Raw genomic sequence first — 227,914 nt, forward strand, 5'->3', positions numbered from 1 at the left:
GGGGTGCTCGCCGATGCTGTCGACCACGGCATCCTGCTGGCCTGAGCGGCTCGCCGCCGCGCGGCGGACCGGGCTCGCGTACGCGGCCCGGGCGGGTCACGACGACCGCCGCGCCGTTCCGGTTCATCGGTTCCGCGGATCCGGTGGCACGATGGGGGGCATGGCGGCTCCACAGGTTGCGCCGGTCGAGACGCCGGACACCGAAGAGGTGCCGGTCTCCGACCGGCCGTGGGTGACCATCGTCTGGGACGATCCGGTCAACCTGATGACGTATGTGACCTGGGTGTTCCAGAAGCTCTTCGGATACAGCCGGGAGAAGGCGGAGCGGCTCATGCTGGACGTGCACCACAAGGGCAAGGCCGTGGTGTCCACCGGCGCCCGGGAACGGATGGAGCACGACGCGGCGCAGCTGCACGCGTACGGCCTCTGGGCGACGGTGGAGAGATCATGAGCATGTTCCGCCGCCGCGGCGACCACTACGTGGCCACGTTCGCCGTCGACGAGGTCCGGGTGCTGCGCAAGGTCGCCGCCGAGGTGGTCGGGCTGCTGACCGACGGCTTCGACCACGGTGACCCGGTGGTCGGCCGGCTCTTCCCCGACGTCTACCCGGACGACGACGCCGGCACCGCCGAGTTCCGCCGCTACACCGAGGGCGACCTGAAGACCGGGAAGATCGACCAGGCGGGCGCGATCCTCGCCGCCCTGCCCGACGGCGACTCCGGCGGCGAGGTGCGGCTCGACGCGGAGGCGGCCGAGGCGTGGCTGCGCGCGCTCAACGACGCCCGGCTGGCGATGGGCGTACGCCTGGAGATCAAGGACGGCACCGACCTGGGTGAGGAGCTCGACGACGCGGTCGCCGAGGACCCGGGTTCGTCCCGCGTGTTCCAACTGTCGGTCTACGCCTACCTCGGTTATCTCCAGGAGTCCCTGCTCAACGCGCTCATCGACTGAGTGGTGACGGTTGCCACCTCGCCGCCCGGCAGGGCCAGGGGCTAGGCTGGTGGCGTGCTGAGCATCGACCGGTCGATCATCGACGCGATCGTCGCCCACGCGCGTCGGGACCACCCGGACGAGGCGTGCGGCGTGGTCGCCGGCCCCGTCGGCAGCGACACCCCGACCCGGCACATCCCGATGGACAACGCGGCCCGCTCCATGACCTTCTACGAGTTCGACTCGATGGAGCAGTTGCGGGTGTGGCGGGAGATGGACGACCGCGACGAGGAGCCGGTGGTCATCTACCACTCGCACACCGCGACCGAGGCCTACCCGTCCCGCACCGACGTCTCCTTCGCCGGCGAGCCGGGCGCGCACTACCTGCTCGTCTCGACCCGCGAGCCCGACACCGAGGAGATCCGCTCCTTCCGGATCGTCGACGGCGTGATCACCGAGGAACCGGTGAAGATCGTGGATGCCGCCGTGGACCCGAACGCCGTCCAGTCCTACATGTTCGGGCAGAGCCCGGCGACGGTCGACTACGAGTGTTCCGACCGCTGATCTTCAGCGCCGGCACCTTCCTTTTCCCGTCACCTGGCACGATCCCGAACGAGGAGCACGAGACATCATGGCCATCGAGGTTCGCATCCCCACCATCCTGCGCAGCTACACCGGCGGCGCGAAGGTCGTCGAGGGCAGCGGCGACACGCTCGCCGACCTGATCGCCGACCTGGACTCCCGGCACGGCGGCCTGAAGGCCCGCCTGGTCACCGACGCGGGCGTGCTGCACCGGTTCGTCAACGTCTACGTCAACGACGAGGACGTCCGCTTCCTCGGCGCGCTCGATGCCAAGCTCAACGACGGCGACAGCGTGACCATCCTGCCGGCCGTGGCCGGTGGCGCGTTCGGCTTCGCGGCCGCCGCGGCGATCGCCTCGCACGCGGTCTCCACGCGCGCCGCCCGCTGAGGGGCCCGCGATGGCGCGGTACGACAGCCTGCTCGACGCCTGCGGCGGCACCCCGCTTGTCGGGTTGCCGCGGCTCTCGCCGACGGTCCCCGCCGGGGCGCCGCCGGTGCGGCTCTGGGCCAAGCTGGAGGACCGGAACCCGACCGGCAGCATCAAGGACCGCGCGGCGCTGTACATGGTGCGCGCGGCCGAGGAGGCCGGCCGGCTCCGTCCCGGTGACACGATCCTGGAGCCGACCAGCGGCAACACCGGCATCTCGCTGGCCATGGTGGCGAAGCTGCGGGGCTACCGGCTGGTCTGCGTGATGCCGGAGAACGTCTCCACCGAGCGGGTGCAGCTGCTCCGGATGTACGGCGCGGAGATCATCTTCTCGCCGGCCGCCGGTGGCTCGAACCAGGCCGTCGCGACCGCGAAGCAGATCTCCGCGGAGCACCCGGACTGGGTGATGCTCTACCAGTACGGCAACGAGGCGAACGCCCGGGCGCACTACGAGACGACCGGGCCGGAGCTGTTGCAGGACCTGCCGGGCATCACCCACTTCGTGGCCGGGCTGGGCACCACCGGCACGCTCATGGGCACCGGCCGCTTCCTGCGGGAGAAGGTCGACGGCATCCAGATCGTGGCGGCCGAGCCGCGGTACGGCGAGCTGGTCTACGGTCTGCGCAACATCGACGAGGGCTACGTGCCCGAGCTGTACGACGCGGGTGTGCTGTCCCGCCGCTTCTCAGTGGGCACCCGGGACGCCGTGCTGCGTACCCGGCAGCTCGTCGAGGTGGAGGGCATCTTCGCCGGGTTCTCCACCGGCGCCATCCTGCACGCCGCGCTCGCGGTGGCGCACGAGGCGGTCCGCGACGGCCGCCGCGCCGACGTGGCGTTCGTGGTCTGCGACGGCGGCTGGAAATACCTCTCGACCGGGGCGTACGGCGGCACTCTCGCCGACGCGGAGGAGTCGCTGGAGGGTCAGCTCTGGGCCTGACGGCCCGCGTTCGGTCCGGTCGGTGGTGTCCCCGCCGGCCGGACCGCCGCGCCTGCCCGGAGCAGACGTGTATGGGTGTCACGTTGATGACAACTTCCGGCAGATGATTCTTGCCCGACCATGGCGGCGCGTAGGCTGCGCAGCGTGGCGAGCGCGTCGGTAGAGATCATCGGCGGAGTCGCCGCCGGCGCGTCGACTACTCATCGTGAGATCGAGGCCACCGGATGAGATTGACCGTCCTCGGCTGCGCGGGCAGCTTCCCGGGCCCCGAATCGCCCTGCTCTGCCTATCTCATGGAAGCCGAGGGCTTCCGGCTCCTGATCGACTTCGGCGTGGGGTCGCTGTCCACGCTCCAGCGCTACGTCGGGCTGCACGCCCCCGATGCCATCCTCCTCACCCACCTGCACTGCGACCACATGTTCGACGCGGTGTCCTACGTGGTGGTGCGCCGGTACGCGCCGGACGGCCCGTACCCGCCCCTGCCGATGTACGCCCCCTCCGGCGCGCCCGACCGGCTGGCCGCCGCGTACGGGCAGGAGGAGGGCTCGGTGGAGGACGTCTACCAGTTCTACGGCCTCCAGCCGGGCACGTTCCCGATCGGCCCGTTCAGCGTCACAGTCGACCGGATGAACCACCCGGTCGAGACGTACGGGGTGCGGCTGGAACATGACGGGCGGGTGTTCTGCTACTCCGCCGACACCGCGCCCTGCGAGGCGCTGCTGCGCCTGGCCCAGGACGCCGACGTGTTCCTCTGCGAGGCGAGCTACATGGACGGCGTGGAGAACCCGCCGGATCTGCACCTGACCGGCCGGGAGGCGGGTGAGGCGGCCACCAAGGCGAGCGTGGGACGGCTCCTGCTCACCCATCTCGTACCGGCCTGGGGCAGCGAGTCGCAGACGGTGGAGGCGGCGGCCGGGGCGTACGCCGGGCCGCTGGACGTGGTGCGGCCCGGCGCCTGCTACGACGTGTGACCCCGGCGGAGGCCGGGCGGTCGGGCGGACACCCGCGGACGATCCGATCACCGCACCGCATAGGGTGCAGGCATGGCGCGACCTGACGGGCGGCAGCCCGACCAACTCCGACCGGTGACCCTGACCCGGGGCTGGAGCACCCATCCGGAGGGTTCGGTGCTCGTCGAGTTCGGCGCGACCCGGGTGCTCTGCACGGCGAGCGTCACCGAGGGGGTGCCGCGCTGGCGCAAGGGTTCCGGGCTGGGCTGGGTGACAGCCGAGTACGCGATGCTGCCCCGGGCCACGAACACCCGCTCCGACCGGGAGAGCGTGCGCGGCAAGGTCGGTGGGCGCACGCACGAGATCTCCCGTCTGATCGGCCGTAGCCTGCGTGCCTGCGTCGACCTCAAGGCGCTCGGCGAGAACTCGATCGTGCTGGACTGCGACGTGCTCCAGGCCGACGGCGGCACCCGTACCGCCGCGATCACCGGCGCGTACGTCGCACTGTACGACGCGGTGACCTGGCTGGCCGAGCGCAAGGCGCTGGCCGGCAAGGTGGAGAAGGTGATGCACCGTTCGGTGGCGGCGGTGAGCGTCGGGGTGATCGGCGGCGAGCCGATGCTCGACCTCTGCTACGCCGAGGACGTCACCGCCGAGGTCGACATGAACGTGGTCTGCACCGGCGCCGGCGACTTCGTCGAGGTGCAGGGCACCGGTGAGGCGGGCGTCTTCGCCCGCGATCAGCTCGACGCGCTGCTCGACCTGGGCGTGGCGGGCTGCCTGGAACTGGCCGACGCGCAGCGGAAGGCGCTCTCGTCATGAACAAGGTCCTGCTCGCCACCCGGAACCGGAAGAAGCTGGTCGAGCTGCAGCGCATCCTGGACGGCGCGCTCGGCGCGCACCGGGTCGCCCTGCTCGGCCTCGACGACGTCGAGGAGTATCCGGAGCTGCCGGAGACCGGCCTCACGTTCGGCGAGAACGCGCTGATCAAGGCGCGGGAGGGCTGCCGGCGCACCGGCCTGCCGACCATCGCCGACGACTCCGGGCTGGCGGTGGACGCCCTCAACGGGATGCCCGGCGTGTTCAGCGCCCGCTGGTCCGGCCGGCACGGCGACGACCTGGCCAACCTCCAGCTCGTGCTCGACCAGGTCGGCGACGTGCCGGACGAGCACCGGGGCGCGGCGTTCGTCTGCACCGTCGCGCTGGTGCTGCCGGGCGGCAAGGAGCACCTGGTCGACGGCCGCCAGTCCGGCCGGCTGCTGCGCGCGCCGCGCGGCGAGGGCGGCTTCGGCTACGACCCGATCTTCCTGGGCGACGGGCAGAAGCGGACGAACGCGGAGCTGACGCCCGAGGAGAAGGACGCGGTCAGCCACCGCGGGAAGGCGCTGCGGGAGCTGGCCAAGCTGGTCGCGAAGGTGCTCCCGCCCGCCTGATCCGCTCCCGCCCGGCCGCAGCGCCGCCCGAGCGCCGCGCCGGAGCGGCCGGACCGGCCCGCTCAGCCGAGCGGGCCGATCTCCCGTTCGATGGCCGCGCGCAGCTCCGGGCCGCGCACCACGTCCCGCGCCGCCTCCATCAGCGGTGCGAGGAACACGTCCGGCCCCGGCTCGCCGATCGTCTCGCCGAGCGTGGCGAGCGCCGCCCGCCCGGCCGGTGACGGGGTCAGCGGCGCGCGCAGCTGGAGCCCGCGTACGGCCGACAGCAGCTCCACCGCCAGCAGGCTGGTCAGGTTGTCCAGGACCGTGCGCAGCTTCTTGGTGGCCGCCCAGCCCATCGAGACGTGGTCCTCCTGCATCCCGCTGGTGGGCAGCGAGTCGATCGAGGCGGGCGCGGCGAGCCGGCGGTTCTCCGCCACGATGCCGGCGGCGGTGTACTGGGCGATCATCAGCCCGGAGTTCACCCCGGCGTCCGGGGACAGGAAGGCGGGCAGGTCCCGGGAGCGGGTGACGTCCAGCAGCCGGTCCACCCGGCGCTCGGCGATCGCGCCCACCTCGGCGGCGGCGATGGCCAGGTAGTCCGCGGCGAAGCCGAGCGGCGCGCCGTGGAAGTTGCCGGTCGACTCGACCCGCCCGTCCGGCAGCACGACCGGGTTGTCCACCACGGAGAGCAGCTCCCGGCCCGCCACCACCTCGACGAAGTCGAGCGTGTCCCGGGCCGCGCCGGCCACCTGCGGGGCGCAGCGCATCGAGTACGCGTCCTGCACCGCGTGCGCGAGGTCGTCGCGGTGCGAGTCCATCACCGCCGAGCCCTGCAACAGCCGGTGGATGTTCGCCGCCGAGGCGGCCTGGCCGGGATGGGGCCGGATCGCGTGCAGCTCGGGCAGGAACGGCCGCTCCGAGCCGAGCATCGCCTCGATGGCCAGCGCGGCGGTCACGTCCGCCATGGCGAACAGGTGCCGGGCATCCTGCACGGCCAGCAGCAGCATGCCGAGCATGCCGTCGGTGCCGTTGATCAGCGCCAGCCCTTCCTTGGCGGCCAGCGACACCGGCTTGAGCCCGGCTTGGCGCAGCGCGTCGGCGGCCGGGAGGCGGTCCCCGGCCGGGCCGAGCACCCAGCCCTCACCGAGCAGCACCAGCGCGCAGTGCGCCAGCGGCGCCAGATCGCCGGACGCGCCGAGCGAGCCGTGCTCGGGCACCCACGGGGTGACGTCGTGGTTGAGCAGGTCCACGAGCGCCTCGGCGACCAGCGGGCGTACCCCGGAGCGACCGAGCGCCAGTGAGCGGACCCGCAGCAGCATCATGGCGCGTACCACCTCGCGCGGCATCGGCGCGCCCACCCCGGCGGCGTGCGAGCGGATCAGCGCGTGCTGAAGCTCGGCCCGGCGCTCCGGGGCCACGAACGTGTTGGCGAGCGCGCCGAATCCGGTGGAGACGCCGTACACGGGACGGCCGGCGGCCTCGATGCCGTCCACGATGGAGCGGCTGGTCGCCATCGCGTCGGTGGCGGCCGGGTCGAGCACGACCTTGGCGGTGCCGCGGGCCACCGCGAGCACGTCGGCGGGGGTGACCCCGGTGGACAGGACGGTCACTGTGGTCATCGCGGCACTCCGTTGTGCAGAACCTGGCGGATCAGTGGCACCCCCGGCCGGTAGGCCAGGTGCAGGTGGGACGGGGCGTCGAGGATGATCAGGTCGGCCCGCGCCCCGGGCGTCAGCCGCCCCACGTCGGTGCGGCGCAACGCCGCCGCCCCGCCGGCGGTCGCGGCCCACACCGCCTCCGCCGGGGTCATCCGCATCTCGCGCACGGCCAGCGCGATACAGAACGGCATCGACGAGGTGTACGACGAGCCGGGGTTGCAGTCGGTCGCCAGCGCCACCGTCACGCCCGCGTCGAGCAGCCGCCGGGCGTCCGGGTACGGCGACCGGGTGGAGAACTCCGCGCCGGGCAGCAGCGTGGCGACGGTGACGGTGTGCTCGCCCTCGGCGCACATGCAGTCGATCCGTCGCGAGGCGAGCGCGTCGATGTCGGCGTCGGTCAGGTGGGTGCAGTGGTCGACGCTGGCCGCGCCCAGCTCCACCCCGAGCTGGACCCCCGGGCCGGGGCCGAGCTGGTTGGCGTGCACCCGTACGCCCAGACCGACGGCCTGCCCGCAGGCGAGGATCGCCCGCGCGTGGTCGGCGTCGAACGCGCCCCGTTCGCAGAACACGTCGATCCAGCGGGCGTACGGCGCGGCAGCGGCCAGCATCGGGCCGCAGACCATGCCGACGTAGTCGTCCGGGCGGTCGGCGTACTCGGCGGGGACCACGTGCGCGCCGAGGAACGTCGTGTCCTCTGTGAACTCGGCGGCGATCCGCAGCGAGCGGGCCTCGTCGGCGACGTTGAGGCCGTACCCGCTCTTGATCTCGACGGTGGTGGTGCCCTGCCGCAGCATCTCCGCGCGCAGCCGGCCCACTGTGGCGCGCAGGTCGCCGTCGGAGGCCGCGCGGGTGGCGCCGACTGTGGTCCGGATGCCGCCGCCGGTGTAGGGCTCGCCGGCCATCCGGGCGGCGAACTCGGCGGCCCGGTCCCCGGCGAAGACCAGGTGCGCGTGGCTGTCCACGAAGCCGGGCAGCACGGCCGCGCCGCCGGCGTCGGTCCGCCGGTCGGCGGCCGGCGCGTCACGGGACGACCCGACCCAGGCCACCTGCCCGTCCTCGACCAGCAGGGCGGCGCCGCGCCGGATGCCCAGCGGGTCGCCGGGCCGGCCCTCGTTGGTGACCAGCTCGCCGATGTTGTCGACAAGCAGGCTGCCGGAGGTCCCCGGCACCGGCCGGAGCCGGTCGCCGGGACGGACCGGCCGCCCGGGAAAGCCGCCGGTGCTCACGAGTCCTCCTTCGCGGTCACCGCCGCGATCGAGTCCCGCAGCTCGGTGGGCACGTCCACGGTCAGGTGCCGGCCACCGTCCACCACGGGCCGGCCGTCCACCACGACGCTCGTCACGTCGGCGGCGGTGGCGGCGAAGAACGCGCCGACCGGCGGCACCCCGGCGGTCCGGGCGCTGTCCAGCCGTACCGTGACCAGGTCCGCGCGCTGCCCGACGGCGAGCCGGCCGGCGTCGCCCCAGCCCAGCGCGGCGTGCCCGCCGACGGTGGCGGCGGTGAGCAGCTCGACCGGCGTGAAGTGCCCCCGCCTGCGGGTACGCAGCCGCTCGTCCATCTCCAGCGCGCGGGCCTCCTCGAACAGGTCCACCACGGCGTGGCTGTCGCTGCCGAGGCTCAGCGGGCTGCCCGCGTCGGCCATCCGCCGTACCGGGCCGACCCCGTCGGCCAGGTCGCGCTCGGTGGTGGGGCAGACGCACACCCGGGTACGGCTGTCGCCGAGCAGCGCCACGTCGGCGGCGGTCGGGTGGGTGGCGTGCACCGCTGTGGTGTGCGGGCCGAGGACGCCGTGGTCGGCCAGCAGCCGCGTCGGGGTGCACCCGTGCACGGCCCGGCAGGCGTCGTTCTCGGCGGGCTGCTCGGACAGGTGCACGTGCAGCGGCAGCCCGTTGCGGTCGGCCCAGCCGGCCACGGTGGCGAGCTGCTCGGCGGGGACCGCGCGCACCGAGTGGATGGCCGCGCCGAGCCGGACGTGCTCGTCGGCCGGGCGGAACGCGTCCACCCGCGCCGCCCAGCGCAGCGCGTCGCCGTCACCGAACCGGCGTTGCGGCCCGGTCAGCGGCGCGCCGTCCACGCCCCCGGTCAGGTACGCGGTGTCCAGCAGCGTGAGCCGGACACCGGCGTGCGCGGCGGCCTCCACGAGCGCGGCGGACATGGCGTTCGGGTCGTCGTACGGGGTGCCGCCGGGACCGTGGTGCAGGTAGTGGAACTCGCCCACGCAGGTGATCCCGGCCAGCGCCATCTCCGCGTACACGGCGCGGGCCAGCGCCAGGTAGGTGTCCGGGTCGAGCCGGGTCGCTATCGCGTACATCAGGCTGCGCCAGGACCAGAAGTCGCCGCGCCCGTCGTGGGTGCGCCCGCGCAGCGCCCGGTGGAACGCGTGCGAGTGGGCGTTTGCGAGGCCGGGCACCGTCAGCCCGGGCAGCCGTACCGCGTCGCCGAGCACCTCCACCCCGGCGGTCGGCGGACCGTCGACGGTCAGCGGGGTGACCGCGGTGAGCCGTCCGTCGGTCGCCTCGATCAGCACGTCCCGGGTGGGCTCGGCGCGGTCGGGCAGCCAGGCGTACTCGGCCAGCCAGCGGGTCAGCGGCATGCCAGCTCCTCCAGGACCCGGGCCAGGGCGGCCACCCCGGCGGCGCAGTCGGCGTCGGTGGCCGCCTCGGCGGGGGAGTGCGACACCCCGGTCGGGTTGCGCACGAACAGCATCGCGGTGGGCAGGTGCGCCGCCAGCACCCCCGCGTCGTGCCCGGCGCCGGTGGGCAGCACCGGCGCGCCGAGCAGCGTGACCAGCCGGTCGGCCAGCCCGCCGTCGAACGCGACGAGCGGGGTCGCCGACTCCTGGGTGCAGGTGAGCGCAGTCCCGTCCCGGCCGGCCCGGTCGGTGGCCTTGGCGCGTACCGCCTCGACCAGACCGTACAGCGTCTCCGCCTCGGCCGCCCGCGCGTCCAGCCAGCCGGTGACCCGGGACGGGATCGCGTTCGTGGCGTTCGGCTCGACCGACACCCGGCCCACAGTGGCGTGCGCGTCGCGCAGCCGGGCCTCCTTGTTCGCCGCCAGCACGGTGAACGCGTAGGTGAGCATCGGGTCGCGGCGGTCGGCCATCCTTGTCGTACCGGCGTGGTTGCCCTCGCCGGTGAAGTCGAACCGCCACCGGCCGTGCGGCCAGATCGCTGAGGCGACAGCGACCGGCGCGTCCTGGTCGACAAGCGCGCGGCCCTGCTCGACGTGCAGCTCCACGAAGGCCGCGAAGCGGCCGAGCAGCGCCGGGTCGGCGCCCGCCGGCCGCTCGCCCAGCGCCTCGGCGAAGGTCGTCCCGGCCTGGTCGCGCAGCCCGGCGGCGCGGTCGACGTCGATCTCGCCGGTGAGCAGCCGCGACCCCAGGCAGGGTACGCCGAACCGCGCGCCCTCCTCCTCCACGAACGCGGCCACCACCAGCGGCCGGTCCGGGGTGACGCCCGCGGCCCGCAGCTCGTCCACGGCGAGGAACGCGCTGACGATGCCGAGCGGACCGTCGTACGCGCCGCCGTGCGGCACCGAGTCGAAGTGGCTGCCGGTGAGCACCGCGCCCTCGGCCTCCGGGTCGCCCCACCAGGCGAACAGGTTGCCGTTGCCGTCCTCGGAGACCGGCATGCCCCGCCGGTCGGCCTGCTCCCGGAACCAGCCGCGCAGCGTCAGCTCCGGTGCGGTGAGCGCGTAGCGCAGATAGCCGCCGCTGCCGGCGTCCCGCCCGACCGGGGCGATCTCGTCCCACAGCTGGCGGAACCGGTGAGGAAGGGACCCTTCACATGCAGAATGCGTTAACAAGGGGCCCTTCCTTACTCGGCCATCGGGACGCGGACGCCGGTGCGCTCGGCTACCGCGCGGGCGTCGTCGTAGCCGGCGTCGACGTGCCGGATGACGCCCATCGCCGGGTCGTTTGTGAGCACCCGCTCGATCTTCTGCCCCGCGAGGGCGCTGCCGTCGGCCACGCAGACCTGGCCGGCGTGGATGGACCGGCCGATGCCGACCCCGCCGCCGTGGTGGATGGACACCCACGACGCCCCGCTGGCGGTGTTGACGAGCGCGTTCAGCAGCGGCCAGTCGGCGACCGCGTCGGAACCGTCGGCCATCGCCTCGGTCTCCCGGTAGGGGCTCGCCACGCTGCCGCAGTCCAGGTGGTCCCGGCCGATCACCACCGGCGCGCTCAGCTCGCCCGAGGCGACCATCTCGTTGAACCGCACCCCGGCGCGGTCCCGCTCGCCGTAGCCGAGCCAGCAGATCCGCGCCGGCAGGCCCTGGAACGCGACCCGCTCACCGGCCATCCGGATCCACCGGGCGAGGGACTCGTTCTCCGGGAACAGGTCGAGGATGGCCCGGTCGGTGGCGGCGATGTCCTTCGGGTCGCCGGAGAGCGCGGCCCAGCGGAACGGGCCCTTGCCCTCGCAGAACAACGGCCTGATGTACGCGGGCACGAAACCGGGGAAGTCGAACGCCCGCTCGTAGCCGCCGAGCTTGGCTTCGCCCCGGATCGAGTTGCCGTAGTCGAAGACCTCCGCGCCCGCGTCGAGGAAACCGACCATGGCCTCCACGTGCTTGGCCATGGACGCCCGCGCCCGGTCGGTGAACTCGGCCGGCTTGGCCGCCGCGTAGTCCCGCGCGTCGCCCGGGTCCACCCCTTCCGGCACGTACGACAGCGGGTCGTGCGCGCTGGTCTGGTCGGTCACGATGTCGATCGCGACGCCCCGGCGCAGCAGCTCCGGGAAGACGGTGGCGGCGTTGCCGACCACGCCGACGCTGAGCGCCCGCCGGTCCCGCTTCGCCGCGAGGGCCCGCTCGATCGCGTCGTCGAGCGAGTCGGCCACCTCGTCGAGGTAGCGGTCGTGCACCCGCCGGTCCAGCCGCGACCGGTCCACGTCCACGATCAGGCAGGCGCCGCCGTTCATGGTGACCGCGAGCGGCTGCGCTCCGCCCATCCCGCCGCACCCGGCGGTGAGCGTCAGCGTGCCGGCGAGCGTGCCGCCGGAGCGCTTCTCCGCCACCGCGGCGAACGTCTCGTACGTGCCCTGGAGGATGCCCTGGGTGCCGATGTAGATCCACGACCCGGCGGTCATCTGCCCGTACATGGTCAGGCCCAGCGACTCCAGGCGGCGGAACTCCGGCCAGGTGGCCCAGTCGCCGACCAGGTTGGAGTTGGCCAGCAGCACGCGCGGCGCCCACTCGTGGGTCCGCATCACGCCGACCGGGCGGCCCGACTGCACGAGCATCGTCTCGTCGTCGCGCAGCTCGGTCAGCGTCCGCACCAGCGCGTGGTACGACGGCCAGTCCCGGGCCGCCTTGCCGGTGCCGCCGTAGACCACCAGGTCGTCGGGGCGCTCGGCCACCTCCGGGTCGAGATTGTTCATCAGCATCCGCAGGGCGGCCTCCTGCGGCCACCCCTTCGCGGTGCGGGTGACGCCGCGGGCGGCGCGGACGGGCTGGTGCATCTCGTACTCCTCTCAGCCGAGGAACAACTGGCGGCGGGCGGCGGACGACTCGAACGCCTCGAGCCGGTCCTGGGTCTCGGCCGGTGCGGCGTCGCAGATCGCCTGGAGCACCACCATGGCCAGGGTCATCGGTGCGGTGTGCAGGTCGAAGACCAGGTCGGCGCCGACGGCGGCGGGCAGCACCACCTGGGCGTGTTCGGTGGCCGGGCTCACCGGCGAGTCGGTGATCGCCACGACGGTGAGCCCGGCGTCCCGGGCCTCGCGCAGTGCCTCCAGGGTCTCCCGGGGGTAGCGGGGCAGGACGAACGCGAGCAGCGCCGTCGCGCCGGCCGCCGCCGCCTGGTCCAGGCGGTCCACGAGCATGCTGCCGCCGTCGTCGAGCACCCGCACGTCCGGGTGCACCTTGGCGGCGAAGTACGCGAAGTAGGCGGCCAGCGGCGCGGCGGCCCGCAGCCCGAGCACCGGCAGCGGACGGCTGGCGGCGAGCAGCTTCCCCACCTCGGCGACCCGGCCGGCGTCGGCGAGCTGCTCGGCGAGCCGGTCGAGGTTGTCCCGCTCGGCGTGGACCGCCCGTTGCAGCGCGTTCCCGGCGCCGTCCTGGTCGGCGGCGCCGCGCGCGCCCAGCTCACGCAGGCGGCGGCGCAGCGCGGGGTAGCCGTCGTGGCCGAGCGCCATGGCGAACCGGGTCACCGAGGGCTGGCTGACGCCGGCCAGCTCGGCCACCTCGGCGGCGGACAGGTACGCCGCCGCGTCCGCGTGCCGCACCAGGCAGTGCGCGATGCGGCGCTGCGTCGGGGTGAGCCGTACGCCGTGGAAGAGGTCGAGCAGGCGGTCAGGGGCGGCCGCACCGCTTTCATTCACGAGCTGACTCTATGCATGAAAACTTTCAGAGCGCAAGCGTCGCGCGACCGCAGGGAGGTCCGGTGAGCGTGCTCTCTGTACTATCCGCACGGCGGGTGAGCAGAGGAGTGGGGCATGCAGCCGGAGGGGCCGTACAGGTTCACCGAGACGTTGGGCGAGTGCCAGGTCGGCCGGGCATGGGCGGCTCTCGACGGGCAGGACCGCCCGGTCACCGTCGCCGTCCTCGAGGGTGCCGCCGCCGGTGACCAGCGCTGGCGGGAGGCCTTCGCCAACGCGGCGAACGTGCTGGCACAGACCCCGGGCGGCCACCGGTACGTCAACGCCGACTTCGCCGCCGCCGAGCCCTGGATCGCGTACCCGTCCGAAGAGGAGGGTGCGGCCGAGCGGCTGTTCCGCAGCCTCGGCATGGACTACCAGCGCATCCCGACGGCCGAGATGCTCCCGCCGCCCCCGGCCGCCGCCCCTGTCTCCGCGCCGCCCCAGTTGCCGTGGGTTCCGCAGCCCTGGGCGATGGCGGCTCAGCCGATCTCCGGCGCGCCGATGTCCCCGGCCGCCGTCTCCGCGACGTCCGGGGTTCCCGCGACGTCCGCCGTCTCCGCGCCACCCGCTGTCGCCTCGGCGCCGGTGGCCACCGATCCGCTGGATCCGTCCGGCGGACGCCGGATCGCCCCGGTGCAGCCGAAGTCGAAGCGGCGCGACTGGATCTCGATCGTCGGCGCACTGGTGCTCACCCTGGTCGCCGGCACCGCCGGGTTCTTCCTGGGCGCAGGGCGCGAGAAGGAGGCCGCGACGCCCACGCCGTCGGCCAGCCCTTCGCTGCCGCCCTACGAGGCCACGCAGCTCGCCATCAACAAGGCCAAGTTCGAGGGTGAGCTGGCCCCGCTGGTCGAGCCCTGGCTGACCCGGATCGGCGGCTGCACCGTCTACGACCAGCCGGGCGCCCCGAAGCTGCCGACGGACGAGAAGGGGCACGTCTTCTGCCACTACGGCGGCGCGTGGCTGCACTTCACGCTCTACCCGGGACAGAAGCAGAAGGACACCGCGCGGGCGTACCGCCAGCAGCTCAGCCTCGCCGGTGGCTCGCTGGCGCCAGGGCTGCGCGAGGCGAGCACCACGAAGGGCGGGGTGACCGGCAAGCCCGGCAGCTACGTCGAGTACGCCTTCGAGGGCGAGGACGGCCGGGCGATCTGCGGCGTCTGGTGGGACCCCGACGACATGCAGGGGGCCTTCTACATCGAGACGCTCTGCAAGGACGGTGTGGACGGCAACTGGGACGCCCTGCGCGACCTGTGGCAGCGCGGCAGCTGACCGCCGCGCCGCGTCATGCCGTACTGATCCGCGCGACCGGTTCGACCCCGCCGGTGACCTGCTCGACGCGGTAGGCGGCGAGCGCCTGCCGCCAGACGTCGACCTCGTCGCCGACGACGTGCGAACGGATCAGCCAGACGCGCGCCCCGTCGCCGCGCTCGGCCGCCAGTTCGACCGCGTGCCGGAGACTGGCTCCGACGGCCGTGGTGTCGTGGCCGGGCACCACCACGACGTCGGACCGGTCGGGCATGTCGACCCACCAGCCCACCGTGTTGCCGTGCGGCACTACCAGCTTCAGCCGCTCGTGGCGGGAGTAGAACGCGAACCCGTACCAGGCCGCGTTGTTCATGACCACGACGTCGTTCGGGAGGCGGTGCCGGGCCACGTACTCGGTCGCCGAACGCACGTCCGTGACGGCGATCGCCGTGTAGTAGAGCCCCGGCCTGTTCCCGTCGAACCGGTACCAGTGGCTGTTGCCGGCCGCGTACCCCCCGAGCAGGACCGCGCAGACGGCCGCGGCCAGGACGGCGGGCCGCACGCGGGGGAGCCGGCGGCAGGCCAGGTCGGCCGCGCGGCTCGCCAGCCCGGCGACCCCGATGCCGGCCACCGCGGCGGCGGTGACGAGCAGGAAGTGCGAGGTACGCAGCTCCAGCAGCGGATAGACCTTCGCGACGCCGACAATCGTCGCGACCACCGGCAGGAGCATCACGGCGACCGCGGCGGCGGGCCGGCCGCGCCTGCGGAGCGTCAGCGTGCCGGCCACGAGCAGGGCGACCACCACCAGCCCGGGCGCGCCGACCACCGGCATCAGCGTGTCGATCTGCCGCGCCAGGTAGCCGGGCAGCTCGGTCACGCCGGGGAAGTTGTCGGCCCAGAACTGCTGCATGGGCACGTTGCGGCCCTGCATCGAGATGCCGAAGTAGACGCCGGCGAGGACCAGCCCGGCGTTGAGCCCGGCCACTGTCACCTCGACCAGGCGTAGCCACTGCCGCCGGACCGCCGTGACCAGCAGCAGACCGCCGAACGCGCACGGCGCCACGATCGCGGTGACGTGGCTGACCAGCATGCCCGCGGCGACGGCGGCGGTGAGCACGTTGAGCCGCCGGCGCGACCACCGCTGTTCGACCCAGGCGACCAGGGCGAGCACGCCCACGGCCACGGCGGCGTCGGCGGTGTACTGCTTGAGATCGTGGCGCACCTGCTGGGCGGGGAGCAGCAGGACCGCCGCCGCGCAGGCCGCCCCGGCCACCACGCCCCGGCCGGGCGTCGACCACCGCAGCGCCCGGCCGAAACCGTACGCCGCCACGACCGCGAGCCCCTGGAACGCCAGAGTGACCAGCCGCAGGTCGTCCGGGTCGGGTACCAGCCGCAGCAGGAGGCTCCAGCCGAGCGGGCTGGACGACGTGGTGACCGGCAGATCGCCCAGCGGGAAGCGGACGGACAGGGCGACCCACGCCTCGTCGAGCCAGTACGGCGCGGAGAGCATGGTCTTGACGTCGTGCAGGATCGGCAGGAGGCACAGCAGAGCGAGGACGGCGGTGGTGTCCCACAGGATCGGGCGGGGCCCCGGCGGGCGGTCCGCCGCCCCGCCGCTTCTGTCCACATCGGCTGGTCTCACCCGTGCAACCACGCAGATCCCTATCCCCGCCTGCCGACCGGCCGTCACCCTAACCCACCACTCAGGTGCGTCGACAGGCCCGGACCTGCGGGCCGGCGTCCCCGGCCCCAGGGCTGGTGCCGATCGGCCACGGCTGATCCGTACGATCGTGCGGTGCGCGTGTTGGGGGACAGGATCAGGGGCGTGGAGCGCAGGGTGCGTCACCTCGGCCTCGGCCTTGTCGTTCTGGCGGCCGGGTTCCTGCTGACGGGCAGGTGGCAGCTGGCGCTCGGGGTCGGGGTCGGCGCCCTGCTCGGCTGGGTGCTGACGGAACCGGTCCGGATCACCTGGGCGGTCTTCGTCATCGCGTTCGCCGTCCCGGTGACCATCGACGTCGGTTATCCGACGAATCCCTCGTACGCGTTGCTGCTGGTCCTGTTCCTCCTCGCCGCGTGGGGGCGGGTGCTGCGCGCCGAACGCGACGGGTGGCCGCCGAAGGCGCTCGCGGCGGCGCTGCTGCTTCCGGCGTGCGCGGTGCTCGCGGGGCTCGTCCACTGGCACGGGGTGAAGCCGATCGCCGTCGGCGTCGCGCCTCTGCTGTGCTTCGGCGTGCTGGCCTGGCACCTCGCGGAGGAGGCGCGGCACGACCGGCGGACCGTCCTGCGGATCGCGGAGGCCCTCACCTGGTTCAGCGTCGCCGTGGCCGCGTTCGCCAAGTATCAGACCGCTTCCCGGAGCTGGCCGATCTTCGACCAGTTCGCGTACGACTGGACCTACACCTCGGCGTTCGACGCGACCCGGGCGGTGGGCCTGTCCGGGCACCCCATCATCTACGGCACGTTCGCCATGGCGATGGTGCTCGTCGCGCTGACCCTCCGGGGCCGGTTCTGGTACGTGCCGGTCACCGCCAACCTCGTCGGCCTGGTGCTCTCGGGCACCCGCAGCGCCTGGGTGGGCACGGTTCTCGCGCTCGGGTTCTGGCTGCTCCTTCAGTGGCGTAAGGCCAGCTGGCGCGGCCTGGGCAGCGCTGCCGCCATCACCGCGATCACCTGGGCGCTCGTGGCGTTCAGCCCGCCGGCCCTGCTGCCCGACACCACCGCCTCGACGCCGACCGGCCAGGGCGCCGCCACCGCCACCGCCACCGCCACCGCCCCGCCCCCGAGTCCGGCCGCCCCGGCGGCGAGTTCGGCGGCGCCGGCTCCCGAGTCGCCCGTGTCCACGCCGAGCCCGGCCGCTCCGGCGCCTCCGACGGCGAGTTCCGTGGCGCCGGAGCCCAGCGCGCCGGCCCCGGCGGCGCCGACCGGGAGCGCCGTGGACTCCGTCGACGTGGCGGGATCACGGATCTCCGACCCGGCCAGCGCCGACGCCCGCTTCACGCGCATGAGCGTGGTCTGGGACGGCATCACCCGCGACTGGTCCACAGTGGTCTTCGGCAACGGGCCGGAAGCCAACGTGCGGTTCCTGGAAAACGTCGGCATCGGCGACGGTCAGGCCCAGGTCTTCGACAACACCTACCTGACGTTCTGGTACAACTTTGGCCTGATCGGACTGGCCTGCCTGCTGGCGCTCCTGGTGCTGCTGTACCGGCGCCTCCGGTCGCTGCCGGCCCGCCTCCTGCTGGTCGGGTTCGCGGCCCAGATCTTCTTCTTCGACGTGTGGCTGTGGCTGGGCGCCGTGGCCGTGCTGCTCCTGGCGGTCGCGCTGGGCGCCGCCGACAACCCGTCCCTGTCGGCGCGAGCGCTGCCGCTGCCCCGTCGCCGGCGACCGGGCACGGAAGCCGCCGCCCCGGCCGCCGCGGGCCCGCGCTAACCGGCGGCGGGCGCGGCAGCCGGATTCCGCTCGACGTCCGCCGCGCGCCCGGGCTCCGGACGCGGGCCGGGCGGTGGATCGCCGGACGGCTCGCGCAGCCCGGGCGGCGTCCAGTCCTTTCCCCGCAGCGCCGGCTTCTCGACCAGGTGCCAGGAGAGCATCGCCAATCCGAGGCTGAGCAGCGCGCTGACCAGGAAGAACCCGGCCACGCCGAGGGCCGGTAGGCCGATCTTGGCGAGCACCTGCTGCACCACGAACGAGTAGATGTAGACCCCGTACGAGTAGTCGTTGTCGCGGCCGACGCGGTGCAGCATCGTCGGCAGCCGCACGGCCAGCCAGAGGACGGCGTACGCGTAGGCGAGCAGCGCCGGGGCGAAGAACGCCCCGTCGGCGGCGTTCGGCCCCGGGCCGACGAAGTCGCCACGCGCGGCGAGCCAGCCGACCGTCCCGAGCGCGAGCGCGCCGAGCAGGTCGTTCATCGGCAGCCGGTCGCGGTACAGCTCGGCGGCCCCGCCGGCCAGGAACATGAATCCGTACCAGAGCAGGTAGGTCTTCTCCAGCGTGCCGAGCATCGGCAGCGGACCGATGGCCCCGCTCGTCCAGACCGCCGCCCCGGGCTGGAGATGGTTCCAGCAGAGGACGCCGAACACCGCGACCACGGCGAGCAGTGTGAGCCAGCGGAGCTGCCGGCGAAGGACGGTCAGCGCGGCCAGGACGGCCACCGCCAGATAGCAGTAGATCTCGTAGGCGAGGGTCCACAACGACCCGTTGAGCGTGTTCCCGCCCTGCCAGTGCCAGTACGGGGTGTCTCCGCGCAGCAGGTCGGCGATGCCGAACTGCCGCAGCCCGCCCCACCAGTTCTGCCGCAGGTAGTCGAGCACGCCGCCCGGGCTGCGCCACAGCCCGTCGACAGTGCCGTGCCGGTCCAGGTACAGCAGCGGCGCGACGACCAGGCCGGTGAACAGCAGGCAGACCCACAGGCCGGGCCAGATCCGCAGCGCCCGGTGCCACAGGAAGCGGGGCACCGAGTTGCGCCGCGCCGATCCGACGACGAGGAACCCGGAGATCGTGAAGAAGCCCGCCACCGCCAGGGCGCCCAGGTCGACCCGGTGCAGCAGCGGACGCCCGAATCCGAGCGCGGCGGTGTGGGACAGCACCACGGCCAGCGCGAAGGCGAGTCGCAGGGCGCCGAATCCGTTGGCGCGGCCGTGGTACGCCGTAGCCATCGGCTGCGACACGAGCGCACGCCGGACGGCGGTCTTCAGGAGGGGAGGCACGCGGACCGACCCGGCTCAGCCGGCCACCGGCGGGCGGGGCGCGGGCACCCGTGAACCGATCAGGCCGGCCGCCCGGTGGTGCCGGCGTGCGGCCGGCGGCAGGCCGACCAGGAACTCGGGGAACATGCCGAAGAAGACCCGGGCGCTGCGCAGCTCCAGCGTGTGCGCCGGCGACCACCGCACCGAGTTCGTCGCCCGCGCCCAGTGGTGGGTCCACCGCACGTCGCCGAGCAGAGCGACAGGGAAACCGCGCTGCCACGCCCGCAGACCCAGCTCGTGGTCCTCGTAGTAGAGGAAGAACCGCTCGTTCCACCCACCCAGCTCGACGAGGTCCGCGGTGCGTCCGGCGACCGCCGCCCCCATCAGCCAGGCGACGTAGCGGACCTCACCCGGCTCCGCCACCATCCGGTACGACGCGTGCAGGCGGGACAGCGGCCACAGCTTCCGGTTGCCGAGCTTCGCGGTGGCGTACGGGAAGCCACGCCCGTTGGGCTGCGGCGTTCCCCCGGTCGTGAGCAGTTGGGGCGCCACCAGGCCGCCGTGCGTGTCCAGGTGCCGCGCGAGCACGTCCAGCCCGTCCGGGCGGACCTCCAGGTCCGGGTTCGCGAAGAGGAGGTACCTGCCGCCGGCCTCGTGCAGCGCGACGTTGTTGGCCCGGGAGAAGCCGACGTTCTCCGGCAGCGGGATGACCCGGGCGCCCAACTCCCGGGCCACCGCCGCGGAGTCGTCGGACGACGCGTTGTCCACCACGATCCACTCGTACGGCTTCTCGCCGCGCCAGCAGCGGCGCAGCGTGTCCGCCGAGTTGTAGGTGACAGTCACGACACTCCACGGGTGTCCCGTCATCACGCTCTCCGAACTGTCAGATAGCTGAGCAGAGTCGCGAAGCCGAACCGCTTGCCGGTCCACTGCCGGCGGGCGGCCGGCCCCTGCCGCAGGCCGTGTCCCACGCCGCGCAGGAACGGCCGCAGCAGGCCCTGGCGGACACGCCGGGCGGCGAGCGCGACGTGCGCCAACGCGAGGACCGGGAGCGCGACGAGCAGCAGCGGCCAGGTGAGCGTCCGCGCCGCGACCAGGAGCCGGTTGCGGGCCAGGAGGAACGCCCGGAAGCCCTGCAGCCGGTCGTCGCCGTCGACGCTGTGCCCACCGGCGTGGGGGAGCATGAGATCCAGCGGGCGGGTGGGCGTCCCCGAGGCGTAGAGCCGCAGAGCGAGGTCGGCGTCCTCACCCCACGCGAACAGGTGCTCGTAGAACCCGCCGAACCTGCGGTACAGGTCGGTGGGGAAGACCGCCGCGCCGCCGGACGGGCCCAGTGGCGCCCGCGCCGTCGTGGCGGACCGGTCGATGAACAGCGAGACCGGGTTCAGGTCGATGCCCACGTACTCGCCGCCGTGCATGGCCAGGCCGACCGCGACCGGGGTGCCGGGGTCCTCCGCGACGGTGGCGCAGATGCGGGCCAGCGCGCCGTCGGGCAGCCAGACGTCCGGGTTCAGCAGCAGCACGTGGCTGGTGGTGGTGGCCGCGACGGCCCGGTTGCAGCCGGCCGCGAACCCGGGGTTGGACGAGTCGGGGAGGTACCGGTACCGGTCGTGGTCGAGGCAGCCGGCGATGATCTCCGCGCATCCGTCCTCGGGCCAGTTGTCGGCGAAGACGAACCGGACCGGCAGACCTTCGGCGCTGCGTACCCAGGTGGGCAGCGTCTCGGCGAGCATGCCGGCGGACCGGTACAGCACCGTGACCACAGTCAGCTCCACGGCGGTCATAGCAGCGACCGGTACAGACTCTGCCAGCGCGTCACGCACCGGTCGAAGGCGTACTCCTGGGCGTACCACTCGGCCACGGCCTGCCGCTCGTCGGCGGGCCCGGCGTGGGCCAGCGCCCGGCGGACGGCGGCGGCCAGCGCGGCGGGGCTGAGGTCGGCCCGGACGGCGAGCGTGCCGGTGGCGTGCCGGGTGACCTCGGCCAGGCCGCCGGCCCCGGTGTGCACCACCGGTACGCCCAGGGACAGCGCCTCCAGCGCGCTGAGCCCGAACGACTCGACCCGGGACGGGACCAGGAGGCAGTCGACGCGCCGCAGGAAGTCCGCCGCGCTGACCCGCCCGACGAGTTCCAGGTTCGGCCGGGCCGCGATCGGCAGCGAGCCGGCGCCGGCGACCTTGACGTCCATCTCCGGCAGGTGCGCGGCGGTCTCGGCCAGCAGGTCCGCGCCCTTCTCCCGCTCCAACCGGCCCAGGTAGCCGACCACGGGCCGCCGGCCGGGCGTCGGCGCGTCGGCGGGCTTCGGGCCGGGCCAGTCGGCCGGCAGGGGGTTGGGGATCAGGTGGATGTTCCCGACGCGCCCTCGCTCGCGCAGCTCGGTGGCCTCGAACTCGGACACCGCGACTGTCGCGTGCGGCCGGAGGCGGCGCATCGCCAGGTCCAGCGTGATGTTGGACTGGATGGCGGCCTTCTGCTGCCACGACCCGGCGGTGTCCCGGTACTGCCAGAGGCTGTTGTGCAGGGTGACCACGAGCGGGGTGCGGTCCAGGCTGAGCGCGGCCCGCGCGTGCATGGCGGCGGACAGCAGGTGGGCGCAGACCACGTCCGGCTTCACCTCGCGGACGAGACGACGGATCTCCCGCGCGTAGCCGAGGTCGATCCGGCTGGTCGCGCCGAGCCCGACCCACGGCACCCCGGCCTCGCGCAGCGACCGGCCCACCTCGTCGTCCGAGGTGGCGGCCACCACGTCGACGCCGGTGCGGGCGTGCGCCGGCACCAGTTCGGTGAGCATCCGCTCCGCGCCGCCCAGCTGCCGCCGCCCGGCGCCACCTGTCGTGCAGACGAAGAGCACCTTCACGACGCACGCAGTCCCGCGACGGCCCCGCGCGCTATCGCGCGACGCACGGAGTCGCGGCCCACCGCCGCCCGCAGCAGGATGCCGCAGACGTACGCGGTGGCCGCCACGCGACCACGGCGGCCGCCCAGGTCCCGGCTGGCCCGGATGAACTCGCGGGTACGCCGCTCGGAGATCTCCTCGGCCGACCAGCGGCGCTTCGCCGTCGCGTCGTCCTCGTGCATGATCACGGCGTCCGCCACGTACGCCAGCCGTTTGCCCTGCCGGCGCACCGCCCAGCACAGCCGCATGTCCTCGGAGTAGAAGAACGACGTCTCGTCGACTCCGCCGACGGCGTCGAAGGTGCTGCGCCGCAGCGCGACGAACGGCCCGGTCAGCCAGTCCGCCTGCTCCGGGGGCGCGACGATCCGCAGGCGCGGCACCACGAGGCTCAGCCCGGTGGCGTGGCCCAGCCCGACCCCCATGGTCAGGAACCGGCCGCCCTCGGTCTGCGGCACGCCCTCCGGCGTCACCACCGCGGGGAAGGCCGCGCCCACCTCCGGGTCCTCCAGAGCCGCGAGCAGCCGGGCCACCGCGTCGTCGTGCACGACGATGTCGTTGTTGGAGAGGATGACGTTCGCCCTGCTGGTGTGCCGTACGCCGAGGTTCATGCCCCGGGCGTACCCCAGGTTCGAGCCGGACTGGACATAGGTGACGCCCTGCTGGGCGCAGAACTCGCTCAGCGCCTGGCGGATCTCCGCCGAGCTGCCGTTGTCCACGACGACGATCTCGGCCTCGGCGGGCAGTGACAGGACGCAGGCGCGGGTGCGGTGGAAGTCCTCCCAGGCGAGAACCACGATCGAGACGTCCATCTCACACCATCCCAGGATTCGGCGGCTGCGCTCGTCGCAGGCTCGCTCTCGACGCGAACGCGTGTACGGCGTAGGCGAGCGAGGAGGCGACCGCCGCCCCGACCACACCGGCCCACGGGATGACGCCGAAGTATGCCGGTATCGCGACCGCCGACGTGACGACGGCAACCACTGTGGTCGCCTTCTCGCCCCGCCGCTTCAGCAGCAGGGCGCTCCAGCTCTTCCCGGCCGCCGTGGCGAGCGAGCCCGGCAGGAGCAGCAGCCCGAGCAGCCAGGCGTGCCGGTACTCCGGCGCCAGGAAGCCCAGCACGCCGAGCCCGGCGATCGCGGCCAGGGCGATCGGCAGGGCGGCCTTCACCACCGCCGGCGTCGGGTCCGGCCCGTCCCCGCCGTCCCGGTCGGCCAGGATGCGCTGCGCCCGCACCACGGCGCCGGCCTGCGCGAACTCCAGGGCCGCGACCGCCAGCGCGTAGACGCCGAGCGGACCGGCCCCGGCGAACCTGGCCACCAGGACCTGGTTGAACCGCAGCGTCATCATCTGCGCGAAGATGCCCAGGTGCAGGCTCCCGACCGCGAGCAGGTCGGCCCGGTAGTCCGACCCGGTCGAGGTGGGCGCCGGGGCTGCTCCGGCCCGCCGCAGCCGGACCAGGATCAGGCCGCACACGGCGAAGGCGCTGAGCCACTGGACCCCGAGCCACACCATGCTCCACAGGCCGCCGTCGAGCCGGCCGGCGGCGTAGAGGGCGGCGTAACCGGCGACCAGAACCGCGCCGCTCGCCGCGCGCATCGCGTAGACCAGCCGGAAGCTGCGCTGCCGCAGGGCGATCGACGAGACCGTGTTGAACACGGTCAGACCCACCGCGGACCCGACGCCGACCAGATAGGCGCCGACCCCCGCCGCCGCGGTGAGCAGCGCGGCGGCGACACCGGACAGGAGTACGGAGACGCCGAGGATCGCGACCAGGTACGCCCGCCCGCGGGACTGCACCCAGCCGGCCGGGCGCGAGATGAGGAAGGTGTCGAGCGAGAGCCCGCCGACGGCCGCGCCGAGCGTGGCGCTCACCATGTTCGCCGACAGCTCGCCGCGCTCCGCCGCGGGCAGCGTCACCGACATGACCGCAGCCAGGCCGGTCAGGCCCAGCGCGCCGAGATAGAGGCGCTCGGGCGCGACGAGCCGCCCCAGCAGACCGGCCGCCCGGCGCCGCGACGGAGGTGTCGTGCCGGGGTCCGACGAGGACTGAGCAGCGTCGACCAGCGAACCGCCTGTCACTCGTCTCCCCCAAACGGTGCGGCACAGGTACGGGTACGTCGAGTACCACGTCGCTGGCATTTTCTACCCGAATGACCGGTCAGCTGCAATCAGCCTTCGGGCTCCACCTGGCCGGGTCGGGACTGGCCACGAACGACAGGCAGCTGCGGTAGTCGGGCAGGAGCCCGGCCGTGCGGGCGTGGGCCAGGCTGGGCGCGGCGGCGTCCCGGGCCGACAGCACCGGCGCCTCGACCGGCCAGTCGATCGCCAGGTCCGGGTCGAGGGGGTGCACTGTGTGCTCGGCGCCCGGGTTGTAGGTGGTGGAGCAGAGATAGCTCAGCGTGGCGTCGTCGGTCAGCGCGCAGAAACCGTGCCCCAGGCCCTCGCTGAGATAGACGGCACGCCGGTCGACGTCGTCCAGCCGCACCGCCTCCCACCGCCCGAACGTCGGCGAGCCCACCCGGATGTCCACCACCAGGTCGACGACGGCCCCGCGTACGCAGGTCACGTACTTGGCCTGGCCGGGCGGGACGTCGGCGAAGTGGATGCCGCGGACCACGCCCCGCGCGGAGACGGACAGGTTGCCCTGGGCGAGCCGCAGCGGATGCCCGACCACCTCGGCGAGCCGGTCGAACCGGTACCACTCCATGAACAACCCGCGGGAGTCGCCGTGCTGCCGGGGCGTGATCTCCCAGGCCCCCTCGATGCTCAGCGGCCGGATCTTCATCGGTCGATCCCGCTCGGGCCGTCCAGCAGGCCCAGCAGGTACTCGCCGTAGCCGCTGCGGGTCAGCGGATGGGCGAGCACGCGCAGCCGCTCGTCGTCGATCAGCCCGGAGCGCCAGACCACCTCCTCGACGCAGCCGATCTTCATGCCCTGACGTTCCTCGATCACCCGGACGAACTCGGCGGCCTGCATCATCGAGGTGAACGTGCCGGTGTCCAGCCACGCGGTGCCCCGGTCCAGGACCGTCACCGTCAGCTCGCCCCACGCCCGGTACGTCTCGTTGACCGCGGTGATCTCCAGTTCGCCGCGCGCGCTCGGCGTCAGCTTGCGGGCGATGTCGACCACCCGGTTGTCGTAGAAGTAGAGGCCCGGCACCGCGTACCGGGACCGGGGACGGGCCGGCTTCTCCTCGATCGACAGCACCCGGCCGTCGGCGTCGAACTCGACCACGCCGTACTCCTGCGGGTTCGCCACCGGGTACGCGAAGACCCGGCCGCCCGTCGGCTCGCCGTGCTGGGCGAGCTGCCGGCCGAGCCCGACGCCGTGGAAGATGTTGTCGCCGAGGATCAGCGCCACCGACCCGTCACCGATGAAGTCCGCGCCGAGCAGGAACGCCTGCGCGATGCCCTCCGGGCGGGGCTGCTCGGCGTACGCCAGCCGCAGCCCCCACTGGCTGCCGTCACCGAGCAGCCGCTCGAACTGGGCGCGGTCCTCCGGCGTGGTGACGACAAGGATCTCCCGCACCCCGGCCATCACCAGAGTGGAGAGTGGGTAGTAGACCATCGGCTTGTCGAACACCGGCATCAGCTGCTTGGAGACGGCCCGGGTGATCGGCCACAGCCGGGACCCGGTGCCACCGGCGAGAAGGATTCCACGCACTCGCGGAGACTACCCGTGACGCCGCCACCACCGTGGCCCTTCGACGTCCCGCCTGTGCTGCTCGTACGGCGTAGACTCCTCGACCCGTGAGGATCCTCGTCACCGGCGGCGCCGGCTTCATCGGGTCGGAGTACGTGCGGATGCTGCTGGGCGTGCCCGGCGGCGACGCGGCCGGGGTGCCCGCGCAGGCGCCCACGGCGCTCACCGTTCTGGACAAGCTCACCTACTCCGGCAACCTGGCGAACCTGGCCCCGGTGCGCGACGATCCCCGCCTGCGCTTCGTCCGCGGCGACATCTGCGATCCGGCGCTCGTCGACGAGGTGGTGCCCGGGCACGACGTGATCGTCCACTTCGCGGCCGAGTCGCACGTGGACCGGTCCATCACCGGCGCGGCCCCGTTCGTCACCACGAACGTGCTCGGCACCCAGACGCTGCTGGACGCCGCGCTGCGCCACGGCGCCGGCCGGTTCGTGCACGTCTCCACCGACGAGGTGTACGGCTCGATCGACTCCGGCTCCTGGACGGAGAACTGGCCGCTTTCGCCGAACTCGCCGTACTCCGCCTCGAAGGCCGGGTCCGACCTGCTGGCGCTGGCCTACCACCGCACCCACGGCCTGGACGTGGTGGTGACCCGCTGCTCCAACAACTACGGGCCCTACCAGTTCCCGGAGAAGGTCGTCCCGCTGTTCGTGACGAACCTGCTCGACGGCGGCACCGTGCCGCTGTACGGCGACGGCGGCAACGTGCGCGACTGGCTGCACGTGCACGACCACTGCCGGGGCGTGGCGATGGTGCAGGAGAAGGGGCGGGCCGGCGAGGTCTACCACATCGGCGGCGGCACCGAGCTGACCAACCGGCAGCTCACCGAGCGGCTCCTGGCGGCCTGCGGGGCCGGCTGGGACCGGGTCGTGCCGGTCACCGACCGCAAGGGCCACGACCGCCGGTACTCGCTGGACATCACCAAGATCAGCAGCGAGCTGGGGTACGCGCCCAGCATCGACCTCGACCGGGGCCTGGCCGAGACGGTCCGCTGGTACCGGGACAACCGGGCCTGGTGGGAGCCGCTGAAGACGGCCGGGCACCCATGACCCGGGTGCTCGTCACCGGCGCGGGCGGGATGCTCGGGCGGGATCTGCTCGCCGTGCTGCGGACCCGGCCCGACCTGCCGGTCACCGCCGCCACCCGCGCCGGCCTCGACGTCACCGACGCCGGCGCGGTGCGGGACGCGGTGGGCGGGCACGACGTGGTGCTCAACGCCGCCGCGTGGACCGACGTGGACGGCGCGGAGACGCGCGAGGCGGACGCGACGGCTGTCAACGGCGACGCGGTCGTCCACCTGGCCCACGCCTGTGCCGTGTCCGGCGCGCGCCTGGTGCACGTCTCCACCGACTACGTGTTCGCCGGGAACGCCGTCGAGCCGTACCCGGAGGACGCGCCGACCGGCCCGGTCAACGCGTACGGGCGCGGCAAGCTCGCCGGGGAACGGGCGGTGGCCCGGCTGCTGCCCGAGACCGGGTACGTCGTGCGTACCGCCTGGCTCTACGCCACCCACGGCCGCAACTTCGTCACCACGATGCTGCGGCTGGCCGCCGAACGCGACCGGCTCGACGTGGTGGACGACCAGCGCGGGCAGCCCACCTGGTCGTACCGTCTCGCGGAGCGGCTCGTGGCGCTGGCCGACGCGGCGCTGGCCGGCGACGCGGCGCCCGGGACGTACCACGGCACCGCCGCCGGCGAGACCACCTGGTACGGCCTGGCCCGCGCCGTGTTCGCCCTGCGCGGCCTGGACCCGGACCGGGTCCGGCCCACCACGAGCGACAGTTTCCCGCGCCCGGCGCGGCGCCCCCGCTACAGCGTGCTGGCGCACGGCCGGTGGGCCGCGGCGAAGCTGCCGCCGCCGGAGGACTGGCACGCGGACCTGGCCGAGGCGCTCAGCCTCCCCCGCCCCGGAACACCTCGCTGACGGTCCGCAACACGATCTTGATGTCGAGCCAGAGCGACCAGTTCTCGACGTAGTAGTTGTCGAAGCGTGCCCGGTCCGAGATCGGCGTGTCCCCGCGCAGGCCGCTGACCTGGGCCAGCCCGGTGAGCCCGACCGGTACGCGGTGCCGCATCGCGTAGGTCGGGTACTCCACCGAGAACTTCTCCACGAAGTACGGCCGCTCCGGGCGAGGCCCCACCACGCTCATCTCACCGCGCAGGATGTTCCACAGTTGCGGCAGCTCGTCGAGCGAGGTGCGCCGCATGAACCGCCCGATCGGCCCCACCCGCTGATCGTGCGCGATGGACCAGGTCGTCTGCGACTCGTGCTCGTCCTCCGGGCGCATGGACCGGAACTTGATGACGTGGAACGGCTTGCCGTACCTGCCGATCCGCTCCTGCCGGAAGAACACGCCATGGCCTCCGTCGAGGAACGTGGCGAGGGCGCAGAGCAGCAGCAGCGGGCTCAGCACCACCAGGGCGGTCACCGCGAACACCACGTCCGAGGCCCGCTTGACCCGCCAGCGGGGACCGGTGAGCGTGGTGTCGCCGATCTTGACGATCGGGATGGCGCCGATGTGGTCGGGGTAGCCGCCCTGGCCCCGCGAACCCCACAGGCGCGGCACCGCCCACAGGTCGCACCGCGAGCTGGCCGGGCGCAGCAGCGACTCCATCAGGTCCGACTCGGAGCAGTCCGGGTCGGCGATGACCAGGACCTCGCACTCCAGCATGTCGGTGAGCTTCTCCAGGTCGTCGATCGTGCCGATCAGCGGCACCGCGCCCATGCGCGGACGCGACGGGGCGTCCACCGCGCCGACGAACCGCAGCCCGTACTGCGGGTGGCGGCGCAGCAGCCGGGCGAGTTCCCCGCCGATCGGGCCGCCGCCGACGACGATGGTGTTGCGCTCCACCCACCGGCGCTTCCGGGCCAGCAGGACGAACCGGCAGTTCAGCGCGCGCCCCACGATCACCAGGCCGGCGGAGAACGCGACGCCCTGGACGAAGCCGCTCACGTGCGGCACCGAGTCGTGCCGCAGCGCCGCGATGATGGCCACCATCGCGCCGGAGGCCAGCAGCCGCCCGCCGAGGCTCGGCAGCTCGTCCAGGATGCTGATGTGCCGGCGGGGCCGGTACAGCCCGCCGGCCGCGAAGAAGCCCACTGTGAGGGCCGCGTTGGCCAGCGTGCCACGCCAGTAGTTCTGGGTCAGCAGCAGCGGTGCGAGCAGCGCCGCGACGTCGATGGGCGCGGTCACCATCCACGCGCGCACCCATCGCGTACGCGTCGACGCCCGCGACCCCGCGTAGGGCAGGACCGTTGTCGTGTCCAGGCCGCTGTTCATCGGCGGGTCGTTCGACGGCGGGTCGTTCGACGGCGCGGCCGGATGCTCGAACGCCGGAAGGCGTGGCATGGTCGATCCTCCCCCGTTACGCCGCCGGCCCGGATACGGAGACCGACGACGATCGCAGGATACGAGCGACCCCGCCGCGCCGCCACCACCGGCACGGCAGATCGACGTCCTACTTTCCGCTCATGGCGAGAATCTCCGGGACCGAGTCGCGGCGAACCGCGTCGAACAGCGTCTTCGCGCGCGCCGGATCCGGGAACACGACGCTCTCGCTGCCGACGCGGCCCGTCCCCTTCACCGGGCAGGTGAAGAACGTCAGATTGCCGCTGCGCAGCCCGCGCATCTCCATCGCGAGATCCACCAGCGACAGTGACTTGTCGACAGCCACCGAGTCCGACGTGGCGCGGACGAACGAGTTGAGCTTGGCCGGGTTGGTCAGCACCCCGGCCGAGGCGGCCTTGTCCAGAATGGCCTTGATCACCTGCTGCTGGTGCCGGATGCGGGCGAAGTCGCCGTCGGGGAAGGCGTGCCGTTCCCGCGCGTAGTCCAGCGCAGCGGCGCCGTTCATGGTCTGCCGGCCCTTCTCGAAGGTCCGCGAGCCGGCCAGCGAGTAATTCGTGCTGAAACCCTTCTCCACGTCGATCTCGACACCGCCCAGCGCGTCGATGATCTCCTTGAAGCCGGCGAAGTCCACCATCGCCACGTTGTCCACCCGTACGCCGCTGAACTTCTCCACCGTCTGCACCATCAGCGGCACACCGCCCCAGGCGTACGCGGCATTGATCTTCGCGTCGCGACCGCCCCGGCCCTCCTTCGACTTCGGGATGGCCGTCCAGGTGTCCCGCGGGATCGAGATGAGCTGGGCGCTCGACCGGTCCTTCGGCAGGTGGGCCATGATGATCGTGTCGCTGCGCGAGCCGCCGGTGCTCTCCGGGTCGCGGGAGTCGCTGCCCAGGATCATGATGTTCATGGCGCCCTTGACCTCGACCTGCGGGCGCGACTCCTCCGGCACGCCCTCGAAGGCGTCGACCCGTTCGATCGACTTGTCGACCGAGCGGTAGTACAGGCCGCCGGCCAGCGCGCCGCCACCGGCGAGCAGCACCATCACGAGCAGCACGATCAGGGCGATCCGCCGGCCCCGGCGACGCCGGGGCGCCTTCTGCCGCGCCGGCTCGCCCGGCTCCACATCGGAGAACCCGGGGCGGGCGTCGGAATGGGCGAGCTGATGGCGATCTGACATGCTCTGATGCTACTGATTCGCGCTGCGCCACGGGGGGACCCTCGTGCCCAAGCGGGACCGCGGCGCAGTCCGGCGGGCGGGGGTGACCCGGTGGCGGGCCTTGCCGGGAGGAGCGTCTCGGATCGATGATGGTGTGACGGGCAGGTCGACCGAGGAGTCGAGATGCAGGTAATCCACCAGCCTCGGGTGGCGTGGGACGCGGCCCGCGTCATCGGCGCGGCGGTCCACGACGAGGAACTGTTCCGCTGGCTCTACCGCGTACTCGGCGATCTGCTCGGCCCCGCCACATGGGCGGCCCTCGACGAGACCCGCGACCGGGTCCGCCGGGCCGGAGACGACCGGATCCCGGTCGAGACCGGCGTGTGGCGTGTCCGCCTGGAGGACTCGCTACGCGGGCGCCCCGACCTCGCCGACGAGCTGGCCGGCATCGTCGCCACCGCCCGCGCGGTCCGGCCGTACTAGCCTCCGCGCCGGTTTAGCTTTCGCTTAGCTCGCTTGTCCGGCGGCACGCCGGTCCGGCAGCATCGACCGGCGTGACCGACGGCACCGCACCCCACCCGCCGACCGACCCCTCCGCGCCCGCCACCGCGCCCGATCGCCGTGCCGCCACGCGCCGCCGCCGGCTCGCCGCCGCCGCTCTGGTCACCGTCGCGGCCGCTGTCGCTGTCGCCCTTGCGGTACGCGGCGGCGCCGCCCCCGCCTGCGCGGCCCCGCCTCCACCTGCCGGCGTCCCGGTCCTGGCGGCGGTTCCGCTCGGCGCCGCCCCGCCCGTCGGTGGGGCCACCCGCAGCGGCAAGGCCACCTTCTACGACTCCGCCGGCGCCGGCGGCAACTGCTCCCGCCCCGCCGCGCCGGCCAACCGGATGTACGTCGCGCTCGGCCCGAGCGAGTACGCGGCCGGGGCCTCCTGCGGCGGGTTCCTCGACGTCACCGGCCCGCGCGGCACGGTCCGGGTGCTGGTCATGGATCAGTGCCCGGAGTGCGCCCCCGGCCACCTCGACCTGTCCGCCGAAGCGTTCGCCCGGATCGCCGACCCGGTGCAGGGCGTGGTGAAGGTCAGCTACCGGGCCGTGGTGAACCCGCCGCTGTCCGGGCCGCTCACCTTCCGCATGAAGGAGGGCTCGTCGCAGTGGTGGTTCGCCGTCCTGGTCGGTGACCACGGCAACCCGCTGCGCTCGGTCGAGGTCCGGCAGAACGGATCGTGGCGCGCGGCCCAGCGGCAGGACTACAACCACTGGCTGATCGAGTCCGGCGCCGGCCCGGGCCCGTACACGATCCGGGTCACCGACGTGTACGGCAACCGCGCGACCGCCACCGGCGTCCGGATGCTTCCGGGCCAGGTGCAGCGCAGCGCGGTCCGGATGTACGGCGCGAAGCCCGCCCCCACCACACCGACCCCGAAGAAGCCCCGCCCCGCATCTCCGACCCCGTCCACCCCCACCTCGACGGCCCCCACCCCCGCCGTACCCACCTCAGCCCTCGCGGACCCCCTCGTGCAGGCAGCCGCCGCCCCACCCACCCCCACTAGCTGCGCCTAACCCTCACCCTCCGCCCTCGCCCCCAACCCCTGCCCCGCGCTGCCCCGCCCTCGGCCCTGCCCTCGCGATCTTGCACGTGTGGCCCCTCAGGTGCCGGATACGCACCTTTCGCCGGGGCGGCCGTTGGGCGGGCCGCTCCGCTGATCTTGCACTTGCGGACCCTTGAGCGCCGTGAATGCCCTATCTATCGGGGCCGTGAGTGCAAGATCGGCGAGGCGAGGCGAGGCGAGGCGAGGCGCGGGCGCGGCGCAGCGCGGGGGACGGGGAAGGGCGGGAAGAGGGTCAGGCTGGGGTGGGGAGGTCTAGCCACATGAGGATTTCGTCGCGGGCGTCGGTTGCGGACAGGCGCAGCGCGGCGGGGAGGCGGCCGATCTCGCGGTAGCCGAGGCGCTTGTAGAAGCGGTCCAGCCCCAGTCCGTCGCGGACCGTCACGTGCAGCGCCGCCAGGCCCAGCCCTCGGGCGATCCGCTCGGCCTCGCGCATCAGCGCCGCGCCGTGGCCGCGTCCCTGCGTGTCGGGGTGCACCATGACGCGCTTGAGCACCCGCCAGTGCGTCTTGAGGTGGAACCGGTTGTCGGCGATGACCAGGACCGCGACCAGCCGTTCGCCCTCGTAGCCGGCGAGCAGCCGGTCCGGCCCGTCCGCGACCTCGTCGAGCGTCGAGGTGGCGAGCGGGCGTACCTCGTCGGCTGTCACGGGGGCGACGAAGCCGACGGCGCCGCCGGCGTTCGTCACGTCCACCCAGAGCGCGATGATCTGTTCGCGCAGCTCGGGGGTCAGGTCGGGGTCGAGGGCGAAACGCAGGTCCACGCCGCAATCCTGCGCGTGGCGACGCGGCCCGGACCCGCGTTCGTGACCTTCCCGACAGTCGCCGGTGCGCGCGGCACCGGCGACTGGTAGGGCCGGCGGGATTCGAACCCGCACTGGTGCGGACCTAAACCGCATGCCTCTGCCGTTGGGCTACGGCCCCTTCATCGTGAACACCGGCCGACGCCGCGGGCGCCCGCGGACCGGTGGCACAGCCTCCGGATCGTAGACCACATTCGGCGCCACCACTGCGGCCCGGCCGTGACGAGCCGGGCCGCGCGCCGACCTCAGTCGAGCCCGAGGTCCCGGCGCAGCTTGGCGACGTGGCCGGTGGCCCGCACGTTGTAGAGCGCCCGTTCGATCTTGCCGTCCTCGTCCACCACGAACGTCGAGCGGATCACTCCGGTGACCGTGCGGCCGTACATCTGCTTCTCGCCGAACGCGCCGTACGCGGTCAGCACCGCCTTGTCCGCGTCGGAGACCAGCGGGAACGTGATCGCGTCCCGCTCGCGGAACTTCGCGAGCTTGGCCGGCTTGTCCGGCGAGATGCCCACCACCTCGTAGCCGGCGGCCTGCAGCGAGGCGAGGGAGTCCCGGAAGTCACACGCCTGCTTGGTGCAGCCGGGCGTCATGGCGGCCGGGTACGCGTACAGGATGGCCTTGCGGCCGCGCAGGTCGGCCAGGGTGAGCGTCCCGCCGTCGTCGGTGGGGAGGGTGAACTCGGGGGCGGGGTCGCCGGGGCTGAGGCGGTCGGTCATGGCGGTGACGATACCGCCGTGCCCGGGGCGGCGGCCGACGGCGACGCGCGGGCGGGGTGACGGCCACAACTGGGTTGTTGCTACATATTGGCAACAACCCATTCCTGGAAATACGCTGAGCCCGTGGACACCCTGGCGATGCACATCTCCAACGGGATCATCAACGGTCCCGTTGCCGCGATCTTCGCGGCCCTCGCCCTGGCCGCGCTCGCCTTCTGTGTGCTGCGTGGCCGGGCCGACCTGGACGACCGGCTGGCCCCGATGGCAGGGCTGGTCGCCGCGTTCATCTTCGCCGTGCAGATGCTCAACTTCCCGATCTTCACCGCCGGGGTCAGCGGCCACCTGCTCGGCGGCGCGCTGGCCGCGCTGCTCGTCGGTCCCTGGGTCGGCGCGCTCTGCGTGGCGGTGGTGCTCATCGTGCAGGCGCTGGTCTTCGGTGACGGTGGCGTGGCGATGCTCGGCCTCAACATCACCAACATGGCGCTGCTCGGCACCGCCGCCGCGTACCTGCTGATCGCGCTGCTGCTGCGGGTGCTGCCGCGTACCCGGGCCGGGCTGGCGGTCACCGCGTTCGTCTCCGCGCTGGTCAGCGTGCTCGTCGCGTCTCAGGGCTTCGTCCTGCAGTATTGGCTGGGCGGCACCACCGACCTCGGCGGCAACCTCGCCGGGCTGGCCGGCACCATGGCCTTCGCCCACCTGCTGATCGGCATCGGCGAGGGCCTGATCACCGCGACCACTGTGGTCACCGTCGCCAAGGTCCGGCCCGATCTGGTGTACGCGCTGCGCGCCCTCAAGCCGGCCGCGCCGGCTCCCGCCGTCCCGGTCGCCGGAGGTGCCCGATGAGCAAGCGTCAGTGGCCGTTCCTGCTCGGTGGCCTGCTGGTGGCCCTGCTGCTGGCGGGTGTGGTGAGCAACTACGCCTCGTCGCACCCGGACGGGCTGGACTCGTCGCTGCTGAAGGGCTGCACCGTCAACGCCGACGACGAGATCACCGGCGGCAGCTGCCCGGCCCAGGAGGCGAAGGACCACGAGCTGGCGGACAGCCCGCTGGCCGACTACGGCGTACGCGGAATCGGCAACGACTTCGTCTCCACCGGCCTGTCCGGCGTGCTCGGCGTGCTGCTCACCTTCGCGCTCGGCGGCGGCCTGTTCTGGCTGGCCCGCCGCCGCGGCCCCGCGGCTCCCGCCCCGAACGCCGCGAGCGCCGACCCGGTGGACGAGGCCGCGACCCGGTCCAGCGGCGCCCGCTGACCGTGGGCGCCGGGCACGCGCACGTGCTCTACCGCGAGTCCGGCTCGCCGGTGCACCGCCTCCCGCCGGAGGTGAAGATCACCGCCATGGTGCTCTTCACAGTGGCGGTGGTGGCCACGCCCCGGGAGGCGTACTGGGCCTTCGGCGGGTACGCGCTCCTGGTCGCCGTGGTGGCCGCGCTGGCCCGGGTCGGCCCGCGCTGGCTGCTCAGCCGGGCGCTGATCGAGCTGCCGTTCGTGCTGTTCGCGTTCGCGCTGCCGTTCCTCGGGGCGGGGGAGCGGGTCGAGGTGGCCGGGCTCGCCCTGTCCGTCGACGGGCTGCACGGCGCGTTCAACATCCTCGCCAAGGGCACGCTCGGCGTACTCGCGTCGCTCCTGCTGGCGGCGACCACGACGACGCGTGACCTGCTGATCGGCCTGGACCGGCTGCGCTGCCCGCAGATCCTCACCCAGATCGCCACGTTCATGCTGCGCTACCTGGAGGTGCTGGTCGGCGAGGCCCGCCGGATGCGGGTGGCGCGGGTGTCCCGGGGCGACGATCCGCGGTTCCTGTGGCAGTTGCGCGGCTTCGCGGCCGGGGTCGGCGCGCTGTTCCTGCGCGCGTTCGAGCGCGGCGAGCGGGTCTACCTGGCGATGCTCTCCCGCGGCTACACCGGCCGGATGCCGGCGGTGTGGCAGGGGGCCGGCGCGGCCACCGCCGGCCAGTGGGCGGCCGCCGCGACGGTGCCGGCGATCGCGGCCACCATCGCCGCCGTCGCGCTCGTCCTGCAATGATCGGGTACGTGCAGCAGCCGCCCTCCCTGGACGTCAGCGGCGTCCGGTACGCGTACCCGGACGGTCACGTCGCCCTGCACGGCGTGGACCTGACCGTGCCGCGCGGCGACCGGGTGGCGCTGCTCGGGCCCAACGGCGCCGGCAAGACCACGCTGGTGCTGCACCTCAACGGCATCCTGACCCCGACCGAGGGCACGGTGAGCGTCGGCGGTCTGACCGTCACCCGCGACCGGGACACACTGGCCGAGGTGCGCCGCCGGGTCGGCATCGTCTTCCAGGACCCGGACGACCAGCTCTTCCTGCCCACAGTCGCCGAGGACGTCGCGTTCGGGCCGGCCAACCTGGGCCTGCGCGGGGCCGAGCTGGCGGCCCGGGTCGACGAGGCGCTCGCGGCGGTGGGGATGAGCGAGCACCGGGACCGGGCGCCGCACCACCTGTCGTTCGGGCAGCGGCGGCGGGTGGCGGTGGCCACCGTGCTGGCCATGCGTCCGGAGATCCTGGTGCTGGACGAGCCGTCGTCGAACCTCGACCCGGCCGCCCGCCGGGAGCTGGCGGAGATCCTGCGGGCTCTGCCGGTGACGCTGCTCATGGTCACGCACGACCTGCCGTACGCGGCCGAGCTGTGCCCCCGCTCGGTGATCCTGGACGGCGGCCGCATCGTCGCCGACGCCCCGACGCCCGACCTGCTGTCCGACGAGGCGCTGCTGTCCGCCCACCGCCTGGAACTCCCCTACGGCTTCGCCCCCCGCCCTACCTGACCCGGGGCCGGGGTTACGGGATCGGGGTGGGGGGTGGTACGGGCTGCTCTTGCGGCGGTTCGCAGGCGCAGCAGGCCGGCGGCCACCGCGCCGGCGCCTGTGGCCAGGCCGACGACGACGAGCACCCGCACCAGGACGGGCGGGCCGGCGGCCGGGGGAATCGCGCGGGACAGCGCGGCGAGGTTCGTCACCCCGGCGAACACCGTGAGGCAGGCGCCGGCGAGCGCCAGCACGAAGTCGGCGGCCGGGCGGCGGGCGAGCGCGTACCCGCCCGCGGCCAGTGCGCCGAGGCCGGTGAGCAGCGTCCACACCTGCCCGGTGACCAGTTCGGCGAGCATCCCGCCGACACCGGGCGTGCCGGTGTCGAACGCCCGGGCGACGGTGAGCGCCACTGTCGCCGCGCCGCCCAGGGCGAGCAGCGCGCCCACCCCGCGCAGCGCGCGTACTCCGGCGGTCGTGCCGCCCGGAGCCAGCCCGGCCGCGCCGATCACCAGGAAGCCGAGCGTGGCGGCCACCCACCAGGGGTACGGGTCGGGCGGCGGCACCCAGTCCAGCGTGCCGCGTACGGCTCCGGCGGTGTCACCGGCGCGCAGCGGCACCGTCCAGTCGCGTACCCGGTGCTCCCGGTCCGGGGCGGCGGCGACGGCGGCCGGGGGCGCGTCCGCCCGCCACAGCGTGCGCTGGTCGTGCCAGCGGGCGGTGGGCCCGTCTTCGATCCGTCGCCAGTCGGGCGCGGCGGCCGGGTTCGCCTCGGCCGGCAGCCGGGTCTCGCCGGCCAGCGTCCGGTTCAGGTACGTGGCGGGGGAGTGGATGTTCTCGTACACGCCACCCGGGCCGACGCGCAGGTACGGCTCGCCGGAGTAGCCCAGCACGGTGACCTCGGCGCCGGTGTCGTTCGTCAGCTCCAGCCGCGCGCCGGCCTCCACCATGCGGGCGGTGAGTCCGGGCCGGGCCGGGTCGACGCCGGTGATAGTGGCGCGGTAGTCGGTGCCGTCGGGCGCGTCCGCGCCGTGCGCGGCGGCCGGCGCGGCGAACGTGAGCAGGGCGGTGGCCGCGACGGTGAGCACCAGCGCGGCCCGGCGCAGGGGTGCGGGGATCACTTCCCGGCCGCCTCCACCGCCGCCTTGATCCCTTCCGGGCTGCGGTCCCGCAGCTCACTGCCGTTGATCTTGATGGTTGGGGTGCCGGTCACGCCGGCCTTGCTCGCCTCGTCGGTGACGTGCCCGGTCCACGACCGGTACGTGCCGTCGGATACGCAGGACGCGAACTCGTCCCGGTTCAGCCCGACGCCCGCGCCGATGTCGACCAGCTCGTCGTTGCTGAGCCCGGCGCCGCCCTCCGGCGGCTGCTTGTCGAAGAGCTGCTCGGTGAACTCGCGGAACTTGCCCCCCTGCGCGGCGCAGCCGGAGGCGGCCGAGGAGCGGGTGGAGTACTCGGTGGTGGAGAAGCGGTTCAGGAAGGCGACCGGGTGGAACACGAGCTTGGCCTTGCCCTCGTTGACGAGCTGGTTGAGCGTCTCGCCGTTGATCTGCTGGAACTGCTTGCAGGCCGGGCAGAGGTAGTCCTCGTACAGGTCGATGGTGACCGGGCCGGTGCCCTGGACGATGCCGGTGCCGGCGTCGTTGGCCCCGGGCGGGGCGGTGAAGTCGTCCGACTTCTGGCTGGAGTAGACGGCCCAGCCGATGCCACCGGCGATGACCAGCACCAGCACGGCGGCGATCGACGTCCACAGCGTGCGCTTGCGGCGCTTCTCCCGGGCGATCTGCTCGCGTACCACCCGTGCCGCGTCCCTGCGACCCTTGCGGCTACTCATCCTCGTCCTCCACTGTGTCGTCGCCGGCCAGCCAGCCGTCCACCGAGAACGGGGTACGGGGCCAGATCAGCAGGAACCCGGCAAGCGCCAGGAACCCCAGGTCCCGGAGGATCTCCGGGAGGTAGCTGGGCGTCTCGCCGGCGGCGAGCTGGCCGCCGCTGCCGAAGCACCCGCAGTCGATGGCCAGGCCGCGCGCCCAGGCCGAGGCGATGCCGGCGATGAAGACCACGAGCAGCGCCGCCGAGACCCCGGCGCTGACCCGGGTGGCCAGCCCGGCGAGAAGCAGCAGACCCAGGGCCAGCTCGACGAAGGGCAGCGCCGCGCCGATCACGGTGGCCAGGTCGTACGGCATCACCTGGTAGGCGTTGACGGCCCGGCCGGAGGCAGCGAGGTCGCCGACCTTGGTGCCACCGGCGATCAGCCAGACGGCGGCAAGTCCGAGTCGGGCCGCGATGCCGAGCCAGGGCCGCAGGGTCTGCCAGCGCCCGGCCGGGGAGGGGGAGGGGGAGGGGGAGGGGGTCACATTCATTCGTCGTCCGAGCGTCACGATTGGTTCCCGCTATCCGGTCATCGTGTCGCCGACGGCGCCGACCAGCTCGTCGCGGGCGCGGGCCACCCGGGAGCGGATGGTGCCCACCGGCACCCCCTCCACGTCGGCGGCCTCGGCGTAGGAGAGGCCGAGCAACTGGGTGAGCACGAAAGCGGAGCGCCGCTCGGCCGGTAGCCGGCGGACGAGGTCGGTGGCGCCGAGCTGACCGGCCGGGTCCGGGTAGAGGCGGTCGGTGGCGGCCTGGGCGGCGAGCCGCGCGTCGAGCCGCCGGCGGCGTACGACTGTGCGCAGGTGGTCGGCGCAGGCCCGGCGGGCGATGCCGAGCAACCAGGTACGCACGCTGGAGCGCCCTTCGAAGCCGGGCAGCGCCCGGAACGCCCGCAGGTACGTCTCCTGGGTCAGGTCGTCCGCGCTGTCCGGGTCGACGAGCGCGGCGGCGAAGCGCCACACCTCGGCCTGGGTGGCCCGGACGAGGGCGGCCTGCGCGTCGCGGTCCCCGTCGCGGGCGGCCAGCGCCCAGCCGGTGGCCGTGTCCCGGACAGCCTCGGAGACCGCCTCGTGGCGGTCGGCGGCGGTGTCGCGCGGGCCGGGGATCACGTCACCCGAGGTTACGCGGCGTACCTGGGCGGGACAGGGTCCTTCGGCCCATTCCGTGGTCCCGCACACGCCGGGAACTTTTTCCCGCCGCCGTCCGACTACCCTCCCATGACCTCCGAGCAGGCCCGGCGTGGCACGCGCCGCCGTGCCGGGTGGGCGCTCGGTCACGCCCGCCCGAGACCGGCTCGCCGGATCGGCCCCGGTTCGGGAACCATGGCGGTCATGACTGCTGCCGTACGCCGCCCGTTCCGGGCCGTCGCCGCCAGATCCGGGGCCGTCGCCGGGCTGCTGCTCCTGCTGGTCGCCCTGCTGCTCGTGCCGGCGACCCCGGCCAGCGCCCACGCGGTGCTGGTGAGCAGCAGCCCGGCGGCCTCCGCCGTGGTGCCCGACGCGCCCGCGCAGGTGGTGATCACCTTCAGCGAGAGCGTCCGCAAGGTGCCCGGGAAGGTACGCGTGATCGCCCCCGACGGCTCGCGGGCCGACCGGGGCGAGCCGACGTTCCAGGGCGCCGAGGTCACCATCCCGGTGGACCCCGGCGCGGGGCGCGGCACCTACCTGGTGAGCTACCGGGTCATCTCGGCGGACAGTCACCCAGTCTCCGGCGCCTTCACCTACTCCGTCGGCGCGCCGTCCGAGCCGCCCACCGACAGCGGCACTGACAACCGGGCGAACCCGGTGACCGAGACCGCGGTGAAGGTGGCGAAGTACGCCGGCTACGCCGGGTTGCTGCTGCTCGTCGGCCCGGCGCTGGTGCTGGCCGCGCTCTGGCCGCGCCGGCTGTCCCGCCGCGGCCCGGCCCGGCTGGCCTGGACCGGGCTAGGCGTGCTGGCGGTGGCGACGCTGGCCGAGGTGTGGCTCCAGGTGCCCTACGTCAACGGCGGCGGCCTGTTCGACGTGACCGGCTCCGGGCTCGGCGACGTGCTCGGCAGCGCGTACGGCACGACCCACCTGGTCCGGCTGGGCCTGCTCGCCGCGGCGGCGTTCCTGCTCCGGCCGCTGTTCGCCGGCCCGGTCGGCCGCACCGACGGGATCATCCTCGCCGTCCTCGGCGGCGCCGCGCTGTTCACCTGGCCGCTCGCCGGGCACGCGGCGGCCTCACCGGCCCCGGCCGTGTCGGTGGTGGTGGACGCGGTGCACCTGGGCGCGATGGCGGTCTGGCTCGGTGGCCTGGTGATGCTCGCGGTGTTCCTGCTGCGCCGGGCCGACGAGCGCGAGCTGGACGCGATCCTGCCGATCTGGTCCCGCTGGGCGGCGCTCGCGGTGGCCGCGCTGCTGCTGGCCGGCACCGTGCAGGGGCTGATCGAGGTGGCCAGCCTCCAGGCCCTGATCGACACCACGTACGGGCAGCTGCTGCTCGCCAAGATCGCGCTGTTCGCGCTGGTGATCGGCGTGGCCGCGTACTCCCGGGCGCTGGTGCGGCGGCGGGTCGCCGCCGGACGGCCGGGCGCGATGCGGCGGGCCGTGGTGGCCGAGCTGGCCATCACGGCGGTGGTGCTGGGCGTGTCGGCGACGCTCGTGCAGACCACACCGGCGCGGACCGCTGTCGCGGACGCGCCGGGCACCTCGCCCGGCTACTTCTCCACCACGCTGAGCAGTCCGATCTACTCGCTCCAGGTCGAGCTGGACCCGGCCGAGACCGGCAACAACTCGATGCACCTGTACGCCTACACCCCCGACAACAGGCCGCAGCCGGTGCAGGAGTGGAAGGTCACCGCCGCCCTGCCGTCGGCCGGGATCGAACCGATCACGGTCCCGCTGCTGCCGTTGAGCGACAACCACGCCACCGGCGAGGTCAACCTGCCGGCCCGTGGTGACTGGCAGTTGCGCATCACCGTCCGCACGTCCGACATCGACCAGGCCACGGTGACCGCCACCGTGCCGATCAAGTAACGGGAAGGTCCCACTGATGATCCGTCTCCGGCGCTCCGCGACCGTCGCCGCGCTGACTCTCGCCGCCGTCGCCACGACCGTGCTCGGCCTGGCCGGGTCGGCTTCGGCGCACGTCACGATCAACCCGGCCGAGGGCAAGCAGGGCGGCTACAGCCGGTTCGCCTTCCGGGTGCCGAACGAGAGCGACACGGCGTCGACGGTCAAGGTCGAGGTGAACCTGCCGGAGAACGCGCCTGTCGGTTCGGTCTCCACCATGCCGGTGCCGGGCTGGACGGTGGCCGTGGAGAAGCGCAAGGTCGACCCGCCGATCGAGGTGCACGGCAGCCAGCTCACCGAGGCGGTCTCCAAGCTGACCTTCACGGCCGCGCCGAACGGCGGCGTCAAGCCGGGCGAGTTCCAGGAGTTCCCGGTGTCGATGGGCCCGCTGCCGCAGGTCGACACGATGGTGTTCAAGGTCCTCCAGACGTACTCCGACGGCAACGTGTCCCGGTGGATCGAGGAGCCGACGCCGGGCGCGGAGGAGCCGGAGAACCCGGCGCCGGTGCTCAAGCTGGCCGCCGCCGAGAACGCTCCGGCCTCGCCCGGCGCGAGCGCGCCGGCAGCCGAGGCGGCCGACGACGATGACGACGCCGAGTCGGGCGCGGCCGTCGCGCTCGGGGTGGCCGGGCTGGTCGCCGGTCTCGGCGGCCTGGTCCTCGGCGGCCTGGCGTTCGCGCGTACCCGGCGGGAGCCCGCCGCGAAGTCCTGAACGCGAGCGACGCACCGGCCCGGCGGAACGATCCGCCGGGCCGGTCGCCGTCCCGGCCGGGTGCCGCCGATATCCGGCGATCGGCCGACCCGCGTCGGTAAGGTCGGCCGGGTAGTTGGCTACCGAGAGGGACGACGCGAATGCGTTTCGCACGCACGATTGCCGGCATGGTGCTGCTGGCGCTGGGGGTTCCGGCCCTGCTGGCCGGCGCCGGCCTCTGGCTCGCGGCCCGGCACGCCGACCCGGACGGCGGCTTCGGCGCCCGGTTCGAGCCGGTCCGCACGCCCGCCCGCGCGGTGCTGGTGACCGACGTGGACGCGCTGCTGCGTACCGACCTGCCGGTGGCCCGCACCGGGCAGGCCCGGCTGCACCTCACCGCACGGGACGATCACGGCCCGGTCTTCCTCGGCCTCGCCCCGACCGACCAGGTGCGGGGGTGGCTGGCCGACGTCCCGCACAGCACCGTGCGCCGCGTCGCTGTCACCCGGGGGCCGCTTCCCGTCGATCTCGACCCGGCCACCGCCGGCGACGGCGTCGCCGTGCCGCTGGCTCAGCCCTTCTGGGTACGCGAGGGCATCGGCTCGCTGGAGTGGAGCCCGGCCGAGCTGAGCGGCCGGTCGTTGAGCCTGGTGGTGATGCGCGTCGACGGCGCCGACGGGCTCGACCTGCGGATGCGGGGCGAGCTGCGGGCCGGCTGGTTCCCCGGGCTGGCGTGGGCGCTGCTGACCGGCGGGACGCTGTTCGTGATCCTCGCCGTGGTGGTGCTGCTGCGGCCGCTGCGGCCGCGTGAGGTGGTCTTCGTGGTCGAGCCGGACCAGGTGCCGGTGCTGGCCGGGCGCCTCGGCGTCACCTCGCTGAGCGGGCTGGGCCGGCAGCCGGGTCCGGCGTCGCGGCCCGAACGGCATCTCGTGGCGGTGGGCTCGGGCGCCGGCGGGCGGGCCCGCGCGGCGATCGCCCCGCTGCCCAGCCGGTGCCCGGACGACCAGGACTGACGACCAAGAACCCGAACGGCCCTCCGCGCTGCCGACGCGGAGGGCCGTCCTCACCGGGGGATCGGTGCTACCTGGGAGAAATCTGAGGTAGTTGAGACCAGATTAGCGCTGATCGCCGTTTGTTGCGAGGTGTGTCCGTTCAGTCCGTGTTATCCGAGGTTCGTCCCGGTGGTGACGGATCGGGAGCACCGCCAGCAACAGCAGGCTGAGCAGCACGTACACGTTGCGGACGACGAAGTCGACCGGGTCGTCCGTGTGCACGACGGCGGTGCCCCAGTCCTGGAACGTCACCAGGCCGTACACGATCGGCAGGCCGACGGCGGCGGCCAGCGCGAACAGGCCGCCGCGACGGCGCGCCCCGGCGGGCGTCGCCGGATCGGCGTCCAGCGCCGCGTCGACGAGCACCACCACGGCGGGGATGAACCAGTACAGGTGGTGGATCCAGGTGATCGGGCTGACCAGGCCGCCCACCAGGCCGGTCAGTGTGAGACCCACCAGCGCGTCCCCCGCCCGAGCCGCCCGCGCGGCCCGCCACAGACCGAACGCGGCCACCGCCAGCGCGAGCAGCAGCCACAGCAGCCGGTCCGCCTCGGCCGATGCGGCCAAGCGGCTGAGCAGCCCGAACAGCGACTGGTTGCCGGTGTAGTCGGGGCGGCCCACCCGGTCGGTCACCCACAGCTCGTGGGTCCAGAACCGCCACGAGTCGCCGGGCGCGACCGCTGCCGCCAGCAGCGTGGCCACCGCGGCGGTCGCCGCCGCCACCGCCGCCGCCCGCCACTTGCGGGCGGCGAGCAGATAGAGCACGAAGATGCCGGGAAAGAGCTTGAGCGCCGCCGCCAGCCCCACGCCCACCCCGGCCCAGCGCCGACCCTGCGGTACGGCGAACAGCAGGTCGCCGAGGACCAGCATCACGAGCAGCATGTTGATCTGCCCGAGCGTGATCGTCTCCCGGGTGCTCTCCACGGCAAGCACCAGCAGCACGGCGACGGTCAGGCCGAACACGCGCGGCAGGTCGTACCGCCGCAGCACCGGCAGCACCAGCCAGCGGGTGGTCACCACCACAGCGGCCACTGTCAGCACCGCGAAGGCTGCGATGGCCACCCCGAGCCGCAGGTACCCGAACGGCGCGAGGAGCAGCGCCGCGAACGGCGGATAGGTGAAGTAGAGCGCGCCCTGCACCCGGTCCGGCTGGACGTAGTCGTAGAGCGGGTGCCCGGCCGCCCACCAGTCCATCGCCGACATGTAGATCTTCTGGTCGTAGTAGTCGTGGCGCAGGTTGCGCAGGTAGGGCGCGGGCAGGATCGCGACCAGCGCCAGCACCGCTACGACCCGCCGGACCGTACGCGCGCCCGCGTCGTCGCGGGCGACGGCGGGTGGGGCGGCGGGTTCGGCTGGCACGCAGGAAACCCTAGCGGTCCACCTCGGCCACCGTGCCGAGGCGCGGGCGGGTCGGCGGCGCGTAGTCTGTTCCGGTGGCTGATCTTCTCGTCTGGATCGACTGTGAGATGACCGGGCTGGACCTGCGGCGGGACGCGCTGATCGAGGTCGCGGCGCTGGTCACCGATCCCGATCTCAACGTGCTCGGTGACGGCGTCGACGTGGTGATCCACGCCGACGACGAGGTGCTCGACGGCATGCCGGAGATCGTGCGCAGCATGCACGCCAAGTCCGGGCTCACCGAGGAGGTACGCCGCTCCACGGTCACCCTCGCCGAGGCCGAGGACATGGTGCTCGACTACGTGACCAGCTACGTGAAGGACCCGCGTACCGCGCCGCTGTGCGGCAACTCGATCGCCACCGACCGGGGCTTCCTGGCCCGCGACATGACCCGGCTCGACGCCCACCTGCACTACCGGATGATCGACGTGTCGTCGATCAAGGAGCTGTGCCGGCGCTGGTACCCGCGGGTGTACTTCGGGCAGCCGCAGAAGGGCCTGGCCCACCGGGCGCTCGCCGACATCAGGGAGAGCATCCGCGAGCTGGAGTACTACCGGCGGACGCTGTTCGTGCCGCTGCCCGGCCCGGACGTCGAGGCCGCGAAGGCGATCGCCGCCCAGCTCTGACGCCCGGCCGAACCCGGTGGACGGGGTCGGCCGGAGTGTGGCTATTATTAGTCCGCGCACCGCCCGGGCAACCGCAGCGGCGAGCATGGTGGCTGTAGCTCAGTTGGCAGAGCACCGGGTTGTGGTCCCGGTTGTCGTGGGTTCAATTCCCATCAGTCACCCCAAACGCGAAGCCCTCTCCTTCCGGGAGAGGGCTTCGTCGTGTGCGGGGTTCAGGGGGTGGGCTCGACGCTGGGCGTACCGGCGTCCGGCGTGGTGTCGGCGTCCGGGGTGGTTTCGGCGGCCGGCGGCTCGTACGGCAGGGCGCTGCCCTTGACGTACTCCTCCCAGCTCATGTTCCAGTCCGTCCAGCCGTTGCCGTTCTGGAGCTTGCGCTCGGTTCCCTTGACCGTGATCGGGTCGCCGATCCGGGTGTTGGCGAACAGCCAGTTGCCTTCCTTCATCGAGACGTTGACGCAGCCGTGCGACACGTTCGTCCGGCCCTGCACGCCCTCCGACCAGGGTGCGGCGTGGATGAACTCGCCGCCCCAGGTGAGCCGCTGGGCGTAGTCGATCTCGGTGCGGTAGCCCTCCTCCGGGCCCAGTTCCTCCATGGTGTCGAAGACCGTGTGCCGGAGCTTCTCGATCACCACCATGGTGCCGCTGGACGAGGGGGTGCTCTTCTTGCCAAGGCTCACCGGGATGGTCTTGACCACCTTGCCGTCGCGGGTGACAGTCATCCGCTTGGTGCGGTTGTCGACAGTCATCACGAACGACGGGCCGATCTTGACGTCGACGGTGAGGTCGGACCGGCCGTACCAGCCGTCGCCGAGCGGCAGCCCGCCCGCCTGCACCTTGTAGCTGACGGTGCTGTTGGGCTTCCAGAAGGTCTTGGGCCGGTAGCGCACCTCGGTCGGGCTCACCCAGTGCCAGATGCCCTCCTGGGCGGGCTTGGCGGTGACGATCATCCGGCGCTGGACGTCGTCGCGATAGTCCTCCGGGATGGCCCGGCCGAACTTCACGATCAGCGGCATGGCCACGCCGACGACCTGGTTGTCACCGAGGAAGCTGGTGACCCGCACCTGCTTGGCCGGCTTCGCCATTGTGGTGAACGTGCTGGTGGCGGTGGCGGGCTTGCCGTCGTCGCCGGTCGCCGTCACGGTCGCGGTGTACGTCTGCCCGTACGCCAGCGCGGCGGCCGGCAGCCAGCTCTTGCCGTCCGCGGCGAGCGTTCCCTCGACGGCCTTGCCGGTGGAGTCCTTCACCTCGACGGTGGTCTCCTGCGCCTCGGTCGTGGTGAAGGTGATGGCGGTGGAGGCGGGCACGTCCTTGGCGTCGGCGGCGGGCTCGCTGATCGTGGCGGCTGCCTTGGGGGCCTTCTCGCCACCGTCGCCACCGCCCTGCCAGCTCGACGGCTTGCCACCACCGCCGCCGGTGCAGGCGGAGGTCAGGGCCAACGCGGCGGCGAGCACCCCGGCCGCCAGCGCGCGGCGGCGGCCGACGCGCGGGGTGCTCCCGCCCCTGATCGGTTCGTCCTGGCCAGCTCGCATGATTCCCTCACAAGTGATGCCGTGCGGCGTCGTCTCAGGTCAGACGCGCCGGAGCGGGTACGCGTTGCCCGACGTGAACCGGAACACCCCGCCGGGATGTAACGATTCCACGGCCGCCCGGCGCTTCGTCGGAGGTGGCGTGTCCGACCACGGTACGCCGGTCAGAACGGCGCCGGCTGCCCGCCCTGCGGCACCGGCAGCGCGCTGCCGGCGACGAACTGGGACCAGCTCATGCTCCAGGCCGTCCAGCCGTTGCCCGGCGCCAGGCGGCGTTCGGTGCCCTTCACCGTGATCGGGTCGCCCACGAGCGTCTTGCCGAACAGCCACCGGCCGTTGGCCATCGACACGTTCACGCAGCCGTGCGAGACGTTGCGGCGCCCCTGCACGCCCTCGGACCAGGGCGCGGCGTGGATGTACTCGCCACCCCAGGTGATCCGCTGGGCGAAGTCGATCTCGGTGACGTAGCGGTTGGCCGGGTCCGGCTCGCTGCGGGTGTCGAAGACGGTGGACTCCTTCTTCTCCATCACCACCATCGTGCCGCTGGAGGAGGGGGTGCCCTTCTTGCCCAGGCTGACCGGCAGCGTACGGATCACCGTGCCGTTCTCGGAGACCGTCATCTGCTTGGTCGCGTTGTCCACGGTCATCTCGAACGCGCGGCCGATCTTGGCGGTGGCGCTGCGGTCGATGTTGCCGTACCGGCCGTTGCTCAGCGGGATCCCGGCCAGCGCCAGCCGGACCGTGATCGTGGTGCCGGTCTTCCAGTACTCCGGGGCGCGGTAGTACGCCTGCGTGCCGTTGTCGACCCAGTGCCAGGCGCCGGGCTGCGGCGGGTCGGTCTGCACGAACATCCGCTTCTGCACCGCGGCCCGGTCCTTCTTCGGGATGCCGGGGGAGAACTCGGCGACCACCGGCATGGCCACCCCGTACGTCTTGTCGCTGAACATGTAGAGGCCGGAGCCGATCATCGACTTGGGCTTGGCCATCGTGGTGAACGTGCTGGTGCCCTGGTACGGCTGGCCGTCCTTGCCGGTCCCGGTGACAGTGGCGGTGTACTTCGCGCCGTACTTCAGCGCGGCCGACGGCACCCAGCTGGAGCCGTCCCGCCGCATCCGTCCGGCGACGTTGGTGCCGTCGGCGGTGGCGAGCACCACCTTCGACACGGTGCCGCCGCCCGGGATGCGGGCGCTGATCTCGGTGCTGACCGGCCGGCTCGCCGCGCCGTCGGCCGGGCTCACCGTCAGCGCCGCGGCGGCGGCGCCCTCGCTCGGGGCGGCGCTCGGCTCCGCGGGCGCCGAGGACGAGACGCCACCGACCTGCTGCTGGCCGGGCTCGAACGCCGGCTTCTTCCCCTCGTCGCCGCCGCCGCACCCGGTAAGTGCCAGCGACGCCGTGAGGACCAGGACGCCCACCGTCGCCCCGGCCCGCGAGAACCTGCCCATGCCCACCCCTGTCCTCACATGCCTGGCGGACATCGTGCCGTATCGACGCCATCTGACCCGCCCTCGTGTCCAAATCTTTGACCGTTTTGACCGGTTTCGCCGGTTAAGCTCGACCGAAGGGTGGACCCGGTATCGGATTGGAACCCGGCTCCGCGGGCGTGCTAATCTTCTTCCCGTTGTCAGCGAGCGCCGCTAGCTCAACTGGCAGAGCAGCGGACTCTTAATCCGCGGGTTCGGGGTTCGAGTCCCTGGCGGCGCACCAACGAGCAAGGCCTTGACCTGGTGATTCACACTGGGCCAGGGCCTTTTTCGTGTCTGCGTCTGGATCGTGGTAGCTCGGCGGGTGCTCGGGAGCCGATGGACCGGAGCGGCGTCCGTGGGACATGGCGGGGTGCTTCGGACGCCGGTCGATGGCTGCGGCGTGGGATGGTCGGGCAGCCGGGGGTTGCGGCTATCGGTGGTGCAGGATCGGTTCGGTGGGCGGTTCCCGAAGGGGATCGGAGCCGGGGTCCGGCGATCTTGATAGAACCCGGTATGCCGGATCTGCGGCTTCCGTCATCAGCTCTTCGGCTGATTCGGTGAACAGTGATCATGGAAAACGTCTCACAAACCCCGTTTTGAGGGTGCGGGAGTTCCCTTGGGACGTCATCGCGGTGCCGGATCGCCGGGATGGTGCGGAGTCGCCGGGGTGGGGAATCATCGATGGGTGGCCGGTGGTCGTGAGCTGTCGCCTCGGCGGTGGCGGATCCTGTCGTTCCTGGCATTGCACGGCTGGGCCACCACGAGCGACATCGCGGTGGTGGCGGGGGTGCCGCGGTTGACCGCACATCGGGACCTCACCGGGTTGCACACCATGGGCCTGGTGGGCCGGGAGCGGTCGGCGGAGGACCGGGCGCATGCCTGGTGGTACAGGATCACCGGGGAGGGGACCGAGCTGCTGGATCGTGATCTCGTCTTGTCGGGGCGGCCGGTGCCGTTGCGTCTGGGGCAGCGGGACTGGGGTGCGGCGCACTACCTGCTGTTCCTGCCGCTGCTCGCGGTGTCACGCCAGGATCCCGCCCGGTGTGGGCTGTTCCAGTGGTTGACTACTTTGGACACGTCGGTGTGGCTGCGGGAGCGTGGCTTGGCGAATCTGCGTGCTGACGGGTACGGCGTGTGGCTGCAGGACGGCCGGTGTCTGCGGTTCCTGGTGCACGTCGATCCCGGCCCGGTTGGTGAGGTGATCGCCGAACGGGAGCGGTCAACTCTCGGACTCGGTGCTGTTCTGGCTGGCTATCGGCGCACTGACCCGGTCTTGCCGGTCGGCGTGGTGCTGGTCATCGCTCGGGACGCGGAACGGGAGGCCAACCTGCTCGCTGATCTGGTGAGCCGGCCGCTGCGGGCGCCGATCGCGATTACCACCGTCGACCTGTTGCACCACCACCGGCCGCACGAGCAGGTGTGGCGGATCCCGGCGGCGGGCACCGCACGTCACCGGCTGATCGACATCCCTCCTCCATCTGGAGCCTTCCCGGTTGATTCGAAGGTAGTTGGGCCAAAGTAGTTGAATGCGTGGGAGCCGCCATGGGTCGGGCACCCTGAGGAGCAAGCATCGGCCGTATGGTGTATCCGCTTCTGCCGAAAGTAGTGCATCCCGTAAGGCGGTGTCTCAGTTGGTGATCTTCGTGAGTCGGCGGTGGCAAATGAGGGTCGCGGCGAGGTTGATAAAGGCGTGAAATGATCGGCTTAGCGTTCTTACCGGCGGGCCAGGCGGCGGTAGTCGGTGGGTCAGGACAGCCACGACTCGAGGCCTTTGCAGGCGATCCACACGGCGATGCCACGGCAGCGGACGACCTCGGCCGACCCGCTCATGTGAAGGGCCAACGCACTATTAGGGCGCGGGGTCCCACATGTCCAGGATCGCCTGCTCGTGGTGCCGGTACCCGGCCTCGCTCAGCCAGTCCCGCAACGCCGCAGCCGCGATATCGCGGGACCCGGATCGGTACTGGTAGACCTTGAAGTACTGATTACGGACGGCAGTGCCTCGCCGCGGGTAGATACTGAGGTCGACGACCGCGGGGAGTCCTTCGGCGGTTGTCAGTGACAGGTGCAGGAGCGCGGTTTCGGGTGGAGGCGACTGGTCGTCGAGCTGCATCCACAGCGCTTTCGCCGTCTGCGCGCACCGGACGAGCGCGTCAGTGAGCTCAAACAGGCCATGCAGGGTGAACGCTGCGGGGAGGGGCACGACGCGGGCCCGTGCCTCCGCGGGTCGGTGCCGTTCGTCGAGTTCGGCCAGGTGGAATCCGATGCCGACAGTGAGCAGCAGCGACTGCTGGCTTGGGCTCTGCGCGGCGTGGCCCGTGATGAGTTGGGCGCCGACCCTGACCGGCAATGCCTGACGCATGCCAAGCGCGCCCGGCGTAGCGGCCCGGGCACCGGACTGAGCGGTGGTGTAGTGGCGACCGTTAGCGTCGCTGATGGCCCAGGGTTCGGCGGCTATGCCCCAGTCCGAGTGGCGCGCCCGGAGCCAGCCGCTGATCGGTGCGCTTCGCATCGCGGCGAGGAGGATTTCTTCACGTGTACCGGCTGGGGGACCCCATCCGTTGTGAGCGCCCGTAGGAGTTTCGTCACCTGCGGGCAGCAGCACGGCGACCTGCAGCGTCAGATCGAGCGGTTCACCTCCATCGTTCATCAACGACGGACGATGGTTGGTGAAGGGGTGGCGTTGCTCCTCGGGCGGGGCCGGCAGCAGCCTTCCCGGTTCTGTGATGCCGGCGTCGAGTGCCTCGATGAGGGCGCTGGCGGCGAACCGGCGCCGGTTCGCCCACGACACGTCGGCGCGGTCGAGAGCGCCGGGCCGAGTGCCCGCCGCGGCACTGTCCAGTTGCGCCCGCGCCGCGGAGATGCGGTGGCGTCCGATACGCCCCAGGAACGCCGCCTTGTCGAACCCACTGATGCGGGTGTGAGTGCCGGTGGACGTGAACGCGACCTCGATGTCGACAAGTCGGGCCGCGAGATCCGCGACTGGCAGACCATCGTTGACGGCGGCGGTGATCCGCCGGTCGACGTCCGCGTCGCCGAAGGCCGATTCCAGCCGGGAGATGTATAGGCTCACCGGCTCGATGGGTGCGGTGTCGCCAAGACACGTGTGCTCCTGGACCCGCGCCCACGCCGCTTCGTACGTGGCCTGAACGACGTCCGCAAGCCACGACGAGCCGGGAGGTTGGGCGGCGAGATTCGCGATGGTGGCGTCGGCCGGCTCGGGGACCGCCATCCGGATCGCATTCAACAAGTACGGCAGCAGACCAGGATCGCCCAGTGCGGTTGGGGGCAGCGGCTTGCCGTCGGCCTGTTGCAGCAGCGCCGCGAGCCAGACGGTGGCTTCCTCGTCGGGACCGAACCCGCCCGCCGCGGGACCGCGAAGGTGGTCGAACTGGTCGAGCACGTACGGGATTACCGCGGCGGCCTCGCTACCGGACAGCTCCGCGGACAGGGACGCGGCCCGGCGGAGCGTCCGGGCCGCCCTGGAGCACGCCTGGGCGTCGGTGAGGTCGGGTCGCAATGCCGCGGTGAGGTCCTCGGTCGCCACGCCACGGCGTCCATCGGCCAACTCCCGGATCGCCTGGGCGAGGCTACCGTCACTGATCTCGTCGATGATTGAGGTCAGAGCGAAGTACCGCTCGGTGTAGTCGGGGTCGCTGACCCGCCGTTGCCCGCGCCTCCGGTGCTGGGCCACTGTCGATCTCACCGGGTCAGTGGTCAGACGCGGGAAGAGCCGTTGCAGGGCGTCCGCGACCCGACCGGTGTGCGCGGCCGGAACGTCGAGCTGGGCCAGCGCCTCTTCGTCGAATTCGGGGCGGCGCCGGCTCGGCTCGGCGATTTCGGTGGCGTCGACGAGCGCGGTGCGATGCATGGCGATGGCCTGGTATAGGCGCGGGTAGGTGATCCGCAGGAACGTCAGGGTGATGAAATCGACAAAGTCGACCTCGGAGGCGCCGACCAGCGGCAGGTAGATGTCGACCTGGGTGAGCAGCCGGGCCACGCTGCGCGGCTCGGTCAGTACCCGCAGCAGCAGCGCCTCACGCTCTTCGACCAGGCGGCGTTGGGCGTCCTCGCTCAGCGACGCAGACGCCCGGCCGAGCGCGCCAGCGCAGCCGGTGTTGAACAGCGACTCAGCGTGCTCCAGACGGACCGGCGGCTGCTCGAGGCGTAACGTGACGATCTTCTCCAGGAACGCGACGGCCCGGGCGCCGTGCTTGTCGGCGATCGGGGTCGTGGACAACACGTCGAGGACGGTCTGCTGGTCATAGGCGAGGACGTAGTGCACGTGCGGCAGCCGGCCAAGCACCCGCACAGCCCGGAATACCGCCAGGAGTTGCTCGGGCTGCAGCCGGTCGACGTCGTCGATGACGACCAACGTCGGGCGGGCCAGCGCGAGCAGCGCGTCGCGGACCTGGTCCGCCTGTTCGCCAAGGGTCGTTCCCTGGTCGGTAAGCCGCTGTATGGCCTCGTTGGCCATCGCGGTCGCGGCGCTACCGACCACCGGCACCATCGACAGCGCTGGCGTGGCCAAGGCGCCGTACCGGGAAAGTTGTTGCCGGACCCTCGTGCCGGCGCTGGCCTTCTCCGGCACCGCGGCGCGGATCGCGCCGAGCAGCTCGGTGACGACCGCGTCAGGACCGGACAACGCCCACGGGTTGATCCAAGTGACGCCCCACCGGTCAGGATTGAGATTCGCCACGATCATCCGGATCGTGCTGGTCTTACCGCTGCCCCACGGGCCGACCAACCCGACCACCGTGCTGCTCGGCCGGGAGCCGATCTGGTCAAGCAGGGCGACCGCGCGTGACACGAACGGGCCGCGCCCGAACAGGTCCTCGCCCGGCTCGTCGATCGGGTCGTCGACCCACCAGCTGCCGTCGGGCAGGCCGGACACCGCCATTCGCCAGCCACCTCCAAAGCCGCGGCCAGCGTACCGAACCGACGCTCCCACAACGCATTTGGCGCAAGATCACATGCACGGATCTGCCGCAGATCGCGCGGCTCGCTTCGTGCTCGGTGCGGCCATCCGCGAGGCCGGCGAGAGGGCGTTGTGGGTTCAGGTACGCGAGTTGGCGCCGACGGAGGGAGCGGCTGCCGATCGCGCTGCTGGTGTCGGCTCTGCCTGCCCTACGCTGACGCAATGAGGGAACGGGGCGTGAATCAAACTCCGGCGCTTGCCCTACCTGGCGGGCGTTGATGGATCGGCAGGCCGCGGTGCCGACTCACGTGCTCCCGAACGAGGTCCGGGCTGACGTGGAGACGCTGTGGCGATACCACGACATGCACCACGAGCTGCGCCCGTGCGACGTGGGCATCGGCTTGGGCAGCCATGACCTCGGCGTTGCGGTGGTCGCAACGCGGCTGTTTCAAGCAGGGCTGTTCCCGTGGATCGTTTTCACCGGGGCGAACGCCCCGACAACGATCGAGCGGTTCCCCCGCGGCGAGGCGGTGCACTATCGCGAGTACGCGGTTGAGCAGGGTGTGCCGGCGGAGTCCATTCTCGTGGAGCCGCGTGCCACGAACACCGCCGAGAACATCGAGTACTCCCGCGCGCTCCTGATCGAACGACAGATTCCCGTGCGGTCGGTGCTGATCATGTCGCGGCCCTACCAGCAGCGCCGGGCCTACGCCACCTGCAAGCTGATGTGGCCGGAGATCGATGTGGTGTGCGCCTCAAACCCGCTCGAGCTGGACGACTACGTGCGCAGCATCGGCGACCCGCGGCGGGTGGTGGACATGCTGGTGGGCGACACGCAGCGGATCGAGGTGTACGCCGAGCGCGGGTTCGCGATCCCGCAGGAGATGCCGGACGAGGTGCGGGCGGCCTTCGAGCGCCTGGTGGCGGCTGGCTACACGAGCCGGTTGATCTGAGTCCAGTTACCAGCGGGGGCCTCCCGTCCGGACGCCCATTCGGTCGCTGAGTTCGACGGCCAGTCGTGGTGGCCGGGGGCGGGTGAGGATGTCTCGGACGAGGTCGCGGGAGAGCCGGTGGTAGCGGACCTGGTCGGGGCCGATGACCTCGGCGTCCAGGAGTGCGGCGAGGGCGTCGTCGATGCGGTTCCACCGTGCGAGGGCTCGGGCGGTTTCGATGGCGTGCCGAACCTGCCGCTCGACGGGCACGGTGCTGGTGTCGAGTGGGGCGCCGATGGCGATGGCGCGTTGCACGTCACCGAGTTCCATCGCCACGGTCGTCTTGTGGATTGACACGTTGGTCGGCCCGAACGCGGTCCACACGTGGTTGCCGTCGGCGCCGAGCCGCTGTGCGGCGGCGTCGGCCTCGGTGATGTGGGTGTCGGCGGAGGCGCGGTCGTCGTCTCGGGCGGCGGCCAGCGCGCAGACGAGGTGCAGGCTGCCGTAGACCGACAGCAGCTGCGGAGTCGGCTTGGCGAGCCGGGGTTCCAGGAACTGTGCCGCCGTGGCGGCGAGGCCGCGGGCTTGGGCGTATTCACCGATGGATGCCAGTGAGTGGGCGGCGGAGCGGCTGAGTGAGCCGATGACGACGTGGTCGTGGCTGGCGTTGGCTGCGGCTAGGCCTCGGCTGGCGGCGGTCCACGCGAGGTCGCCTTCGCCGAGTTTGGTGAGGAACAGCGCGGCGAGTTGGTGGGCGTAGGCGGTCATCGCATGTGCGCGCTGGCCGTCGTGTCCGTCGTACGCCTCGGTGGCGGTGAGGCAGTCGTGGATGAGGTAGGGCAGCCGGCGGGCGAGGGTGCCGTACCGGGAGTGCTGGTAGGCGGTCCAGATCTCGGCGACGTCGTTCTCGATCTCGCGCAGGGCCGGGGCCTCGACGTCCCCGGTGCTGGCAAGGGCCGGCGCGAGGTGACGATAGTCGTGAAGCGCGGCCCGCAAGGCCGGGATCGTTTCGCGTCCGGAGTCGTCCGACCACTCGAACAGGCGCGGTGTACCGATGAGGTCGCCGAGGGATACGTCGAGGGCCTTGGCGATGGCGCGGATGACCGACAGCCGGTCCAGGTCGGCCCGGTTCGTCTCGACCTTGCGTAACCACTCCTGCGTCTTGCCGACCAGACCGGCCAGCACCTCCTGGGAGAGTCCTCGCCGACGCCGGTAGAAGGCGACGCGCTGGCCGATCGTCATGTCGTCCGTCATCCCTCGCACACCATCACCCTGCCCGCTGAAGCCCGCCGGACCCGGTACGGATTTTCCCGGTCTTCCGTACCGGCCGCCCCTACGTTCAGTTCACTTCAGATCACCGGCGTGTGTCGATGCTGGTGTCAGGGATGACTGACAGGGAGTTGCAGATGGAGGGATCGATGAGCGGCGCACCACACCACGGCTTGGGCCGCTGGTTCGGCCCTTCCGGGAGCGAACTGTCTCGGCGCTTTCCCCGCCTGCGTACCGCCATGAGGGCTGCGTGGGTGGGTGATCGGCGGTCTGCTCCCAGCCGCCGTGGTGCGGCGGCGGGCTCGCCCTTCCCCCGGCGGGCCCGCCGCTCATCGTCCCTGATGGGGGTGGCGGCATGACGGTCTACGTCTCGCGTAACGCCATGGCCAGCCAGTCCCGGCGCCCCGAGCCTAGGGGGACGGCCTCGCCGGGGCAGGTGTGGCCCGCTGATCCGCCGCTGCTCACCTTCGTGTGGCGTCGGCTGTTCGAGCAGCAGGCCCGCGAGGGCGGTCGCCGGTGACTGGCCAGCAGCGCCGTCTCGCGGCGAACCGGCTCGCGCCAGCCGAGGTGGAACATCTGCCGATGCGCCCGCTGTGGCTGTGCCGCCGGTGCGGGCAGCCGTGGCCCTGCGGCGCAGCGAAGCTCGCGCTCCTGGCCGAGTACCGAGAAGTGCCGGTGAGCCTGTTCCTCTACCTGGCCGGCTGCCTGCACGACGCGATCGATGACCTGCACCGGCTCAACCCGAGCGTCACGGGCAGCGCCGCCGACATGTTCGACCGGTTTCTCGGCTGGCCAGCCCGCCACACCCACGCCTATCGCGTCAGTACCCCCACGGCCGTCAGGATCGAGGAGGCCCCCTCGTGAACGGCATCGGCCTCATCAACGCCACTGGCCAGCCGGCGGTTGCCGGCAGCTTCCACACCTTGGTCATGCAGCCGACGAGCTTCTGCAACCTCGACTGCACCTACTGCTATTTGCCCGACCGGAGATCCTTCCGCCTGATGGGCGATGCGGTCGCGCAGGCCTGCGCCGAGTCGATCGCTCAGCAAAACAGCGGTCATCCGGTGAGCGTCGTGTGGCACGGGGGCGAACCCACCGCCACCCCCATCGGGCTGTTCCGGGATCTACTGACCCCGTTCGAGGAGCGGCGACGCGCGGGGATGGTGCGTCACGAGATTCAGACGAACGCGACGCTGATCAACCGCCAGTGGTGCGAGCTGTTCACCGCTTACGGGTTCGAGGTCGGGGTCAGCATCGACGGACCGGGCGCGTTGAACCGCAACCGCCTCGACCGGGCCGGCAACCCGACAGACGCCCGGACCCTGCGCGGCATGCACACGCTGGCCGACGCGGGGCTGAGATACTCGGTGATCTGTGTGGTCACCCCGGAAACCATCGACCACGCGGAATCCCTCGTCGACTTCTTCACCGGCCTACCTGGCTGCGAGTCGGTGGGCTTCAACATTGAAGAGCAGGAGGGCGCCGACCGGGCGCCGGTGTCGGAGGATGCCGCGTACCGGTTCTGGCAGCACCTCATCGCCCGTCGCGTCGGCGGCAGTCCGCTGCGGATCCGCGACGTGGACCGGCTGGCAGACTACCTTGCCGCCACCCGCGCCGGACGCGTCGACCACGCCCCGTACGAGCCGATCCCGACCGTCTCCTGGGATGGGCAGGTAGTGCTGCTGTCACCGGAACTGCTCGGCATCACCGAGCCGCGATACGGCGACTTCATCGCCGGCAACGTCCTCCACCAGCCGATCACGGCCATGCTTGCCCGCGCCGGCGACCTGGACTACGTCGCCGAGTTCGTCACGACCCTTAACGACTGCGCCGACCACTGCGCCTTCTACGACTTCTGCCGGGGCGCCCAGGCCGGTAACCGCTACTTCGAGCACGCGACGTTCACCGCCCGCGAGACGACCTACTGCCGGACCACCCGACAGGCCCTCGTCAGCGCCGCCGCAGGTCACCTCACCCCTCACGGAGGAGCACCATGACCGACGCTCTCGCGATCCTCGTCAACGCCGCACCTGAGCACCTCGCCCGCCTCGGCGTCGACCCGGAGCGGTCGGTAGCGTCGATCGACGCGGGGAAGTTCGACAACCGCCCCACCTGGGCCAACAAGGGTAAGTTCGACAGTCGACCCGGCTGGGACAACTGGAACAAGAAGAAGTAGCCCTGCCACGGGACGCGCGGGGTGGCGTGCCCACCCCGCGCTCGCACAGGTTGAGGACACATGCGCACCACCACGATCGGCGACGTGAAGGTCCTGCTGCCGGACCTCGAATCGGACGACCTTGACACCACCACGGACCTCGCCGACGGCCTCACCGAGGCACTCGTCAACGGCGCGGCGTGGCGCGGTTCGCATCTTGAGGACGTCAGCATTCGCAGCAGCATGATCACCGGCGTGGACCTGAGTGAGAGCACCTGGGAGGCGGGCAGCCTCTTCGGCTGCGAGATCATCCGCACCGACTTCTCCGGAGCGACCCTGACCGGCATCACCATCGAACGGTGCGCGATTACCGGCTCCCGGTTCACCGGCACCAGACTCACCGACGTACGCCTCAAGGACGTCCTGTTCGACGGCTGCCGCTTCGACTACGCCACCTTCCACCGCGTCGCCGCCGCCGGCTCGGTCGCCTTCTCCGAGTGCACTCTCACGAACGGCGCGTGGTCTTCCTGCCGGCTACCCCGCATCGCACTGCGAGCATGTGACCTCGCCGGTCTGGAACTGGACTCCTGTCAGCTCGACGGGACCGACCTGCGGGGCAGCCGCCTCCACGACCTCAAGACGCCGCTGGACAACCTGCGCGGCGTCACCGTCGACGAAGACCAACTCCCTGACCTCACCCGGCTGACCGTCGCCGCCCTCGACCTCACCGTGCGCAACGAGTGAATCCGAGGAGGGATCGTGCTCGCTGAACCCACCGGCAACCCGGACACGATCCTCGTCTGTATCCGGGGCAACTCCGGCTCGGGCAAGAGCAGCATCGCCCGAGAGCTACGACGCCGGCACGGCCGGGGCTGCGCCCTGGTCGAGCAGGACTACCTGCGCCGGATCGTGCTGCGCGAGCGGGACAAGCCCGGCGGCGCGGCACCGGCGTTGATCGCGCAGACCGTCCGGTTCGCCCTCGACCACGGTTACCACGTGGTCTTGGAGGGCATCCTGCACAGCAGCCGCTACCGCAGCATGCTGACCGCCCTGCGGGACGGCCACCGAGGGCGGTCGCTGTTCTGCTACCTCGATGTGTCCCTGGCCGAGACCGTGCGCCGGCACCTCACGCGCCCGCAGGTCAGTGAGTTCACCGCCGAGAACATGAGCGGCTGGTACGCCGCCCACGACGTCCTGGGCTGGTCCGACGAGCTCGTCCTACCCGAGACCACCGGACTGAACGAGGCCGTCCAGGCCATCGCCGCTGTGGCTGGGCTACCCCAGACCGGACGCGACGACGACCTGCTACCGAACGTTCCGTCCCTGTAGAGCAGCTCAGCCGGCTACTGGGTATCGCCGTTCCGGCGCACCGTTCGCCAACATCAGTCCCGCGTGGCCAGCCCGTCAAGCACGGCGACTGCGACGGCGTGCAGCTCGCCCTACCGTGCCCGCCTGAGCCAGCTCTCGATGACGGTGAAGTCGTGCTCGGTCAGCCCGCGACGTGGGTCGACCCGATGCAGCAGGGCCGGACCTGTGTGATGAGTCGATACCCACTGTTGATCGGCGTGGGAGATCTCGTCGTCGACCCAGACGAAGGGGCGTCCCTGCGCCCATTCGACCAGCCCACGGGTCTTCCAGTGCAGGGGTCCCACCTCGTCGGAGTCGGGCCAGTCCACGACGGGCAGCGGCGGCAGCCCGAGCAGGGGTGCGAGCACGTCGTTCGCGTCGCTCATCCAGGTCGTCGCCCACACCAGATCGCACGGCAGGGCCTCCAGTCGGCGGCCGTGTTCCGGATCGACCTTGTGCAGCAAGGGATGGGCGTCGGCCGGTAGGGCCGGTGCTACGGGGCGGCCATACGACTTGCCCGGCCCGGCCGCAGCGGGTGTGCCGAACGGGATGAGGGTGCCGTCCACGTCAAGGAACAGCAACGGACGCGGTGCAGGGGCGGACATGACCCAGAGGCTAGCCCCCACCCCGCCAACGGCTACCTCCGCGCGCTTGCCCCAAGGCCATTCTTCTCGCTGCTGCTCCCGGCGGCGGGCAGTCCGGCGCCGCTGACCCCGACCGCGGCAGGGGCGGTGCCGGGATGCCTCTCACCGGCCTTTTCCGCTTCGGCGGCGCTGCGGTGCCCCCCTACGCCATCAGCACTACATCCACACCTCAACCAAGGAGTTCACGTGCTTTCGTCGACACCTTCAACGACTGCCGCAGGCATTGGCAGTGACGAGTTCCGGCTTGATCCCCGTTCGGGGGTCGGGCTTGGCGTCAGCGTGGACGTCAGTCTTCAGCCGGACCCCCGAACCGACCCCCTGTTTCCTCTCACACCGCAGGCCAGCCCGGCTGTCAGCGCCGTCGGCCTGTCCTGCGACAGACCCTGCCTGGTCTCGGGTCTCCCCCTGGGACTGGCATTCCCTACCCGGGAAGGAGGGTGGTAGCCGGTGGATGATCCAGTCCTCCGGGTCCAGTCCCAGCTGACCAGCCGTGACCGTGTGCTGCTGGGCTGGTTGTACGACCACGGCGTACTGACCTCGTTCCAGCTCGCGACCGCCCTGTTCCCGTCGTTGGACTTCTGTCAGCGGCGGCTGCGGACCCTGTACCGGCTGCGCCTCGTCGCCCGGTTCCGACCGCAGCGGGCCGACGGCGGCTCGTACCCGTACCACTACGTCATCGACCAGCTCGGCGCCGAGGTCGTCGCCGCCAGCCGCGACGAACGTCCCCCGCGGCGGGATCACGCCCGGGTGGAGCGGCGGCGCTGGACCTCGACCCGCAGCCTCTCTCACCGCCTCGGGGTGAACGGCTTCTTCACCGACCTGGCCGGGCACGCCCGTACCCATCCGGGTACCGGCTTGGTGGAGTGGTTGCCGGAGGCGGTGTGCCAGCGCGCCGGGACGTTCACCAGCCGGAAGGATCCGGGGCTGGTGCGGGCGTATCAGCCGCGGGTCCGTCCGGACGGCTACGGCCGGTGGGCTGAGAACGGTGTCGAGGTGCCGTTCTTCGTCGAGTACGACACCGGCGCCGAGCAGCTGTCGATCCTGACCGGCAAGGTGGACAGCTATCAGGAGCTGTTCGGCACGATCGAGCGGGCGTGGCCGGTGCTGTTCTGGCTGCCCTCGGCCGCCCGCGAGCGCAATCTACGCCGCGTGCTGGCCGACGTGCCGCTGTCGGTGCCGGTCGCCACCGGGGCCCGCGACCATGCCGCGACGGCGGGCCTCGGCCCGGCAGAGGCGGTGTGGGCCATGGCCGGCCGGGAAGGGCAGCGGCTGCGGCTGGCAGATCTGGCCGGGTATGCCGTCGACGTCTCCAGCCGGGCGGGTGAGGCCGCGTGATCGGCGACGGCGCGACGGCCGTGGACAGTACCTCCGCGGCGGAGCGGACATCAACCGCCGGCGTCTGTCACGGATCTGTCGTGAGCAGCGCGGTCGGCGCTGACAGATCCGTGAGAGCACCAGCCGTCCGCTCCCACAGCGGCGGACCACTTCTCGGTCCGGCGTCCGCGTCGGGCGGTTTGCGACCGGTGCCCGCTCTCCGTCCCGATTGTTGTCCGACGCCGGGTCGGTCCACTACTCGGTCCTGCCGCCTGCCGCTGGCGGACGGTCCGGATCGCCGGTCAGGGTTGAGGAGGTGATGGGCCACGACAGCGCCGGTCCCTGACCCGGACGGCAGTCCGCGCGGCAGCCGCGTGGAGGGTGGCGTCCAGGTCGTCATCATGCTGGCCATCGGCGGCGCAGCGGGGGCGGCCAGCTTTACCCACGTACACAACGTAGCCGCCGCGCACGGCCAACCCGGCTGGCTGGCCTGGGCCGACGCGATCGTCCTGGAACTGATGTCCATCGCCTCCGGCCTGGAACTGCGCCGCCGCAAACGCGCCCACACTTCCACCGTCTTTCCAGCCACCGTGCTGGCGTGCGCGGTCACCCTGTCCCTGGCAGCGCAGGTCGTCGAGGCCGAACCCTCGGTCATCGGCTGGGTCGCCGCCGCCGTACCCGCGCTCGGATTCCTCGTCATGGTCAAGATCGCCCTTGGACGGACCAGCACCGCCACGCCCGCCAACACCGCCTGGACGGTTGGGGACGGCCGACGGGATGAGGCCGGGCGGACCGTTCCGGACAGCCGACCGGATGAGATGGTGCGGACTGCTGTCACGGCGGGGAAGCGGCGGTCCCGGACCCGGACCGTCCGCTCATCGGATGGGCGTCGTCGACGTGGCGGACGGGACCGGCAGCAAGCGGACCGGGGACGGTCCGCGCAGTCGTCCGGCGACGTTGGCGAGCTGCTGTCGGCGGCGCGCAAGGTTCGGAACCGGCTCGCCGCGGACGGGCAGGCACTGACCCGGGCGGCACTCGCCGAAGCCCTCCGCGCAGCCGGTCACACCGTGTCCAACACCCGCCTATCCGAACTCCTCAAGACCCTCAAGATCGAGTCATCGGCACCACCCGGGCTGATCGTGAGCCCGATCATGCCGACCAACCCGACGCCACCGCCTCTGTCACCGGAGCGGCGCAACGGCGGCGGAGCAGCCACCCCTGCGCCGGTCGACCCCGACGGGGCTACCCCGCTCCTACCGCACAGCCATCCATCTCATAACCAGGAGAAGCCTGATCATGAACAGCCCCACGAATCACGTTGACCAGACCACCTGTACCACGACCGACAGCACCACCACCGCGCTCAGCGGCGGGGAGGTGTGGACGGTCGAGCGCATCCGTGCCCTCGGCGTCACCACCACCCTCGCCACCACCGCATCCGTGCTCGGGATCAGCCGATCCCAGGCGTACCGGCTCGCCGCCACCGACCAGTTCCCCATTCCGCTGATCCGGGCCGGCAGCCGCATCATCGTCCCGGTCGCCGCCCTGCTCCATCTCCTCCAACCCGACCCCGCCGCGACCGGCGGCGGGCGACTTGATGCCGACGCGAAGGTGAGCGTGGATGCGATGACCCCGCCACCAGCGGATTCCACCCGGCATCGCTGGCGGCACCGTACGGAGCATCCAGGAGACGTTGAGTGAAGGGATCCACTTTCAAACGCTGCGGCTGCCGCGACAGCGTCACGGGCCGGCGACTGGGACGCTCCTGTCCCCAGCTTCGCCGGCCCGGCGGCGGCTGGTCCCGCACCCACGGGCACTGGCACTGGCAGATCGAAGTACCCGCCCGCGCCGACGGCACCCGCCGCCCACTCCGCCACGGCCCCTACGCCACCCAGGCCGACGCGGACGCCGTCCTGGACCGCATCCGCGCGGTGCTCGCCGTCCCCGACCCCACCGATCCGCACACCACCGTCAAGACCGGCGACCTCATCGAGGCCGCCGTTAAGACCAGCGCGCCCATCCCCACCCCGGAGCAGGTCCGGCGGGCGCTGCACCTGGACATCACCCCCACCGAGCTACCCACCATGGGGGCGTACCTGACCGACTGGCTCGCCGGTCGCAAGAACATCAAGACCGGCACCCTGCGCTCCTACGAAGGCCACATCCGGCTGTACCTCATCCCGCACCTCGGCCACCTACGCATCGACCGGCTCCGCCCCGGCCACATCGACGCCATGTACGACGCCATCGCCGAACGCAACACCACCATCGCCACCCTGCGCGCCAGCCGCGACCCCACCAAACGCGACCAAGTCAAGAACCAGCGGATCGTCGGCCCCAGAACCCTGCACGTCATCCACGCCACCCTGCGCAAAGCCCTCAACGACGCGATGCGCCGCCACCGCTACATCGACACCAACCCCGCCCTCATGATCGAACTACCAACAGCCCAACCACCCAAGCCCACCATCTGGACCGACCAACGCATCCGCACCTGGCGCGACACCGGCAAGACCCCCAGCCCCGTCATGATCTGGACCCCCGAACACACCGGCCGATTCCTCGACCACACCCACGACGCCAACGACCGGCTCTACGCCCTCTACCACCTCATCACCTTCACCGGCCTCCGCCGAGGCGAAGCCTGCGGCCTGCACTGGGACGACCTCGACCTCGACGCCCACACCCTCACCGTCCGCTGGCAACTCGTCCAACACGGCTGGGCCACCACCATCGACACCCCCAAAACCACCGACAGCGAAGCCACCGTCGCTCTCGACACCGAAACCGTCGCCGTCCTACGTGCGCACCGCATCCGGCAACACCGCGAACGACTCGCCGCCGGGACCGCCTGGACCACCACCGGACTCGTGTTCACCACGGCCACCGGTGGTCGGCTCCACCCTGCCAACGTCACGGACCACTTCCACCACCTCGCCACCCAAGCCGGGCTACCACCCATCCGACTTCACGACCTCCGCCACGGCACCGCGACCATGGGCCTCGCCGCCGGCGTCCACATGAAGATCATCTCCAACCGGCTCCGCCACTCCAGCCCCCACTTCACCGCCAAGTTCTACGGCGATGTCCTACCCGAACTGTCCCACGCCGCCGCCGAGGCCACTGCGGCCGTGGTGCCACGACGGCAGAGCAGCGGAGCGCAGACGGCATAGGCTTTTGTGTCTTTCAACTGCCCGCGTTGTCGCTGGTCTAGTGGTCAATTCCTCGGTGAGCGATGCCGTTAGTCAATAACCCAGGCAATGGCTGCGGCGATGCGCTCGATCCAGTCGATGGCATCCGTGGCATCCGCATCGGTGATGCTGCGTCGCTGCTTGAGATCACCGTCGAGGAGGTCTGCCTCGTGGGCGATCTTGTTGCGGCGTTCGGTAATTGCCATGTACTGCTTTTTTAGAGTTTGCTCGGTCATCGCCGTCCGGCCGTGGTTCCACTCGTTGATCTGCACGGCGGCGCTTGCCCAGACGTTCTCCTCCGTCACAAGCTTGAGCGCCTCGCTAATCTTGCGAGGGTTCTGCAGGGAGGCGTTCGCCCATTTCGCCCGCACGTGATCAGAGACGGCGTCGGCGAGCGTGGTGGTGCTCTGGCGTATCTCCTCCACCTTTTCCAGCGGTAGCTCAAACTTGGTCAGCTGGTACGGCATGTTGGGGCTGTTCTGGCCAGCTAGGTCAGCCACGCGCCGGTACAACTCTTCATGGAACCAGTGGTCTATGGCGCTGACCGCCTGCACCCACGCGGCGCGATAGAAGTCGCCGACGTCAAGGATGGGGGACTGAAACGCCGCCAGACTCCGTCCGGCGATGACCATCTTTCTGGCATACTCGATATTCATTCGAAACGCTTGGAACTCCCGCGTCTTTGGATATCGATCTGCCATTCGATGCTCCCGTCACAGCGATTCACCTCGATCGAGTCTGCCGGCATGACGAGAGCGGCGCAAGTAGACTGTCAGTTAGTCGATCTCCGTCGGCTGGGGCGCGTCGCTGTCATCCGCGACCTCGCCACCGAGGGTCTCCGCGATGGCGGCAAACTCGGCCAGCGCCGCCTGTAGGTCCTCAACGATCTCTTGGGCGATCACCGCAGGCGGGAGCAGGTCGTTGGCATCATCAAGCGCCGGATCCTTCATCCAGGTGATGTCGAGGTTGATCTTGTCGCGGGCGATGAGTTCGTCGTAGTCGAAGCATCGGAACCGCTCCGACTCCACTCGCTCGCTGCGGGGTTTGCCGGGTAGGTAGGCCACGACGAATTCGTCTAGGTCAACCCGGCGCAGCGGACGTTGCCTAAGGGTGAAGTGCTTGCCGGTGCGGAAGTCGTACACCCATAGCTTGGAGGTGTTGGGAGCACCTTCGGTGCGGGGCGGTCGCTTTTCGAAAAACAGCACGTTGGCCTTGACCCCACCGGCGTAGAAGATCCCGGTGGGCAAACGGAGAATGGTGTGCAGGTCGAAATCGTCGACCAGGCGACGGCGTACCTTCTCGCCCGCGCCGCCCTCGAAGAGCACGTTGTCCGGCAGCACCACCGCCGCACGGCCGTTCATCGCCATAAGCGACATGATGTGCTGCAGGAAGTTGAGCTGCTTGTTTGTGGTGGTGGCGCGGAAGTCGTCCCGCTCGTAAGAGATGTCCTCCTTCTCGACCTTGCCGTCCGTACCGACAACGGTGATAGCGGATTTCTTGCCGAACGGCGGATTGGCGAGTACGAGAGAGGCGTGCCGTGAGGGCTTGTCGGCGAGGGCATCGCCGACGGTGATGAGCGAAGGGCCGTCGGCGTCACCGATGCCGTGCAGAAGCATGTTCATCGCCGCCAGGCGCGCGGTGCCGGTGACCAGCTCAGTGCCCCAGATCTTGCCTGCCCCGAGGGCCAGGCGCTGCTCACGGGAAAGATTCCGCATGTGGTTCTTACGGATGTAATGGTGAGCGGCGATGAGGAAGCCCCCCGTCCCGCAGGCGGGGTCGGTAATGGTGTCTTCCGGCCCGGGCTGCATCACGTCGACCATGGCGTCAATGAGTGCGCGAGGAGTGAAGTACTGGCCGGCCCCGGTCTTGGTGTCCTCGGCCCCTTTGGCCAGCAGGCCCTCGTAGGCATCGCCCTTGAGATCCGTTCCCTGGATTGTCCAGTCCTTCTTGCCGATCAGATCGACGACTAGTTTCTCCAGGAGGGCGGGCTCGGTAATGCGGTTCTGTGCCTTGGCGAAGATCGTCCCCAGGGTCGTTCCGGGATTCTTGGCCAGCGCTGAGAGGATCTCGCGGTAGTGGACTTCGAGGTCGAGGCCCTTGAGGCGGACGAGTGACTTCCAGCTGTACTCGACTGGTACGACGGTTTTAGCCTCTTGTTCAGTGAACGGATCATCGGCGATCTCGTCGGCCATCTTGAGGAAGAGCAGATACGAGAGCTGCTCGACATATTCGATGGTCGAAAGGCCGTTGTCCCGCAATACGTTGCAGTAGTTCCAGAGTTTGGCGACCAGGGCATTGGTCTGAGCGTGCGCTTGGTCTGGGGGCGCGATGGTCACAGCGGAAGCTCCTGCTGAACGGCGTTTATGGGCCCAGGGGTTGACGGTCTGCGAGGCGGGAGTGGAGTGGCCTTCACAGCTGCGGTCCTGCCGGGGCGGCGAGTAGAGTTAGCGGCTTTTCCGCCTTTGGCCTCGTGCTCGGCGCGGCTCCGGTCGAGGAGTACGGAGGCTGGCTCGTCGTGGGGGTCCTGGTGGACCAGCTTGCCGGCAAACGCCCGCCTAAGAATCGCCTGCCGGAGATGCTGAGATCGTACTGAAATCAATGCCATCTGCGAGTTGAGGCGATCACTCGCTTCTAGCAGCTGGGCCGACTGCGCGACGAGAGCCCGCTGCTCATCCATTGGTGGAATGGGCAGGGGCACCTCCCGGCACGTCGAGAGTGCAACATTGAACTGACCAGCGGTTGCCTTCGCTGTCTTCTTGAGCATGCCTAGCACGAATGGTGAACGAAGCGCGAGAGCTAGCCAATCAGGATCAACCTCGGGACCCGCGCGGAAGGCGACAATGGCCTGATTTATGTTCCATTCTGGATAGTGATCCGGGACGATCGCGGTCTTCCCCAGGGGCGGACCAACGATATTGGTAAGGACATCTCCCGGTCGCACTCGTGATCTCTTCAGTAGTTTTTCATGCGTCTCGCGATCAACGTAGGTGGGCTTGTTTGTGAAATCTACTCGCCCATCCTGCGTGATGTTGTAAACCTTCAGGAAGGGGATATCGCCGCTCCCGGCGTGCATCAATGGAGCCGCAGGTGTAGAGCCGCTGCAAATGAACTCACAGACATCGGAGGAACGGCGCCAGAACCATCCCTTGGGTAGGGAAGGTAAGGCACCGTAGTCGAAGCGTTTACTTTCGAAAGCCTCGAGGAAGTGGCGGCTGTCGTCGCTTGAGTCCGAGGCGGCTCTGATTGTCAAGGTTCCAAGGACTGTCCTGTCCAGTACGGAGGCGGTGAAGGGCTTAAGGCGCCGCTGTGCGCTCGCAGCCACCTTCATCACTGCGTCGAGACGGGAGAGATAGTCATCGAGGGTCTCGACGATGCGATGCTGCTCCGGTGTGGGCGGGACTGCAATAACGGTCTCGAGTAGCTTGTTCGTAGCTACACTGGCTTGATTCACATGATTGTTGAGAACCTTCTGAAAATAACCGCTCATCCAGAGCCAATGAAGCTGGGACGCCAAGAATCCAGGAACTATTCCGTCCGGAGGGCGCAGGCGGGTCATGTGGTTCGAGTAGCCGACGGGCTGCTTTATCTGGACCAGTGTAGTTTTACCTACAAGTGCGGGGCTGTTTGTGTTATTGAACAGGATATCGCCTGACTGCACCCTGCGGTCTGAGTCATCAGCGACGTAGCGGACATCCGTGAGATCTAGTGCTCCGTGTCGATTTATGTTCATTGGGCGCAGGTGTAGGACGCCTTGTCCATCGCGATTATGTCTGCCGCTTGCAAAACCCGGACCCGCCTCCACGCCGAGCGCCGCTAGCGTTGTTTTAGCCCACCCTTCCGGCAGGCTCGCGTCACTCAATGCCGTCACGCTAACTCTCGATTCAACTCGTCCAACAAAGCCCGGACGTCCCGCCTTGGGAATGCATGCGCGAATCCTCGCCCACCACCACGGCCCTTGAAGGGTTCGGCGTTGAACTCGGCCGCGCTAATGCCGACATCACTTGCAACCACATCGCAGATTGAACGCAGCCACCACAATTGCTCGCCGGTGAATTCCGCCCCCGCCTGCCGCTGTCGGAGCAGCCAGCCTTCGAAGCGCTGTTCTACCGTCTCCCGGTATGGTCGTAGTTCGTCGTCCACGCCCAGCTCGTACCGGATCAATGAGATCAGATCCGGAACGCCCGCTTCCCGACTGGGGGAGTGCGTGGCCGCGCCCAGGTCCTCGTAGTAGGTCCACAGCGCCTGCGGTGTCCACGCGTAGTCTGGGCGGCGGATCTCTGCAACCAGTTCTTGCAGTGCGGCGTAGGTCTCTGCGGGCGACACTGACCGTGGGCTCGTTAAGGCGATACTGACGGCGGCGATGCGGTCGCGCTCCGTCTTCAGCAGCTGGCTCCACCGGCCGATCTGCTCGCGGGCCCGCTCCTCACGCGGGACCTCCTCGACATTTGTCACCTCCACGGGGGTGTACTCGTCGAACAGGTAATCCTTCTCCCGGCGGATCTCGATGATGTGCCGTCGTAGCTCGGGATGCTCGGTCAGAGGCGCGAGCGCGTCCTCGATTAGCTTCCGGGCTGCTGCCTGGCCGCCTTCCTCCCTGGCCCGCTCCTGCTGGTCAGGGTCAACTGCTGTGACGATGGCGCTGGCGATCTGGGACAGGGTCCGCCCGCCGGCTGCTCGAGTCAACAGCTCGCGCTCCTCATTCGTCAGCTGCTGGTTGAGTCGCGCCAGCCGGCCGGCGAGGATTTCGGCCTCGCTAGAGCTGATCGACTTCGTACCGGCCTTGTCCAGCAGCTTTGCCAGCGAGACCTGCCGTTCACCCGCTGGCACCAGCGGCTTGGCGTCGACCAGCGGGGACTCCGTGACGCCCACTGCGTCGATGAGCACGAAGCGGTCCTTGCGCACCGAGCCGTCAGCGTCCGGCGTGACCTCCTGCAGCTCTGTCGGATCGATGGTCCGGGCGCCGCGGCCCTTCATCTGTTCGAACAGCACGGCGCTACGTACCTCGCGTAGGAAGATCACGCACTCAAGTGCCTTGATGTCTGTACCCGTGGCGATCATGTCGACGGTGACGGCGACCCGCAGCCGGGGTGAGGTCCGCAGCGCACGGATCAACTCGTCGGGGTTCTCACCGGCCTGGCGGCTCTTGTACGTGATCTTCTTGGCGAAGTCGTCGCCCCGGCCGAAGACCTCCTTCACCAAGGCGAGGACGTCCTCGGCGTGGTCCTCGCCGACCGCGAAGATGAGGGTCTTTGGCAACTCGCTGCGGCCCGGGAACCAGCGCCGCCAGTTGTCCCGATAGGCCGTGAGGACCGCCCTGATCTCGTCGACCGCGACAACCGACCGGCCGATCTGTCCGGTGGTGTACGTGAAGTCGTCATCGAGCTCCTGGTAGCGCTGGCGCCGGGTCTTGCGGTCCCGGACCCGTACCGTTGTGCCGGCCTCAATGGTCGCGGTGCCCTTCTCGCGCAGATCGGTGCGCATCCGTACGACGTCGAAGTCGACGTTGACTCCGTCGGCTACCGCCTGGGGATAGGTGTACTCGGAAACGAGGTTGCGGCCGAAGAATCCGAGCGTCTGCAGCGTGGGGGTGGCGGTTAGGCCTACCAGGTGCGCGTCGAAGTACTCCAGCACGCCCCGCCATAGGCCGTAGATGGAGCGGTGGCACTCGTCTACGACGATCACATCGAAGGACTCAATCGGGACTTGCGGGTTGTAGGTGACCTCGATGGGCTGGTCGGTGGCGTATGTGTCCTCGTACGCCGTGCTGTCGTCGGCCTCGTCGGCCTGGTCATCGTCGGTAAGCGTCTCGCCGCGCAGCAGCGAGTACATCTTCTGAATGGTGCAAATGACGACCGATGAGGTGTCCTGCAGGCCCGTCGTCCCGAGCCGGTCGACGTTGTAGATGTCGGACAGCTTCCGCCCGTCGTCCGGTGTGGTGAACTTGCGGAACTCGTCGTACGCCTGCTTGCCCAGGTTGTTGCGGTCGACCAGGAACAGGACTCGGCGCGCCTTCGCGTACTTCAGCAGCCGATAAGTTTGCGCCACTGCCATGAAGGTCTTACCCGCACCCGTCGCCATCTGGATCAGTGCCCGCGGCCGATCCTCGGCCAGGGACTTCTCCAGACCGCTGATCGCGTCGATCTGGGCAAGGCGCAGCCCGTGCGGCTCCAGTACAGGCAACCGACGTAGCGCAGCCCGGAACGTCGAGGCCTTTGGTGTCTGGTCTGCGCGCTGCATCCACGCCGCGATCGTCTCGGGGCGGTGGAACCAGAACACCTCGCGAGAGCGGGCGTCAGGATCGAGGCGGTTGATGAAGTAGGTCTCGGTGCCCGTCGTTGCATAACGGAAGGCGAAGGGTTCGGTTTTGTGCCAGACGGCGAGGCTGTGCTCCTTGAGTACGCCGGCGGCGTACCGGTCGTTCTGTTCCACAGCGCTGGAGAGGTGGTCGCCCTCGCGCTTGGCCTCGACTACCCCGACAATCTTCCCATCGATATACAGCACGTAGTCGGCGCGGCCGGTGGCGACGGTAAATTCCCTAACCGCCACGCCTTGCGCCGCCATGGGGTTGACCTGGTTGCGGTCCTGGATGACCCAGCCCGACTTGCGTAGCATCTCATCGATGACCTTGCGCGCCTGCACCTCGTTAAGGGGTGCCGGCCGCTGCGCGCGGTGGACGATCGCCTCGCGACCCTTGGCGTCGACCGGCCGGGGCTGGCGCCGGGCAACCTCGTACTTCGTGTGCTGAGCGTTGCGCAGTTCCTCGATTTGCGCGGTCAGCTGCTCGACGCGGGCGAGTAGCTGCGTGCGGTTTGAGCCGGCGCTGGCGATCAGATTTTCGGCCTCGGCGCGCGCCTTCCGCTCGGCCTCCAACGCACTGGTGGACTCCGCCAGCCGCACACGGGCCTGAGTCAGGGCCTCGCGGTGGCCGCTCAGGGCCTCGCGCAGCTCGGCCAGCTCGGCCGGGTTTGTCACCTGAGCGTTGTCGCCAGGGTCAATGGGTGGGACGAACTCGGCGACCGTTCGGCGGCCCTCGATCGCGTCGTGGAACCACAGGCCGAGCTTGTAGCAGATGCGCACAGCGACCAGGGCGCGCGCGGTGTCAAACAAGTGCCGGTGAGCGGCCCGGTTACGGTCGCGACGCAGTTGTTCGAAGTCGTCGCGGATCTCGCTAACGAGGACGCCAGCTCTTGTGAGTGCGTTCAGACGGTCGACTTGGCGGTCACCCTCGACGCGCATCCCGATCCGGGTGACCAGCTCCTCGGCCAGAACCTCGCCGAACTGGCCGGCCTGAACCAGAGAGGAGTTCGGGTTACTAAAGACGGTTGCCTCGGCGAGGGCGCCGTAGATGGACAGCAGAGGCTGGTGCGGGTACAGCACCCCGAAGTTTGGTGACGCCTTCGCAAGGTCACGAAGTCGCTTGTCCACGCGCCCTCCCCGCTCTGTAGCAGAACCGGCCAAAGCTACCGGACTTGCCTCTGTGGGTCCTCCCCCGAAGGGTGTAGATCGTAGAACGCTCGACTCGATCTATGCGAACCGCGTGGACTTGGCCGCGTCCAGGGGAGAGTGAGCAACTGCGTATGCTCCTGCGCGCTTGACGCGCAGGAGCATACGCGCCTATAGTTTGAGTCATCTACTCGCGGAAGGGGTGCGCTCTTGGATGTGATCAGGTCCCAGGCTGTGCGGCACGTGGTTGGCGTCGTGTCTAGCGGCCGACACTTCCGACTGTCCGGCGGGCTCCGGTGATTATCAAGCCGTCGTCTGGCATGTTGGCCAGCGTGGTGGCGCCGGTTGGCACGGCGTTGGCCGACGCGCCGTGGTGGATGTTCGTCGGTACGGTCCTTATCGCACTGACGCATCGGATACTGCCGCGGGAGTCGAAGGACTTGCTGAATCTCTGGCTGCGGATCATTTCGCGTCGGCAAGGCCTGAGGGGCAAGCAGGACAAGGGAGGGGAGACATGACTGACGTATCGGGCAAGCACACGCGTTCGCCCGCTGCGGATGACGCGGCGGCACGGCATAGCCATGAGGCGCTGTGGCGCGGCTTCGACCGATACCGGGGGATGCTCAACGTCATCGAGTTCGGCGACGTCGTGCTCGTCCTGTTGTACCTGCGGAGCCGCCCCACATGGGAGGTGCTGGCCGACGGCGCCTCGGATGTCGAGCGGGCGATTCGTGCCGACCTGTCGGCGGACGGAAAGGATCCCATCATCCTCCGTCCTCTCCTGGAGTCGGTGCGCAAGATCGATGAGGCGGGGCAGTTGGCGCCGCTCGTCGAGCTAGTCGAGCGGCTTGACTCGGACGATGAAGTCCCGCTTCCGCAGGTCTTCAGTGCGGTGCTCGAACAGGTGAGCGGGGCGGCCGGGCGCAAGGGCAGCGGGGACTTCTATACGCCCAGTGCCATCACCGAGTTGGCCGCAGGGCTGCTCGCCCCGACACTAAGCGACCGGATGCTTGACCCCTGCTGCAAGGCGGGCGGATTCCCCGCCGCAATTGCCGATCGGCTGATTCGGCAGGGCAAGGCCGTCGACCAGTTGACCATAGCGATCTCCGACTACTCAATGCGCTCGTTCGCGTTGGCGTACCTAAACCTGCGCCTGAGGGGAGTAGCGCCGCAGGTACTGCCGGGCGCCGCCGAAAGCCTGCCGACCGGGGCGCCGGAGAACCGGTACGACGTGGTAACGGCAAATCCGCCGTTCAACATGTCGAACTGGAACGGCGATGGCCGACTCAGCGGGTGGTGGCGTTACGGTGCACCACCGGCACACAACAGCAACTTCGCCTGGCTGCAGTACATCATCGCCTCGCTCAACCCGGGTGGCCGCGCAGCAGTGGTAATGCCGTACGGTGCCGGCCTCTCTGAGAACGCGCAGGAGCGGACCATCAGGGCTGCGATGCTCGACGATGACGTAGTGTCGGCAGTCATCGCACTGCCGGGTCAGATGTTCCCCGGCACCGACATCCCGGTCACGCTGTGGCTGCTGCAGCGATCGCCCGCCGGCCGGCCCGGTGAGGTGCTGTTCATCGACGCAACCGGACTTGGCGGCGTCCAGCATCGGGCCCGCCGTACCTTCGCCGGCGCAGACATTGACAGGATCGTCGAGACGTACCGGGACTGGCGCGAACACCGACTTGAGGGGGTCCCAGGATTCGCTGCTGGGATGCCACTTGAGAAGATCCGCAGCGACGGGTACCGGCTGAACCCCCGCGCCTACATCAGACCAATTGACGAGGCGCCAGACTTGCGGACGCGAGCCCGGGAGGTAGGCGAACTCACGCAGCGACTCGACTGGCTTGCCGAACAGGCCGCACGCCTCGACCGGACCATCGAGGCGCACCTGAAGGAGCTTTCCCTGTGAGCTCGCTGATCGGTCCAATGCCAGACGGCTGGCAGGAGATTCCGCTAGCCGAGCTTTGTCAAGTGGTGGCCGGCCCGTCGAACAGCATGATCCGGTCGGTCGACACCGATGGCGTGCCGATCGAAGTCGTCGCACCGAAGCACTTGCTGCACGGTCGCATCGCGGGGGGCAGCACGGTACTGGTGACGCCTGAGGCTTCCGCTCGGCTGAATCGGTATCGACTCGTCCCCGGCGACCTGATCTGCGTGCGTACCGGAGACCTCGGCAAGCAAGCCCTCGCCGGCCCGGAACACGAGGGATGGGTAGCCGGCACCGCCTGCTTCCGGCTACATCCCGACCCGACGGTTGATTCTCGGTACCTGCTGAACTACCTGCGGCATCCGGCGGTCCGAGACTGGATCGCCCGGCACGCCTCCACAGCCACCGTGCCAACGCTGACCCTCAGCACGCTCCGGACCTTGCCGGTACTGGTTCCGCCCCCCGCCGTGCAAGCGACGATCGGCGACATCATGAGTGCTCTCGAGGACAAGGTCGCACTACACCGGGAGATCGTCGAGGTCACGCAGCAGCTACGCGACTCGCTTTTGCCGCTGCTGCTGACAGACCGATGAACGCCAAAATCCGAACACCTGGACTGTGGGATGTGGGGTGCTCTGCGGGTGCTCGGCCGCCATGGACAGGTCCAGCTCGGGTGGATTGTTGAGCGGTGTTCGTGCGGTGTAAATAGGTGAACCGGGCAGAACGTGCACTGGTGTGGCGCGCAGGGACAGGGAAGCATCGATCAACGTTGACTCTTAATCCGCGGGTTCGGGGTTCGAGTCCCTGGCGGCGCACCAACGAGCAAGGCCCTGAACTGGCGTTCCACGCCGGCCGGGGCCTTTTTCGCGTACGTCGACCGCAGGCTGCCCGCCGGTGGGGAGGGAATGTGCGCGCTGAGCCTGCCGGTAGCCCGGACACGATCCTCGTCTGCATCCGGGGCAACTCCGGCTCGGGCAAGAGCAGCATCGCCCGTGAGCTGCGCCGCCGGCACGGCCGGGGCTGCGCCCTCGTCGAACAGGACTACCTGCGCCGCGTCGTCCTGCTGGAACGGGACAAGCCCGGCGGTGTGGCGCCCGGCCTGATCGAGCAGACCGTCCGGTTCGCGCTCGACCACGGCCACCACGTGGTCCTGGAGGGCATCCTCCACACCGGCCGCTACCGCGACATGCTGACCTCGCTGCGGGACGGCCACCGGGGCCGGTCGCTGTTCTGCTATCTCGACGTGTCGCTGGCCGAGACGCTGCGCCGGCATTTGACCCGCCCACAGGCCGGTGACTTCACCGCCGAGCAGATGAGCGGTTGGTACGCCGCGCACGACGTCCTGGGCTGGCCGGGCGAACTCGTCCTCCCGGAAACCACCGGACTGGAACAGGCGGTCGAGGCGATCGCGGCTGCCGCCGGGCTTCCCCAGACCGGACGCGACGACAGGCGTTAGGCGGCGTTTGCCCTTGCGGTTACTGCAGGGGGCAGGCTGGGATCATGTTGTCGATCAGCGAGTTCAGCCAGATGTGTCACCTGTCGCCGCAGGCGCTGCGCTTCTACCACGCCGAAGGGCTGCTCGTGCCCGCCGAGGTCGACGACCGGACCGGCCACCGCTCGTACGCCTTCGAGCAGGTGGAACGCGCCATGCTGATCACCCTGCTGCGGGACACCGGAATGAGCGTGAAGCTCGTCCGGCGTGCCCTCGACGAACCGGACCAGGCGCTCGCTCTGCTCGATCGGCACAGCGACGAGGTCAGCCGGGAACGCCAAGCTCAGGCGGACGCGATCGCTGCCGCCCGCGCCGTCTTCGAGGCGCAGCCTGAGCCGCGGTTGCGGCACGTGCCGGCCGTGACTGTGGTGGCGCGGCTCGTGCCGGGCACGCCGCTGGGCCGTGACGCGCAGGAGTGGGACCTGGCCGAGGAGATCATCACGGCGGCGGCCGCCGAACTGGTCACCACCGTGCGGCAGGCCGGCGTCACCTGCCTGGGTGAGCCGTGGCGGACGCTGGCGCTGGAGACGCCGGAGCAGGACCGGCGGGTACTCGACGGCGTCGGGCCGTTCTGGACGGTCAAGGTCGCGGTGGCGGGCACCCCGGAGACGCTGCCGCCACTGCCCGCCGACCTGATCGTGCAGACGCCCGACGCCCACGACGAGCTGTCCATCTTCATGCCGGGCCGCAACACCATGGCGAAGTACTGCACGGTGGTCCTGCGCCTGCTCGACGCCGCCCCCGTCGACGGTGACCGGTTCGCCAACCTGGCGCGTCTGCGTCAGGAGGTCCGGCCCGACGGCGTGCTGAGCAGCGCGCCCGTCGAACGACGACCGGCGTGACCGGTCAGGGCGCCGGGCTCGCGCTCTGCTCGGCGAGCCGCTTGAGGTTCAGAAACTGACGGCGGGCCATCACCAGGTCTCCGAGGCATCCACCGAGGGCGATCACCCGGTTCGCCCGCATCACGACCTTGAGCAGCAGGCGGGTGCCGTCCCACCGGTCACCGAGCATCGGCCCGGCCCAGCACCAGCGTGGTCCGCAGGTCGAGCACGACGGTGCCGCCGAAGTCGTCCACCAGCCGGTCCAGGGTGGCGATCCCGCGTCGCTGTTGCTCGGGGGTCCGGGACAGGTACGGCCCGAACGTGCGCATCAGCGCCAGGTACCGCTCCTTGTCCAGCGGCAGTTCCCGGCGGAACACCTCGCGTCGTACGTCGTCGAACTGCCCGCTGTCGAGGATGTCCCGGTGGAACCAGTCGACGGGCCGCTCCCGGACGGTGGGGTCGACGGATCGCAGCGCGGCCCGGACGGCGTCCCGCTGGCCGGCGTCGGCGTAGTCGTAGCGGTGTCCAAAGACGGCGAGCGTGCCGCCGGGCGCCAGGGCGCGGCGGGCGTGTGCGTTGCGGGTGGCGGCGTCCAGCCAGTGCCAGGCCATCGCGCAGGCGAGCACGTCCACCCCGCCGGCCGGTGGGGTCCAGCGTTCGAACGTGGTCGCCTCGACGCGGGCGTCCGGAAACCGCTCGGCCAGCCGGGCCGCCATCCGCGCGTCGGGCTCCACACAGGTCAGCGGCGCGCCGAGGCGGGCCAGCACGTCGGTGCCCTTCCCGGTGCCCGCACCGATCTCGACCACCGACGCCGGCGTCCCGCCGTGGTAGGCGAGGATCGTCTCGGCGATCTCCGGCGGATATCCGGGCCGTGCGCGCTCGTACAGGTCGGCGACCGTCCCGAAGACATTCATCACCAGCAGGATACGGCTCCGACCGGTCCCCGACAGACCGCGACGGAACCGGCCCGCCCGCCCTTACAGTCCGCACCATGAGGTGGATCCTGCGGCTGGTGGCGGCGCTCGCCGTACTCGTGACCGCTCTGGCGACCGGGGCGGCGAGCGGCGCCGCGGCGCCCGCCGACGGCGGCCTCGGCCTGGCCCTGCGGCCCGGCCAGGCCGACTACCGCTCCGGCGACCAGGTCCGCCTCGACCTCACCGTCACGAACACCACCGGCGCGGCCTGCGCGCTCGCCACCCGCGCCGTCGGCACCGTGCAGGTCATCGGGGTACGCCGGGACGGGCGCGACCTCACGCCGACGCTCGCCCGCAGCTTCCACGACGACGGGATCGGCGCCGCCGCCACCGCAGCGCTCACCACAGTGGAACCGGGCGCGACCGCCACCGTGGCGTCGACCGGGGTACGGCTGCGCGACGGCGAGGTGGTGCTCCGCTCGGTGGCCGCCACTCCGGACGGCGGCGGGCTGGACACGCTCTGGCCGGTCGGCGCACCCGGCCGGTACGAGGTGACCGCGGGCTACGTGACGCTGCCGGTGACCGGCGCGGCGGATCTGTGCGCGGGCGCGACGGCGCTGCGGACCACCACGTTCACCGTGTCCGACGACGGCGGGACCGGTCTCCGTCGGCTCTGGGTGGTGGCCGGGGGAGCGCTGGCGCTGCTCGCCGTCGCGCTGGTCGTACTGCTGCTGGTGCGCCGCCGACGCCGGCCGACCGCCGCCGCCGTGGCGCTGCTGCTGGTCGCAGTCGGCGCGCTCGTCGGCGGTGGCGCCCGGCCGGCGCGGGCCGACTACGGCGTCGACCCGACCGCCGGTGTGCCGGTCAGCGGCGTCGACTTCCAGGCGGCTGTCGACGGCTGCCTGGCCGGATTCGCGCTACCCGGCGGCGATCCGTCCGGCCTGCTGCCGAGGCTGCGGGACAAGAAGAGTCCCCGGGTGCGGATCATCCCGACCACCGGCGGCTCCGGCGCGTTCGAGACGCCGCAGAGCGCCGACGGCAAGGGCTCCTCGACCGTCACGTGGAACCCGACCTCCACCGACCCGTACGGCGACGGGGTGGCCCGCGACCCCTGCGCCGCGCTCTACCACGAGCTGAACCACGCCGACGACATCTCCCGCGACGCCGTGCCGCAGGGCGAGTGCGGCGGCACCGCCATCCGTACCGCCGAGGTGAAGGCGACGCTCGCGGAGAACCGCTACCGGGCGGCGAAGGGGTTGCCGCCGCGCACCGAGTACGACGGGAAGACGCTGCCGAAGAGCCTCGACGAGTGCAAGAAGCCGGCCAAGAAGACGCCGCCGCCGAAGGGCCCGGTGAAGCTCTGCGAGGACGGCGCCGACTGCGGCGGCAGCAACGGTGATCCGCACCTGGTCACGTTCGACCGGGTCGCGTACGACTTCCAGGCCGTGGGCGAGTTCGTCCTGGTCGCGTCCACCGGCGGCGACCCGCTGGAGGTGCAGGTCCGGCAGACCCCGATGGCGGGCACGCGGACCGCCTCGGTCAACTCGGCTGTCGCGTTCCGCATCGGCGCGCACCGCGTCGCGCTCACCCTCACCGGCGGCGGCACCCGGGTGCACGTCGATGGCGCGCCGCTCGCCGCGCCGTCGGACCGCACCGACCTGGCCGGCGGCGGCACCCTCGCCCGCCGTCCGTCGGACACCGGCCCCGCCGACGGGTACGACGTGACGTGGCCCGACGGCTCGGCGGCGGCGGTGGACCAGATCGGCAGCTACGGCTACCGGGTCCTGGTGCGGCTGGCCGACGGCCGGGCCGGAAAGGTACGCGGACTGCTCGGCGACTTCGACGGCGACCCGGCCGACGACATCGCGCCCGCCTCCGGGGCGGCACTGGCCCAGCCGGTGCCGTTCGACAAGCTCTATCCCGCGTACGCGGACAGCTGGCGGATCGCCGCGGGCCGATCCCTGCTGCACTACGACGACGGGCAGGACACCGGCACCTTCACCGACCGCGCGTTCCCGGAACGTGAGGTCACCGTCGGCGATCTCGACCCGGCCCGGCGCGCGGCGGCCGAGCAGATCTGCCGCTGGGCCGGCGTGACCGCGCCCGCCCAGCTCGCCGAGTGCGTCTTCGACGTCGCGGTCAGCGGCCGCCCCGAGTTCGCCGTGGCGGGTGCGAGCACCGAGCGGGTCGCCCCGCCGGCCGCCACCCCGATCAGCGCCGTACCCGTCGCCGCCGCCACGCTCACCCCCGGCGGGGCGCCGCTGACGTTCGCCGCCCGCGCTGGAGACGCCGTCTTCGTCGACGGCACCGCGCCCGGGATCGGCGACCGCTGCTCGCCGTACGTGCTCACCGACCCGGGCGGCCGGGAGATCGCCAGCGGCTGCAACATCAACGGCAACGGGTACGTCGACCGCGTCGAACTCACCGCCACCGGCACGTACGCGCTGCGGGTCACCGCCGCGCCGGGCGACACCGGCCGCGCCGCGGTGCGGGTGTACACGGCCCGGGACAGCGACGGCACGATGCAACCGAACGGCCCGGCGGTCACCGCGACAGTCGAGCAACCCGGCGCGCGGGCCCGCTACCGGTTCACCGGGAGCGCAGGTGAGCGCGTCTACGTGGAGGTGCCGACGAGCAGCCTCACCGACCAGTGCTCCCCGCTGGAACTGCGGGACGCCGACGGGCGGCTGCTGCGTAGCGGCTGCGTGATCAACGGGGCCGGCGAGATCGACGGCACGGTGCTGTCCGCCGACGGGACGTACACAGTGGTGGTCGACCCGATCGAGCGCAGCACCGGCACGACCACGCTGCGGGTGGTCACCAGCCGGGACCGGGACGCGGCGGTGACGCTCGGCGGACCGCCGGTCGTCGCGACGGTGGACCGGCCCGGCGCGGTCACCACCTACCGGTTCACCGCCTCGGCCGGCACGTCGGTGACGCTGGCCGCGACCGCCTCCGATCTGCCCGACCAGTGCGGCGTACTGGCGCTGCGCGGCCCGGACGGAAGCACGATCACCACCGGTTGCGTGATCAACGGGGCAGGCGAGACCGGGCCGACGGTGTTGCCGGCGTCCGGGACGTACACCCTGGTGGTGGACCCGTCCGGGGCCGCTACCGGGCAGGTCACGATGGCGCTGCGGTGAGGCCGACCCTGCTTTTCCGGGGTGGTGTCCGGGCGTGCTAACGTCTCGTCCCGTTGTCAGCGAGCGCCGCTAGCTCAACTGGCAGAGCAGCGGACTCTTAATCCGCGGGTTCGGGGTTCGAGTCCCTGGCGGCGCACAGATGGCAGAGGCCCTGGTTCGGTTACCCCGCACCAGGGCCTCTCGTCATGTCTGCTCGGGTGCGGCGGCCTGGCCGCCCCCGGACCCATCGACGGCCGGACGGAATAGATCATATTCTGATCCGTCGAAGGAGGCCGTCGTGTCCACCACCCGGAGTGTGCTCACCCCGGCCACGCCGGCCGGTCCAGGCGGCCTGCGCCCCCGCGTCTGGACCGCGCTGATCGTGCTCGGACTCGTCGGGCAGATGGCCTGGACCATCGAGAACATCTACCTGAACCTGTTCGTGTACGACACGATCACCGACGACCCCAACGTGATCGCCACGATGGTCGCCGCCAGCGCCGCGACCGCCACTGTCGCCACCCTGCTGCTAGGCGCCCTCTCCGACCGGACCGGCCGGCGCAGGTCGTTCATCGCCGGTGGCTACCTGCTGTGGGGTGTCTCCACCGCCGCCTTCGGCTTCCTGACCGTGGGTTTCGTGGAGGACATCGCGCCCGTCGCGAACGTCGTGCTCGTCACGGCGATCGCGGTCATCACCCTCGACTGCCTGATGTCCTTCCTCGGCTCTGGGGCCAACGACGCGGCGTTCCAGGCGTGGGTCACCGACGTGACCGAGCCGGCGAACCGCGGCCGGGTCGAGTCGGTGCTCGCGATCATGCCGCTGGTCTCGATGCTGGTGATCTTCGGCGGGTTCGACGGGCTGGCCCGCACCGGGAACTGGCAACTGTTCTTCGTGGTCATCGGCGTGATCATGGCCGGGGCCGGTCTGCTGGCCTGGTTCCTGGTCGAGGACAGCCCGTCACTCGTCCGGCACGAGGGCGGTTACCTGCGCGCCGTCGTCCACGGTCTGCGCCCGGCCGCCATGCGGGCCAACCCGGGGCTCTACCTCGCCCTGGCCGCCTGGTCGATCTGGGGGATCTCCACGCAGGTGTTCCTGCCGTATCTGATCATCTACCTCCAGCGGTACCTGCGGATCGAGGGGTACGCGATCGTCCTGGCTGTCGTCCTCGTCACGGCGTCGGCGGTGAGCGTGGTCGGCGGGCGGCTCATCGACCGCGTCGGCAAGGTGCGCTTCCTGCTGCCGGCGGTAGTGGTGTACGGCACCGGCCTGGCGCTGATGTTCTTCGCCCGCGGCATGGTTCCCGTGATCGCCGCCGGGATCGTGATGATGTCGGGCTTCATGCTCGTCCTCGCCCCGATCGGCGCCATCGTGCGCGACTACTCGCCACCGGACCGGGCCGGCCATGTCCAGGGGCTGCGGATGGTCTTCGCCATCCTCGTCCCGATGCTCGTCGGCCCCTACCTCGGCGCTGCCGTGATCACCGGCGCCGGCGAGGTCTACGAGGATCTCGGCGTGGTGAAGCAGGTCCCGACGCCGGGCATCTTCCTCATGGCGCTGGCCGTGCTGGTCCTCATCGCGGTGCCGGCCGTGGCGCTGCGGCGGCGGGAGCAGGAGGCCCGGGCATGACGCTGCTGACCCCATGGGGTGCCACGCTCGACGCGGAGCGTGTCCTGCCCGAGTATCCCCGCCCGCAGTTCGCCCGGGACAGCTATCTCAACCTCAACGGCCGGTGGGAGTACGCGATCACCGGTTCGGCCACCGAGCCCGAACGCTACGACGGCGAGATCATCGTGCCGTTCTCCCCGGAGTCCACGCTCTCCGGCGTCGGGCGACAGCTCCAGCCGGGCGAGACGCTCTGGTACCGCCGTCCGCTGACACTGCCGGCGGGCTTCCACGCTGCCGGCTCGCGGCTGCTGCTGCACTTCGGCGCGGTCGACCAGACCTGCCAGGTCTACCTGAACGATGTTCCGGTCGGCGACCACACCGGCGGGTATCTGCCGTTCACCTGCGACATCACCGACGCGCTCCGCGAGGACGCCAACGTCCTGGTCGTGGCGGTCCAGGACGACAGCGACACCGGCCACCACTCCCGGGGCAAGCAGCGGCTGCGCCGCGGCGGCATCTGGTACACCGCCCAGTCCGGCATCTGGCAGACGGTGTGGGCCGAGAGCGTGCCCGCCGTGCACCTGCGAAGCCTCACCCTGACTCCGCTCCTCGACGAGCGGTGCGTCGAGGTGACAGCGCACGCGACGGCGGATGCCGGCGACGCCGGCATCCGGATCCTGGCCGACGGGATCGCGGTGGCCGAGGCCACCGCGCCGGTCGGCGTGGCCGTGCGCATCCCGATGCCCGAGGTACGGCAGTGGAGCCCCGAGGATCCGTTCCTCTACGACGTCACCGCCGAGCTGGGCGCGGATCGGGTCCGCAGCTATTTCGGCATGCGCTCGTTCGGTGTCGGGCCGGACGGGGACGGCGTGCCCCGGCTGCTGCTCAACGGCCGGCCGTACTTCCACGCCGGGATCCTCGACCAGGGCTACTGGTCGGACGGCATGTACACGGCGCCCTCCGACGAGGCGATGATCGCCGACATCGCCACCATGAAGCGGCTCGGGTTCACCATGCTGCGCAAGCACATCAAGATCGAGCCGCTGCGCTGGTATCACCACTGCGACCGGCTGGGGATGCTGGTCTGGCAGGACATGGTCAACGGCGGCAGCAGTTACCACCCGCTGGTCGTCACCGCGCCGGCGGTGACGCCGCTGCGGCTGCCCGACCGGGGCCGGTGGCGGCGCTGGTTCGGCCGTGCCGACGCCGGCGGACGGGACCGGTTCCGGGCCGAGCTGCGCGAAACCGTCGAGCATCTGCGCAACGTGGTGAGCCTCGCCGTGTGGGTGCCCTTCAACGAGGGCTGGGGGCAGTTCGACGCGGCCCGGATCGCCCGCGACGTCGCCGAACTCGACAGTACCCGCACTGTCGACCACGCCAGCGGCTGGCACGACCAGGGCGGGGGCGACCTGCGCAGCCTGCACGTCTACTTCCGCCGCTTCCGGGTGCCGCGGCGACGCGGCGACCGCCGGGTGCTGGTGCTGTCGGAGTACGGCGGCTACAACCTGCGCGTCGACGGGCACGCGTTCAGCCGCAAGGATTTCGGCTACCGGCGGTGCCGGAGCGCCGAGGACCTGGCGGAGGCGTTCACGCGGCTGCACACCGAGCAGATCGTGCCCGCGATCCGGGCCGGTCTGAGCGCGACCGTCTACACCCAGCTGTCCGACGTGGAGGACGAGCTGAACGGTCTGCTCACGTACGACCGGCGCGTGGTCAAGCTTCCCGAGGAAGTGGTCCGGCAGGTCAACGAGAGGCTGCGTCACCAGCGGTTCTGAGCTTCCTCCGCCCAGCCGACCAGGCCGTCCAGAGCCACCCGCTCGCCGTCGTCCGCCTGGGCCCAGCCGGAGAAGTGCCCGAAGCACTGGTGGGTCTCACTGGCCACGACGCCGAGGTTGGTGCGGGAGACCTTCTCGTGGAACGGGTGGAACTCCACCTCGACGCGATCACCGCTGATCCGCCACGGCCGCAGCCAGTCGCGGCGGTCGTAGCTCCAGCATAGTTCGGCACCGAGCTTGTTCAGCCGGCCGCCGGTGAACAGCGCGTTCTCGGTCGAGCCGGTGCCGTCGGTCCACTTGCCGCCGAGCTGGATCGACACGTCCGGTCCGCTGCCCGCCGCCCAGTTCCACGTGATCGCGTACGGCCATCTGCCCCGGCCGTGGTCGAGCACGGCGAACGAGTCGTCCTCGGCCACTGTGTGCGTCGTGCCGTTCACCCGCAGCGAGCCGCGCACCGGGCGGCCGACGTCCTTGACCGTGTACTGGAACCGGCGGGTGCTCCACGGGACCACGACGCCGAGTGACTCGTGGCCGGCCGGGAGCGGCACCACGAGGTCGATCTCGATGCCTGGTGCGGTGGCACGGATCGTGCTGCCCTCGGCGGTCTGGTCGATGTCGATCGACAGGCCGCCCCCGCGTGCGCACACGGTGCCCGCGCCGCTGACCGGCGGCATGACGACGCCACGGGCGAACGGAACCACGACGTCCTTGCTGGTCTCGATTTTCGTGGCGCGGTCGAGCACGTAGACGCCGTGCACCCCGGCGTAGTCCAGCGACGACGCGACGAGGCCGACGATGTGGGTCGGCGTCACGATCCCCCAGTACTCCCAGCGCTTGGCTCTTCCCCAGCCGCGCAGGTTCGCGCGGTGCAGCGGCCGGCGGGTCCAGCCGACCGCGGCGGGGTTGAGCCGCCCGTCCGGCATGCACAGGTCGACCGGCTCGACGATCTCCTTCTCGTGCGTCACCGGGGGAGCGTAGCGACCGCCTCAGTAGTCGATGTTGATGGCGGCGACCTGCCGGCTGCCGTTGAACACGATCGCGGGGCCGGCGAAGCGGGAGCTGGCGTACGTCAACGCCGTCTTGTGGCCCGGACTGTTGAACCAGGCCTCGATCATCTGCTCCGGCGAGGAGTTGCCCGACGACGCGAACAGCACCTCGTGGCCGCAGTGCTGCAGACCGCTCGCGTTCAGGTTCTGCCGTACGCAGGACTCCGCCTCCCGGTGCTGCGCCGCGCCGAGCTTGACCTCGGTCAGCCCGAGCGCGCGACGCCGCTCGTTGAGCAGCACCAGCAGCCGCCGTTCCGCTGCTGACAAGCCGCTCGACGTGGCGGTGGACTTGGCCGGCGACGGGGTCGGCTTGGGCGACTTGCTGGGCTTCGCCGACCTGCTCGGGGTGGGACTCGGGAGGGCGGCGGTCGGGGAGGCGACAGGGGAGGGTGTGAGCGCGGGAGCGGTGGTCTCGGTCGCGGGCTGCGAGGCTGCCACGCTCGCCGGCTGCTGCTTCGATCCGCTCGGGTAGTTGGCGAGGATCAGACCACCCCCGCCGAGCACGGCGACGGCCGCAGCGACGCCGACCAGGGTCTTGGACAGGGAGAGCCCGGACCTCGCTCCGGCCGCCACGGCGTACGTACCAGCCGGGGCGGCGGGCGACACGGAGGCGACGGCGTGCAGCTTCTGCGTGACGTCCGAGGCGAGTGCGGCCGGGGGCGGTGTGAGCGCCAGGCCGGCGAGCAGCCGCTCGGCGGGGACCAGGTCGGATGCGGCGTCCGGGCAGTGCGGGCAGTTCCGGAGGTGCCGTGCGAACCGCTTGCGCCACAGCGGCGCCGGCTGACCGTTCCAGCCCGACGCGGTGTCGCGCAGGCCGGCGCAACCGGGCCGGGCGGTGAGGGCTCGTACCACCAGCCGGGCGGTGTCCAGTTGCGCCTTCATCCGGGCCACGCGGACCGTCACGTGGTGCGGCTCCAGGCGCAGGGCGTCGACCAGTTCGGCGCGGGTGAGGTGACCGGCCTCGACCAGCCACCACAGGGACAGCAGGTGGCGGTGGTCGTCGTCCAGCCAGCGCGTGGCCAGCACGACCTCCCGGCGCTGGTCGGAGAGGTGGAGCTGGGTCAGGGTCAGATCCTCGAAGTCCGAACCCGGGTCGATCACGTTGTCGATGTCCTCCGGCGGCGCCGGTGTGGTGTGCCGGTGCCGCATGTAGGTGCGGATCTCGTTCATGGTGACGGCGACCAGCCAGGACCGGAAGAGCTGCGGCTCGCGGACGCCCGGCAGCCCTCGCACGACGTTCACCATCGCGTTCTGCACCACGTCGTCGACGTCGGACGACCGGTTCAGCGCCCGGCCCACGATGTTGTAGACAAGCGGTAGACAGTGCGAGACCAGCTCGTCGAGCGCCGCCTGGTCGCCGCGGCGGGCCGCGTCCACCACCGCCGACATGTCGGCCCTGCCTGGGTACGCGTGAGAGGACACGCTCACAACCTCGCCTTCACGGAATGATCTCGTACACCCGTGGAGACTGTCCGGTACGTGGCCGGGTCACACAAAGTGCGTGCGGTGTCGGACGGCTGGACTACGTTCTCCGCCATGCCATTGATCACAGTCACCGACGAGGTCGTCGGAGCGCCGAGCGGACCCGCGTGGACCATGGCGGTCTTCGAGGAGACGGTACGTCTCGACGAGCTGATCCGCCGTCGGGTGTTCCTCGAGGTCGCCGAGTCCGGCGCGGACGCCGACCCCGAGGAGCGGACGCGGATGACCCTCGACGCGTTCGGCCGCAACGGTTTCGTGGTGCTCGTCGACGACCGTCAGGTGACCGAGCTGGACGAGAAGGTCCGCCTGCACGCGGGTGCCCGGGTCACCTTTCTCAAGCTCGTCCCGCTGGTGGGTGGCTGATGGACACGTACGACCCGGAGCCGGCACTGCGCGACATCGTCACCACCGTCAGGGGCTGGTGCGAGCGCAACGACCAGACCTTCAACGAGCACTCTCGACAGAGTTTCGTCGACCGGGTGGTGACGGTGTGCGGCTGGGCGCCGGCCGGCAGGGTTCCGGCGCTGCTCGCCGCGCTCAACGACGCGCACGGCCCTTACGATCCCGCTCCGCCGCAGGTCGAGCTGCTGTCGGAGGCCACGCGGCAGGCCGAGTCGGTCGCCGCGGCCGTGGCCGACCTGGCCGGTGACGACGCGGATCACGACCGCCGTGCCGCCGCCGCGCTGACAGCGGTCGGCCATCTGCCGCGGCGGCCGCACCGGCACGAGAGCCCGTGGGACCGGGCCCGGGGCGAGGCGTGGCGCCGGGCGGAGGAACTCCTTGCCGCACAACCGGCGCCGGTACGCCAGGTGGTGTTCGACGCGATGACGGTGCCGGGGGAGGACCACAACGGGCAGGGCACGCTGATCCGTGCCGTGCGCTCCGGCGGCGGACTCGACGGCGCGGCCTGGCTGGACCGGCTGGGCGGCCAGGCCTGGTTGGGCTTCGGTGGCTGGAGTACGCATCTCATTCGGTTCACCTGGGAGTCCATCCAGGCGGAGGCGGCGGCGGGGCGGGTGAACCCGGCGGCGCTGGCGACCTGGCGCCGGACCCGGATCGAACGTCCGCTGAGCGACATCAGCGACGAGGCCCACCGGATGTGGCCGATCCCCGACGTCGGTGAGCAGTGGGCCGACCGCGCCGTCGCGGACATCGAGGCGATGCCGGAGGGCCGCCGGTCCGCGTGGCAGGCGCTGCTGGCCCACTGTCCGGTCGAGGCGGACAAGGCGAAGCCGACGGCGGGCTGGCGCAAGCAGGCCCGGTCGCTGCTCGACGCGGTGGGCGCCGACGAGTTCACCGCCCGGCTCGACGACTGGCTCCCACTCGTGGGGCAGGCGCGCACCCTGCCGCTGCGCATGACCACGTGCTGTCCCGGCCACATCGCTGATGTTCCGCAGCGGACGATCGACCGCTACAACGTCGGGCTGCTGTGGGGGCTGATCTGGATGCGGGCGATGTGCCAGCCGTCCGAGGAGACGCTGCGCAGCCTCGGCCAGATCGCGGAACGGGCCGCCCGCAAGATCCCCGGGCACGGGCCGGCGAGCCCGAAGCTGGCGAACGTCGCGGTCGCGGCGCTCGTCGGCACCGATCACCCCGCCGCCCTCGCCCAACTGGCCCGGCTGTCGTCGCGGCTGACCTACAAGAGCACGCTGCGACTCGTCGAGAAAGGGCTGACGCGGCACGCCGAGGCGCTCGGCGTCAGCCGGGAGGACGTCGAGGAGATGGCCCTGCCCGGCTTCGGGCTGCCGCTGGCGGACAAGCTCGGCGACTGCTCCTACGAGCTGGAGGTGCGCGGCGTCGACGCCCTGCTGGTGTGGCGCAACGCGGACGGCAAGGTGCTCAAGGCCCCACCGGCGCAGGTGCGCAGGGATCACGGCGACGAGGTGAAGGAGCTGAAGGCGACTGTCGCGGACGTCGCCGCCACGCTCGTCGCCACCCGTGACCGCCTGGAAGGGCTGCTGCGGCGTGACCGTTCGTGGACCGTCGAGCAGTGGCGCGAGCGGTTCCTCGACCACCCACTGGCCCGTACGCTGGCCCGCCGCCTCGTCTGGACCGTCGACGGAGTCGCCTGCTGCTGGGCTGGTGCGGCCCTGCGGACAGTGGACGACACCGTGTTCGAGCCGGCCGACGATGCGACGGTCCGGTTGTGGCATCCGGTGCTCGACCCCGATGCGGTGGGGCCGTGGCGGGAATTCCTCACCCGGCAGGCGATCACCCAGCCGTTCAAGCAGGCGCACCGGGAGCAGTACCTGCTCACCGACGCGGAGCGGGCCACGGGCATGTACTCCAACCGGTTCGCCGCGCACGTCGTCCTCCAGCACCGGCTCAACGCGCTGCTGTCCCGGCGCGGCTGGTCGTACGTCCAGCACCGCAATGACGGGGCCTCGTACAACCTGCCCTGGCTGGCCCTCCCGGACTGGGGGCTGCGCGCCGAACTGGGTGTCGCCGGGATCGAGGACCGGGGCGACGACCTCGTGTTCGACACGATGGGGACCGACCAGCTGTTCTTCATCCGGGGAGAGCGCCTGCCGGTTCCGCTGGCGGAGGTTCCGCCGGTCGTGCTGAGCGAGGTGATGCGCGACGTCGACCTGTTCGTGGCCGCTGCCGGGGTGGGCGCCGACCCGGACTGGTACGACGGCGGGCCGGGCGGCCGTTATCGCGAGTACTGGTCGCAGAGCAGCTTCGGCGACCTCACTCCCACCGCCCGGACACGCCGGGAGGTGCTGGCGGAGCTGATCCCCCGGCTGGCCGTCGCCGGCCGCTGCACCCTCACCGACAGGTTCCTTGAGGTACGCGGCGACCTGCACACGTACCGCATCCACTGCGGCTCGGGCAACATCCTGATCGCCCCGGACGAGCGGTACCTGTGCATCATCCCGGACTCGGCGAAGGCGAAGGAGCCGGAGATGTTCCTGCCCTTCGAGGGTGACAGCCGGCTCGGCGAAATCATCAGCAAGGCGTTGCTGCTTGCCGCCGACAAAAAGATCAAGGATCCGGTGATCCTGCGCCAGTTGTGAGGCGGCCGGCGGGCGCCGGGCCCAGGGTCAGCTCGGCGCCCGCTTCGGCAGCAGCAGCTCCTCGTGGTCGAGTTCGCGTTCCAGCACGCGCAGTCCTTCGTCCGGCAGCCGGCCGGAGTCGCGCCACCGCAGCAACTCCTCGCGCTGTGCTTCCAGGGCGGTCCGGTGGACACGCAGCGCCGTCTCGTACTCGGGTGAGGTGGGCAGCTCCGACGAGCCGCTCTGCTGGAGCAGGTCGAGCCGCCCTCGGTAGCGGGCCAGCCGGGTCAGTAGCTGGGCGCGGGTGGTGTTGACTGCCGCCCGCGTGTCCGGCTCCTCGGCGGCGACGGTGTCGAGGCGGGCCAGGGCGGCCTCGACGGCGGCGGAGCGGGCCTCGTTGCGTACCCGGGCCTGGTCGGCCTCGTCGGCGCGCAGGCCGAGCATCCGCACGAGCGGCGCGAACGTCAGGCCCTGCCCGACGAGCGTCACCAGCACGACCACGAAGGTGCAGAACAGCAGCAGGTCGCGGTCGGGGAACGGGTCTCCGCTGTTGGTGGTGAGGGGCAGCGTGAAGATGGCGGCCAGACTGATCACGCCCCGGGTGCCGGACCAGCTCAGCGCCACCACCTCGCGTGCGGTCAGCCCGCGGGCGTTGCGCTCGGCACGCCCGGCTCGCAGCGCCCCGCCGGGCGTGTCGGTGTCGTCCTGTTCGGCGACGCCGCCCAGCCGGGTGTGCAGCGACCGGGGGAGCCACTGGGTCAGGATCAGCCAGGCCGGGCGCAGGAGCAGGACCACACCGACGGACACGGCGACGGCGATGACGATGGTCGACGTGTCGTACTGGCGCAGACCCCGCATGACGGCGGGGAGTTGCTGGCCGATGAGCAGGAAGACGAAGCCTTCGAGGAGGAAGTCGACGAGCCGCCACACCGCGTTGGTCTGGAGGCGGGCGGCCCCGGACCCGAACTGGGGCGTCTGGTGGCCGACGATCAGGCCGGCGACGACCACGGCCAGCACGCCGGAGACGTGCAGCGCCTCGCCGAGGAGGTAGGCCACGAACGGTGTCGCGAGCGAGATCGCGTTGGACAGCAGCGGGTCCGCGGTGAGCGGCCGGACCAGCCGTTTGGCCCGGGCGACGACCACGCCCACCGCGATGCCGCCGGCTGCCGCCAGCACGAACTGCCCGACCGCGGCGTGGAACGAGAACTCGCCGCCCACGGCGGCTGCCACCGCGACGCTGAGCATGGTCAGCGCGGTGGCGTCGTTCAGCAGCCCTTCGCCCTGGATGATCGTGACCATCTTCGGCGGCAGGTTGACCCGGCGGCCCACGGCCAGGGCGGCGACCGGGTCGGGCGGGGCGACGGCGGCGCCGACCGCGATGCCTGCGGCCAGGGTCGCGCCGGCGACGAACAGGTGGAACCCGACGCCGACGAGCAGTCCGGTGAGGAGCACCAGCACCACGGAGAGGCTGACCACGATCCGCAGGTTGCGGCGGATGTCCAGCAGCGACGAGTCGAGCGCGGCACTGTAGAGCAACGGTGGCAGCACGACCATGAGCACGAGGTCGGGATCGAGGCCGATGTTGGGGCCGGGGAGCAGCGCGTACGCGATGCCGATGAGGGGCAGGAGCGCCGCCGCCGGCAGGCCGGTGCGCGCCGCCACCCACCGCACGGCGATGACGACCGCGACGGCGGCGAGCACGAACAGCAGCGTCGAATGGGTGCTCACCCCGACCGACCCTACCCGTTTTCGCGAGCGTCGCTCGGTGGGGTGGGGCACGGGCCGGCGAGGCGTTGACCAACTTGTGTGTGAACGCTAACATGCAGAACGTTTGATAGACGTGTGTCTATCTGGAGGTGGGTCGGTGTCCAGCAGGATGAGCGGAGACCATGCGGCGTGGCGACGGATGGCGTCGGCGGCGGTGGCCGCGATGGTGACGGCGTTCGCGCTGACCGTCCCCGCCGCGCCAGCCCGGGCGGCGACCGCCCTCACCGTCAACGGCGCCTCCGGCGGGCGCGCGCTCGACGGGGTCGGCGCGGTCAGCGGCGGCGGCGGAAACAGCAGACTCCTGATCGACTACCCGGAGCCGCAGCGCAGCGACATCCTCGACTACCTGTTCAAGCCGGGTTACGGCGCCGCGATGCAACTGATGAAGGTGGAGATCGGCGGCGACACCAACTCCACCTCCGGCGCCGAGCCCAGCCACGAGCACACCCGGGGCGGCGTGAACTGCAACCGGGGCTACGAGTGGTGGCTAATGGAGCAGGCGCGGGCGCGGAACCCCGCCATCGCCCTGGTCGGTCTGGCCTGGGGAGCGCCCGGCTGGATCGGCAACGGCAACTTCTGGTCCACCGACTCGATCAACTACCTCGTCGGGTGGCTGGACTGCGCGGCGACGCACGGACTGACCATCAACTACCTCGGCGGGTGGAACGAGAAGGGCTACAACACCACCTGGTACAAGAACCTGCGCTCCACACTCAACTCCCGCGGCTACGGCGATGTGAAGATCGTCGCCTCGGACGACTTCGGGTGGGGCGCCGCCGACGACTCGCTGCGGGACCCGGCGTTCGCCAACGCGGTGCAGGTCTTCGGCAGCCACTACGTCTGCGGCTACCGCAGCGCCCAGACCAGCTGCCCCAGCTCCGCCAATGCGATCTCCACCGGCAAGCAGCTGTGGGCCAGTGAGAACGGCTCCGACGACTACAACGCCGGCGCGTCGGCCCTCGCCCGGGGCATCAACCGCGGCTACCTCGACGGCAAGATGACCGGGTACATCAACTGGCCGGTGATCGCCGCCATCACCCCCAACATTCCCTGGGCGACCACCGGCGTGGTGGTGGCGCAGCAGCCGTGGTCCGGCGCCTACTCGATCGGCAGGAGCACCTGGGTGATGGCGCACACCACCCAGTTCACGGCGCCCGGCTGGCGCTATCTCGACTCGTCCAGCGGCTACCTAGGGGGCAACCGCGGCAACGGCAGCTATGTCTCGCTGAAGTCCACAAACAACAGCGACTGGAGCACCATCATCGAGACGCAGGACGCCGGCTCGGCTCAGCAGCTCGACGTCACCGTCACCGGCGGGCTCTCCGCCGGCACGGTGCGCGTGTGGGCGACGAACCTCAGGTCCAACAACAGCGCCGAGCACTTCGTCCGGGGCGCCGACATCACACCGAACGGCGGACGCTTCTCGCTCACCGTCCAACCCGGCTACGTCTACAGCATCACCACCACGAGTGGGCAGGGGAAAGGCACGGCTGTCAGTCCGGTCCAGGGCGCCCTGGATCTGCCGTACCGCGACAACTTCGACAGCTACGCCACCGGGCGCGAAGCCCGGTACCTGATGGACCAGCAGGGCTCGTTCGAGATCGTCGGCTGCGGTGGCGGCCGGACCGGACAGTGCGTCCGCCAGATGTCCGAGCAGGCGCCGATCTACTGGACGTCCGGCCAGGCCGAACCGTACGCCCTGCTGGGCGATCTGACCTGGCGCAACTACACGGTCTCCTCGGACGTGCTGCTGGAGAAGCCCGGCTACGCCCAGCTCATCGGCCGCGGCAACACCTACAACCACCAGGGCCCGCAGAACCTCAACGGCTACTACTTCCGGGTCACCGACGGCGGCGCCTGGTCGATCCGGAGCAACAACACCAGCGGCAACTGGCGCACCCTGGCCAGCGGCAACACCGCGGCGCTGGGCACCGGACGCTGGCACAACGTCTCGTTGAAGCTCAATGGCAGCACCCTCACCGCGGCGATCGACGGCACCACCGTCGGCACCGTGTCGGACTCCGCCTGGGTGGCCGGCCAGATCGGGTACGGCACCGGCCAGGGCGTCACCGCCCAGTTCGACAACCTCGCGATCACGCCGGGCGACGGTTCCAGCGGCCCGACCGGAGAGGTGCGCAGCGCGAGCGCCAACCGCTGCCTCGACGTCAACGGCGCCAGCCAGGCCGACGGCGCGGTCGTGCAGATCTGGGACTGCAACGGTGGGCCCAACCAGCAGTGGACGGTCGGCACGAACAACCAGCTCACCGTGTACGGCAACAAGTGCCTCGACGTCCCAGGCGCCGCGTCCGGCAGCCGCGCGCGGATCATGACCTGCACCGGCGGCAGCAACCAACAGTGGCGGATCAACGCCGACGGCACCATCGTCGGGGTCGGCTCGGGTCTCTGCCTGGACGTCAACGGGCAGGGCACCACCAACGGCACCGCGGTGCAGATCTGGACCTGCAACGGCGGCAACAACCAGCGGTGGGTACGCGGCTGACCCGCAACGCGCACGTCAACTGCGGGTTGACGCCAACGCAGTCGTCAACCTATGGTTGACGTATGGAGGAGACCCAGCCGCACAAGATGACCCATCCGGTACGCCTCGACGACCTCATCGAAGGCATCAAGAAGTCGCGCACCGGCGCGCTCGACCAGTTGGCCGACGCGGTCCTCGTCGCCGACCACCTGGGCGACGTCGCCGACCACCTCATCGGGCACTTCGTCGACCAGGCGCGACGCTCCGGCGCCTCGTGGACGGAGATCGGCCGCAGCATGGGCGTGAGCAAGCAGGCCGCCCAGAAGCGTTCCGCAGCCAAGTCGGAGACCGCCGCCGCGCTCGACCCGAACGCCGGATTCAACCGGTTCACCCCGCGCGCCCGCAACGTCGTGCTGGCCTCGCAGGAGGAGGCGCGGGCGGCCGGCAACGCCGAGATCACCCCGGGGCACGTCGCACTCGGGCTGCTCGCCGAGCCGGAAGGGCTGGCCGCCGCCGCGATCGTGGCTCGGGGCGTACCCCTGGAGCGGCTGCGGGAGGTCGTCACCGCGACGCTGCCGGCGAAGGCCGACCCGGTTCCGGAGCTGATCCCCTACGACGCGCGGGCCAAGAAGGTCCTGGAGCTGACGTTCCGGGAGGCGCTGCGGATGGGACACAACCACATCGGTACGGAGCACATCCTGCTCGCCCTGCTGGAGGAGGAGGGCGGTGACGGTGTGCTGAGCGGCCTCGGGCTGCAGAAGGACGCGCTGGAGTCGGCTTTCGAGGCGACGCTGGCCGGGATCACCCGGAAAGGGGCCTGACACCGGTCCGGGCACGCGCCACGGGGGCGCGTGCCCGGCGGGCGGGTGTCAGCCGGCGGTGGGGAAGCCGTAGCGGGCGGCGTGCTCCGGGTCGGCGGGGTCGACCTGGCGGATGCCGGCGTCGGCGAGCCGCTTGTTCACCTCGTCCAGGCGTTCCCGGACCAGCCGGGCCTCCTCCTCGGTGACGCGGCCACGGTGCGGTCGCCCGGCGTGCTCGATGGTGCCGTAGTCGATCTTCTCGGCGGCGCGGCGCGCCTTGGGCGGCTTGACCCGCTCGGCGGTCCGCAGCAGTTGCGCCATCGGCACGTCGGTGGCCATCGCGTCGAACTCGCTCGCGGTCAGCACCACCCGGCGCGGCTCGCCGCCGCCGTGCCGGTCGTGAATCTCGACCACTGCGACGTCCAGCGCCGCGTCGTCGATGCTCTCCACGTCGACCGGGGTGGCGTCCAGTTGCACGGGCCCGGCGACCAGGTCCGGGTGCTCCAGTACGACGACCTTGACCACCTCGTCGTCGGCGCTCAGCACCTGGCCGGTGAAGTCGGAGACGTGGATCGTCTTCTTGCCCATGCGCGGAGCTTCTCCTGTCGTAGGCCGGAAATCGGACCACAAGACGCTACCGCACAGGTGTGCGAAGGCCGGGACGCCGCCGGCCGGTGTGTCGCCGCCTACCTCGTCAGAGGGGAGAGAGGCCGCGCCACGCGGCGGTGCCTGCTGGTTGCGCGTTCAGCTCGGCCCAGGAGAGTCCCCGGTCGCGGGCTTCGCGGTACGCCCGCTGCGCCGGGAAGAGTGCGGCGTCGCGGACGGCCCGCCAGCTGCGCGCCGGGTCCTGCTGGAATCGGTCATTCGGTTCGTGAGGCATGACCACTACCGTCCCAGAGAAACTTGTCCATGTATGGAAATGAATATGACGCTGGGTCGATACCTCCGGTTCCCTTGAGGCGTCAAATTCCTGCGGCCCTCCGGCGGACCACATATCGTCATCCGTCGCTGGCGTGCCGACCCACTACCCGCCCGTCCCGCTTCTCAACCCCGCCGGATCAACTGATTACCCGACCGCGGGCGGCCCGGTCCGGCGTACCATGATCACGTGCTCGACCGGCGGGTCTTCCTTCACCTGGCGGCCTGGTTGGGACAGTGGCCGGCGGGCCCGGGACTGCACGTGGTCCGGTCCCACCGCCGCGCCCGCCCGGCCTGGGACGGCCGCCTGCGCCCAGCCGTCGCGGTGACGGCGGGCGGCAGCACCGTCCTCTCGGTCGCCGCCGACCGGGTGGAGGCGGTCCGGGCGCTGGTCCGGGGCCGGCCGCCCGGCGAGTGGCTGCCCGTCCTCCCGGCGGCCGTCGGCATGCCCGACTTCACCGCGCACACGTCCGTCTTCCGCTGGTGCGCCGACCCGGCGCCGCTGCCCGAGGTGGGGGAGTGGGTGCCGCCCACGCTGCCCGGGCTGCCGCCGTGGTTGCGGCTGTTCGACAGGGAGGTGCTCGTGGTCCGGGGCGCCGACGGCGCGTACCGGGCCGGGGTGGGCGTGAAGCGGCACGACGCGTACGGGCACGAGCTGGCGGTGGGCACGGTGCCGACTGCTCGCGGGCGCGGTCTGGCCCGGCGGCTGGTCGCGCAGGCGGCCCGCCGGGTGCTGGACGAGGGGGCGATCCCCACCTACCTGCACGACCCGGGCAACGCCGCGTCCGCGCGGGTGGCGGAGGCGGCCGGGTTCCCGGATCGGGGCTTCACCGCGTTCGGCGTCTTCCCCCGCTGACCCGGCCGGGGTCCGCCGCTGACCGAGCCTGGCGCGGACCGTGGATCCCGGGCCGGATCCACGGTCCGCAGCTCTCCCCCAGGCCCCGACATTGGTAACGCTATGTGTTAGTCCTGCTGGTGAACAAGGGGTGGGTTGCTGTCCGGTTGCGGACTCTCACCTGCGCAATCGCTGGCCGGCCCGCCGATGAGGTCAGTGACGCAGCGTGTGGATCAGGGCGAGCGCCTGCCGGGTGACCGGTCGCAGCACGCGCAGCCGGGACAGCCCCACCAGCCGGTCCACGAGCGGCACCACGCCGTCGATGAGCTGGCGGGTCTTGACCTGCCCCTCCGAGCGGTCGTGCACCCAGTAGAGCACCACCCCCATGTAGCCGAGCCAGAGCAGCTCGGGCAGTTCTTCGCGCAGCTCGTCGTCGAGCTTGGCGGTGGACCCGGTGAGGGCCTCGCGGAACAGCGCGATCGACATGTCCCGCGGCTCGGACGACTCGGCGGAGAACGGGCTGAGCGGCGAGGTCGGCTCGGCCGCCGTCTTGAAGAAGGCGCCCGCGAACGCGTGGTACGGGCTCAGCACGTCCACGCCCGCGTGCAGCACCCCGGCCAGTCGCGCGGCGAACTCCCGCTCCCGGGCGAGCACCGGCGCGGCGGCCGCCCGGTGCTCCCGCTGGGTGCCCGCGTAGAACTCCTGGACCAGGTGCTCCTTGGAGCCGAAGTAGTAGTAGGCGTTGCCCACCGCCACGCCGGCCTCCTGGGCGACCGCGCGCATCGTCGTGCGCGCGTACCCGCGCTCGCGGAACAGCCGCATCGCGGTGTCCAGGATCAGCTGGCGGGTCTGCTCACCCCGGGCCGTCGACCCCTGCCCACCCGCAGCTGTCGTCGGCGCACTCTGCTCGGTCATCGTCGTCACCGTATCCCGGTTCCCGGATCCGCTCGCGGACCGCGGAGGCCGCCGCCACCACCCGCCGGGCCAGCGGCAGCAGGTGCGGGCGGGCCAGCCGCTCGGCCGTCCCCCGATACTCGGCGAGCGCCCAGAGGCAGGCGAACCAGGCGCCGTCGCCGGTGTAGACCGCGCCCGTGTCGGCCACCACTGTCAGGTCCCGCAGCGTGGCGTCGTGGTCCAGGCCGGGAAAGCGCCGCCGGGCCTCGGCGGAACCGGCCGGCACGAACTCCAGGGGTACGAGCTGAGGCCGCGTGGCGAGCCACCGCCGGGCGCTGCGGCACAGCGGGCAGCCCGCGTCGAACAGGACGGTGAACCCGCGGATCCCACCGGCCCCGTGCCCGGTGGGATCCGACGGGCGCCCGCCCGGGGCGGACGTCACCGGGCCGGCGGGTTCGGGCCGGTCGCCGGTACCGGCCCGCCCTGCGGCGGGAGCATTCTGACCGGCGGCAGCGGCGGGTGGGTGGCCTGCTGCCGGAGCCGGCCCCGCCGGTAGCGGCCGAGCGCGAAGACGTTGAAGAAGTGCAGCGCGCCCAGCACCAGCAGGACCAGGCCCACCTTCATGGAGAGCTGCTCCAGCGCCTGGCTGGTGTCGCCGACCGGGTCGGACTCCTTCATCGCCACCGTGACGTAGCCGAGGTTGAGCAGGTAGAAGCCGACCACCAGCAGACTGTTGACCGCCCCGGCCAGCCGGCTGTCGGCGAACACGTCCTCCAGGAACACCAGCCCGTTGCGGGACAGTGCCCGCGCCACCCACATGGTCAGACCGATGCTGACCGCGAGGTAGGCCAGGTACATCCAGACCTTTGCGTCCATCCCCGTTGCCTCTCTTGAACGTGTTCAAATCAAGGACGCCCTGAGCGTACGGCAGATTTTGAACGTGTTCAATAGTGGTGCGGTCAGGCGGTCAGGCCGAGCGTCTGCGCGGCAGCGCGACCGTTGGCGTGGCTGGCGCCGTAGGTGGCGACGAAGGCGCGCGCGGCGCCCGGCCGCCACGCGCCCGGCCACCCCATCTCGACCACTGTCACCTGATGCGTCGCGGCCAGCGCCTCCATCAGCTCGCGCGCGCCGGGTAGCCGGTGCAGGTGCCGCCCGACCAGCACGACCGGCCGGTCCCCGGCGAGCCGCCGCAACTGCTCCGGGTCGGTCTCGCCCGCCACCGCGCGGGCCTGCTCGATCCCGGCGGCCAGGTGCGGGCCGAGCCCCCACGGCACCCGACCCTCCGCGATGGTCGAGGTGGCGTGCACCTGCACCACCAGTGGCGCGGCGGAGCGGGTGAGGTCGCCCTCGACCCGGACCGCCCGCAGCGCGGCGGCGTAGCCGAGGCCGTCGGCGGCGGGCGGCGGGGCGCCGGTGGGGCCGGAGGCTGCGGCGAGCGCGGCGGTCCGGCCGGCCGCCTCCTCGACCCGCTCGCGCGCCAGCCGGCCGTCGCCGATCGCCGCGACGATCTCGGCGGCGACCGACTCGACCAGCTCGGCGTCGACCCGCGCGCCGATGCAGAGCAGGTCCGCGCCGGCGGCCAGGGCCCGGACCGCGCCCGTGCCGACCCCGCCGGCGGCGAGCACCGCGCCCTTCATCTCCAGCGCGTCGGTGATGACCGCGCCGGTGAAGCCGTACTCGACGCGCAGCAGGTCGTGCAGGACCGCGCGGCTGAACGTGGCCGGGCCGTCGCCGGTCAGCGCCGGCACCCGGATGTGCGCGGTCATCACCGCGCGGACGCCCGCGTCGACCACCGCGGCGAACGGCGGCAGGTCCCGCTCGCGCAGGACGGCCGGCGGCACGTCGACGGTGGGCAGCTCGTGGTGGGAGTCGGCGACAGTGGCGCCGTGCCCGGGGAAGTGCTTGGCGCAGGCGGCCACGCCCGTCGCCTGGAGGCCGGTGACAGCGGCGGCCGAGTGGACCGCCACCCGCTTCGGATCGGCGCCGAACGAGCGGGTGCCGATGACCGGGTTCTCGTCGGCGGTGTTCACGTCGACGGTGGGCGCCAGGTCGAGCGTGACGCCCAGCGCGGCCAGCTCCGCGCCGATCGCCGCGTACACCTGGCGGGTGAGTTCGGGGTCGTCGACAGTGCCGAGCGCGGCGTTGCCCGGGTACGGGCTGCCGGTGGCGTGGGCCAGCCGGGTGACGTCGCCCCCCTCCTCGTCGATCGCGACGATCACGTCGGGGCGGCCGGCGCGCAGCGCCGCTGTCGCGGCCGCCACCTGGGCCGGATCGTGGATGTTGGTGCCGAACAGGGTGTGCCCGGCGAGCCCGTCGGCGAGCAGGTCGACCGCCCAGTCCGGCGGGACCGGCCCGGGGTACGCGGCCAGCAACGTGCCCAGCGCGAGCCGCCGGAGTCCAGGATCCTGACCCACGAGTATCCCCTTTCCCTGCCGGGTCGTCCGAGCTTGGCGGATCGGGGCGGCCGATACGCTAACGGGCACCCCTCGGCAGGCGTTTTGTGGTTAGAAAACTTTACTGAAAATTGAGGACGTTGGCATGAGTGCGACCCGGCTGCCCGGCACCCCCCGACTCCTGCGGGCGCTCAACGACCGTGCGGCGCTGGAGCTGCTGCTCGAACGCGGCCCGCTGACCCGGGCCCGGATCGGTGAGCTGACCGGGCTGTCCAAGGTCACCGCGTCCCAGCTCGTCGAGCGGCTGGAGGAGCGGGGCCTGGTCGCCCGGGTCGGCGAGCAGGCCGGCGGGCGGGGCCCGAACGCCCAGCTCTACGCGGTCCGGCCGAGCAGCGCGTACGTGGTGGGCGTGGAGGTGGGCGCGGAGCGGGTGGTGGCGGCCTGCGCCGACATCACCGGTACGGTCGCCGGCCGGGTCGAGCAGTCCACGAAGGACACCGACGACCCGGTCGGCGTGGTGCACAACGCCGTGGTCCAGGCGGCCGCCAGCGCCGGGGCGGAGCTGTCCGCCGTCCGGCGCGTCGTGCTCGGCACCCCCGGCCTGGTGGACCCGCAGACCGGTGACATCACCTTCGCCTTCAACCTGCCGCGCTGGCACAGCGGCCTGCTCGCCGCGCTGCGCGAGGACCTGGACACCCCCGTCGTCTTCGAGAACGACGTGAACCTGGCGGCGGTGGCCGAGGCGCAGTCCGGCGCGGCCCAGGGCACCGCCGACTTCGTGCTGGTCTGGGTGGACGCGGGCGTCGGCCTGGCGATCATGCTGGGCGGCCGGCTGCACCACGGCAGCAGCGGCGCGGCCGGCGAGATCGGCTACCTGCCGGTGCCCGGGGCGCCCATCCCGCGCGACGTGTCCAAGCGGGCCAAGCCGGCATTCCAGCAGCTCGTCGGCGCTGACGCGGTACGCGCGGTGGCCGCCGAACACGGTTTCGCCACCCCGAAGGCGGCGGAGCAGGGCGTTGCGGCGACCCGGGCGGCCGAGGTGGTACGCGCGGCGATCGCGGCCGGCACCGCCGGTGGGCCGATGCTGGACGAGCTGGCCCGCCGGCTGGCCCTGGGCGTGGCGAGCACCTGCGTGGTGCTGGACCCGCCGCTGGTGGTGCTCGCCGGCGCGGTCGGGCAGGCGGGCGGGGCGGCGCTGGCGGAGCGGGTGCAGCACGAGGTCGCCGCGATCACGCTGGTCCGGCCCCGGGTGGTGACCACCGGGCTGACCGAGGAGCCGATCCTGCGCGGCGCGCTGCGTACCGCGCTGGACGCGGTGCGCGACGAGGTGTTCGGCTCGACGGTCGGCTGACCGCGTCGTGCACCCTGACGCCATGTGAAGGAATCCTTCATCATGGCGTCAGGGTTCGCAAGGAGTTGCCGGGGAGGGGTCACCGTCAGATCAGGTCGCGGCGGCGGAACACAGTGAACGCGGCGGCCACCAGCGCGCCGGTGAGCCCGAGCAGCACCACCAGGCCCGACGGCCAGGTCAACGTGTACGAGCCGTCGCAGTAGCCGGAGATCCCGGGGCCGCAGGCGTTGTTGTCCCAGAGCCGCACCTCACCGGACAGCCAGGCCGCCAGGTAGCTGGACAGCATGTACCGGTCCGGCCGGCCGACCTCCAGGATCTGGAACACCAGCCGCGCCCCCAGCTCCCACACCACCAGGTACGCGGCCACCGTGCCGAGCGCCGCCGACGTGTGCCGGCCCAGCGTGGCCACGGCGAAGCCGAGCGCCGCGGCGAGCAGCACCAGCACCAGGCCGCGCCCCCAGATCGCGGCGAGCGACGGCCAGAAGTCGCCACCGGTCCGCCCGACCAGGCCGGACGCCTGGCCGATCAACCAGAACGCCCCGAGGTATGCCACCGACGCCAGCACCGACACGCCGAGCAGCCCGCCCAGCAGCGTGCCCAGCTTCGCGGCGAGCACTGTCGGCCGCCGTGGCCGCCACAGCAGCAGGTTGACCACCCCGCCCGAGTTCAGGTCGGCCCCGATGTAGGAGGCGCCGACCAGGAACCCGAACAGCGTCAGGAACGCGATCAGGAAGTAGAGCAGCGGCTCGGCCTCCTTGGCGAAGACGAAGACGCCGCTGAGGTAGTCGGCCGCGCTCGGCAACTCCTCGATCTGGGCCGGGTCGATCTGGGCGCAGTCGCGCGGCAGGTAGTCGGTCTCGCCCGGCGGGAGTGTGCCCTCCCGGATCCGCAGGCAGCGGTCGTACGCCATCTCCATCTGGCGCACGTTCTCCGCCGCCTGGGTCTGCGCCCGGCTCAGCTCCGCCGGGCTGGGCCGGTGCGAACCGGCGAGCGTGGTCACCACTGTCACCGCGAAGGCGACAGCCAGCAGCACCACCATGAGCTGCACGAAGCGCCGGGCGGCCAGCCGCTCCAGCTCGGCACGGACCAGGTTCACGCGTCCACCTCCCGGCTCTCCCGGACGTCGAGGTCGATCACTCCGTCGCTCGGCGGCGCGCCGTCGACCTGCCGCGGCACCGCCACGTGCTCGTGGTGGCCGGTCAGCTCCAGGAAGACGCTCTCCAGGTCCGGCCGCAGCGGGACCAGCTCGCGGACCCACGCGCCCTGCTCGCCGAGCGTCCGGCTGATCGTCTCCGGATCCTCCACACCGGTCACCACCAGGTGGTCCGGCCCGACGGTCACCGACAGACCGGCCCGGCCCAGCAGGTCGCCGGCCTGATCCAGGTCGGCCACCCGCACCCGCCACTGGTGCTGGTCGAAGCCGGCCAGCACCTCCTGCACCGGCCCGTACGCGACCCGCCGCCCCCGGCTGACGATCGTCACGTGGTCGCAGATCAACTGGATCTCGGCCAGGATGTGGCTGGAGAGCAGCACCGTCACCCCGGCCTCGGCGAGCGACCGGGTGAGGTCGCGCATCTCCCGGATACCGGCCGGGTCCAGCCCGTTCGCCGGTTCGTCCAGGATCAGCAGATCCGGGTTCTTCAGCAGCGCCGAGGCGACCGCCAGCCGCTGCTTCATGCCCAGCGAGTAGCCCTTGACCCGCTCGTGGCCCCGGTCGCGCAGCCCGACCTGCTCCAGCACCTCGTCCACCCGGCCGGTCGGCACGCCACCGGCCACGGCCAGCAGCCGCAGCGTCCGGTGCGCGGTGAAGTTGCCGAAGAACTGCGGGCTCTCCACGATCGCGCCGACCCGCCCGGCCACGTCCGCCAGATGCTCGGGTGATTCGGCCCCCAGCACGCGCATCCGCCCGGCGTCCGGCCGGACCAGCCCCAGCAGCGCACGCAGCGTGGTGGTCTTGCCGGACCCGTTCGGTCCCAGGAAGCCGTGCACCTGGCCCGCCTCGACCAGCATGTCGAAACCGTCGACGGCGACCCGGCGCCCCTGGCGCAGCGTGTGGAACGTCTTGCGGAGACCGGCGATCTCGATGACCGCGCTCATCCGCGCGCCTTCCGGCAGCGGTCGGGCATGAGTGTCCTTCCGGTTGCGGTGACCAACGACACGGCGCCCCACCCTATGGTGGCGACGCCTCCCGTGGGGGGCACCGTGCCGCATGCGTGATTGGATGGTGCGGTGACTGGTGACCTGATCCCTGGCGCTCCGGGCGCCCTCGCCCCCTCGACCGTGGACGCGGATCTGGTGGTCAGCCTCGACGGGGTCGGCGTCAAGCGTTCCGGCACGGCGCTGGTGCAGGACGTCGACTGGCGGGTCGAGCTGGACGAACGGTGGGTGGTGCTCGGGCCGAACGGCGCGGGCAAGACGACACTGCTCAACCTGGCCGCCGGCCGGCTGTACCCGACCAGCGGCGTCGCGCACGTGCTCGGCGAGCGCATCGGCCGTACCGACGTCAACGAGCTGCGTACCCGCATCGGCCTGTCCACCGCGACGCTCGCCGAGCGGATCCCCGCCGACGAGCGCGTGACCGACGTGGTGGTGACCGCCGCCTGGTCGGTGGTGGGCCGCTGGCGGGAGAGCTACGACCGCACCGACGAGGTACGCGCCGTCGCGCTGCTGCGCCAGCTCGGCGTCGGGCACCTCGCCGACCGCGCGTACGGCACGCTGTCCGAGGGCGAGCGCAAGCGGGTGCAGATCGCCCGCGCCCTGATGACCGACCCGGAGCTGCTGCTGCTCGACGAGCCCGCCGCCGGGCTCGACCTGGGCGCGCGGGAGGACCTGGTGGCCCGGCTGGCCGAGCTGGCGTACGACCCGGACGCCCCGGCCATGGTGCTTGTCACCCACCACGTCGAGGAGATCCCGCCGGGCTTCACCCACGCGCTGCTGCTGCGCGAGGGCGGCGTGGTGGCGCAGGGTCTGCTCGCCGACGTGCTCACCGCCGACAACCTGTCGAAGGCGTTCGGCCTCCCGCTCGTGGTCACGCGGTCCGGCGACCGCTGGGCCGCCCGCGCCGCCTGAGCGACGGGACGACACCGTGCCGCAGACCCGGATCGCCGTCGTCGGCAGCGCCAACATGGACCTGGTCGGCGTCGGCGCCGCGCTGCCCCGGCCCGGCGAGACGGTGCTGGGCGACGACTTCGTCATGCTGCCCGGCGGCAAGGGCGCCAACCAGGCGGTCGCCGCGGTACGCGCCGGCGCCTCCTGCGTCTTCCTCGGCGCGATCGGCTCGGACTCGTTCGGCGTGACGCTGCGGGCCCGGATGACGGCGGCCGGCGTGGACACCGGGCACCTGCGGGTGGTCTACGGCCCGTCCGGCGTCGCCCTGGTCATGGTCGGCGGCGCGGGGGAGAACGCCATCCTGGTCACGCCGGGCGCGAACGCCGCGTTCACCTCGCTCACCGGTGACGAGCTGACCGCCGTACGCGATGCGGATGTGCTGGTCGCGCAGCTGGAGGTGCCGGTCGAGACGGTGACCGAGGCGGCGCTGGCGGCCCGGTCGGCGGGCACCCGGGTGGTCCTCAACGCCGCGCCGGCCCGGTCGGTGCCGGCCGAGCTGCTGGCGGCGACCGACCTGCTGGTGGTGAACGAGCCGGAGGCGCAGGCGCTGACCGGCCATGGCCGGGACGAGCCGGCGGCGCTGCTGGATCTGGTGCCCCGGGCGGTGCTCACGCTCGGCGGCGACGGCGCCTGGTACGTCGACCGGGACCGGCCGGCGGCGCACGTGCCGGCGGTGCCGGTCGAGGTGGTCGACTCGACCGCCGCCGGGGACGCGTTCACCGCCGCCCTCGCGGTGGCCTGGGGCGAGGGGCGGGACCTGGCCGAGGCGGTGCGCTGGGCGGCGGCTGCCGGTGCGGCGTGCGTGCGCAAGCTCGGCGCCTCGGTGGCGCTGCCCCATCGCGCGGAGATCGACGAGCTGTTCGCCGACTGTTAAGAAGGGGCCCTTCCTCTACCGGAGGCGTTAAGAAGGGGCCCTTCCTTACACCTCGTCGGTGAGGCGCTCGCCGCGGCGGCGCAGCATGCCGAGCCCGGGGATGCCGGCGACCGCGAGCTTGAGATCCCTGGTGACGTCCAGCAGGTCGTGCAGGTCCGGGCCGACCCGGTCCAGCGTGGCCAGGATCGGCAGCACGTCCGAGGTGAGGTGGTCCTTGAGCTTCGGCAGCTCGTCGACGAGCCGGATCGCGGCGGTCACCTCCTCCGGGCTGAGCTGCTCCACGAAACGCGCCGCCATCGGCGCGGCCCGGCGCAGCGTCGCCTCGTACGCGGCCAGCAGCTCGTTCGCGACGCCGGTCGCCTTCTCGGCGGTCGCCAGGGTGCCCGCCGCCCGCGCCGTCACTGTCTCCGCCTCGGTCACCACACCGGCCGCCGTCCGGGCCACCCGGTCGGCCTCGCCGACCACAGTCGCCGCCGCCGCGGAGACCCGCTGCGCCTCGCCGACCACAACCGTCGCGGCGGCGGCCACCTCGGTCGCCGTGTCGATCGCCGCGGTCGCGGCGGCGCTGATCACCGCCACCTCGCGGACCGCCGTCTCGGCGTCGGTGAGCACCCGGTCGGTGCGGTCGAGAGTGCCCTCGATCCGGTCCACCACCCCGTCGATCCGCCGGACCAGCGCCTCCACCTGGTCGAGGACGGCAAAGGCGCGAGCGGGTACCGAGGCCATCGTGACCGCCGAGCCGAGCGCCTGGTCCACTGCGTTGCGGGTGAGGCCGAGCAGGGCGCCGGGCCGGGGGAGAGGGATTGCCATGACATCCAGTGTGCGGCGTCGGGGCCACTGCCGCCCGGCGGCCACCCGGCGGTGATCGTGACGCCGAGCTCCCGGCGGGGCGTAGGGTGCCCGCATGCCCACCCCCGGCCCGGTGTCGCGGCGAACGCTCGCCTGCGGCATGGTCGCGCTGCTCGCCATGGTTCTGGGCGCCCTGCTCCTGGTCCGCGCCGACGCCGGGCTGAGCACCCGGCGGGCGACGGTGGCCGGGGTGCCGCTGACCGAGGTCCGGGCGGACGGCGCGGACGGTGGCCGGCGGCCCGGTGTGGTGATCGCGCACGGCTTCGCCGGGTCGGCCCGGCTGATGCGGCCGCTGGCCGACTCGGTGGCCCGCCAGGGCGGCGTCGCGGTGCTGCTCGACTTCGCCGGGCACGGCGCCAGCCGGTCCCGGCTGCCCGGCGCCGGGCGGGACGGGGAAGGCGCCCGGGCGCGGCTGCGGCACGATCTGGACGTGGCCGTGGCGTGGCTGCGTGAGCGTCCCGGCGTGGACCCGGACCGGATCGTCCTGGTCGGGCACTCGATGGGCGCCGGCGCGGTCACCCGGTACGCGGTAGCGCATCCGGAGATCGACCGGACCGTGGCGATCTCGCTGCCCGACGGCGGTGACGTGCCGCCCGGCTGGCCGGGGAAGCTGACGTTGGTGGTGGGCGGCCTGGAGTTCGCCGGTTTCCGCCAGGCCCTCGACGAGGCGACCCGGGACGCGCCACCGGGCACCCGGACGCGGGTGGTGGCGCCCGGCGTCGAGCACGTGTCGGTGCTGTTCGCGCCGCGTACCCACGCCGCGGTGCTCGACGCGCTGCCGGACCGTACCGGCGGGCCGTCGCCGTCCCCGCTGACCCGGCCGGGCGGGGCCGCCCTGCTGCTGGTGGGGTTCGCGCTGGGCCTGGTGCCGCTTGCGGCGCTGCTGCCGCGGCGGGCGCGGCCGGGCACCGGCGGTCCGCGTACCACTCGGTGGCTCGCCGCGACGGTGCCGGCGGCCGGGCTGGGCGCCGGGCTCGCCGCGTTGCTGCCGACCGCTCGGCTGCCGCTCGCCGTGGGCGGATACGTCGCGGTGTTCCTGCTGCTCACCGGCGTGCTGCTGGCCGCCGCAGCACGCTTCGCGCGTCCCGGGCGGCCGCCAGCGACCGGGGGTGGCGTCCGGTCCGCGGTGGTCGCGGCCGTGCTCCTCGGGTACGCCGTGCTCGCGGTCGCGCTGCCGCTTCATCTCGGGCTCACCTCGACCGTGCCGGTCGGGGCCCGGTGGTGGCTGCTGCCCCTGGTGACGCTCTGCTGCCTGGTCTTCCTGCTCGGCGCCGAGCGGCTCACCGACGGCCACGGCCTCCGCTACGCGGCCGTCGGCGGCATCGCCGTGCTGGTGCTGGCCGGCGCGGCGCTGATCGGCCTGGCGCCCGGGTTCGTGCTGCTGGTGGTGCCGCTGTTCGCGGCGCTGGTGGCCTGGCAGGCGGCCTGGGCCGAGGTGTTGCGCCGCCGGGCCGCGTCGTGGTGGCTGGCGCCGCTGCTCGGGGCGGTGCTGCTGGCCTGGCCGATGGCGACCACGTTGCCGCTGGCCTGACCGGCGCCGGGCGGCTCATCGGCTGTCGGTCTGCTGTTCCACCGCGCGTTGCACGGCCCGGTAGATCTGCCCGAACCGCAGCGCGTCGGGCGTGCGGACCAGCATCGTCTCCCGGCCGTGGTGCTGCACCCACAGTTCGTGCACCCGGTTGCCGCGCTCGTAGGAACGGTCCAGCCAGCCGAGCGGCAGTTCCAGGAACGGGGTGAGGGCCAGCCCGATCACCACGAACGCGGCCACGATGATCAGGGCCAGTTTCCACTCGCCCCGGTCCTGCGCCGACCAGGCGAGGGAGAGCACGCAGACCACCGCGACCAGCGGTGGCAGCGACAGCAGCAGGACCAGCACCCCGCGTCCCAGCACCCGCCCCCGGACCGCGAGTGTGGTGGTGCCGCGCTCGTGCCAGACGTACGTGACGTCGGCGAGCGCGACGACCCGACCACCCGCGTGGATCGCGTCCGAGGTGACCTGTACCGCGTCGTCCCGGTAATAGAGGGCCATGAATCAGCCTAACCGCGTGTGTCGACACCGGACGGTCGAGCGTCGGTAGGGTGACGGTATGACCACTGTGCAGAGCGCCTGCAAGATGTACCGCCTGGCCGGTGGCCGGATCGTGCAGTTCTGGGGCGAACAGGACACCTACGGTTTGCTGCGCGGGCTCGGCCTGCTGCCGGACGAGCCGGTCACGTTCTGACCGGGCGCGGCAGGTCCCGGCGCGGTCCGGCGGGGAGCGGCGGGCAGGCTCTCCATGGCCCGCTGCACCGCCCGGTAGATCTGCCCGAATTTCATCGCGTCCCGGGTGTGCAGCAGCCGCACCGGACGCCCCCGCCAGTCGGCCCACATCTCCATCTCCCGGCTGCCCCGGGCGTAGGAGCGGTCCAGGTACTCGAAGAGGAAGTCGGCCACCGGCCCGACGGCCAGGCCGATCAGCACCGAGACCCCGACGATGGCGATGGTGACCACCGCCGAGCGTTGCAGCCACACGGCCAGCCCGATGCCCAGCACGGCGGTCACCAGCGGCCCGGCGAGCGCGGCTCCGATCGCGCCGCGCCCGGCGAGCACCCGCCACGAGCGTTCGCCCCGCCGGTGCCACACGGTGGTCAGCTCGGCGAGCGGGTAGCTGCGCCCGTCCACCCGTACCGCTGTGGAGGTGACCTGGACGGAACGGTCGTCGTAGTAGGTGATCATGGCCTCACTCCCGGTGGCGGGGCGGCGGCGACCTGGGGGTCGCCGACACCACACTGTCTACCCCAACGAGGCGAGTCGTAAGGTTGGCACGCGACTTCGACGAGGAAGTGAGGGCAGCGTGGGCGAGTTCGTCAAGCTGGAAGTGAAGGACGGCATCGGCACCATCCGGCTGGAGCGGCCGCCGATGAACGCGCTCAACACCCAGGTGCAGGAGGAGTTGCGCGCCGCCGCGGCGGCGGCCACCGCCGACGTCGAGGTCCGCGCCGTCATCGTGTACGGCGGCGAGAAGGTCTTCGCGGCCGGCGCGGACATCAAGGAGATGGCCGACATGTCCTACGTGGACATGGCGGAGCGGGCCGCCGACCTGTCCAGCGCGCTCGGCGCGATCTCCCGCATCCCCAAGCCGGTCGTCGCCGCGATCACCGGCTACGCGCTCGGTGGCGGCTGCGAGCTGGCGCTGGCCTGTGACTGGCGGATCGTGGCCGAGGACGCCAAGCTCGGCCAGCCGGAGATCAAGCTCGGCATCATCCCGGGCGCCGGCGGCACCCAGCGGCTGGCCCGGCTGGTCGGCCCGGCCCGCGCCAAGGACCTGATCATGACGGGTCGGATGGTCGACGCCGCCGAGGCGCTGCGGATCGGCCTGGCCGACCAGGTGGTGCCCGCCGCGGAGGTCTACGACGCCGCAGTGGCGTACGTGAAGCCGTTCCTGACCGGGCCGGCGCAGGCGCTGCGGGCGGCGAAGGCCGCAGTCGACGCGGGTCTGGACATGGACCTCACCTCGGGCCTGGCCTGGGAGAGCCAGCTCTTCGCGGCGCTGTTCGCCACCGACGACCGGCGCGAGGGCATGACCGCGTTCGTGGAGAAGCGCAAGCCGGGCTTCACCGGCCGCTGACGCGAGAGCTGTTCACATCCGCGCTACCGGCCAGTAGCGTGACCCCGGTCGGTCGATGAAGGGGAATGGCATGACGGAACGGGTCGAGGGCCACGGCGGCGATCTGGCGCTCGCGGCACTACGCGCGCACGGCGTACGGGAGATGTTCACGCTCTCCGGCGGGCACGTCTTCCCGCTCTACGACGCCGCCCACAAGGCGGGCTTCCCCCTCTACGACGTGCGGCACGAGCAGTCCGCCGTGTTCGCCGCCGAGGCGGTGGCCAAGCTCCAGCGCCGCCCCGGCCTGGCCGTGCTCACCGCCGGCCCCGGGGTCACCAACGGCGTCTCCGGCCTGACCAGCGCGTTCTTCAACGCCTCGCCGGTGCTGGTGCTCGGCGGCCGGGCCCCGCAGTTCCGCTGGGGCTCGGGCAGCCTCCAGGAGATGGACCACCTGCCGCTGGTCGCGCCGGTGACCAAGCACGCCGAGACGGTGTTCAGCGCCGACGACATCCCGCGGGCGATCTCGGCGGCGCTGACCACCGCGCTGACCCCGCACCGCGGCCCGGTGTTCCTGGACTTCCCGCTGGAGGCGGTCTTCTCCGTCGGTGACGCCGACCTGCCGGCGGTCACGCCGCCGGCGCCGATCGAGCCCGACCCGGACGAGGTCGCCAAGGCGGCCCGCCTCATCGCCGGCGCGTCCCGGCCGGTGATCATCGCCGGCTCCGACGTGTACGCGGGCGACGCCGTCGAGGCGCTTCGTGCCGCTGCCGAGTCGCTGCGGGTGCCGGTGTTCACAAACGGCATGGGCCGGGGCGCGCTGCCGCCGGAGCACCCGCTCGCCTTCGCCAAGGCCCGCCGGGTCGCGCTCAAGGGCGCCGACGTGGTCGTGGTGATCGGCACCCCGCTGGACTTCCGGCTCTCCTTCGGCGACTTCGGCGACGCGCAGGTGGTGCACGTCGTGGACGCGCCCAGCCAACGGGCCGGGCACGTGCAGCCGGCTGCCGCGCCGGCCGGCGACCTGCGGCTGATCCTCGGCGCGTTCGCCAACCACGCCGGTGACCGGGCCGACCACGCCGACTGGATCGCCGAGCTGCGTACCGCCGAGGACGCGGCGAAGGCCCGGGACGCCGAGGAGATGGCCGCCGAGAGCGACCCGATCCGCCCGGCCCGCGTCTACGGCGAGCTGCGCAAGGTGCTCGCCCCGGACGCCATCACCATCGGCGACGGCGGCGACTTCGTGTCGTACGCCGGGAAGTACCTGGAGCCGGCCCAGCCCGGCACCTGGCTCGACCCCGGCCCGTACGGGTGCCTCGGCACCGGCATGGGCTACGCCATGGGCGCCCGGGTCAGCCACCCCGACCGGCAGATCTGCGTGCTGATGGGCGACGGCGCGGCCGGCTTCTCGCTGATGGACGTGGAGTCGCTGGTCCGGCAAAAGCTGCCGGTGGTGATCGTGGTCGGCAACAACGGCATCTGGGGGCTGGAGAAGCACCCGATGCGGGCGATGTACGGCTACGACGTGGCCGCCGACCTCCAGCCCGGGCTGCGCTACGACAAGGTGGTCGAGGCGCTGGGCGGCGCGGGCGAGACGGTGGAGAAGGCCGCCGACCTCGGGCCCGCGCTGGGGCGCGCGTTCGACTCGGGCGTGCCGTACCTCGTCAACGTGCTGACCGACCCGGCCGACGCGTACCCCCGCTCGTCGAACCTGGCCTGAACACGGCGCCCGCGGGCCGTCCGCCGGGTGACCGGCGGGCGACCCGCGGCGCGTGTCAGACCTCGGGGCGGTCCCGGTCGTCCGGACGGCCGCGCAGTTCCTCCTCGCGGCGGCGCAGGTCCTCCTCCCACAGCCGCAGCCGTTCCTGGTCCTCGCGGCGGGACCGCTCGTTCAGCGAGGCGAGGAACTCCGGGTCGTCGTCCGGGGCGAGCGGCCGGCGGGCCGGGGCGGCGGTACCGCCCGCGCCGGTGACGCCCACGGCTCCGGCCGGGCGCTCGCGACCCACCAGGAACCAGGCGATCGAGCCGACCAGCGGGAAGACGAGGATGACCAGCACCCAGACCATCCGGGGCAGCGCCTTGACCTTCTCCTCGTCGGCGGAGAGGCAGCTGATCAGCGCGACGGCGGCAAGGACGACCTGAACCAGGAACAGCAGCACGAAGAGGCGGGGCATGCCTCATGATGGCTCACCCGGACACGTCATTGCACCCCGCCGAGCACATGCGCCACGCCGAGCACCGCAAGTCCGGCCGCGCCGAGCGCGGTCAGCGGCACCGACCAGCTGTCGAACCGCCGCGGTCCCGCGCCGGTGGCCCGGTGCCACGTCACCACCAGCACGGCGAGCCAGACCAGGAGCGCTGCCCCGGTCAGCAGCGCGTCGAGGACGCGGCCGGTGAACGCCTGCCGGAGCTGCAGCAGCAGCACCGCCGTCAACGTGAGCAGCGTCCGCCGCCAGGCCAGCCGGGTGCGTTCGGGTTGCAGGCCGGGGTCGCGGGTCATCCCGCGCCGCCCAGCAGCACGGCCACCAGCAGCAGCGAGCCGATCGCGACGATCAGCGCCAGCACGGCCGGGAAGCGGGACGCGGGCAGCTCCTCGTTCAGCCGCATGGCCCGTTCGGTCCGGGCCCAGTGGTCGACCGCCCGGATCGAGACGGCCGCGCCGAGCAGCAGCAGCGCGATCGCGAGCGCCTCGCGCAGGTGGGCCAGGCGCAGTGGCGGAAGGAACTGCGCGGCGGCCAGCCCGCCCGCCACCAGCGCCAGGCCGGTACGCAGCCAGGCCAGGAACGTCCGTTCGTTCGCCAGCGAGAAGCGGTAGTCCGGCGGGGTGCCGACCGAACGCAGCTCACGCGGGTCGAACCAGCTCTTGATCGACTCCCACACGCTGCCGATTATCCGCTTTGCCCCGCGCCTAGCCTGGGGGGATGACCGATCTTGATGCGCGGAGCCTGCGGGACGTCTACGACACCCAGCTTCGTCCGGAGTTGCCCGACCCGGTGCCCGCCGGGGTGACCGTGGAGCAGGACGGTCCGCTGTTCCGCGTGCTCGGCCTTGACCACGGCGGTTTCCTCACCTACCGGACGCTCGACGGCCTGGCCGGCGCCGAGCTGGACGCGCTCATCGCCCGGCAGGTCGAGGTCTTCCGGGCTCGGGGCGAGTCGGTCGAGTGGAAGCTCGCCGGTCACGACGAGCCGGCCGACCTGGCCGACCGGCTGCGCGCCGCCGGCTTCGTGGCGGAGGACCAGGAGACAGTAGTGATCGGCCCGGCCGCGCCGCTCGCCGCCGCCGTCCCGGTGCTCCCCGAGGGGGTACGCCTGCGCGAGGTCACCGGCCGGGCCGACCTGGAGCGGATCGCCGCCATGGAGGAGGAGGTCTGGCAGGAGGACCGCAGCCACCTGGTGTACGGGCTGGCCCGGGAGATCGAAGCCGACCCACAGTCGATCACGATCGTGGTGGCCGAGGCGGGGGAGACCGTGGTCAGCGCCGGCTGGGTCCGCTACCAGCGCGGCACCGGCTTCGCCAGCCTCTGGGGCGGCTCGACGCTGCCGCAGTGGCGCCGGAAGGGCATCTACCGGGCGCTGGTGGCGTACCGGGCGCGGCTGGCGCAGCAGCGCGGCAAGACGCTCGTACAGGTGGACTGCTCGTCGGACAGCCGGCCCATCCTGGAGCGGCTCGGGCTCGTTGCGGTCACCACCTCCACGCCGTACGTCTACACTCCGTGATCATGGAACGGTTGACGGCGGACGAGCGGCTCACCCTGAAGACCGGCGCGTTCGGCGCGGTCTTCCTGGTCTCCAACGCCGTACCAGGGGTGCTGGCGATGGTGCGGGAGAGCTTCGCCGCGTCCGGCGCGCTCGCCGAGGTGGGGGGCGTGGTCAAGGAGGCGCTCACCACCGGCCCGCTGCCGCAGCTGCCCCGGGACTCGGCCCTGGAGGTCGAGTCCGTGGTGCTGCCCGCGCTGGGCCGGTCGATGGAGATTCTCCGGGGCAAGTCGCCCGCCGACGCCGAGACGTACCGGTCGGTGGTGCTCGCAGCGGCGGAGCGGGTGGCGCAGGCGCACCGGGGGATCGAGCCGGCCGAGGCGGCGGCGATCGAGAAGATCACCCAGGCGCTGGCCGGATCGGCCTGATGCCGGTGACCTGCGTCACTGCGGGCGGCCGGGGTGCCCATGCTACTTGCGGGTAACATTGCGCTCGTGGGGAAGTGCACAGCTGCCCGCGGTTGACCCACGTTCCGTCACGCGGGAGGCTGCGCCCGTGACCGGGCGAGTGATCGCAACACCAAACAGGAGGGTCGTCGAAGCGCGATGAATATCGTCGTACTCGTCAAGCAGGTGCCTGATTCGGGCGCGGACCGCAGCCTGCGTTCTGACGACAACACCGTCGACCGCGGTTCGGCGAACAACGTCATCAATGAGATGGACGAGTACGCCATCGAAGAGGCGTTGAAGATCAAGGAGGCGCACGGTGGTGAGGTCACCATCCTGACGATGGGTCCGGACCGGGCGACCGAGTCGATCCGTAAGGCGCTGTCGATGGGCCCGGACAAGGCCGTGCACGTCGTGGACGACGCCCTGCACGGTTCCTGCGCGGTGGCCACCTCCAAGGTCCTCGCCGCTGCCCTCGGGCAGCTCAACGCCGACCTGGTCCTGTGCGGCGCCGAGTCGACCGACGGCCGGGTGCAGGTGATGCCGCACATGATCGCCGAGCGGCTCGGTGTGGCCGCCCTGACCGGCGCGCGGAAGCTCACCGTCGACGGGTCGACCCTGACCGCCGAGCGGCAGACCGAGGAGGGCTACGAGGTGGTCACCGCCTCGACCCCGGCCGTGGTGTCGGTCTGGGACACCATCAACGAGCCGCGGTATCCGTCGTTCAAGGGCATCATGGCCGCGAAGAAGAAGCCGGTGCAGACGCTCGCCCTGGGCGACCTGGGCGTGGCCCCGACCGAGGTGGGCTTCGACGGCGCCACCAGCGCCGTGGTCGAGCACTCCAAGCGCCCGCCGCGCTCCGGCGGCGAGAAGATCACCGACGAGGGCGACGGCGGCGTGAAGCTGGTCGAGTTCCTCGCTGCCGAGAAGTTCGTGTGAGGGGACTGGGACATGTCTGAGGTTCTCGTCGTCGTCGAAGCCACCAAGGAATTCGGCGTCAAGAAGGTCACCCTCGAGATGCTCACCCTCGCCCGCGAGCTGGGCAGCCCGAGCGCCGTCGTGCTCGGTGGCGTCGGCGCGGCCGACGCGTTGAGCGCGAAGCTGGGTGAGTACGGGGCGGGGAAGATCTACGCCGCGGAGGGTGAGGAGATCGACGGCTACCTGGTCGCCCCCAAGGCGACTGTGGTCGCCGAGCTGGTCGCGCGGGTGCAGCCTGCGGCGGTGCTGCTCGCCTCGTCGCAGGAGGGCAAGGAGATCGCCGCGCGGCTGGCGGTGAAGCTGGACAACGGGATCCTGACCGACGTGGTCGCCCTGGCTGCGGACGGCACCGCCACGCAGGTGGCGTTTGCTGGTTCCACGATCGTCAAGGCGAAGGTCACCAAGGGTTTGCCGTTGGTGACCGTCCGGCCGAACTCGCTCGCCCCGGTCCCGGCCGCGGCCACCCCGGCGGTCGAGCAGTTGACCGTAGCGGTCACCGACGCGGACAAGCTGGCGAAGGTCGTGGAGCGGGTCGCGGAGCAGAAGGGCTCCCGTCCGGAGCTGACCGAGGCGTCGGTGGTTGTCTCCGGTGGGCGGGGTGTCGGTAACGCCGACAATTTCAAGCTGGTCGAGGAGATCGCCGACCTGCTCGGCGGCGCGGTCGGCGCGTCCCGCGCGGCGGTCGACTCCGGCTACTACCCGCACCAGTTCCAGGTCGGCCAGACCGGCAAGACCGTCTCCCCGCAGCTGTATGTCGCGCTGGGTATCTCCGGCGCGATCCAGCACCGGGCCGGTATGCAAACCTCGAAGACCATCGTCGCGGTCAACAAGGACGCCGAAGCGCCGATCTTCGAACTCGCCGACTACGGCGTGGTCGGCGACCTGTTCAAGGTCGTCCCACAGGCCGCCGAGGAGATCCGCAAGCGCAAGTGAGCGTCGCGTGAAAAAGGCCGCCGCCCGGTGATCCGGGCGGCGGCCTTTTCTCGTGGGGAGCTGATCGGCGGGCCGGGGAGCTGAGCCGGCCCGCCGATCAGCCCGTCAGGGTGCCCCTCAACAGGCTGTCGCCGGAGTGATCGGGCTTGTTGTCGTACTGCTCCGCGCTGATGTCGACGACGGTGTAGGTGCGCAGGTCGACGTTCCGGGGGATCGGCAGGAGCGCGTCCCCTGAACCGTTGCTCAGCGTACCCACGGAGAGCATCTCCATCGTCTTCGGATCGATCAGCCAGACCTCGTAGTACCCCGGAACGGTCGGGAGATTCGTCACGTGGAGATGCAACCGGTTGTCACCGAGCACCCGGGCGTCGCCGGAGGCGTCCTTCGGTGTCGAGCCGAACGCGGCGAGCGGCGCGCTGGCCACCACCGGCGGCTCGGGATCGGTGTCCGTGCCGCCGCCGAGCACCGCGGCGGTGCCGGCGACACCGATCACCGCGGCGGCGGTGGCGGTGACCGCCGTGGTCGCCCACCCCGGCCAGCGCCGGCCCCGGCGCGTTCGGCGCGAGGCGGCGGGTACGGCGACCGGCTCGACCGGGTCGGCCGGGCGCGGCAGGCGCCGCTCGGTCAGCGCCGGCAGTTCCTCGGCGGCCCGGATCTCGGCCACGATGCCCTGCCAGATGTGCTCCGGCGGGTCGGGCAGGTCGGCCAGGCCCTGGGTGCCCGCGCCGAGTCCGGCGACGTGCTGGAGCGTCTCCATCTCGCCCCGGCAGTGGTCGCAGGTGTCCAGATGGGTGGCCTCACCGTCAGCCGCCTCACTCTCACCGAGCGCCAGAAAGACCAGCCGGTCGTGGTCCAGGTGCTGCACTGTCCACCTCCCATCTGCGTTTCAAGCTCTGCATGCCGCGTCTGATGTGACTCTTCACAGTGCCGAGCGGCACTCCCGTCACGGCCGCGATCTGCTGGTGTGTCAGGTCGTCGTAGAACGCCAGCTCCAGCATCCGGCGCTGCTCGTCGGGGAGCCGGGCCAGCTCGTCGGCGACCACCAGCCGGTCGACCACGGTGTCCGGGTCGGGGCCGGTGGAGACCGGCTCGGGCAGTTGCTTCACCGTCTCGACCACCCGGGTCTCCCGGGCCGCGGCCCGGATCCGGTCGACCACCTTGCGCCGCCCGATCCCGAGCAGCCAGCCGACCAGTGAGCCTTTCGCCGGGTCGAACGTCTCCCGGCCCAGCCAGGCGGCGACGAACGTCGCCTGGGTCACGTCCTCTGCGTCGCTGCGGTTGACGAGCGTCGTGGTGGCCAGGTGCAGCACCGCTCGGCCGTACCGGTCGTACGCCTCTCGCAGGGCGGCCTCGTCGCCGTCGCGGAACCGGGTGGCGAGGTCGTCCTCGCCCGGCGGTTCGGGGCCCTGCCTCGCCGCCGTCATGGGGCGGCTCGCCTTCCGTGGGGCATGCCCGACTGTAACTCCCACAGCCCTCGCCCCACTCTTCCGGTGTGTCCGTGACGACCCTCGTCATCTCTCCTTCGTCGCCGGAAGGCCCGACGGATGCGCCCGGAGACGGGAAAAGAAATCGGATCCGGGCGCATCCGGGGGCGACGGAGCCGGCGTAACCCGTTCTGCAAGCCAGGCCTGACGAATCAGCATGAACTACCAGGAGGCAGACAATGCAGTACGCGATGTTCCGTCGGGTCGCCGCGGGCGGCGCGGTGGCCGCCCTCACCTTCGCCGGCGTCGGCGCCGCCACCATGAGCCCGGCCTACGCCGCCTCGTCGAAGGTCTCCGTGGTCCACGGCATCCCGGACACCCCGGTCGACGTGTACGTCAACGGCGAGAAGACGCTGAACAACTTCAAGCCCGGCGACGTGGCCGGCCCGCTCACCCTGCCCGAGGGGGAGTACGACATCGCCCTGACCAAGCCGGGCGAGGCGATCGACAAGGCGATCCTGAAGGTGGACGACGCCGCGGTGCCGGGCGGGGCGAACATCAGCCTCGCCGCGCACCTGAGCGCCGACGGCAACCCGCAGATCACGCCGTTCGTCAACGACGTGTCCAAGGTGGGCGCCGGCAAGGCCCGGCTGATCGTCCGGCACACCGCCGCCGCCCCGGCCGTCGACGTGCGGGCCGGCGGCAAGCCGGTCTTCGAGAACCTGACCAACCCGAAGGAGGCCAAGGCCGACGTGGCCGCCGGCGCGGTGAAGGCGGACGTGGTGCTGGCCGGCACCGACACCGTCGCCATCGGCCCGGCCGACCTGAACCTCAAGGAGGGCACCGCCACCATCGTCTACGCCATCGGCTCGGCCGAGGCGAAGAACCTGAGCGTGGTCGCCCAGACCATCAGCGGCCTGCACTCGGCGCCGGGCGGCGTGCCCAGCGGCACCGGCGGCCAGGCCGGCACCGGCGTGGACACCTGGTGGTACGTGCTGGCCGGGGCCGGCGTGCTGCTCCTGGTCGGCGGCGGTGCGCGGGTGGCGGCAACCGCCCGGGCCGGTCGCCGGTGACGGTGCGCAACCGCGGGGCGCTGGCGGCGATGGCCGCCGGCGCCGCCGCGCTCACCCTGGCGGGCGTGGTGGCGTGCGGGTCCGAGCCCGCCGAGGACGTCGGCGGCGACGAGGTGGCCGCCCTGTCCAGCGCCACGCCCACGCCCACGCCGGCCGCCCCGGCGTCGGGCTCGGTGCCGGTGAACCCGGGCACGCTGCCCGCCGGCAGCGAGATCGTGCCGCCGGTGAAGCTGAGCATCCCGCCGATCCGGGTCACCGCCACCGTCGACCCGGTGGGTGTGAACGAGCGCACCGACGAGTTCGAGGTGCCGCCCAGCGTGGACCAGGTCGGCTGGTACCGCTACGGCCCGGGGCTGGAGGCCGACGCCGGCTCGGTGGTGATCGCCGGGCACGTGGACAGCGCCGAGCAGGGCAAGGGGGCGTTCTTCCGGCTGCGCGAGCTGGACCGGGGCGACCGGCTCACCGCCACCGGCTCGGACGGCCGCGAGCGCTCCTACCGGGTGGTGGCCCGGGAGGAGTACCGGAAGACGAAGATCCCGCTGGAGCGGTACTTCGCGCGCGACGGCAAGCCCCGCCTCACGCTGATCACCTGCGGCGGCCCGTTCGACGCGAAGACCCGGAGCTACCGGGACAACATCGTGGTCACCGCCGTTCCCCTGTGAGCGCGAGGAGTGAGCCGCCGGACCGCCCCGTCCCACCCCCGCGCGGGACGGGGCGGTCCGGCCCCCGGCGGCGGGTCCGTAGGCCGTTAGGCTGAACGGTGATGGCATACCTTGATCACGCGGCGACGACCCCGATGCTCGACGAGGCACTCGAGGCGTATGTCGCGACCGCCCGCGAGGTGGGGAACGCGTCGTCGCTGCACGCGGCGGGCCGCCGTGCCCGGCGGCGGGTGGAGGAGTCCCGTGAGAGGGTGGCCGCCGCGCTCGGCGCCCGTCCCTCGGAGGTGATCTTCACCGGCGGCGGGACGGAGAGCGACAACCTCGCCGTGAAGGGCGTCTTCTGGGCCCGCCGCGCGGCCCGGGCCGACCGGGTCCGGGTGGTCTCCAGCTCGGTCGAGCACCACGCCGTGCTGGACGCGGTGGACTGGCTGGTCGAGCACGAGGGCGCGCAGGCCGGTCTCCTTCCGGTGGACGCGGTCGGCCGGCTCGACCCCGAGCGCCTGCGCGCCGAGCTGACCGAGCACGGCGAGCGGGTGGCGGTGGTCACCGCCATGTGGGCCAACAACGAGGTCGGCACCGTGCAGCCGGTCGCCGAGCTGGCCGCGGTCGCCGCCGCGCACGGCGTGCCGTTCCACACCGACGCCATCCAGGCGGTCGGCCAGGTGCCTGTCGACTTCGCCGCCAGCGGGGTGTCCGCGCTCACCGTGACCGGGCACAAGCTCGGCGGACCGACCGGCGTGGGCGCGCTGCTGCTGGCCCGCGACGTGGCCGCGACCCCGCTGCTGCACGGCGGCGGCCAGGAGCGCGACGTCCGTTCCGGCACGCTGGACACCGCCGGCATCGTCGCGTTCGCCGTCGCCGTCGAGACCGCGGTGAAGGGCCAGCAGGAGTACGCGGCCCGCGTGGCCGCGCTCCGCGACGAACTGGTCGAGCGGGTCCGGCAGGCCGTTCCCGAGGTGATCTTCAACGGTGACCCGGCCGACCGGCTCCCCGGCAACGCGCACTTCTCCTTCCCCGGCTGCGAGGGGGACGCGCTGCTGCTGCTCCTGGACGCCCAGGGCATCGCCTGCTCGACCGGGTCGGCCTGCTCGGCCGGGGTGGCCCAGCCCTCGCACGTATTGCTGGCCATGGGCGCCGACGACGACCGGGCCCGGTCCTCGCTGCGCTTCACGCTCGGGCACACCAGCACCGGCGCGGACGTGGACGCGCTGATCGCCGCGCTGCCCGCCGCTGTGGAGCGGGCGCGCCGCGCGGCCGCCCTGCGTACGCCCCGCTGACCCGGATACGCTCGGTGAGGACGAGGGGAGTGGGCCGGTGAGGGTTCTGGCGGCGATGTCGGGCGGGGTGGACTCCGCCGTCGCGGCGGCGCGGGCGGTGGAGGCCGGGCACGACGTGACGGGCGTGCACCTGGCGCTGGCCCGCAACCCGCAGACGTACCGCACCGGCGCCCGGGGCTGCTGCACGCTGGAGGACTCCCGGGACGCCCGGCGCGCGGCCGACGTGCTGGGCATCCCCTTCTACGTGTGGGACATGGCCGACCGGTTCCACGACGACGTGGTGGACGACTTCGTGGCCGAGTACGCCGCCGGGCGTACCCCGAATCCGTGCCTGCGCTGCAACGAGAAGATCAAGTTCGCGGCGGTGCTGGACCGGGCCGTCGCCCTGGGCTTCGACGCCGTGGTGACCGGTCACCACGCCCGGCTCGGCGCGGACGGCCTGCTGCGGCGCAGCGTCGACGCGGCCAAGGACCAGTCGTACGTGCTGGCGGTGCTGACCCGCGCGCAGCTCGACCGGTCGATCTTCCCGCTCGGCGACTCGACAAAGGCCGAGGTGCGCGCGGAGGCCGCCCGGCGCGGCCTGGCGGTCGCCGACAAGCCGGACTCGCACGACATCTGCTTCATCGCCGACGGCGACACCCGCGGCTTCCTCGCCGAGCGGCTCGGCGAGGCGCCCGGCCAGGTGGTGGACGCGCTCACCGGCGCGGTGGTGGGCAGCCACAGCGGCGCCTACCAGTACACCGTTGGGCAGCGGCGCGGGCTGCACCTGGACCGCCCGGCGCCGGACGGCCGGCCCCGCTACGTGCTCTCCATCACCCCGACCACGAACACGGTGACCGTCGGCCCGGCCGAGGCGCTGGAGGTCTCGGACGTACGCGCCACCCGCCCGGTGTGGACCGGTGGCCCGCGCCCGGACGGGCCGGTCGAGTGCGAGGTGCAGCTGCGGGCGCACGGCGACGTGGTGCCGGCCGCCGTCGAGGTCGACGCCGGCGGCCTGCGGGCGTCGCTGCGCCGGCCGGTGCGGGGTGTCGCCGCCGGTCAGGCGATCGTCGCCTACCGGCCGGACCCGGCCGGTGACGTGGTCCTCGGCTCCGCCACCATCACCGCCGCCTGACCTCGCACCGGCAGCGGATAGGCTGCGGCCGTGACTGAGCAGGCATGGCCCTGGCCCACCGGCGCGGCGACCGGCATCGGGTCGCTGCCCGGCACCGACATCGCCGAGGCGCAGCGGGTCGTGCTCGGCGAGCTGCCCACCCTGCCGCACCTGTCCGAGCTGCCCGCCCGGGGACCGGGCGCTGACCTGGTCGGCCGCAGCGCCGGCCTGCTCGTCGAACTGCCGGTCGAGCTGTACGCGGGTCGCTGGCGGATCGCCCCGCGCCCCGGCCGGGACCTGCGCCGCGCCCGCGACCTGATGGAACGTGACCTGGACCAGCTCGCCGAGCAGGCCGAGGAGTACGCCGGGCCGGTCAAGGTCCAGGCCGCCGGCCCGTTCACCCTGGCCGCCGCGCTGGAGCTGCCGATCGGCGGCCGGATGCTGCGCGACCCGGGCGCGGTACGCGACCTCGCCGGCTCGCTCGGCGAAGCGCTGCGCGGGCACGTGGCCGCGGTGACGCGGCGGCTGCCCCGCGCCTCGGTGCTGCTCCAGCTCGACGAGCCGTCCCTGCCGACGGTGCTGGCCGGCCGGGTGCCCACCGAGAGCGGCCTCGGCACCCACCGTCCGGTCGAGACGGAGGTGGCGCGGGCGTTGCTGCGCGACGTGATCGAGGCGGCCGGCGTACCGGCGCTGGTGCACTGCTGCGCGCCGGACGTGCCGCTGGACCTGATCCGATCCGCCGGCGCGGTGGGCGTCGCGCTCGACCTGTCGCTCGTCACCGAGCTCGACCCGCTCGGCGAGGCGATCGACGCCGGGCTCGGTCTGCTCGCAGGCGCCGCGCCGACGCTGCCGCCGGCCTCCGGCCGGGCGCCGACGTCGGCCGAGGTCGCCGACCGGGTCCGCCGGGTCTGGGACCGGCTCGGCTTCCCCCGCCGCCGGCTGGCCGAGCAGGTGGTGGTAACCCCCGCGTGCGGCCTGGCCGGCGCCACCCCGGCGTACGCCCGCGCGGTGCTCACCGCCTGCCGCGACGCGGGCCGGCGGCTCGCCGAGGACTGACGGGTTTTCCGTCGTACCCGCCGGGCACGATGACCGGCATGATTGGACGACTGCGTTCCACAGTGATCGACTGCCCCGATCCGCACGCGCTCGCCGCCTTCTACTCCGAGCTGCTCGGACTGCCCCTGGTGGAGGAGAACTCCGACGGCGACGAGTGGGTGGTGCTCGGCGGCCCACCCGGGCACCAGCCGCGGGTGGCCTTCCAGCGGGCGCCCGGCCTGCGCGCGCCGGACTGGCCCGACCCGGCCCGGCCGCAGCAGTTCCACCTGGACGTGACTGTCGACGACATCGAGGCGGCCGAGAAGGCGGCGCTGGCGCTGGGCGCGCGGCGGCTGCCCGGTGAGGGGGAGGGCTTCCGGGTCTACGCCGACCCGGCCGGTCACCCGTTCTGCCTCTGCTGGGACTGATCTTCCGCCACTTGCGCGGCGGAGGCATGATCGCCACCGTGACCGCCTCCACCGCCACCGGCCGCGCCGCCGGCTCACTGTTCGGCCTGGCCTACGGCGATGCCCTGGGCAAGCCGACCGAGTTCCTGACCGTCACCGAGATCGTCCGGCGCTACGGCCCGGACGGTCCACGCGAGCTGAGCGGCGACCCGGCCCTGGTCACCGACGACACGCAGATGGCGCTGGCCGTGGCGTGGGCGCTGCACGAGGCGCCCGCGTACACGGCCGAGGTGGTGGAGCCGCTGCTGCGGCAGCGCTTCGTCGACTGGTCGGTCAGCCCGGAGAACAACCGCGCCCCGGGCATGACCTGCCTACGGGCGTGCGCCGAGCTGGAGCGGGGCACCCGCTGGCAGGAGGCCACCGTCGCCGGCTCGAAGGGCTGCGGCGCGAACATGCGGGTCACCCCGGTCGGGCTGCTCGACGTCGACCTCGACACCATGGCCGGGCTGGCCCAGCTCCAGGCCGGGCTCACCCATGGCCACCCGACCGGGCTGGCGGCCAGCGAGCTGACCGCGTACGCGGTCCGGCTGCTGCGCGACGGCGCGGCGCTGCCGGAGCTGCCCGGCCTGCTCACCGAGCGGGCGCGGGAGCAGCGCACCGTCTACCGGGAGGACTGGCTGGGCGACCTGTGGCAGCGGCCCGGCGTGAGCGAAGCGGCCGGGTTCATCGCCCGGGGCTGGGACGACTGCCTGCGGGTGCTCGACCGGCTGGAGGCGGCGCTGGCCCGCCCGGACGACGGCGGAGACCTGTGCCGGTTCACCGGCGAGGGATGGATCGCCGAGGAGGCGCTCGCCACAGCGCTGCTCTGCGCGCTGCGTCACGCGGACGACCCGGTCGGCGCGCTGGCCCGGGGCGCGACCACGGCCGGTGACTCGGACTCCATCGCCGCGCTGGCCGGCGCGTTCGCCGGAGCCGCGTACGGCATGGGCGCCTGGCCGGCCGGGTGGGCGGACCGGATCGAGTACGCCGGGCAACTCGCCGCGCTCGCCGACGCACTCGACGCAGGGGCGTCGCAGCGCTGAGGCCCGGACGCTGCCGGGGTCAGCCGGCGAGGTGGTTCAGGCGGCGGACACCACGCCACAGCGCCGGGTCGCACGTGCCGGCCCGGTCGGCGAAAGCGGTGAGCGGCACTCGGATCGGCTCGCTGATGTCCAGGTAGCTGTCGTGGCCGGCGTCCGGGTCCCAGCCCCGGGTCGGGATCGGCAGGTGGTCGTCCCGGTCCGACTTGTCCTGGCTGGTGATCTTGAGCACCTCGGCGTCCGCACCGTCGACCCGCAGCACCAGGCAGGGGCGCACCTTGGAGCCGGTCCCGTCGGCGTAGGGCACGTCGGCCCACCAGATCTCCCCGGGCCGGGGCTCGTCCCGGTCCGTCCGCCCGGCGCCCCGCGGCCGTGGCGGCGCCCCGACGCGATCACCCCGGCCGCCGCCGGCCCGGTCACCGCGGCGTCCGCCGCCGGGCCGGTCGGCGCCGGTCCGGTCGTCGCCCGGTCCGCGCCCGGTCCGACCACCGCGCCCGGAGCCCGGCCGCCGCCCGTCGGCCCGGCCACGCGTCCCGGCGGAACGGTCGGCCGCCCGGCGGCGCCACTCGTTCCAGAGCCAGCCGGCCGCGACACAGGCCACGATCACCAGCGCCCACAGCACCCCGTCGCGCATCAGTACCCGCCTCCCGACCGTTCCCGCACAGCGCCGCCGAGGCGATGGTCGCACGCCCGGGGCCGGACCGCGCGGGGGCATGACGCGCGCCGGTTCGCCCTGCTCGTGCGGGTGGCCGGACTGTTGTCACCCCCGACCGCTACGGTTCTCGGGTAGCACGAGCACGGGAGGCGACAGCGGTGTCCGAAGGCGGCGGCGTGTCCGAAGAAGCGGTTCCCACGGCGGCCGACGCGGCCCAGGAGGCGGCGGCGGGGGCCGAGCCGACCCCGGCGGCCCGGGAGCGGCACGCCACGCTCAGCCAGGAGCTGACCGAACACCAGTACCGCTACTACGTGCTGGACGCGCCGACGATCACCGACGCGGAGTTCGACACGCAACTGCGGGAGCTGGAGGCGCTGGAGGCGGAATACCCGGCGCTGCGCACCCCCGACTCGCCCACCCAGCGCGTCGGCGGCACCTTCTCCACCGACTTCACGCCGGTCGCCCACGCCGAGCGGATGCTCTCGCTCGACAACGCCTTCGCCGACGAGGAGCTGGCCGCCTGGGCCGAGCGGGTCGAGCGCGACGCCGGCGGTCCGGTGCCCTACCTGTGCGAGCTGAAGGTCGACGGGCTGGCCATCAACCTGACCTACGAGAAGGGCCGGCTGGTGCGCGCGGCCACCCGGGGCGACGGCCGCACCGGCGAGGACGTCACCGCGAACGTGCGCAGCATCAAGGGCGTGCCGGCCCGGCTGACCCCGTCCGACGACTTCCCCGCCGTGCCGGATCTGATCGAGGTGCGCGGCGAGATCTACTTCCCGGTGGCCGCGTTCGCCGACCTCAACGCGAGCCTGGTCGAGCAGGGCAAGGCGCCGTTCGCCAACCCGCGCAACGCGGCCGCCGGCAGCCTGCGCCAGAAGGACCCACGGGTCACCGCCTCCCGCCCGCTGCGCCTGGTGGTGCACGGCATCGGCGCCCGCACCGGCTTCCGGCCGACGGCGCAGTCCGAGTCGTACGCCGCGCTCAAGGCGTGGGGCCTGCCCACCAGCGACCGCTGGAGAGTGGTGGACGACCTGGCCGGGGTCGCTGACTACATCGCCTACTACGGCAAGCACCGGCACGACGTCGAGCACGAGATCGACGGCGTGGTGGTCAAGGTCGACCCGGTCTCCATCCAGGGCCGCCTCGGCTCGACCAGCCGGGCACCCCGCTGGGCGATCGCCTTCAAGTACCCGCCGGAGGAGGTGAACACCAAGCTGCTCGACATCGACGTCAACGTCGGGCGCACCGGCCGGGTCACCCCGTTCGCCGTCCTCGAACCGGTCCGGGTGGCCGGCTCCACAGTCGCGCTGGCCACACTGCACAACGCCCGCGAGGTCGAGCGCAAGGGCGTGCTCATCGGCGACACGGTGGTGCTGCGCAAGGCCGGCGACGTGATCCCCGAGGTGCTCGGCCCGGTGGTCGAGCTGCGCCCGGCCGACGCCCGCCCGTTCGTCATGCCGACCACCTGCCCGGCCTGCGGCACGCCGCTCGCGCCGGCCAAGGAGAGCGACGTCGACATCCGCTGCCCCAACGGGCGGGCCTGCCCCGGTCAGATCCGCGAGCGCGTCTTCTACCTGGCCAGCCGCAAGGTGCTCGACATCGAGGTGCTCGGTGAGAAGGGCGCGGCGGCGCTGCTGGACGCGCAGATCATCACCAACGAGGGCGACCTGTTCCAGCTCGACGCCGACCAGTTGCGCCGCTCGCCGTTCTTCGTCAACAAGGACGGCAGCCTGGGCAGCAACGCGGTCAAGCTGCTCGACAACCTCGCCGAGGCCAAGGAACGCGACCTGTGGCGCGTGCTGGTGGCGCTGTCCATCCGGCACGTCGGTCCGACCGCGGCCCAGGCGCTCGCCCGGCACTTCCGGTCGATCGACGCCATCGAGGCGGCGGGCGAGGAGGAGCTGTCCTCGGTGGACGGCGTCGGCCCGACCATCGCCGCCAGCCTCAAGGAGTGGTTCGCCGTCGACTGGCACCGCGACGTGGTGCGCAAGTGGGCCGAGGCCGGCGTACGGATGGCCGAGGAGGCCGCCGACGAAGGGCCGCGCCCGCTCGACGGCGTCACGGTCGTGGTCACCGGCACGCTCAGCGGGTTCAGCCGCGACCAGGCCGCCGAGGCGATCCAGGCCAGGGGCGGCAAGGTGACCGGTTCGGTGTCCAAGAAGACGGGGTTCGTGGTGGTCGGCGACAACCCCGGTTCCAAGGCCGACAAGGCGGCCACCCTGAAACTGCCGATCCTCGACGAGGACGGCTTCCGGGTGCTGCTGGATTCCGGCCCGGACGCGGCCCGCGAGGTGGCCCGGGTAGAGGAGTGACCTGGTCACGACGACCGGCCCGGCGGATACCAAGTTAATTACGACTACGACCGATTCGTGACTGTCGTGTCGGGGAAACCGCCTCGGAGGGCGTTTCATTGGCGTACGGCGCGTGACGGCGCGCGCCAGGACGTTGCCCCGGGAGGTGCGATGGAGACCGGCGACCCGCGTAACTCCGTCCCGCCCGGGCGGAGCGGGCCGTTCTTCGGCTTCGTCGGCGCGGTCGGTGTGGTCGCGGTGCTGGTCTCGGCCGGGCCGCTGGTCGCGCTCGCCGACCGGTTGACCGAGCTGCCGGCCGCGTTCTGGACCATGGCGGCGCTCGCCGTCGCCTGCGACGCCCGCCCGTTCGTCCCGCCCGGGCGGCGGCAGACCTCGGCCGTGTTCCCGTCGACCTGCTTCACCTTCGCCATCCTGCTCGGCTGGGGCTTCGGCCCGGCCGTGGCGGTGCAGGCGGTGGCCGTCGCGGTGAGCGGCTGGCGGCTCGGGTACGCGCCGTGGCGTACCGGCTTCAACGCCGCGCAGTACGCGTGCGCGCTCGCCGCCGCGTACGCGGTCAGCCGGATCGGCCCGGGTGAGCTGTTCGGCGACGGCCGGCTGCACTGGACCGACGTGGCCGCGGTCGGCGGCGCGACGGCCGCCTGGTTCGTCGTCAACTACGGCCTTGTCAGCTCCGCCGTGCGGCTGCGGTTCGGCGACCGCTGGTGGCCCAGCGTGCGCAGCGGGCTGGCCTACGAGCTGCTGGCCACCGGCTCGCTGCTGCTGCTCGCGCCGGTGCTGGTGGCCGCCGCCCGGGCCAGCGCGGCGCTGATCCCGCTGGTGCTGGTGCCGCTGTTCGCGGTCTACCGGATGGCACGGCTCTCCGTGGAGCGGGAGCAGCTCGCCGACGTGGACCCGCTCACCGGGCTGCCCAACCGCAAGGCGCTGCTGACCGAGATGGCCGAACAGGTGCACCTGCACGCCGAGCGGGCCGCCCGGGGCGCGCCGGGCTCGCACCTGGCCCTGCTGCTGCTCGACCTCGACCGGTTCAAGCACGTCAACGATGCGCTCGGGCACGCGGTGGGGGACCGCCTCCTGGTCGAGGTGAGCGCCCGGCTGATGGGCGTGGTCGGCGCGGGCGACATGGTGGCGCGGCTCGGCGGTGACGAGTTCGCGATCGTCGTACCCCGGCTCACCGACATCGACCAGGCCCGCGAGCGGGCCGACCGGGTGGTCGCCGCGCTCGCCGAGCCGGTGCCGTTGGACGGGTTGCCGCTGGATGTGGGCGGCTCGATCGGCATCGCGCTCTACCCGGACCACGGCGAGGACTTCGCCACCCTGATGCGGCACGCCGACGTGGCCATGTACGACGCGAAGCACCGCAACGACACGGTGGCGGTGTACGCGCCGGAGTCCGACCACAACTCGGCCGAGCGGCTGAGTCTCCTGGCCGACCTGCGCCGGGTGCTGGAGTCGGGTCCGTCCGCGCAGGGCGGGGAGTCGGTGGGCGTACGCGGGGGTGACGGCGCGGCCCTGACGCCGGCGCTGTCGGCTCCGCGACCGGCCCGGGCCGAGCGGCCGTCCCGCAACCAGCGCCCGGCGCGCGACGACGGCCGGGGTGGCGGACGGTCGGGCGACGGGCCGAACCGGTGGCTGCGGCGTCGCCGGGACCGAGCCGTGGAGCGGCACGACGACGACCTGATCGAGCGGATCCTCACCGGCGCCGACCCGATCCGCAGCCGGGCCGCGCGCTCCGGCGGCACCGGAGCGGTGGTGGCGCCGCTCGTGGTCGATGGCGGGGACGCCGGCGCGGAGGCCGCGCGCGGGACGGACGCCGGGCACGACGTCGAGGCCCCGCGCGAGGCCGACACCGGGCACGACGCGCAGGTTGCGGTGAGCACGGGCGCGCCCGGCGTCATCGGGCCGACCGCCGACGGGAGCGCCGAGCCGGAGGACCAGTCCGGGCACCCGGGCGAGATCACCATGTACTACCAGCCGCAGATCGCGATCGCGACCGGTGAGGTGGTCGGTGTCGAGGCGCTGCTGCGGTGGCGGCACCCGCGCCGGGGCATGGTCGACCCGGGCGAGCTGATCCAGGTCGCCGAGCAGAGCGCGGTGATGCGGCTGCTCACCCGCCGCGTGGTGGACGACGTGGTGGAGCAGTTGGCCAAGTGGTCGGCGGCCGGGCTCACGCTGCGGGCCGCGCTCAACGTCAGCGTTCGTGACCTGCACACCGGCGAGATCGCCGACCAGATCGCCGACCGGCTGACCCGGTACGGTGTGCCGCCGGAGCGGCTCCAGGTGGAGATCACCGAGGGCGCGCTGATGGCCGACCCGCGGCGGGTGCTGGCCAGCATCACCCAGCTGCACCGGATCGGCGTCGGCATCGCGCTGGACGACTTCGGCACCGGCTACTCCTCGTTGCAGCACCTGCGCCGGCTGCCGCTGTCGGAGGTGAAGGTGGACCGCTCGTTCGTCCTCGGGATGGCCGACGACCCGGACGACGCGGCGATCGTCCGCTCGATGATCGAGCTGGCCGGCGCGCTCGGGCTGCGGGTGGTGGCCGAGGGCGTGGAGGACGAGCGCACCTGGCGGTTGCTGCACGCGGCCGGGTGCGACGTGGCGCAGGGCTGGTTCCACGCCCGGCCGATGCCGGCCGAGGACCTGGTGGCCTGGTTGTCGCGCTACCGTCCGGTGCGCCCGGCGGAGGCCGGGAGCCGCGGCGGGCCGGCGGCGGAGGGGGAGTCGAAGGCGTCGTCGTGACGGCGGGACAATAGACTCGCTCCGGTCACCGCGCGTCATCGCGTACGCGCGGCCGGCCCACCGCAGACGTCTCAGGACAGCCACGAAGGGGGCACCCGATGGCCGCCATCTCCCGCGAGGAGGTCGCGCACCTCGCGCGACTGTCGCGGCTCGCCGTCACGGAGGAGGAGTTGGACACCTTCGCCGGCCAGCTGGATGTGATCCTCCAGTCGGTCGCGCAGGTCGGCGAGGTCGCCGCGGCGGACATCCCGCCGACGTCCCACTCGGTGCCGCTCACGAACGTGCTCCGCGAGGACGTCGTACGGCCGGGCCTGACCCCGCAGGAGGCGCTGTCCGGCGCCCCCGACGCCGAGGAGCAGCGGTTCCGCGTCCCGCGGATCCTGGACGAGGATGTGGCCTCATGAGCGACTTGACCAAGCTGAGTGCCGTTGAGATCGCCGGGCTGGTGGCCAGCGGCGAGACCTCCGCCGTCGAGGTCACCCAGGCCCACCTGGACCGCATCGGCGCCGTCGACGACCGGGTGCACGCGTTCCTGCACGTCGACACCGAGGGGGCGCTCGCCGCCGCCCGGTCCGTGGACGAGCGCCGCGCGGCCGGTGAGGAACTCGGCCCGCTCGCCGGTGTGCCGGTCGCGGTGAAGGACGTGCTCACCACCAAGGGCGTGCCGACCACGGTCGGGTCGAAGATCCTGGAGGGCTGGCGCCCGCCGTACGACTCGACGATCGTCGAGCGGCTGCGCGCCGCCGGCACGGTGATGCTCGGCAAGACGAACATGGACGAGTTCGCCATGGGCTCCTCCACCGAGTACTCGGCGTACGGGCCGACCCGTAACCCGTGGGACCTGGAGCGGATCCCGGGCGGTTCCGGCGGCGGCAGCGCGGCGGCGCTGGCCGCGTACGAGGCGCCGCTGTCGATCGGCTCGGACACCGGCGGATCGATCCGCCAGCCCGGCGCGGTCACCGGCACCGTCGGCGCGAAGCCGACCTACGGCGGCACCTCCCGCTACGGCCTGGTGGCGTTCTCCTCGTCGCTGGACACGCCCGGCCCGTGCGCGCGTACCGTGCTGGACGCCGCGTTGCTGCACGAGGTGATCGGCGGCCACGACCCGCGCGACTCCACCTCGATCCCGGCCGCGGTGCCGGACGTGGTGGCCGCCGCGCGCCTCGGCGCCACCGGCGACCTGACCGGCGTCAAGCTCGGCATGGTCACCGAGTTCACCGGCGAGGGCGCGGAGCCGGGCGTGTCGGCCGCGTTCCGCGACGCGGCCGAGGCGCTGGCGAAGCTGGGTGCGGAGATCGTCGAGGTCTCCTGCCCGCACTTCAAGTACGCGCTGCCGGCCTACTACCTGATCGCGCCGAGCGAGTGCTCCTCCAACCTGGCCCGGTTCGACGGCGTCCGGTTCGGCCTGCGGGTCGGCGACGACGGCAACCGGTCTCTGGAGGAGGTCATGTCCCTGACCCGCGAGGCCGGATTCGGCCCCGAGGTCAAGCGCCGCATCATGATCGGCACGTATGCGCTCTCCTCGGGCTACTACGACGCCTACTACGGCCAGGCGCAGAAGGTCCGCACCCTCATCACGCGGGACTTCACCAGCGCGTTCGAGCAGGTCGACGCGCTGATCTCGCCGACCACGCCGTTCGTGGCGTTCCCGCTGGGGTCGCGCACCGCCGACCCGTACCAGATGTACCTGGCCGACCTGTTCACCATCCCGACGAACCTGTACGGCGGCCCGGCGATCTCGGTGCCGTGCGGCCTGTCCGACGGGCTCCCGGTCGGCTTCCAGATCATGGCGCCGACCATGGCGGACGACCGGATGTACCGGGTCGCCGCCGCGCTGGAGAGCGCCGTCGGCACGCTCACCCCGCCGACGCTCTGAGCTGACGGGATCCGCACGCGCCCGGCGCGGTCACCACGACCGCGCCGGGCGCGTCTGTCGTCGTGGCGACACGGTGATCACCGATCAGTGGATTGTCCGGGGTAGCTGGCACTGGTCGAATAAACTCCGAGTCTGCTGGATCGACTGGACTGTGGCCCGCTGGCGGACGCGAGCGGTTCCGACCGAGAGCTGGATGTGCGATGGGGACACTTCGCCCGGTCATGGCCCTGACGATGGTCGTCGCGTTGCTGCTGGGCGCCGGGCAACCGGCCGTCGCGCAACCGGCCACCGCCGCCACCGAGGCGGTCACCATCACCTCGGGCAAGCCCCGGCCGGTCATGTACATCGGGCAGGTGTACGCGATCCACACCGTCGAGGCCACAGGTGGCACCGCGCCGTACCGGTTGTCGGTGACCTCGGGCAGCCTGCCCCCGGGGATGCTCGTGGTGGGGACGTCGCTCGGTGGTGCGCCGACCACGCCGGGGACGTACACGTTCCGGTTGCGGATGACCGACAAGAACGACCTCTTCGACGAGCAGACGGCGACGATCGAGGTGCGCGAACCGAAGGTCGTCATCACGTCGGGCAAGCCCCGGTCGCCCATGTACCTGGGCCGGGTGTACGCGATCCACACGGTCGAGGCGACCGGTGGCACCGGGCCGTACCGGTTGTCGGTGACCTCGGGCAGCCTGCCCCCGGGGATGCTCGTGGTGGGGACGTCGCTCGGTGGCGCGCCGACCACGCCCGGCACGTACACGTTCACGTTGCGGATGACCGACAAGAACGACCGCTTCGACGAGCAGGACGCCACAGTCGTCGTCGCCGAGGCGGCGACGGCGTTCACCTCCGGCGACCCGCCCGCCGCCACCGTCGGTAAGCGCTACTCCTTCCGGTTCACCGCCGACGGTGACTCGGACATCGCGTTCTCCCTGGCCGCCGGGGCCCTGCCGGACGGCCTCACCCTCGACAAGGAGGGGCGGCTCAGGGGCACCCCGGGCAGCGTCGGCACGTTCGCCTTCACCGTCGCGGCGAAGGGGTACAGCACCAGCGCCACGAAGCAGGTGTCGCTGACCGTCGCGGCTCGGACCCCGAGCACCCCGACGGCGTCCCCGACCGGCTCGACGCCCGACCCGGCCGACCCGACTGCCACGCCGACCCCGGGCGATCCGGCCGCCACACCCTCGGAGAGCAGCCCCGCACCCCTGCCGACGGCCTCGCCGTCGAAGGTGAGCGGCGCGTGGCTGCCGATCACCGGCCCGGGCTCGCCGCTCGTGCTGCTGCTGCTGAGCGTCGTGGCCTTCTCCATCGGCGGCATCCTGCTCGTGCTGGCCTACAACCGCCGGCGGTTCACCACACCGGAGTGACGCCCGCCCGAGCCCGGGTAGGCGGAGCGGTAGGCTTGGCGGCGTTGTGTCCGGATGCCGCCGTGGGCCGGCTACCGCCTGCAAAGCTGGAGTTCTCATGACCACGACGCTGCCCGCGTACGACGAGGTCGTCGCGCGCTTCGAACCGGTGATCGGCCTGGAGACCCACGTCGAGCTGGGCACGAACACCAAGATGTGGTGCGGCTGCCCGACCGACTTCGGCGGCGAGCCGAACACCCGGGTCTGCCCGGTCTGCCTCGGCCTGCCCGGCTCGCTGCCGGTAGCGAACAAGGCCGCCATCGAGGCGACCATCCGGATCGGGCTGGCGCTGAACTGTTCGATCGCCGAATGGTGCCGGTTCGCCCGGAAGAACTACTTCTACCCGGACATGCCGAAGAACTTCCAGATCAGCCAGTACGACGAGCCGCTGTGCTTCGACGGCTACCTGGACGTCGAGGTGAACGGCGAGCTGGTGCGCATCGGCATCGAGCGGGTGCACCTGGAGGAGGACACCGGCAAGACGCTGCATGTCGGCGGCGCCACCGGCCGCATCCACGGCGCCACCGAGTCGCTCGTCGACTACAACCGGGCCGGCATCCCTCTGGTCGAGATCGTCACCAAGCCCATCCCCGGCACCGGTGCGCTCGCGCCCGAGGTCGCCCGCGCGTACGTCGCCGAGCTGCGCGACGTGATCCGTTCGCTCGGCGTCTCGGACGTGCGGATGGAGGAGGGCTCGCTGCGCTGCGACGTCAACACGTCGCTGAACCGGCCGGGCGAGGAGTGGGGCACCCGCACCGAGACCAAGAACGTCAACTCGCTGCGCTCGGTCGAGCGGGCGGTCCGCTCGGAGATGCTGCGGCAGGCGTCGGTGCTGGAGGCGGGCGGCCGGATCACCCAGGAGACCCGGCACTTCCACGAGGACACCGGCGACACCACGTCGGGCCGGTCCAAGGAGACCGCCACCGACTACCGCTACTTCCCGGAGCCGGACCTGGTGCCGCTCGCCCCGGACACCGCGTGGGTGGCCGAGCTGAAGGCGGCCCTGCCGGAGCTGCCGCGGCTGCGTCGCAAGCGGATCCAGCAGGGCTGGGGCCTGTCCGACCTCGACATGCAGTCGGTGGTCAACGCCGGCGCGGTCGAGCTGATCGAGGCGACGGTCGCCGCCGGCGCCACCCCTGCGGCCGCCCGCAAGTGGTGGCTGGGCGAGCTGTCCCGCCGCGCCAACGAGGCCGGCGTGGAACTGGCCGACGTGGGCGCGACCCCGGCCCAGGTCGCCGAGCTGCAGAGCCTGGTCGACGCCGGCAAGCTCAACGACAAGCTGGCCCGTACCGTGCTTGAGGGCGTGGTGGCCGGGGAGGGCTCGCCGACCGAGATCATGACCAACCGCAACCTGGAGGTCGTCTCGGACACCGGCGCGCTCACCGCGGCCGTGGACGAGGCGATCGCCGCCAACCCGGACGTCGCCGACAAGATCCGCAGCGGCAAGGTCGCGGCGGCCGGCGCGCTGGTCGGCGCGGTCATGAAGACCACCCGCGGCCAGGCGGACGCGAAGACGGTCCGCGAGCTGATCCTGGCGCGCCTCGGCGCCTGACGTGTAAGGAAGGGCCCCTTCTTAACGCCTGGTGCATGGGAAGGGGCCCTTCCTAACGCCTCACCCCCACTCAGTGGGCGTCAACGGCGACGCCCGGATGGAGAAACCGTGAACACCGACGTCCTCGACGAGATCCAGCGCCGGGTGCTCTGGCTCGCCACCCGCATCGTCGACGCGGCCAACCACGACCGCGACACCGGCGACGGGGTGAAGGTCGGCGGCCACCAGGCGTCCAGCGCGTCCCTGGTCACGGCGATGACCGCGCTCTGGTTCCACCACCTGGACGCCGAGGACCGGGTAGCGGTGAAGCCGCACGCCTCGCCGGTGTTCCACGCCATCCAGTACCTGCTCGGCAACCTCGACAAGGCGTACCTGCCGAAGCTGCGGGCACGCGGCGGCCTCCAGTCGTACCCTTCGCGCACCAAGGACCCGGACGAGGTCGACTTCTCCACCGGCTCGGTCGGCCTGGGCGCCGCCGCGCCACTGTTCGCCGCCGTGACCCGCCGCTACGTCGACGCGCACTTCGGCCCGCGCCCGCACTCCCGGTTCGTCGCCCTCATCGGCGACGCCGAACTGGACGAGGGCAACATCTGGGAGGCGGTCGCCGACCCGGCCACCACCGGCCTGGGCAACGTGATGTGGCTGGTCGACTTCAACCGGCAGTCTCTGGACCGGGTGGTCCCCGGCATCCGGATCAACCAGTGGCGCGGCCAGTTCGAGGCGGCCGGCTGGCACGTCGTGGAGGTCAAGTACGGCCGGAGGCTCGCCGAGGCGTACGCCCGGCCGGGCGGCGCGGCGCTGCGCGACTGGATCGACCGGATGCCCAACGAGCAGTACCAGTCGCTGTTCGGGCTGGCCGGGCCGGCGCTGCGCAAGCAGTTCCTGGACGGCGCGCCGGCCGAGGTCGCCGCGTTCGTCGCCGACATCGGCGACGACGAGCTGGGCCCGCTCGTCACCGACCTGGGCGGGCACGACACGCAGGCCATGCTCGACGCGTACGCCCAGTGCGACGCGGTCACCGACCGGCCCAGCGTCGTGTTCGCGTACACGGTCAAAGGCTGGGGCCTGCCGATCGCCGGCAACCCGCGCAACCACTCGGCGCTGCTCACCACCGAGCAGGTCGACGCGCTGCGCGCCGCGAACGGCCTGACCCCGGAGACCGAGTGGGACCGCCTCGACCCGGCGTCCCCGGCCGGCATCCGGGCCGGCGAGCGCCGGGAGGCGCTGTCCCGCGCGCCGCGCGAGCGGGCGCTGGGCGTCACCGTTCCGGAAACCACGCGGGTACGCGCCAACAAGCCCGTCTCCACCCAGGAGGTCTTCGGGCGGGTGCTGGTCGACCTGGCCCGCGATCCGCAGGTGGCGCCCTACCTGGTGACCACCGCCCCGGACGTGGCGACCTCGACCAACCTGGCCGGTTTCATCAACAAGACGGGCGTGTTCGCGCCGACCGAGCAGCGTTCCTGGACCGAGGACCGGATGCTGCGCTGGACCGAGAGCCCCGCCGGGCAGCACATCGAGCTGGGCATCTCGGAGATGAACCTGTTCCTGCTGCTGGGCCAGCTCGGCCTGTCGTGGGACCTGTCCGGCCAGCCGCTGCTGCCGGTGGGCACCGTCTACGACCCGTTCGTGCTGCGCGGTCTCGACGCGTTCCTCTACGGCACGTACTCCGGCTCCCGGTTCGTGGTGGCCGGCACCCCGTCCGGCATCACGCTGGCGCCCGAGGGCGGCGCGCACCAGTCCACCATCACCGCCTCGGTCGGCCTGGAGCTGCCGGGTGTGACGTTCCTGGAACCCGCGTACGCCGGCAGCCTCGACTGGCTGCTCTGCGACGCGCTCGGCCAGATCGCCGGTGGCGCCGCGCCCGCCGCCACGGCCGCGCCGGCCGAGGACGGGGCGTACTACTTCCGGCTCAGCACCCGGCCGATCGACCAGGCGCCGTTCGAGGCGGCCCGGACCCGGCTCGGGGACGCGGTGCTGCGGCGGCAGGTGGTGGCCGGCGCGTACCGGCTCGTGGACGCGCACCAGGCGTACCCCGAACTGGCTGACGCCCCGGTCGTGCAGCTCGCCGCCTCCGGCGCGGTGCTGCCGGAGGTGCTCGCGGCCGCCGCGGAGCTGGCGGAGGAGGGCGTGGCCGCGCACGTGGTCGACGTGACCAGCCTGGACCGCCTCTACCGGGCGTGGCAGCGGACGCTGCGCCAGGGTGTGCGGACCGCGACCGTGCCGAGCGTGCCGGGCGCGCTGCGGTCGGCGTTCGCCGACCGGGTGCCGGTGGTCACGGTGCACGACGCGGCGTCGCATGCGATGGCCTGGCTCGGCTCGGCGGTCGGCGCCCCGGCGGTGCCGCTCGGCGTGGACGAGTTCGGCCAGTCCGGCAGCGTCCGGGAGCTGTACGAGCTGCACGACCTGCTGCCGGGCAGCATCGTCAACGCCGCGCTGGCCGCGATCGCGCTGCGCTGACCCGCCGACCCCCGCGCCCCGGCGGGGTCAGCGGGTCGTGGTGGGGCTGGGGGTGGCCGTGCTCGGCGACGGCGAGCCCGAGGGGCCGCGGGTCGGGGTCGGGGTGACCGGCACCTGGTCGCCCTTGGCCGGGTCGCGGATGACGTGCCGCTCCAGGTTGACCTGCGACTGCCCGGTCCCGCCCACGGTGATCTCGTCGTAGGCCTGGAGCAGCTTCTGCTGGTCGAAGTAGAGCACCGTCATGGTCAGCGGGGTCGGCTTCTCGCCCTCCAGGCCGCGCAGCCCGGCCCCGCCGGTCGAGCCCTCCACCATCAGCGTGGTCGGCTGCTTGCCGGGCACCTCCGGCAGCTTCGACACCTGCCGCGAGTGGGTGTGCCCGGAGAGCACCAGCGGGCAGGTGCCGGAGAGCGGCCCGGCCGAGGCGGGGTCGTGCACCAGCGCGATGTCCACCTTGCGCGGCGACTTCTCGATCGTGGCGGCGAGCTGTTCGCCGGCGCCGATCACCTGGTCCGCGACCGCGGCGGTGAGGCCGCTGCCGGCCGGCGAGGTCTCCTTGTCCGGGGTGAAGCGGGGGTCGCCGATGCCGGCGATGGTCAGCCCGGCCACCGTCGTGATCGAGTTGTTCAGCACTATCGCGTTCGGCTGCTGGGCCACCGCCGCGGCGGTGCGGGGCGAGTCGTGGTTGCCGCGAATGAACACGTACGGCTTCTTGAGCAGGCCGATCGAGCCGACGAAGGACGCCTCCGGCTCGCTGCCCCAGTCGGTCATGTCGCCGGTGTCGATGACCACGTCGATGCCGAACTGCTCGACAACGGTACGGATCAGCTGCCAGCCGGTCGGGTTGAGGTGCATGTCCGACACGTGCAGCACCCGGGTGGTGCCGGGCGACGGCTGCACCACAGGCAGCGCGGAGACCGTGGTGTACAGCTTGCTGACGTTGCCGACCAGCCGCTGCAACTGCTCGGCGTACTTGGTGTAGTCGTTGGCGATCCGCCGCGCGTCGCCCACGATCGCGGGCGCGTTGACCAGCAGGCCCTCGTACCGTGGCTCCTCGATCGCCTGCGGGCGCAGCGTGGTCGCGGCCATCCCGAGGCTGCCGGCGGTGATGACGAGCGACAGGCCGCCGGCCCAGGCGGTACGGCGGACGTCGCGGAAGACCAGCGCGGCCAGGATCAGCGTGGCCAGCACCGCCGAGGCGAGCGTACGCAGCCCGAGCCGCATCACGCCGTCGCGGACGTCCTGCACCGCCGACTGGCTGGCCCGGCTGATGCTGGCCGGGTCGTCGATCAGCGCCTCGGTGCGCCCCTGGTCGAGCGCGCCCACCTCGACGGTCAGGTACGCCGGCCCGTCGTGGCTGTCCAGCAGCAGCGCGCCCAGCGGCGGGATGTCGACTGTGGTGCCGCCGCTCAGCGACGGGCTGAGTTTCAGCTCGGCCCGGAACGGGCCGATGTCGGTGCCGACGTGGCCGCCCGCGTACGTGCCGACCACGATGCCGCCGAGCGTGACCGCGAGCAGGGCCAGCACGACACCCAGCCGGCGCAGCCGGTGACCGGGCCGCCAGTCCGCCCAGCGGCGGGCACGCCCCCGCGCGGGTGACGTCTCGTCCCCCGCGCGGTGCTCTTCGTTGTCGTGGCCGTCCATGCTGAGATCCTGACCTGCCCCTTGAGCGATCTTGACAAACCCGTCGAACCGGATCAGCTCCGGCCGGCGCCCCCGTCGGCGAAGACCAGCCGCAGGAGGCGGTCGTCCTCGGCGGCGGGCCGGCCCCGCCCGTCCCGGTTCGAGGTGCTCACCCAGAGCGAGCCGTCCGGAGCCACCGCCGCGGCCCGGAGCCGGCCGTACTTGTCGGTGAGCAGGTCGCGCGGCTGGCCGAGGACGGTCCCGTTGCCGGCCAGCTCCACCAGCCAGAGCCGCTGCCCCCGCAGGCAGGCGGTGACCAGCAGCCGATCCACGGCGGCCAGGCCGGAGCAGGAGGCGTCACCGGTGGGCCACTGCGTGATCGGGTTGACGTAGCGCCTGTCGTCGCTGCGCCCCTCCACCCGGGGCCACCCGTAGTTGCCGCCCTTGTTGATCGGGTTGATCTCGTCCCAGGTGTTCTGCCCGAACTCCACCGCGTACATCTTCTTGTCCGGCGTCCAGGCGAAGCCCTGCACGTTGCGGTGCCCGGTCGACCAGACCGGCGACCCGGCGGTCGGGTTGCCCGGCGCCGGCTTGCCGTCCGGGGTGATCCGCAGGATCTTGCCGCCGAGGCTCTTCGCGTCCTGGGCGTTCTCGGTGCGCCCGGCGTCCCCGGTGCTGGCGTAGAGGAGGCCGTCCGGGCCGAAGCCCAGCCCGCCGCCGTTGTGCGTGCCGGCCTTCGGAATGCCGGTCAGGATCGGCGTCGGCACCTGCCCGAGCCGCATCTTGGCGATCCGGTTGTCGTTCTCGGCGGTGTAGTAGACGAAGATCGTCCGGTCCCGCTCGTACGCCGGGGAGACCGCGATGCCGAGCAGGCCGCCCTCGCCGCCGGCGGCCACGTCCGGCACGGTCTGCACCGGCCGCACGGCAAGCCCGTCCGGGCCGGACTCCGGGCCGACCTGGAGGATCCGCCCCTTGTCCCGCTCGGTCACCAGCGCCGCGCCGTCGGGCAGGAACGTGATGCCCCACGGCACCTCCAGGCCCTTGGCCAGCACGGTGGCGACCACCTGCTGGCCGGCCCCACCCGGGCTGGCGGTGCTGGACGGGCTCGGCAGGTTGGGCGGAGCGCCGGCCGGGTCCGGCTCGGGCTTCCCGAGGGCGCAACCGGCGCTGCCCAGCAGCAGCGCCGCGCAGGACACCGCCAGCGCCGTGCGGAGCCGGCGGACGCGGGGGTACGGAAGAGGCGCTCTCACCCGGCCCAGCCTAGCCGGGCGAAGCGCCGAACCGGGCAGGTCGAGCGTCGTTCGATCGGCCTGTCGAACAGGGCGGAGAAGCCGGACCGGTCCGCTCAGCCGGCGCGCAGGGCCAGCAGGGCGACGTCGTCCTCGCGGCGGTGCGCGGCGGCGAGCAGCCGATCGCAGAGGAGGTCCAGCGATCCGCCCGGCCCGTTGGCGCCGAGGTGGGCGAGCAGGTCGGCCTGCCCCTCGTCGATCGGCCGGTCCCGGCGCTCGATCAACCCGTCGGTGTGCAGCAGCAGCGTGTCGCCGGGGGCGAGGACCAGCGTCCGGCCGGTACGCCGGGGCGCGCGGGCCAGGCCGAGCAGCGGGCCGCGTCCTTCGGCCACCGCGACCGTGCCGTCCGCCCGGACCAGCACCGGCGGCGGGTGCCCGGCGTTGCACCAGGAGACCCGCAGCCCGTCCGCGTCCGGGCGGATCCGGGCCAGCACCGCGGTGGCGACAGTGGGCACCCGCAGCCCGCCCATGGCCCGGTCGAGCTGGGCCACCAGCTTCTCCACCGGGTCGTCGCGCCCGTACGCGTTGCCGCGCACCAGGTTGCGCAACTGACCCATGGTGGCCGCCGCCTCGATGTCGTGACCGGCGACGTCACCGATCGCGGCCACCAACTCGCCGTCGGGCTGGACGAACGCGTCGTACCAGTCGCCGCCCACCTCGACCCGGTCCGCGACCGGCAGATAGCGGGCGGCCAGCTCGATCCCCGGCACCGTCGGCAGGGTGGGCAGCATGCTGTGCTGGAGCACCTCGGCGACGTGGCGCTGCTCGCCGTAGAGGCGGCTGTTGCCGACCGCCTGTCCGGCGCGTACCCCGATGTCCTGGGCGGTGCGCAGGTCGCTGTCGTCGAAGCCGCGCCGGCCCGGACGGTTGACGAGCGTGACGGCCCCGATGATCCGGTCCCCGGCGGCGGTGATCGGCACGGTCAGGTGGGAGCCGACGCCGAGCCGCTCGGCGAGCGGCACCAGCTCCGGGCGGGTGCCGCCGCGCGCCACGTCCGCCAGCCCGGCCACCGCGCGCACCACCGGCCGCCCGGTGCGCAGCACCGACCGGATCTGCGACTCCGGGCCGAGCCCGGTGACCAGCAGCTCGGCGAAGCGGGCGAGGTCACCCTCCCGGTCGGCGTCCCGGTGCAGGCCGCTGACGCTGCGCGGGCGTCCCGCCGGGTCGACGAGCGTGATGAGGCACCAGTCGGCGAGCAGCGGCACCATGGCGTGCCCGAGCCGGTCGACCGCAGTGGCCACGTCGAGCGTGCCGCCGAGCATCTGGCTCATCCCGGCCAGCATGGCGAGCCGGTCGTGCGCCTCCTCGGCCCGGCGGCGGGCCTCCTCGGCGCCCCGGACCGCGATGCGCAGCCGCAGCTCCGAGGAGCACGCGGCCGCCAGGTCGGCGAGCGTACGCAACTGCTCCGCGGTCCAGGCCCGGGGCTTGCTGTCGATCGCGCAGAGCGAGCCGAGCACCCGCCCGTCCAGGTCGGTGAGCGGCATTCCGGCGTACGCCACCACGCCCAGGTCCTCGATGGCCAGGTTGAGGCGTACCCGGGGGGAGAGGCGGGCGTCGGGCAACACCAACGGCATTTCGACGTCCACCACGTGCTGGCAGAACGAGTGGCTCAGCGGTGTCTGCCGGCGCGCCGCCCAGGGCTCCGGCAGCCCGGTCGCGCCGGGAAAGAACTGCCGGTCGGCGTCGACCAGGGAGACCAGCGCGACAGGCACGTCGAGCAGGTCGCCGACCAGCCGGGCGAACCTGTCGAACGCCTCGTCGGGTACGGCGTCGAGCCGGGTCTCCCCGAGCGCACGCAACCGGTCGGGATCGGCCAATGCGGGAATCGGCACGGACATCCGCCCCGGGCCGTCCTCGCTCATCGCCACCGCCCTCAGCAACCGTAACGCCCGGCCGGCGTCCCGTTTTCGGTTATACCCCGCTGGGACGTCACTCCATTCCCGCCGCGGTGTTCGTCACGGGTCACGCCGCGCCCGCCGTCCCGGGGCCGATATCGTCGGCGGTCGTGAAGGCATGGATCCCGCACCCCGAGGGCCTCCGGCTGCTCGGCGAGCCACCGCCCGGCGTCACCGTGGAGCTGCTGGCGGACCCGGACCGGCTCCCGTCGTCCCCGGACGGGGTGCGGTTCTGGGTACCGCCGTTCCTGTCCGGCCCGGACGCCGGCGCGTTCCTGGCCCGGCTGCCGGACGTTGAGGTGGTGCAGCTTCTCTCCGCCGGCGCGGACGCCTGGGTGGGGCGCGTCCCGGACGGCGTGACGCTCTGCGACGCCCGGGGCGTGCACGACTCGCCCACCGCCGAGTGGGTGGTGGCCGCGATCCTGTCCTCGCTGCGCGGGTTCGCGCCGCTGGCCCGGGCGCAGGCGCGGCGCGAGTGGGCGTACGACGAGGTGGCGCCGACCGACGAACTGGCCGGCAAGCGCGTGCTCATCGTGGGCGCCGGTTCGATCGGCACGGCGGTGCGCGACCGGATCACCCCGTTCGAGGTGAGCTTCACGCTGGTGGCCCGTACGCCGCGACCGGACCAGGGCGTGCACGGGGTGGACGAGCTGCCCGCCCTGCTGCCCGGGGCGGACGTGGTGGTGCTGCTGGTGCCGCTGACCGACCAGACCCGGGGCCTGGTCGACGAGCGTTTCCTGGCCGCGATGCCGGACGGCGCGTTGCTGGTGAACGCCGCACGGGGGCCGGTGGTCAGCACCCCGGCGCTGCTCGCCGAGCTGACCTCGGGGCGCCTGCGGGCGGCGGTGGACGTCACCGACCCGGAGCCGCTGCCCGCCGACCATCCTCTGTGGGAGCTGCCGAACCTGCTGCTCACCCCGCACATCGGCGGCTCGGTACGCGGTCTGCTGCCGCGGGCGTACCGCCTGGTGGCCGAGCAACTGCGCCGGTACGCGGCCGGGGAGGAGCTGACGAACCGGGTGGTCGACGGCTACTGATCGTTCGCCTCACCGGGCAGCTCCTGCCCGGTGACGGCGATCAGGTGGGGCAGCTCGGTGGCGCGTACCGCCGGCAGCATGACGACTTCGCCGTCGTCGAGCCGGGCGAGCGCGCGGCCCCGGGCGTCGCCGGCCAGTTCGGCGACGCGCGTCCACGGCACCCGGCGTTGCCCGGCGAGCGCCCGCAGCCGCAGTTCCGAGGCGTCGGCGTCGGTGCCGGAGCGCCACGCCCAGACCGCGACCGCGACCGGGACGAGCAGCACCCAGAGCAGCCACCAGCGGGCGGTGGCCAGTGGCAGCGCGCCGATGGCGGCGACGATCGCGGCGACCAGGATGGCCTGGTTGTGTCGGAAACGGACGGTATCGGCACGGCTCACCCTCCGATGATCCCACCCGGCCGACTCCCACCACCCCTCGCCCCGGCAGACCGGCGTCCCATCCCCCCACGCTCGTCCGTAGCGCGCCCGCCTCCCGGTGCAAGCCGCTCTCATTCCCCGTTCCATCGCCGCCGTCAGCTCTGGAGATCTTGGCACGTCTCTGCCCTCCCGAGGGCGATTGCGTACCAAGATCTGGCGCGAGCGGGCCCCTATGGGTGGGGTGTGACGCATGTCACTGGTGTGGTGACGTCACCGGGCGCTTCCGGGATCGTTTCTAGGCATGGCCGCAGCGGTCCCCGCCGATGCGTCCCGCCTGCCCGACCCCGCACGTCGTACCGCGAACCGCAACCGCACCGCCCCCGTGCCCCCTCACGAAGGCGACCGCCGTGCCCGTCCCCCCTCCCGCCGGTCCCCGTCGGCGGCCACCCCTGTCCGATGTCGCCGTATCGCTCACCGGCGCGGTCTTTCTCCTGGCGGGCGTCGCCGGGCTCCTGCCCGGTCCGGCCGCCGCCGCGCTCGCCGTCGCCGGTGGATCCGCGCTCGCCTGCGTCCGGCTCGCCTGGCTGGCCGGCGGAGCGCTGCCCGCCGCTCCGAGCGACCTCACCCCGAACGTGCCGCCGACCGTCGACGCCCGAACCACCGAATCGCCAGCCCGGAGCGCGGGCACCGGGCCGCCCGAGCACCGGCACGCCGCCTCGCCGGCCCGGCCGGCCGGGCACCGGCACGCCGCCTCGCCCGGCGTGCCGCCCGAGCGTCGGGACGGCACCGCGCCGGGCGTGACGACCGGGCGGCAGGCACGCCGGGTCGCGCTGTCCCGCCGGGTCGCTGCGATCCTGGACGCCGCCGTCCTGGTCGCCGGGCTCACCGTCGCGGTGCTGCCGCTGAGCGATCCCGCGCACCGGCTGCCGATCGCGCTGACCGGGCTGTGCCTCACCACGCCGCTGTACGTGACGGCGCTGCTGCGCCTGCCCGGCCGGTCCCGGATGTCCGGCCCCGAGTTGGTGCGCCGTGGCGTCGACGTGCTCGCGCTCGGCGTCAGCCTGGTCTTCGCCGGCTGGATGCTGCTGCCGGGCGGCCCGGTCCGGGCCGTCGCCGGGATCGCCGCGTCGGGCGGCGCGGTGCTGCTGGCCGTACTCGTGGTGGCGGCCCTCGCCGAACGCCGCCGCCGGCCGGGTGCCGCGGGCTGCCACGCCGGGGCGGCGCTGACGCTCGGCGGGCTGACGCTGCTGGTGGTGCTGCTGGCGTACGACGCGCCGGAACGGGCGCTGCCGGTGGTCGCGGCGCCGCTGCTGGCGGGAGCGCTGCTCACCGTCGCCGGCCTGCGGCGCGCCTGGGCGGGGGAGCGGCCGGGCCGGGACCTGGCGCCGGCCGCCTGGCCCCGCCTGACCGCGCCAGCCGGGATCGCCGCGCTGGCCGCCGGTGTCCACCTGTGCGCGGTGGGGGAGTTCAGCACCGGCGCGATGGCCCTGGGCCTGGCGGTCATTCCGCCGATCATGGCGGGGGAACTGCTCGCCGCCGCGGACCAGCGTCGCCGGGTGCAACGGCTCGCGGCCCGTGAGGCGTGGTTGCGGCGCCGGCTCGGACCGGACGCCCGGGCCGCCGAGCCCGCGCCGTTGACCCGCGCGGATCTGGTCCGGGCGATGGCGCAGCGCAGCGGCGGCGCCCTGCTCGTGGTCGACCTGCACGGCGAGGGCGCCGCCGTGCCGGAGGGACCGGTCCTCACCGAGGTCGCGCGTCGGCTCCGGGCCGGCGCCGAGACGCGTGATCTGGTCGTCCGGCTCGGCGACACCGAGTACGCGATCCTCACCGACCTCGGGCCGGTGCTCGCGTACGCGCTCGGCACGCGGCTGCTGGCAGCGCTGACCGAGCCGTACCCGCGGCCGTGCGGGGCGGCCCGGGTGCGGGTGAGCGTCGGGCTGGCCGAGACCAGCGGCGGCGAACCGGAGGACGTGTTGCGCCAGGCCGACCTGGCCCGCCGCCGGGCGGTGCAGCTCGGCCGGGACCGGGTCGAGTGGTACGACGCCTATCTGGAGGAGCAACTGGTCCGGCGCCTGGATCTGGAACGGGAGCTGCCCGGGGCGGTGGCGCGCGGTGAGCTGGACCTGGTCTACCAGCCGGTGGTGGCGCTCGCGGAGCGGGTGCCGGTCGGCACCGAGGCGTTGCTGCGCTGGCGCAGTCCCACGCTGGGCACCGTGCTGCCGGCGGAGTTGCTGCCGGTGGCGACCGACCTCGATCTGGTCGGCGAGATCGGGCGCTGGGTGGTGGACCGCGCCTGCCGCCAGCTCGCCGCGTGGTCGGAGGGGGGCCGGGAGCTGTGGATGGCGGTGAACGTGACGCCGCGCGAGCTGGCCGCGCCGGACTTCGTCGCCCGCACCGCTACCGCGCTCGCCGCGTACGACGTGTCGCCGGAGCGGCTGGTGGTGGAGGTGGCCGAGCCGGGGGTCAGCGCCGAGTTGTCCACCGTGGTGGCCCGGCTCGCCGGGCTCCGCTCGATCGGCGTGCGGACCGCGCTCGACGACTTCCGCGCCGAGCACGCCTCGCTCGCCCAGCTCCGCCGCCTGCCGATCGACCTGCTCAAGGTGGGCCCGCACCTGGTCGGGCCGGGTGGGGACGGGCAGCGTCCGTTGATCGACGTGGTGGCGAACCTGGCCGACCGGCTCGGTGTGGAGCTGGTGGTCGAGGAGCTGGAGTCGGAGGGGCAGGTGGCCGGGGCACGGCGGGCCGGCTGCCGGTACGGGCAGGGCTTCGCGCTGGCCCGGCCGGCGACCGCCGAGCGGGTCGAGGCGTGGTTCGAGGAGTTCCCGTCCGCCGCCCGATGAGCTGAACCGGTTCAGCGCTCCGTACGAGGTGGTGCGGTGCTGCCGCGCGGCGTGAGGTGCGCGGTCTCGTCCTGGACCACGGCGGCCGGCTCGCCGGCGATCACCGCCAGGAGTTGCCGGGCGGCGTGCGCGCCGTACGCCGGGATGTCCCGGCCCAGCGCGGTCAGCGGCGGGTGCACCAGCCGGCAGAGCGGCGAGTCGTCCCAGGCCACGATGGACAGGTCGCCGGGGACGGTCAGGCCCATCTCCTGGGCCACCGAGAGCCCGGCGATCGCCATCACGTCGTTGTCGTAGATGACGGCTGTCGGCCGGGCGGCGGAGCTGAGCAGCCGCCGGGTGGCCCGCGCGCCCTCCTCGCCGGTGTAGTCGGACCAGACCGTCTGCGCCTCGTCCAGCCCGAGCCGCCGGCACACGCCGGTGAACGCCTCGGTGCGGATCTCGGTGTGCAGCAGCGACGGCAGCCCGCCGACCCGGGCGATGCGCCGGTGCCCGAGCGCGACCAGGTACTCCACCGTCTCGGCCAGCGCCGCCGCGTCGTCGGACCAGACGCTCGCCAGGCCGCCGGTGTGGCCGGGGCCGCCGATCACCACCGCCGGCAGTTGCAGCTCCTCCAGCGCCGGTACCCGCCGGTCGTCGGTGCGCAGGTCGCAGACGAGCACGCCGTCGACCCGGCGTTCGGCCCACCACCGCCGGTACACAGCGATCTCGGCCTCCTGGTCGCTGACCACCTGGAGGGTGAGCGCGTACGAGCGGGCCGACAGCTCGGCCTCGACACCGCTGATCAGCTCCATGAAGAACGGCTCGATGCCGAGTATCCGGGCGGGGCGGCACAACGCCAGCCCGACCGCCTTCGCGGTCGCGCCGGACAGCGCGCGGGCGGCGCTGCTCGGCCGGAACCCGATCTCGGCGGCGATCGCGAGGATGCGCTGGCGGGTCGCCTCGGAGACGCCGGGCTGGCCGTTGAGCGCGTACGACACGGCGCCCTTGGAGACCCCGGCACGCCGGGCGACGTCGGCGATGGTCGGCCGCTTCACCGGAGCGTTCCTCCACTGTGTCCGGCCCTCGCGGGCGTTCTCGGTCGCCGGGCTCACCGGCGTCTGGTGACGCTACTGCACCGCCGCCGCGGCCCGGTCGGCGTGGGCTGCGGCCGGCCGCGGTGTCCGGCGGCCACTGCTTGTGCGGTTCAGCTTAGTGCGCATGCCGCTCTCCCCGGTCACCCGGTGTCCGGGCGAATGCGCCTCCACCTGCGGTCCGATAAGGCGGTGCGGTTACCGGACCGGCACGTTCGTAACCGCCCGTTGACAGCCCTGGGGGTGAACCGTACGGTGGCCTCACTTATCCGGTTCAGTCAACGTTCCTCGATATGTGGAGCGTTCCCATTCGGCGCGGAGGATGAGATGAGACGGTCCTGGACGCACCTGGCGCGCGTGACCGCCGCCGGTGCCGTCGCCCTGGTCATGGTCGCCGCGTGCAGCGGCCGGAGCACCACCGGCGGCTCGGACGCGGGCGGCGGTCAGGTAACGCTGAAAATCAACTTCTGGGGCGACTTCGGCCTCCAGGACCTCAAGGCCAGGTACGAGGCCGAGCACCCGAACGTCAAGATCCAGCTCAACTCGGGCGAGTACAACGCCCAGCACGAGGACCTGCAGAAGAAGCTCGTCGCGGGCAACGGCGCGCCGGACATCGCGGCGATCGACGAGGGCTTCATGGTCCAGTTCCGCAGCCAGTCCGACAAGTTCGTCAACCTGCTCGACAAGGGCGCCGGCTCGTACGAGAGCAAGTACCTGCCGTGGAAGTGGAAGCAGTCGCTGTCGGCCGACGGCAAGACGCAGATCGGCCTCGGCACCGACGTCGGCGGTCTGGCCATGTGCTACCGCACCGACCTGTTCAAGGCCGCCGGCCTGCCCACCGAACGCGACCAGGTGTCCGCGCTCTGGCCCACCTGGGACAAGTTCATCGAGGTCGGCCAGCAATACACCACCACGACGAAGAAGAAGTTCATCGACGCGGGCACGAACCTGTTCAACCCGATCCTCGGCCAGCAGCCGGTCGGGTTCTACGACGAGCAGGACCAGCTCCGGATGGAGCAGGGCCCGAAGGTCGCGTTCGACTACACGGTCAAGGCCGTCGGCGCCGGGCTGTCGGCCAACCTGGTCAGCTTCCAGGCCGACTGGGACAAGGGCTTCACCAGCGGGGCGTTCGCGGTGCTGGCCTGCCCGGCGTGGATGCTCGGCCACATCAAGGACACCGCGCCCGGCACCCAGGGCAAGTGGGACATCGCCGCGGTACCCGGTGGCGGCGGCAACTGGGGCGGCTCGTTCCTGACGCTGCCCAAGCAGGGCAAGAACGTCGACGAGGCGTACAAGCTGCTGACCTGGCTGGTCGCGCCGGAGCAGCAGATCGAGATCTTCAAGAAGGTCGGGAATCTGCCGTCGCAGCCGGCGCTCTACGCCGACCCGGCCATCGCCGACTTCAAGAACCCGTTCTTCAACGACGCCCCGGTCGGCCAGATCTTCCCGAAGATGGCGCAGGGCCTCACCCCGCAGTACCTGGGCCGCAAGAACGGCCCGACCCGGGTGGCGGTGGAGAACGTGATCCGGCGGGTGGAGAACAAGTCGCTCAAGTCCGACGCCGCCTGGTCCGAGGCGGTCAAGGAGGCCGAGAAGGCCGCGAAGTCCTGACACGTCAGCGGGGACGAGGCGGCCCGTTCCGCCCCGTCCCCGTCCGATCTCCCGGCCCTGGAGTGAACAGATGTCCAGCACCCGTGCCGCGCCGCCCCGCCGCCCACCCGCGCCGCAGCGCGGCAGCGCCGGCGACCGGCGCATGACCTGGCGTGACCGGCTGTACCGCTTCGACATGCGCTACATGCCGTACCTGATGATCGCGCCGTTCTTCCTGCTCTTCATCGTGTTCGGGCTGTTCCCGCTGCTGTTCAACGCGGTCGTGTCGCTGCGGAACTACCGGCTGGACGACCCGACGTTGCCGTACTGGGCGGGCATGGAGAACTTCAGCCGCCTGTCCGCCGACGAGGACTTCTGGAACGCGCTGTACAACACGTTCGGCATCTTCCTGCTCTCCACGGTGCCGCAACTGCTGCTCGCGCTGCTCGTCGCGTCGCTGCTCAACCGCAAGCTCCGGGCGCAGACGTGGTGGCGGGTCGGCGTGCTGCTGCCGTACGTGACGCCGATCGTCGCCTCGACGATGGTGTTCAGCGTCTTCTTCTCCCGCGACTTCGGCATGGCCAACTGGGCGCTCGGTCTGCTCGGCATCGGCGGCGCGGACGACCCGATCGACTGGCGGGCCGGCAAGCTCCAGGCCTGGATCGCCATCGCCACCATGGTCAACTGGAAGTGGATCGGCTACAACGCGCTGCTCTACCTGGCCGCCATGCAGTCCATCCCGCGCGACGTCTACGAGGCCGCGGCGATCGACGGCGCCGGGCCGTGGAAGCAGCTCTGGCGGATCACCGTCCCGATGATCCAGCCGGTGGTGGTGTTCACAGTCATCCTCTCCACCATCGGCGGGTTGCAGCTGTTCACCGAGCCGATGCTGTTCGATCCGAACGCCCAGGCCGCGACCGGCGGGCCGGACGGCGAGTGGCAGACCATCGCCCAGCTCATCTACAAGGTCGGCTGGAAGGACCTGAACCTCGGGTACGCCGCCGCCATGTCCTGGGCGCTGTTCCTGATCATCCTGGTCGTGGCCGGCCTCAACTATTTGCTGACCAACCGACTCTCCGGAGGCCGCCGGTGACGACGCGACGTGTGGTGGCCCGGGCGCCGCAGGACACCCCGGCCGGCCTCTGGACCTATCTGCTCCTCGCGGTCAGCATGCTGTTCGCCGCGTTCCCGCTCTACTGGATGTTCGTCATCGCCACCAGTAACGACGAGGCGCTGGCGAAGCTGCCGCCCGCGGTGATCCCCGGCGACCGGTTCCTGACGAACGTCGAGGAGGTCTTCTCCCTCCAGGACGTCTACTTCGCCGCCTCGCTCGTCAACAGCGTCATCGTCTCCGCGGTGGTGACCGCCTCGGTGCTGTTCTTCTGCTCGCTGGCCGGGTTCGCGTTCGCCAAGCTGCGCTTCAAGGGCAGCGGCGCGCTGATGCTGTTCGTGGTGCTCACGCTCACCGTGCCCAACCAGCTCGGCATCGTCGCGCTCTACATCGTGATGGGCAAGCTCGGCTGGAACGGCACGCTGCTCGCGGTCATCGCGCCCGGCCTGGTCACCGCGTTCGGCGTGTTCTACATGCGGCAGTTCATCGTGAACACCGTCCCGGACGAGCTTGTCGAGTCGGCCCGGGTCGACGGCGCCACGACCATGCGGGTGTACGCGACGATTGTGGTCCCCTCGATCCGCCCGGCGCTGGCGGTGCTCGGCCTGCTCACGTTCGTGGCCACCTGGAACGACTTCCAGTGGCCGCTGATCACGCTCAGCGGCACCGACTACCCCACCTCGATGGTGGCGGTCTCCGACCTGGCCAGCGGCAACTACGTGATCTACCGGCGGGTGCTCGCGGGCGCGTTCATCGCCACCGTCCCCCTGCTGGTCATGCTGTTCATCGGTGGACGTCAGATCGTCCGCGGAATCATGGAAGGCGCGGTGAAGTCGTGAGCCGTCGAACGTTGCTGCACGAGGGGTGGACGCTGCGGGCCGAGCCCGGCCCGGCGGTGCCGCCGGAGATCGCCGGGGTGGCGGTGCCGGCGACGGTGCCCGGCTGTGTGCACACCGACCTGCTCGCGGGCGGCCTCATCCCCGACCCGTACCGGGACGACAACGAGAACCGCCTCACCTGGATCGGCCGCATCGACTGGGTCTACGAGACCGCATTCTCCTGGCGGCCCGGCGACGACGAGCGGGTCGACCTGGTCTGCGCTGGTCTGGACACCGTCGCCACAGTGACGCTCAACGGCGTCGAGGTCGGCCGCACCGAGAACCAGCACCGCTCGTACCGCTTCGACGTCCGCGCGCTGCTGCGCCCGGACACCAACACCCTGGCCGTACGCTTCGACTCCCCCTACCGGTACGCCGAGGCGCACCGGGACCGGCTCGGCGACCGGCCCAACGCCTATCCGGAGCCGTTCCACTTCATCCGCAAGACCGCCTGCAACTTCGGCTGGGACTGGGGACCGACGCTCGTCACCGCCGGCATCTGGCGCGACATCGGCCTGCACGCCTGGTCCACGGCTCGGCTCGCGTCGGTGCGGCCGCTCGTCACTGTGGTCGACGGCGTCGGCCGGGTCGAGCTGCGCGCCGAGGTCGAGCGGGCCGGCGACGAGCCGCTGACCGTCCGCGCCGCCGTCGCCGGGGTCACCGCCGAGATCGCCGTACCGGCGGGGGAGCGGACCGCCGTCGTGACGCTCACTGTCGCCGACCCCGCGCTGTGGTGGCCCATCGGGTACGGCGACCAGCCGCGCTACGACCTCGACGTGAGCCTGCACGCCATTGACGGCCGGGAGCTGGACGCCGAGTCCCGCCGGATCGGCTTCCGCTCGGTACGGCTGGACACCACGCCCGACGCCCACGGCACCCCGTTCGCGCTGCACGTCAACGACGTGCCGGTGTGGGTGAAGGGCGTCAACTGGATCCCCGACGACGCGTTCCCGAACCGGGTCACCCGTGACCGTCTCGCGCAGCGGTTCGGCCAGGCGGCCGGCGCGCACGTCAACCTGCTGCGCGTCTGGGGCGGCGGCCGGTACGAGTCGGACGACTTCTACGACCTCGCCGACGAGATGGGCCTGCTGGTGCAACAGGATTTCCTGTTCGCCTGCGCGGCGTACCCGGAGGAGGAACCGTTCCGCACCGAGGTCGAGGCGGAAGCACGGGGGCAGGTCACCCGGCTCGCCGGGCACCCCTCGCTGGTGCTCTGGACCGGCAACAACGAGAACATCTGGGGCTGGCACGACTGGGACTGGCAGGAACCCCTGGCCGGGCGCACCTGGGGACGCGGCTACTACCTGGAGCTGCTCCCCGCGATCGTCGGCGAACTCGACCCCACGGTCCCGTACTGGCCGGGAAGTCCCTGGTCCGGCAGCGAGGAGCTCCACCCCAACGACCCGGCGCACGGCACCACGCACATCTGGGACGTCTGGAACACAGACGACTACACGCGCTACCGGGACTACGTGCCCCGGTTCGTGGCCGAGTTCGGCTACCAGGCGCCACCCGCGTACGCGACGCTGCGCCGGGCGCTCTCCGACGAACCGCTCGCGCACGACTCGCCGGGCATGACCCACCACCAGAAGGCCGCCGACGGGGACCGAAAGCTCCGGCGCGGGCTCGACGCCCACCTGCCGCCACCCGCCGGCTTCGACGACTGGCACTACCTCACCCAGCTCAACCAGGCCCGCGCCATCCAGCTCGGCGTGGAACACTTCCGCTCGCACCGGCCGGTCTGCGCCGGCACCGTCGTGTGGCAACTCAACGACTGCTGGCCGGTCACGTCCTGGTCGGCGATCGACGGCGACGGCCGTCGCAAACCCCTGTGGTACGCGCTGCGCCGCGCCTACGCCGACCGGCTGCTCAGCGTGCAGCCGCGCGACGGCGGGCTGGCGCTGGTCGCGGTGAACGAGACCGCCGAGGCGTGGAGCGGGCCGGCCACCGTCACCCGGCTGACAGTCACCGGGGAGCCGAGGGCGAAGACCTCGGTCGACCTCGACGTCCCGGCGTACTCCTCGGTCGTGGTGGCGCTGCCGGCGGAGCTGGCGCGGCCGGACGACGGGCGCGCCGAACTGCTCGTCGCGGACGCCGGGGAGGCCGCGGAGCGCGCGCTGTGGTTCTTCGCCGAGGACCGTGACGTGCGCTGGCCGGCGGCGGAGTGGGACGCGGTGGTCGAACCGGCGGCCGGCGGCCGGCGGGTCCGGGTGACCGCTCGGACCGTGCTGCGCGACCTGACGCTGTTCGCGGACCGCCTCGACCCGGCCGCGCAGGTGGACCGGGCGCTGGTGACGCTGCTGCCGGGGGAGAGCGTGACGTTCACCGTGCGCGCCACCCGCCCGCTCGACGCCGCCGCGCTCACCTCCCGACCGGTGCTGCGCTGCGTCAACGACCTCACCTGAGGTGGGCGCCCATCTCCGTCGATTTGAAGACTTCTGCAAGTGCTAAAGTCTTCAGAGTCGTCGGGGGGTTGAATCATGTCGGTGCCGCTGTACCAGGCGAAGGCGGAGCTGTTCCGGACCCTCGGGCACCCGGTCCGCATCCGGGTGCTCGAACTGCTCCAGGACGGGCCGAAGCCGGTACGCGACCTCCTCGCCGCCATCGACGTGGAGGCGTCGAACCTCTCCCAGCAGCTCGCCGTGCTGCGCCGCGCCGGCATGGTCACCTCCTACCGGGACGGCCCCCTGGTCATGTACGCGCTCAGCACCCCCGACGTGGCCGACCTGCTCGCCGCCGGGCGGCGCATCCTCGGCGCGGTCCTCACCGACCGGGACGCCCTGCTGGACGAGCTGCGGGCCTCCGGGGCGGACCGGTGAGCACGGCGGCGGCCGGTCGCCTTCGCGCCGCCGAGGTCGTGCGGCAGGCTGGCCGGCTGTTCGGCGGGCTGCTGCCCGGCCGGGCCGACTGGGCGGCAGTGCGCCGCTCGCCCCGGCGCGACCTGCTCGCCGGCCTCACCGTCGCCGTGGTGGCGCTGCCCCTGGCGCTTGCCTTCGGCGTCACCTCCGGGCTCGGCGCGCAGGCCGGCCTGGTCACCGCAGTGGTCGCCGGGGCCGTCGCGGCGATCTTCGGCGGCTCCAACCTCCAGGTCTCCGGCCCCACCGGGGCCATGACCGTCGTGCTGGTGCCGGTGGTGCAGCAGTTCGGCGCCGGTGGCGTGCTGATGGTCGGCGCGCTGGCCGGGCTGATCCTGATCGCGCTCGCCCTGGCCCGCCTCGGCCGGTACGTCCGCTACCTGCCGACTCCGGTGATCGAGGGCTTCACCGCCGGCATCGCCGTCGTCATCGCGCTGCAACAGGTGCCGGCCGCGCTCGGCGTCGCCGGGGCGCACGGCGAGAAGGTGTGGGCGGTGGCCGCCGACGCGGTCGCCCGGTTCGCCGCGCATCCCCGGCCCGCCGCGATCGCTGTGGCGCTCGGCGTGGCGGCGCTGATGCTGCTCGGCGCCCGGTGGCGGCCCGCCGTGCCGTTCTCCCTGGTCGGGGTGGCCGCCGCCACGATCCTCGCCGAGCTGGCCCCGATCGACCTGGCCCGGATCGGCGAGCTGCCGCAAGGGCTGCCCGCGCCGTCGCTGGCCTTCCTCGACTTCGGCGCGCTGGGCGTACTGCTGCCGAGCGCCCTGGCCGTGGCCGCGCTCGCCGCGCTGGAGAGTCTGCTGTCCGCCACTGTGGCGGACGGCATGACGGTGGGTGAGCGGCACGACCCGGACCGGGAACTGTTCGGCCAGGGCCTGGCCAACCTCGCCTCCCCGGTGTTCGGCGGCATCCCGGCGACCGCCGCCATCGCCCGTACGGCGGTCAACGTCCGCGCCGGGGCGTCCTCGAAGCTCGCCGCGCTCACCCACGCGGTCGCCCTCGCCGCGATCGTGCTCGCCGCCGCCCCGCTCGTCGGCCGAATCCCGCTGGCCGCCCTGGCCGGCGTGCTGCTCGCCACCACCGTCCGGATGGTGGAGGCCGCCTCCCTGCTGGCGCTGATGCGGGCCACCCGGGCCGACGCGGTGGTGCTGGTGCTGACGTTCGCCGTCACTGTGATCTGGGACCTGGTGACGGCTGTGGTAGTCGGGCTCGCCGTCGCGGTCGTGCTGGCGCTGCGCGCGGTGGCCCGCAGCGCCAGGCTGGAACAGGTGCCGCTGGACACCGGCGAGCACAGCGCCGAGGAGCACGAGCTGCTCGCCGAGCACATCGTGGCGTACCGGCTCGACGGGCCGCTGTTCTTCGCCGCCGCGCACACCTTCCTGCTGGAGCTGGCCGAGGTGGCCGACGTGCGGGTGGTGATCCTGCGGATGTCCCGCGTCTCCACCATCGACGCCACCGGCGCCCAGGTGCTCGGCGACGCCATCGCCCGGCTGCGCGGCCGGGGGATCACGGTGCTGATCTCCGGCATCACCCCGGGCCACGACCAGGTGCTCAGCACGCTCGGCGTCGCCGAGGAGCTGCGCCGCGAGGGCCTGGTGTTCGCGGACACCCCGGCCGCCATCCGGTACGCCCGGGGTGTCGCCCTCGCCGCGAGCCCTGCCTAGGCTTTCGTCACCTCGGCGTCCACCTCCTCCTGCTTCCGCACGCCGAAGGCGATCAGGTAGCCGAGGATCCACACCTCGCCCACGGTGGCGGGTACCACCAGCAGGTCACCGGCGATGCCGGCGCCGGGGGCGAGGTACGCGACGAACGTCATGAGCACGTAGCCGACGCCACCGGCGACGAGAACCCAGCCGAGAGGGCGGGGCAGCCAGCCCGACCGGAGCACGCACCAGCCCATCGGCACCAGCCACAGGCCGAAGAAGAGCCCGCCCACCTCCCACAGGTTCCCGCTGACCAGGTAGAGAAGCTGGACGGTGTCGGCGTCGCCCGGCCCGCCGGTCGCCACCCCCAGGGCCGTCGCGAGCACGGCCGCGCTGCCGAGGATCGCGACCGCGTTGACGAGCCCGAAGGCGGCGATGCTGCCCGCGGCGGTGCTGTCGACAGTCCGGAACAGGCGGTGGAACCAGACGGCGGTGAGCGCCTGGGTGAGGACGACGAGCAGTTCGAGGGCGATGCCGAGGCGGGCCAGCGACTCGTGGGCAACCAGGTTGGCGAGCGTCGCGCCCGCGTCGTCCGCGTCGAAGATCATCGGGCGGACGGTGAGGAACCCCAGCGCGCCGGTGACGGCGAGCCCGAGGTAGAACAGCCCGGTCACGCGGGCGGTACGGATCAGCTGGTGCATGGCGGCTCCTTGAGGGTGATCGACGTGCCGTGGCTGGGGGTTGCCTTACGTCGTAAGGCCAACCATACGTTGTAAGGTCAAGGGAGATGGGGAGCCGGATGGGAGCGAGGAAACCTCGGGAGCCGCTGAGCCGCGAGCGGGCCCTGGCCAGCGCGATCGCCCTTGTCGACGCCGAAGGGATGGCGGCGCTCACGATGCGCCGGCTCGCCGCCGAACTCGGCGTCGAAGCCATGTCGCTCTACCACCACCTACCCGGCAAGGCCGGACTGCTCGACGGCCTCGTGGACGCGGTCGCCACGGAGATCACCGCAGCCGCCGAGCTTGCCGAGGCGGACGCGCCCGGCGGCGACTGGCGAACCCGGCTGCGGCTGCGCTTCCTCGCCGCGCGCGCGGTCATGCTGCGGCACCCGTGGGCACCCGCGCTGCTCAGCTCCCGCCCGACCGTCCCCGCCGGGGTGTACGCCTACTACGACGGCATCCTCGCCACCCTCGTCGAGGGCGGCTTCTCGTACCGGATCGCCCACCGGGCGCTGCACGCGTTCGGCAGCATGGCGCTCGGCTTCGCGCAGGAGGTGTTCCGCCCGGACGCGGGCGGGGCAGCCGACGACGCAGCCGCGGAAGCGGAGATGATGGCGCTGGCCGAACGGCTGCCGCACCTGGCCGCGATGGTGGCCGCCGAGACGCACGACGCGGCCGATCCGACGCTCGGGTGGTGCGACAGCCAGACCGAGTTCGAGTTCACACTCGACCTGCTCTTCGACGGCCTCGAACGACACCTGCCGCACCCCTGACCCGCCCCGGTACGGCCCGCTCGGCTCGGTGTTCGCCGCTGACGCACACCCGCCGGGCGTTCGGCCGGACCCGACCGGCCGAGCCTGCTCGACGATCTGGAGAACATCCGGCCCTGACCGCCCGGCGCCGGGCGGGGCCCGCCGCTGCGGACGTCCCGCCGGGCCGGCGGGTTCGGGCGGCGCCGGGCGGGTACCAGGGCGGCATGACTGATCCGGTTGAGCTGTCCGAACTGCACGCCGGAGGCGCCGACCCCGACGACGTCACCCCGGACGAGCCGCACGCGGACCTGGACGGAACCGACGAGAACTCACCGGCCGAGTTCGGCCTGCCCATAGACGGCACCGCGCCGGCCGAGGAGGACCCCATCCGGCCCTGACCTGCCGTCGTGCAGCGCGCCCTCGCGGCGAGTGGAACGCCACGGGTGTCAAACGGGACCGGAGACACCCATGGCGTTCCACCCAACGGCTCTGCGGGCGAGCACTAGTTGGGCAGGGCGGCGAGGCCGGCCAGCAGTTCCCACCGCTCGGCCTCGGTGAGCACCGCGTACGCGGGCTCGTCGCGGCGGTCGGTGTCCGCCTCGATCGACGCGCGCTGCGGACCGTCCGGCAGCGCGCGGATCTCGTCGGCCGTCAGCCCGGCGGCCCGCCACGCGGCCCGGTGGGCATCTGCGCGGTGGTGCCGCAGCGAGCCCAGCCGGGTGACGAGCAGCAGCGCCGGGGAGGTGTCCTCCGGCTCGTACGGCGGGGACATCGCCCGGAACACCGGCCCGCCGGTGGCCTGCGCGTACGCCAGCACCCGGCCGACCAGGTCGGCGAGCCGGGGCACGATGCCCAGGCCGGGCAGCACCCCGGGCAGCATGGCCCACAGTTCCTCGGCGGCCTCGCCGGTGGCCCGCTGCGCGAACAGCGTCAGTTCCCGGCCCAGGTCGGTGAGGTGCCAGGCGCCCTCGCCGTCCCTGACGACGATGCCCTGCGCCAGCTCCTCGTCCATGCTGCCGGAGGTGTAGATCAGGCCGTCGGCCAGCGCTTCGGCGGGCATCGGCCGGGCCAGTACGCCGGAGAAGAAGCTGTTCTCCGCGCCGAGTGTGCAGCCCCGCTCGGCGTAGAACGCCTCCATCCGGGCGCGCGCTGCCCAGCGGGCGCCCACGTAGACCCGGTCGATCGCCGGGCGGACCAGTCGCGCGTAGCTCACCGTCGTCTCCACGCCGCCGGACGTTACCGGCGCGCGGGCGTTAAGAAGGGCCCCCTCCTCTACCGGAGGCGTTAAAAGGGGGCCCTTCCTTACGTCACTCGGGGACGCGTCGGTAGGCGCCGTCGCTGGCCGAGGTCGCCATCGAGGCGTACGCGCGCAGCGCCGCCGACACCGGACGCTGCCGGTCGACAGGGGTGTACGGGCGGTCCCGCTTCTCCTCGGCCACCCGGCGCGCCTCCAGCTCGTCGGCGGGGACGTTCAGCTCGATCGACCGGCCCGGGATGTCGATGACGATCTCGTCGCCGTCGCGGACCAGCGCGATCAGCCCGCCGGAGGCCGCCTCCGGGGAGACGTGCCCGATGGACAGGCCGGAGGTGCCGCCGGAGAACCGGCCGTCGGTGAGCAGCGCGCAGGAGCGGCCCAGCCCACGGCCCTTGAGGAACGAGGTCGGGTAGAGCATCTCCTGCATGCCGGGGCCGCCCTTCGGGCCCTCGTACCGGATCACCACCACGTCTCCGGCGACGATCTCCTTGGCGAGGATCGCGGTCACCGCGTCGTCCTGCGACTCGTAGACCTTGGCCGGGCCGCGGAACGTCAGGCACTCCTCGGGCACACCGGCGGTCTTCACCACGCAGCCGGCCGGCGCGAGGTTGCCGTGCAGGATGGCCAGCCCGCCGTCCGCGCTGTACGCGTGCTCCCGGTCGCGGATGCAGCCGCCGGCCGCGTCGGTGTCCAGCGACGACCAGCGGTTGGCGGTGGAGAACGGCTCGGTGGTGCGCACCCCGCCCGGGGCGGCGTGGAACAGCTCGATCGCCGCCGGCGTGGCCGAGCCGCTGCGCACGTCCCAGTCGGCCAGCCACTCGTCGAGGTTGGGGGAGTGCACCGCGCGCACGTCGCGGTGCAGCAGCCCGGCGCGGTCCAGCTCGCCGAGGATGGCCGGGATGCCGCCGGCCCGGTGCACGTCTTCCATGTGGTAGTTCGGCGAGTTCGGGGCGACCTTGGCCAGGCACGGCACCCGGCGGGAGATCTCGTCGATGTCGCCCACGCCGAAGTCCAGCTCCGCCTCGCGGGCGGCGGCGAGCAGGTGCAGCACGGTGTTCGTCGAGCCGCCCATGGCCACGTCGAGGGCGATCGCGTTCTCGAACGCCTCCCGGCCGGCGATCGAGCGCGGCAGCACCGAGGCGTCGTCCTTCTCGTACCACTGCTTGGCGATCTCCACGATGGTGCGCCCGGCCTCGACGAACAGCGACCGGCGCGCGGCGTGGGTGGCGAGCGTCGAGCCGTTGCCGGGCAGCGCCAGGCCGATCGCCTCGGTGAGGCAGTTCATCGAGTTGGCGGTGAACATGCCGGAGCAGGAGCCGCAGGTCGGGCACGCGGAGCGCTCGATCTCGCCGAGCTGGTCGTCGGTGACCGCCTCGTTCGAGGAGGCGATCATGGCGTCGATCAGGTCGATCTTGGAGTGGACGACACCCTCGATCGCCACCGTCTTGCCGGCCTCCATCGGGCCGCCGGAGACGAAGACGGTGGGGATGTTGAGCCGCAGCGCGGCGAGCAGCATGCCTGGGGTGATCTTGTCGCAGTTGGAGATGCAGACCAGGGCGTCCGCGCAGTGCGCGTTGACCATGTACTCCACCGCGTCGGCGATCAGCTCCCGGCTGGGCAGGGAGTAGAGCATGCCGCCGTGGCCCATGGCGATGCCGTCGTCCACGGCGATGGTGTTGAACTCCCGCCCCACGCCGCCGGCCTCGGCCACCGCGTCGGCGACCAGGCCGCCGAGGTCCTTGAGGTGGACATGGCCGGGTACGAACTGGGTGAAACTGTTCGCGATGGCGACGATCGGCTTGCCGAAGTCGTCGTCGGTCATCCCGGTGGCCCGCCAGAGGGCCCGGGCGCCGGCCATCGTCCGACCGTGGGTGGAGGTCCTCGACCGCAGCTCAGGCATGACACCCAGTCTGACACCATCCACGCGGCGCGCCCCCGCCGCGCACCCTGTGTCCCAACAGTTGCACACCCGGTGCCCCACGGAGGGCGCTCATCCGGCACAGTTGACGCGTGCAGTCGTCCCCGGGGATGGTCACCGTCGCGGCGCTGAGCGGGATCGCCGCGGCCGCCGCCACGGTGCTGCTCGCCGCGTCCGCGCGGCGTCGCACCGGCCCTCGCCGGCAAGCCCACCTGCTGCTGGCCGTCGCCGCCGGGGCGGCCCTGCTCAGCCTGCTGGTCGGTCTCGGCGGCCTGCTCGCGGCCGGGGACCACTGGGCGCACCGGCAGGGCCAGCGGACCGGCTGGGCGATCCTGGTCGCGGTGGGCACCACGCTCGCCGGGCTCGGTCTCGGCGCCGCGGTGCTCCGGCTGCCCGGCGCCGCCGCGACCCGCGCCACCACCGCCCGGCTGCTGCTCGACGGCCTGATCATGGGCAGCGCGCTCTGGTTCGCCGGCTGGGTGGCGTTCAGCGAGCCGACCCGGCTCCTCGGTGACGCCACACCGACCGCCTGCCTGCCGATCCTGCTGGCCACGATCATCGCGGCGCTGACCACCGGGCTCACAGTGATCCTGGTGCTGCGGGTCGCGCCGCCACGCGGGTGGCTGACCCTGCTCGGCGTCGGCGCGACAGCGGTCACCGCGGGCGGGCTGGGCGTCTCGGCCGGGCTCTGCCAGGCCGGTCCCGGCCTGGCGCTGACCGGCGCCGCGCTGACCGCCGCCGGCCTGCTCGCCATCGCTGTGGCCGGCCGCCGCGCCGACCAGATGCAGCTCGACGTCGATCTCATCCGCCGCGACGGCGAGTACGCCTTCGTGCCGATGTTCGCCATCGCCGCCTCCGCGATGTACCACCTGGTGCAGGGCGGCGGGTTCGACGGGTACGCCATCGTGGCCGGCACCGTCGAGGGCTTCGCCCTGGTCACCCGGCAGTACCTGGCGCTCAACGACGTACGCGGCTACGCGGGCCGGCTGGCCGAGCGGGAGGCGCACTTCCGTGAGCTGGCGCACACCGACCCGCTCACCGGGCTGGCGAACCGGCGCGGGCTGCTGCGGGCGCTGCACCGCTGCGCCGACGGGGGTGTGCCCTGCGTCCTGCTCGGGCTCGACCTGGACGGGTTCAAGAACGTCAACGACATGCGGGGCCACGACGTCGGCGACGCGGTGCTGATCGAGGTGGGGCGGCGGCTGCGGGGCAATCTGCGGCCCGGTGACCTCGCGGCCCGGCTCGGCGGTGACGAGTTCGCGGTGCTGATGCACGGGTCGGCCGATCCGGGCCCGGTGGCCGACCGGCTGCTCGGGGTGCTCGGCCGCCCGTACGAGCAGGGGGACGGACCGGTCTTCCTGTCGGTGAGCATCGGGGTGGCGGCCGGGCACGGCGAGGCGGACGTGGAGCTGCTGCTGCGCAACGCCGACCTGGCCCTGCGCTACGCCAAGCAGCGGGGCAAGAACCGGATCGAGCGCTACGACGCGACCTACGACCAGTTGCTGAGCCGGCGTACCCGGCTGGAGCACGAGCTGCGCGGCGCGATTGAGCGCGACGAGCTGCGGCTGGTCTTCCAGCCGGTGGCCTCGCTGCCGTCGGTGCGGCCGGTCGGCGCGGAGGCGCTGCTGCGCTGGCGTCACCCGGAGCTGGGCAACGTCCGGCCGGACGAGTTCATCCCGCTCGCCGAGGAGTGCGGGATGATCGCCAAGCTCGGCGCGTGGGTGCTGCACCAGGCCTGCTACCAGCTCTCCCGCTGGCTCGCCGACGGGCACGACGTGTGGGTGTCGGTGAACGTCTCACCGCGCGAGCTGCACGCGCCCGAGTACGTGCTCCAGGTCGCCGAAGCGCTGCGCGCGCACCACGTGCCGCCGCAGCGGCTGGTGCTGGAGGTGACCGAGCACGCGGTCGCCACCGACGTGGACGAGCTGATCCGGCGGCTCACCGCGCTGCGGCTGACCGGCGTCCGGATCGCGCTCGACGACTTCGGCGCCGGCTACTCCTCGCTCGGCCAGCTCCGGCGGCTGCCGATCGACATTCTCAAGATCGACCACAGTCTGGTCGCCGAGCACGAGCCGGTCCGGCCGGTCGGGCGGGACGGTCCGGCGTTCGCCCCGATGGTCGACATCGTCATGCGCCTGGGGCACCAGCTCGGCCTGGAGGTGATCGCCGAGGGTGTGACCAACCCGACCGAGCTGGCCGCGGTGGTGGCCGCCGGCTGCCGGTTCGGTCAGGGGGCGCTGTTCGGCTGGGGCGTACCGGCAGAGCACCTGGAGGCCATGCTGGAGGCGGCGACCGCGCCCGGGAACCGGCACACCGCGATGCCCCAGGCGCCACCGGTCCCGCCAGCGCGCAGCCCTTCCCCGTTGCTGCCCCGGTTACGTAACAACCCGCCCGCCGCGGTGCCCGCCCAGCGTCCTCCGATGGAGGGATCTTCGCAGGTGGCGCCGGGGGTGGAGGGCATGGCGGGTACCGAAACGCCCACGTCCGTGAACCAAAATGTGGGATCAGTTGACTCATCGCGTGAGATGCGTCAGGCTTAGCCGCATGTCGTCGAACCGGTCGCCGCGAGTACTTACCTGAGCGCACTCTCCCACCGAGAGTGCGCTGGCCCCGTGCATCCTGCACGTGGGCTTTTTTGTTGCCGTCGGACCCATCGCGGGACCTCCGCGTCCCATCCTGAGAAGCGTCACCCACTCACTTCCGAAGGCTTGAACCGCCATGACGAGACCCACGCCAGAGACCCTCGCCCACTCCGCCCGCCGTGCCCGTTCCGGCACCGGCGCGGCCGGTGACTCCGACTCCGCCGCCCGCCCCGGCCGTGCCGCCCCGGCGGCCGCCACCACCGAGACGCCCGTACGGGAGCCCGCCACCGCGCAGGTCTCGGGCGCCGGTTCGCTCGTGCGGTCGCTGGAGGCGCTCGGCGTCGACGTGGTCTTCGGCATTCCGGGCGGTGCGATCCTGCCCGCGTACGACCCGCTCTACGACTCGACGGTCCGGCACATCCTGGTCCGCCACGAGCAGGGCGCGGGGCACGCGGCCACCGGTTACGCGCAGGCCACCGGCCGGGTCGGCGTCTGCATCGCCACCTCCGGCCCGGGCGCGACGAACCTGGTGACCCCGATCGCCGACGCCTACATGGACTCGGTGCCGATAGTGGCGATCACCGGCCAGGTGGCCCGGCCGTCGATCGGGACCGACGCCTTCCAGGAGGCGGACATCCAGGGCATCACGCTGCCGATCACCAAGCACAACTTCCTGGTGCAGACGGCCGACGAGATCCCGCGGGTGCTGGCCGAGGCGTTCCACCTGGCCGCTACCGGCCGGCCCGGCCCGGTGCTGGTCGACATCCCGAAGGACGTCCTGCAGGCGCCCGCGACCTTCTCCTGGCCGCCCGCGCTCGACCTGCCCGGCTACCGGCCCACGCTGCACCCGCACGGCAAGCAGATCCGCGAGGCGGCCCGGCTGATGACCGGCGCCCGCCGACCGATCCTCTACGTCGGCGGTGGCGTGCTCAAGGCCGGCGCCACCGAGGGGCTGCGGAAGCTGGCCGAGCAGACCGGCATCCCGGTGGTCACCACGCTGATGGCGCTGGGCGCGTTCCCCGACTCGCACCGCCAGCACCTGGGCATGCCGGGCATGCACGGCACCGTGTCCGCGGTCTACGGCCTGCAGAAGGCCGACCTGATCGTGGCGCTGGGCGCCCGCTTCGACGACCGGGTGACCGGCAGGCTGGACTCGTTCGCGCCGGACGCGACAGTGGTCCACGCCGACATCGACCCGGCCGAGATCGGCAAGAACCGGCACGCCGACGTCCCGATCGTGGGCGACGCGCGGCACGTCATCGACGAGCTGATCGCGGCTGTCACCGCCGAGCAGGCCGCGCACCAGTCGGTCGACCTGACCGACTGGTGGGCGCAGCTCGACGACCTGCGCGAGCGGTACCCGCTCGGCTTCGAGGAGCCGGCCGACGGCACGCTCTCCCCGCAGTACGTGATCAAGCGGCTGGGCGAGATCGCCGGCCCGGACGCGATCTACGTGGCGGGCGTCGGCCAGCACCAGATGTGGGCCAGCCAGTTCATCTCGTACGAGAAGCCGCACACCTGGCTCAACTCCGGCGGCCTGGGCACCATGGGCTACGCCGTCCCGGCCGCGATGGGGGCCAAGGTCGGCAAGCCGGACACCACGGTGTGGGCGGTCGACGGCGACGGCTGCTTCCAGATGACCAACCAGGAGCTGGCCACCTGCGCGCTGGAGGGCATCCCGGTCAAGGTCGCTGTGATCAACAACGGCAACCTGGGCATGGTGCGGCAGTGGCAGACCCTGTTCTACGGGGAGCGCTACTCCAACACCGAGCTGGGCACGCACAAGCACCGCATCCCGGACTTCGTCAAGCTCGCCGAGGCGCTCGGCTGCGTCGGGCTGCGCTGCGAGAACGCCGCCGACGTGGACAAGACCATCGAGGCGGCCATGGCGATCAACGACGCGCCGGTGGTCATCGACTTCGTGGTCGGCAAGGACGCGATGGTCTGGCCGATGGTCGCCGCCGGCACCAGCAACGACGAGATCATGTTCGCGCGGGGCGTGCGTCCCGCCTTCGACGAGGACGAGTTGTAGTCATGACCGAATGCACCGAGCGCAGCGAGGGCCATGAGGGCATGACGAGGAAGGCTCAGCAATGACCATGCACACGCTGTCCGTGCTCGTGGAGAACAAGCCGGGTGTCCTCGCCCGGGTCTCCGGGCTGTTCTCCCGGCGCGGGTTCAACATCGACAGCCTCGCCGTCGGCGAGACCGAGAACCCGGACGTCTCCCGCATCACCATCGTGGTCAACGCCGAGTCCTCGCCGCTGGAGCAGGTGACCAAGCAGCTCAACAAGCTGGTCAACGTACTCAAGATCGTGGAGCTGGACCCGCAGGTGTCGGTGGCGCGGGAGCTGCTGCTGGTCAAGGTCCGAGCGGACCGCACGGCCCGCGCCCAGGTGCTGGAGACGGTCGGCCTGTTCCGTGCCCGGGTGGTCGACGTCGCGCCGGACACGCTCACCGTCGAGGCCACCGGCACGCCGGACAAGCTCGACGCGCTGCTGCGTGACCTGGAGCCGTTCGGCATCAAGGAGATGGTCCAGTCCGGCACGGTGGCCATCGGGCGGGGTTCCCGGGCCATCACCGCCGGCCCGGCCCTGCGCGCCGCCTGATCCGTACCCACAAGTTTTTTCGACGGGCCGATGGGCTCCGCCGTACGAAAGGGAAGTCAATGAGCGTTGAGGTGTTCTACGACGACGACGCCGACCTGGGCCTGATCCAGGGCCGCAAGGTCGCCGTGATCGGGTACGGCAGCCAGGGCCACGCGCACGCGCTGTCGCTGCGCGACTCGGGCGTCGACGTGGTGATCGGCCTGCCCGCCGGGTCGAAGAGCCGGCCGAAGGCCGAGGAGCAGGGGCTGCGGGTGCTGACGCCCGCCGAGGCGGCGGCCGAGGCCGACGTGATCATGATCCTGGCGCCGGACACCGCCCAGCGTGGCCTCTACGCCGAGGCCATCGCGCCGAACCTGACCGCCGGCAAGGCGCTGTTCTTCGGGCACGGCTTCAACATCCGGTACGGCCTGATCAAGCCCCCGGCCGACGTGGACGTGGCGATGGTCGCCCCGAAGGGCCCCGGCCACCTGGTCCGCCGCCAGTACGTAGACGGCAAGGGTGTGCCCTGCCTGGTGGCCGTCGAGCAGGACCCCAGCGGCAACGCGCTCGGGCTGGCCCTGGCCTACGCGAAGGCGATCGGCGGCACCCGGGCCGGCGTTATCCGGACCACGTTCACCGAGGAGACCGAGACCGACCTGTTCGGCGAGCAGGCGGTGCTCTGCGGCGGCGCGGCGGCGCTGGTGCAGACCGGTTTCGAGGTGCTCACCGAGGCCGGCTACGCGCCCGAGGTGGCCTACTTCGAGTGCCTGCACGAGCTGAAGCTCATCGTCGACCTGATGTACGAGGGCGGCATCGCCCGGATGCGCTACAGCATCTCCGACACCGCCGAGTACGGCGACCTGTCCCGTGGCCCGCGCGTGATCGACTCCCGGGTCAAGGAGGAGATGCGCAAGATCCTCGGCGAGATCCAGTCCGGCGAGTTCGCCCGCGAGTGGGTGGCCGAGGACGAGGCGGGCCGGCCGAACTTCGCCAAGTGGCGGGCCGAGGGCGCGGCGCACCCGATCGAGGAGACCGGGCAGAAGCTGCGCGGCATGATGAGCTGGGTCGACCGGCCGATCACCGAGACCGCCTGAACCCTCCCACGTGCGGCCCGCGACCCGACGCTCTCCCCGGCGTCCGGCCGCGGGCCGCAGTCCGCTCCACCCACCCACCGCCGGTCAGGTGGCCACCAGCCGGTCCGCCTCGGCGAGTGCCCGCCCGGCCTCGTCCGGGCGGCCGAGCGCAGCCAGCGACGCGGCCAGGTTGCGCAGTGCGTCGGCCACCTCCGCGGGCGGCAGCCCGCCGTCCGCCGCACGCGCCTGCTCCACCGACTCGCGGTGAGCGTCGTACGCCTCGTCGAGCCGGCCCAGCGCGTCCAGCCGGTTGCCGAGATTGCCCAGCGCCTGGGAGAGGCCGGCCCGGTGGGCCGGATCCTCGTCGGCCAGCTCCCGGCGCAGGGCCACGCACTCCCGCAGCGCCTCGGCCGCCCCGGCCACGTCACCGGACCGGTTCAGGGCCCGCTCCAGGCCGAACAGGGCCGCGCTCAGCAGCCCACGGTAGGTCGGTTGTCCGGCCACCAGTGACCGGGCCAGCTCGACCGCCTCCCGTCCGGCCGCTGTCCCGGTCATTCCGGCGATCCGCGTGCCGGGCGGCGGCGGATCCTCGTCGCCCCGCTTGAAGGCGGACATGACCGTCACCGCGCACAGGCCCTGGACGAGCAGCGGGCGAAACACCTCGGGGAGGTCGTCGGCCCGCTGTCGGCAGAGGGGCAGCAACTCCTCCAGGAGCGGCTCCACGTCGTCCCACGCGCCGACCGTCATCCGTGCCGGGACGAGCGCCATCAGTGCCCGCGCCAGTGGGACGCCCCCGCCGTCGCGCGCCACCTCGACGGCTTCGGCGAGGCGGGCGAGGCCCTCGTCCGGTCGGCCCGTCTCCAGCAGCAGTGAACCGTGGGCGCGCAACGCCTTGGCCAGGCCGCTCCCTCGTACCCCGGGAGTCTGGTCGACCCAGGGCCGTAGGAGGTCGACCGCCCCGGCAGCCGCCCGCTCGGCCGCCTCGACCTCACCGAGTGCCTGCCGGCAGTGCGACTCGGCCAGCAGTGCGTCGGCGGAGACGCGGTGTCCGGGCACCGGTGTGACGGAGCGGAGCACCTCCAGGTCCGCTGCGGACGCCGTCAGCAGTTCCAGTGCGTCCCGGTGACGACCGTTCACGGCCATGCTGAACGCGAGGTTTACCGCCGTGTTGGCGCCGGCGGCCTTCCAGCGGAACCGGTACCGCCAGGGAAGCGCGCGGTATGCGTCCCACGCCTGCCGGCGAACGTCCAGAGCTTCGTCGTGCCGCTCCAGCGCCGTCGCCCCCTCGCCGGCCGCCAGCAGGGTGACGATCCGCCGGGCCCGGTCGTCGGCGGTGAGCGGCTCCGCGCCGGCCCAGGCGCGCAGCGCCAGCCGCGTCGACGTGAGCGCCTCCCGTGCCTCGCCTAGTTGGGACCGGTGCTGGGCGAGCAGCGTCCGAGCGGTGGCGAGCGCCACGAGCCCGAGCCGGTCGGACGACCCCTCGACGTACCCGATCGCCTCGGTGAGTTCGGCGATGATCGCGGTCGTGGGACGGACGTCCGGCACGCCGGCGCGGGCCACCAGCGCCCGGGCCAGAGCCGTCCGGTGCCGATCCGGGCGTTCGGCGACCAGCCGACGGCAGAGCGCCACCGCCTCCTCGGCGGCGGTCGTCCGCCGGGCCGTTTCATCCCGCGGTCCGCTCACCACCTGGGACCGGGTGATCAACGCCTCGGCCAGCCTCGGCCCCCAGCCGAGCGGGTCGAGCCGGGCCATCGGCCGCAGCAGCGCGATCCGGACGACCACCGACATCGGCGCTTCCTCCCTCGTGACGACAGCTCCCGTTGTAGCGGCCCGATGCCAGCGCGGCGTCCGGTGAACGGGGGATGACAGGCGTGCGACGGGCGTGTGTGAGGGCCCTCACCCCGCACTCCGGGACACGCCGGGCGGACGGCCACCTACCATCCTTGGTGTGGTGCCCGAGCGCACCCGACGGCCTGGCACGGATCGGCGTAGGGCGCAGTGCGGCGCCCCGGCGTCCCAGGCCGCACCATTACCGAGCGTCTACGAGGACCGATGAATCCTGTCGTACTGATCGCCGAAGAACTCGCCCCCGCCGCCATCGAGGTGCTCGCCCACGACTTCGATGTGCGCCACGTGGACGGCACCGACCGCCCGGCCCTGCTCTCTGCGCTCTCCGAGGCCGACGCGGTGATCGTACGAAGCGCCACCCAGATCGACGCCGAGGCGATCGCGGCCGCGCCGCGGCTCAAGGTGGTCGCCCGCGCCGGCGTCGGTCTGGACAACGTCGAGGTGTCCGCCGCCACCGCTCGGGGCGTCATGGTCGTCAACGCGCCCACCTCGAACATCGTCTCCGCCGCCGAGCAGGCCGTCGCGCTGCTGCTCGCGGTGGCCCGCAACACCGCCAGCGCCAGCGCCGCGCTCAAGGCCGGCGAGTGGAAGCGGTCGAAGTACACCGGCGTGGAGATCCAGGGCAAGACCGTGGGCGTGGTCGGCCTCGGTCGCATCGGCGTGCTCTTCGCCCAGCGCATCGCCGCGTTCGGCACCCGGCTGATCGCGTACGACCCGTACATCCAGCCGGCCCGCGCCGCGCAGCTCGGCGTCCGCCTGGTCGGGCTGGAGGAGCTGCTGCGGGAGAGCGACTTCATCTCCATCCACCTGCCGAAGACGCCGGAGACGGTGGGCCTGATCGGCGAGAAGGAGCTGGCGATCGTCAAGCCGGGCGTCCGGATCGTCAACGCGGCCCGGGGCGGACTGGTCGACGAGCAGGCGCTCGCCGACGCGATCGCGGAGGGCCGGGTCGCCGGCGCCGGCGTCGACGTGTACGCCAAGGAGCCCTGCACCTCCTCGCCGCTGTTCGCCTTCGACAACGTGGTGGCCACCCCGCACCTGGGCGCCTCCACCAACGAGGCGCAGGACAAGGCCGGTCTCGCCGTGGCCAAGAGCGTCAAGCTCGCGCTCCAGGGCGAGTTCGTCCCGGACGCGGTGAACGTGCAGGCCGGCGGCGTGGTCGCCGAGGACGTACGCCCGCTGCTGCCGCTGGCCGAGCGGCTGGGCCGGGCGTTCACCGCCCTGGCCGGCGGGGTGGCCGCCAGCGTCACCGTCGAGGTGCGCGGTGAGATCGCCGGCCACGACGTGTCGGTGCTCAAGCTCGCCGCCACCAAGGGGCTGTTCAGCTCCGTGGTGGAGGAGCAGGTCACCTACGTCAACGCGCCGCACCTGGCCGCCGAGCGGGGCGTCGAGGTCACCCTGGCCACGCCGGGCGAGACGGTCGACCACCCGAACCTGGTGACCGTGCGCGGCGCGCTGCCGGACGGGCGTACCGTCCGGGTGTCCGGCACCGTGGTGCACACCGGCGCCCGTGACGTGTTCAAGCTGACCGAGGTGGACGGCTTCGACGTGGAGATCGGCGCGGAGGGCATCCTGGTCTTCCTGCGCTACGCCGACCGGCCCGGCGTGGTCGGCACCGTCGGCACGCTGCTCGGTGAGGCCGGCGTGAACATCGCCGCCATGCAGGTGGCCCGCCGCGAGGCCGGTGGCGAGACGCTGATGACGCTCACCGTCGACCAGGCGCTCGGCGCCGACCTGCTCACCTCCGCCGCCGACTCGATCGGCGCGGTGGCGGCCAGCGCCGCAGACCTGCGCGACGTGTAGTCCGGACAGGACACATCGGGGCCCGGCCGGATGCGGCCGGGCCCTTCGTCGTTCCGGACGGTCAGGAACGCACGCGGGCCGGTGGCGGGTAGACCGAGCCGTCCTGCGCGTCGAAGAGCATCAGGTCGTGCTCGCCGGCCAGCCGTTCGATGTCCAGCAGGACCTGGTCCGGGCAGGTCGGGTTCAGGTTCATCTCGATGTGGTCGGCGGCCGTGTGCAACGGCGCCTCCCACGGCGTACCCGGCCGGGGCGGACCGTCGGGGTAGCTCCCCGTGATCGCCCGGTAGAAGGCGACCAGCCTCGGGTCGGGTTGCTGCCTGCCGTGCCAGCCCTCGCGGCACTGCTGCACCGCCGCCCGCACCTGCTCCGGTGTCGCCCTGTCCGGCAGGGCCCACACGCTCAGATCGAAACTCACGGCGGACAGCGTGCCATCCCGGGCCCGGCCCGTCACCTCTGCCCCACCGTGCGTTCACCGGCTGACTGCCGACACCGATTCCGAAGCGTCCGCTGTGGAGACTCTTGCGTCGAGTTGCGTCGATTCGCTAGCGTACCGTTGCGGTTTCCGGCTGAGTCGATTCCCGGCCCGTCTTCGGGTGGCGCGGTCGGGCGTCCGCCCCGTCGGCCCGCACCCCTCGATTGCGCGAGCCACGCGCACTCGTCGCTGACCGGCCCTCACGGTCGTTGCCGAGACCGCGGGGGCCGATCGCGGCTCAGCGCCGGTGCTGCGCGAACAGCGGACGGTAGTCCGAGTCGTGGCGGAACCAGGCCAGTCCGGCCGGTCCGGCGGCGTACAGGGCGGTGGCGTAGGCGTCGGCGGCGGCCAGGTCCGGGCCGATCACGGTGGCGGCCACCAGACGGTCGGTCGGCTCGCCGGTGTGCGGGTCGATCACGTGTCCCCGCCGCCCGGTGACACCGGAGGTGCCCACCGCGCCGGTAGTCATCTCCAGCACGACAGGCGTCCGCCGGGTGTCGGTGGGGTGGTGCACCGCGACCCGCCACGGCCCGCCGTGCGCCGCGCGCCCGCGTACCGTCAGGTCGGCGCCGCTGAGCACGGCGTAGTCGTGGACGCCGGCGGCGCGCAGCCGCGCCGCGGCCCGCTCCACCGCCCATCCGCCGAGCAGGCCGCCCGGGTCGAAGCCGCCGGGCACGGCCCAGGCGTCGAACCACCCGTCGGTCGCCGCCCGCATCGACGCGCAGAGGTCGATCAGGTCGGCCAGCGGGGGGTACGAGTCGGGGCTGATCTCGTCGCGGCGCAGCCGGGACACGAGGCTGTCCGGCCGGTTCGGTCCGTAGGTGAGGTCGACGGCCCGCAGTTCGGCGACGGCGTCCCGCAGCGCCTCGCCCACCACCCGGTGGCCCAGCCACTCGGGCGCGTTGAGCAGCAGCGTGTAGTCGGCGGTCGAGGTGGTCACGTTGTGCCGGACGGCGATCCGGCCGGACGCGCCGGCGCCGGGCCGCTCGACGCGGTGGCTGCTGGCGCCCAGGTGCAGGTCCGGACGGACCGGGCGGAACGCGGACTGATCGACCCAGCGGGTACGTGGTTGCTCGTCCGCCCAGTGGGTTCGCCGGTGTTCGATCCGCATGACACCTGCCCCTCGGTGGTCGCCGCCGTATCGCGGCGGTGGCCGGTTCCGGGCCTGCGTCGACCCGATCGAACCCGACCCTAAGCAGTGGAGATGACGGCACCATGAGTGCCGGCTGGGAGCATCCTGTGACTCGCCTTTCCCGAATGGTGGAAGAGTCGTACCGGGGGCCGGGACACCGACGTACCGTTGCCGAGAACGTCGAGACGAGGAGCATCAGGTGGCACGCATCGCGGTGGTGGCCGGCGACGGCATCGGACCCGAGGTGGTCGCGCAGGCCCGCAAGGTCCTCGACGCGGTGCTGCCCGGCATCGAGGCCACCGAGTACGACCTGGGCGCGGCGCGCTGGCACCGCACCGGCGAGGCGCTGCCCGACTCCGTCCTCGACGAGCTGGCCGGTCACGACGCCATCCTGCTCGGCGCGGTCGGCGACCCGACCGTGCCGCCGGGCGTGCTGGAGCGCGGCCTGCTGCTCAAGCTCCGGTTCGCCTTCGACCAGTACGTCAACCTGCGCCCGTCCCGGCTCTGGCCCGGCGTCGGCGGCCCGCTCGCCGCGGTCAAGCCCGGCGAGGTCGACCTCGTGGTGGTCCGCGAGGGCACCGAGGGCCTGTACGCGGGCGCCGGTGGCGCGCTGCACCGGGACACCCCGGCCGAGGTGGCCACCGAGGAGAGCCTGAACACCCGGCACGGCGTCGAGCGGGTCATCCGTGACGCCTTCGCCCGTGCCCGCCGCCGCGAGCGGCGCAAGGTCACGCTCGTGCACAAGACCAACGTGCTCACCCACGCCGGATCGCTCTGGTCGCGCGCCTTCGCCGCGGTGGCCGCCGAGCACCCCGACGTCACCACCGAGTACCAGCACATCGACGCCGCCGCGATGTTCCTGGTGACCAACCCGTCCCGCTACGACGTGGTGGTCACCGACAACCTCTTCGGCGACATCCTCACCGACATCGCCGCCGCGGTGACCGGCGGCATCGGGCTGGCGGCCAGCGGCTGCATCAACCCGGAGGGGCGCTACCCGTCGATGTTCGAGCCGGTGCACGGCTCCGCGCCGGACATCGCCGGCAAGGGCGTCGCCGACCCGGTCGCCGCCGTGCTCTCCGCCGCGCTGCTGCTGGACCAGCTCGGCCACGCCGACGCCGCCGCCCGGGTGACCGCCGCGGTCGGCGCCGAGCTGGCCGCGCGTACGCCCGGCGCGCCGCTGCGCACCGAGGAGGTCGGCGACCGGCTCGCCGGGTACGCCGTATCCTGACCGGGCCGATTCCTTCCTGGCGGCCCGGTAACGGGCCGCCAGACCCGTCTCCGGGCCCGCTCCGGCGGTCCGGTGCGACGTGACCGCCTGCGGGCGGATCTATCCGCTGAACGACCGTTCGGGGTAAGTTTCTGGCACCAGTGACGTCGGCGTGCGATCCCGCATGCCGTGAACCCGCAGGGAGGTCAGCGCGATGAGCGGTGGTGACAAGCTCGATTTCGAGATCCGTCCGAATCCCGCGCCGGTATCCGCCGCCGACCGGGCCGCCCTGCTGGCGAACCCCGGTTTCGGCCGGGTCTTCACCGACCACATGGTCACCATCCGCTACGCCGAGGGCAAGGGCTGGTACGACGCCCGCCTGGAGGCGCGCGCGCCGATCCCGATGGACCCGGCGGCGGCGGTGCTGCACTACGCGCAGGAGATCTTCGAAGGGCTGAAGGCGTACCGCACCGGTGACGCGGTGACGATGTTCCGCCCGGAGGCGAACGCGGCCCGGTTCAACGCGTCCGCCCGCCGGCTCGCCATGCCGGAGCTGCCGGACGAGACGTTCGTGGAGTCGCTGCGCCGGCTCGTCGAGATCGACCAGGCGTGGATCCCGCAGCACGAGGACGCCAGCCTCTACCTGCGTCCGTTCATGTTCGCCAGCGAGGTCTTCCTCGGTGTGCGCCCGGCCAACGAATACCTCTACTGCGTCATCGCCTCGCCCGCCGGGGCGTACTTCTCCGGTGGGGTGAAGCCGGTGACGGTCTGGGTCTCGCCGGACTACACCCGGGCGGCGCCCGGCGGCACCGGCGCGGCGAAGTGCGGCGGCAACTACGCGGCCTCGCTCGCGGCACAGGCCGAGGCGATCGAGGCCGGCTGCGACCAGGTGGTCTTCCTGGACGCGGTCGAGCGGCGCTACGTCGACGAGCTGGGCGGCATGAACGTCTTCTTCGTCTACGACGACGGCAGCATCGTCACCCCGCCGCTGGGCGGCACGATCCTGCCCGGCATCACCCGCGACGCGATCCTCGCGCTGGCCGCCGAGGCCGGGCACGAGGTGCGGGAGGCGCCGGTCAGCTTCGCCGACTGGCAGACGGACGCGGCCAGCGGGCGACTGCGCGAGGTGTTCGCCTGCGGCACGGCCGCTGTCGTCACCCCGATCGGCGGCGTGCGCTTCCCGGCGGGCGAGTTCCTCATCGGCGGTGGCGAACCGGGCCGGACCACCATGGCGCTGCGCCAGAAGCTCGTCGACATCCAGCGCGGTCGCGCCGAGGACCCGCACGGCTGGGTCACCCGGGTCATCTGACCGTCCCGCCCGCGTGGTGGTCGAGGAGTCCGCTCCCCGACCACCACGCGGCGGGGGTCAGTCCAGCAGGTGGGTGCGCAGGGACTCCAACTGCGCCTCGGTGACGCCGGCGTGGGTCAGATAGCCCTCGACCGAGCCGTAGCCGGCGCGCAGCTCGGCCAGGAACAGCTCCATCGTCTCGGCGGGCGAGTCCAGGAACGGCGGCGGCGGCTCCTCCGCGTCCGGCAGCGTGGCCCGTACCCACTCGGCGAAGCGCTGCGACGCGGCGCTGCTGAGCGCGTAGTCGGCGACCACGTCCTCGTCGGGCACCCCGAGCACGGCCAGCGTGAGCGCGCAGACGATGCCGGTGCGGTCCTTGCCGGCGACGCAGTGCACCACCACCGGGGCGTTGGCGCTGTCGGCGATCAGTCCGACCGCCTCGGCGAGCCCGGCCGTGCCGGTGCGTGCCAGGTCGGCGTACCGGTCGGCCAGGTAGCGGGCCAGGCTGACGCCGGAGGCGTCGAACCGGTTCGCGCCCCAGTCGGCGTGCTCGGGGTGGATGTGCCGGTAGGTGAGCCCGTCGTAGGCGGGCACCCGCCCGTCGCGTTCCACCTCGGTGGGGCGGCGCAGGTCGATCACGGTACGGATGCCGAGCGCGGTGAACGCCGCCCGGTCGCTCTCGTCGATGCGGTGCAGCGAGTCGGAACGGTAGAGCCGGCCGCGCCGTACGCCGCGCCCGTCGCCGGCGGCGTACCCGCCGACCTCACGGAAGTTGAACAGGGTGGGGAAGGGGCTCTGCGGGGCGTCCACATCCGACACGGTAACGGCCGACGGGGCGTTCACACGTCCCGCCGGCCGTCGCCGAGGTGTCAGATGCGCGGCGGTACGTCCGGTGGCAGCGCCGAGTGGCTCTCGCCGTAGTAGCCGCCGAGCCGGTCCCGGTAGCCCGGGTCGGCGTGGCTGGCCTCGTCGAATTCCGGTGCGGCCTTGATCTGGTCCTTGTCCCGGTCGACGTGCACGGTACGGGCGTCGTGGTCGACGAGGTTCACGGTGCCGGCCGGGAGCATCACCTTCTTGCCGAAGATCCACGGCCCGGTGTCCACGACCAGGTAGCTGTCGTCCACCTCGTGGCTCGCCCGGTCGATCTTGCCGATGGCGCCGTCGGTGGCCTCGACCTTGTAGCCGGTCAGGTCGGCGCTCGCCACGCCCGCCTCGTCGCGGTAGCGCCACGGGTCGAAGGCGCCCGCCGGGGCTCCACCGGCGACCGCGCCCCGGCCGTCGTCGAGGATCGGCTCGGTGCCGCCGTGCGTGGCGCGCGGGTCCAGTCCGTCCATGTGCCGCCTCCCGTCCCGAGGGCCGCGGCCGTCGCGGCGCCGTCATCAGTCGGGTGGGTTACCCACGCTGTCCGGGGGTCAACCGCCGAAGGGCAGGCTGCCGGCCCGCCGACGCCGAAGGGCCGGCGCCACGGTGGTGGCGCCGGCCCCTCGGGACGTCGGCCCGCGCGGCGCCGCTCGGGCGCGTTCGGCCCGGTGGATCAGGCCAGCGCGGCCTCCGCGTCCAGGGTCACCGCGGCGGCATGTACGACGGCGGCGATCCGCAGCCCCTCGTGCACCTGCTCACGGCTGAACCCGGCGGCGCGCAGCGTCTTCTCGTGCGACTCCAGGCAGACGCCGCAGCCGGTGATCGCCGAGACGGCGAGGCACCACAGCTCGAAGTCGGTCTTCTCCACGCCGGGGCGGGCGATGATCTGCATCCGCAGCCGGGCCGGCAGCGACGCGTACTGCTCGTCGCCGATCAGGTGCTTGGCCCGGTAGTAGACGTTGTTCATCGCCATGACCGCCGCCGCGCCCTTTGCCGCCTCGACCGCCTCGGGCGTGAGGTGACCTGCCGCCTCCGCGGCGATCTCCCGCAGCACCACCGGGTTGCGGGCCGCCACCGCGCAGGCCAGGGCGGTGCCCCAGGCCTGCTCCGGCTTCAGCGTCGAGGTGGTGATGGTGGAGCCGAGGTTGAGCCGGATGTCCTTGGCGTACTCCGGCAGGCCCGCCTTGATCGCGTCCAGACCCATGGTCAGGCCCCGGCGCCGGCGAGGAGCGCGTTGGCGTCGAGCGTCGCGCCGCCGGAGTTCCAGTTGCACGGGCACAGCTCGTCGGTCTGGAGGGCGTCGAGCACCCGCAGCACCTCGGAGACGTTACGGCCGACCGAACCGGCGGTCACCATGACGAACTGGATCTCGTTGTTCGGGTCCACGATGAAGGTGGCCCGCTGGGCGACACCGTCTTCGCCGAGCACGCCGCAGGCGGAGGTCAGCTCACGCTTGATGTCGCTGAGCATCGGGAAGGGCAGCTCGCGCAGGTCCGGGTGGTCCTTGCGCCAGGCGTAGTGGACGAACTCGTTGTCGACGGAGACGCCGAGCACCTGGGCGTCGCGGTCGGCGAACTCGCCGTTGAGGCGACCGAACTCGGCGATCTCGGTGGGGCAGACGAAGGTGAAGTCCTTCGGCCAGAAGAACACGACGCGCCACTGGCCCTCGTGGGACTTGTGGTTGATCGTCTCGAACGCCTTGTCGGCGTCGAGCGACACGCAGGCGGTGAGTTCGTACTCGGGGAAGTGGTCACCGACAGTGAGCACGGGTCCTCCTTGAGCGTGGCCGGGCAGGGTGGCCGGGCCAGTAACTGGATCGGTTCAAGATTCTTCCGCAGTCCTGTTTGTGCTCCCAGGGGGCGGTGTCCGGGTGTGAAGGCGATCACCAGCCCCGCGATCGTCCCGGAATATGGGTTTCGCCTCCCAAAACCGAGTGCGAGGTGGCAGAGTACGGGTCGTGACCAGCTTCGTCCTGATCATTAGCAGCTAGCGCGCCGGCCCTCCCTCGCCGAGCGCGCAGACCTCCCGCATCCGCGGGGGGTCTTTTTGTTTGCCCCCCAGGACGGACACGAGAAGAGGACTCCGATGACCTTCCAGGTGTACGACACGACGCTGCGCGACGGCGCCCAGCGCGAAGGACTCACGTACTCGGTGGTCGACAAGCTGGCGGTGGCCCGCCTGCTCGACGACCTCGGGGTCGGCTTCATCGAGGGGGGCTGGCCGGGCGCGGTGCCGAAGGACACCGAGTTCTTCCGCCGGGCCCGCACCGAGCTGGAACTGCGGCACGCGATCCTGGTCGCCTTCGGCGCCACCCGCAAGGCCGGCCTGGCGGTCGAGGACGACCCGCAGGTGCGCGGGCTGCTCGACGCGCAGACCCCGGCCGTCGCCCTGGTCGCCAAGGCGGACCTGCGGCACGTGGAACGCGCGCTGCGCACCACCGCCGAGGAGAACCTGGCGATGATCCGCGACACCGTGTCGTACCTGGTGGCGCAGGGCCGGCGGGTCTTCGTCGACGGGGAGCACTGCTACGACGGGTTCCGCTTCGACCCGGGCTACACCACCGCCGTGGCGGAGACCGCGCTGGCCGCCGGCGCCGAGCGCTTCGTGCTCTGCGACACCAACGGCGGCATGCTGCCCTCCCAGGTCACCGCCGTGATCGAAGGGCTGGTGGCGCGCACCGGGATCGCGCCGGAACTGCTCGGCATGCACGCGCAGAACGACACCGCCTGCGCGGTCGCCAACACCATCGCCGCGGTCGAGGCCGGCGTCCGCCACGTGCAGGGCACCGCCAACGGGTACGGCGAGCGCCCCGGCAACGCCGACATCTTCGCGATCGTCGCCAATCTTCAGCTCAAACTGGGCATGCCCGTCCTACCGGAGGGCTGCCTGGAACAGATGGTGCGGGTCTCGCACGCCATCGCCGAGATCGCCAACATCGCCCCCGACACCCACCAGGCCTACGTCGGGGCCGCCGCCTTCGCTCACAAGGCGGGGCTGCACGCGAGCGCGATCAAGGTCGACCCGTTGCTCTACAACCACGTGGAACCCACCGTGGTGGGCAACGACATGCGGATCCTGGTGACCGAGATGGCCGGCCGGGCCAGCATCGAGCTCAAGAGCCGTGAGCTCGGTCTGGACCTGGCCGGCCATCCGGACACCCTGTCCCGGGTCACCGGGCGGGTCAAGGAGCTGGAGGCCGACGGGTGGTCGTTCGAGGCCGCCGACGCCTCGTTCGAACTGCTGGTCCGCTCGGAGCTGCCGGGCGCGGCGCCGGTCCGGCCGTTCACGCTGGAGTCGTACCGGGTGCTGGTCGAGCACCGCGAGGACGGCGCAGTGGTCTCCGAGGCCACCGTGAAGATCCGGGTACGCGGCGAACGGGTGATCGCCACCGCCGAGGGCAACGGCCCGGTCAACGCGCTGGACGAGGCGCTGCGGGTGGGCCTGGCGCGGCACTACCCGGAACTGCGCGAATTCGAGCTGGCCGACTACAAGGTCCGCATCCTGGAGGGAAGCCACGGCACCGGCGCGGTGACGCGGGTGCTCGTGGAGACCGCCGGGGCCGGTCGCGACTGGACCACTGTGGGCGTGCACCCGAACGTCGTCGAGGCCAGCTGGGTCGCGCTCGTCGACGCCCTCACCTACGGCCTGGACCGGGCCCGTGTGCCGGGCGGGAGCGCGGCCTGACTCACCCGGCCGGCAGGCGCAGCTCGGCCAGCAGCGCGCGGTGATCGCTGCCCGGCACCGGGAAGGTGCCGGCGGCGCGCACCGCGATGCGCCGGTCCACCAGGACGTGGTCGATGGTGACCGGCGGGATCGGGTCGCCGTCGTACGGGCCCCAGGTGCCGCCGAACCCGGCCCCGGCCGCGTCCGCCGCGTCGGTGTAGCCGGTGGCGATCAGGCCCCGCAGCGCCGCGTGGTCGAGCGTCGCGTTGAAGTCCCCGGCCAGCACGCTCAGCCCGCCGTCCGGGGTGGCCGGCGGCTGGGCGCGCTGGTCGGTCCACCAGTCCGGCACCACGTCGACCGCGTACGGCGCGGCCGGGTGCGCCGATTCCACCCGTAACGGCGGCGCCCCCGGCACCGTCACCGTCGCGTACGCCTGGGTGAAGAAGAACCCCTTGTTGCGGCGGTGCCCGGTGTCGCGCAGCGGGTGGCGGGCGTACACGCCGGAGCCGGTGGAGCCGACCTCGGGGCTCAGCGACCGGTGCGGCAGCAGCGTGGCCAGGCCGAGCCGGTCCAGCTCGGTCGCGAGCGCCGGGGTGAGTTCCTGCACCGTGAGCACGTCCACCCGGCGCGTCCGGACCAGGCCGACCAGTCCCGCCGCGTCGGCCGAGCCGAGGCGCAGGTTGGCGGTGAGCAGCCGCAGCGTCGGCCCGTCGGCCGGGGGACCGGTGTCGGGAATCACCCGGGGCGCCACCGCGCCGATCAGCGACAGCGCGGCGAGGGCCGCGACCACCGCCGGGGCCCGGCGCCGCAGGGCCAGCGCCGACACCGCCACGACCGGGGCCACCGCGGCGACGTACGGCGTGAAGGCGATCGCCAGCACCAGCGGACCGCGTTCCAGCCCGGCCAGGCGGACGAGCGCCCAGGCGGCGACCGGCGCGACTGCCAGCCAGCACGCGGTGGTGGCCCAGAGTCCGCCCCGGGTGCCGCCCCGGGACAGGTCCGGTGCCGTGATCATGGTCGTCAGGCTACCCGGCGCCGCGCCGCCGCGATGCCCGGCGAAACAATTTCGGGAATGCTCGTCCGCAATTTCTGAGCAGCTTTTCGATCGACCGGACACGCAATATGAGCTATTGACCGCCTGCATTTCCCGGTGCTACGTTCCCCCTGGTTGAGACGTCGCGACTCTCTGTAGTAAGGCCAGCTCACGAGCGGTGCGCTCCCCGGCGGATACCCGATGATCCGCAATTTGACGCGCGCAGTCGCCGTATCACCACGGTTTACCAAGGGAGAACTCATGGCCACATTCTTCAAGCGAAAGGCGACGGTGGTGGCGCTCGCCGCGCTGTCCCTCACCCTGGCCGGTGGAGGGATTGCCGCGGCCGCCCAGTCGGAGGCGCGGCCCCAGCCCGGCGCCCGGCACAGCACCGCGCAGCCGCCGGTGACCGCCGCCGAGCGGCAGGCCGCCCGTGCCGCCATGCGCGCCACGCTGGCCCCGCCGGCCCCTGGCCAGGTCGCCTGGGCGGTCGTGTCGGCCAACGGGACGCTGCTGCAGCACTCCGGCAACGTGGTGTCCTCGCTCCGGTTCGCACCCGGGCCGGGCGTGTCCGCCGGGCAGTACCAGGTGCTGTTCGACTACGACGTGAGGCAGAAGTCGTACCACGTGTCCATCGGCACGAACACTTCGGCCGACATCCCGCCGGGCGGCGAGGTGTCGGCCGCGCCGCGCACGCTGACCCCGAACGCGGTCTTCGTGCAGACCCGCAACTCCGCCGGTGGCTTCGCCGACCGGCCGTTCCACATCCTGGTCGCCAACTGACCCGTCCGGCCGCGCGCCGGCCCTCGCTCCGGCGAGGGCCGGTGTCGTGTTCCGTCCCGGTCCGGCCCGCGCCGCGACGGTTCGCGCCGTTGCCGCCCGATCGGGGAGATGCTGCCCGTCCGGTTCGGCCACTGCCCCTCCGGCGCCGATAATCCGACGTTTGTCGCCGGTCCGGCACGGGAAGCAAGCACCGTGACGGACATCTCGGACACCCTGGCCAGCGTGCCCAGCCTGGTCGATGCCGACGCGAGCGGCGTCGAGCTGGAACAGACCCTCGTCGAGGTCAAACGCGTGATCGTCGGGCAGGATCGGCTCGTCGACCGCCTGCTCACCGCCCTCATCGCCAACGGTCACTGCCTGCTGGAGGGCGTACCGGGAGTGGCCAAGACGCTCGCGGCGCAGACGCTCGCCACAGTGGTCAGCGGCACGTTCTCCCGGATCCAGTTCACGCCCGACCTGGTGCCCTCCGACATCGTCGGCACCCGCATCTACCGCGCCTCGACCGAGCAGTTCGACGTGGAGCTGGGCCCGATCATGGCGAACCTCGTGCTCGCCGACGAGATCAACCGGGCTCCGGCCAAGGTGCAGTCGGCGCTGCTGGAGGCGATGGCCGAAGGGCAGGTCTCGATCGGCGGGCGGAGCTGGCCGGTGCCGGAGCCGTTCCTGGTCCTGGCCACCCAGAACCCGATCGAGTCCGAGGGCGTCTACCAGCTCCCCGAGGCGCAGCGCGACCGCTTCCTCATGAAGGTCGTGGTCGACTATCCGAGCGACGCCGACGAGCTGGCCATCCTCTACCGGATGAGCACCGAGCGCCCCACCGCCAGCACGGTGCTCGACCCGACCCGGCTGCGTGACCTCCAGCGCCGCGCCACCGACGTCTTCGTCCACCACGCGCTCGCCGAGTACGTGGTCCGCCTCATCCTCGCCACCCGGGACCCGGAACGCTTCGGCATGCCCGACATCGCGCCCCTGCTGGCGTACGGGGCCAGCCCTCGGGCCACGCTCGGCCTGGTGGCGGCCGCCCGCGCGCAGGCGCTCATCCACGGCCGGGACTACGTGCTCCCCGAGGACATCCGGGACCTGGCGGTGGACGTGCTGGCGCACCGGCTCGTGCTCACCTTCGACGCGGTCGCCGACGGGATCTCCGGCGAGGACGTGGTGCGCCGGGTGATCGAGGCGGTGCCGCCGCCCCGGCTGGTGAACGGGCCCACCGAGGCGGCGCCGGACCTGGCGGCGGCATGACCGGCGCGGCCGAGCCCGGGCTGACCGACCTCGCGCCGGACCAGCGGCTGCGCCGGCTGGAGCTGACAGTGACCCGGCGGCTCGACGGCCTGCTGCACGGCCGGTACCGGGGCCTGCTGCCCGGACCGGGCAGCGAGGCCGCCGGCAGCCGGGAGTACCGCCCCGGTGAGGACGAGGTACGCCGGATGGACTGGGCGGTCACCGCCCGGACCACGGTGCCGCACGTCCGCCAGGTCGACGCGGACCGGGAACTGACCACCTGGCTGCTCGTCGACGCCAGCCCCAGCATGGAGTACGGCACCTCCACACTGGACAAACGGGAGCTGGCGGTGGCCGCGGTGGCCGCGATCGGCTTCCTCACCGCCGGAGTCGGCAACCGGCTCGGCGCGCAGGTGCTCACGCCCGACGGGCTGCGCCGCTTTCCGGCCCGCAGCGGGCGTACCCATCTGCTCGGGCTGCTCCGTGCGCTGCTCCGCGCTCCGCGTACCGACGACGGGCGGGACCCGGGCGGCGCGGCCGCGGCCGGCGCACGCCCGCCGGCCGCGGGGCCGGGCCTGGCCGACGGGCTGGACGGTCTCCAGCGCGTCGCCACCCGGCGCGGGCTCGTGGTGATCGTCTCCGATTTCCTCGACGAGCTGCCCGACGACCCGGACGCCGCGCCACCGCCCTGGGCGGCCGCGCTGCGCCGCCTCGCGGTACGGCACCAGGTGCTCGCGGTCGAGGTGACCGACCCGCGTGAGCTGGAGCTGCCCGACGTCGGGCTGATCACGCTCGTCGACCCGGAGAGCGGTCGGCACCGCGAGGTGTGGACCGGCGACCCCGACCTGCGCGAGCGGTACGCGCGCGCCGCCGCCGAGCAGCGCGAGCAGGTACGCGACACGCTGCGCCGGGCCGGCGCCACCCACATGGCGCTGCGCACCGACCGGGACTGGTGCGCGGACGTGGTCCGGCACGTGCACGAGCAGCGCCGGCTGGCCACAGTGCCGGCCGCCGCCCGCGGAGGTGTCGCATGACCTGGCAGTCACCCGCCCGCCTCTGGCTGCTGCTCGCCGTCGTCGCGCTCGTCGCCGGTTATCTGGTGCTGCAACGGCGGCAGAGCCGGTACGCGGTGCGCTTCACCAACCTGCGCCTGCTGGACCGGGTCGCCCCGCGCCGCCCGGCCTGGCGGCGGCACGTCCCGGCGGGCCTGTTCCTCGCCATGCTGGCGCTGCTCGTGGTCGGGTTCGCCCGCCCCGAGGCGGAGGTGCGGGTCCCCCGGGAGCGGGCCACTGTGATGGTGGCGGTCGACGTCTCCACCTCCATGCTCGCCGGTGACGTGGACCCGGACCGGCTGACAGCGGCCAAGGACGCCGGCCGCCGGTTCGTCGACGGGCTGCCGGACGAGTTCAACGTCGGCCTCGTCGCGTTCGCCGGCAGCGCCGCGGTGCTGGTGCCGCCGAGCACCGACCGGGAGGCGCTGCACGACGGAATCGAGCGGCTGGCCGAGGGCATCACCGGCGTGCAGGGCACAGCGATCGGCGAGGCGATAAGCACCTCGCTCGGCGCGGTCAAGAGCCTTGACGCCACCGCCGCGAAGGACCCGCCGCCGGCCCGGATCATCATCCTCTCCGACGGCGCGAACACCTCCGGGATGGACCCGATCGAGGCCGCCGACCAGGCCGTCGCCGCCAAGGTGCCGGTGCACACGATCTCCTTCGGCACGCCCGGTGGTTCGGTCGACCGGGGCGGCCGGGCGATCCAGGTGCCGGTGGACGGGCAGACGCTGCGGGCGGTCGCCGAGCAGACCGGTGGCGGCTTCCACGAGGCGTCCACGACCGCCGAACTGAAGGACGTCTACGAGGACATCGGCACCTCCGTCGGCTACCGCACCGAACGGCAGGACATCTCGGCCCGCTTCATCGGCCTCGGGCTGGTCCTGGCGATGGGCGCCGCCGCCGGCTCGCTGCGGTGGTTCTCCCGCCTGCCCTGACCCGCACCACCACCGGACGACGGCACGACACGTGAGGAGCCAGGCATGGCAGTGCAGACCGGACTCGGCGAGCCACGCGGTCCGTGGTTCGTCTCGCCGGAGCTGGACCCGGACGGGCGCGGCTACCGGGACGTACCCGGAGGCGGGCCGGACGGGGGACGCCGGAGCCTACGGCACCGGCTGCTGAGCGTGGCGGCGGTGGTGGCGCTCTCCACCGTCTCCGGCGCGGCGGCCGGCACCTGGGCGGCCGATCACGGCTCGCCGGGACCGACAGCGGCGTCCGCCGCTCCGGTGCCGGCGGAACTGGTCACCGCCGCCGGCAAGACGGTGCCCGGCGTGGTCTCGGTGATGGTCGGGGGCCGCTCCGGCGCGTCCGCGTCCGGCTCCGGCTTCGCCATCGACAACGAGCAGCACATCGTCACCAACGACCACATCCTGGCCCGGGGCGGCTCGGGCACGGTGACCGTGGAGACCTCGGACGGGCGTCGCTTCCCCGCCGAGGTGGTGGGCCGGGAGCCGGGCAGCGACCTCGCCGTGCTCAAGGTGCCCGCGTCGGCCGGGCTGCCGCCGCTGCCGCTGGCCAAGGCGAACTCGACCCGGGTGGGCGAGCCGGTGCTCGCGGTCGGGTCGCCGCTCGGGCTGGCCGGCACGGTCACCGCCGGTATCGTCAGCGCGCTCAACCGGCAGGTCCGGATCGGCAACGGCCGGCACACGGCGGTGCAGACCGACGCCTCCATCAACCCGGGCAACTCCGGCGGGCCGCTGGTGAACGCGCGCGGCGAGGTGGTCGGCGTGAACACCGCCATCGCCACCATCGACGGCAACGGGTCCATCGGCATCGGCTTCGCCATCCCGATCGACCAGGTCCAGCAGACCGCCGACACCATCATCGGGCGGGGCGGCTGAGCCGTCGCGCGGGCCGCCCCGCGCGGGCCGACCTGACGCCCCGCGCGGCGCTGACCTGCACAAGCGCCGCAAGGTCAGTGCGAACTGTCGGATATCCGGCATGGGATCATTGGGGCATAGAAATATTACGCTGAGTATGAATACTGGCGGAGGTGGAGCAAGCTGTCATTGCGGCCCTCCTCCTGGTGGGCCTGATCATCGGCGTCGGTGTCGGCGCGTCCTACGCGCGTGCGAAGCGTGGCTGGACGGACTACCAGACGATCCGGACCAGCGTGCCGGGCGCCCGGCGCAACGCCTGGCTCGCGATCCGCGGCGTGGTCGTCAAGCTCGCCGTGATCGCCCTGCTGCTGGTCGGCGCGGCGGCGTACGCGGCCTCCGGCGGCGGCGAGGAACGGGCCGGTCCCACACCGAGCGCGACCCCCACCCCGACTCACCGCCCCGGGCGCTAGCCTCGGGGAGTGGACGACGGACTGCGGGTGACCGACCGGCTCGTGGTGCCCGCCGCCGAGCTGCGGGAACGGTTCTCCCGGTCGTCCGGGCCCGGCGGGCAGGGAGTGAACACCACCGACTCGCGGGTGGAGCTGAGCTTCGACCTGGGCGGCTCGCCGAGCGTGCCGGAGGCGCTGCGGGAACGGGCGCTGGCCCGGCTCGCCGGACGCCTGGTCGACGGCGTGCTGACCGTGACCGCCAGTGAGCACCGCGCGCAACTGGCCAACCGGGAGGCCGCCCGGGCACGGATGGCCGCGCTGCTGCGCGAGGCGGTCGCGCCGCCGCCGAAGCCACGTCGCCCGACCCGCCCGTCGCGCGGCGCCAAGGAACGCCGCCTGGCCGAGAAGAAGCGCCAGTCCCAGCGCAAACGCGACCGCCGGGTGGACGGCGACTGACCGAAAATATGTTGAGCCGCCACGCGCGCCGCCCGGAGAATTTCGCCACGTGATCGACTTCTCCGTCAAGCCCACGCTCACCGGCGAGCGCGTGGTGCTGCGCCCGTTCCACGACGACGACCTGCCTGCGCTCGCCGGGATCCTGGCCGACCCGGAGGTGGCCCGGCTGACCGGCAGCCCGGCCGGCGAGACGTTCGAACCGGCCCGGCTGCGGGCCTGGTACGGCACCCGCAACAGGCAGGCCGACCGGCTCGACCTCGCGGTGGTGGACCGGGCGAGCGGCGCCTGCGTCGGCGAGGTCGTCCTCAACGAGTGGGACCGCGTCAACGCCGGCTGCAACTTCCGCACCCTGATCGGCCCGGGCGGGCGCGACCGCGGGCTCGGCACCGAGGCGGTCCGGCTGATCGTCGGGTACGGCTTCGAACGGCTCGGCCTGCACCGCGTCAGCCTGGAGGTGTTCGCGTTCAACCCGCGTGCGCGCCGGGCGTACGAGAAGGTGGGCTTCGTCGCCGAGGGGACGCTGCGGCAGGTGCTGCGCGACGGCGACGGCTGGGTGGACGCCACCGTCATGTCGATCCTCGCGCCGGAGTGGGACCGGCACCGGGGACACCCGGAGGGTTGAACACCAGGCGTCGAAGCGCTTCAATGCGTACGGGAGCATCAGGGCCGTCACCGACCACCACGTCACAGTGACAGGAGTTCCCCTCGCATGTCCCGAAACCCCGTGCGCGCCGTGCTGACCACGCTCGCCGCGCTGCTACCGGTCCTCGCTCTCGGCCTCGCCCTCACCGCCACCACGCCGCCGGCCGCGGCGGCCGCCACGCCGATCCGCGTCATGCCGCTCGGCGACTCCATCACCGGGTCGCCCGGCTGCTGGCGCGCCCTGCTCTGGAACCGCCTCCAGTCCACCGGCCACACCGACGTCGACTTCGTCGGCACGCTCGGGCCGCAGGGCTGCGGCGTGCCCTACGACGGCGACAACGAGGGGCACGGCGGCTACCTCGCGACGAACGTGGCGAACCAGAACCTGCTGCCCGGCTGGCTCGCCGCCACCCGCCCGGACGTCGTGCTGATGCACTTCGGCACCAACGACGTGTGGAGCAACATCGCGCCCGCCACGATCCTCGCGGCGTACTCGAAGCTGGTGGACCAGATGCGCGCCGCCAACCCGGCGACGACAATACTGGTCGCGAAGATCATCCCGATGAACCCGGCGAGCTGCCCGGAGTGCGGCCAGCGGACCGTGGCGCTCAACGCGCTCATCGACGGCTGGGCGGCCGGGAAGACCACCGCCGCCTCCCCGATCGTGGTCGTCGACCAGTGGACCGGGTTCAGCACCGCCACCGACACCTACGACGGGGTGCACCCCAACGCGGCCGGGGACCAGAAGATGTCCGACAGGTGGTATCCGGCGCTGGTCGCCGCGCTGGACCGCGCCACGCCCGGCCCGACCACGTCCCCGACCGTCAGCCCCACGCCGTCGCCCACACTCAGCCCGTCACCGACGACCAGCCCGTCGCCCACCGCGAGCCCGACGCCCACGGCCGGCGGCTGCACCGCCACCTGGCGCGTCGCCGGCCAGTGGCCGGGCGGATTCCAGGGGGAGGTGACCGTCCGCAACGACGGCGCCGCGTCGATCGCCGGCTGGACGGTCCGCTTCCCGCTCGCCGGCGGCCAGCGGATCAGCCAGGCGTGGAGCGCCGACGTGACGCAGAGCGGAACCACAGCGACCGCCCGGAACGCGGGCTGGAACGGCGTACTGGCCCCGGCCGCCCAGGCCACGTTCGGCTTCCTGGCCGAGGGAACCGTGCCGAGCCCGGCGCCGGCCCTGACCTGCGCGGCGAGCTAGAGCCGTCGCGCCCGCTCCCCGCGTCGCGTGCCGGCCGGCTCCGCTCAGCGGCTGCCGGCCGGCACCGCCCGGTCCAGCGCGGCCAGCAGCCGGGACCGCAGCCCGGCGGCACGCTCGGCGAACCCGCGCTGCGCGGCGGCGTACTCGGCCCGGCCCTCCGGGGTCTCCACAGGCACCGGCGGATACCCCAGACCGGCCAGGTCGTACGGGCTGGCGCGCATGTCCAACGTCCGGATCTCCCGGGCCAGCTCGAAGCAGTCGGCCACGAGTTCCGAGCAGACCAGCGGAGACAGCTTGTACGCCCACTTGTAGAGATCCATGTTGGCGTGCAGGCAGCCCGGCTGCTCCAGCGCGTGCTGGCTCTCCCGGGTCGGCTGGAGCACGTTCAACGGGCGGGCCGGCGCGGTGAAGAAGCGGAACGCGTCGAAGTGGCTGCACCGCACGCCGCGCTCCTCGACCACCGCCGCCGTCCGCGCCGGACTCAGCCGCAGCGGCCAGGAGTTGTGCCGTACCTGCTCCTGGGTCTGCCGGTAGACCATCGCCCACTCGTGCATGCCGAAGCAGCCGAACTGCGCCGGACGCCCGGCGGTCGCCGCCAGCAGCGTACGGATCCAGGCGATCGACTCCGCGCGCCGCGCGCGTACCCGATCGGTGTCGAGGGTGAGCCCGGCGGCGCTCGCCGTGTAGTCCGGGCCGAAACCGGCCGCGTCTGCGTCGCGCAGCGCCACGCCCGCGCCCGGGTGCCAGCGGCGCAGCTGGGCCGGGCGGTACGAGTAGTACGTGAAGAGGAAGTCCTCCACCGGGTGCTTCACGCCCGTCCGGCGGCGGCCCAGATGCGGCGTCAGCCACGCGTCCACCCGCTCCTCGTGGGCGTGCCGGCGCGCCTGCCAGTCGGCGACGTCGAGCGCGGGGGCGAGGGCGGCGGTCACGCACCCCAGGGTACGACCGCCGCCCGTCGCCGGGTCAGGGCACGTCCACCCGCACGCCCGCGGAGAAGACGCCGCTGCGCAGCTCCAGCCGCTTCGGCGGCTCGTCGCCGCGCATGGTGAACACCAGCGGCAGCAGCACCCGCCGCCCGGCGGCCACCGGCTGGGAGAAGACGTCCCGGCCCAGGTTCGCCACCCGGGTCGCGTCCTCGTCGGCGGCCACCCAGTTCCCGCTCGGCAGGTACGCGCGCTGCAACTGCCCGTGCCAGGTCTGGTCCTCGTTCGTGACGTTGCGCACCCCGACCGTGGCCAGGCAGGGGCGCCCGCCGCCGGGCGCCGACGGCAGGACGTTCGCGCCGCAGCTCACCCGGTAGACGGTGAACTCGAACGCGGTCTCCCGCAACGGCTGGCCCAGCCCGCCGGTGACGCTGCTGCCCACCCACGCGCCGCTCGTCGGCTGCTTGGTGGTGTCCATCGCCGCCACCCGCTGCGTGGCCGACCACGCCGCCGCGCCGACCACGCCGGCCAGCACCGCCGCCGCCACGCCCACCACCAGCCAGACCGGCGGCCGGCGACGGCGGCTCGCGGGCGCCGGCACCGCCGTACGCGGATAGACGGTGCCCCGTTCGGCCGGGCCGCCGGTCGCGCCCTGCCCCGGTACGCCGCTTCCCGGCGCGGACATCGCGCCACCTCCGGGCGGGCCGGTGGACGTCGCGCCGCCTCGCGGCGTTCCGGTGGGCCTCGTGCCGCCTCCGGGTGCGCCGGAGGTCATGGTGCCGCCTCCGGTCGCGCCGGTGCCCGCCGTCGCGGCCGTGCGCCGGCGGCGGCGCCACACCGCCCACCACAGCACGCCCGCGGTGACCACCAGCAGCGCGGTGAACGCGGCAAGCAGCACCGGTGGCCGCCGCCAGGCCGGGGCGGCAGTCACCTGCGCCGCCGGGGCCGTCGCGGCACCCACCCAGGTCGCCGTGGCGCAGTCGTACGGGCGCGTGCCGTCGGTGCCGTAGACGCAGGTCGGCGCGGTCAGCGACCGGCCAGGGCCGGGGAGCGACAGCGCGGTGTGCAACGTGGTGGTGCTCTTCGCCGGCAGGCGCAGCCGCCAGGTCACCTCCCCGGCGCTGGACCCGGCGGGCCGGGTGGTCCGCCCACCGCCGGTGACCGCGGTGGCCCGCGACCCGCTCGGCAGCTCCTGCCGCACCATCGTGTCGACGGGCGCCGTGCCGGCGTTGCGGACCTCGATCCGGTAACCCGGCGCCGGAGTGCCCGCCGCGCCGACCGCCACGCTCACCGGCGGCATCGACGGGCGGACCGGAGCTGGGCCGGTGGTCGGCACCGCCGGGGGGACCGCCGGCACGCCGGTCGGGATCGGGGTCGCTCCCGCGCCGGGCAGGGCGACCGGGACGGCGGCCGGCGGTGGAGCCGGTTGAGCGGGGGTGGCGGCCGCGCGGGGCGTCGCCGGGGACAGCGCCGGTACGGCGGCGATGACGCCGAGGCAGTTCACGAACACTGCCAGGGCCCTGTGGTGTCGTCTCGATGCAGGCATACCAACGAACCTCCGGAACCGAAGCTATGGGCCGAGGGCTGCCGGGCGGGTACGAAGCCGCCATTCCCGCCCCGTCCGGCGCGATCCGGCGTACCCTGCCGCCCTCTCGCCGGTCCGGCGCCGACGCCCGGCGAGGGTGTGGCGCGGGCGGCCGGGCGCGCCACCTGCCGGTGTCCGCCGGGTGACACGCGGGCGGGGATAGATTGGCCGGGTGCGTATCGCTCGTTTCGCTCATGCCAAGGGAATGTCGTTCGGGGTCGTCGAGGGCGAGCCGGAGGCCGGGCCGCAGGGCCTGACCATCGCCGAGATCGAAGGCCACCCGTTCGGGCAGATCCAGTTCTCCGGCGCCCGCTGGGCGCTCTCCGACGTCCGGCTGCTGTCGCCGATCCTGCCCAGCAAGGTGGTCTGCGTCGGCCGCAACTACGCCGAGCACGCTGCCGAACACGGCAGCGAGGTGCCGAAGGAGCCGCTGCTCTTCCTCAAACCGTCCACCTCGGTGATCGGCCCGCGCGACGCGATCCGGCTGCCGATCTTCTCCAAGCAGGTCGAGCACGAGGCCGAACTCGCCGTGGTGATCGGCGCACCGGGCGCCCGCCGGGCCGACCGGGCCGCCGCCGAGCGGGCCATCTTCGGCTACACCTGCGCCAACGACGTAACCGCGCGGGATCTGCAGCGCTCCGACGGGCAGTGGACCCGCGCCAAGGGCTTCGACTCGTTCTGCCCGATCGGGCCGTGGATCACCACCGGTCTCGACGTCAGTGACCTGGAGATCCGCTGCGAGGTGGGCCGCAACCCGGAGGAGATGGAGGTACGCCAGCTCGGCCGGACGAAGGACATGGTGTTCGACGTGCCGGGCCTGGTGTCGTACATCTCGCACGTGATGACGCTGCTGCCCGGCGACGTGGTCCTGACCGGCACGCCGGCGGGGGTTAGTCCGCTCACCGAGGGGGATACGGTCACCGTGCGGATCCAGGGGATCGGGGAGCTCAGCAACCCGGTGGTCCCTGTCGCCTGATTCGTTCCGATGCCTCGTTTCCGCTGGTCAGGTGGGTTTCGAGGGGTTGGATTTGGCCTGTCGGCACCGGGAGGGTAAAGTTCATTCCCGGCGCCGCAAGGGGCCAATGGGGTATGGGGTAATTGGCAGCCCGACTGATTCTGGTTCAGTTAGTCTAGGTTCGAGTCCTGGTACCCCAGCGCAGCCGCGGGTTCGCAAGAGCCCACGGACGCTGGATTCCGGCAGCTCACGCTGGCGGAGTGCAATGAAGGTTCTGGCCCCGTCGTCTAGCGGCCCAGGACGCCGCCCTCTCAAGGCGGTAGCGCCGGTTCGAATCCGGTCGGGGCTACAGCACCGACAGCCCGTCCCGTTTTCCGGGGCGGGCTTTCTGCCGTCCGGCCACGTGCTTTCCGCGTGCGGTGGGGTGTACCCCCGCGGCGCGGTGCCGGACGCGATGCCGCTAGACTACTGCCACGCCACCCGGCAGGGCGGCGAAGCAGGAAAAGTGCCTGGCCCCGTCGTCTAGCGGCCCAGGACGCCGCCCTCTCAAGGCGGTAGCGCCGGTTCGAATCCGGTCGGGGCTACGTTCACCGACGGCCCGTCTCGCTCCGCGAGGCGGGCCGTTCGCATTCCCCGCCCTCCCGCTTTGCCCTGCCCCGTTGATCATGAAGTTAGCGGCAGTCTGGGAGATCAAAAATGCCGCCAACTTCATGATCAACGCGAGGGGTGGGGAGGGGGCAGCCGGGGTCAGAGGCCGGAGAGGCGCTGGCCGGCTCGGACGACGGCCATGGCGTGGCGTTCGCCGGGACGGCGGCCGAGGCGCTCGATCGGGCCGGAGATGCTGATCGCGGCGATCACCCGCCCGGTGCGGTCCCGGATCGGCGCCGAGACGCTCGCCACACCCGCCTCCCGCTCCGCGACGCTCTGGGCCCAGCCGCGCCGCCGCACCTCGGCCAGCGTGCGGCCGGTGAACTTGGAGCGGGGGAGCAGCGGCATCACCGCCTCCGGCGGCTCCCAGGCGAGCAGGATCTGCGCCGCCGACCCGGCGGTCATCGGCAGCACCGAGCCGACCGGGACGGTGTCCCGCAGGCCGCTGGCGCGCTCGGCGGCGGCCACGCAGATCCGTTCGTCGGCGCGCCGCAGGTAGAGCTGGGCGCTTTCGCCGGTGGCGTCCCGTAGCGCGGCGAGCAGCGGCTCGGCGGCGGTCAGGAGCACGTCCGGGGCCGCGTTCGCCAGCTCGCCCAGGCGTGGCCCAGGGCGCCACCGGCCCTGGGTGTCCCGGACGAGCATCCGGTGGATCTCCAGCGCCTGTGCCAGCCGGTGCGCGGTGGCCCGGGGCAGCTTGGTGCGTTCAACGAGTTCGGCCAGGCTGGCGCCGTCGACACAGGCGGCCAGGATGACCACCGCCTTGTCGAGAACGCCGACACCGCTCATACTGTGTCCCACAAGCCGAAATTTACCTCCCAGAATTTAGGATGTCCAGATGGTGGGAGTCACTCAACCGAGGACCCTGGCCGAGAAGGTCTGGGACGCACACGTGGTCCGCTCCGCCGACGGGGAGCCGGACCTGCTCTTCATCGACCTGCACCTGCTGCACGAGGTGACCAGCCCGCAGGCGTTCGACGGGCTGCGTCTGGCCGGGCGCGGGGTCCGCCGTACCGACCTGACGATCGCGACGGAGGACCACAACACCCCGACCGGGTACGACGACCCGGCGTTCCGCCTCCGGCGCGGCGACCTGCTCACGATCGCGGACCCCACCTCCCGCACCCAGATCGAGACGCTGCGTCGCAACTGTGCCGAGTTCGGCGTCCGCCTGCACGCGCTGGGCGACGAGAACCAGGGCATCGTGCACGTCATCGGCCCGCAGCTCGGCCTCACCCAGCCCGGCATGACGATCGTCTGTGGCGACTCGCACACCGCCACCCACGGCGCGTTCGGCGCGCTCGCGTTCGGCATCGGCACCAGTGAGGTCGAACACGTGCTGGCCACGCAGACGCTGCCGCAGGCACGGCCGAAGACCATGGCGGTGAACGTCGTCGGCGAGCTGGCGCCCGGCGTCACCGCCAAGGACCTGGTGCTCGCGCTGATCGCACAGGTGGGCACCGGCGGCGGTCGCGGCCACATCGTGGAGTACCGCGGCGAGGCGATCCAGGTCCTCTCCATGGAGGGGCGGATGACCATCGCCAACATGTCCATCGAGTGGGGCGCCAAGGCCGGCATGATCGCGCCGGACGAGACCACGTTCGCGTACCTGAAGGGGCGGCCGAACGCGCCCCAGGGCGACGACTGGGACGCGGCGCTGGAGTACTGGCGCACGCTGCCCACCGACGACGGCGCGACGTTCGACACCGAGGTCACGCTCGACGCGAGCCGGATCACGCCGTTCGTCACCTGGGGCACCAACCCCGGGCAGGGCGTGCCGCTGGGCGCGACGGTGCCGGACCCGGAGGAGTTCGTCACCGAGCCGGAGCGGGTCGCCGCCCGGCGCGCGCTGGAGTACATGGACCTCAACCCGGGCACGCCGATGCGTGACCTGGCCGTGGACGTGGTCTTCGTCGGCTCCTGCACCAACGGCCGCCTGGAGGACCTGCGGACCGCCGCCGACGTGCTGCGCGGCCACCAGGTCGCCGACGGCGTACGCATGCTGGTGGTGCCCGGCTCGGCCGCGGTCCGCGAGGCGGCCGAGGCGGAAGGGCTGGACAAGGTGTTCACCGACGCCGGCGCCGAGTGGCGTTTCGCCGGCTGCTCCATGTGCCTGGGCATGAACCCGGACACGCTGAAGCCGGGTGAGCGGTCCGCCTCGACCTCCAACCGCAACTTCGAGGGCCGCCAGGGCCGGGGCGGGCGTACCCACCTGGTGTCCCCGCCGGTCGCCGCCGCCACCGCCGTGGTCGGCCGGCTGGCCGCCCCCGCCGACCTGTAGAAGGGCAGCCGAGAGATGGACAAGTTCACCACCCACACCGGCACGGCCGTGCCGCTGCGCCGGTCCAACGTGGACACCGACCAGATCATCCCCGCCGTGTACCTCAAGCGGGTGACCCGGACCGGATTCGCCGACGGTCTGTTCAACGCGTGGCGGGAGGACCCGTCATTCGTCCTCAACGATCCCGTCCATTCGGGTGCGTCGATTCTGATCGCCGGCCCCGAGTTCGGCACCGGATCCTCCCGGGAGCACGCCGTCTGGGCGCTGCGGGACTGGGGCTTCCGGGCCGTCATCTCGCCCCGCTTCGGCGACATCTTCCGCGGCAACGCGCTCAAGGAAGGTCTCCTTCCGGTCGAGCTGGAATTGAAAGCCGTGGAAGAACTGTGGGATCTCGTGGAATCCGAGCCGACCACGCCGATCACTGTCGACCTCGCCGCCCGCCAGGTCCACGCCGGTGACGCCACCTGGGCGTTCCCGCTGGACGACCACAGCCGTTGGCGGCTGATGGAGGGCTTGGACGACATTGGACTCACCCTCCGGCACGAGGCGGAGATCTCCTCGTACGAGGCGTCCCGGCCGTCGTTCCTGCCCTCGGTGGCCTGACTCCGGCCCGAATTCGCCCCCACCGGTGTGCCCGGTGGGGGCGAATCCGTTACGACACAAGGGCTTTTTTCCACCGAATGTTTGTGTCCAGGCAGCACAGGGCATAACGTGCGCGCAGAATGGCTCGCGTCGAGTCAGTTGCACAATCGGGAGGAAGTCGTGAACAAGGCCGAGCTCATCGAGGCGCTCGCCGTTCGCCTGGGGGACCGGAAGACGGCGACGGCCGCGCTCGACGCGGTTCTCGCTGAGGTCCAGGCGGCGGTCACCAAGGGCGAGAAGGTGGCGATCACCGGTTTCGGAGCGTTCGAGAAGCGCGTCCGGGGAGCCCGAACAGCGCGCAACCCGCGGACCGGAGAGGCGGTGAAGGTCAAGAAGACCTCCGTCCCGACGTTCCGCGCCGGCGCGGGCTTCAAGGAGATGGTGGCCAGCGGCAAGGTGCCCAAGGACACCGCCGCCGCGAAGAAGACCACCGGCGCTGCCAAGAAGACCACGGCGGCGAAGACCACCGGCGCCGCGAAGAAGACCACGGCGGCGAAGGCCACCAAGACCACCGCGACCAAGAAGGCCGCCCCGGCGAAGAAGGCGGCCGCGACCAAGACCACGGCGGCGAAGAAGACGACCGCGGCGAAGTCCACCGCGGCGAAGAAGACCACCGCCGCCAAGAAGACGACCGCGGCGAAGTCCGCCACGGCCAAGAAGACGACCGCGGCCAAGAAGGCGCCCGCGAAGAAGGCACCGGCCAAGAAGGCCGCCAGCCGGCGCTGACCGGACGGCCCACGAAGGGCGCCCACCGTTCGCGGTGGGCGCCCTTTCGCATGGGTACGCGTTGACCACCCGCCGCCGCGCGCCGCAGAATCGCCGTGCCGAAAACCCCCGTCGGTCACGAGAAGAGGCGCCCCGTGCGGCACCGTCACCTCTCCACCCTGGCGCTCGCGCTGGGTATCGCGGTCCTGCTGGATGTGCTGCGGGTCTGGCTCCCGTCGGTCATCACCCTCTTCGGGCGGGCCGCCGAGACCCCCGCCGAGCTGCTCGGCGCGTTCGCGCTCGGCTGGTTCCTGCTCGCCCTCGCCGCGCCTGCGCTCGTACGCCGGATCGGCGCCCGCCCGGTCGGCCTCGTCGCGGCCGGTGTGCTGGCGGCGGCGCGGCTGGCGCTCACCGCGCAACCCGGTGGCCCGGCACAGCTCTGGCTGGCCTGCGCCGGGCTGCTAGCCGGGCTGGTCTGGCTGGCCGCCACCGCCGCGTCGGCGCCCCGGCCGGTCGCCGGGCTGGCGTTGGGCCTGGCCGGGAACGCGGTCGGGCACGCCCTGCTCGGCACCGAGGACCTGGTGTGGCGCGGCGGCGTCCCGGCCTGGACCCTGAGCGCCCTGCTGGTGCTGGCGTTCCTGGCCGCGTCCGTGAAGGAGCGGACCACGGCGTCCGGAGAGCCGTCCCCGACGGGCGTGGACGAGGGCGTGGCCGCCGCGGCCAGCTGGCGCACCCGTACGCCGGGACGCCGGGCCTGGCTGCTGTGCGGGCCGGCACTGGTGCTGGCCGGTCAGGTGGCGCTCGCCCCGGCGCTCTGGAGCGCCGCCGCCGGCACCGGATCGCCCGACTTTCCCGGGCTCGCCCGCCCCGCCGGCGCAGCCGTGCCGGGCGCGCTGGCGGTCCTGCTGTTCCTGGCGTCGGCGCTGTTCCGGGTGCCGGCGCGTCCGGCCCGGGTGCTGTGGCCGGCGGCGCTGCTCGCCGGATCGGTGCTGTTCGTGACCGGGCTTCTCGTACCGGCGTACCTGCTCACCGCCGCCGGTCTCGGCGGCTGCCTGGCGTTGACCGACGCGGCAGCCGGCGACGGCCGGGCCGCCGGAACCGATGACGGCGGGCGGGCGGGTGCACGGCGCGGGCGGGCGGCCGCGCTCGGGATGCTCGTCTTCGCGGTGGCCACGGTGGCCTACTACGCCGCCTACGACGTGGGGTACCCCAACTGGTGGGCCCCGGTCGCCACGGCCCTCCTGGTCGCTGTGGTGGCGGCCGGCGCACCCCGCCAGGCTGACCCGGCGCTGCCCGCCCCGGTCCGGGTCACCGTCCTGGCCGGCCTGACCGCGCTGGCCGGGCTGGGCGCCGCGCTGCACGTACCGCCCGCGCAGGCCCGGCCGACGACCGCGCCGGCGGCGGTACGGGTGGCCGCGTACAACATCCGGATGGGTTTCGGCCTGGACGGCCGGCTGGACCTCGACGCGCTGGCCCGGGAACTGCGCGGCGCGGACATCGTGCTGCTCAGCGAGGTCGACCGGGGCTGGTGGCTCAACGGCGGTCACGACACGCTGGGGTCGCTGGCCCGGCGGCTGGAGATGCCGTACGTCTTCGCGCCCGCCGCCGACCCGGTCTGGGGCGACGCGGTGCTCAGCCGGTTCCCGGCGCGCTCCGGTCAGACCCGGCGGCTGACCGCGCACGGCGCGCCGACCGGGGCGCAGGCCCTCGGCGTCACGCTCGACCTCGGCGGCCGCGAACTGGCAGTGGTGGCCACGCATCTGCAACCGCCACCCGGCCGGGATCCGGTCGAGCAGGCCCGCGAGGTGGCCGCGTTCGCCGGCCGGTACGCCGCCGGCCGTCCGCTGGTGCTCGGTGGCGACCTCAACACCGAGCCGGCCGACCCGGCGTTCGCCGAGTTCACACGCGCCGGGCTGGTGGACGCGCTGGCCCCGGCCCGGCCGCTGCGGACCAGCCCGGCCGACGACCCGCGCACCCAGATCGACCACGTCTTCGTCTCGCCGGGCCTGACCGCCGGCGCGGTACGCGCACCGCGCACCGAGGCCAGCGACCACCTCCCGGTGACGCTCACCGTCACGCTGCCCTGACCCGCCGGCCCGCGGCCTACCTCACAGCCGGTCGGCGAGGACCAGACGGTCGCCGGCGAAGGGCAGCAGCCAGCCGCTTCCCTTGGCGGTGGCGAAGTCGTCCGCGCGGCCGGCGAGCCGTTCCAGCGCGCCCGGGATCACCTTGCCCTGGCTGCACACCGCCACCGCCCCGGCGGTGAGCGCCAGCGCGGTCAGCCGGGCCGCGGCGGCCAGCGCGCACTCCTCGACCTGCTGGCCCGGCGCCGGCTCGTCGAAGTCGCCACACACCTCGATCGGCAGGTCCAGCCGGGCCGCGGCCGGGCCCAGCGTCTGCACGCAGCGGCGCGCCGATGCGGAGAACAGGCGCTCCGGGCGGACCAGGGCCACGAGCGGGACCAGCGCCCGCGCCCGGGCCAGCCCGTCGTCGTCCAGTGGACGTCCGTGGTCCGGGCCGGTCCAGGTGCCGCGCTTGCCGGCGCTGGCGTGCCGCACCAGCAGCACGGTCGCGGTGACCTGCGGCAGCGCCGCGAACGCGGCGATCACCTCGGCGTCGTGCGGGTAGCTGACCCGGCGTACCGCCTCGTCGACCGGGAACCAGGCCACGTCGTCGACCTCGGTGCCGGGCTGGAAGCCGCCGGTGCCGGCCGCCCGCATCGACCAGTAGTCGACCGCCTTGGCGTGACCCTCGCTGCGGTAGCGGACAGTGGGCAGACGCACCTGCGGCACCGCCCGCACGTCGCTCTCCTCGGCCACCTCACGGACGGCGGCCACCAGCGGATGCTCGCCGCGATCCAGCTTGCCCTTCGGCAGCGACCAGTCGCCGTACCGGGGACGGTGCACCAGGCAGACCTCGACGCCGGCCGGGCCCGGGCGCCACACCACGCCACCCGCGGCCCGGATCCGCACCGGCTCGTCGTCGCTCACCCGCTCACCGTATGCCCGCCCGGCACGCGCCACGGCTCGCTCAGTCCGCCCGGCCGCCGACCCGGCGCAGCAACAGGTCCTGCAGGTGGGTCAGCGGCGCGTCGCCGTCGCCGGTACGCCGGTGCCAGGTGCCGTCGGCGGCCAGCTCGAACGCGTCCACGTCGGGATCGAACGCGGCGGTGAGGACGTGGTCCAGCTCGGCGCGGGCCACCGGATCGCTCACCTGCACCAGCGCCTCGACCCGGCGGTCCAGGTTGCGGTGCATCAGGTCGGCCGAGCCCATCCAGAACTCGGCGTCGCCGTCGTTGCCGAACCGGAAGATCCGGGAGTGCTCCAGGAACCGGCCGAGGATCGAGCGGACCCGGATGTTCTCCGACAGCCCCGGCACGCCCGGCCGCAGCGTGCACATGCCCCGGATCAGCAGGTCCACGTGCACGCCGGCCCGCGACGCCCGGTAGAGCGCGTCGGTGATCTCCTCGTCGACCAGCGAGTTCACCTTGAACTGCACCAGCCCCGGCATGCCCAGCCGGACGTGCTCGATCTCCCTGTCGATCCGCTCGATCAGGCCGCTGCGGATGCCCTGCGGCGCCACCAGCAGCCGCCGGTACGCGGTCTGCCGGCTGTAGCCGGTGAGCACGTTGAACAGGTCGGTCAGGTCGGCGCCGATCTCCGGGTCGGCGGTGAGCATGCCGAAGTCCTCGTAGAGCCGGGCCGTCTTCGGGTGGTAGTTGCCGGTGCCGATGTGGCAGTACCGCCGGATCTGGTTGCCCTCCTGGCGCACCACGAGCGCGGTCTTGCAGTGCGTCTTGAGACCCACCAGGCCGTAGACCACGTGGCAGCCGGCCCGTTCCAGCGTGCGCGCCCAGCCGATGTTCGCCACCTCGTCGAAGCGCGCCTTCAGCTCGACCAGCACCACCACCTGCTTGCCGGCGGCGGCCGCGTCGACCAGCGCGTCCACGATCGGGGAGTCGCCGCTGGTGCGGTAGAGCGTCTGCTTGATGGCGAGCACGTTCGGGTCGGCCGCGGCCTGCTCCACGAAGCGCTGCACGCTCGTGGCGAACGAGTGGTACGGGTGGTGCACCAGCACGTCGCCGTCGCGCAGCGTGGCGAAGACGCTGCGCGGCACCTCGCCCTCGGCCAGGCGCGGGTGGGTGGCCGGCACGAAGGGCGGGTCCTTCAGGTCCGGCCGGTCGGCCTCGCCGTAGACCTGCCACAACGCCGAGAGGTCGAGCAGGCCGCGGACCCGCAGCACGTCGTGGTCGTCCATGTCCAGCTCGCGGACGAGCAGCTCCAGCATGTGGTCGGAGATGGAGGCGGCCACCTCCAGGCGTACCGGCGGACCGAACCGGCGCCGGGCCAGTTCCCGCTCCAGCGCCTGGAGCAGGTCCTCGTCGCGGTCCTCGTCCACCTCGACCTCGGCGTTGCGGGTCACCCGGAACAGGTGGCACTCGACCACGTGCATGCCGGAGAAGAGCTGGCCGAGGTGCACCGAGATGAGGTCCTCCACCGGCAGGAACCGCACGCCCGGCTGGTCACGGTGGACGCGGACGAACCGGGGCACGTTGTTCGGCACCTTGACCCGGGCGAACAGTTCCGACCCGCCGTCCGGGTCGCGTACCGAGACGGCCAGGTTCAGCGACCGGCCGGAGATGTACGGGAACGGGTGCGCCGGGTCGACAGCGAGCGGGGTGAGCACCGGGAAGATGTGCTCCCGGAACCAGGTGCGCAGCCGCTCCCGCTCGGCGTCGTCCAGGTCGCTCCAGCGCAGCACGCGGATGTCCTCGGCGGCGAGCTTCGGCAGCACGTCGTCGACCATGCAGGTGGCGTGCCGGGCGACCAGGCCGGCGGCCTTGGAGGTGACGAGGTCGAGCTGGGTACGCAGCGGCAGCCGGTCGCCGCCGCGTACCGGCAGGCCGGCGGAGAGGCGGCGCTTCAGCCCGGCCACCCGCACCATGTAGAACTCGTCCAGGTTGCTGGCGAAGATGGCCAGGAACTTCGCCCGCTCCAGCAGCGGGGTGCGCGGGTCCTCGGCGAGCGCCAGCACCCGCGCGTTGAAGTCGAGCCAGGACAGCTCCCGGTTGAGGAAGCGGTCCTCCGGCAGCGGCTGCGCCGGGGGCGGCCCGGCGTACGGGCCGGTCTCGTCCGGGCCCTCGACCGGGTCGAGCGGCTCGTCCAGCCCGGTGGCGGCGGTCGCGTCCGGGTCGGCGCCGAGGCGCTCCTCGGGGGGCCGGGGCTGGCGGAACCGCCCGTCCGGGCCGCGGCCGGGGCGGCCGTTGCGGGGCGTGCCGGGGTCGAGGATCGGCGGCGGGCCGTCGGGTTGCTCGCGAGGGGTGCTCACCACCTCATGATTCCCCGATAAGGGTGAACGGAAAATGAACTCCGGCCAGGTTGTTCACGCCATCGTCGGCAAGGTCACCCGGACCACCTCGCCGTCGGCGTCCCGCTCGATCCGGACACGCTGCCCCAATCGGAGCAGCCGCAGCCCGGAGGCGTCGAACGCGCGGGCCGGGAACGCCAGCTCGGTGCCGTCGTCGAGCAGCAGCACGCCGCTGCGGGTCGACGCGTCGTAGGTGGCCACCGTCCCCTGCATGCCAGCACCGTACCGGACTCCGCCGCCGGCCAGGAGCGCCGCCGTGCGCGGCCCCAGGCCCAGCCCGGCGGCGGTGGCCAGGTCCGCCGGGGTGTCCACGTCCCGGCGCAGGCTGGGCCAGTCACCGGCCAGCGGCAGCGCCCCGCTCGCCGCGTGGGCGGCCGCCGAGCCGGGCCCGAACTGCGGCGCCAGCGGCACCCCGGCCGGCGCGGCCAGCAGCACGGTGCCACCGCCGGGGGCGTCCGCGACGAACCCGCGTACCCCCTCGGTGGCACGCAGCGCGGCGGCCAGCTCGGCCGGACGCAGCGCCGGCAGGTCGGCGGTCAGACCGGCCACGGCGGCGCGCGGCCCGGCGACGGCCGCACCGTGCCGGAACGCCGCGTTCAGCCCGGCCGCCGGGTCGGCGACGACCCGGGCGCCCGCCGCGTCCGCCGCCGCGCGCACCCGCGCGTCGTCGGTCACCACGAGCACCCCGGCGACCGCCGGGCACGCCCGCGCCGCGCGCAGGGTGTCGGCCGCCAGGGCCAGCGCCAGCTCCTCGTGGGGTACGCCGGGCAGCGCGCCCCGCAGCCGGCTCTTCGCCGCTCCCAGGCGCTTCACCGGCATCACCACGGTCCAGCGGGCCTCAGACACGCCGACCATCCTGCCAGCGGCAGCGCCGGTACCCGCACTGGCCGCAGCGGGGGCGAACAGGCATGATTCTGTGCCGGGGCGCGTGGGCGGATCGAGGAGGCACTGTGGCACGGCGGAGGCTGGGGTTCTGGCGACGGCTCGCCGTGGTGCTGGTGAAGCCGCTGATGACCGTCTGGACCCGGCGCACCTGGCGGGGCATGGAGCACCTGCGCCAGGACGGCGGCGTGATCCTCGTGCCCAACCACATCTCGCACGCCGACCCGCTCGTGGTCGCGCACTACATCTACGACGCCGGGCGCTGGCCGCGTTTCCTCGGCAAGGCCAGCGTGTTCCGGGTGCCGGTGGTCGGCTCGATCCTGCACCGCTGCCAGCAGATCCCGGTCGAGCGGGGCACGGTCGAGGCGGTCAAGTCGCTGGACAAGCTGATCGCCGCGCTGGCCGAGGACGGCGCCGTGGTGATCTACCCGGAGGGCACCACCACCCGGGACCCGGACCTGTGGCCGATGAAGGGCAAGACCGGCGCGGCCCGGCTGGCGCTGGCCACCGGCGCCCCGGTGGTCCCGATCGCCATGGTCGGCCCGGAGCGGATGTTCGACCCCCGTACCGCGCGTTTCGGGCTGCGCCCGCGTACCCCGGTGACGGTGATCGCCGGCCCGCCGGTGGACCTGAGCCGCTGGGCCGGCGCCACGCCGACCCGGCCGATCCTGGAGGAGATGACGGACACCATCATGCTGCGCATCCGGGATCTGGTCGCGGAGATCCGCGGCGGCACGCCACCGCCGCTCTGGCAGCGGCCCGCCCACACCGGCACGCGGGAGGTCACCGAATGAGCGGGCACGTGGCGGTGCTGGGCGCCGGTTCCTGGGGAACCGCGTTCGCGAAGATCCTCGCCGACGCCGGGCGGGACGTCACGGTGCTGGCCCGCCGGGCCGCCGTGGCCGAGGCGATCCGGACCGGCCGGCAGAACCCGGAGTACCTGCCGGGCGTGCGCCTGCCGGAGCGGGTCACCGCCACCGGCGACGCCGCCGAGGCGATCGAGGGCGCCGAGGTGGTGGTGCTGTCGGTGCCGTCGCAGACGCTGCGCGGCAACCTCGCCGACTGGACGCCGTACCTGGCGCCGGACGCCACGCTCGTGTCGCTGATGAAGGGCATCGAGCTGGGCACCACCAAGCGGATGAGCCAGGTCATCACGGAGACCGCCGGGGTGCCCGCCGACCGGGTGGTGGTCGTCTCCGGGCCCAACCTCGCCCCGGAGATCGCCGCCGAGCAGCCGGCCGCGACGGTGGTCGCCGGCACCGACAGCCGGCGTACCGCGCTGGTGCAGGCGTCCATCCGCACGCCGTACTTCCGCCCGTACACGAATGACGACGTGATCGGCTGCGAGCTGGGCGGCGCGGTGAAGAACGTGATCGCGCTGGCGTACGGCATCGCCACCGCGATGGGCTTCGGCGACAACACCCGGGCCATGCTGATGACCCGAGGGCTGGCCGAGACCGCCCGGCTGGGCGTGGCGCTCGGCGCCGACCCGATCACGTTCGCCGGGCTGGCCGGCATGGGCGACCTGGTCGCGTCCTGCTCGTCCCCGATGGCCCGCAACCGCACCTTCGGCGAGCACCTGGGCCGGGGCGAGTCGCTGGAGCAGGCCCAGGCCGCCACCCGGCAGACCGCCGAGGGCGTCAAGAGCTGCCTGGCCATCCGCGACCTGGCCCGCGCGCACGGCGTCGAGATGCCGATCACCGAGCAGATCGAGCGGATCTGCCACGAGGGGATGGACCCCCGCCTCGCGGTGGACGCGCTGATGAGCCGTACCGCCAAGCCGGAGTCGTACGAGTGAGCGCCGCCGGCGCGGCGGACGGGAACTGGGGCGACGGCACGCGCAGCGTGCACGCCGGCCTGCCGGACGCCGTACCCGGGCAGCCGTTCCTGCCCGGCCCGGTCTTCGCCGCGCCGTACCACCTCGACCCGGAGCGCGGCCCGTCGGCGGCGGCGGACGGGTACGGGCGACCCGACAACCCCACCCGGCGGCTGCTGGAGACGGCGATCGGCGAGCTGGAGGGCGCCGACTGCCGCGTCTTCGCCAGCGGCCAGGCCGCCATCACCGGGCTGCTGCTGACCGTGCTGCGCCCCGGCGACACAGTGCTGCTGCCCGCCGACGGCTACTTCTCGGTGCGCTCGTTCGCCTCGGACACGCTGGAACAACTCGGCGTACGCGTGGTGCTGGTGCCGACCGCCGGGCCGTACCCGTCGTTCGACGGCGTCCGGCTGGTGCTGCTGGAGACCCCGGCGAACCCCGGCCTGGACGTGGCCGACGTGCGGGCGGTGGCCGCCGCCGCGCACGCCGCAGGCGCGCTGGTGGCGGTGGACAACACCACCGCGACGCCGCTCGGGCAGCGCCCGCTGGACCTCGGCGCGGACGTGGTGGTCGCCTCCGGCACCAAGGCGCTGACCGGCCACTCGGATCTGCTGCTGGGCTATCTGGCGACCCGGGACGCCGGGCTGCGGGACGCGGCGACCACCTGGCGCAACGCCACCGGCGGGGTGCCCGGCGCGTTCGACTGCTGGCTGGCCCACCGCTCGCTGGCCACGCTCGACCTGCGGCTGGCCCGGCAGACCGCGAACGCGCGGGCGCTGGCCGATCTGCTCGTGGCCCGGCCGGACGTGACCGGGGTGCGCTGGCCCGGCCGGCCGGAGGACCCGGCGTACCCGGTCGCCTCGGCCCAGATGCGGCGCGTACCGGGCGTGCTCTCGTTCGACCTGGGCGACGAGCGCCGCGTGGCCCGGTTCCTCGGCGCCTCCCGGCTGGTGGCCGCCGCCACCTCGTTCGGCGGGCTGCACACCACCGCCGACCGGCGCGCCCAGTGGGGCGACGACACGGCACCCGGTTTCGTCCGGTTCTCCTGCGGCATCGAGGACACCGCCGACCTGCTCGCCGACGTGGCGGCGGCGCTCGACGCGGCGGGCTGACGGCGCAACGCCGGCTGGGCTATCGTGACGGGCAGCCACGGCCCGTGCGGCCCCGACCCGAGGAGGTGAGTCCGATCCCCCAGCAGAGGACCGGCGTTCCCTCCGAGTCCGCGTCGCCCAGGAGCTGAGGCGACGCCGGGAACGCCGACGAGCGCTTCCCGAAAGGCCTGCCATGGCATCCACCGTGTTCACTCCCGACCGTCCTGCCCTCGTCCGCCGGCTGCGCGCCGCCGGTTGCGTCTTCGCCGAGGACGAGGCGGACCTGCTGATCGCCGCCGCCGACTCGGCGCAGTCACTGACCCGGCTGGTCGACCGTCGCGTCGCCGGCCTGCCGCTGGAACACCTGCTCGGCTGGGCCGAGTTCTGCGGCCGGCGGATCGTCGTCCACCCGGGGGTGTTCGTGCCGCGCGGGCGTACCGCGGTGCTCGTCGACGCCGCGGTGGCGGTCGCCGGGGCGGCGCCCGCGGTGCTCGACCTGTGCTGCGGCTCCGGCGCCGCCGCCGTGGTGCTGCACGAGCGGCTGGCGCCGCGCTGGCTGGCTGCCGCCGACATCGACCCGGTGGCGGTGGCGTGCGCGCGGCGCAACCTCGACCCGCTCGGCGTCCCCGTCTATCAGGGCGACCTGTTCGACGCGGTGCCTGCCACCTGGCGCGGCCGGCTGGACCTGGTGGTGGCGAACGCGCCGTACGTGCCGACCGGCGCGGTGGCCTCGCTGCCGGCCGAGGCGCGGTTGCACGAGGCCCCGGTGGCGCTGGACGGCGGCGCGGACGGCCTCGCGGTGCTGCGCCGGGTCGCGTCCGGCGCGGCGCAGTGGCTGGCCCCGGGCGGGCATGTCGCTGTCGAGGTGAGCGCCGGGCAGGCCGCGGCGTTGTGCGCCGTGTTCGCCGCCGCCGGGCTGCACCCGTCGGTGGTCCGCGACGAGGAGCGCGAGGCGACAGCGGTGACCGCCCGCCGCCCCGGCTGAGAGCGGGCGGGGCAGTACCGCCGGCGGCATGGCGGGTAGGCCCGCCGAGAACTAGCCTCGGATCAGGCTCGGCGGGAGGCGGTGGCGGTGGGCAGCGCAGGGGTGCCGGTGGTGGTGGGGCTGGACAACGGGGGCACGAGCGACAACGCCACGGTGCTGACCGTCGACGGCCGGTTCCTGGTGGACGGGCTGCTGGAGATCCCGAGTGACGTCGGCGCGGGGCCGCAGGCGGCGGTGGAGGCGCTGGCGCGGGCGTTCGACGGCGTGCTCGCCCACACCGGCGTGCCCCGTGACCTGGTACGCGCGGTCGGGCTGGACACGCCCGGCCCGGCCAGCGCCACCGGTGTGATCTCCTCGCGCGGCTCCACCAACTTCTCCCAGCCGGCCTGGCGTGGCTTCGACGTGCGTACCGCGCTGGAGCGGCGGCTCGGCCTGCCGGTGGTGTACGCCAACGACGGCAACGCCGCCGCGCTCTACGCCCATCACGTGCACTTCGGCGCGGACGCGATGGCCCGGTCCTCGGTGTCCGCGATCGTGGGCACCGGGCTCGGCGGGGGAGTGGTGGAGTCCGGCCGGGTGGTCGGCGGCGCGGCCGGCATGGCCGGCGAGTTCGGCCACGTGCACATCCCGCTGGACGGCCTGGTCGAGCCGGACCAGCCGGCGCCGGTCTGTGCCTGCGGCTTCACCGGGGACGCGGAGAGCGTCGCCTCGCTGACCGCGATCCGGCGCAACCTGCTGCCGTACTGGCTGGCCCGGCATCCGGAGCATCCGCTGGCCGCGGAGGAGCCGGACCGGGCGGCGAAGCTGCTGCGCGGCTACGGCGAGCGGGGCGACCCGCTGGCCCGCCAGGTGTTCGGCCAGCAGGCGCGGGCGCTGGGGCGGTTGTTCACCATCGCGGCCAACTTCACCGACCCGCACGCGTACTTCGTCGGCGGGGGCGTGGTGGAGGCGGCGCCGGAGTTCCGGGACTGGTTCCTCGCCGCCGTCGCCGAGCACACGGTGCTGCGCGAGGAGCAGCGCGCGGTGGCCACCTTCGCGCTGGTGCCGGACCGGGACATGGCCGGCGCACGGGGGGTGGCCATCGCGGCGCTGGAGGCGGTGCGCGCCGCCGCCGCCGTCACCGCACCGCTGCGGCCGGGCGGCGCGCTCGCCTGAGGGCCCGCCGTCAGGCGCGTGGCGGCGCGGCGGTGAAGACGGCCCAGGCGTGCGGCGGGAACACCAGCACCGGCCCGGCCGGGTCCTTGGAGTCGCGGACCGCCACCGCGCCGGGCAGCGGCGCCATCTCCACGCACGCGCCCTCGTCGCCGCTGTGGCTGCTCTTGCGCCAGCCGGCCGGTGTGGGGTGGGGGTGGTTCGTGCCGTTCATCTGGTCACCTCTCGTTCAGCAGGCGGAGCAGCTGGTCCCGACTGGCCGCCGGACTCAGCGCCACGGTCCGCAGGTGCTCCATGATCTTGGTGCAGGTACGCAGGTCGCCCGGCCGGTCGAGGATCATCTGCCCGGCGACGGTCTCCACCGAGGCGATGATCGGGTCCTCCGGGTCGGCGAACTCCAGCATGTGCAGCGAGCCCCGGGTGCCCCGGTGGTAACCGGCGGCCAGAGGGATCACCTGCACCGTGATGTTCGGCAGTTCGGCCATCTTCACCAGGTGCTGGAGCTGGGCGGACATGACCGAGCGGCCACCGACCGGGCGCAGCAGCGCGCCCTCGTCGATGATGGCGTCGAGAATCGGCGGTCCGTCCCCGGAGAGCCGTTGCTGGCGGTCCAGCCGTAGCTGCACGCGCTGCTCCACCTGCTCGTCGCTGAGGGTGTGCGGGCCGCCGCGCATCACTCCGCGGATGTAGTCGGCGGTCTGGAGCAGACCGGGCACCACCGACGGCTCGAAGTTCGCGATGCCGGTGGCCTCGGCCTCCAGCGCGATGAAGTCGATGGTGCGGCGGTCCAGCAGGTACGAGTAGGACACCCACCAGCCGGGCTTGCGGGCGTCCTTCGCGAGCTGCACCGCCGCGGCGATCTCGTCCGGGCCCACGCCGTAGCTGGTCAGCAGCGCGCGCACGGTGGCGGGACTGATCAGCGTCTGCGCGTTCTCGTAGCGGGACAGCGTGCTCCGGGTGCTGTTGATCTCGTCGGCCGCGGTCTCCAGGGTGAGGCCGGCGGCCTCCCGGTGGGCCCGCAGGGCGATGCCGAGCCGTCGGGCCCGGGCGGTCTTCGGCGCCATGCATCGATGATCGCACATCTGGTGGGAAAATGTGCGTGAGAGAAAGTCGATGAGAGTTGCATTCACGCATGTGAACCTGTCAACCTGTGACGGCGTCCTCACTGCCGGTTGTCGTGGCGACGGTGGCGGTGAGCGACCGGAGGGGATGGGGCGCGCGGTGGTCGGATTTCTACTCCCCCCACGATCCGACCGCCGCGTGCCCCTGCCGTTCCACGAGACGGGAGGGGGTTCCGCGATGACGGTGACGGCCTGCCACCTCCGGAGCGGAGGTGGCCGGGAATGACCCGGTTCCTCGTGGTCCTCACCGACGTACGCCCCCCGGCCGGCGGCGGGCGCGACGAGCGGACCAGCCCTGAGCGCCGGCGGCAGGTCGTCGGCGCGCACAGCCGGGAGGCGGCCGACCGGATCGCCGGCGCGTTCATGGCGCTGGGCATGGTGCGGGCCGGCCGGCAGCGCGTCAAGGTGATCGCGGTCGGCCGCCGGCCCCGGCACCCGGCCTTCTGAGCCACGCCCGCCCCACGCGCTCTCAGCGCCGCGTCTCGTTACTCCCTGTATATGTTGCCTTGACTGTTTGCCACGCGGCTCCGCGTCTCCCCGGGTATCGACCACCCCTGCCGACAACGCACAGTAAGGTCAATCGGGTGAGCGCCACCGGCGAGCACGGCCAGCCGTAGTCGCGACGATGAGGTGACCATGACCACCCCAGGCAAGACCCGTGTGGCGATCGTCTTCGGTGGCCGCAGCCCCGAGCACGGCATCTCCTGCGTCAGCGCCGGCAGCGTGCTGGCCGCGCTCGACCCGGACGAGTTCGAGGTGGTGCCGGTCGGCATCACCCGGCAGGGCCAGTGGGTGCTCGCCGACGGCGAACCGAGCCGGCTCGCCATCACCGACCGGAAACTCCCGGAGATCACCGCCGGGTCCGGCGCTGAACTGGTGCTGCGCGCCGACCCCGCCGCGGGCGGCCTGATGGTGCTCGACCCGGCCCAGGGGCCGGTCGCGCTCGCCGACGTGGACGTGGTCTTCCCGGTGCTGCACGGCGCGTACGGCGAGGACGGCACGATCCAGGGGATGCTGGAGATGGCCGACATCCCCTACGTCGGCGCGAACGTGTTCGCCTCCGCCGCGGCCATGGACAAGGAGTTCACCAAGAAGCTCTGCGCCGCCGAGGGCATCCCGGTCGGCCCGTACGCGGTGCTGCGCGCCGGGATGTCGCTGAGCGAGGAGGACAAGGAACGCCTCGGGCTGCCCGTCTTCGTCAAGCCGTCGCGGGCCGGCTCCTCGTTCGGCATCACCAAGGTCGACGACTGGGCGGACCTGGACGCCGCGCTCGTCACCGCCCGGGAGATCGACAGCAAGGTGCTCGTCGAGGGCGCCGTGGTCGGCCGCGAGATCGAGTGCGGCGTGCTGGAGGGCGAAGCCGGCGGCGCGCCGGAGGCCTCGGTGCTCGCCGAGGTGCGGATGATCGGCGACCGCGACTGGTACGACTTCGAGGCCAAGTACATCTTCGCCGACGAGGTCTGCGAGTACGACGTCCCGGCCGACCTGTCCGAGCCGGTGGCCCGGCAGGTGCGCGACTACGCCACCCGCGCCTTCACCGCGCTCGACTGCTCCGGCCTGGCCCGTGTCGACTTCTTCGTCACGCCGCAGATGGACGTCTACCTCAACGAGATCAACACGATGCCGGGCTTCACCCCGACCTCGATGTTCCCGCGGATGTGGTCGGCCAGCGGGCTGGAGTACCCGAAGCTGGTCAACCGCCTGATCCGTACCGCCCTGCACCGCCGCGCCGGGCGCTGACCCGGTCGGCCGGGCGTCAGGCGGAGCAGCCCGAGGGGGCCTGCTTCGCCGAGGGCACGGAGCTGACGATCGTGTCGGAGATCGAGGTCACCCACTGAAGCGGCGGCTCGTAGCTCTTCGGCACCCGTACCCGGATCGGGGTCTCCCGGTCGACGGTGGTCAGCACCGTGGCGTCGGACTCCTCGGCCGCGTGCCAGCAGACCTTGTTCACCGTCCACACCTCGTCGGTGGGCGGGAACTGCGCCGGGCTGCCGCCGCAGGCCACCGTCAGGGCCGGGTCGCCGTACGCGGCGTTCTGCTCCGGGCCCGCGGTGACCGGACGCTGCGCCAGGTCACGCACGCTGTCGGGGAGCTGCGACATCAGGGCGCGGCAGAGTACGGTCGGGCGCTCGGCCAGCGCCGGGGCGGCCATCTCGACCGGCGCGCTCGACTGCGCCCGGGGACTCGCCGACGCGCTCGCGCCGGCGTCCGGGGACTCCGGGGCCAGCTTGGCGAACGTGAACCCGGCCACCGCCACCGTCACCGGCACCGCGACCAGAGTCGCCCAGAGCGCGGCGCGGCGGGTGGAGCGGTCCCGGCGCGGGGAGGTCTTCTCGTCCACTTACAGCCGCACCACCGAACACGTGAGGGTGCGGGTGATGCCGGGCACCATCTGCACCTTGCTGACGATGAGTTTGCCGAGCTCGTCGACGGTGTTCGCCTCGGTGAGCACGACCACGTCGTACGGCCCGGTGACGGCGTCGACCCGTACCACGCCGGCCAGGTCCGCGATCAGACCGGCCACGTCACGCGCCCGGCCGACCTCGGTCTGGATGAGGATGTACGCCTGTACCACGACTCGACCTCCGTCCGTCGCCTCCGGGCGACCCGAAGGGTGAAACTACCGTACTGAGCGGCAGTGATCCCTATCGGTTGCCGGTCGGACGCGGTGAGCGAGCACACGCCGGCGCGGACAGGGGTGGGATGTGCGGAACGACGCAGCGGATCGAGGGGACGGCATGACGGTCACGGATGTCGGCGAGTTCGGGCTGATCGACCGGGTGACCGCCCGGCTGGCACAGGGGGAGAGCTGCCTGCTCGGCCCCGGCGACGACGGCGCGGTGGTGGCGGCGCCGGACCGGCGGGTGGTCGCATCGACCGACGTGCTGGTGGAGGGCCGGCACTTCCGGCGCGACTGGTCGGCGGCGCGGGACGTGGGACACCGCGCGGCGGCGGCCAACCTCGCCGACATCGCGGCCATGGGCGCCACCCCGACCGCGCTGCTCGTCGCGCTCTGCATGCCGGCCGAGCTGGATCCGGCCTGGGCCGAGGAACTGGCCGACGGGCTGGGCGCGGAAGCGGCGCTCGTCGGCGCGAGCGTGGTCGGCGGGGACATGTCGGCCAGCCCGACGCTCACCATCGCGGTGACCGCGCTCGGCGACCTGGCCGGGCGGCCCCCGGTGGTCCGCTCCGGCGCCCGGCCCGGTGACGTTGTGGCGCTGGCCGGGCGCACCGGCTGGGCGGCGGCGGGCTACACCGTGCTGTCCCGGGGCTTCCGCACGCCCCGGCTGCTTGTCGAGGCGTTCCGCCGCCCGGAGGTGCCGTACGCGGCCGGTCCGGCCGCCGCCGCGGCGGGCGCCACCGCCATGATCGACGTGTCGGACGGGCTGCTGGCCGACCTGGGGCACGTGGCCACCGCCAGCGGCGTGGCGATCGACCTGCGCCGTGAGGCGTTCGAGGTGCCCCGGCAGATGCGCGACGCGGCGCAGGCGCTCGGCGTCGACCCGTACACCTGGATCCTGGCCGGCGGCGAGGACCACGCGCTGGCGGCGACGTTCCCGGGTGACGCCGCGCTGCCCGACGGCTGGCAGCCGGTCGGGCGGGTGGCGGCCGGCGCCGGGGTCACCGTCGACGGCGCCGGGTACGACGGCCCGCGCGGCTGGGACCACTTCCGCCGGACGGCGGAGTAGCCGGGCCAGCCGCCGGACGGCGGAGTGATCTGCGTCCGACCCCCGGCCGCCGGGCCGGGCGGGGGTCGGAGGCGGTCGTAACCTGGCACGGTGAGCGAGATCGAGATCCGGGAGCGGCGCTTCGACGCGCCCGAGTCGCAGGCGTTGATCAGGGCGGCGCTGACCGACCTCGGCGCCCGCTACGGCGGCAGCGGCGACGACACCCCTGTCGACGCGGCCGAGTTCACCCCGCCGGACGGCGCGTTCCTCGTCGCCTACCTGGACGGGCGTCCGGTGGGCTGCGGCGGCTGGCGCAGCCACGGCGCGGACGGCGACACGGCCGAGCTGAAGCGGATGTACACCGATCCGGCGGTCCGGGGCCGGGGCGTCGCCCGCGCGGTGCTCGGGGCGGTCGAGCGCTCCGCCCGGGACCACGGCCGCAAGCGGATCGTGCTGGAGTGCGGCGACAAGCAGCCCGAGGCGATCGCCATGTACACCTCGTCCGGCTACGACCGGATCCCGAACTTCGGCTTCTACAAGGACGCCCCGGGCTGCCTGTCGTACGGCCGTACCCTCTAGGAGACCGTGATGCGGATCTCGTTCGCGGCGCGGCGCGCGGCGAGCGCCGCTTCGTCCGGCGTCGCGCCCCAGGCCATCAGGTGCCCGCTGCGGTGCGCCGAGGAGAGCAGCTCCGGCACGGTCTGCCCGACCTTCGTCTCCACCTGCACGTCGAGCACGCCCGGCACGCGCAGCGCGTCCCGCCTGCCGTCCACGGCTGTCACCCGGCCGGGCGGCGCGATCAGGAACTCGATGGCCGCCGCGCCGGTCGCCCGCGCCGGCAACGCCGGCCGTTCGCCGCGCAGCACCCGCAGGTACGCCTCGATGACGTCGCGCTCGTAGGCGATCGAGATGAGCGCGGTGATCATGTCACCGGGCATCCGGGCCGCGCACTCCACGAGCGTCGGCACGCCGTCGACGAGGATCCACTCGCTGTGCAGCATGCCGCTGCGGAAGCTGGCCGCCTCGGCGAGGCGTACCGCCGCGGCGCGCAGCGCGTCGTGCTCGGCGGCGGGCAGCGCGGACGGCACGGTGTGGCCGGTCTCGACCGGGTACCGGCCACCGGCGATCCGCTTGTCCGTCACGTTGGCGAAGATCACCTCACCGTCGGCCACCAGCAGCTCGACGCTGTGCTCGGAGCCGACCAGCAGCTCCTCCACCAGCACACCGGTGGGCAGGCCGCGCTCGGTGGCCTCGGCCGGGTCCGGCGGTGCGGCGCTCGCCGCCCAGCGGGCCGGCACCTCGGCCGGGTCGGTGATCAGCTGCACGCCCAGGCTGCCGGAGCGGCGAGTGGGCTTGAGCACGCACCGTCCGCCGTGCTCCTCGGCGAACTCCACCGCCCGCGCCGGGTCGTCGACCAGCTCGTAGACGGGGTTGGCCAGCCCGATCCGGTCGGCGAGCAGCCGCATCCGATGCTTGTCGGAGAAGACGTCCGCGGCCTCCGCACCGGCGCCGGGCAGCCCGAGCCGTTCGGCCAGCCGGGCGGCGGCGCCGACCGCGTACTCCAGGCCGGGCAGGACCAGCCGGGCGTCGGCCAGGACGGGCTCGCGGGCGAGCAGGGCGTCGGCGTCGAAGCCGGTCTGGTACTCGGCGGCGACGAGGCGCCCGACCATCGGCAGCCGCTCGGCGAACCGGGCCAGGTCACGGCGGCGGATCACGTCCGGCTCCTCGACGAGCACCACGGTGCCGGCCGGCAGCTGCTGGTCGAACCAGCTCAGTGAGCCGAACGACGCGCCCACGACCACCAGTTGCTCGCGACCCAGATCGAGGTCCACCGGTCACCCTCCCCACGGCTCGCGCCGGTACCGGACGGCCGGCGCAGCAGCACCCTAACCGGCCCGTACCAGCCGGTCGCCGTACGGTCGGTCAGGTGTGCGGCGCGGGTCGGTGGATACGACAGAAGCCGGCGGACCCCGAGGGGTCCGCCGGCGACCGACGATGTTCCGGTGGCGCTACCGCGTCAGGCGCGGGTGACCTTGCCGGCCTTGATGCACGAGGTGCAGACCTTCAGCTTCTTGGTGTTGCCGCCACCGGCCGGGGTGCGCACCGACTGGATGTTCGGGTTCCAGCGGCGGTTGGTCCGCCGGTGCGAGTGGGACACGTTGTGGCCGAAGCCCGGCCCCTTGCCACAGACGTCGCACACGCTAGCCACGGGATACTCCTGGGATTGAAACGTTCATGAGGTCGCCGCCAGGCGCTGCCCGGGCAACCTGGTCAGGTTACCCGATGACAGTCGGTACGCCCAACCGGCCCTTTCGCGAGCCCACCCAGCGTACCGGCGACCCGGCCGGGCCGGCGGGCGGGGCGGACACGCGGCGGACGACCCCGGCGTGTGTCGGTGTGCGCCAGTAGGCTTCCCGACGTGCTGGAGACCCTCGACGCCGCCGCGGTGCGCCGCTGGTGCGCGAGCGGGCTGGCCGCCCTCCGGGCCCACCAGGGCGAGATCGACGACCTGAACGTCTACCCGGTGCCCGACGGCGACACCGGCACCAACCTGGTCCTCACCCTGACCTCGGCCCAGCAGGCCCTGGCCATGGACCTCGGCACCCTCCCCGACGACGGGCACACCCCGCACGGGCACGCGCTGCGGCTGATGGCCCGGGGCGCGCTGCTCGGGGCGCGCGGCAACTCCGGGGTGATCCTCTCGCAGATCCTGCGCGGTCTCGCCGACACGCTCGCCGCTGCGCCCGCGGTGGGCGGGCGGCAGCTCGCCGACGCGCTGGCCGACGCCACCACCGCCGCCTACGCCGCGGTGGCCCGGCCGGTCGAGGGCACGCTGCTCAGCGTGGTCGCCGCCGCGGCACACGCGGCCCGCCGCTCGGACAGCGACGACCTGCGCACAGTGGCCCGGGCCGCGGCCGAGGCGGCGGCCCACGCGCTGGCGCGTACCCCCGAGCAGTTGCCGGAGCTGGCCCGCGCGGGCGTGGTCGACGCCGGCGGGCGTGGCCTGTGCCTGCTGCTCGACGCGCTGGTCGAGGTGGTCACGGGGGAGAGCCCGGCGCAGCCTGCGCCCGCGCCGCCCACCCGCCGCCCGCCGGCCACCGTCGTGCGGGAGAGCGGCTCCGACTTGTACGCCTACGAGGTGCAGTACCTGCTCGACGCGGACGACGAGGCGGTGGCCCGGCTACGCGCCGAGCTGGCCGTGCTCGGCGACTCGCTGGCGATCGTCGGCGACGGCGCCGGCACCTGGAACGTGCACGTGCACGTCAACGACGTCGGGGCCGCGATCGAGGCGGGTGTGGTCGCCGGCCGGCCGCACCGGATCGGCGTGACCCGCTTCGCCGACCAGGCCGCCCCGGCGCCCGCGTCGCGGGTCGCGCGCCCGGACGGCCGGGCCGCCGTGGTGGTGGCCACCGGCGCGGGCATCGCCGAGCTGTTCGCCGCCGAGGGCGCAGTGGTGGTGCCGGCGAACCCGTCCACCGGCGAGCTGCTCGACGCGATCCGGGCCACTGACGCCGCCCGGGTGGTGGTGCTGCCGAACGACCCGAACACGCAGTCGGTGGCGAGCGCCGCGGCGAAGGAGGCGTACGGCCTCGGCATCAAGGTGAGCGTGGTGCCCACCCGTTCCCCGGTGCAGGCGCTCGCGGCGCTGGCCGTACGCGATCCGAAGCGGCGGTTCGAGGACGACGTGATCGCGATGGCCGAGGCGGCCGGCGCCTGCCGGTACGCCGAGGTCTGCCACGCCGCCCGGGAGGCGCTCACCGTCGCCGGCCCGGCCCGCCCGGGTGACGTGCTGGCCCTGGTCGAGGGCGAGGTGCACCTGATCGGGCAGGATCTGGTCGACACCTGCATCGCCGTGGTGGACCGGATGCTCGGCGGTGGCGGTGAGCTGGTCACGCTGCTGTGCGGCGCTGACGCGCCGGCCGGGCTGGCCGACCGGGTCCGCGCACACGTCGAGGGGGCGTGGCCGTTCGTCGAGGTGCAGGCGTACGAGGGCGGGCAGCCGCACTATCCGCTCCTGGTGGGGGTCGAATGACTGGCGAGGCGGCCACTGTGGACACGCCGCTGAAGAAGCTGGTCGGCGAGCGCACCGCGAAGGCGCTGGCCGGGCACCTCGACCTGCACACCGCGGGCGACCTGATCTACCACTTCCCGCGCCGCTACGACGAGCGTGGCGAGCACACCGACATCCGCTCGCTCGACGTGGGGGAGCAGGTTACGGTGCTCGCCCAGGTGCAGCGCACCGCTGTGCGCCCGATGCGCCAGCGGCGCGGCAACCTGCTGGAGGTGACCGTCGGCGACGGTTCCGGCGGCGTGCTCACCTGCACGTTCTTCGGCAACCAGGCGTGGCGGGAGCGGGAGCTGCGCCCGGGCCGGTGGGGGCTGTTCGCCGGCAAGGTGACCGAGTTCCGGGGCAAGCGGCAGCTCAACGGCCCGGAGTACGTCCTGCTCGGCGAGGGCGGCGAGGGCGAGGCGGCCGCGAACGAGGAGGTCGAGGAGTTCGCCGGGGCGCTGATCCCGGTCTACCCGGCCGCGGCGGCGGTGCCGACCTGGGTGATCGCCCGCTGCGTACGCGTCGTGCTCGACACGTTCACCCCGCCGGACGACCCGCTGCCGGCCACCGTGCGGGCCACCCGCAACCTGGCCGACATCGGCACCGCGCTGCGCGAGATCCACCGTCCGACCAGCAAGGAGGCGCTCTACCGGGCCCGCCGCCGGCTCAAGTGGGACGAGGCGTTCGCCGTGCAGCTCACGCTGGTGCAGCGCAAGCACCGGGCGGCGGCGTGGCCGGCGCGGGCCCGGCCGGCGAAGGCGGGCGGCCTGCTGGACGCGTTCGATGCCCGGCTGCCGTACGAGCTGACCTCCGGCCAGCAGGTCGTCGGGCGGGAGATCGCCGCCGACCTGGCCGCCGCGCACCCGATGCACCGGCTGCTGCAGGGCGAGGTGGGTTCCGGCAAGACCGTGGTGGCGCTGCGCGCCATGCTCCAGGTGGTCGACGCCGGGGGCCAGGCCGCGTTGCTCGCGCCGACCGAGGTGCTCGCCGCCCAGCACTACCGGGGCATCCTCGACCTGCTCGGCCCGCTCGCCCGGGCCGGCGAGCTGGGCGCCGCCGAGGACGCCACCCGGGTCGAGCTGATCACCGGCTCGCTCGGCGCGGCGGCCCGGCGCCGGGCGCTGGCCGAGGTGGCCGAGGGCCGGGCCGGCATCGTGCTCGGCACGCACGCGCTGCTCTACGAGGGCGTCGACTTCCACGACCTCGGCCTGGTGGTGGTGGACGAGCAGCACCGCTTCGGCGTGGAGCAGCGCGACGCGCTGCGCGCCAAGGCCGACCAGCCGCCGCACGTGCTGGTGATGACCGCCACCCCGATCCCGCGCACTGTCGCCATGACCGTCTACGGCGACCTGGAGACGTCCACGCTGTCCCAGCTTCCGCAGGGCCGCTCACCGATCGCCTCGCACGTCGTACCGGCCGCCGAGAAGCCCGCGTTCCTCGACCGGGCCTGGCGCCGACTGCGTGAGGAGGTCGCCAAGGGCCACCAGGCGTACGTGGTCTGCCCGCGCATCGGCGAAGGCCCGGTGTCGGACGAGGAGGCGCCGCGGGAGGACGACAACGGCCGACGCCCGCCGCTGGCGGTGACCGAGGTGGCGCCGCTGCTGGCCGAGGGGCCCTTGCACGGGCTGCGGATCGGGGTGCTGCACGGTCGGCTGCCCGCCGACGAGAAGGACGCGGTGATGCGCGCGTTCGCCGACGGCGAGCTGGACGTGCTGGTCGCGACCACAGTGGTCGAGGTCGGCGTGAACGTGCCGAACGCGACGGTGATGATCGTGCTGGACGCCGACCGGTTCGGCGTGTCCCAGCTGCACCAGTTGCGCGGCCGGGTCGGCCGGGGCTCCGCAGCCGGTCTGTGCCTGCTGGTGTCCGAGGCGGCCGAGGGTTCGTCGGCGCGGGAGCGGCTGGACGCGGTGGCCTCCACCACCGACGGGTTCAAGCTGGCCGAACTCGACCTGGAACAGCGCCGGGAGGGTGACGTGCTCGGCGCGACCCAGTCCGGCCGGCGCTCGCACCTGCGGCTGCTGTCGCTGAGACGCGACGCCGAGCTGATCCGCGACGCGCGGGCCGAGGCGATCGAACTGGTCGAGGAGGACCCGGACCTGGCCCGGCACCCGGCGCTCGCGGCGTCGGTGGCCGCGCTCGTCGACGAGGAACGCGCCGAATACCTGGAGAAGGGCTGACGGCGGGCCGGTGCGGTCGCGGGGCAGCGGCACGCGCGTCGCGTGCCTAGGCTCGCGCAGATGTCGACACCATCACTCGAACGCGGCGTGCTGCTTCTGGCCCGAGGTGACGAGCTTCTGGTGGACCGGGTCGCCGGAGTCGCCGACGAGACGTCCGGCCGACGCTGCACCCCGGCGACGGGATTCCAGATCGCCTCGATCAGCAAGCAGATGGCGGCCGTGGCGGTGCTGCTGCTCGCCGAGCGGGGAGCGTTGAGCCTGTCCGACCCGGTCGTGCGCCGGCTGCCCGGCACGCCGCCGCCGCAGTGGTCCGGCATCACGCTGCACCACCTGCTCACCCACACGTCCGGCCTCGGCCACTGGGAGGACTACCCGGCGATCGACCTGCACGGGCCGGCCGAGCCGGACGACCTGCTCGACCGGTTCGCGGCGCTGCCGCCGCTGTTCCGGCCCGGGGTGGGATGGCACTACAGCAGCCCCGGTTACGTGCTGCTGGCCCGGACCGTCGAGCGGGCGGCCGACCGGCAGTACGCCGAGTTCCTCGCCGAGGAGGTCTTCGCGCCGCTGGGCATGACGGGCAGCTTCGCCGGTTCCGGCGACGGGCGGCCGGACGTGGCGACCGGGCACGAGGGCGGCCGGCCGGTGCCGTCCTGGGACCTGGCGACGGTGAGCATGGGCGCGGGTGACGTCTGGTGCACCGGGGCGGACCTGCTCACCTGGCTGGACGTACCGCGTCGGGGCCGGCTGCTCGCCCCGGCCTCGGTGGCGGCGATGACCGCGCCGCACGCGCCCACCGGCCGCCCCGACGAGGCGTACGGCTACGGGTTCTTCGTGGGCCCGCTGGCCGGCCGGCGGGCGCTGCACCACTCCGGGGACAACGGTGGCTACAAGGCGTTCGCCGCCTGGCTGCCCGACTCCGACGAGCGGCTCGTCCTGCTGACCAACCAGGCCGAGGTCGACCCGGTCGCGGTCACGTCGGTGCTCGACACGGTCTGACCGGCGCCGCGCCCGTACGCCGTGTACCCGGCCTGCGACACACACGGCGAGGGCGCGCCGACCGGGTGGTCGACGCGCCCTCGGGTGCGGATCAGGCGGTGAAGCGGATCCGGCGGCGACGAGCCGTCACGAACAGCACCGCGCCGGCGGTGAGCAGCAGCGCGGCGCCGCCCGCGATGGCGCCCGCGGCGGGGCCGGTGACCGGCAGGCCGCCACCCTGGCCGGAGCAGTCGTCCGGCTGGGCGTACGGGATGGTCTCGGCGTCCTCGACCACGTCGTACTTCACGGTGACCTTGAGGCCCGGGTAGGCGTCGAACTCGACCGAGCTGGTCTTGCCGGGCTCGGACGCGAGCGTCCTGGTGACGCCCTTCTCGGTGGTCAGCGTGGCGGTGAACGGCGCGCCCGCCGCCGGGTTCTCCACCACGAAGGTCATCGAGTCGCAGTCCTGGTCGAGCTTGAAGATGGGCTCCGCCGGCGCGGCCGGAGAGCTGGGCGGGGTGGACGGGCTCGGCGGGACGGACGCCGACGGCGTCGGGGTGGTGGTCCGCGGCGGCGTGCTCGGCGAGGGGGTGACGCTCGGCGGCGTGCTGGGCGACGGCGACGGGCTCGGCGTCGCGCAGTCGCGGGCCGGGCGGGCCGTCACGGTCCGCTCGCCCTCGTGCGACTTGCGGCCCCGGTCCCAGTGCGCCCCGACGGTGAGCTTCAGCTCCGGAACCGGGCCGGAGAACGTGTGGGTCTGGGTGCCGGTGAGCGTGCCCTTTCCGGCCGGCTTCAGCTCGGCGCCGACCGCCAGGTCCCCGCTGACCGGTCCGGGCACAGTGGACACAAGCTTGGTGATGCGGCCGGAGATGTCGGTCTCGCTGCTGGTCACGGACCAGGTGACGGTGACCGCGCCGTTCGGGGTGGCGCAGTAGCTGCCGGACGGCTCGGGGTGGTGGGCGGCGGCCGGGCCGGCGACGGTGGCGACGCCCGCGAGGCCGAGCAGCGTGCCGGCGGTGAGGACGGCGGCACGCCGGAGGTGGAGACGATTCACGCCTGCTCCTGACGAGGGGGAGGATGGGAGAGGCCGGGCGGAGGGACCGAAGCCACGCGTCCGCTCGGCAATCGGGCCAGACCCTAGCGAGATCGACAGTGCGGGCGTTACCGAGATCGACGGGTCGTAAAGGGTCCGTTATGAATTCGAGATCATTGATGTACGTCGAGTCACCCGGCGTCGCCTCCGGGTGCTCGATCCACCCCTGCACGCCCGTCGCGTAGCGTCGTGGCATGCGCAGGGAGCGACGGTGACCCGGATCGTGGCCGGCACGCTCGGCGGACGGCGGATCGCCGCGCCGCCCGGCGCGGGCACCCGGCCCACCTCGGACCGGGTCCGGGAAGCGTTGTTCAGCGCCGTCCAGGCCGATCTCGACCTGGACGGGGCCCGCTTCGCCGACCTGTACGCCGGTTCCGGCGCGGTCGGCCTGGAGGCGCTGTCCCGGGGCGCCGCGCACGTGCTGCTGGTCGAGTCCGACGCGCGGGCCGCCCGGGTCGTCCGGGAGAACATCGCCGCGCTCCGGGCCGCCCCCGCCGCGCGCCTGGTCACCGGCAAGGTCGCCACCGTGCTGGCCGCCGGTCCGGCCGACGGGCCGTATGACGTGGTCTTCGCCGATCCGCCTTACGCGGTGCCGGACACCGAGATCACCGCGATGCTGGCGGCGCTGGTCGACGGCGGCTGGCTCGCCCCGGACGCCCTGGTGATCGTCGAGCGGTCCAGCCGATCCGGACCGGTCACGTGGGTGGAAGGTGTCACTCCGGAGCGCAGCAGACGTTACGGCGAGACCACTCTTTGGTACGGTCGCCGATCATGAGACGTGCGGTCTGCCCGGGCTCGTTCGACCCGGTCACCAACGGTCACCTCGACATCATCGGCCGGGCCAGCCGGCTGTTCGACGAGGTGATCGTCGGGGTGCTGATCAACCAGTCGAAGCAGGGCCTGTTCACTGTCGAGGAGCGGATCGACATGCTCCACGAGGTCACCGCCTCGTACGACAACGTCCGGGTGGAGTCGTTCCGCGGCCTGCTCGTCGACTTCTGCCGCGCCCAGCAGGCGAGTGTGCTGATCAAGGGCCTGCGCGCGGTGAGCGACTTCGACTACGAGCTGCAGATGGCCCAGATGAACATCGGCCTGGCCGGCGTGGAGACGCTGTTCATGCCGACCAACCCGCTCTACTCGTTCATCTCGTCCAGCCTGATCAAGGACGTGGCGAAGTGGGGCGGCGACATCTCCGCCCACGTCCCCGACCTGGTCCGAGAGCAGCTGACCACCCGCCTCCGCCCCTGACCCCCCACCCCCACCCCCACCCCCCGGCTCCCCACTTCCGCGATCTTGCACTTTCGGCCCGGACATTCCTCCCGCAAGGGACGAGCGCCGGGCCGCAAGTGCAAGATCGCCCGGGTGGGCGGGGCGGCGACGGGCGACCGGGGGCGACGCGCCGGGTGGGGCGGGTGGGGCGTCGGTGGCTCGGGCGAGACATGATGTGTGCAGCGCCGAAGCCGGGCGCAGGCCGCATCATGGAGGGCGGCCGACGAAGACAGGAGTGAGGTACCGGTGGACCCGCTCGATCGCATCGACGAACTGATCGCCATGGTGGAGCAGGCCCGCTCCGTCCCGATGTCGCGCAACAACTGCATGGTCGACCGGGGCGAGATGATCGCCGCGCTCGACGAGTTGCGCGTGGAGCTTCCCGCCGACCTGCGCCGGGCCGCCGCGCTGCTGGAGGAGCGGGACAAGATCATGGAGGCCGGCAAGCGCGAGGCCGACCGAATCATCAGCGAGGGTGAGGCGGAACACGCCCGGCTGGTCTCGGTCAACGAGATCACCGTCTCGGCCGAGCACGAGGGCGCGCGGATCATCAGCGAGGCACGGGCCGAGGCGCAGCGCCTCCGCGAGGAGGTGGACGACTACGTCGACACCGCGCTGGCGAACTTCGAGCAGTTCCTCACCCGGGCGCTCGCCTCGATAGAGCGCGGCCGGGACAAGATGCACGCGCTGCGCGAGATCGGCACCTTCGCCGGGGACGAGGCGGACCGCCCGTTACCCTTCTGAGCGGCGCACGGGCCGGTCGCCGACAGCCGGCTGCCGCCGAGCCGGAGGTGCGCCCCCGGTTCGACGGTCCGCCGCCTGGCAGGTAACCTTCTTTGTCGGCCTCTCATCGGCCGGAGTCTGACTATGCCCAAACACTCGCCAAGCACACTCGACCCCAGGTCGCCGCTGGTCCTCGACACGAGGGAACTGCCGCGCCGACCTGGCGCGTTGCGTACGCACAAGCGGGTCGTGCCGGCACCGGCGGACCTCGGCGGGGAGTTGATCGGCGTGCCGGAGGGCGCGGACCTCGACCTCGACCTGAGGTTGGAGTCGGTGTCCGAGGGCGTGCTCGTCTCCGGGACCGTCACCGGTCCCGTCAAGGGCGAGTGCGGGCGCTGCCTGCGCGAGATCGACGACTCGTTGGCCGTGACGATCCAGGAGCTGTACGCGTACGAGAACAGCACCACGGACGACACGGCCGATGAGGACGAGGTGGGCCGGATGCAGGGCGATCTGATCGACCTGGAGCCGGCGTTGCGGGACGCGGTGGTGCTGGCGCTGCCGACCAACCCGCTCTGCCGGGAGGACTGCCCAGGGCTGTGCCCCGACTGCGGGGTGCACTGGGACGATCTGCCGGCCGATCACAGCCATCAGCAGGTCGACCCGCGTTGGGCGAGCCTGACGCAACTGACCCGTACAGAGGAGTAAGAACCGTGGCCGTCCCCAAGCGCAAGATGTCGCGCAGCAACACCCGCGCCCGCCGGGCGAACTGGAAGGCCTCGGTGGTGGCGACCGTGGCCTGCCCGCAGTGCAAGTCGGCCAAGCTGCCGCACGCCGCCTGCTCCGTCTGCGGCACCTACAACGGCCGTCAGGTCCTCGAGGTCTGACGCGGCCGCCAAGTGACGTCCCCGACCACCGGTCGGGTGACGCGCGCACCAAGGCTCTCGCCCGGTGCCCCGGCTCCCTTCACCGCCGACCGGCCCCCGGCCGGCGGACCGGCGGAGCCGGGCACCGCGCGGATCGCCGTCGACCTCCTCGGCGGGGACGATGCTCCCGCCGTCGTGGTTGACGGCGCTCTGCGAGCGGTACGCACTGATCCCGCCCTGCACCTGATGCTCGTCGGCCCGATCGAGGTGGCCGACGAGCTGATCGGTGCGCTCGACCCGGCGCAGCGAACCCGGGTCACTGTCCGCCCGGTGCGGGCCGCCGTCGGCATGGCCGACCATCCCACCGCCGCGCGCGGCGAGAGCACGGTACGCACGGCCGTGCAGGCCGTCCGCGACGGTCTCGCCGACGCCGTGGTCTCCGCCGGCTCGACCGGCGCCACCGTCACCGCCGCCGCGCTCGGCCTCGGGCGCTGGACCGGGATACGCCGGCCCGCGCTCGTCGCCACGCTGCCCGCCGTCGAAGGTCCGGTGGTGCTGCTGGACGTGGGCGGCACGCTCGAATCCGGTCCCGCCACGCTGGCCCGGCACGCCGTCCTGGGCGCCGCCTACGCGGCCGTGGCGCACTTCGTCACCGCGCCCCGCGTCGGGCTGCTCTCCGTCGGCCACGAGACCGGCAAGGGCGACCGGCTGCGCCGGCACGCCGACCCCGCGCTCGCCGCCCTCGCGCTGCCCTGTGACGCACGCTACGTCGGCCTGGTCGAGGGGTACGACATCTCCCTCGGCGCCCGTGCCGACGTGGTGGTGACCGACGGCTTCACCGGCAACGTCCTGTTGAAGGCCATCGAGGGCGCGTACGCGATGGCCGGTGGCCCTCCGCCGAAAGGCGGCGCGCCCCGCGCCGCCGCCCTGCTCGGGGTGGGCGGCACCGTGGTCGTCTGCCACGGCGCGGCCGGCTCCGAGGACGTCGCCTCGGGTATCGCCCTGGCCGCTCATCTCTGGCGCCGTGACGCCGCCGGGACGGTCCGCGCCCTGCTCGCCGATGTTCCGCACGAATCCGCACCTGACCGACACGACACCGAGGTAGCACCATGACCAACGACAAGCGGCGGCGTGCTCCCGTCGGCCACCTGGAGGCGGCCTTCGGGGTGTCGCTCGACCCGGAGCTGCTGGAACGCGCGCTGACCCACCGCTCGTACGCGTACGAGAACGGCGGCCTGCCCACGAACGAGCGGCTGGAGTTCCTGGGCGACTCGGTTCTCGGCGTGGTGATCACCACCGCGCTGTTCCACAACCACCCCGACCTGGCCGAGGGGCAGTTGGCGAAGCTGCGCGCGAGCGTGGTCAACATGCGCGCGCTGGCCGACGTGGCGCGTGGCCTGGGCCCGGACGGGCTGGGCGCGTACCTGCTGCTGGGCAAGGGCGAGGAGGCCACCGGGGGGCGGGACAAGGCGAGCATCCTGGCCGACACGCTGGAGGCGCTGCTGGGCGCGATCTACCTCCAGTACGGCCTGGACACCGCGGCCATCGTGATCCACCGGCTCTTCGACCCGCTGATGGCCGAGTCGGCGGGCCGGGGCGCGGCGCTGGACTGGAAGACCAGCCTCCAGGAGCTGACCGCCGCGCTGGGGCTCGGCGTGCCCGAGTACCGGATCGAGGGCACCGGGCCGGACCACCTGAAGACGTTCACCGCCTGGGTGGTGGTCGCCGGCAACCGCTACGGCGGCGCGGAGGGGCGCAGCAAGAAGGAGGCCGAGCAGCGCGCCGCCGAGTCGGCCTGGCGGACGATCACCGAGCGGGCCGAGGCCGAGGCCGAGGCGGCGGCCGGAGCGCGGGACGAGGCGGCGGGGCAGGACGAGGCGGCCGACGTCGAGGCGGGCGCCGGCCGTGCCTGAGCTGCCCGAGGTCGAGACCGTCCGGCAGGGGCTGGCCCAGTGGGTGATCGGGCGGCGGATCGCCGCCGTCGAGGTGCGACACCCCCGGGCGGTACGCCGGCACGCGCCGGGCGGCGCGCACTTCGCCGACGTGCTCGCCGGCCGGACGATCACCGGCGTATGCCGCCGCGGCAAGTACCTCTGGCTGCCGCTGGACAGCGGCGACGCGGTGATCGGCCACCTCGGCATGTCCGGCCAGCTGCTGTTGCAGCCGGTCGGCGCGGCCGACGAGCTGCACCTGCGGGTCCGGTTCCGGTTCGCCGACGACGGGCCGGAGCTGCGCTTCGTCGACCAGCGCACGTTCGGCGGGCTGTCCGTCTCCGAAGGCGGGGCGGAGCTGCCCGCCGAGATCGCGCACATCGCCCGCGACCCGATGGACCCGGAGTTCTCCGACGAGGCGTTCGTGACGGCGCTGCGCCGCAAGCGTACGGAGATCAAACGCGCGCTGCTCGACCAGACGCTGATCTCCGGGGTGGGCAACATCTACGCCGACGAGGCACTGTGGCGGGCGAAGCTGCACGGCGCCCGTCCGACCGACGCGCTGACCCGCCCGGCCGCGCTGCGGCTGCTCGGGCACGTGCGGGACGTGCTCGCCGAGGCGATCAAGCAGGGCGGCACCAGCTTCGACGAGCTGTACGTGAACGTCAACGGCGAGAGCGGCTACTTCGACAGGTCGCTGAACGCGTACGGCCGGGAGGGGGAGCCCTGCCCGCGCTGCGGCGCGCCGATCCGGCGTGAGGCGTTCATGAACCGGTCCTCCTACAGTTGCCCGCGGTGTCAGCCGCGGCCCCGGGGCACCCTCCGGGGATGACCCCGAGCCGGTTCGGGGTTGCGCCGGTGTGCATCGCCGGGCGGTCCCCGGAGACGCGCCGGAGCGTACCCGGAGATGTCCTTTTGCGCCCGGTCGGCGCGGCCGGTTCCGGCCGCGTCGACCGCGTTCGCGGGATCGGGGACGAGCGGGGGCCGTTCCCCGATGTCGGGGCCCCGCCTGCTGCCTAGCGTCATCTGGGGTCGGCACAGGGCCGGCACCAGGAGGGTGGAACCCGGGACATGGGCAGGCGACCGGTGACCGTGCGGTTGGCACGGTGGAGTGCGGAGCATCCGTGGCGCGCGATCGCGTTGTGGGTGGTCTTCGTGGCGGTGTGTTTCGTCGGCGGCAGCGCCGCCGGGCTGAACGAGGCGACCGACGAGGATCAGGCGATCGGCGAGTTCGGGCGGGCACAGCTGATCGTCGACAGTGGCGGGTTCGACCAGCCGGCGACCGAGAACGTGCTGATCACCGCCCGCTCGGGGATGCTCGACCAGTCGGCGGCGAAGGCCGCGGCCCAGGACGCGGCCGACCGGCTGCGGCAGGTCGACGGCGTGGCCTCGATCGGTACGCCGATGCCGTCGCGCGACGGCATCGCGCTGCTGCTGCCGATCACCATGTCCGGCGACCCGGGAACCGCCGGGGACCGGGTGCAGCCGCTGCGGGACACCACCGCGAAGGTGCAGGACGCGCACCCGCAGCTGCGGGTGGAGCAGGTCGGCGGCCCGTCGATCGACAAGGCGCTCGACGACACGCTCGGCAAGGACTTCAAGCGCGCCGAGCTGCTCAGCCTGCCGGTGACGCTGGCCATCCTGATCATCGCGTTCGGCGCGCTGATCGCCGCCGGGGTGCCGGTGCTGCTGGCGCTCTCCTCGGTGGCCGCCGCGATGGGACTCTCCACACTCGCCTCGCACCTGGTGCCGGCCACCGACACCACCGCCAGCGTCATCCTGCTGATCGGCATGGCGGTCGGGGTGGACTACTCGCTGTTCTACGTGCGGCGCGAGCGTGAGGAACGAGCGAAGGGCCGTTCCGGCCTGGACGCGGTGGAGATCGCGGCGGAGACCTCCGGGCACGCCGTGGTGGTCTCCGGCACCGCCGTGATCATCTCGATGGGCGGTCTGCTGCTCGCCCAGGACGCGATCTTCTCGTCCCTGGCCGTCGGCTCGATCCTGGTGGTGGCGGTCGCCGTGATCGGCTCGCTGACCGTGCTGCCGGCGCTGCTGGCGAAGCTGGGCCGCTGGGTCGACCGGCCCCGGGTGCCGCTGCTCTGGCGTCTCACCGCGCCGCGCGACGGTCAGCCCGCCCGGCCCCGGTTCTGGCCGGCGGTGCTCAAGCCCGCGCTGCGCGCGCCGGTGGCCACGCTGCTGATCTCGGTGGCGCTGCTGCTCGCGCTGGCCGCGCCCGCGCTCGGCATGAAGCTGAAGTTCCCCGGCCCGGAGGACGTGCCGCGCAACACCGCGGCCATGCAGGCGTACGACCGGCTCACCGCCGCCTTCCCGAGCAACGGCACCAGCCACACCGTCGCCGTGCGGGCGCCCGCCGAGCAGGCCGACCGGGTGCGGGCCGCGCTCACCGACCTCGCCGGCCGTACCGCCGCGGACCCGCTCTTCGCGCCGGCCGAGGCGGACGGCCCGGAGATCCAGGTGTCGGCGGACCGGCGGGTGTCGGTGCTGGAGGTGGCGACGCCGCACGCCAGCCGCTCCGACGAGGCGTCCCGGTCACTGCACGAGCTGCGCGAGGACCTGGTCCCGGCCACGCTCGGCGCCATCCCGGGCCTGGAGTACGCGGTCGGCGGCGGCGTGGCCGCCAGCGAGGACTACGCCGCCCACATCTGGGCGAAGCTGCCGATCGTCGCCGCGTTCGTGCTGGCGCTGACGTTCCTGGTGATGGCGTGGACGTTCCGGTCGGTGGTGGTGGCGCTGACCTCGATCGTGCTGAACCTGCTCTCCGCCGGGGCCGCGTACGGGCTGCTGGTGCTGGTCTTCCAGAGCACCTGGGCGGAAGGGCTGCTCGGCTTCACCTCGATGGACGCGATCGTCACCTGGCTGCCGCTGTTCCTGTTCGTGGTTCTCTTCGGACTGTCCATGGACTACCACGTCTTCGTGGTCAGCCGGATCCGTGAGGCGGTCGACCGGGGCATGCCCAACCGGGAGGCGGTGGCACACGGCATCACCTCCTCGGCCGGGGTGGTGACCAGCGCGGCGGTGGTGATGGTGGCGGTGTTCTCCATCTTCGCCACGCTCAGCATGATCGACTTCAAGCAGCTCGGCATCGGCCTGGCGGCGGCGATCCTGCTGGACGCCACGATCATCCGAGCGGTCGTGCTGCCCTCGGTGATGACGCTGCTGGGGGACGCGAACTGGTGGGCGCCGCGCTTCATGCGCCGCCGTACGGCCGCCGGGGCGGTCGAGCCGCCGCCCGCCCCGGCGCCGGAGTTGGTCGGCGTCCACTGAGCCCGATCGGACCCGCCCCGATCGGACCCGCCCCGGCCGGCTCCAGCCGGGGCTCGGTCCGGCGGCAACCAGCGGCCCGAGCAGCTTGACATCCGTCCGGCTCGGTGCCGGCCGCCGAGAAGGCATCCGTGTTCGCGCGGTATACCTGAGAGTCATAATTATGACTCTCAGGTATACCGCGTTCTGTGCATCTCTTCGCCAGTGAGGTCACGGAGAGTATCGGCAGTTCTCGTGGCCGCCCTGACGGCGGATGGCCGGAGGTGCCGGCCTCGGAGCAGGGTCGAGGCGGTGGATTGACGCCCGACCTGCGGGGCGTCTGGGCGGCATGGACGAAGAGCTATTGCCGGCGGCCCGTCGCGCCCTGGCTCCCGCATCCCCCCGGATCGCGTCGTGAGCAGCGACGTCGCGGCCGGCACCGTACGGACCAACGTCCCGGCGCGCCTCGACCGGCTGCCGTGGTCCCGCTGGCACTGGATGATCGTGATCGGCCTCGGCACGGTCTGCCGAAGGCAGGTCTCTGGAGGACCTCGAAACCACCATTCCGGCCCCCGGCGCGACCACCGGCTGAGCTGTGCCGTCACGGCAGCACGCAGGGTTCCCGCCAGGCGTCCAGTTGCCGATCCTTGCGGATCGAGGCGAAGCTGTAGCCGACCGAGGTGACGCAGAAGTCCGCCGGCTCACCCGTGTACTCGACGTGGAAGACCGGCTTGCCGGCGTCGACGAACGGCAGCAGTTTCGCGCACTCGCGGCGGCGTACGCACTCCTGGTTGACCGCGAAGTCGAAGTCGGGCGCCAGCGCGGCCACCTGCGCCACGTCGTCGACCAGTCCGGGGGAGAGGCCGAGCTTGCGGGCCAGCCCGGCCAGCCGACGGTTGAACAGCAACTGGTCGTCGAAGTCCAGCGGGAAGCCGGAGCGGTACCGGTAGCCGTCCGCGTCGGCCAGTGCCACCGCACCGAAGCCCTTGCCCCGGCACAGCCGGAACCGGTCGGCCAGCACCGGCGCGAGCGCGTCCCAGCGCCGTACGTCCAGGAAGCGGCTCCCCGGTCGTCCGGGTACTGCCGAGCCGCGTACGGCGGCGGGGAAGCGGGTGGCGTCCGGATCGTCGGCGGCGTACGTGCCGACCCGGACGTGGCAGACCAGCCGGCGGCCCTGCTCGCGCAGCGCGGCGGTCTCGGTCGAGGTGGTCGCCACCGGGTCGAGAAGGAAGACGTCGGCGTCGACGGTGACGTCCACCGGGGTGGTGAGCTGCCACTGCCACCGCCACCTGTCGGCCTGCGCGACCGGCCAGGGCGTGGGCGCGCCGGGCGGGGTGATCGGCCGCCGGCAGGCCGGCGCCGGGGCGAGCAGCAGCGCGGTCAGTGCGAGCGCCACGCCCCGGCGCGGGCCACGTCGGCGGACGCGGGCCGGCCGGGCGCGCGGCACGGCCCACCCCGGCCGGATCCGCATCGACGACTCCCCGGACGCGGGCGGCCCGACGCCGCCCCCGACCGGTCAACGAGCGCCGGGCGGGTCACGACGCGCGGGTCACGCCGGGGTGGCGAAGACCTGCGTCCAGTACGGCCCGTTGCTGCGCGCCAGACCCATCCCGATCTGGGTGTACCCGCAGTTGAGGATGTTCTTCCGGTGCCCCTCGGAGTTCATCCAGCCGTCCATCACCTCGGCCGCGGTCTGATAGCCCCAGGCGACGTTCTCGCCCACCATGCTGTAGTTGTAGCCGGCGCGCTTCACCCGGTCCCAGGGCTTGCTGCCGTCGCTGCCGTTGTGGTCCATCTTCTTGTGGTCGGCCTGGTCCTGGCTGTGCCGCTGGGCGGCCAGGTTCAGCTTGGCGTTCACGGTCAGCGCCTTGCAGCCGGCCTTCGCCCGCTCCTCGTTCACCAGCGTGACGACCTTCCGGAGTTCCGCACTCAGCGCGGTCGTGGCGGTGGCCTTGGTGGCCCCGGTGCCGCCGCCGCTCGGGGCGCTGCTGCGCTCCTGCTGCCGCGACGGCGCGGTGCTGCGGCTCGGCTTCGGAGTGGCCTTCTTCGACGGGCTCGGCTCGACGGTGGTCGGTACGGCCGACGGGCTGGCCGACCCGGGAGCGAGCGCGTCCGCGGGGCCGTCCCCGGCATCCTCGGGCGCCTGCGGCGCGGCGGCCACCGGCGCGTCGGCGGAGGTCCGCTTCGCGCCCTGGTCGTCGCCGGGCAGCAGGACCGCTCCCACGCCGAGACTCACCACGAGCGTCGCCGCGGCGGCGGCCCCGCCGATCACGAGCGGCCGGGACAGGCGCCGCTTGCGGCGTCGCGGCTCGTCGGCCGGGATGTCGCTCGCCGGCTGCCAGGTCGCGGCGGGCTGCTCCCAGCCGCCGGCCGGCTGCTCGTGGCCGTGCCACGCGGGCTCCTGGCCGTGCCAGGCGGCCGTGGGCTGCTCCTCGCCGTTCCACCGGTCGCGGGGCGGCGGGTAGGAGCCGGCCGGCTCGGCGTCGTAACCGGCGGGGCCGTAGCCAGCGGGCGCCTGCTGCTGCGCTCCGTCTCCGAAGAGGTA

At 72.7% G+C, this 227,914-nt stretch carries 210 protein-coding genes, 7 tRNA genes and 1 pseudogene (2 of these 218 running past the window's edge); 131 read left to right on the forward strand and 87 right to left on the reverse strand.

The genetic code is table 11. The features are described 5' to 3' along the window. The 9 genes from FHU28_RS08675 to rdgB all read left to right on the forward strand — a co-directional run. Nucleotides 1-45, forward strand: partial view of a P-loop NTPase family protein gene (locus FHU28_RS08675; RefSeq protein WP_184682609.1) — the end only. The gene continues 1,518 nt to the left of window position 1, outside the view; only the last 45 of its 1,563 coding nucleotides appear in the window; its start codon lies beyond the left edge, outside the window; it ends in the stop codon at nt 43-45. A gap of 115 nt (nt 46-160) precedes the next feature. Then, nucleotides 161-451 (forward strand): ATP-dependent Clp protease adapter ClpS, encoded by a 291-nt coding sequence (clpS, locus tag FHU28_RS08680; RefSeq protein ID WP_030501849.1) that lies wholly within the window; start codon nt 161-163, stop codon nt 449-451. Beyond that, nucleotides 448-951, forward strand: a complete 504-nt coding sequence (locus tag FHU28_RS08685) for a DUF2017 domain-containing protein (RefSeq protein ID WP_030501848.1) — start codon at nt 448-450, stop codon at nt 949-951. The genes clpS and FHU28_RS08685 overlap by 4 nt, the downstream gene beginning before the upstream one ends. Before the next feature lie 54 nt (nt 952-1,005). After that, on the forward strand, nt 1,006-1,494 hold the full coding sequence (locus tag FHU28_RS08690; protein ID WP_030501847.1) for a M67 family metallopeptidase: 489 nt from the start codon (nt 1,006-1,008) through the stop codon (nt 1,492-1,494). 67 nt (nt 1,495-1,561) lie between these two features. Next, nucleotides 1,562-1,900: a MoaD family protein gene (locus FHU28_RS08695; RefSeq protein ID WP_030501846.1), complete on the forward strand. Its 339-nt coding sequence runs from the start codon at nt 1,562-1,564 to the stop codon at nt 1,898-1,900. A 10-nt stretch (nt 1,901-1,910) separates the two neighbouring features. Beyond that, nucleotides 1,911-2,876 (forward strand): PLP-dependent cysteine synthase family protein, encoded by a 966-nt coding sequence (locus tag FHU28_RS08700; protein ID WP_043326204.1) that lies wholly within the window; start codon nt 1,911-1,913, stop codon nt 2,874-2,876. A 224-nt stretch (nt 2,877-3,100) separates the two neighbouring features. After that, the gene (locus FHU28_RS08705; protein ID WP_184682610.1) at nt 3,101-3,847 is read left to right on the forward strand and encodes an MBL fold metallo-hydrolase; all 747 of its coding nucleotides are present in this window, start codon (nt 3,101-3,103) and stop codon (nt 3,845-3,847) included. Nucleotides 3,848-3,919: 72 nt separating this feature from the next. Next, complete coding sequence (gene rph, locus FHU28_RS08710; RefSeq protein WP_073830803.1) at nt 3,920-4,648, forward strand: ribonuclease PH; 729 nt, start codon at nt 3,920-3,922, stop codon at nt 4,646-4,648. Continuing rightward, nucleotides 4,645-5,259, forward strand: coding sequence for an RdgB/HAM1 family non-canonical purine NTP pyrophosphatase (gene rdgB, locus FHU28_RS08715; protein ID WP_184682612.1), 615 nt, complete (start codon nt 4,645-4,647; stop codon nt 5,257-5,259). The genes rph and rdgB overlap by 4 nt, the downstream gene beginning before the upstream one ends. Before the next feature lie 62 nt (nt 5,260-5,321). On the opposite strand, the gene hutH is transcribed toward rdgB, so the two are convergent. The 6 genes from hutH to FHU28_RS08745 are packed head-to-tail and all read right to left on the reverse strand — an operon-like array spanning nt 5,322 to nt 13,222. Beyond that, a complete protein-coding gene (gene hutH, locus FHU28_RS08720) occupies nt 5,322-6,860 on the reverse strand; it encodes a histidine ammonia-lyase (RefSeq protein WP_184682614.1) in 1,539 nt (512 codons plus the stop codon). Continuing rightward, entirely contained in the window at nt 6,857-8,068 is a 1,212-nt protein-coding gene (gene hutI, locus FHU28_RS08725) for an imidazolonepropionase (RefSeq protein ID WP_184689360.1), read from the reverse strand. Before hutI ends, hutH begins: the two co-directional genes overlap by 4 nt. Before the next feature lie 53 nt (nt 8,069-8,121). Beyond that, nucleotides 8,122-9,486, reverse strand: a complete 1,365-nt coding sequence (locus FHU28_RS08730) for a formimidoylglutamate deiminase (RefSeq protein ID WP_184689362.1) — start codon at nt 9,484-9,486, stop codon at nt 8,122-8,124. Then, nucleotides 9,483-10,703, reverse strand: a complete 1,221-nt coding sequence (locus FHU28_RS08735; protein WP_184682616.1) for an allantoate amidohydrolase — start codon at nt 10,701-10,703, stop codon at nt 9,483-9,485. Before FHU28_RS08735 ends, FHU28_RS08730 begins: the two co-directional genes overlap by 4 nt. Nucleotides 10,704-10,714: 11 nt before the next feature. After that, a complete protein-coding gene (gene hutU / locus FHU28_RS08740) occupies nt 10,715-12,361 on the reverse strand; it encodes a urocanate hydratase (RefSeq protein ID WP_184682618.1) in 1,647 nt (548 codons plus the stop codon). Between the two features lie 12 nt (nt 12,362-12,373). Beyond that, nucleotides 12,374-13,222: a MurR/RpiR family transcriptional regulator gene (locus tag FHU28_RS08745; protein ID WP_184682620.1), complete on the reverse strand. Its 849-nt coding sequence runs from the start codon at nt 13,220-13,222 to the stop codon at nt 12,374-12,376. Between the two features lie 114 nt (nt 13,223-13,336). Between FHU28_RS08745 and FHU28_RS08750 the strand changes: the two genes are divergently transcribed. Next, nucleotides 13,337-14,530, forward strand: a complete 1,194-nt coding sequence (locus FHU28_RS08750) for a hypothetical protein (protein WP_184682622.1) — start codon at nt 13,337-13,339, stop codon at nt 14,528-14,530. A gap of 13 nt (nt 14,531-14,543) precedes the next feature. Here the strand turns inward: FHU28_RS08750 and FHU28_RS08755 are convergent, their stop codons facing one another. Next, nucleotides 14,544-16,133: a hypothetical protein gene (locus FHU28_RS08755; RefSeq protein WP_184682624.1), complete on the reverse strand. Its 1,590-nt coding sequence runs from the start codon at nt 16,131-16,133 to the stop codon at nt 14,544-14,546. Between the two features lie 198 nt (nt 16,134-16,331). On the opposite strand from FHU28_RS08755, the gene FHU28_RS33030 reads away from it, so the two are divergent. Beyond that, the gene (locus FHU28_RS33030) at nt 16,332-17,936 is read left to right on the forward strand and encodes an O-antigen ligase family protein (RefSeq protein WP_184682626.1); all 1,605 of its coding nucleotides are present in this window, start codon (nt 16,332-16,334) and stop codon (nt 17,934-17,936) included. Here FHU28_RS33030 and FHU28_RS08765 read toward each other — a convergent pair. The 8 genes from FHU28_RS08765 to rfbA form a co-directional block, all read right to left on the reverse strand. Then, nucleotides 17,933-19,213 (reverse strand): acyltransferase family protein, encoded by a 1,281-nt coding sequence (locus FHU28_RS08765; RefSeq protein ID WP_184682628.1) that lies wholly within the window; start codon nt 19,211-19,213, stop codon nt 17,933-17,935. The two genes, FHU28_RS33030 and FHU28_RS08765, sit on opposite strands and share 4 nt — an antisense overlap. Before the next feature lie 15 nt (nt 19,214-19,228). Beyond that, nucleotides 19,229-20,035, reverse strand: a complete 807-nt coding sequence (locus FHU28_RS08770; protein WP_311773549.1) for a glycosyltransferase family 2 protein — start codon at nt 20,033-20,035, stop codon at nt 19,229-19,231. A 23-nt stretch (nt 20,036-20,058) separates the two neighbouring features. Next, nucleotides 20,059-20,976, reverse strand: a complete 918-nt coding sequence (locus FHU28_RS08775) for a glycosyltransferase family 2 protein (RefSeq protein ID WP_184682632.1) — start codon at nt 20,974-20,976, stop codon at nt 20,059-20,061. After that, on the reverse strand, nt 20,973-22,049 hold the full coding sequence (locus FHU28_RS08780; RefSeq protein WP_184682634.1) for a glycosyltransferase family 4 protein: 1,077 nt from the start codon (nt 22,047-22,049) through the stop codon (nt 20,973-20,975). Before FHU28_RS08780 ends, FHU28_RS08775 begins: the two co-directional genes overlap by 4 nt. After that, the gene (locus FHU28_RS08785; RefSeq protein WP_184682636.1) at nt 22,046-22,897 is read right to left on the reverse strand and encodes a glycosyltransferase; all 852 of its coding nucleotides are present in this window, start codon (nt 22,895-22,897) and stop codon (nt 22,046-22,048) included. The genes FHU28_RS08780 and FHU28_RS08785 overlap by 4 nt, the downstream gene beginning before the upstream one ends. Nucleotide 22,898: 1 nt before the next feature. After that, nucleotides 22,899-24,167, reverse strand: coding sequence for a hypothetical protein (locus FHU28_RS08790; protein WP_311773550.1), 1,269 nt, complete (start codon nt 24,165-24,167; stop codon nt 22,899-22,901). Nucleotides 24,168-24,246: 79 nt separating this feature from the next. Then, on the reverse strand, nt 24,247-24,873 hold the full coding sequence (locus FHU28_RS08795; protein ID WP_184682638.1) for a dTDP-4-dehydrorhamnose 3,5-epimerase family protein: 627 nt from the start codon (nt 24,871-24,873) through the stop codon (nt 24,247-24,249). After that, nucleotides 24,870-25,751, reverse strand: coding sequence for a glucose-1-phosphate thymidylyltransferase RfbA (gene rfbA, locus FHU28_RS08800; RefSeq protein WP_184682640.1), 882 nt, complete (start codon nt 25,749-25,751; stop codon nt 24,870-24,872). Before rfbA ends, FHU28_RS08795 begins: the two co-directional genes overlap by 4 nt. 86 nt (nt 25,752-25,837) lie before the next feature. Between rfbA and rfbB the strand changes: the two genes are divergently transcribed. Then, nucleotides 25,838-26,839, forward strand: coding sequence for a dTDP-glucose 4,6-dehydratase (rfbB, locus tag FHU28_RS08805; RefSeq protein ID WP_184682643.1), 1,002 nt, complete (start codon nt 25,838-25,840; stop codon nt 26,837-26,839). Beyond that, nucleotides 26,836-27,714 (forward strand): dTDP-4-dehydrorhamnose reductase, encoded by an 879-nt coding sequence (gene rfbD / locus FHU28_RS08810; protein ID WP_184682645.1) that lies wholly within the window; start codon nt 26,836-26,838, stop codon nt 27,712-27,714. Before rfbB ends, rfbD begins: the two co-directional genes overlap by 4 nt. Here the strand turns inward: rfbD and FHU28_RS08815 are convergent. Continuing rightward, entirely contained in the window at nt 27,683-29,140 is a 1,458-nt protein-coding gene (locus tag FHU28_RS08815) for a sugar transferase (protein ID WP_184682647.1), read from the reverse strand. The two genes, rfbD and FHU28_RS08815, sit on opposite strands and share 32 nt — an antisense overlap. 109 nt (nt 29,141-29,249) lie before the next feature. After that, on the reverse strand, nt 29,250-30,317 hold the full coding sequence (locus FHU28_RS08820) for an LCP family protein (RefSeq protein WP_184682649.1): 1,068 nt from the start codon (nt 30,315-30,317) through the stop codon (nt 29,250-29,252). A 162-nt stretch (nt 30,318-30,479) separates the two neighbouring features. Between FHU28_RS08820 and FHU28_RS08825 the strand changes: the two genes are divergently transcribed. Next, nucleotides 30,480-30,779 carry a hypothetical protein gene (locus FHU28_RS08825; protein WP_116504394.1) on the forward strand — a complete coding sequence of 100 codons (300 nt, stop codon included), beginning with the start codon at nt 30,480-30,482 and terminating at the stop codon, nt 30,777-30,779. Between the two features lie 71 nt (nt 30,780-30,850). Next, nucleotides 30,851-31,855 (forward strand): expansin EXLX1 family cellulose-binding protein, encoded by a 1,005-nt coding sequence (locus FHU28_RS08830; RefSeq protein ID WP_184682651.1) that lies wholly within the window; start codon nt 30,851-30,853, stop codon nt 31,853-31,855. Nucleotides 31,856-32,137: 282 nt separating this feature from the next. Here the strand turns inward: FHU28_RS08830 and FHU28_RS08835 are convergent, their stop codons facing one another. The 3 genes from FHU28_RS08835 to bcp all read right to left on the reverse strand — a co-directional run bounded on the left by FHU28_RS08835 (nt 32,138) and on the right by bcp (nt 33,420). Further along, nucleotides 32,138-32,665, reverse strand: a complete 528-nt coding sequence (locus FHU28_RS08835; RefSeq protein WP_184682653.1) for a GNAT family N-acetyltransferase — start codon at nt 32,663-32,665, stop codon at nt 32,138-32,140. Between the two features lie 84 nt (nt 32,666-32,749). Then, nucleotides 32,750-32,825 (reverse strand) — tRNA-Leu (locus FHU28_RS08840). A 124-nt stretch (nt 32,826-32,949) separates the two neighbouring features. Next, the gene (gene bcp, locus FHU28_RS08845; RefSeq protein WP_184682655.1) at nt 32,950-33,420 is read right to left on the reverse strand and encodes a thioredoxin-dependent thiol peroxidase; all 471 of its coding nucleotides are present in this window, start codon (nt 33,418-33,420) and stop codon (nt 32,950-32,952) included. 123 nt (nt 33,421-33,543) lie between these two features. On the opposite strand from bcp, the gene FHU28_RS08850 reads away from it, so the two are divergent. Genes FHU28_RS08850 through FHU28_RS08865 form a run of 4 tightly spaced genes read left to right on the forward strand, consistent with a single transcriptional unit; the run spans nt 33,544 to nt 36,201 of the window. Next, a complete protein-coding gene (locus FHU28_RS08850) occupies nt 33,544-34,263 on the forward strand; it encodes an energy-coupling factor ABC transporter permease (RefSeq protein WP_184682657.1) in 720 nt (239 codons plus the stop codon). Further along, a complete protein-coding gene (locus FHU28_RS08855; protein WP_184682659.1) occupies nt 34,260-34,670 on the forward strand; it encodes a PDGLE domain-containing protein in 411 nt (136 codons plus the stop codon). Before FHU28_RS08850 ends, FHU28_RS08855 begins: the two co-directional genes overlap by 4 nt. Nucleotides 34,671-34,672: 2 nt before the next feature. Then, a complete protein-coding gene (gene cbiQ / locus FHU28_RS08860; protein ID WP_184682661.1) occupies nt 34,673-35,443 on the forward strand; it encodes a cobalt ECF transporter T component CbiQ in 771 nt (256 codons plus the stop codon). Beyond that, nucleotides 35,440-36,201 carry an energy-coupling factor ABC transporter ATP-binding protein gene (locus FHU28_RS08865; RefSeq protein ID WP_184682664.1) on the forward strand — a complete coding sequence of 254 codons (762 nt, stop codon included), beginning with the start codon at nt 35,440-35,442 and terminating at the stop codon, nt 36,199-36,201. Before cbiQ ends, FHU28_RS08865 begins: the two co-directional genes overlap by 4 nt. Here the strand turns inward: FHU28_RS08865 and FHU28_RS08870 are convergent. The 4 genes from FHU28_RS08870 to FHU28_RS08885 are packed head-to-tail and all read right to left on the reverse strand — an operon-like array spanning nt 36,174 to nt 39,161. Beyond that, nucleotides 36,174-37,301, reverse strand: coding sequence for a hypothetical protein (locus tag FHU28_RS08870; RefSeq protein ID WP_311773551.1), 1,128 nt, complete (start codon nt 37,299-37,301; stop codon nt 36,174-36,176). The two genes, FHU28_RS08865 and FHU28_RS08870, sit on opposite strands and share 28 nt — an antisense overlap. Next, nucleotides 37,298-38,014: a thioredoxin domain-containing protein gene (locus FHU28_RS08875; RefSeq protein ID WP_184682666.1), complete on the reverse strand. Its 717-nt coding sequence runs from the start codon at nt 38,012-38,014 to the stop codon at nt 37,298-37,300. The genes FHU28_RS08870 and FHU28_RS08875 overlap by 4 nt, the downstream gene beginning before the upstream one ends. Beyond that, nucleotides 38,007-38,543 carry a MauE/DoxX family redox-associated membrane protein gene (locus FHU28_RS08880; protein ID WP_184682669.1) on the reverse strand — a complete coding sequence of 179 codons (537 nt, stop codon included), beginning with the start codon at nt 38,541-38,543 and terminating at the stop codon, nt 38,007-38,009. The genes FHU28_RS08875 and FHU28_RS08880 overlap by 8 nt, the downstream gene beginning before the upstream one ends. A 30-nt stretch (nt 38,544-38,573) precedes the next feature. Further along, nucleotides 38,574-39,161, reverse strand: a complete 588-nt coding sequence (locus FHU28_RS08885; protein WP_184682672.1) for a sigma-70 family RNA polymerase sigma factor — start codon at nt 39,159-39,161, stop codon at nt 38,574-38,576. Between the two features lie 222 nt (nt 39,162-39,383). Here FHU28_RS08885 and FHU28_RS08890 point away from each other — a divergent pair, with 222 nt between their 5' ends. The 3 genes from FHU28_RS08890 (at nt 39,384) to FHU28_RS08900 (ending at nt 42,791) form a co-directional block, all read left to right on the forward strand. Continuing rightward, nucleotides 39,384-41,051: a copper resistance CopC/CopD family protein gene (locus tag FHU28_RS08890; RefSeq protein ID WP_376700692.1), complete on the forward strand. Its 1,668-nt coding sequence runs from the start codon at nt 39,384-39,386 to the stop codon at nt 41,049-41,051. Between the two features lie 16 nt (nt 41,052-41,067). Beyond that, complete coding sequence (locus FHU28_RS08895; protein WP_184682677.1) at nt 41,068-41,799, forward strand: YcnI family copper-binding membrane protein; 732 nt, start codon at nt 41,068-41,070, stop codon at nt 41,797-41,799. A 140-nt stretch (nt 41,800-41,939) separates the two neighbouring features. Continuing rightward, nucleotides 41,940-42,791 (forward strand): hypothetical protein, encoded by an 852-nt coding sequence (locus FHU28_RS08900; protein ID WP_184682680.1) that lies wholly within the window; start codon nt 41,940-41,942, stop codon nt 42,789-42,791. A 102-nt stretch (nt 42,792-42,893) separates the two neighbouring features. On the opposite strand, the gene FHU28_RS08905 is transcribed toward FHU28_RS08900, so the two are convergent. Then, entirely contained in the window at nt 42,894-44,189 is a 1,296-nt protein-coding gene (locus tag FHU28_RS08905) for a glycosyltransferase 87 family protein (protein WP_184682690.1), read from the reverse strand. A 74-nt stretch (nt 44,190-44,263) separates the two neighbouring features. Between FHU28_RS08905 and orn the strand changes: the two genes are divergently transcribed. Continuing rightward, on the forward strand, nt 44,264-44,854 hold the full coding sequence (gene orn / locus FHU28_RS08910) for an oligoribonuclease (protein ID WP_184682692.1): 591 nt from the start codon (nt 44,264-44,266) through the stop codon (nt 44,852-44,854). A gap of 88 nt (nt 44,855-44,942) precedes the next feature. Next, a tRNA-His gene (locus FHU28_RS08915) sits at nt 44,943-45,018 on the forward strand. 48 nt (nt 45,019-45,066) lie between these two features. On the opposite strand, the gene FHU28_RS08920 is transcribed toward FHU28_RS08915, so the two are convergent. Next, nucleotides 45,067-46,383 carry a L,D-transpeptidase gene (locus FHU28_RS08920; RefSeq protein ID WP_184682694.1) on the reverse strand — a complete coding sequence of 439 codons (1,317 nt, stop codon included), beginning with the start codon at nt 46,381-46,383 and terminating at the stop codon, nt 45,067-45,069. 161 nt (nt 46,384-46,544) lie between these two features. Further along, nucleotides 46,545-47,822, reverse strand: coding sequence for a L,D-transpeptidase (locus FHU28_RS08925; protein ID WP_184682696.1), 1,278 nt, complete (start codon nt 47,820-47,822; stop codon nt 46,545-46,547). 186 nt (nt 47,823-48,008) lie between these two features. Here FHU28_RS08925 and FHU28_RS08930 point away from each other — a divergent pair. Both FHU28_RS08930 and FHU28_RS08940 read left to right on the forward strand, forming a co-directional pair. Beyond that, nucleotides 48,009-48,084, forward strand: a tRNA-Lys gene (locus FHU28_RS08930). 444 nt (nt 48,085-48,528) lie between these two features. After that, entirely contained in the window at nt 48,529-49,365 is an 837-nt protein-coding gene (locus tag FHU28_RS08940) for a MarR family transcriptional regulator (protein WP_311773552.1), read from the forward strand. Nucleotides 49,366-49,692: 327 nt separating this feature from the next. Here the strand turns inward: FHU28_RS08940 and FHU28_RS08945 are convergent, their stop codons facing one another. Continuing rightward, entirely contained in the window at nt 49,693-52,743 is a 3,051-nt protein-coding gene (locus FHU28_RS08945) for a KAP family P-loop NTPase fold protein (protein WP_184682698.1), read from the reverse strand. A 296-nt stretch (nt 52,744-53,039) separates the two neighbouring features. Here FHU28_RS08945 and FHU28_RS08950 point away from each other — a divergent pair, with 296 nt between their 5' ends. Then, nucleotides 53,040-53,714 (forward strand): YdcF family protein, encoded by a 675-nt coding sequence (locus FHU28_RS08950; protein ID WP_184682700.1) that lies wholly within the window; start codon nt 53,040-53,042, stop codon nt 53,712-53,714. Nucleotides 53,715-53,720: 6 nt separating this feature from the next. Here the strand turns inward: FHU28_RS08950 and FHU28_RS08955 are convergent, their stop codons facing one another. Continuing rightward, nucleotides 53,721-54,947: a helix-turn-helix domain-containing protein gene (locus FHU28_RS08955; RefSeq protein ID WP_184682702.1), complete on the reverse strand. Its 1,227-nt coding sequence runs from the start codon at nt 54,945-54,947 to the stop codon at nt 53,721-53,723. 370 nt (nt 54,948-55,317) lie between these two features. Here FHU28_RS08955 and amcA (FHU28_RS08960) point away from each other — a divergent pair, with 370 nt between their 5' ends. The 6 genes from amcA (FHU28_RS08960) to FHU28_RS08985 are packed head-to-tail and all read left to right on the forward strand — an operon-like array spanning nt 55,318 to nt 58,446. Continuing rightward, on the forward strand, nt 55,318-55,482 hold the full coding sequence (gene amcA, locus FHU28_RS08960; protein WP_184682705.1) for a multiple cyclophane-containing RiPP AmcA: 165 nt from the start codon (nt 55,318-55,320) through the stop codon (nt 55,480-55,482). Beyond that, nucleotides 55,479-55,826 carry a hypothetical protein gene (locus FHU28_RS08965; protein WP_184682707.1) on the forward strand — a complete coding sequence of 116 codons (348 nt, stop codon included), beginning with the start codon at nt 55,479-55,481 and terminating at the stop codon, nt 55,824-55,826. Before amcA (FHU28_RS08960) ends, FHU28_RS08965 begins: the two co-directional genes overlap by 4 nt. Then, nucleotides 55,823-56,959: a cyclophane-forming radical SAM peptide maturase AmcB gene (gene amcB, locus FHU28_RS08970; protein WP_184682709.1), complete on the forward strand. Its 1,137-nt coding sequence runs from the start codon at nt 55,823-55,825 to the stop codon at nt 56,957-56,959. Before FHU28_RS08965 ends, amcB begins: the two co-directional genes overlap by 4 nt. Next, nucleotides 56,956-57,138, forward strand: coding sequence for a multiple cyclophane-containing RiPP AmcA (gene amcA / locus FHU28_RS08975; protein WP_184682711.1), 183 nt, complete (start codon nt 56,956-56,958; stop codon nt 57,136-57,138). Before amcB ends, amcA (FHU28_RS08975) begins: the two co-directional genes overlap by 4 nt. 60 nt (nt 57,139-57,198) lie before the next feature. After that, the gene (locus FHU28_RS08980; protein ID WP_184682713.1) at nt 57,199-57,861 is read left to right on the forward strand and encodes a pentapeptide repeat-containing protein; all 663 of its coding nucleotides are present in this window, start codon (nt 57,199-57,201) and stop codon (nt 57,859-57,861) included. Between the two features lie 15 nt (nt 57,862-57,876). Further along, nucleotides 57,877-58,446: a kinase gene (locus tag FHU28_RS08985; RefSeq protein ID WP_184682715.1), complete on the forward strand. Its 570-nt coding sequence runs from the start codon at nt 57,877-57,879 to the stop codon at nt 58,444-58,446. Between the two features lie 110 nt (nt 58,447-58,556). Here FHU28_RS08985 and FHU28_RS08990 read toward each other — a convergent pair whose 3' ends face one another. Beyond that, nucleotides 58,557-59,069 carry an HAD domain-containing protein gene (locus FHU28_RS08990; protein ID WP_184682717.1) on the reverse strand — a complete coding sequence of 171 codons (513 nt, stop codon included), beginning with the start codon at nt 59,067-59,069 and terminating at the stop codon, nt 58,557-58,559. A 486-nt stretch (nt 59,070-59,555) separates the two neighbouring features. On the opposite strand from FHU28_RS08990, the gene FHU28_RS08995 reads away from it, so the two are divergent. The 4 genes from FHU28_RS08995 (at nt 59,556) to FHU28_RS09010 (ending at nt 63,595) form a co-directional block, all read left to right on the forward strand. Further along, nucleotides 59,556-60,443, forward strand: a complete 888-nt coding sequence (locus tag FHU28_RS08995) for a replication-relaxation family protein (protein WP_184682719.1) — start codon at nt 59,556-59,558, stop codon at nt 60,441-60,443. A 380-nt stretch (nt 60,444-60,823) separates the two neighbouring features. Continuing rightward, the gene (locus tag FHU28_RS09000; RefSeq protein ID WP_184682721.1) at nt 60,824-61,744 is read left to right on the forward strand and encodes a DUF2637 domain-containing protein; all 921 of its coding nucleotides are present in this window, start codon (nt 60,824-60,826) and stop codon (nt 61,742-61,744) included. Next, nucleotides 61,719-62,123 (forward strand): hypothetical protein, encoded by a 405-nt coding sequence (locus FHU28_RS09005; RefSeq protein ID WP_184682724.1) that lies wholly within the window; start codon nt 61,719-61,721, stop codon nt 62,121-62,123. The genes FHU28_RS09000 and FHU28_RS09005 overlap by 26 nt, the downstream gene beginning before the upstream one ends. Further along, complete coding sequence (locus tag FHU28_RS09010; RefSeq protein WP_184682726.1) at nt 62,120-63,595, forward strand: tyrosine-type recombinase/integrase; 1,476 nt, start codon at nt 62,120-62,122, stop codon at nt 63,593-63,595. The genes FHU28_RS09005 and FHU28_RS09010 overlap by 4 nt, the downstream gene beginning before the upstream one ends. 68 nt (nt 63,596-63,663) lie before the next feature. Here the strand turns inward: FHU28_RS09010 and FHU28_RS09015 are convergent, their stop codons facing one another. The 4 genes from FHU28_RS09015 to FHU28_RS09030 form a co-directional block, all read right to left on the reverse strand. After that, complete coding sequence (locus tag FHU28_RS09015; protein WP_184682729.1) at nt 63,664-64,314, reverse strand: hypothetical protein; 651 nt, start codon at nt 64,312-64,314, stop codon at nt 63,664-63,666. A gap of 75 nt (nt 64,315-64,389) precedes the next feature. Beyond that, nucleotides 64,390-65,949, reverse strand: coding sequence for a type I restriction-modification system subunit M (locus FHU28_RS09020; RefSeq protein ID WP_184682731.1), 1,560 nt, complete (start codon nt 65,947-65,949; stop codon nt 64,390-64,392). Further along, on the reverse strand, nt 65,946-67,472 hold the full coding sequence (locus FHU28_RS09025; protein WP_184682733.1) for a restriction endonuclease subunit S: 1,527 nt from the start codon (nt 67,470-67,472) through the stop codon (nt 65,946-65,948). Before FHU28_RS09025 ends, FHU28_RS09020 begins: the two co-directional genes overlap by 4 nt. A gap of 5 nt (nt 67,473-67,477) precedes the next feature. Beyond that, entirely contained in the window at nt 67,478-71,038 is a 3,561-nt protein-coding gene (locus FHU28_RS09030) for a DEAD/DEAH box helicase family protein (protein ID WP_184682735.1), read from the reverse strand. 532 nt (nt 71,039-71,570) lie between these two features. Between FHU28_RS09030 and FHU28_RS09035 the strand changes: the two genes are divergently transcribed. From FHU28_RS09035 to FHU28_RS09050, 4 genes are all read left to right on the forward strand, one after another. Next, complete coding sequence (locus tag FHU28_RS09035) at nt 71,571-72,971, forward strand: N-6 DNA methylase (RefSeq protein WP_184682737.1); 1,401 nt, start codon at nt 71,571-71,573, stop codon at nt 72,969-72,971. Beyond that, nucleotides 72,968-73,582, forward strand: a complete 615-nt coding sequence (locus tag FHU28_RS09040) for a restriction endonuclease subunit S (RefSeq protein ID WP_184682739.1) — start codon at nt 72,968-72,970, stop codon at nt 73,580-73,582. The genes FHU28_RS09035 and FHU28_RS09040 overlap by 4 nt, the downstream gene beginning before the upstream one ends. Before the next feature lie 314 nt (nt 73,583-73,896). Beyond that, nucleotides 73,897-74,445: a kinase gene (locus FHU28_RS09045; RefSeq protein ID WP_184682741.1), complete on the forward strand. Its 549-nt coding sequence runs from the start codon at nt 73,897-73,899 to the stop codon at nt 74,443-74,445. A gap of 44 nt (nt 74,446-74,489) precedes the next feature. Then, nucleotides 74,490-75,323 (forward strand): MerR family transcriptional regulator, encoded by an 834-nt coding sequence (locus FHU28_RS09050; protein WP_184682743.1) that lies wholly within the window; start codon nt 74,490-74,492, stop codon nt 75,321-75,323. Nucleotides 75,324-75,327: 4 nt separating this feature from the next. Here the strand turns inward: FHU28_RS09050 and FHU28_RS09055 are convergent, their stop codons facing one another. Both FHU28_RS09055 and FHU28_RS09060 read right to left on the reverse strand, forming a co-directional pair. After that, the gene (locus FHU28_RS09055; protein WP_260412864.1) at nt 75,328-75,492 is read right to left on the reverse strand and encodes a hypothetical protein; all 165 of its coding nucleotides are present in this window, start codon (nt 75,490-75,492) and stop codon (nt 75,328-75,330) included. Beyond that, complete coding sequence (locus tag FHU28_RS09060; RefSeq protein ID WP_184682745.1) at nt 75,482-76,216, reverse strand: class I SAM-dependent methyltransferase; 735 nt, start codon at nt 76,214-76,216, stop codon at nt 75,482-75,484. The genes FHU28_RS09055 and FHU28_RS09060 overlap by 11 nt, the downstream gene beginning before the upstream one ends. 77 nt (nt 76,217-76,293) lie before the next feature. Here FHU28_RS09060 and FHU28_RS09065 point away from each other — a divergent pair, with 77 nt between their 5' ends. From FHU28_RS09065 to FHU28_RS09080, 4 genes are all read left to right on the forward strand, one after another. After that, nucleotides 76,294-79,359: a VWD domain-containing protein gene (locus FHU28_RS09065; protein ID WP_184682747.1), complete on the forward strand. Its 3,066-nt coding sequence runs from the start codon at nt 76,294-76,296 to the stop codon at nt 79,357-79,359. Nucleotides 79,360-79,422: 63 nt separating this feature from the next. Beyond that, nucleotides 79,423-79,495 (forward strand) — tRNA-Lys (locus FHU28_RS09070). Nucleotides 79,496-79,636: 141 nt separating this feature from the next. Further along, nucleotides 79,637-80,965, forward strand: coding sequence for an MFS transporter (locus tag FHU28_RS09075; protein ID WP_184682749.1), 1,329 nt, complete (start codon nt 79,637-79,639; stop codon nt 80,963-80,965). Beyond that, complete coding sequence (locus FHU28_RS09080; RefSeq protein WP_184682751.1) at nt 80,962-82,719, forward strand: glycoside hydrolase family 2 protein; 1,758 nt, start codon at nt 80,962-80,964, stop codon at nt 82,717-82,719. Before FHU28_RS09075 ends, FHU28_RS09080 begins: the two co-directional genes overlap by 4 nt. Here FHU28_RS09080 and FHU28_RS09085 read toward each other — a convergent pair. Next, nucleotides 82,704-83,684: a DUF2804 domain-containing protein gene (locus FHU28_RS09085; RefSeq protein WP_184682753.1), complete on the reverse strand. Its 981-nt coding sequence runs from the start codon at nt 83,682-83,684 to the stop codon at nt 82,704-82,706. The two genes, FHU28_RS09080 and FHU28_RS09085, sit on opposite strands and share 16 nt — an antisense overlap. A 21-nt stretch (nt 83,685-83,705) precedes the next feature. Then, entirely contained in the window at nt 83,706-85,154 is a 1,449-nt protein-coding gene (locus tag FHU28_RS09090; protein WP_221453155.1) for a sigma-70 family RNA polymerase sigma factor, read from the reverse strand. A gap of 147 nt (nt 85,155-85,301) precedes the next feature. On the opposite strand from FHU28_RS09090, the gene FHU28_RS09095 reads away from it, so the two are divergent. Together FHU28_RS09095 and FHU28_RS09100 are read left to right on the forward strand one after the other, a co-directional pair. Next, on the forward strand, nt 85,302-85,610 hold the full coding sequence (locus tag FHU28_RS09095) for a hypothetical protein (protein ID WP_221453156.1): 309 nt from the start codon (nt 85,302-85,304) through the stop codon (nt 85,608-85,610). After that, nucleotides 85,610-88,264: a DUF4132 domain-containing protein gene (locus FHU28_RS09100; protein ID WP_184682757.1), complete on the forward strand. Its 2,655-nt coding sequence runs from the start codon at nt 85,610-85,612 to the stop codon at nt 88,262-88,264. Before FHU28_RS09095 ends, FHU28_RS09100 begins: the two co-directional genes overlap by 1 nt. Nucleotides 88,265-88,291: 27 nt before the next feature. On the opposite strand, the gene FHU28_RS09105 is transcribed toward FHU28_RS09100, so the two are convergent. Next, complete coding sequence (locus tag FHU28_RS09105) at nt 88,292-89,971, reverse strand: Na+/H+ antiporter (RefSeq protein WP_184682759.1); 1,680 nt, start codon at nt 89,969-89,971, stop codon at nt 88,292-88,294. A 148-nt stretch (nt 89,972-90,119) separates the two neighbouring features. Between FHU28_RS09105 and FHU28_RS09110 the strand changes: the two genes are divergently transcribed. Both FHU28_RS09110 and FHU28_RS09115 read left to right on the forward strand, forming a co-directional pair. Next, on the forward strand, nt 90,120-92,510 hold the full coding sequence (locus FHU28_RS09110) for an RICIN domain-containing protein (RefSeq protein WP_184689372.1): 2,391 nt from the start codon (nt 90,120-90,122) through the stop codon (nt 92,508-92,510). Nucleotides 92,511-92,572: 62 nt separating this feature from the next. Continuing rightward, nucleotides 92,573-93,310, forward strand: coding sequence for a Clp protease N-terminal domain-containing protein (locus FHU28_RS09115; protein WP_184682761.1), 738 nt, complete (start codon nt 92,573-92,575; stop codon nt 93,308-93,310). A 48-nt stretch (nt 93,311-93,358) separates the two neighbouring features. On the opposite strand, the gene FHU28_RS09120 is transcribed toward FHU28_RS09115, so the two are convergent. Continuing rightward, nucleotides 93,359-93,877, reverse strand: a complete 519-nt coding sequence (locus tag FHU28_RS09120) for a hypothetical protein (RefSeq protein WP_073830863.1) — start codon at nt 93,875-93,877, stop codon at nt 93,359-93,361. Nucleotides 93,878-93,983: 106 nt separating this feature from the next. Beyond that, a complete protein-coding gene (locus FHU28_RS09125) occupies nt 93,984-94,169 on the reverse strand; it encodes a DNA repair protein (RefSeq protein ID WP_184682763.1) in 186 nt (61 codons plus the stop codon). A gap of 228 nt (nt 94,170-94,397) precedes the next feature. Here FHU28_RS09125 and FHU28_RS09130 point away from each other — a divergent pair, with 228 nt between their 5' ends. Continuing rightward, nucleotides 94,398-95,063 carry a GNAT family N-acetyltransferase gene (locus tag FHU28_RS09130; RefSeq protein WP_116504458.1) on the forward strand — a complete coding sequence of 222 codons (666 nt, stop codon included), beginning with the start codon at nt 94,398-94,400 and terminating at the stop codon, nt 95,061-95,063. 192 nt (nt 95,064-95,255) lie between these two features. Here the strand turns inward: FHU28_RS09130 and FHU28_RS09135 are convergent, their stop codons facing one another. The 4 genes from FHU28_RS09135 to FHU28_RS09150 all read right to left on the reverse strand — a co-directional run bounded on the left by FHU28_RS09135 (nt 95,256) and on the right by FHU28_RS09150 (nt 98,350). Beyond that, complete coding sequence (locus FHU28_RS09135) at nt 95,256-95,957, reverse strand: TetR/AcrR family transcriptional regulator (RefSeq protein ID WP_116504460.1); 702 nt, start codon at nt 95,955-95,957, stop codon at nt 95,256-95,258. Then, nucleotides 95,896-96,378, reverse strand: coding sequence for a thiol-disulfide oxidoreductase DCC family protein (locus FHU28_RS09140; protein WP_184682766.1), 483 nt, complete (start codon nt 96,376-96,378; stop codon nt 95,896-95,898). Before FHU28_RS09140 ends, FHU28_RS09135 begins: the two co-directional genes overlap by 62 nt. Further along, nucleotides 96,375-96,812, reverse strand: a complete 438-nt coding sequence (locus FHU28_RS09145; protein WP_184682769.1) for a hypothetical protein — start codon at nt 96,810-96,812, stop codon at nt 96,375-96,377. The genes FHU28_RS09140 and FHU28_RS09145 overlap by 4 nt, the downstream gene beginning before the upstream one ends. An 83-nt stretch (nt 96,813-96,895) precedes the next feature. Then, nucleotides 96,896-98,350 carry a glycoside hydrolase family 3 protein gene (locus FHU28_RS09150; RefSeq protein WP_184682771.1) on the reverse strand — a complete coding sequence of 485 codons (1,455 nt, stop codon included), beginning with the start codon at nt 98,348-98,350 and terminating at the stop codon, nt 96,896-96,898. 124 nt (nt 98,351-98,474) lie between these two features. Between FHU28_RS09150 and FHU28_RS09155 the strand changes: the two genes are divergently transcribed. Beyond that, a complete protein-coding gene (locus FHU28_RS09155; RefSeq protein ID WP_184682773.1) occupies nt 98,475-99,680 on the forward strand; it encodes an ROK family transcriptional regulator in 1,206 nt (401 codons plus the stop codon). Nucleotides 99,681-99,765: 85 nt separating this feature from the next. On the opposite strand, the gene FHU28_RS09160 is transcribed toward FHU28_RS09155, so the two are convergent. Continuing rightward, nucleotides 99,766-100,776 carry an ABC transporter permease subunit gene (locus FHU28_RS09160; RefSeq protein WP_184682776.1) on the reverse strand — a complete coding sequence of 337 codons (1,011 nt, stop codon included), beginning with the start codon at nt 100,774-100,776 and terminating at the stop codon, nt 99,766-99,768. Continuing rightward, on the reverse strand, nt 100,773-101,777 hold the full coding sequence (locus tag FHU28_RS09165) for an ATP-binding cassette domain-containing protein (RefSeq protein ID WP_184682779.1): 1,005 nt from the start codon (nt 101,775-101,777) through the stop codon (nt 100,773-100,775). Before FHU28_RS09165 ends, FHU28_RS09160 begins: the two co-directional genes overlap by 4 nt. Before the next feature lie 132 nt (nt 101,778-101,909). Between FHU28_RS09165 and FHU28_RS09170 the strand changes: the two genes are divergently transcribed. After that, on the forward strand, nt 101,910-102,749 hold the full coding sequence (locus FHU28_RS09170; protein ID WP_184682781.1) for an ABC transporter ATP-binding protein: 840 nt from the start codon (nt 101,910-101,912) through the stop codon (nt 102,747-102,749). A gap of 16 nt (nt 102,750-102,765) precedes the next feature. Beyond that, nucleotides 102,766-103,662 carry a ribokinase gene (locus FHU28_RS09175; RefSeq protein WP_184682783.1) on the forward strand — a complete coding sequence of 299 codons (897 nt, stop codon included), beginning with the start codon at nt 102,766-102,768 and terminating at the stop codon, nt 103,660-103,662. A gap of 45 nt (nt 103,663-103,707) precedes the next feature. Here the strand turns inward: FHU28_RS09175 and FHU28_RS09180 are convergent, their stop codons facing one another. Continuing rightward, complete coding sequence (locus FHU28_RS09180; protein ID WP_184682786.1) at nt 103,708-104,472, reverse strand: hypothetical protein; 765 nt, start codon at nt 104,470-104,472, stop codon at nt 103,708-103,710. A 94-nt stretch (nt 104,473-104,566) separates the two neighbouring features. On the opposite strand from FHU28_RS09180, the gene FHU28_RS09185 reads away from it, so the two are divergent. Further along, nucleotides 104,567-106,042, forward strand: coding sequence for a dienelactone hydrolase family protein (locus FHU28_RS09185; protein ID WP_184682789.1), 1,476 nt, complete (start codon nt 104,567-104,569; stop codon nt 106,040-106,042). Between the two features lie 15 nt (nt 106,043-106,057). On the opposite strand, the gene FHU28_RS09190 is transcribed toward FHU28_RS09185, so the two are convergent. Next, nucleotides 106,058-106,540 carry a DUF6232 family protein gene (locus FHU28_RS09190; RefSeq protein ID WP_184682791.1) on the reverse strand — a complete coding sequence of 161 codons (483 nt, stop codon included), beginning with the start codon at nt 106,538-106,540 and terminating at the stop codon, nt 106,058-106,060. Nucleotides 106,541-106,598: 58 nt separating this feature from the next. Here FHU28_RS09190 and FHU28_RS09195 point away from each other — a divergent pair, with 58 nt between their 5' ends. Further along, a complete protein-coding gene (locus tag FHU28_RS09195) occupies nt 106,599-106,733 on the forward strand; it encodes a hypothetical protein (RefSeq protein WP_260412865.1) in 135 nt (44 codons plus the stop codon). On the opposite strand, the gene FHU28_RS09200 is transcribed toward FHU28_RS09195, so the two are convergent. After that, nucleotides 106,679-107,227 carry a DUF6232 family protein gene (locus FHU28_RS09200; protein WP_184682793.1) on the reverse strand — a complete coding sequence of 183 codons (549 nt, stop codon included), beginning with the start codon at nt 107,225-107,227 and terminating at the stop codon, nt 106,679-106,681. The genes FHU28_RS09195 and FHU28_RS09200 overlap by 55 nt on opposite strands. Before the next feature lie 118 nt (nt 107,228-107,345). On the opposite strand from FHU28_RS09200, the gene FHU28_RS09205 reads away from it, so the two are divergent. Next, complete coding sequence (locus FHU28_RS09205; protein WP_184682795.1) at nt 107,346-108,119, forward strand: enoyl-CoA hydratase/isomerase family protein; 774 nt, start codon at nt 107,346-107,348, stop codon at nt 108,117-108,119. A 70-nt stretch (nt 108,120-108,189) separates the two neighbouring features. Further along, complete coding sequence (locus FHU28_RS09210; RefSeq protein WP_184682797.1) at nt 108,190-109,812, forward strand: acetolactate synthase; 1,623 nt, start codon at nt 108,190-108,192, stop codon at nt 109,810-109,812. A gap of 55 nt (nt 109,813-109,867) precedes the next feature. On the opposite strand, the gene FHU28_RS09215 is transcribed toward FHU28_RS09210, so the two are convergent. From FHU28_RS09215 to FHU28_RS09225, 3 genes are read right to left on the reverse strand one after another with little or no spacing between them, the layout of a single operon-like run. Continuing rightward, a complete protein-coding gene (locus tag FHU28_RS09215) occupies nt 109,868-110,266 on the reverse strand; it encodes a PLD nuclease N-terminal domain-containing protein (RefSeq protein WP_184682799.1) in 399 nt (132 codons plus the stop codon). Nucleotides 110,267-110,292: 26 nt separating this feature from the next. Further along, a complete protein-coding gene (locus tag FHU28_RS09220) occupies nt 110,293-110,592 on the reverse strand; it encodes a DUF202 domain-containing protein (RefSeq protein ID WP_184682803.1) in 300 nt (99 codons plus the stop codon). Continuing rightward, nucleotides 110,589-110,972, reverse strand: coding sequence for a YidH family protein (locus FHU28_RS09225; protein ID WP_184682806.1), 384 nt, complete (start codon nt 110,970-110,972; stop codon nt 110,589-110,591). The genes FHU28_RS09220 and FHU28_RS09225 overlap by 4 nt, the downstream gene beginning before the upstream one ends. A gap of 41 nt (nt 110,973-111,013) precedes the next feature. Here FHU28_RS09225 and FHU28_RS09230 point away from each other — a divergent pair, with 41 nt between their 5' ends. From FHU28_RS09230 to FHU28_RS09245, 4 genes are all read left to right on the forward strand, one after another. Continuing rightward, nucleotides 111,014-111,811, forward strand: coding sequence for a GNAT family N-acetyltransferase (locus tag FHU28_RS09230; RefSeq protein ID WP_184682810.1), 798 nt, complete (start codon nt 111,014-111,016; stop codon nt 111,809-111,811). 2 nt (nt 111,812-111,813) lie between these two features. Next, a complete protein-coding gene (locus tag FHU28_RS09235; protein ID WP_184682813.1) occupies nt 111,814-112,218 on the forward strand; it encodes a hypothetical protein in 405 nt (134 codons plus the stop codon). Between the two features lie 177 nt (nt 112,219-112,395). After that, nucleotides 112,396-113,175 (forward strand): electron transfer flavoprotein subunit beta/FixA family protein, encoded by a 780-nt coding sequence (locus FHU28_RS09240; RefSeq protein WP_184682816.1) that lies wholly within the window; start codon nt 112,396-112,398, stop codon nt 113,173-113,175. 12 nt (nt 113,176-113,187) lie between these two features. Further along, nucleotides 113,188-114,147, forward strand: coding sequence for an electron transfer flavoprotein subunit alpha/FixB family protein (locus tag FHU28_RS09245; protein ID WP_184682819.1), 960 nt, complete (start codon nt 113,188-113,190; stop codon nt 114,145-114,147). A 97-nt stretch (nt 114,148-114,244) separates the two neighbouring features. Here the strand turns inward: FHU28_RS09245 and FHU28_RS09250 are convergent, their stop codons facing one another. Together FHU28_RS09250 and FHU28_RS09255 are read right to left on the reverse strand one after the other, a co-directional pair. Beyond that, complete coding sequence (locus FHU28_RS09250; RefSeq protein WP_184682821.1) at nt 114,245-115,012, reverse strand: anti-sigma factor; 768 nt, start codon at nt 115,010-115,012, stop codon at nt 114,245-114,247. Beyond that, nucleotides 114,966-115,571, reverse strand: a complete 606-nt coding sequence (locus FHU28_RS09255) for an RNA polymerase sigma factor (RefSeq protein ID WP_184682824.1) — start codon at nt 115,569-115,571, stop codon at nt 114,966-114,968. Before FHU28_RS09255 ends, FHU28_RS09250 begins: the two co-directional genes overlap by 47 nt. Nucleotides 115,572-115,810: 239 nt before the next feature. Between FHU28_RS09255 and FHU28_RS09260 the strand changes: the two genes are divergently transcribed. From FHU28_RS09260 to FHU28_RS09290, 7 genes are all read left to right on the forward strand, one after another. Beyond that, nucleotides 115,811-116,644 (forward strand): DUF4397 domain-containing protein, encoded by an 834-nt coding sequence (locus FHU28_RS09260; RefSeq protein ID WP_073830469.1) that lies wholly within the window; start codon nt 115,811-115,813, stop codon nt 116,642-116,644. Continuing rightward, a complete protein-coding gene (locus FHU28_RS09265; protein WP_184682826.1) occupies nt 116,641-117,306 on the forward strand; it encodes a class F sortase in 666 nt (221 codons plus the stop codon). The genes FHU28_RS09260 and FHU28_RS09265 overlap by 4 nt, the downstream gene beginning before the upstream one ends. Nucleotides 117,307-117,407: 101 nt before the next feature. Beyond that, nucleotides 117,408-118,583, forward strand: a complete 1,176-nt coding sequence (locus tag FHU28_RS09270) for a cysteine desulfurase family protein (protein ID WP_174536668.1) — start codon at nt 117,408-117,410, stop codon at nt 118,581-118,583. 37 nt (nt 118,584-118,620) lie between these two features. After that, nucleotides 118,621-119,697: a tRNA 2-thiouridine(34) synthase MnmA gene (gene mnmA / locus FHU28_RS09275; RefSeq protein ID WP_184682828.1), complete on the forward strand. Its 1,077-nt coding sequence runs from the start codon at nt 118,621-118,623 to the stop codon at nt 119,695-119,697. Between the two features lie 30 nt (nt 119,698-119,727). After that, entirely contained in the window at nt 119,728-120,732 is a 1,005-nt protein-coding gene (locus FHU28_RS09280; RefSeq protein ID WP_184682831.1) for a uroporphyrinogen decarboxylase/cobalamine-independent methonine synthase family protein, read from the forward strand. Nucleotides 120,733-120,770: 38 nt separating this feature from the next. After that, nucleotides 120,771-121,139: a VOC family protein gene (locus tag FHU28_RS09285; RefSeq protein ID WP_184682833.1), complete on the forward strand. Its 369-nt coding sequence runs from the start codon at nt 120,771-120,773 to the stop codon at nt 121,137-121,139. Between the two features lie 26 nt (nt 121,140-121,165). Continuing rightward, entirely contained in the window at nt 121,166-122,200 is a 1,035-nt protein-coding gene (locus FHU28_RS09290; protein WP_184682835.1) for an ADP-ribosylglycohydrolase family protein, read from the forward strand. Nucleotides 122,201-122,219: 19 nt separating this feature from the next. Here FHU28_RS09290 and FHU28_RS09295 read toward each other — a convergent pair whose 3' ends face one another. Beyond that, nucleotides 122,220-122,831 (reverse strand): type II toxin-antitoxin system PemK/MazF family toxin, encoded by a 612-nt coding sequence (locus tag FHU28_RS09295; protein WP_184682836.1) that lies wholly within the window; start codon nt 122,829-122,831, stop codon nt 122,220-122,222. Between the two features lie 179 nt (nt 122,832-123,010). Between FHU28_RS09295 and ligA the strand changes: the two genes are divergently transcribed. From ligA to FHU28_RS09330, 7 genes are all read left to right on the forward strand, one after another. Further along, nucleotides 123,011-125,164 (forward strand): NAD-dependent DNA ligase LigA, encoded by a 2,154-nt coding sequence (gene ligA, locus FHU28_RS09300; RefSeq protein ID WP_376700701.1) that lies wholly within the window; start codon nt 123,011-123,013, stop codon nt 125,162-125,164. 150 nt (nt 125,165-125,314) lie between these two features. After that, nucleotides 125,315-127,903: a putative bifunctional diguanylate cyclase/phosphodiesterase gene (locus FHU28_RS09305; protein ID WP_184682841.1), complete on the forward strand. Its 2,589-nt coding sequence runs from the start codon at nt 125,315-125,317 to the stop codon at nt 127,901-127,903. Nucleotides 127,904-128,001: 98 nt separating this feature from the next. Further along, the gene (gatC, locus tag FHU28_RS09310) at nt 128,002-128,307 is read left to right on the forward strand and encodes an Asp-tRNA(Asn)/Glu-tRNA(Gln) amidotransferase subunit GatC (RefSeq protein WP_013284468.1); all 306 of its coding nucleotides are present in this window, start codon (nt 128,002-128,004) and stop codon (nt 128,305-128,307) included. Further along, nucleotides 128,304-129,779, forward strand: coding sequence for an Asp-tRNA(Asn)/Glu-tRNA(Gln) amidotransferase subunit GatA (gene gatA / locus FHU28_RS09315; protein WP_116504511.1), 1,476 nt, complete (start codon nt 128,304-128,306; stop codon nt 129,777-129,779). The genes gatC and gatA overlap by 4 nt, the downstream gene beginning before the upstream one ends. Nucleotides 129,780-130,000: 221 nt before the next feature. Further along, complete coding sequence (locus FHU28_RS09320) at nt 130,001-131,143, forward strand: putative Ig domain-containing protein (RefSeq protein WP_260412866.1); 1,143 nt, start codon at nt 130,001-130,003, stop codon at nt 131,141-131,143. A 97-nt stretch (nt 131,144-131,240) separates the two neighbouring features. After that, nucleotides 131,241-132,734 carry an Asp-tRNA(Asn)/Glu-tRNA(Gln) amidotransferase subunit GatB gene (gene gatB / locus FHU28_RS09325; protein WP_184682845.1) on the forward strand — a complete coding sequence of 498 codons (1,494 nt, stop codon included), beginning with the start codon at nt 131,241-131,243 and terminating at the stop codon, nt 132,732-132,734. 108 nt (nt 132,735-132,842) lie between these two features. Beyond that, nucleotides 132,843-135,191 carry a transketolase-like TK C-terminal-containing protein gene (locus FHU28_RS09330; protein ID WP_184682847.1) on the forward strand — a complete coding sequence of 783 codons (2,349 nt, stop codon included), beginning with the start codon at nt 132,843-132,845 and terminating at the stop codon, nt 135,189-135,191. 27 nt (nt 135,192-135,218) lie between these two features. On the opposite strand, the gene FHU28_RS09335 is transcribed toward FHU28_RS09330, so the two are convergent. From FHU28_RS09335 to FHU28_RS09345, 3 genes are all read right to left on the reverse strand, one after another. Beyond that, complete coding sequence (locus FHU28_RS09335; protein WP_184682850.1) at nt 135,219-136,832, reverse strand: metallophosphoesterase family protein; 1,614 nt, start codon at nt 136,830-136,832, stop codon at nt 135,219-135,221. 53 nt (nt 136,833-136,885) lie between these two features. Then, complete coding sequence (locus FHU28_RS09340) at nt 136,886-138,061, reverse strand: PQQ-dependent sugar dehydrogenase (RefSeq protein WP_184682852.1); 1,176 nt, start codon at nt 138,059-138,061, stop codon at nt 136,886-136,888. Nucleotides 138,062-138,156: 95 nt separating this feature from the next. Then, nucleotides 138,157-139,962 (reverse strand): SpoIIE family protein phosphatase, encoded by a 1,806-nt coding sequence (locus tag FHU28_RS09345; RefSeq protein ID WP_184682853.1) that lies wholly within the window; start codon nt 139,960-139,962, stop codon nt 138,157-138,159. Nucleotides 139,963-140,105: 143 nt separating this feature from the next. On the opposite strand from FHU28_RS09345, the gene FHU28_RS09350 reads away from it, so the two are divergent. Next, a complete protein-coding gene (locus FHU28_RS09350) occupies nt 140,106-141,032 on the forward strand; it encodes a 2-hydroxyacid dehydrogenase (RefSeq protein ID WP_184682855.1) in 927 nt (308 codons plus the stop codon). On the opposite strand, the gene FHU28_RS09355 is transcribed toward FHU28_RS09350, so the two are convergent. After that, entirely contained in the window at nt 141,026-141,409 is a 384-nt protein-coding gene (locus FHU28_RS09355) for a PH domain-containing protein (protein WP_184682856.1), read from the reverse strand. The genes FHU28_RS09350 and FHU28_RS09355 overlap by 7 nt on opposite strands. Nucleotides 141,410-141,795: 386 nt before the next feature. Here FHU28_RS09355 and FHU28_RS09360 point away from each other — a divergent pair, with 386 nt between their 5' ends. Then, on the forward strand, nt 141,796-144,228 hold the full coding sequence (locus FHU28_RS09360) for an EAL domain-containing protein (RefSeq protein ID WP_311773553.1): 2,433 nt from the start codon (nt 141,796-141,798) through the stop codon (nt 144,226-144,228). Nucleotides 144,229-144,239: 11 nt separating this feature from the next. Here FHU28_RS09360 and FHU28_RS09365 read toward each other — a convergent pair whose 3' ends face one another. Then, nucleotides 144,240-145,262, reverse strand: coding sequence for a LacI family DNA-binding transcriptional regulator (locus FHU28_RS09365; RefSeq protein ID WP_184682859.1), 1,023 nt, complete (start codon nt 145,260-145,262; stop codon nt 144,240-144,242). A gap of 363 nt (nt 145,263-145,625) precedes the next feature. Between FHU28_RS09365 and FHU28_RS09370 the strand changes: the two genes are divergently transcribed. The 6 genes from FHU28_RS09370 (at nt 145,626) to FHU28_RS09395 (ending at nt 153,393) form a co-directional block, all read left to right on the forward strand. Continuing rightward, the gene (locus FHU28_RS09370) at nt 145,626-146,909 is read left to right on the forward strand and encodes an ABC transporter substrate-binding protein (RefSeq protein ID WP_184682865.1); all 1,284 of its coding nucleotides are present in this window, start codon (nt 145,626-145,628) and stop codon (nt 146,907-146,909) included. Nucleotides 146,910-146,979: 70 nt separating this feature from the next. Next, nucleotides 146,980-147,981, forward strand: coding sequence for a carbohydrate ABC transporter permease (locus FHU28_RS09375; protein WP_184682869.1), 1,002 nt, complete (start codon nt 146,980-146,982; stop codon nt 147,979-147,981). Next, the gene (locus FHU28_RS09380) at nt 147,978-148,838 is read left to right on the forward strand and encodes a carbohydrate ABC transporter permease (protein WP_184682870.1); all 861 of its coding nucleotides are present in this window, start codon (nt 147,978-147,980) and stop codon (nt 148,836-148,838) included. Before FHU28_RS09375 ends, FHU28_RS09380 begins: the two co-directional genes overlap by 4 nt. Then, nucleotides 148,835-151,282: a glycoside hydrolase family 2 protein gene (locus FHU28_RS09385; protein WP_184682871.1), complete on the forward strand. Its 2,448-nt coding sequence runs from the start codon at nt 148,835-148,837 to the stop codon at nt 151,280-151,282. Before FHU28_RS09380 ends, FHU28_RS09385 begins: the two co-directional genes overlap by 4 nt. Before the next feature lie 75 nt (nt 151,283-151,357). Continuing rightward, nucleotides 151,358-151,696, forward strand: coding sequence for an ArsR/SmtB family transcription factor (locus tag FHU28_RS09390; protein ID WP_184682872.1), 339 nt, complete (start codon nt 151,358-151,360; stop codon nt 151,694-151,696). Next, nucleotides 151,693-153,393, forward strand: coding sequence for a SulP family inorganic anion transporter (locus FHU28_RS09395; protein ID WP_376700704.1), 1,701 nt, complete (start codon nt 151,693-151,695; stop codon nt 153,391-153,393). The genes FHU28_RS09390 and FHU28_RS09395 overlap by 4 nt, the downstream gene beginning before the upstream one ends. On the opposite strand, the gene FHU28_RS09400 is transcribed toward FHU28_RS09395, so the two are convergent. Continuing rightward, the gene (locus FHU28_RS09400) at nt 153,390-154,073 is read right to left on the reverse strand and encodes a DUF4386 domain-containing protein (RefSeq protein ID WP_184682873.1); all 684 of its coding nucleotides are present in this window, start codon (nt 154,071-154,073) and stop codon (nt 153,390-153,392) included. The two genes, FHU28_RS09395 and FHU28_RS09400, sit on opposite strands and share 4 nt — an antisense overlap. An 86-nt stretch (nt 154,074-154,159) precedes the next feature. On the opposite strand from FHU28_RS09400, the gene FHU28_RS09405 reads away from it, so the two are divergent. Continuing rightward, nucleotides 154,160-154,864 (forward strand): TetR/AcrR family transcriptional regulator C-terminal domain-containing protein, encoded by a 705-nt coding sequence (locus FHU28_RS09405; RefSeq protein WP_184682874.1) that lies wholly within the window; start codon nt 154,160-154,162, stop codon nt 154,862-154,864. Nucleotides 154,865-155,067: 203 nt separating this feature from the next. Next, the gene (locus FHU28_RS09410) at nt 155,068-155,241 is read left to right on the forward strand and encodes a hypothetical protein (RefSeq protein ID WP_184682876.1); all 174 of its coding nucleotides are present in this window, start codon (nt 155,068-155,070) and stop codon (nt 155,239-155,241) included. Between the two features lie 104 nt (nt 155,242-155,345). Here FHU28_RS09410 and FHU28_RS09415 read toward each other — a convergent pair whose 3' ends face one another. Together FHU28_RS09415 and ilvD are read right to left on the reverse strand one after the other, a co-directional pair. Continuing rightward, complete coding sequence (locus FHU28_RS09415) at nt 155,346-156,068, reverse strand: hypothetical protein (RefSeq protein ID WP_311773554.1); 723 nt, start codon at nt 156,066-156,068, stop codon at nt 155,346-155,348. 82 nt (nt 156,069-156,150) lie between these two features. After that, the gene (ilvD, locus tag FHU28_RS09420) at nt 156,151-157,998 is read right to left on the reverse strand and encodes a dihydroxy-acid dehydratase (protein ID WP_184682879.1); all 1,848 of its coding nucleotides are present in this window, start codon (nt 157,996-157,998) and stop codon (nt 156,151-156,153) included. 110 nt (nt 157,999-158,108) lie between these two features. On the opposite strand from ilvD, the gene FHU28_RS09425 reads away from it, so the two are divergent. The 4 genes from FHU28_RS09425 to ilvC all read left to right on the forward strand — a co-directional run bounded on the left by FHU28_RS09425 (nt 158,109) and on the right by ilvC (nt 164,280). Beyond that, nucleotides 158,109-160,556, forward strand: a complete 2,448-nt coding sequence (locus FHU28_RS09425; protein ID WP_184682881.1) for a putative bifunctional diguanylate cyclase/phosphodiesterase — start codon at nt 158,109-158,111, stop codon at nt 160,554-160,556. A 178-nt stretch (nt 160,557-160,734) separates the two neighbouring features. Next, entirely contained in the window at nt 160,735-162,630 is a 1,896-nt protein-coding gene (locus FHU28_RS09430; protein ID WP_184682883.1) for an acetolactate synthase large subunit, read from the forward strand. Between the two features lie 61 nt (nt 162,631-162,691). Then, nucleotides 162,692-163,207, forward strand: a complete 516-nt coding sequence (gene ilvN / locus FHU28_RS09435) for an acetolactate synthase small subunit (protein ID WP_030500879.1) — start codon at nt 162,692-162,694, stop codon at nt 163,205-163,207. Nucleotides 163,208-163,266: 59 nt separating this feature from the next. Further along, nucleotides 163,267-164,280, forward strand: a complete 1,014-nt coding sequence (gene ilvC, locus FHU28_RS09440; RefSeq protein WP_073830438.1) for a ketol-acid reductoisomerase — start codon at nt 163,267-163,269, stop codon at nt 164,278-164,280. An 84-nt stretch (nt 164,281-164,364) separates the two neighbouring features. Here the strand turns inward: ilvC and FHU28_RS09445 are convergent, their stop codons facing one another. Next, complete coding sequence (locus tag FHU28_RS09445; protein WP_184682886.1) at nt 164,365-166,047, reverse strand: tetratricopeptide repeat protein; 1,683 nt, start codon at nt 166,045-166,047, stop codon at nt 164,365-164,367. Between the two features lie 264 nt (nt 166,048-166,311). Between FHU28_RS09445 and serA the strand changes: the two genes are divergently transcribed. Beyond that, entirely contained in the window at nt 166,312-167,910 is a 1,599-nt protein-coding gene (gene serA, locus FHU28_RS09450) for a phosphoglycerate dehydrogenase (RefSeq protein WP_184682888.1), read from the forward strand. A gap of 61 nt (nt 167,911-167,971) precedes the next feature. Here serA and FHU28_RS09455 read toward each other — a convergent pair whose 3' ends face one another. Together FHU28_RS09455 and FHU28_RS09460 are read right to left on the reverse strand one after the other, a co-directional pair. After that, nucleotides 167,972-168,325 carry a hypothetical protein gene (locus FHU28_RS09455; protein WP_184682890.1) on the reverse strand — a complete coding sequence of 118 codons (354 nt, stop codon included), beginning with the start codon at nt 168,323-168,325 and terminating at the stop codon, nt 167,972-167,974. 295 nt (nt 168,326-168,620) lie between these two features. After that, complete coding sequence (locus FHU28_RS09460; RefSeq protein WP_184682892.1) at nt 168,621-169,493, reverse strand: FAD:protein FMN transferase; 873 nt, start codon at nt 169,491-169,493, stop codon at nt 168,621-168,623. Nucleotides 169,494-169,713: 220 nt separating this feature from the next. On the opposite strand from FHU28_RS09460, the gene FHU28_RS09465 reads away from it, so the two are divergent. Beyond that, nucleotides 169,714-170,745 (forward strand): 3-isopropylmalate dehydrogenase, encoded by a 1,032-nt coding sequence (locus FHU28_RS09465; protein ID WP_030500874.1) that lies wholly within the window; start codon nt 169,714-169,716, stop codon nt 170,743-170,745. A 193-nt stretch (nt 170,746-170,938) separates the two neighbouring features. Then, entirely contained in the window at nt 170,939-172,033 is a 1,095-nt protein-coding gene (locus FHU28_RS09470; RefSeq protein ID WP_184682894.1) for a branched-chain amino acid aminotransferase, read from the forward strand. A gap of 57 nt (nt 172,034-172,090) precedes the next feature. Here FHU28_RS09470 and FHU28_RS09475 read toward each other — a convergent pair whose 3' ends face one another. The 4 genes from FHU28_RS09475 to FHU28_RS09490 form a co-directional block, all read right to left on the reverse strand. Beyond that, nucleotides 172,091-172,831, reverse strand: coding sequence for a tyrosine-protein phosphatase (locus FHU28_RS09475; RefSeq protein ID WP_184682896.1), 741 nt, complete (start codon nt 172,829-172,831; stop codon nt 172,091-172,093). A gap of 50 nt (nt 172,832-172,881) precedes the next feature. After that, the gene (locus FHU28_RS09480) at nt 172,882-173,346 is read right to left on the reverse strand and encodes a PRC-barrel domain-containing protein (protein ID WP_184682898.1); all 465 of its coding nucleotides are present in this window, start codon (nt 173,344-173,346) and stop codon (nt 172,882-172,884) included. A gap of 200 nt (nt 173,347-173,546) precedes the next feature. Beyond that, nucleotides 173,547-174,077, reverse strand: a complete 531-nt coding sequence (gene ahpD, locus FHU28_RS09485) for an alkylhydroperoxidase, AhpD family (protein ID WP_013284513.1) — start codon at nt 174,075-174,077, stop codon at nt 173,547-173,549. Between the two features lie 2 nt (nt 174,078-174,079). Then, on the reverse strand, nt 174,080-174,640 hold the full coding sequence (locus FHU28_RS09490; protein ID WP_184682900.1) for a peroxiredoxin: 561 nt from the start codon (nt 174,638-174,640) through the stop codon (nt 174,080-174,082). Nucleotides 174,641-174,958: 318 nt separating this feature from the next. On the opposite strand from FHU28_RS09490, the gene cimA reads away from it, so the two are divergent. After that, on the forward strand, nt 174,959-176,557 hold the full coding sequence (cimA, locus tag FHU28_RS09495; protein ID WP_184682902.1) for a citramalate synthase: 1,599 nt from the start codon (nt 174,959-174,961) through the stop codon (nt 176,555-176,557). A 1-nt stretch (nt 176,558) separates the two neighbouring features. Here cimA and FHU28_RS09500 read toward each other — a convergent pair whose 3' ends face one another. Beyond that, nucleotides 176,559-177,551 carry an endonuclease/exonuclease/phosphatase family protein gene (locus FHU28_RS09500; RefSeq protein ID WP_184682904.1) on the reverse strand — a complete coding sequence of 331 codons (993 nt, stop codon included), beginning with the start codon at nt 177,549-177,551 and terminating at the stop codon, nt 176,559-176,561. A 279-nt stretch (nt 177,552-177,830) separates the two neighbouring features. On the opposite strand from FHU28_RS09500, the gene FHU28_RS09505 reads away from it, so the two are divergent. The 9 genes from FHU28_RS09505 (at nt 177,831) to FHU28_RS33035 (ending at nt 185,202) form a co-directional block, all read left to right on the forward strand. Then, entirely contained in the window at nt 177,831-178,352 is a 522-nt protein-coding gene (locus FHU28_RS09505; protein ID WP_184682906.1) for a hypothetical protein, read from the forward strand. Between the two features lie 192 nt (nt 178,353-178,544). Next, the gene (locus tag FHU28_RS09510; RefSeq protein ID WP_184682908.1) at nt 178,545-179,594 is read left to right on the forward strand and encodes an AAA family ATPase; all 1,050 of its coding nucleotides are present in this window, start codon (nt 178,545-178,547) and stop codon (nt 179,592-179,594) included. Then, nucleotides 179,591-180,607 (forward strand): DUF58 domain-containing protein, encoded by a 1,017-nt coding sequence (locus FHU28_RS09515; RefSeq protein WP_184682910.1) that lies wholly within the window; start codon nt 179,591-179,593, stop codon nt 180,605-180,607. The genes FHU28_RS09510 and FHU28_RS09515 overlap by 4 nt, the downstream gene beginning before the upstream one ends. Beyond that, nucleotides 180,604-181,563, forward strand: a complete 960-nt coding sequence (locus FHU28_RS09520; RefSeq protein WP_073830426.1) for a VWA domain-containing protein — start codon at nt 180,604-180,606, stop codon at nt 181,561-181,563. The genes FHU28_RS09515 and FHU28_RS09520 overlap by 4 nt, the downstream gene beginning before the upstream one ends. Before the next feature lie 45 nt (nt 181,564-181,608). Beyond that, on the forward strand, nt 181,609-182,469 hold the full coding sequence (locus FHU28_RS09525) for a S1C family serine protease (protein ID WP_184682912.1): 861 nt from the start codon (nt 181,609-181,611) through the stop codon (nt 182,467-182,469). 152 nt (nt 182,470-182,621) lie between these two features. After that, the gene (locus tag FHU28_RS09530) at nt 182,622-182,918 is read left to right on the forward strand and encodes a hypothetical protein (RefSeq protein ID WP_184682922.1); all 297 of its coding nucleotides are present in this window, start codon (nt 182,622-182,624) and stop codon (nt 182,916-182,918) included. A 9-nt stretch (nt 182,919-182,927) separates the two neighbouring features. Next, nucleotides 182,928-183,353 (forward strand): alternative ribosome rescue aminoacyl-tRNA hydrolase ArfB, encoded by a 426-nt coding sequence (gene arfB / locus FHU28_RS09535; RefSeq protein ID WP_184682923.1) that lies wholly within the window; start codon nt 182,928-182,930, stop codon nt 183,351-183,353. A gap of 49 nt (nt 183,354-183,402) precedes the next feature. Then, nucleotides 183,403-183,975, forward strand: a complete 573-nt coding sequence (locus FHU28_RS09540; RefSeq protein WP_184682924.1) for a GNAT family N-acetyltransferase — start codon at nt 183,403-183,405, stop codon at nt 183,973-183,975. Between the two features lie 87 nt (nt 183,976-184,062). Beyond that, nucleotides 184,063-185,202 (forward strand): cellulose binding domain-containing protein, encoded by a 1,140-nt coding sequence (locus FHU28_RS33035; RefSeq protein ID WP_184682925.1) that lies wholly within the window; start codon nt 184,063-184,065, stop codon nt 185,200-185,202. Nucleotides 185,203-185,246: 44 nt separating this feature from the next. On the opposite strand, the gene FHU28_RS09550 is transcribed toward FHU28_RS33035, so the two are convergent. Together FHU28_RS09550 and FHU28_RS09555 are read right to left on the reverse strand one after the other, a co-directional pair. Next, nucleotides 185,247-186,131: a 3-methyladenine DNA glycosylase gene (locus tag FHU28_RS09550; protein ID WP_184682926.1), complete on the reverse strand. Its 885-nt coding sequence runs from the start codon at nt 186,129-186,131 to the stop codon at nt 185,247-185,249. Between the two features lie 34 nt (nt 186,132-186,165). Further along, nucleotides 186,166-187,671 (reverse strand): hypothetical protein, encoded by a 1,506-nt coding sequence (locus FHU28_RS09555; protein WP_184682927.1) that lies wholly within the window; start codon nt 187,669-187,671, stop codon nt 186,166-186,168. Between the two features lie 211 nt (nt 187,672-187,882). Here FHU28_RS09555 and FHU28_RS09560 point away from each other — a divergent pair, with 211 nt between their 5' ends. From FHU28_RS09560 to FHU28_RS09575, 4 genes are all read left to right on the forward strand, one after another. After that, a complete protein-coding gene (locus tag FHU28_RS09560; RefSeq protein ID WP_013284528.1) occupies nt 187,883-188,686 on the forward strand; it encodes a fumarylacetoacetate hydrolase family protein in 804 nt (267 codons plus the stop codon). A gap of 107 nt (nt 188,687-188,793) precedes the next feature. Further along, nucleotides 188,794-188,865: transfer RNA gene (locus FHU28_RS09565), tRNA-Gln, on the forward strand. A gap of 76 nt (nt 188,866-188,941) precedes the next feature. Further along, nucleotides 188,942-189,014 (forward strand) — tRNA-Glu (locus tag FHU28_RS09570). Between the two features lie 162 nt (nt 189,015-189,176). After that, nucleotides 189,177-189,249 (forward strand) — tRNA-Glu (locus FHU28_RS09575). Nucleotides 189,250-189,412: 163 nt separating this feature from the next. Here FHU28_RS09575 and FHU28_RS09580 read toward each other — a convergent pair. Continuing rightward, the gene (locus FHU28_RS09580) at nt 189,413-190,099 is read right to left on the reverse strand and encodes an IclR family transcriptional regulator (RefSeq protein ID WP_013284529.1); all 687 of its coding nucleotides are present in this window, start codon (nt 190,097-190,099) and stop codon (nt 189,413-189,415) included. Between the two features lie 49 nt (nt 190,100-190,148). On the opposite strand from FHU28_RS09580, the gene leuC reads away from it, so the two are divergent. The 4 genes from leuC to FHU28_RS09600 all read left to right on the forward strand — a co-directional run bounded on the left by leuC (nt 190,149) and on the right by FHU28_RS09600 (nt 195,025). After that, nucleotides 190,149-191,591, forward strand: coding sequence for a 3-isopropylmalate dehydratase large subunit (leuC, locus tag FHU28_RS09585; RefSeq protein WP_184682928.1), 1,443 nt, complete (start codon nt 190,149-190,151; stop codon nt 191,589-191,591). 15 nt (nt 191,592-191,606) lie between these two features. Continuing rightward, nucleotides 191,607-192,194 (forward strand): 3-isopropylmalate dehydratase small subunit, encoded by a 588-nt coding sequence (leuD, locus tag FHU28_RS09590; protein WP_073830417.1) that lies wholly within the window; start codon nt 191,607-191,609, stop codon nt 192,192-192,194. A 159-nt stretch (nt 192,195-192,353) separates the two neighbouring features. Further along, entirely contained in the window at nt 192,354-192,959 is a 606-nt protein-coding gene (locus tag FHU28_RS09595; RefSeq protein WP_184682930.1) for an HU family DNA-binding protein, read from the forward strand. Nucleotides 192,960-193,093: 134 nt separating this feature from the next. Continuing rightward, nucleotides 193,094-195,025 carry an endonuclease/exonuclease/phosphatase family protein gene (locus FHU28_RS09600; RefSeq protein WP_184682939.1) on the forward strand — a complete coding sequence of 644 codons (1,932 nt, stop codon included), beginning with the start codon at nt 193,094-193,096 and terminating at the stop codon, nt 195,023-195,025. A 21-nt stretch (nt 195,026-195,046) separates the two neighbouring features. Here the strand turns inward: FHU28_RS09600 and FHU28_RS09605 are convergent, their stop codons facing one another. The 3 genes and pseudogenes from FHU28_RS09605 to cofC form a co-directional block, all read right to left on the reverse strand. Further along, nucleotides 195,047-195,961 carry an NUDIX hydrolase gene (locus FHU28_RS09605; protein WP_184682942.1) on the reverse strand — a complete coding sequence of 305 codons (915 nt, stop codon included), beginning with the start codon at nt 195,959-195,961 and terminating at the stop codon, nt 195,047-195,049. A gap of 7 nt (nt 195,962-195,968) precedes the next feature. Beyond that, nucleotides 195,969-198,266, reverse strand: a complete 2,298-nt coding sequence (locus FHU28_RS09610) for an RNA degradosome polyphosphate kinase (protein WP_376700707.1) — start codon at nt 198,264-198,266, stop codon at nt 195,969-195,971. A 285-nt stretch (nt 198,267-198,551) separates the two neighbouring features. After that, nucleotides 198,552-199,160: pseudogene (gene cofC / locus FHU28_RS32495) on the reverse strand (2-phospho-L-lactate guanylyltransferase); the annotation flags it as partial. A gap of 95 nt (nt 199,161-199,255) precedes the next feature. On the opposite strand from cofC, the gene FHU28_RS09620 reads away from it, so the two are divergent. The 5 genes from FHU28_RS09620 (at nt 199,256) to FHU28_RS09640 (ending at nt 204,234) form a co-directional block, all read left to right on the forward strand. Beyond that, complete coding sequence (locus FHU28_RS09620; protein WP_184682949.1) at nt 199,256-199,981, forward strand: lysophospholipid acyltransferase family protein; 726 nt, start codon at nt 199,256-199,258, stop codon at nt 199,979-199,981. After that, nucleotides 199,978-200,985, forward strand: a complete 1,008-nt coding sequence (locus FHU28_RS09625; RefSeq protein WP_184682951.1) for an NAD(P)H-dependent glycerol-3-phosphate dehydrogenase — start codon at nt 199,978-199,980, stop codon at nt 200,983-200,985. Before FHU28_RS09620 ends, FHU28_RS09625 begins: the two co-directional genes overlap by 4 nt. Next, on the forward strand, nt 200,982-202,115 hold the full coding sequence (locus tag FHU28_RS09630) for a cystathionine gamma-lyase (RefSeq protein WP_184682954.1): 1,134 nt from the start codon (nt 200,982-200,984) through the stop codon (nt 202,113-202,115). The genes FHU28_RS09625 and FHU28_RS09630 overlap by 4 nt, the downstream gene beginning before the upstream one ends. Before the next feature lie 172 nt (nt 202,116-202,287). Further along, on the forward strand, nt 202,288-203,079 hold the full coding sequence (locus FHU28_RS09635) for a putative protein N(5)-glutamine methyltransferase (RefSeq protein WP_184682955.1): 792 nt from the start codon (nt 202,288-202,290) through the stop codon (nt 203,077-203,079). An 87-nt stretch (nt 203,080-203,166) separates the two neighbouring features. Beyond that, entirely contained in the window at nt 203,167-204,234 is a 1,068-nt protein-coding gene (locus FHU28_RS09640) for an ROK family protein (protein WP_184682956.1), read from the forward strand. Between the two features lie 10 nt (nt 204,235-204,244). Here the strand turns inward: FHU28_RS09640 and FHU28_RS09645 are convergent, their stop codons facing one another. Then, nucleotides 204,245-204,445: a DUF397 domain-containing protein gene (locus FHU28_RS09645; protein ID WP_184682957.1), complete on the reverse strand. Its 201-nt coding sequence runs from the start codon at nt 204,443-204,445 to the stop codon at nt 204,245-204,247. Between the two features lie 4 nt (nt 204,446-204,449). Continuing rightward, nucleotides 204,450-205,295 (reverse strand): helix-turn-helix domain-containing protein, encoded by an 846-nt coding sequence (locus tag FHU28_RS09650; protein WP_184682958.1) that lies wholly within the window; start codon nt 205,293-205,295, stop codon nt 204,450-204,452. Between the two features lie 279 nt (nt 205,296-205,574). Between FHU28_RS09650 and FHU28_RS09655 the strand changes: the two genes are divergently transcribed. Together FHU28_RS09655 and FHU28_RS09660 are read left to right on the forward strand one after the other, a co-directional pair. Beyond that, nucleotides 205,575-205,799, forward strand: a complete 225-nt coding sequence (locus FHU28_RS09655; RefSeq protein ID WP_184682959.1) for a hypothetical protein — start codon at nt 205,575-205,577, stop codon at nt 205,797-205,799. A gap of 189 nt (nt 205,800-205,988) precedes the next feature. Continuing rightward, a complete protein-coding gene (locus tag FHU28_RS09660; protein ID WP_184682961.1) occupies nt 205,989-207,092 on the forward strand; it encodes a D-alanine--D-alanine ligase family protein in 1,104 nt (367 codons plus the stop codon). A gap of 16 nt (nt 207,093-207,108) precedes the next feature. On the opposite strand, the gene FHU28_RS09665 is transcribed toward FHU28_RS09660, so the two are convergent. Both FHU28_RS09665 and FHU28_RS09670 read right to left on the reverse strand, forming a co-directional pair. After that, the gene (locus tag FHU28_RS09665) at nt 207,109-207,693 is read right to left on the reverse strand and encodes a DUF3515 family protein (RefSeq protein WP_184682963.1); all 585 of its coding nucleotides are present in this window, start codon (nt 207,691-207,693) and stop codon (nt 207,109-207,111) included. Beyond that, nucleotides 207,694-207,927: an Lrp/AsnC ligand binding domain-containing protein gene (locus FHU28_RS09670; RefSeq protein WP_013284547.1), complete on the reverse strand. Its 234-nt coding sequence runs from the start codon at nt 207,925-207,927 to the stop codon at nt 207,694-207,696. 163 nt (nt 207,928-208,090) lie between these two features. On the opposite strand from FHU28_RS09670, the gene FHU28_RS09675 reads away from it, so the two are divergent. Together FHU28_RS09675 and FHU28_RS09680 are read left to right on the forward strand one after the other, a co-directional pair. Then, a complete protein-coding gene (locus FHU28_RS09675) occupies nt 208,091-209,041 on the forward strand; it encodes a thiamine-phosphate kinase (RefSeq protein WP_184682964.1) in 951 nt (316 codons plus the stop codon). Nucleotides 209,042-209,131: 90 nt separating this feature from the next. Continuing rightward, nucleotides 209,132-209,599: a GNAT family N-acetyltransferase gene (locus FHU28_RS09680; RefSeq protein ID WP_184682966.1), complete on the forward strand. Its 468-nt coding sequence runs from the start codon at nt 209,132-209,134 to the stop codon at nt 209,597-209,599. On the opposite strand, the gene FHU28_RS09685 is transcribed toward FHU28_RS09680, so the two are convergent. Both FHU28_RS09685 and rpmB read right to left on the reverse strand, forming a co-directional pair. Next, a complete protein-coding gene (locus FHU28_RS09685; RefSeq protein WP_184682968.1) occupies nt 209,596-210,852 on the reverse strand; it encodes an ATP-grasp domain-containing protein in 1,257 nt (418 codons plus the stop codon). The genes FHU28_RS09680 and FHU28_RS09685 overlap by 4 nt on opposite strands. Nucleotides 210,853-211,037: 185 nt before the next feature. Next, nucleotides 211,038-211,229, reverse strand: a complete 192-nt coding sequence (gene rpmB, locus FHU28_RS09690) for a 50S ribosomal protein L28 (protein WP_011905179.1) — start codon at nt 211,227-211,229, stop codon at nt 211,038-211,040. A gap of 210 nt (nt 211,230-211,439) precedes the next feature. Here rpmB and FHU28_RS09695 point away from each other — a divergent pair, with 210 nt between their 5' ends. The 3 genes from FHU28_RS09695 to FHU28_RS09705 are packed head-to-tail and all read left to right on the forward strand — an operon-like array spanning nt 211,440 to nt 216,247. Beyond that, nucleotides 211,440-213,053 carry a DAK2 domain-containing protein gene (locus FHU28_RS09695; RefSeq protein ID WP_184682970.1) on the forward strand — a complete coding sequence of 538 codons (1,614 nt, stop codon included), beginning with the start codon at nt 211,440-211,442 and terminating at the stop codon, nt 213,051-213,053. Continuing rightward, entirely contained in the window at nt 213,050-215,251 is a 2,202-nt protein-coding gene (gene recG / locus FHU28_RS09700; RefSeq protein WP_184682972.1) for an ATP-dependent DNA helicase RecG, read from the forward strand. The genes FHU28_RS09695 and recG overlap by 4 nt, the downstream gene beginning before the upstream one ends. Nucleotides 215,252-215,311: 60 nt before the next feature. Then, nucleotides 215,312-216,247, forward strand: a complete 936-nt coding sequence (locus FHU28_RS09705) for a serine hydrolase domain-containing protein (protein ID WP_184682974.1) — start codon at nt 215,312-215,314, stop codon at nt 216,245-216,247. 91 nt (nt 216,248-216,338) lie between these two features. On the opposite strand, the gene FHU28_RS09710 is transcribed toward FHU28_RS09705, so the two are convergent. Next, a complete protein-coding gene (locus FHU28_RS09710) occupies nt 216,339-217,280 on the reverse strand; it encodes a cell wall anchor protein (RefSeq protein ID WP_184682976.1) in 942 nt (313 codons plus the stop codon). A gap of 250 nt (nt 217,281-217,530) precedes the next feature. Here FHU28_RS09710 and rsmD point away from each other — a divergent pair, with 250 nt between their 5' ends. The 9 genes from rsmD to FHU28_RS09755 all read left to right on the forward strand — a co-directional run bounded on the left by rsmD (nt 217,531) and on the right by FHU28_RS09755 (nt 225,393). After that, nucleotides 217,531-218,094: a 16S rRNA (guanine(966)-N(2))-methyltransferase RsmD gene (gene rsmD, locus FHU28_RS09715; RefSeq protein WP_184682978.1), complete on the forward strand. Its 564-nt coding sequence runs from the start codon at nt 217,531-217,533 to the stop codon at nt 218,092-218,094. Further along, nucleotides 218,091-218,567 (forward strand): pantetheine-phosphate adenylyltransferase, encoded by a 477-nt coding sequence (gene coaD, locus FHU28_RS09720; protein WP_073830395.1) that lies wholly within the window; start codon nt 218,091-218,093, stop codon nt 218,565-218,567. The genes rsmD and coaD overlap by 4 nt, the downstream gene beginning before the upstream one ends. Nucleotides 218,568-218,834: 267 nt before the next feature. Next, on the forward strand, nt 218,835-219,332 hold the full coding sequence (locus FHU28_RS09725; protein ID WP_184682980.1) for an SPFH domain-containing protein: 498 nt from the start codon (nt 218,835-218,837) through the stop codon (nt 219,330-219,332). 123 nt (nt 219,333-219,455) lie between these two features. Beyond that, nucleotides 219,456-220,019 carry a YceD family protein gene (locus FHU28_RS09730; RefSeq protein ID WP_073830393.1) on the forward strand — a complete coding sequence of 188 codons (564 nt, stop codon included), beginning with the start codon at nt 219,456-219,458 and terminating at the stop codon, nt 220,017-220,019. A 5-nt stretch (nt 220,020-220,024) separates the two neighbouring features. Continuing rightward, on the forward strand, nt 220,025-220,198 hold the full coding sequence (gene rpmF, locus FHU28_RS09735; protein WP_073830392.1) for a 50S ribosomal protein L32: 174 nt from the start codon (nt 220,025-220,027) through the stop codon (nt 220,196-220,198). A gap of 132 nt (nt 220,199-220,330) precedes the next feature. Further along, on the forward strand, nt 220,331-221,290 hold the full coding sequence (locus FHU28_RS09740; RefSeq protein ID WP_184689378.1) for a phosphate acyltransferase PlsX: 960 nt from the start codon (nt 220,331-220,333) through the stop codon (nt 221,288-221,290). After that, complete coding sequence (rnc, locus tag FHU28_RS09745) at nt 221,287-222,090, forward strand: ribonuclease III (protein WP_073830391.1); 804 nt, start codon at nt 221,287-221,289, stop codon at nt 222,088-222,090. Before FHU28_RS09740 ends, rnc begins: the two co-directional genes overlap by 4 nt. After that, nucleotides 222,083-222,940 (forward strand): bifunctional DNA-formamidopyrimidine glycosylase/DNA-(apurinic or apyrimidinic site) lyase, encoded by an 858-nt coding sequence (gene mutM, locus FHU28_RS09750; protein ID WP_184682982.1) that lies wholly within the window; start codon nt 222,083-222,085, stop codon nt 222,938-222,940. The genes rnc and mutM overlap by 8 nt, the downstream gene beginning before the upstream one ends. A 239-nt stretch (nt 222,941-223,179) precedes the next feature. After that, complete coding sequence (locus FHU28_RS09755; RefSeq protein ID WP_184682984.1) at nt 223,180-225,393, forward strand: MMPL family transporter; 2,214 nt, start codon at nt 223,180-223,182, stop codon at nt 225,391-225,393. Nucleotides 225,394-225,970: 577 nt separating this feature from the next. On the opposite strand, the gene FHU28_RS09760 is transcribed toward FHU28_RS09755, so the two are convergent. Continuing rightward, nucleotides 225,971-226,840: an endo alpha-1,4 polygalactosaminidase gene (locus tag FHU28_RS09760; RefSeq protein ID WP_184682986.1), complete on the reverse strand. Its 870-nt coding sequence runs from the start codon at nt 226,838-226,840 to the stop codon at nt 225,971-225,973. A 78-nt stretch (nt 226,841-226,918) separates the two neighbouring features. Next, nucleotides 226,919-227,914: the 3' portion of a CAP domain-containing protein gene (locus tag FHU28_RS09765; protein WP_184682988.1), read on the reverse strand. It continues 111 nt past the right edge of the window; only the last 996 of its 1,107 coding nucleotides appear in the window; its start codon lies off the right edge, out of view — the gene reads right to left on this strand; its stop codon occupies nt 226,919-226,921.

This window comes from Micromonospora echinospora (assembly GCF_014203425.1).
Classification (GTDB): Bacteria; Actinomycetota; Actinomycetes; order Mycobacteriales; family Micromonosporaceae; genus Micromonospora; species Micromonospora echinospora_A.

Bases quoted from the DNA above. Each gene is read 5' to 3' on its own strand.
- clpS (WP_030501849.1), top strand. From the start codon at position 161: ATGGCGGCTCCACAGGTTGCGCCGGTCGAGACGCCGGACACCGAAGAG.
- FHU28_RS08685 (WP_030501848.1), top strand. From the start codon at position 448: ATGAGCATGTTCCGCCGCCGCGGCGACCACTACGTGGCCACGTTCGCC.
- FHU28_RS08695 (WP_030501846.1), top strand. From the start codon at position 1,562: ATGGCCATCGAGGTTCGCATCCCCACCATCCTGCGCAGCTACACCGGC.
- FHU28_RS08700 (WP_043326204.1), top strand. From the start codon at position 1,911: ATGGCGCGGTACGACAGCCTGCTCGACGCCTGCGGCGGCACCCCGCTT.
- FHU28_RS08705 (WP_184682610.1), top strand. From the start codon at position 3,101: ATGAGATTGACCGTCCTCGGCTGCGCGGGCAGCTTCCCGGGCCCCGAA.
- rph (WP_073830803.1), top strand. From the start codon at position 3,920: ATGGCGCGACCTGACGGGCGGCAGCCCGACCAACTCCGACCGGTGACC.
- rdgB (WP_184682612.1), top strand. From the start codon at position 4,645: ATGAACAAGGTCCTGCTCGCCACCCGGAACCGGAAGAAGCTGGTCGAG.
- hutH (WP_184682614.1), bottom strand. From the start codon at position 6,860: ATGACCACAGTGACCGTCCTGTCCACCGGGGTCACCCCCGCCGACGTG.
- hutU (WP_184682618.1), bottom strand. From the start codon at position 12,361: ATGCACCAGCCCGTCCGCGCCGCCCGCGGCGTCACCCGCACCGCGAAG.
- FHU28_RS08750 (WP_184682622.1), top strand. From the start codon at position 13,337: ATGCAGCCGGAGGGGCCGTACAGGTTCACCGAGACGTTGGGCGAGTGC.
- FHU28_RS08775 (WP_184682632.1), bottom strand. From the start codon at position 20,976: ATGACCGCCGTGGAGCTGACTGTGGTCACGGTGCTGTACCGGTCCGCC.
- FHU28_RS08785 (WP_184682636.1), bottom strand. From the start codon at position 22,897: ATGGACGTCTCGATCGTGGTTCTCGCCTGGGAGGACTTCCACCGCACC.
- FHU28_RS08795 (WP_184682638.1), bottom strand. From the start codon at position 24,873: ATGAAGATCCGGCCGCTGAGCATCGAGGGGGCCTGGGAGATCACGCCC.
- rfbD (WP_184682645.1), top strand. From the start codon at position 26,836: ATGACCCGGGTGCTCGTCACCGGCGCGGGCGGGATGCTCGGGCGGGAT.
- FHU28_RS08815 (WP_184682647.1), bottom strand. From the start codon at position 29,140: ATGCCACGCCTTCCGGCGTTCGAGCATCCGGCCGCGCCGTCGAACGAC.
- FHU28_RS08820 (WP_184682649.1), bottom strand. From the start codon at position 30,317: ATGTCAGATCGCCATCAGCTCGCCCATTCCGACGCCCGCCCCGGGTTC.
- FHU28_RS08825 (WP_116504394.1), top strand. From the start codon at position 30,480: ATGCAGGTAATCCACCAGCCTCGGGTGGCGTGGGACGCGGCCCGCGTC.
- bcp (WP_184682655.1), bottom strand. From the start codon at position 33,420: ATGACCGACCGCCTCAGCCCCGGCGACCCCGCCCCCGAGTTCACCCTC.
- FHU28_RS08855 (WP_184682659.1), top strand. From the start codon at position 34,260: ATGAGCAAGCGTCAGTGGCCGTTCCTGCTCGGTGGCCTGCTGGTGGCC.
- FHU28_RS08865 (WP_184682664.1), top strand. From the start codon at position 35,440: ATGATCGGGTACGTGCAGCAGCCGCCCTCCCTGGACGTCAGCGGCGTC.
- FHU28_RS08875 (WP_184682666.1), bottom strand. From the start codon at position 38,014: ATGAGTAGCCGCAAGGGTCGCAGGGACGCGGCACGGGTGGTACGCGAG.
- FHU28_RS08880 (WP_184682669.1), bottom strand. From the start codon at position 38,543: ATGAATGTGACCCCCTCCCCCTCCCCCTCCCCCTCCCCGGCCGGGCGC.
- FHU28_RS08890 (WP_376700692.1), top strand. From the start codon at position 39,384: ATGACTGCTGCCGTACGCCGCCCGTTCCGGGCCGTCGCCGCCAGATCC.
- FHU28_RS08895 (WP_184682677.1), top strand. From the start codon at position 41,068: ATGATCCGTCTCCGGCGCTCCGCGACCGTCGCCGCGCTGACTCTCGCC.
- FHU28_RS08900 (WP_184682680.1), top strand. From the start codon at position 41,940: ATGCGTTTCGCACGCACGATTGCCGGCATGGTGCTGCTGGCGCTGGGG.
- FHU28_RS08920 (WP_184682694.1), bottom strand. From the start codon at position 46,383: ATGCGAGCTGGCCAGGACGAACCGATCAGGGGCGGGAGCACCCCGCGC.
- FHU28_RS08925 (WP_184682696.1), bottom strand. From the start codon at position 47,822: ATGGGCAGGTTCTCGCGGGCCGGGGCGACGGTGGGCGTCCTGGTCCTC.
- FHU28_RS08945 (WP_184682698.1), bottom strand. From the start codon at position 52,743: ATGGCGGTGTCCGGCCTGCCCGACGGCAGCTGGTGGGTCGACGACCCG.
- FHU28_RS08950 (WP_184682700.1), top strand. From the start codon at position 53,040: ATGGATCGGCAGGCCGCGGTGCCGACTCACGTGCTCCCGAACGAGGTC.
- FHU28_RS08955 (WP_184682702.1), bottom strand. From the start codon at position 54,947: ATGACGGACGACATGACGATCGGCCAGCGCGTCGCCTTCTACCGGCGT.
- amcA (WP_184682705.1), top strand. From the start codon at position 55,318: ATGACGGTCTACGTCTCGCGTAACGCCATGGCCAGCCAGTCCCGGCGC.
- amcA (WP_184682711.1), top strand. From the start codon at position 56,956: ATGACCGACGCTCTCGCGATCCTCGTCAACGCCGCACCTGAGCACCTC.
- FHU28_RS08980 (WP_184682713.1), top strand. From the start codon at position 57,199: ATGCGCACCACCACGATCGGCGACGTGAAGGTCCTGCTGCCGGACCTC.
- FHU28_RS08990 (WP_184682717.1), bottom strand. From the start codon at position 59,069: ATGTCCGCCCCTGCACCGCGTCCGTTGCTGTTCCTTGACGTGGACGGC.
- FHU28_RS09000 (WP_184682721.1), top strand. From the start codon at position 60,824: ATGCTGGCCATCGGCGGCGCAGCGGGGGCGGCCAGCTTTACCCACGTA.
- FHU28_RS09005 (WP_184682724.1), top strand. From the start codon at position 61,719: ATGAACAGCCCCACGAATCACGTTGACCAGACCACCTGTACCACGACC.
- FHU28_RS09015 (WP_184682729.1), bottom strand. From the start codon at position 64,314: ATGGCAGATCGATATCCAAAGACGCGGGAGTTCCAAGCGTTTCGAATG.
- FHU28_RS09035 (WP_184682737.1), top strand. From the start codon at position 71,571: ATGACTGACGTATCGGGCAAGCACACGCGTTCGCCCGCTGCGGATGAC.
- FHU28_RS09050 (WP_184682743.1), top strand. From the start codon at position 74,490: ATGTTGTCGATCAGCGAGTTCAGCCAGATGTGTCACCTGTCGCCGCAG.
- FHU28_RS09055 (WP_260412864.1), bottom strand. From the start codon at position 75,492: ATGCTCGGTGACCGGTGGGACGGCACCCGCCTGCTGCTCAAGGTCGTG.
- FHU28_RS09060 (WP_184682745.1), bottom strand. From the start codon at position 76,216: ATGAATGTCTTCGGGACGGTCGCCGACCTGTACGAGCGCGCACGGCCC.
- FHU28_RS09065 (WP_184682747.1), top strand. From the start codon at position 76,294: ATGAGGTGGATCCTGCGGCTGGTGGCGGCGCTCGCCGTACTCGTGACC.
- FHU28_RS09080 (WP_184682751.1), top strand. From the start codon at position 80,962: ATGACGCTGCTGACCCCATGGGGTGCCACGCTCGACGCGGAGCGTGTC.
- FHU28_RS09090 (WP_221453155.1), bottom strand. From the start codon at position 85,154: ATGTCGGCGGTGGTGGACGCGGCCCGCCGCGGCGACCAGGCGGCGCTC.
- FHU28_RS09095 (WP_221453156.1), top strand. From the start codon at position 85,302: ATGCCATTGATCACAGTCACCGACGAGGTCGTCGGAGCGCCGAGCGGA.
- FHU28_RS09100 (WP_184682757.1), top strand. From the start codon at position 85,610: ATGGACACGTACGACCCGGAGCCGGCACTGCGCGACATCGTCACCACC.
- FHU28_RS09110 (WP_184689372.1), top strand. From the start codon at position 90,120: ATGAGCGGAGACCATGCGGCGTGGCGACGGATGGCGTCGGCGGCGGTG.
- FHU28_RS09115 (WP_184682761.1), top strand. From the start codon at position 92,573: ATGGAGGAGACCCAGCCGCACAAGATGACCCATCCGGTACGCCTCGAC.
- FHU28_RS09120 (WP_073830863.1), bottom strand. From the start codon at position 93,877: ATGGGCAAGAAGACGATCCACGTCTCCGACTTCACCGGCCAGGTGCTG.
- FHU28_RS09125 (WP_184682763.1), bottom strand. From the start codon at position 94,169: ATGCCTCACGAACCGAATGACCGATTCCAGCAGGACCCGGCGCGCAGC.
- FHU28_RS09135 (WP_116504460.1), bottom strand. From the start codon at position 95,957: ATGACCGAGCAGAGTGCGCCGACGACAGCTGCGGGTGGGCAGGGGTCG.
- FHU28_RS09145 (WP_184682769.1), bottom strand. From the start codon at position 96,812: ATGGACGCAAAGGTCTGGATGTACCTGGCCTACCTCGCGGTCAGCATC.
- FHU28_RS09155 (WP_184682773.1), top strand. From the start codon at position 98,475: ATGAGTGCGACCCGGCTGCCCGGCACCCCCCGACTCCTGCGGGCGCTC.
- FHU28_RS09165 (WP_184682779.1), bottom strand. From the start codon at position 101,777: ATGAGCGCGGTCATCGAGATCGCCGGTCTCCGCAAGACGTTCCACACG.
- FHU28_RS09180 (WP_184682786.1), bottom strand. From the start codon at position 104,472: ATGGCAATCCCTCTCCCCCGGCCCGGCGCCCTGCTCGGCCTCACCCGC.
- FHU28_RS09185 (WP_184682789.1), top strand. From the start codon at position 104,567: ATGCCCACCCCCGGCCCGGTGTCGCGGCGAACGCTCGCCTGCGGCATG.
- FHU28_RS09190 (WP_184682791.1), bottom strand. From the start codon at position 106,540: ATGGCCCTCTATTACCGGGACGACGCGGTACAGGTCACCTCGGACGCG.
- FHU28_RS09195 (WP_260412865.1), top strand. From the start codon at position 106,599: ATGACCACTGTGCAGAGCGCCTGCAAGATGTACCGCCTGGCCGGTGGC.
- FHU28_RS09200 (WP_184682793.1), bottom strand. From the start codon at position 107,227: ATGATCACCTACTACGACGACCGTTCCGTCCAGGTCACCTCCACAGCG.
- FHU28_RS09210 (WP_184682797.1), top strand. From the start codon at position 108,190: ATGACGGAACGGGTCGAGGGCCACGGCGGCGATCTGGCGCTCGCGGCA.
- FHU28_RS09215 (WP_184682799.1), bottom strand. From the start codon at position 110,266: ATGCCCCGCCTCTTCGTGCTGCTGTTCCTGGTTCAGGTCGTCCTTGCC.
- FHU28_RS09220 (WP_184682803.1), bottom strand. From the start codon at position 110,592: ATGACCCGCGACCCCGGCCTGCAACCCGAACGCACCCGGCTGGCCTGG.
- FHU28_RS09230 (WP_184682810.1), top strand. From the start codon at position 111,014: ATGACCGATCTTGATGCGCGGAGCCTGCGGGACGTCTACGACACCCAG.
- FHU28_RS09235 (WP_184682813.1), top strand. From the start codon at position 111,814: ATGGAACGGTTGACGGCGGACGAGCGGCTCACCCTGAAGACCGGCGCG.
- FHU28_RS09240 (WP_184682816.1), top strand. From the start codon at position 112,396: ATGAATATCGTCGTACTCGTCAAGCAGGTGCCTGATTCGGGCGCGGAC.
- FHU28_RS09245 (WP_184682819.1), top strand. From the start codon at position 113,188: ATGTCTGAGGTTCTCGTCGTCGTCGAAGCCACCAAGGAATTCGGCGTC.
- FHU28_RS09255 (WP_184682824.1), bottom strand. From the start codon at position 115,571: ATGACGGCGGCGAGGCAGGGCCCCGAACCGCCGGGCGAGGACGACCTC.
- FHU28_RS09260 (WP_073830469.1), top strand. From the start codon at position 115,811: ATGCAGTACGCGATGTTCCGTCGGGTCGCCGCGGGCGGCGCGGTGGCC.
- FHU28_RS09270 (WP_174536668.1), top strand. From the start codon at position 117,408: ATGGCATACCTTGATCACGCGGCGACGACCCCGATGCTCGACGAGGCA.
- FHU28_RS09285 (WP_184682833.1), top strand. From the start codon at position 120,771: ATGATTGGACGACTGCGTTCCACAGTGATCGACTGCCCCGATCCGCAC.
- FHU28_RS09290 (WP_184682835.1), top strand. From the start codon at position 121,166: ATGATCGCCACCGTGACCGCCTCCACCGCCACCGGCCGCGCCGCCGGC.
- FHU28_RS09295 (WP_184682836.1), bottom strand. From the start codon at position 122,831: ATGCGCGACGGGGTGCTGTGGGCGCTGGTGATCGTGGCCTGTGTCGCG.
- FHU28_RS09305 (WP_184682841.1), top strand. From the start codon at position 125,315: ATGGAGACCGGCGACCCGCGTAACTCCGTCCCGCCCGGGCGGAGCGGG.
- gatC (WP_013284468.1), top strand. From the start codon at position 128,002: ATGGCCGCCATCTCCCGCGAGGAGGTCGCGCACCTCGCGCGACTGTCG.
- gatA (WP_116504511.1), top strand. From the start codon at position 128,304: ATGAGCGACTTGACCAAGCTGAGTGCCGTTGAGATCGCCGGGCTGGTG.
- FHU28_RS09320 (WP_260412866.1), top strand. From the start codon at position 130,001: ATGGCCCTGACGATGGTCGTCGCGTTGCTGCTGGGCGCCGGGCAACCG.
- gatB (WP_184682845.1), top strand. From the start codon at position 131,241: ATGACCACGACGCTGCCCGCGTACGACGAGGTCGTCGCGCGCTTCGAA.
- FHU28_RS09335 (WP_184682850.1), bottom strand. From the start codon at position 136,832: ATGGACGGCCACGACAACGAAGAGCACCGCGCGGGGGACGAGACGTCA.
- FHU28_RS09345 (WP_184682853.1), bottom strand. From the start codon at position 139,962: ATGAGCGAGGACGGCCCGGGGCGGATGTCCGTGCCGATTCCCGCATTG.
- FHU28_RS09370 (WP_184682865.1), top strand. From the start codon at position 145,626: ATGAGACGGTCCTGGACGCACCTGGCGCGCGTGACCGCCGCCGGTGCC.
- FHU28_RS09375 (WP_184682869.1), top strand. From the start codon at position 146,980: ATGTCCAGCACCCGTGCCGCGCCGCCCCGCCGCCCACCCGCGCCGCAG.
- FHU28_RS09390 (WP_184682872.1), top strand. From the start codon at position 151,358: ATGTCGGTGCCGCTGTACCAGGCGAAGGCGGAGCTGTTCCGGACCCTC.
- FHU28_RS09400 (WP_184682873.1), bottom strand. From the start codon at position 154,073: ATGCACCAGCTGATCCGTACCGCCCGCGTGACCGGGCTGTTCTACCTC.
- FHU28_RS09405 (WP_184682874.1), top strand. From the start codon at position 154,160: ATGGGGAGCCGGATGGGAGCGAGGAAACCTCGGGAGCCGCTGAGCCGC.
- FHU28_RS09410 (WP_184682876.1), top strand. From the start codon at position 155,068: ATGACTGATCCGGTTGAGCTGTCCGAACTGCACGCCGGAGGCGCCGAC.
- ilvD (WP_184682879.1), bottom strand. From the start codon at position 157,998: ATGCCTGAGCTGCGGTCGAGGACCTCCACCCACGGTCGGACGATGGCC.
- FHU28_RS09430 (WP_184682883.1), top strand. From the start codon at position 160,735: ATGACGAGACCCACGCCAGAGACCCTCGCCCACTCCGCCCGCCGTGCC.
- ilvN (WP_030500879.1), top strand. From the start codon at position 162,692: ATGACCATGCACACGCTGTCCGTGCTCGTGGAGAACAAGCCGGGTGTC.
- ilvC (WP_073830438.1), top strand. From the start codon at position 163,267: ATGAGCGTTGAGGTGTTCTACGACGACGACGCCGACCTGGGCCTGATC.
- FHU28_RS09445 (WP_184682886.1), bottom strand. From the start codon at position 166,047: ATGTCGGTGGTCGTCCGGATCGCGCTGCTGCGGCCGATGGCCCGGCTC.
- serA (WP_184682888.1), top strand. From the start codon at position 166,312: ATGAATCCTGTCGTACTGATCGCCGAAGAACTCGCCCCCGCCGCCATC.
- FHU28_RS09460 (WP_184682892.1), bottom strand. From the start codon at position 169,493: ATGCGGATCGAACACCGGCGAACCCACTGGGCGGACGAGCAACCACGT.
- FHU28_RS09470 (WP_184682894.1), top strand. From the start codon at position 170,939: ATGAGCGGTGGTGACAAGCTCGATTTCGAGATCCGTCCGAATCCCGCG.
- FHU28_RS09480 (WP_184682898.1), bottom strand. From the start codon at position 173,346: ATGGACGGACTGGACCCGCGCGCCACGCACGGCGGCACCGAGCCGATC.
- ahpD (WP_013284513.1), bottom strand. From the start codon at position 174,077: ATGGGTCTGGACGCGATCAAGGCGGGCCTGCCGGAGTACGCCAAGGAC.
- cimA (WP_184682902.1), top strand. From the start codon at position 174,959: ATGACCTTCCAGGTGTACGACACGACGCTGCGCGACGGCGCCCAGCGC.
- FHU28_RS09500 (WP_184682904.1), bottom strand. From the start codon at position 177,551: ATGATCACGGCACCGGACCTGTCCCGGGGCGGCACCCGGGGCGGACTC.
- FHU28_RS09505 (WP_184682906.1), top strand. From the start codon at position 177,831: ATGGCCACATTCTTCAAGCGAAAGGCGACGGTGGTGGCGCTCGCCGCG.
- FHU28_RS09515 (WP_184682910.1), top strand. From the start codon at position 179,591: ATGACCGGCGCGGCCGAGCCCGGGCTGACCGACCTCGCGCCGGACCAG.
- FHU28_RS09520 (WP_073830426.1), top strand. From the start codon at position 180,604: ATGACCTGGCAGTCACCCGCCCGCCTCTGGCTGCTGCTCGCCGTCGTC.
- FHU28_RS09525 (WP_184682912.1), top strand. From the start codon at position 181,609: ATGGCAGTGCAGACCGGACTCGGCGAGCCACGCGGTCCGTGGTTCGTC.
- FHU28_RS33035 (WP_184682925.1), top strand. From the start codon at position 184,063: ATGTCCCGAAACCCCGTGCGCGCCGTGCTGACCACGCTCGCCGCGCTG.
- FHU28_RS09555 (WP_184682927.1), bottom strand. From the start codon at position 187,671: ATGCCTGCATCGAGACGACACCACAGGGCCCTGGCAGTGTTCGTGAAC.
- FHU28_RS09580 (WP_013284529.1), bottom strand. From the start codon at position 190,099: ATGAGCGGTGTCGGCGTTCTCGACAAGGCGGTGGTCATCCTGGCCGCC.
- leuC (WP_184682928.1), top strand. From the start codon at position 190,149: ATGGTGGGAGTCACTCAACCGAGGACCCTGGCCGAGAAGGTCTGGGAC.
- leuD (WP_073830417.1), top strand. From the start codon at position 191,607: ATGGACAAGTTCACCACCCACACCGGCACGGCCGTGCCGCTGCGCCGG.
- FHU28_RS09625 (WP_184682951.1), top strand. From the start codon at position 199,978: ATGAGCGGGCACGTGGCGGTGCTGGGCGCCGGTTCCTGGGGAACCGCG.
- FHU28_RS09635 (WP_184682955.1), top strand. From the start codon at position 202,288: ATGGCATCCACCGTGTTCACTCCCGACCGTCCTGCCCTCGTCCGCCGG.
- FHU28_RS09645 (WP_184682957.1), bottom strand. From the start codon at position 204,445: ATGAACGGCACGAACCACCCCCACCCCACACCGGCCGGCTGGCGCAAG.
- FHU28_RS09650 (WP_184682958.1), bottom strand. From the start codon at position 205,295: ATGGCGCCGAAGACCGCCCGGGCCCGACGGCTCGGCATCGCCCTGCGG.
- FHU28_RS09655 (WP_184682959.1), top strand. From the start codon at position 205,575: ATGACCCGGTTCCTCGTGGTCCTCACCGACGTACGCCCCCCGGCCGGC.
- FHU28_RS09660 (WP_184682961.1), top strand. From the start codon at position 205,989: ATGACCACCCCAGGCAAGACCCGTGTGGCGATCGTCTTCGGTGGCCGC.
- FHU28_RS09675 (WP_184682964.1), top strand. From the start codon at position 208,091: ATGACGGTCACGGATGTCGGCGAGTTCGGGCTGATCGACCGGGTGACC.
- recG (WP_184682972.1), top strand. From the start codon at position 213,050: ATGACTGGCGAGGCGGCCACTGTGGACACGCCGCTGAAGAAGCTGGTC.
- FHU28_RS09705 (WP_184682974.1), top strand. From the start codon at position 215,312: ATGTCGACACCATCACTCGAACGCGGCGTGCTGCTTCTGGCCCGAGGT.
- coaD (WP_073830395.1), top strand. From the start codon at position 218,091: ATGAGACGTGCGGTCTGCCCGGGCTCGTTCGACCCGGTCACCAACGGT.
- FHU28_RS09730 (WP_073830393.1), top strand. From the start codon at position 219,456: ATGCCCAAACACTCGCCAAGCACACTCGACCCCAGGTCGCCGCTGGTC.
- rnc (WP_073830391.1), top strand. From the start codon at position 221,287: ATGACCAACGACAAGCGGCGGCGTGCTCCCGTCGGCCACCTGGAGGCG.
- FHU28_RS09755 (WP_184682984.1), top strand. From the start codon at position 223,180: ATGGGCAGGCGACCGGTGACCGTGCGGTTGGCACGGTGGAGTGCGGAG.
- FHU28_RS09760 (WP_184682986.1), bottom strand. From the start codon at position 226,840: ATGCGGATCCGGCCGGGGTGGGCCGTGCCGCGCGCCCGGCCGGCCCGC.